General features: G+C 46.4%; 156 protein-coding genes, 1 tRNA gene, 1 pseudogene and 1 riboswitch. Of the genes and pseudogenes, 127 read left to right on the top strand and 31 right to left on the bottom strand.

The features are described 5' to 3' along the window. Positions 1–64 precede the first annotated feature (64 nt). The 4 genes from FE296_RS10715 to FE296_RS10700 all read left to right on the top strand — a co-directional run bounded on the left by FE296_RS10715 (position 65) and on the right by FE296_RS10700 (position 3,991). A complete protein-coding gene (locus tag FE296_RS10715) occupies positions 65–868 on the top strand; it encodes a Cof-type HAD-IIB family hydrolase (protein ID WP_036670159.1) in 804 nt (267 codons plus the stop codon). A 97-nt stretch (positions 869–965) separates the two neighbouring features. Then, complete coding sequence (locus FE296_RS10710) at positions 966–2,006, top strand: hypothetical protein (protein WP_150364934.1); 1,041 nt, start codon at positions 966–968, stop codon at positions 2,004–2,006. Between the two features lie 107 nt (positions 2,007–2,113). Beyond that, on the top strand, positions 2,114–2,656 hold the full coding sequence (locus FE296_RS10705) for a GNAT family N-acetyltransferase (protein ID WP_150364940.1): 543 nt from the start codon (positions 2,114–2,116) through the stop codon (positions 2,654–2,656). Positions 2,657–2,860: 204 nt separating this feature from the next. Next, the gene (locus FE296_RS10700) at positions 2,861–3,991 is read left to right on the top strand and encodes a glycosyltransferase family 4 protein (protein ID WP_150364933.1); all 1,131 of its coding nucleotides are present in this window, start codon (positions 2,861–2,863) and stop codon (positions 3,989–3,991) included. 130 nt (positions 3,992–4,121) lie between these two features. On the opposite strand, the gene FE296_RS10695 is transcribed toward FE296_RS10700, so the two are convergent. Next, positions 4,122–5,177 carry a YkvI family membrane protein gene (locus FE296_RS10695; protein ID WP_150364932.1) on the bottom strand — a complete coding sequence of 352 codons (1,056 nt, stop codon included), beginning with the start codon at positions 5,175–5,177 and terminating at the stop codon, positions 4,122–4,124. A gap of 204 nt (positions 5,178–5,381) precedes the next feature. Between FE296_RS10695 and FE296_RS10690 the strand changes: the two genes are divergently transcribed. The 4 genes from FE296_RS10690 (at position 5,382) to FE296_RS10675 (ending at position 7,203) form a co-directional block, all read left to right on the top strand. Next, complete coding sequence (locus FE296_RS10690; RefSeq protein ID WP_124113961.1) at positions 5,382–5,963, top strand: xanthine phosphoribosyltransferase; 582 nt, start codon at positions 5,382–5,384, stop codon at positions 5,961–5,963. Between the two features lie 97 nt (positions 5,964–6,060). After that, complete coding sequence (locus FE296_RS10685) at positions 6,061–6,390, top strand: hypothetical protein (protein WP_036609615.1); 330 nt, start codon at positions 6,061–6,063, stop codon at positions 6,388–6,390. A 119-nt stretch (positions 6,391–6,509) separates the two neighbouring features. Further along, positions 6,510–6,728, top strand: coding sequence for a hypothetical protein (locus tag FE296_RS10680; protein WP_124113962.1), 219 nt, complete (start codon positions 6,510–6,512; stop codon positions 6,726–6,728). Between the two features lie 145 nt (positions 6,729–6,873). After that, positions 6,874–7,203: a carboxymuconolactone decarboxylase family protein gene (locus FE296_RS10675; RefSeq protein ID WP_017689352.1), complete on the top strand. Its 330-nt coding sequence runs from the start codon at positions 6,874–6,876 to the stop codon at positions 7,201–7,203. A gap of 71 nt (positions 7,204–7,274) precedes the next feature. On the opposite strand, the gene FE296_RS10670 is transcribed toward FE296_RS10675, so the two are convergent. Then, complete coding sequence (locus FE296_RS10670; protein ID WP_124113963.1) at positions 7,275–7,739, bottom strand: C40 family peptidase; 465 nt, start codon at positions 7,737–7,739, stop codon at positions 7,275–7,277. Between the two features lie 5 nt (positions 7,740–7,744). Further along, positions 7,745–7,876, bottom strand: a riboswitch (cyclic di-AMP (ydaO/yuaA leader). A 428-nt stretch (positions 7,877–8,304) separates the two neighbouring features. On the opposite strand from FE296_RS10670, the gene pelA reads away from it, so the two are divergent. Both pelA and FE296_RS10660 read left to right on the top strand, forming a co-directional pair. Further along, the gene (gene pelA, locus FE296_RS10665; protein WP_373428241.1) at positions 8,305–9,258 is read left to right on the top strand and encodes a pectate lyase; all 954 of its coding nucleotides are present in this window, start codon (positions 8,305–8,307) and stop codon (positions 9,256–9,258) included. A 173-nt stretch (positions 9,259–9,431) separates the two neighbouring features. Then, positions 9,432–9,515, top strand: a tRNA-Leu gene (locus tag FE296_RS10660). Positions 9,516–9,652: 137 nt separating this feature from the next. Here the strand turns inward: FE296_RS10660 and xynC are convergent. Further along, positions 9,653–11,347 carry a glucuronoarabinoxylan endo-1,4-beta-xylanase XynC gene (xynC, locus tag FE296_RS10655; protein ID WP_317889410.1) on the bottom strand — a complete coding sequence of 565 codons (1,695 nt, stop codon included), beginning with the start codon at positions 11,345–11,347 and terminating at the stop codon, positions 9,653–9,655. Between the two features lie 454 nt (positions 11,348–11,801). On the opposite strand from xynC, the gene FE296_RS10650 reads away from it, so the two are divergent. Continuing rightward, positions 11,802–12,596 carry a divergent polysaccharide deacetylase family protein gene (locus FE296_RS10650; RefSeq protein WP_411860575.1) on the top strand — a complete coding sequence of 265 codons (795 nt, stop codon included), beginning with the start codon at positions 11,802–11,804 and terminating at the stop codon, positions 12,594–12,596. Here FE296_RS10650 and FE296_RS10645 read toward each other — a convergent pair. Then, positions 12,571–13,314, bottom strand: coding sequence for an N-acetylmuramoyl-L-alanine amidase family protein (locus FE296_RS10645; protein WP_124113966.1), 744 nt, complete (start codon positions 13,312–13,314; stop codon positions 12,571–12,573). The genes FE296_RS10650 and FE296_RS10645 overlap by 26 nt on opposite strands. A 193-nt stretch (positions 13,315–13,507) precedes the next feature. On the opposite strand from FE296_RS10645, the gene FE296_RS10640 reads away from it, so the two are divergent. Next, entirely contained in the window at positions 13,508–13,726 is a 219-nt protein-coding gene (locus FE296_RS10640) for a YqzE family protein (protein WP_150364930.1), read from the top strand. 133 nt (positions 13,727–13,859) lie between these two features. Here the strand turns inward: FE296_RS10640 and FE296_RS10635 are convergent, their stop codons facing one another. The 3 genes from FE296_RS10635 to FE296_RS10625 all read right to left on the bottom strand — a co-directional run bounded on the left by FE296_RS10635 (position 13,860) and on the right by FE296_RS10625 (position 17,969). Next, positions 13,860–14,816 (bottom strand): hypothetical protein, encoded by a 957-nt coding sequence (locus FE296_RS10635; RefSeq protein ID WP_150364929.1) that lies wholly within the window; start codon positions 14,814–14,816, stop codon positions 13,860–13,862. A 204-nt stretch (positions 14,817–15,020) separates the two neighbouring features. After that, the gene (locus tag FE296_RS10630; RefSeq protein WP_223868838.1) at positions 15,021–16,202 is read right to left on the bottom strand and encodes a YqhG family protein; all 1,182 of its coding nucleotides are present in this window, start codon (positions 16,200–16,202) and stop codon (positions 15,021–15,023) included. A gap of 3 nt (positions 16,203–16,205) precedes the next feature. After that, positions 16,206–17,969: a DEAD/DEAH box helicase gene (locus tag FE296_RS10625; protein WP_124113968.1), complete on the bottom strand. Its 1,764-nt coding sequence runs from the start codon at positions 17,967–17,969 to the stop codon at positions 16,206–16,208. A gap of 525 nt (positions 17,970–18,494) precedes the next feature. Between FE296_RS10625 and FE296_RS10620 the strand changes: the two genes are divergently transcribed. Then, positions 18,495–21,134 carry an adenosylcobalamin-dependent ribonucleoside-diphosphate reductase gene (locus FE296_RS10620; protein ID WP_150364928.1) on the top strand — a complete coding sequence of 880 codons (2,640 nt, stop codon included), beginning with the start codon at positions 18,495–18,497 and terminating at the stop codon, positions 21,132–21,134. Between the two features lie 82 nt (positions 21,135–21,216). Here the strand turns inward: FE296_RS10620 and catA are convergent, their stop codons facing one another. Next, a complete protein-coding gene (catA, locus tag FE296_RS10615; protein ID WP_124113970.1) occupies positions 21,217–21,864 on the bottom strand; it encodes a type A chloramphenicol O-acetyltransferase in 648 nt (215 codons plus the stop codon). Positions 21,865–22,094: 230 nt separating this feature from the next. Here catA and FE296_RS10610 point away from each other — a divergent pair, with 230 nt between their 5' ends. From FE296_RS10610 to FE296_RS10570, 9 genes are all read left to right on the top strand, one after another. Continuing rightward, entirely contained in the window at positions 22,095–22,655 is a 561-nt protein-coding gene (locus tag FE296_RS10610; RefSeq protein ID WP_150364927.1) for a flavin reductase family protein, read from the top strand. Between the two features lie 574 nt (positions 22,656–23,229). Next, entirely contained in the window at positions 23,230–25,323 is a 2,094-nt protein-coding gene (locus FE296_RS10605) for an acyltransferase family protein (protein WP_150364926.1), read from the top strand. A gap of 258 nt (positions 25,324–25,581) precedes the next feature. After that, the gene (locus tag FE296_RS10600; RefSeq protein ID WP_150364925.1) at positions 25,582–26,895 is read left to right on the top strand and encodes an extracellular solute-binding protein; all 1,314 of its coding nucleotides are present in this window, start codon (positions 25,582–25,584) and stop codon (positions 26,893–26,895) included. 101 nt (positions 26,896–26,996) lie between these two features. Continuing rightward, positions 26,997–27,878, top strand: a complete 882-nt coding sequence (locus FE296_RS10595) for a carbohydrate ABC transporter permease (RefSeq protein WP_091032136.1) — start codon at positions 26,997–26,999, stop codon at positions 27,876–27,878. A 36-nt stretch (positions 27,879–27,914) separates the two neighbouring features. Next, positions 27,915–28,769 carry a carbohydrate ABC transporter permease gene (locus FE296_RS10590; protein ID WP_165790059.1) on the top strand — a complete coding sequence of 285 codons (855 nt, stop codon included), beginning with the start codon at positions 27,915–27,917 and terminating at the stop codon, positions 28,767–28,769. A gap of 30 nt (positions 28,770–28,799) precedes the next feature. After that, the gene (locus tag FE296_RS10585) at positions 28,800–30,581 is read left to right on the top strand and encodes a cache domain-containing sensor histidine kinase (RefSeq protein ID WP_150364924.1); all 1,782 of its coding nucleotides are present in this window, start codon (positions 28,800–28,802) and stop codon (positions 30,579–30,581) included. Next, positions 30,578–32,164 carry a helix-turn-helix domain-containing protein gene (locus FE296_RS10580; RefSeq protein WP_150364923.1) on the top strand — a complete coding sequence of 529 codons (1,587 nt, stop codon included), beginning with the start codon at positions 30,578–30,580 and terminating at the stop codon, positions 32,162–32,164. Before FE296_RS10585 ends, FE296_RS10580 begins: the two co-directional genes overlap by 4 nt. A 90-nt stretch (positions 32,165–32,254) precedes the next feature. Further along, positions 32,255–34,831: a beta-mannosidase gene (locus FE296_RS10575; protein ID WP_150364922.1), complete on the top strand. Its 2,577-nt coding sequence runs from the start codon at positions 32,255–32,257 to the stop codon at positions 34,829–34,831. Positions 34,832–34,964: 133 nt separating this feature from the next. Further along, complete coding sequence (locus FE296_RS10570; protein WP_190945126.1) at positions 34,965–35,168, top strand: hypothetical protein; 204 nt, start codon at positions 34,965–34,967, stop codon at positions 35,166–35,168. A gap of 114 nt (positions 35,169–35,282) precedes the next feature. On the opposite strand, the gene FE296_RS10565 is transcribed toward FE296_RS10570, so the two are convergent. Continuing rightward, on the bottom strand, positions 35,283–36,398 hold the full coding sequence (locus tag FE296_RS10565) for an FAD-dependent monooxygenase (protein WP_124113980.1): 1,116 nt from the start codon (positions 36,396–36,398) through the stop codon (positions 35,283–35,285). A gap of 270 nt (positions 36,399–36,668) precedes the next feature. On the opposite strand from FE296_RS10565, the gene FE296_RS10560 reads away from it, so the two are divergent. After that, a complete protein-coding gene (locus FE296_RS10560; RefSeq protein ID WP_036609579.1) occupies positions 36,669–37,151 on the top strand; it encodes a MarR family winged helix-turn-helix transcriptional regulator in 483 nt (160 codons plus the stop codon). A 97-nt stretch (positions 37,152–37,248) separates the two neighbouring features. On the opposite strand, the gene FE296_RS10555 is transcribed toward FE296_RS10560, so the two are convergent. After that, positions 37,249–37,548, bottom strand: coding sequence for a hypothetical protein (locus FE296_RS10555; protein ID WP_150364920.1), 300 nt, complete (start codon positions 37,546–37,548; stop codon positions 37,249–37,251). Between the two features lie 213 nt (positions 37,549–37,761). On the opposite strand from FE296_RS10555, the gene FE296_RS10550 reads away from it, so the two are divergent. The 5 genes from FE296_RS10550 to FE296_RS10530 all read left to right on the top strand — a co-directional run bounded on the left by FE296_RS10550 (position 37,762) and on the right by FE296_RS10530 (position 42,711). Continuing rightward, positions 37,762–39,786 (top strand): Na+/H+ antiporter, encoded by a 2,025-nt coding sequence (locus FE296_RS10550; protein ID WP_150364919.1) that lies wholly within the window; start codon positions 37,762–37,764, stop codon positions 39,784–39,786. Positions 39,787–39,894: 108 nt separating this feature from the next. Then, positions 39,895–40,833: an aldo/keto reductase gene (locus FE296_RS10545; RefSeq protein ID WP_150364918.1), complete on the top strand. Its 939-nt coding sequence runs from the start codon at positions 39,895–39,897 to the stop codon at positions 40,831–40,833. A 66-nt stretch (positions 40,834–40,899) separates the two neighbouring features. Next, a complete protein-coding gene (locus FE296_RS10540) occupies positions 40,900–41,688 on the top strand; it encodes a polysaccharide deacetylase family protein (RefSeq protein WP_124113983.1) in 789 nt (262 codons plus the stop codon). A 214-nt stretch (positions 41,689–41,902) separates the two neighbouring features. Continuing rightward, the gene (locus FE296_RS10535) at positions 41,903–42,109 is read left to right on the top strand and encodes a YwbE family protein (RefSeq protein WP_026081155.1); all 207 of its coding nucleotides are present in this window, start codon (positions 41,903–41,905) and stop codon (positions 42,107–42,109) included. A 2-nt stretch (positions 42,110–42,111) separates the two neighbouring features. Continuing rightward, positions 42,112–42,711 (top strand): DUF4269 domain-containing protein, encoded by a 600-nt coding sequence (locus FE296_RS10530; RefSeq protein WP_150364917.1) that lies wholly within the window; start codon positions 42,112–42,114, stop codon positions 42,709–42,711. Between the two features lie 223 nt (positions 42,712–42,934). On the opposite strand, the gene FE296_RS10525 is transcribed toward FE296_RS10530, so the two are convergent. Further along, the gene (locus FE296_RS10525) at positions 42,935–44,377 is read right to left on the bottom strand and encodes a hypothetical protein (protein ID WP_150364916.1); all 1,443 of its coding nucleotides are present in this window, start codon (positions 44,375–44,377) and stop codon (positions 42,935–42,937) included. 343 nt (positions 44,378–44,720) lie between these two features. Here FE296_RS10525 and FE296_RS10520 point away from each other — a divergent pair, with 343 nt between their 5' ends. From FE296_RS10520 to FE296_RS10425, 20 genes are all read left to right on the top strand, one after another. Continuing rightward, on the top strand, positions 44,721–46,520 hold the full coding sequence (locus FE296_RS10520; protein WP_124113986.1) for a sensor histidine kinase: 1,800 nt from the start codon (positions 44,721–44,723) through the stop codon (positions 46,518–46,520). Beyond that, entirely contained in the window at positions 46,495–48,108 is a 1,614-nt protein-coding gene (locus tag FE296_RS10515) for a response regulator transcription factor (RefSeq protein WP_167483533.1), read from the top strand. The genes FE296_RS10520 and FE296_RS10515 overlap by 26 nt, the downstream gene beginning before the upstream one ends. 184 nt (positions 48,109–48,292) lie before the next feature. Further along, complete coding sequence (locus FE296_RS10510; protein WP_190945124.1) at positions 48,293–49,279, top strand: ABC transporter permease; 987 nt, start codon at positions 48,293–48,295, stop codon at positions 49,277–49,279. 17 nt (positions 49,280–49,296) lie between these two features. Next, positions 49,297–50,205 carry a carbohydrate ABC transporter permease gene (locus FE296_RS10505; protein ID WP_017689303.1) on the top strand — a complete coding sequence of 303 codons (909 nt, stop codon included), beginning with the start codon at positions 49,297–49,299 and terminating at the stop codon, positions 50,203–50,205. Between the two features lie 132 nt (positions 50,206–50,337). Beyond that, positions 50,338–51,870: an ABC transporter substrate-binding protein gene (locus tag FE296_RS10500; RefSeq protein WP_124113989.1), complete on the top strand. Its 1,533-nt coding sequence runs from the start codon at positions 50,338–50,340 to the stop codon at positions 51,868–51,870. A 180-nt stretch (positions 51,871–52,050) separates the two neighbouring features. Further along, positions 52,051–52,749 carry a hypothetical protein gene (locus FE296_RS10495; protein ID WP_124113990.1) on the top strand — a complete coding sequence of 233 codons (699 nt, stop codon included), beginning with the start codon at positions 52,051–52,053 and terminating at the stop codon, positions 52,747–52,749. Positions 52,750–53,048: 299 nt separating this feature from the next. Next, positions 53,049–54,803, top strand: a complete 1,755-nt coding sequence (locus tag FE296_RS10490; protein WP_124113991.1) for a sensor histidine kinase — start codon at positions 53,049–53,051, stop codon at positions 54,801–54,803. 73 nt (positions 54,804–54,876) lie between these two features. Next, positions 54,877–56,505 (top strand): response regulator, encoded by a 1,629-nt coding sequence (locus tag FE296_RS10485; protein WP_124115507.1) that lies wholly within the window; start codon positions 54,877–54,879, stop codon positions 56,503–56,505. A 123-nt stretch (positions 56,506–56,628) separates the two neighbouring features. Beyond that, the gene (locus FE296_RS10480; RefSeq protein WP_124113992.1) at positions 56,629–58,320 is read left to right on the top strand and encodes a type 2 periplasmic-binding domain-containing protein; all 1,692 of its coding nucleotides are present in this window, start codon (positions 56,629–56,631) and stop codon (positions 58,318–58,320) included. A gap of 190 nt (positions 58,321–58,510) precedes the next feature. Then, on the top strand, positions 58,511–59,401 hold the full coding sequence (locus FE296_RS10475) for an ABC transporter permease (RefSeq protein ID WP_074094500.1): 891 nt from the start codon (positions 58,511–58,513) through the stop codon (positions 59,399–59,401). Between the two features lie 29 nt (positions 59,402–59,430). Continuing rightward, a complete protein-coding gene (locus FE296_RS10470; protein WP_091032085.1) occupies positions 59,431–60,309 on the top strand; it encodes a carbohydrate ABC transporter permease in 879 nt (292 codons plus the stop codon). Between the two features lie 32 nt (positions 60,310–60,341). Next, positions 60,342–61,427, top strand: coding sequence for a glycoside hydrolase family 53 protein (locus tag FE296_RS10465; RefSeq protein WP_150364914.1), 1,086 nt, complete (start codon positions 60,342–60,344; stop codon positions 61,425–61,427). A gap of 86 nt (positions 61,428–61,513) precedes the next feature. Further along, positions 61,514–63,586 (top strand): beta-galactosidase, encoded by a 2,073-nt coding sequence (locus FE296_RS10460; RefSeq protein ID WP_150364913.1) that lies wholly within the window; start codon positions 61,514–61,516, stop codon positions 63,584–63,586. A gap of 207 nt (positions 63,587–63,793) precedes the next feature. Then, positions 63,794–65,233: an NAD-dependent malic enzyme gene (locus FE296_RS10455; protein WP_124113995.1), complete on the top strand. Its 1,440-nt coding sequence runs from the start codon at positions 63,794–63,796 to the stop codon at positions 65,231–65,233. 1 nt (position 65,234) lies between these two features. Further along, positions 65,235–65,957, top strand: coding sequence for an HD domain-containing protein (locus FE296_RS10450; RefSeq protein ID WP_150364912.1), 723 nt, complete (start codon positions 65,235–65,237; stop codon positions 65,955–65,957). A 299-nt stretch (positions 65,958–66,256) separates the two neighbouring features. Then, positions 66,257–67,324 carry an FUSC family protein gene (locus FE296_RS10445; RefSeq protein ID WP_017689291.1) on the top strand — a complete coding sequence of 356 codons (1,068 nt, stop codon included), beginning with the start codon at positions 66,257–66,259 and terminating at the stop codon, positions 67,322–67,324. A 134-nt stretch (positions 67,325–67,458) separates the two neighbouring features. Further along, positions 67,459–67,920, top strand: coding sequence for a pyridoxamine 5'-phosphate oxidase family protein (locus FE296_RS10440; RefSeq protein ID WP_124113997.1), 462 nt, complete (start codon positions 67,459–67,461; stop codon positions 67,918–67,920). Between the two features lie 242 nt (positions 67,921–68,162). Then, positions 68,163–70,538 carry an RNA polymerase recycling motor HelD gene (helD, locus tag FE296_RS10435; RefSeq protein ID WP_150364911.1) on the top strand — a complete coding sequence of 792 codons (2,376 nt, stop codon included), beginning with the start codon at positions 68,163–68,165 and terminating at the stop codon, positions 70,536–70,538. A gap of 312 nt (positions 70,539–70,850) precedes the next feature. Continuing rightward, positions 70,851–72,710: an adenine deaminase gene (locus FE296_RS10430; protein ID WP_150364910.1), complete on the top strand. Its 1,860-nt coding sequence runs from the start codon at positions 70,851–70,853 to the stop codon at positions 72,708–72,710. 385 nt (positions 72,711–73,095) lie between these two features. Further along, the gene (locus FE296_RS10425) at positions 73,096–74,016 is read left to right on the top strand and encodes a hypothetical protein (RefSeq protein ID WP_150364909.1); all 921 of its coding nucleotides are present in this window, start codon (positions 73,096–73,098) and stop codon (positions 74,014–74,016) included. 167 nt (positions 74,017–74,183) lie between these two features. Here FE296_RS10425 and FE296_RS10420 read toward each other — a convergent pair whose 3' ends face one another. Beyond that, a complete protein-coding gene (locus FE296_RS10420; protein WP_150364908.1) occupies positions 74,184–75,104 on the bottom strand; it encodes an AraC family transcriptional regulator in 921 nt (306 codons plus the stop codon). Between the two features lie 172 nt (positions 75,105–75,276). On the opposite strand from FE296_RS10420, the gene yicI reads away from it, so the two are divergent. From yicI to bcbE, 4 genes are all read left to right on the top strand, one after another. Further along, complete coding sequence (gene yicI / locus FE296_RS10415; RefSeq protein WP_150364907.1) at positions 75,277–77,595, top strand: alpha-xylosidase; 2,319 nt, start codon at positions 75,277–75,279, stop codon at positions 77,593–77,595. Positions 77,596–77,670: 75 nt separating this feature from the next. Next, positions 77,671–78,681 (top strand): phosphotransferase family protein, encoded by a 1,011-nt coding sequence (locus tag FE296_RS10410; RefSeq protein ID WP_124114004.1) that lies wholly within the window; start codon positions 77,671–77,673, stop codon positions 78,679–78,681. A gap of 19 nt (positions 78,682–78,700) precedes the next feature. Then, the gene (locus tag FE296_RS10405) at positions 78,701–81,652 is read left to right on the top strand and encodes a glycoside hydrolase family 3 C-terminal domain-containing protein (RefSeq protein WP_150364906.1); all 2,952 of its coding nucleotides are present in this window, start codon (positions 78,701–78,703) and stop codon (positions 81,650–81,652) included. Positions 81,653–81,812: 160 nt separating this feature from the next. Continuing rightward, positions 81,813–83,114 carry a bacillibactin exporter BcbE gene (gene bcbE / locus FE296_RS10400; protein WP_124114006.1) on the top strand — a complete coding sequence of 434 codons (1,302 nt, stop codon included), beginning with the start codon at positions 81,813–81,815 and terminating at the stop codon, positions 83,112–83,114. A 158-nt stretch (positions 83,115–83,272) separates the two neighbouring features. Here bcbE and FE296_RS10395 read toward each other — a convergent pair whose 3' ends face one another. Continuing rightward, positions 83,273–84,613, bottom strand: a complete 1,341-nt coding sequence (locus FE296_RS10395) for an MFS transporter (protein WP_150364905.1) — start codon at positions 84,611–84,613, stop codon at positions 83,273–83,275. A gap of 30 nt (positions 84,614–84,643) precedes the next feature. Beyond that, positions 84,644–85,066 carry a MarR family winged helix-turn-helix transcriptional regulator gene (locus FE296_RS10390; protein WP_062833722.1) on the bottom strand — a complete coding sequence of 141 codons (423 nt, stop codon included), beginning with the start codon at positions 85,064–85,066 and terminating at the stop codon, positions 84,644–84,646. 256 nt (positions 85,067–85,322) lie between these two features. On the opposite strand from FE296_RS10390, the gene FE296_RS10385 reads away from it, so the two are divergent. Continuing rightward, positions 85,323–85,796, top strand: a complete 474-nt coding sequence (locus tag FE296_RS10385; RefSeq protein WP_124114008.1) for an RbsD/FucU family protein — start codon at positions 85,323–85,325, stop codon at positions 85,794–85,796. A gap of 4 nt (positions 85,797–85,800) precedes the next feature. Here FE296_RS10385 and FE296_RS10380 read toward each other — a convergent pair whose 3' ends face one another. The 4 genes from FE296_RS10380 to FE296_RS10365 are packed head-to-tail and all read right to left on the bottom strand — an operon-like array spanning position 85,801 to position 89,772. Further along, positions 85,801–86,922: a GerAB/ArcD/ProY family transporter gene (locus FE296_RS10380; protein WP_124114009.1), complete on the bottom strand. Its 1,122-nt coding sequence runs from the start codon at positions 86,920–86,922 to the stop codon at positions 85,801–85,803. A gap of 2 nt (positions 86,923–86,924) precedes the next feature. Continuing rightward, positions 86,925–87,143: a hypothetical protein gene (locus FE296_RS10375; RefSeq protein ID WP_124114010.1), complete on the bottom strand. Its 219-nt coding sequence runs from the start codon at positions 87,141–87,143 to the stop codon at positions 86,925–86,927. Between the two features lie 38 nt (positions 87,144–87,181). Beyond that, complete coding sequence (locus FE296_RS10370) at positions 87,182–88,330, bottom strand: Ger(x)C family spore germination protein (protein WP_124114011.1); 1,149 nt, start codon at positions 88,328–88,330, stop codon at positions 87,182–87,184. Next, positions 88,327–89,772, bottom strand: a complete 1,446-nt coding sequence (locus tag FE296_RS10365; protein WP_124114012.1) for a spore germination protein — start codon at positions 89,770–89,772, stop codon at positions 88,327–88,329. Before FE296_RS10365 ends, FE296_RS10370 begins: the two co-directional genes overlap by 4 nt. Before the next feature lie 247 nt (positions 89,773–90,019). Between FE296_RS10365 and FE296_RS10360 the strand changes: the two genes are divergently transcribed. Further along, complete coding sequence (locus tag FE296_RS10360; RefSeq protein ID WP_124114013.1) at positions 90,020–90,520, top strand: GNAT family N-acetyltransferase; 501 nt, start codon at positions 90,020–90,022, stop codon at positions 90,518–90,520. 76 nt (positions 90,521–90,596) lie between these two features. Then, positions 90,597–91,217 carry a TraX family protein gene (locus FE296_RS10355; RefSeq protein ID WP_223868837.1) on the top strand — a complete coding sequence of 207 codons (621 nt, stop codon included), beginning with the start codon at positions 90,597–90,599 and terminating at the stop codon, positions 91,215–91,217. A gap of 125 nt (positions 91,218–91,342) precedes the next feature. Here the strand turns inward: FE296_RS10355 and FE296_RS10350 are convergent, their stop codons facing one another. Both FE296_RS10350 and FE296_RS10345 read right to left on the bottom strand, forming a co-directional pair. Next, on the bottom strand, positions 91,343–95,017 hold the full coding sequence (locus FE296_RS10350; protein WP_150364936.1) for a non-ribosomal peptide synthetase family protein: 3,675 nt from the start codon (positions 95,015–95,017) through the stop codon (positions 91,343–91,345). A gap of 78 nt (positions 95,018–95,095) precedes the next feature. Beyond that, a complete protein-coding gene (locus tag FE296_RS10345; RefSeq protein WP_124115510.1) occupies positions 95,096–96,838 on the bottom strand; it encodes a methyl-accepting chemotaxis protein in 1,743 nt (580 codons plus the stop codon). A 507-nt stretch (positions 96,839–97,345) separates the two neighbouring features. Here FE296_RS10345 and rpiA point away from each other — a divergent pair. From rpiA to FE296_RS10280, 13 genes are all read left to right on the top strand, one after another. Further along, positions 97,346–98,017 (top strand): ribose-5-phosphate isomerase RpiA, encoded by a 672-nt coding sequence (rpiA, locus tag FE296_RS10340; protein ID WP_150364904.1) that lies wholly within the window; start codon positions 97,346–97,348, stop codon positions 98,015–98,017. Next, positions 97,980–98,642, top strand: a complete 663-nt coding sequence (locus tag FE296_RS10335) for a GNAT family N-acetyltransferase (RefSeq protein ID WP_317889409.1) — start codon at positions 97,980–97,982, stop codon at positions 98,640–98,642. Before rpiA ends, FE296_RS10335 begins: the two co-directional genes overlap by 38 nt. A 15-nt stretch (positions 98,643–98,657) precedes the next feature. Then, positions 98,658–99,119 carry a MarR family winged helix-turn-helix transcriptional regulator gene (locus tag FE296_RS10330; protein WP_017689273.1) on the top strand — a complete coding sequence of 154 codons (462 nt, stop codon included), beginning with the start codon at positions 98,658–98,660 and terminating at the stop codon, positions 99,117–99,119. Positions 99,120–99,403: 284 nt separating this feature from the next. Beyond that, positions 99,404–100,489 carry a cobalamin B12-binding domain-containing protein gene (locus FE296_RS10325; protein ID WP_150364903.1) on the top strand — a complete coding sequence of 362 codons (1,086 nt, stop codon included), beginning with the start codon at positions 99,404–99,406 and terminating at the stop codon, positions 100,487–100,489. Positions 100,490–100,504: 15 nt separating this feature from the next. Further along, complete coding sequence (locus FE296_RS10320) at positions 100,505–102,202, top strand: ATP-binding protein (protein WP_150364902.1); 1,698 nt, start codon at positions 100,505–100,507, stop codon at positions 102,200–102,202. A gap of 35 nt (positions 102,203–102,237) precedes the next feature. After that, positions 102,238–103,215: an alpha/beta hydrolase gene (locus FE296_RS10315; RefSeq protein WP_124114017.1), complete on the top strand. Its 978-nt coding sequence runs from the start codon at positions 102,238–102,240 to the stop codon at positions 103,213–103,215. A 127-nt stretch (positions 103,216–103,342) separates the two neighbouring features. Beyond that, entirely contained in the window at positions 103,343–104,056 is a 714-nt protein-coding gene (locus tag FE296_RS10310; RefSeq protein WP_124114018.1) for a class I SAM-dependent methyltransferase, read from the top strand. Between the two features lie 68 nt (positions 104,057–104,124). Beyond that, positions 104,125–105,111 (top strand): BadF/BadG/BcrA/BcrD ATPase family protein, encoded by a 987-nt coding sequence (locus tag FE296_RS10305; protein ID WP_124114019.1) that lies wholly within the window; start codon positions 104,125–104,127, stop codon positions 105,109–105,111. Between the two features lie 63 nt (positions 105,112–105,174). Beyond that, positions 105,175–105,615, top strand: a complete 441-nt coding sequence (locus FE296_RS10300; protein ID WP_124114020.1) for a GNAT family N-acetyltransferase — start codon at positions 105,175–105,177, stop codon at positions 105,613–105,615. Positions 105,616–105,832: 217 nt separating this feature from the next. Further along, the gene (locus FE296_RS10295; protein WP_091017386.1) at positions 105,833–106,291 is read left to right on the top strand and encodes a MarR family winged helix-turn-helix transcriptional regulator; all 459 of its coding nucleotides are present in this window, start codon (positions 105,833–105,835) and stop codon (positions 106,289–106,291) included. Continuing rightward, the gene (locus tag FE296_RS10290) at positions 106,288–109,455 is read left to right on the top strand and encodes an MMPL family transporter (protein WP_150364901.1); all 3,168 of its coding nucleotides are present in this window, start codon (positions 106,288–106,290) and stop codon (positions 109,453–109,455) included. Before FE296_RS10295 ends, FE296_RS10290 begins: the two co-directional genes overlap by 4 nt. 203 nt (positions 109,456–109,658) lie before the next feature. Beyond that, positions 109,659–110,285, top strand: coding sequence for a GDSL-type esterase/lipase family protein (locus FE296_RS10285; protein ID WP_017689264.1), 627 nt, complete (start codon positions 109,659–109,661; stop codon positions 110,283–110,285). A 92-nt stretch (positions 110,286–110,377) separates the two neighbouring features. Further along, complete coding sequence (locus FE296_RS10280) at positions 110,378–111,439, top strand: phosphotransferase (RefSeq protein ID WP_150364900.1); 1,062 nt, start codon at positions 110,378–110,380, stop codon at positions 111,437–111,439. A gap of 113 nt (positions 111,440–111,552) precedes the next feature. On the opposite strand, the gene FE296_RS10275 is transcribed toward FE296_RS10280, so the two are convergent. From FE296_RS10275 to FE296_RS10265, 3 genes are all read right to left on the bottom strand, one after another. Further along, positions 111,553–112,230 carry a tetratricopeptide repeat protein gene (locus FE296_RS10275; RefSeq protein ID WP_036670276.1) on the bottom strand — a complete coding sequence of 226 codons (678 nt, stop codon included), beginning with the start codon at positions 112,228–112,230 and terminating at the stop codon, positions 111,553–111,555. 14 nt (positions 112,231–112,244) lie between these two features. Then, on the bottom strand, positions 112,245–114,233 hold the full coding sequence (locus FE296_RS10270) for an elongation factor G (protein ID WP_150364899.1): 1,989 nt from the start codon (positions 114,231–114,233) through the stop codon (positions 112,245–112,247). A 140-nt stretch (positions 114,234–114,373) separates the two neighbouring features. Then, positions 114,374–115,249 carry an AraC family transcriptional regulator gene (locus tag FE296_RS10265; RefSeq protein ID WP_150364898.1) on the bottom strand — a complete coding sequence of 292 codons (876 nt, stop codon included), beginning with the start codon at positions 115,247–115,249 and terminating at the stop codon, positions 114,374–114,376. Between the two features lie 191 nt (positions 115,250–115,440). Here FE296_RS10265 and FE296_RS10260 point away from each other — a divergent pair, with 191 nt between their 5' ends. Then, positions 115,441–116,958: a tagaturonate reductase gene (locus tag FE296_RS10260; RefSeq protein WP_150364897.1), complete on the top strand. Its 1,518-nt coding sequence runs from the start codon at positions 115,441–115,443 to the stop codon at positions 116,956–116,958. Further along, a complete protein-coding gene (locus FE296_RS10255) occupies positions 116,955–118,469 on the top strand; it encodes a UxaA family hydrolase (RefSeq protein ID WP_190945121.1) in 1,515 nt (504 codons plus the stop codon). The genes FE296_RS10260 and FE296_RS10255 overlap by 4 nt, the downstream gene beginning before the upstream one ends. A 104-nt stretch (positions 118,470–118,573) precedes the next feature. Here FE296_RS10255 and FE296_RS10250 read toward each other — a convergent pair whose 3' ends face one another. From FE296_RS10250 to FE296_RS10240, 3 genes are all read right to left on the bottom strand, one after another. Next, a complete protein-coding gene (locus FE296_RS10250) occupies positions 118,574–119,260 on the bottom strand; it encodes an AlkZ-related protein (RefSeq protein WP_150364896.1) in 687 nt (228 codons plus the stop codon). Positions 119,261–119,294: 34 nt separating this feature from the next. After that, positions 119,295–120,251 (bottom strand): helix-turn-helix transcriptional regulator, encoded by a 957-nt coding sequence (locus tag FE296_RS10245; RefSeq protein WP_150364895.1) that lies wholly within the window; start codon positions 120,249–120,251, stop codon positions 119,295–119,297. Positions 120,252–120,689: 438 nt separating this feature from the next. Then, the gene (locus FE296_RS10240; RefSeq protein WP_150364894.1) at positions 120,690–122,717 is read right to left on the bottom strand and encodes a beta-galactosidase; all 2,028 of its coding nucleotides are present in this window, start codon (positions 122,715–122,717) and stop codon (positions 120,690–120,692) included. A 128-nt stretch (positions 122,718–122,845) separates the two neighbouring features. Between FE296_RS10240 and FE296_RS10235 the strand changes: the two genes are divergently transcribed. From FE296_RS10235 to coaD, 16 genes are all read left to right on the top strand, one after another. Further along, entirely contained in the window at positions 122,846–123,679 is an 834-nt protein-coding gene (locus FE296_RS10235; RefSeq protein WP_124114031.1) for an AraC family transcriptional regulator, read from the top strand. Positions 123,680–123,822: 143 nt separating this feature from the next. Next, on the top strand, positions 123,823–124,611 hold the full coding sequence (locus tag FE296_RS10230; RefSeq protein ID WP_091017368.1) for an alpha/beta hydrolase: 789 nt from the start codon (positions 123,823–123,825) through the stop codon (positions 124,609–124,611). An 84-nt stretch (positions 124,612–124,695) separates the two neighbouring features. After that, entirely contained in the window at positions 124,696–125,361 is a 666-nt protein-coding gene (locus FE296_RS10225; protein ID WP_047842445.1) for an SGNH/GDSL hydrolase family protein, read from the top strand. Between the two features lie 12 nt (positions 125,362–125,373). After that, entirely contained in the window at positions 125,374–126,255 is an 882-nt protein-coding gene (locus FE296_RS10220) for an SMP-30/gluconolactonase/LRE family protein (protein ID WP_150364893.1), read from the top strand. Positions 126,256–126,655: 400 nt separating this feature from the next. Then, complete coding sequence (locus tag FE296_RS10215) at positions 126,656–129,736, top strand: X2-like carbohydrate binding domain-containing protein (RefSeq protein WP_150364892.1); 3,081 nt, start codon at positions 126,656–126,658, stop codon at positions 129,734–129,736. A 269-nt stretch (positions 129,737–130,005) separates the two neighbouring features. After that, positions 130,006–131,553 (top strand): response regulator transcription factor, encoded by a 1,548-nt coding sequence (locus tag FE296_RS10210; RefSeq protein WP_150364891.1) that lies wholly within the window; start codon positions 130,006–130,008, stop codon positions 131,551–131,553. A gap of 18 nt (positions 131,554–131,571) precedes the next feature. Continuing rightward, a complete protein-coding gene (locus FE296_RS10205; protein ID WP_124114036.1) occupies positions 131,572–133,341 on the top strand; it encodes a cache domain-containing sensor histidine kinase in 1,770 nt (589 codons plus the stop codon). Positions 133,342–133,693: 352 nt separating this feature from the next. Beyond that, positions 133,694–134,977 carry an extracellular solute-binding protein gene (locus FE296_RS10200; protein WP_310336632.1) on the top strand — a complete coding sequence of 428 codons (1,284 nt, stop codon included), beginning with the start codon at positions 133,694–133,696 and terminating at the stop codon, positions 134,975–134,977. Between the two features lie 141 nt (positions 134,978–135,118). Further along, positions 135,119–136,009 (top strand): carbohydrate ABC transporter permease, encoded by an 891-nt coding sequence (locus tag FE296_RS10195; protein ID WP_036610887.1) that lies wholly within the window; start codon positions 135,119–135,121, stop codon positions 136,007–136,009. Next, positions 136,002–136,832, top strand: a complete 831-nt coding sequence (locus FE296_RS10190) for a carbohydrate ABC transporter permease (RefSeq protein ID WP_062833750.1) — start codon at positions 136,002–136,004, stop codon at positions 136,830–136,832. The genes FE296_RS10195 and FE296_RS10190 overlap by 8 nt, the downstream gene beginning before the upstream one ends. A gap of 158 nt (positions 136,833–136,990) precedes the next feature. After that, positions 136,991–140,038, top strand: coding sequence for a beta-galactosidase, LacZ type (lacZ, locus tag FE296_RS10185; RefSeq protein WP_150364890.1), 3,048 nt, complete (start codon positions 136,991–136,993; stop codon positions 140,036–140,038). Positions 140,039–140,208: 170 nt separating this feature from the next. Continuing rightward, entirely contained in the window at positions 140,209–140,514 is a 306-nt protein-coding gene (locus FE296_RS10180; protein ID WP_017689244.1) for a hypothetical protein, read from the top strand. 45 nt (positions 140,515–140,559) lie between these two features. Further along, entirely contained in the window at positions 140,560–140,892 is a 333-nt protein-coding gene (locus FE296_RS10175) for a hypothetical protein (RefSeq protein ID WP_190945120.1), read from the top strand. A 141-nt stretch (positions 140,893–141,033) separates the two neighbouring features. Next, the gene (locus FE296_RS10170) at positions 141,034–141,468 is read left to right on the top strand and encodes a hypothetical protein (RefSeq protein ID WP_150364888.1); all 435 of its coding nucleotides are present in this window, start codon (positions 141,034–141,036) and stop codon (positions 141,466–141,468) included. 291 nt (positions 141,469–141,759) lie between these two features. Beyond that, positions 141,760–142,368, top strand: a complete 609-nt coding sequence (gene rsmD, locus FE296_RS10165; protein ID WP_124114041.1) for a 16S rRNA (guanine(966)-N(2))-methyltransferase RsmD — start codon at positions 141,760–141,762, stop codon at positions 142,366–142,368. A 1-nt stretch (position 142,369) separates the two neighbouring features. Then, positions 142,370–142,876, top strand: a complete 507-nt coding sequence (gene coaD, locus FE296_RS10160) for a pantetheine-phosphate adenylyltransferase (RefSeq protein WP_085981453.1) — start codon at positions 142,370–142,372, stop codon at positions 142,874–142,876. Here the strand turns inward: coaD and FE296_RS10155 are convergent. Continuing rightward, complete coding sequence (locus FE296_RS10155) at positions 142,854–144,191, bottom strand: nucleoside recognition domain-containing protein (RefSeq protein ID WP_150364887.1); 1,338 nt, start codon at positions 144,189–144,191, stop codon at positions 142,854–142,856. The two genes, coaD and FE296_RS10155, sit on opposite strands and share 23 nt — an antisense overlap. Before the next feature lie 251 nt (positions 144,192–144,442). Here FE296_RS10155 and FE296_RS10150 point away from each other — a divergent pair, with 251 nt between their 5' ends. Then, the gene (locus FE296_RS10150) at positions 144,443–145,483 is read left to right on the top strand and encodes a SepM family pheromone-processing serine protease (RefSeq protein WP_150364886.1); all 1,041 of its coding nucleotides are present in this window, start codon (positions 144,443–144,445) and stop codon (positions 145,481–145,483) included. 284 nt (positions 145,484–145,767) lie between these two features. Here the strand turns inward: FE296_RS10150 and FE296_RS10145 are convergent, their stop codons facing one another. Together FE296_RS10145 and hmpA are read right to left on the bottom strand one after the other, a co-directional pair. Continuing rightward, positions 145,768–147,000, bottom strand: a complete 1,233-nt coding sequence (locus FE296_RS10145; protein WP_150364885.1) for a nucleotidyltransferase — start codon at positions 146,998–147,000, stop codon at positions 145,768–145,770. Positions 147,001–147,291: 291 nt separating this feature from the next. After that, complete coding sequence (gene hmpA / locus FE296_RS10140) at positions 147,292–148,527, bottom strand: NO-inducible flavohemoprotein (protein ID WP_150364884.1); 1,236 nt, start codon at positions 148,525–148,527, stop codon at positions 147,292–147,294. Positions 148,528–148,989: 462 nt separating this feature from the next. On the opposite strand from hmpA, the gene FE296_RS10135 reads away from it, so the two are divergent. The 21 genes from FE296_RS10135 (at position 148,990) to FE296_RS10035 (ending at position 168,758) form a co-directional block, all read left to right on the top strand. Then, complete coding sequence (locus tag FE296_RS10135) at positions 148,990–149,496, top strand: YceD family protein (RefSeq protein WP_150364883.1); 507 nt, start codon at positions 148,990–148,992, stop codon at positions 149,494–149,496. A 67-nt stretch (positions 149,497–149,563) separates the two neighbouring features. Then, entirely contained in the window at positions 149,564–149,737 is a 174-nt protein-coding gene (rpmF, locus tag FE296_RS10130; RefSeq protein ID WP_017689233.1) for a 50S ribosomal protein L32, read from the top strand. A gap of 372 nt (positions 149,738–150,109) precedes the next feature. Then, positions 150,110–150,658: a transcription factor FapR gene (fapR, locus tag FE296_RS10125; RefSeq protein WP_047842457.1), complete on the top strand. Its 549-nt coding sequence runs from the start codon at positions 150,110–150,112 to the stop codon at positions 150,656–150,658. After that, positions 150,655–151,650: a phosphate acyltransferase PlsX gene (plsX, locus tag FE296_RS10120; RefSeq protein ID WP_017689231.1), complete on the top strand. Its 996-nt coding sequence runs from the start codon at positions 150,655–150,657 to the stop codon at positions 151,648–151,650. The genes fapR and plsX overlap by 4 nt, the downstream gene beginning before the upstream one ends. An 8-nt stretch (positions 151,651–151,658) precedes the next feature. Continuing rightward, positions 151,659–152,648, top strand: a complete 990-nt coding sequence (locus tag FE296_RS10115) for a beta-ketoacyl-ACP synthase III (RefSeq protein ID WP_091034990.1) — start codon at positions 151,659–151,661, stop codon at positions 152,646–152,648. Between the two features lie 25 nt (positions 152,649–152,673). Continuing rightward, positions 152,674–153,606, top strand: a complete 933-nt coding sequence (gene fabD, locus FE296_RS10110) for an ACP S-malonyltransferase (RefSeq protein WP_150364882.1) — start codon at positions 152,674–152,676, stop codon at positions 153,604–153,606. A 37-nt stretch (positions 153,607–153,643) separates the two neighbouring features. After that, on the top strand, positions 153,644–154,393 hold the full coding sequence (gene fabG / locus FE296_RS10105; RefSeq protein WP_150364881.1) for a 3-oxoacyl-[acyl-carrier-protein] reductase: 750 nt from the start codon (positions 153,644–153,646) through the stop codon (positions 154,391–154,393). A 152-nt stretch (positions 154,394–154,545) separates the two neighbouring features. Continuing rightward, on the top strand, positions 154,546–154,779 hold the full coding sequence (acpP, locus tag FE296_RS10100; protein WP_024630176.1) for an acyl carrier protein: 234 nt from the start codon (positions 154,546–154,548) through the stop codon (positions 154,777–154,779). 177 nt (positions 154,780–154,956) lie between these two features. Further along, positions 154,957–156,195: a beta-ketoacyl-ACP synthase II gene (gene fabF / locus FE296_RS10095; RefSeq protein ID WP_062833763.1), complete on the top strand. Its 1,239-nt coding sequence runs from the start codon at positions 154,957–154,959 to the stop codon at positions 156,193–156,195. Positions 156,196–156,208: 13 nt separating this feature from the next. Beyond that, positions 156,209–156,913, top strand: coding sequence for a ribonuclease III (rnc, locus tag FE296_RS10090; RefSeq protein ID WP_091031948.1), 705 nt, complete (start codon positions 156,209–156,211; stop codon positions 156,911–156,913). 180 nt (positions 156,914–157,093) lie between these two features. After that, positions 157,094–160,663, top strand: a complete 3,570-nt coding sequence (smc, locus tag FE296_RS10085; RefSeq protein WP_150364880.1) for a chromosome segregation protein SMC — start codon at positions 157,094–157,096, stop codon at positions 160,661–160,663. 108 nt (positions 160,664–160,771) lie between these two features. After that, positions 160,772–161,785, top strand: a complete 1,014-nt coding sequence (ftsY, locus tag FE296_RS10080; protein ID WP_124114049.1) for a signal recognition particle-docking protein FtsY — start codon at positions 160,772–160,774, stop codon at positions 161,783–161,785. Between the two features lie 144 nt (positions 161,786–161,929). Beyond that, positions 161,930–162,577, top strand: a complete 648-nt coding sequence (trhA, locus tag FE296_RS10075) for a PAQR family membrane homeostasis protein TrhA (protein ID WP_017689222.1) — start codon at positions 161,930–161,932, stop codon at positions 162,575–162,577. A gap of 260 nt (positions 162,578–162,837) precedes the next feature. Continuing rightward, positions 162,838–163,188 carry a YlxM family DNA-binding protein gene (ylxM, locus tag FE296_RS10070; RefSeq protein ID WP_017689221.1) on the top strand — a complete coding sequence of 117 codons (351 nt, stop codon included), beginning with the start codon at positions 162,838–162,840 and terminating at the stop codon, positions 163,186–163,188. A gap of 63 nt (positions 163,189–163,251) precedes the next feature. After that, positions 163,252–164,628 (top strand): signal recognition particle protein, encoded by a 1,377-nt coding sequence (ffh, locus tag FE296_RS10065; protein ID WP_062833767.1) that lies wholly within the window; start codon positions 163,252–163,254, stop codon positions 164,626–164,628. A 53-nt stretch (positions 164,629–164,681) separates the two neighbouring features. Then, positions 164,682–164,954, top strand: a complete 273-nt coding sequence (gene rpsP / locus FE296_RS10060) for a 30S ribosomal protein S16 (protein ID WP_017689219.1) — start codon at positions 164,682–164,684, stop codon at positions 164,952–164,954. Between the two features lie 23 nt (positions 164,955–164,977). Beyond that, entirely contained in the window at positions 164,978–165,208 is a 231-nt protein-coding gene (locus FE296_RS10055; protein WP_024630185.1) for a KH domain-containing protein, read from the top strand. Between the two features lie 301 nt (positions 165,209–165,509). Continuing rightward, on the top strand, positions 165,510–166,022 hold the full coding sequence (rimM, locus tag FE296_RS10050; protein WP_091031941.1) for a ribosome maturation factor RimM: 513 nt from the start codon (positions 165,510–165,512) through the stop codon (positions 166,020–166,022). 1 nt (position 166,023) lies between these two features. Beyond that, positions 166,024–166,791 carry a tRNA (guanosine(37)-N1)-methyltransferase TrmD gene (gene trmD / locus FE296_RS10045; RefSeq protein WP_150364879.1) on the top strand — a complete coding sequence of 256 codons (768 nt, stop codon included), beginning with the start codon at positions 166,024–166,026 and terminating at the stop codon, positions 166,789–166,791. Between the two features lie 192 nt (positions 166,792–166,983). Continuing rightward, positions 166,984–167,358, top strand: coding sequence for a VOC family protein (locus tag FE296_RS10040; protein ID WP_124114051.1), 375 nt, complete (start codon positions 166,984–166,986; stop codon positions 167,356–167,358). A gap of 152 nt (positions 167,359–167,510) precedes the next feature. Continuing rightward, the gene (locus FE296_RS10035) at positions 167,511–168,758 is read left to right on the top strand and encodes a hypothetical protein (RefSeq protein ID WP_150364878.1); all 1,248 of its coding nucleotides are present in this window, start codon (positions 167,511–167,513) and stop codon (positions 168,756–168,758) included. Positions 168,759–168,761: 3 nt separating this feature from the next. Here FE296_RS10035 and FE296_RS10030 read toward each other — a convergent pair whose 3' ends face one another. Beyond that, positions 168,762–169,727, bottom strand: coding sequence for a polysaccharide deacetylase family protein (locus FE296_RS10030; protein WP_124114053.1), 966 nt, complete (start codon positions 169,725–169,727; stop codon positions 168,762–168,764). 349 nt (positions 169,728–170,076) lie between these two features. Here FE296_RS10030 and rplS point away from each other — a divergent pair, with 349 nt between their 5' ends. The 11 genes from rplS to FE296_RS09980 all read left to right on the top strand — a co-directional run bounded on the left by rplS (position 170,077) and on the right by FE296_RS09980 (position 178,744). Continuing rightward, positions 170,077–170,418, top strand: coding sequence for a 50S ribosomal protein L19 (rplS, locus tag FE296_RS10025; RefSeq protein ID WP_024630190.1), 342 nt, complete (start codon positions 170,077–170,079; stop codon positions 170,416–170,418). Positions 170,419–170,775: 357 nt separating this feature from the next. Next, a complete protein-coding gene (gene lepB, locus FE296_RS10020; protein WP_124114054.1) occupies positions 170,776–171,396 on the top strand; it encodes a signal peptidase I in 621 nt (206 codons plus the stop codon). 30 nt (positions 171,397–171,426) lie between these two features. Further along, positions 171,427–172,290, top strand: coding sequence for a ribosome biogenesis GTPase YlqF (gene ylqF / locus FE296_RS10015; RefSeq protein WP_124114055.1), 864 nt, complete (start codon positions 171,427–171,429; stop codon positions 172,288–172,290). A 59-nt stretch (positions 172,291–172,349) separates the two neighbouring features. Further along, positions 172,350–172,481 (top strand): hypothetical protein, encoded by a 132-nt coding sequence (locus FE296_RS33720; RefSeq protein WP_263364156.1) that lies wholly within the window; start codon positions 172,350–172,352, stop codon positions 172,479–172,481. A 273-nt stretch (positions 172,482–172,754) separates the two neighbouring features. Then, complete coding sequence (locus FE296_RS10010; protein ID WP_150364877.1) at positions 172,755–173,456, top strand: ribonuclease HII; 702 nt, start codon at positions 172,755–172,757, stop codon at positions 173,454–173,456. Between the two features lie 30 nt (positions 173,457–173,486). Then, on the top strand, positions 173,487–175,544 hold the full coding sequence (locus FE296_RS10005; RefSeq protein ID WP_124114057.1) for a DNA ligase: 2,058 nt from the start codon (positions 173,487–173,489) through the stop codon (positions 175,542–175,544). After that, entirely contained in the window at positions 175,541–175,852 is a 312-nt protein-coding gene (locus FE296_RS10000) for an EscU/YscU/HrcU family type III secretion system export apparatus switch protein (RefSeq protein ID WP_124114058.1), read from the top strand. Before FE296_RS10005 ends, FE296_RS10000 begins: the two co-directional genes overlap by 4 nt. Continuing rightward, the gene (locus FE296_RS09995; RefSeq protein WP_124114059.1) at positions 175,846–176,244 is read left to right on the top strand and encodes a YraN family protein; all 399 of its coding nucleotides are present in this window, start codon (positions 175,846–175,848) and stop codon (positions 176,242–176,244) included. The genes FE296_RS10000 and FE296_RS09995 overlap by 7 nt, the downstream gene beginning before the upstream one ends. A gap of 262 nt (positions 176,245–176,506) precedes the next feature. Then, complete coding sequence (locus FE296_RS33245) at positions 176,507–176,668, top strand: paeninodin family lasso peptide (RefSeq protein WP_150364876.1); 162 nt, start codon at positions 176,507–176,509, stop codon at positions 176,666–176,668. Positions 176,669–177,029: 361 nt separating this feature from the next. Continuing rightward, positions 177,030–177,908, top strand: coding sequence for a carboxypeptidase-like regulatory domain-containing protein (locus FE296_RS09985; RefSeq protein ID WP_411860574.1), 879 nt, complete (start codon positions 177,030–177,032; stop codon positions 177,906–177,908). 284 nt (positions 177,909–178,192) lie between these two features. Further along, positions 178,193–178,744: a nitroreductase family protein gene (locus tag FE296_RS09980; RefSeq protein WP_124114062.1), complete on the top strand. Its 552-nt coding sequence runs from the start codon at positions 178,193–178,195 to the stop codon at positions 178,742–178,744. 242 nt (positions 178,745–178,986) lie between these two features. Here FE296_RS09980 and FE296_RS09975 read toward each other — a convergent pair whose 3' ends face one another. Further along, positions 178,987–180,597, bottom strand: coding sequence for a YifB family Mg chelatase-like AAA ATPase (locus FE296_RS09975; RefSeq protein ID WP_150364875.1), 1,611 nt, complete (start codon positions 180,595–180,597; stop codon positions 178,987–178,989). Between the two features lie 415 nt (positions 180,598–181,012). Between FE296_RS09975 and FE296_RS09970 the strand changes: the two genes are divergently transcribed. The 8 genes and pseudogenes from FE296_RS09970 to FE296_RS09935 form a co-directional block, all read left to right on the top strand. Next, positions 181,013–181,468: a MarR family winged helix-turn-helix transcriptional regulator gene (locus FE296_RS09970; RefSeq protein WP_017689201.1), complete on the top strand. Its 456-nt coding sequence runs from the start codon at positions 181,013–181,015 to the stop codon at positions 181,466–181,468. 243 nt (positions 181,469–181,711) lie between these two features. After that, the gene (gene sucC, locus FE296_RS09965; protein WP_036609384.1) at positions 181,712–182,872 is read left to right on the top strand and encodes an ADP-forming succinate--CoA ligase subunit beta; all 1,161 of its coding nucleotides are present in this window, start codon (positions 181,712–181,714) and stop codon (positions 182,870–182,872) included. Between the two features lie 63 nt (positions 182,873–182,935). Next, entirely contained in the window at positions 182,936–183,865 is a 930-nt protein-coding gene (gene sucD, locus FE296_RS09960) for a succinate--CoA ligase subunit alpha (RefSeq protein ID WP_036609382.1), read from the top strand. A gap of 236 nt (positions 183,866–184,101) precedes the next feature. After that, the gene (gene dprA, locus FE296_RS09955; protein ID WP_124114064.1) at positions 184,102–185,232 is read left to right on the top strand and encodes a DNA-processing protein DprA; all 1,131 of its coding nucleotides are present in this window, start codon (positions 184,102–184,104) and stop codon (positions 185,230–185,232) included. 116 nt (positions 185,233–185,348) lie between these two features. Continuing rightward, the gene (topA, locus tag FE296_RS09950) at positions 185,349–187,448 is read left to right on the top strand and encodes a type I DNA topoisomerase (protein ID WP_124114065.1); all 2,100 of its coding nucleotides are present in this window, start codon (positions 185,349–185,351) and stop codon (positions 187,446–187,448) included. 56 nt (positions 187,449–187,504) lie between these two features. After that, positions 187,505–188,848, top strand: coding sequence for an FADH(2)-oxidizing methylenetetrahydrofolate--tRNA-(uracil(54)-C(5))-methyltransferase TrmFO (trmFO, locus tag FE296_RS09945; protein ID WP_370511405.1), 1,344 nt, complete (start codon positions 187,505–187,507; stop codon positions 188,846–188,848). Positions 188,849–188,874: 26 nt separating this feature from the next. Further along, positions 188,875–189,417 (top strand): ATP-dependent protease subunit HslV, encoded by a 543-nt coding sequence (gene hslV / locus FE296_RS09940; RefSeq protein WP_076208907.1) that lies wholly within the window; start codon positions 188,875–188,877, stop codon positions 189,415–189,417. Positions 189,418–189,533: 116 nt separating this feature from the next. Then, positions 189,534–189,715, top strand: a pseudogene (locus FE296_RS09935) (HslU--HslV peptidase ATPase subunit); the annotation flags it as partial.

Here is a 189,715-nt window from a genome sequence, read left to right as displayed (position 1 = left end):
GGCCCTCCCTCGGAAGGGAGGGTTTGGGTGGGTGCGACAACTAACAGATGAGGATGAAGCCAGAATGACTTATAAATTAATTGCACTTGATGTAGATGGAACACTGCTGAATGATCATCATGAACTTACCGAATGGACTCAGGAGACCTTGATCCAAGCTTCCCGTCAGGGAGCAGAGATCGTTCTGTGTTCAGGTAGAGGTCCTGCCAACACGATTCCTTTTATGGAGCAGATGGGACTGGATGGATATGTGATTACGCATAATGGCGCCGTAACGGCGCAAGTCGATACCCGTGAGGTGGTTCATCATTTTGCATTAGATGGGCAGGGACTGGAGCCGATCATATCCTACTGCCGAACCAATGGAGTACATTTTGACATCAATACGGCATTTGGTCTGTATGTGGATCAACCGGAAGGTTTGGGTTTGCAGGTGCGTGAGATGTATTACAACTTTATGGCAGAGCCACTGAAGTTACCCAAGTGGGTTGACATGACAGAACCGCTGGCGAAATTCACTGCATTTGGTCCGATTGAACAGATGGATGCAGTGCTTCAGGAATGGTCTACTTGGAATCTGCCTTATTATATGACACGGAGTGGTGACTTTTTTATTGATCTGATGCATCCCGAAGCGTCCAAAGGCGCTGCGCTTAAAAGACTTGCCGAATCAAAGGGAATCATGCCTTCGGAGATCATGGCAATTGGTAACTACTTCAATGATATTACGATGCTGACCTTTGCGGGCAAAGGTATTGCCATGGATAACTCACCGGACGAGGTGAAAGCTGCTGCGGACGAGGTTACACTCTCCAATAACGAGCAGGGTGTGGCACACGCGATCCAAAAATATGTGTTATCCGTCTAACCTTACATCTTATATTTGATATGCACGGTTCCCTCATAATCTACCGTCTTTAGGGGCATCCTAAGAGAATAACTTTAGGAATGGAGGAGGACGCGTGATGAATTATGATGTGGAATTGGTTGCAGACCTGCGGACATCAGGTGGAGAAGTACAGGACGTGATGGTCAATGGTCAATATGCAGGCTCACTTTTCCTTGTGTACAGAGAAGGAGATCGTTTATCAGGTAGTCTTCAGATCGAGCAGGAGTCTCTGCCAGATGGTACAGAGGAACGTATCGTGGAAAAAGTACATGCCTATGTCCAATCTCTTGCAGATGCGTTGGAAGCTGCATATTATGAAGTGCTGGTTAGTTGTGGCTCATTACATTCGGTTCTGCATAAGCCTGAGTCAGAGACAGTGTGGCCGTCTGAAGATATGAATCATGACGAAGGCAGCTATGACGATATAGACAGCAGTGGAAGTATGGTAATTCCTGTTTCACAAGCCGAATCGTTTACATATGAAGATCGGGATCAGGTTCTGGAGATGGAAATGGTAAGCGCGGGACGCAGCATATCGACGTATATATTCAATGATGTCGAAGGGCAGGAACTTGCAGAAGCTTCCTTAAAACAATATGGCGCTGATGTACAAGGTGAAATACACTGGTATGACGAGCCGGAAGAGAATCAATTGGAAGCTGCGGCAGAGTTGCTGGTCAGAGAGCTGGATGAAGATATCATCGATACGATTACAATCCGCATGTGGCATCAGGGCAACGAACTTGAGACGCTAGAGTGGGTACATCGCGATTTCTCCGAGGAGTTTGAGGATACCGATGAATCGGATCTGAATGAGCTGGAAGCTGCTGAAGAAACATGTTATGTCATGTTGAAGCGTAAGGATCGGGAGTTCCGGGTATATGAGCTGTTTCTTCAGGAACGAGGTGGATTGCCTGTGGGAACAGCAACAATAGACACTTCTCATTCGGATCTTACGGGATACATTGATTACGAGGTTCCTGGTACCAGCATTCAGCGAAAGAGCCTGGTCGAAGTGTTGATGCAGGAGTTGGAAAAGGAAATGGAGTTTGATACCCTGCACCTGACGATGTTGTATCGAAATCAGATTATTGATGAAGCCAGAATGGATGGGTAAAAGGCAGCTGCCTTTTACCTTTTTTATGTTCTCATTTTGACGAAAAATCCATTTCCCGGTATAGTACCATTAGTTTAACAGAGATCAGGAAGCGGAGGAGAACAATGATGCACTCATTCAGGATCAGTAGCGAATATATTAATGATGGTTTTCAAGCGGTTCAGGCGAAGCCGGAAGATACGGAGGATGTGATGTCGCTGCTGGTGGAGACAGCCGAATGGTTACAGAGCCAAGGTTCCTCCCAATGGAACGCTTTGCTTAAAGGTGAAGATTCACATGATACGGCAGGGGCGATTCAGCGTGGAGATGTGTTTGTATTTAAAAAAGGAGCGGACGTAGCGGGGATGGTCATCCTTTTGGTTCAGCCAAGCCCATGGGATATTCATCTTTGGGGTTCAAAAGCTCATGTCGAGGATGGTGCAATTTATCTGCATCGGCTAGCGATTCGAAGAAAATATGCTCAGAGCGGTCTGGGACGGTCCATTTTGCAATGGTCCAGCAGCGGCATACATTTTGAAGGCAAACATACTGTTCGGTTAGATTGCGGAGTGAGCAATGCTACGTTGAACGCCTTTTACGCGCGGAACGGGTATACTTTTTTGGGAGAGACCGATGGTTACAGTACATATGAGAAGCCCGTGGAGGTATAAAGCTGAAATTCTGGTTATCCTTATCCAATGAATATGGTTGCGACAAGCGAGAGAAGTTGACTGCTGGATTAAAGCTTTTACTTCTGAGGGGAACGTTTCATGAATATGTTGTATATACGAGTTATCGTAATATAGATGTTCCGGCTTCCCTATGTCATAATGGATAGTAGAGCATTACGTAAGTTAGAAAGGGGGAAACTAACGGTGAAATTGCTGCAGGCGCTTTTCTTTCCTCCGGAGCAGCCCGGAGGTGTATCCTCTATGATTCCGTATATGCAAGAGAGATTTACAACCCCGAGGTGGGAAATGGATCTATTCTCGCTGCCAAAGCGAATTCGCAACAAGGGCAGAGAGGAAGTTCAGTTCGAAACGTTTGACTGGACGGAATATCAGGATAGTCCTGTTGTCCAAAAATATATACAAACCTATCGTGATTATCTTTGGTGGACCAAACTGCGTATTCAGAAGCCCTATGATCTGATCCATGCACACCACCCAATTGCGGGACTTGCGATGAAAACGGTTTTCCCGGATACACCCCTCATTCAGACGATTCACTCTAGTTATGAACGGGAATTAATCCTTAATGGACGCATTGAAACGGATGGACCGGAGCATCGATTCTTGCTTGCGATATATGGTGAGCTGGAACATCAGGCAGAGCGCCTCTTGACGGTGTCGGATTCGTTCCGTCGTTATCTGGCTCCCTATGTGAAGGAACCTGATGCCATCGGTGTGATTCCCAATGGATTTGATGAGAAGCGGTTTAAGCCGATTCCTCATGATAATGCGATACCACAGCTGGTCACGGTATGTAGGCTTGTTCCGGCGAAAGGGTTGGATATTCTTTTCAAAGCTTGTGCGGAACTGAAGGGCCGAGGTCATGATTATGTGTTACATATTATTGGAGATGGACCGATTCGTCCTGATCTGGAAGAATTGGCGCAACGATTGGGGATCTATAATGAGACCATTTTCTATGGTTACACGCTGCACCCTGAGGAATTCATGCCATTCTTTGATATTTTTGTACTTCCTTCACGGGCAGAAGCATTTGGTTCCGTCTTCGCTGAAGCGGCGCTGAGTTGTCTTGCCCTTGTGGGTACGGATGTAGGTGGTATACCGGAACAGATCGAGAACGGTAGCAATGGGTTGCTTGTACCGGCAGAAGATCCTTCTGCATTGGCTGAAGCGCTTGAAAAGGTGATGCTGGACCCGGCTTATCGTTATGAACTTGCCCGTTCAGCGTGTGAAAAAGCCAAGACACATTACTCGCTCGGCAGATCGGTCAATGAGTTGAAAAAGATGTATCTGCAGTTTCCTGACAAAGCCTAAAACGTAGAGCAAAAAGTGCGAGCCGCTGTGATAAACAGCGGCTTTTTGTCATGTTTAAGGAAAACGTGCCCGCGGTGACTTGTGGTTATGAGGCGAACGGATGCTCATCATTCATGAAGTACATCACCGTTTATACATTTTTGCGTCCACGAAAGGCGCCCCAGCGGTTTAATACCAATTTGGCTGCCCAGAACAGTGCCAAACTTCCGAAGATAGGGTAAAGGATGGACAGCAGGGAACTGAATCCAAACTGACTGAGTGAGTAACACAACAGCATAATGGTTAATGTAATGAAACGGGGGTGGACGCGTATATGTTGTCTCAGTTGCAAGGTCATTCCATAGATATCGGCTACAAAGGTACTGAATATTTCCATGAAAATAAGGGATACATATACAGATTGCACTGCCCATCCAAGTTGAAAGGCAATACTACCCATCGGGATTTCGAATTGGATGATGCCGGGCATCTGAGCTGACATGGCAAAATGAGCTGCCATCAGCATGAAACCAACGCCAATTCCACCCAAAACTCCACCCCACTTCAGTACATTCCGACTACGAATCTGGTTACCTACAGGCACAAGAACAGCTTGAGCCAGCGCCAGATTGAATGAAGTATACAACAGTGGAGACAGCCACACTTGAATAGGGTTTGAGTCTGTCGTCAGTGTGATGAATCGGGAAGCACCTGGATGATGGATGGTACTGGTAATCATGAGCAGAGATAACAGGAGCATCATGGGCACGACGATGCTATTCATTTGTAGGATGGCCTGAATGCCTCGACCGAGAAGCAGATATGTCCCTACAAGTGTGACGATCAGACCTGTCTGATAATGCATACCCAAATGTTCGACAAAAACGGAACCTGCTCCGGCCAGCATGACACTGTTCACACCAATGAGAATGAGAAGGGTCACCCAGGTGATCCATTTGCCTGCCTTGTGGCCAAATAAATGTTTGTTCAGATCCTCATAAGAGCGGGACCCGGTATCGTGAGCAATCAGCATCATTTTGGTACCTAACCAGACAAAGAGCATGGTGGATAAGCCTATGGTGATGGTGGCCCATTTGCCATACTGGGTAAAAAACTGCAAAATTTCCTGCCCTGTAGCGAAGCCGGCTCCGACAACCGTTCCGATGTATGTAAATGCGATCTGCAGCACCCGAAATGCCTGTTTCATGTGTTTCCCCTCTCAGGCCCCTGTTTAGTTTGGACATGCGGGTACCATGGTACAAGGTATGCTTGACCCACGAAAGTCATGACAATGAATAATGAGCTTTGGCTTGAATTGCGTCTCAAGGACAGCGCCCAGGCAATTTCGCTTGAACTTATAGATAGATATATGATACTTTTACCTCATAGGATAGGCTTGGGAGGTCAAATCATGGAATTATTGAAACAACGAATTTTACAAGAAGGTGTGGTTATCTCGGATCAAGTTTTAAAGCTGGATGGTCTGTTGAACCACCAGATTGATCCTGCATTAACGATGGAGATGGGGCGTGAGTTCGCTGCCCGTTTTCGTGAAAGTGGAGTGACCCGTGTAATCACGGTAGAATCCTCGGGGATTCCGGTTGCGTTTGCCGCGGCCTATGAACTTGGGGTGCCACTTGTATTCGCCCGTCGCAAAAAAACACTTCTGGCTGATCCTGATGCTTACTGTGAACGCGTACCGTCCTTTACCAAAGGAATTGTAACTGACATTATGGTATCTCGCGAGTTCATTCATGAGAATGACCGTATTTTGTTCATTGATGATATTATTGCCAATGGAGATGCCGCTCGTGGCGTCATCAAAATCATTGAGCGTTCCGGTGCGGAACTCGTCGGATTCGGCGTTGTGGTAGAAAAATGTTTCCAGGCAGGGGCACGAACGATTCGTGAACAGGGTATTCCGGTGGAAGCCTTGGTACGCATTCGTTCCCTGAACGATGGGACGGTACAATTTGACGATAACGAAATGTGACATTTTAAAGGAATAGGGCCTATTTTTTGAACTATGCCTTTGCATGGCCGCTAATTTCATTTATAATGGGGTTATGTTAGGGAGAGGAGGCAACACCATGGGGAACCAACCGGCAACAGAACAATTCTTTAATGATAAGCTGGCGGAATCGAAAGTTCATTTTGAACGTGCCCTGGATTGTAAACATACGGAATTCGATGACCTTTATCCCTATATGATTGAACATCCTCAATTTTTCTGGTACAAACGCTATGTTGCCTGGTCAGAATTACTGACGATTGTAGGCTTGTGCGAAGAGTTGTCCTTCTCTTGGAAAGAACAATTTACACCGCATCAAGTGGAGTACCTTGAAGAACGTGTGATGTCCGCCAAAGTGCTTGATTTTTGGTTCGAGAAGAACGACAGCAAAGAGCACGCGCAGCGGTAACTTTCAGTCGGGACATAATTTCGAATGACATGACAGTCCAATACAGTCACGTGAGACCTAAATGACATTTCATTTAGGTCTCTTTTTGTAAATAAATTTGGAATATAGGAGCCATGAAGATGATCAGTGATACAGAACTGGACGCCCTGCGTCTGTCAGGTGAGAAAGTAAGAGTAGTACGGGACGAGCTGGAATCTAACGATGTAACCGGGATTGTTGTTGCCTGGGATGGCGAGCAGGTCCTTATCCGGCGTCAGAATCGACGTGTAGTTAAGCTGGATCGCAGTTACAAATATCAGCTGTTCAGCGAGCCTCGCCAGAGTCCACTTGGTGAGTAGCAATCGCTTATAATTGAGCAGGGACGATGAGCGTTTAAATGTTTGGAATTACCATGATTTCTTGGCATAATTGACTCACTCGGGAGAGAAGATAGGTACAGTGAGGAAGATCTGTAACTATAGCCGAGAGGGTGTGCTACGAGCCATGACATTGATGAATGATAAAGTTCATGCCTACAAGGATCAGATTGGAGCATTAAGCGATGTACTGCCAGGTGTGGTGAAGTCATATCATGAGTTTACCGGAGAATGTTTCCAACCTGGCGTGATTGATGCAAAGACAAAACAGCTAATTGCGCTTGGTATTGGATTGTTTGCCAACAATGAGGTATGTACCTTCTACCATGTAGAAGAAGCCCGTGCCAAGGGAGCAACAGATCAGGAAATTATGGAGACCGTAGCCGTGGCCGGAGCTGTTGGAGGCGGACATGCCCTGTCTCAGGGTGCGATGCGAGTGCAGAAGGCGCTGCATTAAAAGCAATACAACATACTTTTTAAGTACAAAAAAGGCATCCGGTTAATAACCGATGCCTTTTTGTATGTGAATTACATTTTACCTAACATTTTATCATACATAAACTGTCCAGTTACCCGACGTGCTGTTACGTAACGATCATTGAAGTATGGATTCGATAACTTCGTGATGCTTACACCTTTACTGCTGGAGGCATGAGCGAATTGTCCGCCGCCGATATATACACCTGTATGTGAAATGCCTTTGCCCATCGTATTGAAGAACACCAGATCACCTGTGCGAATGTTGCTTTTCGATACAGGCGTACCTGCTTTGGCTTGCTGCTGTGAAGTACGTGGCAATTCAATGCTGTATTTGTTGAAAAGATATCTCATAAAACCAGAACAGTCGAAGCCGGCTACAGTCGTGCCACCCCATTTGTAAGGTATACCTGTCATGTTGTTCACTACGGAGTTGATACTGCTTGCCTCTGTGCTTGTTGCCCCGGATGTAAATAATACAGCTGCTCCAAAAATGGAGATAATCAGTTTTTTCAAAATCAATGTTCTCCCTTCGATGCCTACGGAGTTAGCTAAGGGTTCGGTAGAAGGTTCCCTATATTTCCTATGTATAAGAATAATTCACCCAAATTGGTTCCCCCGTTTTCAAACATGAAACTCGGCAATGAATAATTAAGTTTTTGTAACTATTTGAAACTATATTGCATAAATGCGTAATTGTCAAACCCATTTAAAACCCTTCGTAATACCTCAATGTTAGCGGAATTAAGGTTTTTATATGAAAGAAGGGATCAAGTTTGGGAATCATTCATGACAAAAACGTCATTAATGATTCGTTTAAGACGAATTTGGATAAATAAATAGGTTTGTCATGAGTTAAAAGGACTATCCCGTTATGTAGAATTAGAGAGATTATATTCATTAAGTTGCATATATTGACAAAAATCGATTTTTTGCATATTATCTGATTATCCAATCCACATATTGGATTAAAATTGATTTTATTATGCGATAAATACAAATAAAGGAGGTTTGGGGGCGTATATCATAGGTAAAGTAGAAGTGGAAGATTTATAAAAATGAACATAGGAGAGTGTTGCATTTGAAAGCGAAGAAAATAATTACTTTTGTCCTGGCATGTACGATGGTGTTCTCAGCAGTTGGAATGGCAGTTCTTCCTGTAGGGACGGTATCTGCCGCGGATGCATCGGGTACTACAGCGAGTATTTCTGATATTTTGAAGAACCAGCTGCCGGATGGAGGTTGGAGAAAAGATTATAAACAGACAAGTGGAGAGTGGGCGAAGTCCACGATAGACAACAAGGCTACATACTCAGAAATTAGAAGATTGGCGAAGGAATTTAAAAAGACAAATGATCCGCGATACTCCACAGCTGCAATCAAAGGAATTAACTTTTTGATCAACATGCAGTATTCAAACGGCGGATGGCCACAAGTTTACCAAAGCTCCGGATATCACAAGCACATTACCTACAATGATGATGCCATGATTAATGTAATGATCATGCTGGATGAAGTAGCAGCACGCAAAGGTGATTTCTCGTTTATCGACAGCACACTTGCTAACCGTAGTAAAAATTCAGTTGCCAAAGGTGTGGAGGCGATTTTGAATACACAAGTCGTTTCAGGTGGTAAGCTGACAGCATGGGGACAACAACATGATTCCAGTTCCCTTAAACCAGCGAGCGCAAGAATCTACGAAGTGCCATCGCTGACAGCTGGAGAGAGTGTAACGATTGTTAAATTTCTGAAAACCAGACCTGCTAACGCTAAAATTACCGCATCCATTAAAGGAGCGGAGGCTTGGTTTAACAAGGTGAAAATTACGGGGTACAAATATGAAAGAGCTAATGGAGATAGTAAAATTATCGCTGATTCCAAAGCTGCACCAATTTGGGCACGCTTCTATGAGATAGGAACGGATAGACCAATCTTTATTGGTCGTGACGGGGTAGTTAAATACAAATTAAGTGATATTGATAAAGAAAGAAGAGGCGGTTACGCATGGTATGGCAACTGGCCTTCCAAGCTGTAATTTGCAGTATGCTTCCGTTTTAATGAACCAAGCTATTAATAGTTAAAGGTAAAACCCGAATCGACATGGACGTCTGGTTCGGGTATTATTGTTATTATTTTCAGTGTTGACATGATAGATTCCGCATGATATATTAATTCTTGTCGCCGATATTGATCACGGAGATACAATATGCGGTCGTGGCGGAATTGGCAGACGCGCACGGTTCAGGTCCGTGTGGGCTAACCCCCGTGGAGGTTCGAGTCCTCTCGACCGCATTTAATAAAAAGACTCCTTAAGCTAACGCTTAAGGAGTCTTTTTTTGCATTTTTTGATATAACATTAACTTTAGATTTGAGTACTTAGTGCTTAGCTGCACGTACAGCAAATGTCTTCCATTAGCCATACGGAACGTTTATTGTGCTGCGGTAACATTAACGCTGTCAATATTCGGTCCTTCGGATCCGGTAGTGACCACTTTCAATGTATTGGTGCCCGTGTTCATGGGGACCTGTATTGTTTTTTCAACCCATGTGGACCAGCTTCCCGTAGCCGGAAAGGGCTCGTTGCTAATGACTTTGGTTCCGTTCACAAAAATGTCGAGGTTCCGAGTGCCGCTTTCCAGCGCATAACGAAACTTTACATTTTTGGTGCCTGTAATCGTATTGTTAATGGCGTTCCATTGAATGGCTGAACCAGTCATCGCATTGAAGTTAACATACCCGGAGCCAGTGTAACCAGGGTAGATCGTTTCAATGGTAGCATCCGTAAGAGTTGTTCCGGTCTCGGCTTCATAAGTAGTGCCACTACCTGTATTTCCGCCGTTATTCCCGCCAGTAATGTTGGCAACAAAAGTTGTTACGCTCTGAGGTGGGAGCTGTGCCGTGAAGGCTCCATTGGATACGTTAAGCGAGGCCCCGCTTGCCAGGTTGCGACTGCTGTCCGTAATCCATGAGGACACCGTGGAGGCATTACCATTTTGCAGAACGAATTTTTGGCTTGTGGCCGAAGTTCCACGGTTAATTGCTACGACAACGACCTTGTTATCCCCTTTGTAGGCAGAAACAAATGTGTTCGTATCCGGGTTTTTGGTTGCATCCACTCTGAGATAGCCAGGACGTACAAATTTGGAGAAATGGGCCATATTATACCCGCGTTTGCTTATGGTACCGTCCTCTTTCATCGGACCATACTGTCTGCGGATGTACCACCACACATAGGCCTGGAAATCACCTTCTACCATGGCATTGTGCATGTGATAGGAAACTTCTAGTGCTTCAGGCCAGCGGTCTGCTGAATTGTTGTCACTGTTCGGAACATACACCTCAGTCATCCACAGTTCTTTGCCAGCTCCTTTTTGCTTAAAGAGGGGGTAGGCAAAATTCGAAATCTGAGTTCCGTACGTATGTGCTCCCAGAATGTCCATGTTGGCAAGGGCCTGCGGATCATTCAGGATTGGGTCGGATATGTTCTTTAGGTACTGGAAGGATTCAGGTGCCATGACTTTGGTACCTTGAATGGAACCAGCATTTTCTTTCATGAATCGAAGGATCTCTTGTGGAGTCCACCAGGTCCAGTCATGAGCATAATCCGGTTCATTTTGTACCGAAATGGCATACAGATCTACACCGTTATTTTTCATGTAGGATACAAAGTCGTTCAGATGTTGCGCATATGCGGCATATTTGTCGTATTTCAGACGTTTGGCATTTGTATCCCCATTACGGTTGAATGTTTCAACCATACTGCTCGGAGGATTCCATGGGGATGCGAATACGATTGCCCCCTTTTCAATAGCCCGTTTGGCTGTGGCAACTTCACGATACCAGTTATTGGAATCTGGATCAACGTAGATCCTGAGAATGGAGAAGCCTAACTGATTCTGATCATTACCAAAAGCAGTTTCACGTTGAGCGGGAGTCAGATCACCAATCCAGGCAGGAAGGTTAATGCCCCCAAAGCCCTTAATCAGCTGTTTTTCCGAGGACAAATTAATGTTTGCATCACTGGCTGCTGACACATTTGTCGGGGTTAACATCAAAGGCAGGGCTGTTAAACAGGCCAAAAGAACATTAATAGACTTTTTTAGTTTGAATTTCACTACTTTCATCCTCCTCGATAATGGTAGATGGTTACATAGATAAAACGCGACCAGGGATAACAAACAAGAATAGCGGATTGCCTGGCATTTATTTTATGTAAACCCTTTCAAAACCTCCTTCCATAAATCATAGGAAAGAAATGAAGCACATGAATTCTTTCATTTGTTGATTCTACTAAAAAATTCCTATACTGAAAACCTGACAAATTACAGTATTTTTTCTAATTAATCTCTATTTTCTAACTGTTCAATGACAGTTCTTGTCTGAATACAAAGGAGAAAACTGGAATGATGGAGATCTTCGTTTGAAATAGAGGTCTTCAATGGCGGGGATGTCGTTATTAAGGAAGGCTTTGGCTTACATATTCCTGCCTTCATTATCAAACAATGAGATCACAGAAGTTACGGGGAGGGAATCATGATGAAAGTACAGAGAAAGATTTATCGATTAACTGCAGGTATTATGGCATTTTTGATTGTGATTTACGCAGGCATATCAGTAGGAGGGCCAACAGCGGCAGCTTCAGAGTCCACATCGAATCACAAACGGTTAGCGATTATCATCGATGATGTTGGTAATGACATGAAGGGTACGGCCGAGATCCTGGCAATGCCAGTTAAACTAACGGTAGCGGTCATGCCTTTTTTGCCAACAACGAAGAAAGATGCGATAGCTGCACATGAAAAGGGGATGGATGTGATTGTGCACATGCCCATGGAACCCAAGAAAGGACGACCTGAATGGCTGGGCCCGGGTGCAATCACATCCAATCTAACAGATGAAGAAGTCCGCTCCCGCGTGGAGAAAGCGATTGATGATGTGCCCCACGCAATTGGCATGAACAATCATATGGGTTCCAAAATTACTTCGGACAAACGCATCATGTCAATTGTGCTCGATGTATGCAAGGAGCGGGGCCTCTTCTTTGTAGACAGCCGTACGAACTTTCGCACCGTGGTGGGGGAACTGGCCGTATCCAAAAATATGCCACCTGTAGGTAATGACATTTTCCTGGATGATCAAAACTCCAAGCAACACATTCGCAAGCAACTGGATCTAGCTGCTCAGCGTGCGATCGACAAGAATATCTGTGTTGTCATTGGTCATGTCGGTCATTCGGGGATGAACACATCCGCAGTAATTCGTGAATCCGTCTCCCGTCTGCAAAATCAGGTTCAATTTGTAGGAATTGGTGATCTGGTTCGAGATGTGTGGCAATGGCATTCTGCTCCTACACTACCGACAGGTAATAAATAATGCCATTGGCAATGGACTGGGCGATTCGTTTTTGCTCAGCGGGGTCATTCATTCTGGCTCGATCTGCCGCATTGCTCAAAAATCCGGTTTCAACGATGACGGCAGGTTGCTTCACGTAATTCAATATATAAAAGGGCTTGCCCCATACGACCCTGTGCTCCGTTCCGTACAACTTGTTCATGGCATCCTGAATGGATTGGGCCAGCAAATAACTCCTGCCTTCCTTCTGGTGCAGTACCACCGGGCCGTGTGCATTCGATCGGGGGCTCCAGTTCGCATGAATGCTGACCACGATATCAGTACTTACTTCTTCGCTAAGGCTTTTACGTTGGGCAAGATCTCTGGTATGACGGGAGCGACTGTTCAGCCAGCGATTCTCATCACTAAGTGCATAATCACCAAGTCGATTGATGATAACGGCATAACCTTTGCTGCGAAGCAGGAGATAGACCTTTTGGCTAATGGCCAGGTTGATATCTTTTTCCAGCACTCCTTGGGCTGAGGTACCACCGTCAATACCGCCATGGCCTACGTCGAGCAGGATAACGGGTGCTGCAAAGGCATGATGACTTGAGCGATAAGCATCTCCATCGGTCACCGGAAGCATGGATGGACTGTTCTGGGACGGGGCTGCTTTTCCATAAGCGACATGGGGCAGCATGGGAAGGCAATGGAAGCTGATTAGCAAGGCTACCGAAGCGGTCAGCAGCTTATACATGGGAATACACACTCCTTCATGAAATAGGTATCGAATGCAGATTAACGACTCGATGGATACCTTTGGCATTAGACTGTGCATTCTGAGGGTTTTCATACTTCTTTCAATAAAAAATGTTTAATCAGTACACATCCTGCACACAATAGAACTATCGTAAGCTGCGCGAATGTGCAGGAGCGAAGGAGGCAGAATTATGGCCAAAAGTGATGAGTTGGTAAAATACATTACGCAACGTGTTGTTCATTATATCGATACGCCGAAGGATGAGCGGAAAGGCCGCACCAAAAGGAAAGAGCCGTGGGCGATGAAGTGGTTTGGTATGATCCCTTTCGCTGTTTCCCTGTGGGTGGGGAAAAAGGAAAAAGAATTCGATACAGAGTCTCATAAACGAAGTTCTTCGGGCAAAGGGTGACAATCGCTTACCTATTTCACTAATGCTAAACCAAAAGACGCAATCCCTTAATATAATGGGAAGGCGTCTTATTTGTTGTGGATGTTTATAGTTTTACAGGTTATCTGACCGAATCTTAAGAATTTGCTGATGATCAAGGATTTACGATGTAAAAATGACCATCTTGCTGCAATGTGCTCAAAGGGACAAAGCGTTGAATGGATGATTTTCCACCTAGCGCTATATATAGAATGGACTCTGCTTCCTGATCTGTATGCCACAGCTGATAACCGCTAACGGGTAAAGGACCGCCGTATACGACATTACGATCACCCGCTGAGAAAACAATCTCTTGATTCTCTCCGTGTTGTATCACATCTTGTGCCCGGTCGGCAGCAACAGGCTTGGAGGTAATCCACAAGAGACTGTCAGCCGGATTGAAGATGGGTTGCAGATGAGGTGGGTCGACTGATAAAGATGGCGTTGTGGACAACTCAGTTATGCTGGCAGAGGCCTGTTTGGAATCAGCCTCCAGCAGGTTCAGGAACTCTGACGGTAGTACATCTCCGTTCGTAGCATCAATATAAAGTGCAGGATGGTTAGGTTGTTCCACTTTCCAATAAGCCAGCAGGGGAAGAGCATAACCAAGATGAAGCTCTCCTCCGCCAGCAAGTAATGCCTCAAGGTTCACATGTTGTTGATCCAAGGCTTGTCCAAGAAGTTCGTTGTTGTATGGTGTCTGTTCTCCATGACCATATTCACTAAGCATCAACTGACCCTGCTCTGTGACTGTAATAATCATATATCCGATAGGTTTGCCTTCAAACTCAGCTTGTACGAGCCAGCTATGTGTACCTGGCCCCAGAGGGTAGAAGTCCAGTTCGGCGTTCTTCCAATGCACTTCGCCGTCCGCTGTACCAAGTGTAACAGCTTGTTGCTCTGCAAACCGTTGCACAACAGCAGGAGCTAGCTTTTCATTCTGAATGGCATGATGTTCGGGACTATATTCTGTTGATGATGCGTGGGATAGCGAAGACGTTTTTTGTTCCTCTGCATGGGCTATCGACCAAAAAGAAAATAGGGCAAGACAACTGAACAAGCCCAAGGTCATACAAGTTGTTTTCCGAGCGTTGTGCCAACACGTATGAAAGAATCGTTTCAAATTTACACCTACTTTTCATTTATCCGTTGCCTGAGCGGGTCCTAGTTTCATTCTAGGGGACAGGCTATGCAAAGGTTGCCGCAACCTGTCGGGCAGCTGATCATGAATAAACACTACTTTTGCCAGCATTTGCAGGAAAAGTAGTGTCTTCGTCTATCTTAAGTGAAACATGCCGCTGCTAATGGCAGTCACTTTCACTTTGGGTTCATATTGCCAGATCATCTCGGTCCGGCGTGTCTCATACTGGAGTTTCATAGCTTCACGATCTATTACCGCCTGTTTGGCTTTCTCTTCTTCGGCATCTGTCTCGGAGTCGATCGGTACTGCGGCCTCTGCCGCCAGTTCTACATCTGCTCCAATGGGTTTAGCGTTAGTTATATCCAGAACTTTTTTCAGTGGTGCAGGTGGCGTGCGGTTAGAATGGACATTTTCCGTGTCTGAGGTTATGTTAACTGGTGATTCTACCTCAGGTGTATCTTCTCGGAGTACCGCCTCATAGTAGGTGTCCAACACATCCAGCTCCAGATCAAGCCGCTCCTGGGCTTTCTCTGCCCAGCTATAATCGAGTTCCAACAAGCGGTTCGTCAAATGAGATTCCAGAGCAGCTCCGGCATCAAATAACGAAACTTTAGCTGTCTGCACATGCATGTTCTCCGCAAGCCTCGGACTGAGATCACGTCGGTTCAGCTTAGTGCCGAATTTTTCTATAATTTCACCCGAGCGAAGGGAGATGCCTAGAAAATGCAATTCCTCCCGTTTCAAATCACAGGCGAATTCCACCTTGAAACACACACCAAGCCAAGGCTCATATACGGCTGGCGCTGTAGCGCGCAATTGCCGTTTGGCAGCCTGTTCGAACAGGTTTACGAAGGCACCGCCTTCACGGGCAGCGCCGAAAATCTGCTGCAGTCTGCGACTGCCGTACACCACTTCTTCACGTAATATTCGTCCTGGCCCGAGCTGTGGCAGTGATGGCGTAATACCAAAGTAACGGCCTAGAATAGTTTCTTTTGGTGGCTCGCCTTGAGGACTGCCGTTGGTTACGCCATTCGTTTCAGCAGCGTTAGGTGATGCTTGTGCAGCTTTGGCTTCTGCTGCTTCAATGGCCTGCTGATAACTGTCAGGATCAAATATAAATGTAAAGGACATCGTCTCAGCGGGTGCTCCGGTTCGTTCCACGAACCCCCAATAATAGGGGCGATTGGTCAACGCTTTGTCCGCCTCAGGAGAGAGTTTGACTGTAACATGGGCAGGGGAACGTTCCATAATCTGACAATCAAGTGCTTCCAGATAGGTGAGAACATATGCCTGCACTTCATGGGGAGACATGGTCATGAGTTAGCTACCTCCTTTGCGAAGATCTAACAACCCGGATACGGCAGGCCCTTCATCGGCAACCTCACGTTGAATGGAGTTCAGCGATTGCCCAAGTGAATCCATTTTGCGGCGAATATCTTCATCGGTTTGTGATTCCAACATGATTTTGTACAAACTTTTCTCAATAGACTCCTTCTTTTCCAACCGTTCCAGAATGACATCCAGCCCGCCGATTACCATCTCAAACATATTGATCTTCTCATGCAGCAGATTCAGAATATGTTCCTCAATCGTTCCGGTCGTGGATAGGTTGAAAATGTTCACGTCATTTTGCTGTCCCAGCCGGTGTACCCGACCGATCCGCTGCTCAACCCGCATAGGGTTCCAAGGCAGATCAAAGTTGATCATATGATGGCAAAATTGCAGATTGATGCCCTCGCCGCCCGCTTCGGTTGCAATCATGGCCTGCACACGCCCGCGGAAGAGATCCATCATCCAGTCTTTTTTGCCTCGATTCATGCCACCCCGATAGGGTACAGCCGTAAGCCCATTGTTGCGGAAATAGTTTAGCAAATACTCCTGCGTGGCCCGGTATTCGGTGAAGATAATTACTTTTTCATTCATGTTCCGGATCAGTTCCATTGTTTTCTCGGCTTTGGTATTTTCCTTGATTGCTTTAATATGGGCAACGAGTTCCCAAATCTTGTCCCGAAGGGGAGAGTCCAGCGGAAGTTTCTTTGATAGATTAACCAGCGTCACGAATACAGCATCCCGACTGCTGCACACTTCACGCTGCAATGTAACAAGGGAGAGCATGCTGCTCAGATTGCCGCCAGCTTCCTGGTACTGGTCTTTAACAAAGGAAGTCACACCATCATAAAGCGCTTGTTCTTCGGGCGATAGTTGCAGATTCACGTTGGAGACGTTTCGTTTGGTAAATTGAACGGGGCCTTCGCCGCGGCGGTTACGAATCATGACTTTGGATAACTCGTTCTTAAGCTGTTCCTGATTTTTCGGAACCCGTTTGTCTACAACAAAGTTGGCCGCAAAGTCACCTTGACGACCCAGTTGACCGGGCTTCAGCAGGTTGATCAGATTGAACAACTCGCTCATATCGTTCTGCACAGGTGTAGCTGTGAGCAGCAGACAATACTTTTTGCGCAGTTTCAGCATGAATTGATAGTTAGTTGTTTTCTTGTTTTTGAGCTTATGAGCCTCATCAATAATAATCATGTCGTAATCGGTATTCAGCAGCATATCTTTATGCGGGTCACGTTTGGCTGTATCCATGGAAGCAACCACCACTTCATTCTGCCAGGAATAGGCCTTTTTCTGGGCAATGGCAGGGATGCCAAATTTCGAATTCAACTCCCGTACCCATTGCAGCACAAGAGACGCTGGCACGAGAATGAGTACCTTGGATACGAGACCCCGAACCATATATTCTTTCAGAATGAGACCGGCTTCAATGGTTTTGCCAAGACCCACCTCATCGGCGAGAATGGCCCGGCCTGACATTTCAAATAATACTCTGCGAGCAGTGTCCATCTGGTGAGGGAGTGGAGTAAGGCCTTGTAGATGCTTCAAACACTGGATCTCGTCAAAATTGGGAATCAGATTGGTTTCTTCGGCTTGAATGCCCAGTTGGAAGAGTCGATAATCCCCCCAAGGACCTCCTTTATCCAGTCGTGATTCCAATTGATTAATCCAGGTCCGATCAAATTCCAACGGAACGGGCAGCTCGGCTACAGGTTGATTCGTGTGGTGCGGGTTTTTCCGGTTCATGGTGCTTCCTCCCCTGCCATACGTGATGACGTTTTATTCGTAGGTAATAGTATGGACGAATGAGAGTCAGTTCATAACTATACAAGTTGAACTACAGTTTATTTGCACGAACACTACGATGACAGAACAACCTTCCAATCGCTGTTATCCCCAGATTTCTTTGATTCCCTTTTCTGAAGGGGAAATCCGGGGATAAAGGCGAACGCTTCGCTTTTTCAGGTTTTTTCTGTCCTCTCCGTTGACGTGCAAATGAATAGTTAACTTATATTGAACCCAGAAATTTAGTAAAGGCACATGTTTTTTCTGTGCCAAAAAATTCACAGATGTCGTATTCATGCGTATGAGGGTGTGTGAAGAAGTTTGTCCGAGCAGAGGAGTCTATAAAATAAGGTCTGTGATAAAAGTCATATAGAAAATCAATATATGGTGTATTATACTGGAGTTAAATCACTATATGTGGTGTTTCATCATAATTTATTCTTATAGTGAAAATGGAGCTTTATACCGGGGAGGTTGAATGTAGCGATGAAATCGAACCAACGATCGTACCAATTAGAAGGACTCAGCGAAAAAATATTTCTGGACCGATACGCCTGGAAGGACGCTGATTCGAATCATGCCAAGGTCGGAGATGTGGTACTCGTATTAACGAAGGATGATCCCAAGTTCCCAACCAAGGAAGTGGGCGAAATCATAGAACGTCAGGGTCAGCTTGTACAGGTAAGAACTCGAAGCGGAGAGATGATCGAGACAAACGTGGAGAAATTGACACTCAACATAGAAAAAACACCGGAAGAGATGTGGGACCGTCTTGCCAAAGCGATGGCTTCTGTCGAATCCACAGCCGATCAGCAGGCAACGTGGGAGTCCAAGTTCCGCTCTGTGTTGGAAGATTGGAAGTTAGTACCCGGAGGACGCATTGCTGCGGGCGCGGGGGCAAGTGATGAGCTGACACTTTTCAATTGTTATGTCATTCCATCTCCGCAAGACAGTCGGGGTGGCATCATGAGAACCTTGACCGAGATGACGGAGATTATGGCACGAGGGGGAGGCGTGGGTGTTAATCTGTCCTCTTTGCGTCCTCGCCGAGCGGTGGTGAAAGGTGTCAACGGATCATCCAGCGGTTCCGTATCGTGGGGCGGATTGTTCAGTTATACAACTGGATTGATTGAACAGGGCGGAAGCCGCCGGGGTGCGCTTATGCTCATGATGAATGACTGGCATCCGGATGTGCTTGATTTTATTACCGTAAAACAAACGATGGGGCAGGTGACCAATGCCAATCTGTCTGTATGTGTGAGCAACGCATTTATGGAGGCTGTCAAGCAGGACGGAGATTGGGATTTGGTTTTCCCCGATACGAACGATCCAGACTACGACACCGAGTGGAACGGGGATATGCAGCAGTGGAAAGCCGCAGGACATTCGGTGGTGCACTATCGTACGCTGAAAGCTCGTGAAATCTGGCATACCATTATTGAATCAGCCTGGAAATCAGCAGAGCCTGGTGTGGTATTCATGGAGTACTACAATCAGATGTCCAACAGCTGGTATTTTAACCCGATCATCTGTACTAATCCGTGCGGGGAACAAGGCTTGCCTGGCTGGGGGGTATGTAATCTGTCAGCGATCAATCTGTCCAAATTCTATGATGAAACAAATCATGATGTGGCATGGGATGAACTGGCGGAAACCACTCGCATCTCGGCTAGATTTTTGGACAATGTCATCGATGCAACACCATATCATTTTGAGGAAAACAGACTGAATCAGCAGCGTGAACGCCGGGTTGGGCTTGGCACCATGGGACTGGCAGAGCTGATGATTAAGCTGCGTATCCGATACGGCAGTCCTGAATCCCTTATTTTTCTGGATAAACTGTATGGATTCATGGCGAAGGAGGCCTATCTGGCATCGGCAGAGATTGCAGCAGAGAAGGGAGCTTTCCCAGCTTTCGAAGCTGAACCGTACTTACAGAGTGGATTCATGAAAAACATGGTTGCAACGTACCCTGAAGTAGGAGAGGCCATTAGCAAACAGGGCATTCGAAATGTCACGCTGATCACTCAGGCGCCAACGGGAAGTACTGGTACGATGGTGGGCACATCAACAGGGATTGAGCCGTATTTCGCCTTCAAGTATTTCCGTCAAAGCCGTCTAGGTTATGATGAACAGTTCGTACCCATTGCGCAAGATTGGCTGGATGAACATCCGGGTGAAGCTTTACCAGACTATTATGTGACGGCGATGGATCTGTCGGCTGAGAATCACATCCGGGTGCAGGCTGCGATCCAGCAATGGGTGGATAGCTCCATCTCGAAGACGGCCAACTGTCCGGCTGATTTTACGGTGGAGGATACGGCTGAGCTGTACGAACTGGCCTTTGACCTTGGCTGTAAGGGAGTAACGATATATCGCGACGGCAGCAGGGATGTGCAGGTGTTGTCCACGTCGAAGAAGGAAGAGGCCAAGACCGAAGATGAAAACACGGGGGAAGCAGGAGAGAAGACTGCCGTATCTGCAATAGATAACCCGAATAATATTGGAGGGCAGGCAGGTGTTGGATCTTTCAGTAGCGAGGTTGATGTTGAGACTCTTTCTTCTGATCAAGCCCCTTCTTCTGCTACAGTGCTGGATAAACAATACAGAAGCCGTCCTCAAGTACTGCGCGGTGCGACATACAAAATCAATACGCCATTCGGGATGGCTTACATTACGATCAACGATCTGGAGGGAACGCCGGGTGAGATCTTCCTGAACGTGGGCAAAGCGGGATCGGACGTGTTTGCCATGGCTGAGGCACTCGGTCGAGTGTGCTCTCTGTTCCTTCGATACGGAGATCATGGGCACAAGGTTGAACTCTTGATCAAACATCTCAAGGGAATCGGCGGTTCGGGAGCAATTGGATTTGGAGCCAATCGTGTGGAGTCTATTGCAGATGCGGTTGCCAAAGCATTGGAAAGTCATATACAGAGCAATGTGCAGGAGAACGAAACTGGAGCTACACAAGAGCAGAACCAAGTGGAGAGCGAATATCCAAAAGTTGAAAATCAGAAAACCTTTACTGAATCGAGAGATTTATGTCCTTCATGCGGCTCGGCATCTCTGATGAATGTGGAAGGATGCAAAACATGCAGTAACTGTGGATATAGTAAGTGTAATTAAGTCGTATTTGAAAAAAAGAAAGAGAAAAGGCATTCCATGACTCCATCATGAAGTCAGGAATGCCTTTTTGTCATTTAGCTAACTAACACCAATCCTGGCATCGATCTGCAAGTGATTGCAGTTCATTAAATAAAACGCCAGCATGGTAGCCGTCGCACACGGCGTGATGTAACTGAACGGATAAGGGAAGATATACTTTATCGTTCTGTTGAACATATTTCCCCATCGTGAAAATAGGCAACAAGTAGGTTCCCTCATTGTAAATATTCAGATTAAATCCAGTAAAGTTCACCCAGGGAATGCTGGAAACGGGAAATGTATTTGGCGGTTCATTGGGTTTGGCAACAAATTGTTTGTGATCTTTGTAATTCTTCATATCTTCCAGATAACGAATGTGGAATGTCTCGAAATCTTCATGGAATGTCGTCCAGATCGTTGAGAAACTCTTGTCGTCCTCATGAAAAATCGTATAACTCGGAGACATTTCGTCCCAGTAGCCCAATCTCCCCTCGGCATCAAAACAGGTTCGGAATTCCCTGTGTGCATTGACGACCGTAGAGATCATATGAATAAGAGCGGGATAGAACTTCAATCCTTTAAGCTTCAGTTCGTTGATCAATAGAGAGATATCCAGATTAGCAGTTATGCTGTAAGTACATCTGACCTGATTCAAGTAGTGGTCAAAGTATGGCTTTCGATCCCACTGATCTAACACGATTGAATTAAACATAAGTTATAACCTCCTAAATTTGAATATTGCCTTCATTTAGGAGGTATATTTGACTGATTTGACCATATCCTATCACATTCCCAGTATCGTATTTTAGAAATTGACCATCTCAGTATAACATGATACTGAATGTGTCGCTTATAGCGAAATCCTCTGCAAAACGCTTTTTCAACCAGATTTTTTACTTTATAATTAAAGTTGTTTTTATAACGAAGAAGAGAGGGGATTAGATGCGTCAGCCGATAGAAGAACCCATATTTTATTCTTATCCTGGAATGGTAGCGGTGGTGACTTCACGTCATGAGGGAGTTCAGAATGTGATGGCGTCCGGATGGCATACATACATCGGATCATCACCAGGCGTATACGGCATCTCCCTTCGTAAGGAAACATACTCCTATGAACTCATTGAGAAGAGCGGCGTATTCGGTGTTCATTTCCTGCCAGGTCATCGATCGGAGTGGATTCAAGCTGCAGGAACGTTCAGTGGAAGAGCTACGGATAAATTCACAAGATTCGGCATTCTTTATGAGGAAGGAATCAAGGTAAGTGTACCCATTTTGACAGACGCTTATTTTGCTTATGAATGCAAGGTTATGGAGATTACGACATATGGTGACCATGAATGGATTGCAGGCGAAGTGTTGCAGCGATATCAGGATCAGAAGTATTTTCTGGAGAATGGAATGGTTGATCTGGAGAAATTGCAAATCCCAATGTATACAGGGCGTTCAACATACCGGATCATGGATGCGAGAACAGAAGAAAAGATTCACCCGTTCCACCTCTAGGGTCCTAGGCAAGAAGAAGCAATTATGAGCAAAACTTTCAATCCGGTCTGACATAGGTTTATAATGGATATTGGCTGCTGAGCAAGTCGGCAGCCTTTTGTTATGGATTCAATTGTTTCAATCGATGTGTGCGTGGGTATGCTGGTTTGCGCAAGCGGGACAGGTAATTTTAGCCACTCAATGAAAAATACTATATTTAACGACAAAATTAGAGTATGATTTTACAGCTATATGAGCTGGCAGGAAAGGTTACATCGGTTTAATCGTTTGTAACTATTCCTGTAAAGTATGAGGCTTATTTCGGGCGTATAATGCTAAACGTGAACTCACGAATGAATATAAAGAATATTTTAATAATTAAACTTAATGGACAGGCAACTCGTCTTCTTTAAGATTATAGAATTCACACAGAATGTCGCATCATCGGATCGTGCTTCAAATAGAAGCTTTTCTTATGTTGTAAATGAAAGATGGAAGGTGCAATACGTATGTTAATGACAACCAGAACGATCAGGAGTTCCTTTATGCCCCCAACACCGATGTTGTTGAGTCACAGTAACAAGGAGGGGCATGCATGTCACAATCATTAAATCGTAAGAGACATATGAATGGACTTGACGGTTTGCGAGCCATCGCTGTACTTGCAGTAATCGCGTATCATCTGAATTTGGATTTTATTCCGGGCGGACTGCTCGGTGTAGGGATATTCTTTGTTCTCTCGGGATATTTAATTACAGATATTCTCGTGTCACAGTGGCAGGAACATGGACGCATTTCACTCGGTGACTTCTGGGTAAGACGGGTAAGGCGTTTGCTTCCAGGCATGCTGACCATGACAGCTGTGGTGATGATCTGGTTAGCTTGTACAGACCCATCCCGGCTTGCTGCGCTTCGTGGCGATATCGTTTCGGGTGTATTATACATAAGCAATTGGTGGTATATCTTTCACAACGTTTCCTATTTCGAAAGTTTTGGCCCTCCATCACCGTTTGGACATTTCTGGTCACTGGCTGTGGAAGAGCAATTTTATCTTATATGGCCTCTTCTACTGATCGCAGCAATCGTAGTGTTCAAAAGAAAGGGATGGCTGGTCGTCTTCATTGTCGTCGCAGCTGAATTGTCTGCTGGAGCAATGGCCATCATGTATAATCCGGATCTGGACCCGAGCCGTGTATATTATGGAACAGACACGCGGGCATTCGCACTGCTTGCCGGTGCTGCTCTTGCCGTGGTGTGGCCTAGTCGCAAGCTGTCGAACTCTCTGTCTGGCATGAACCGGCTTGTGCTCGATGTGTCGGGACTTGCTGCGCTTGCTTTGTTAATCTACATGATGCTGAACAGCAGTGAATATGATCCGTTTCTGTATCAAGGGGGCATGGTGCTTCAGGCTATTGCAACAACGTTGCTGGTAGCGGTGTTGGCTCACCCATCGTCTTTACTGGCACGTATCATTGGCGCGAAGCCATTACGCTGGATCGGAGAGCGATCCTACGGATTATATCTGTGGCATTATCCTGTCATTATGTTAACCAATCCCGCGGTGGATACGGGAGGAGCACATCCTGTACGAATCATTTTACAGGTTGCTGCAACGGTTGTACTGGCTTCATTGTCCCTTAAATATATTGAAAATCCGATTCGGTACAACGGATTCCGTGATTCTTGGTCCCGATTATGGGGAAGAGGGCGGTCATCGATCGGTATACGTAACGTATGGTGGAAGCGGGCAGGTCTGTTGATGACGATTCTGCTGTTGTCCTATACGGTATCTCAGATGATGGTCTCACATGCAGCGAACTCCGACTCCCATTCGGTATCGATGTCCAACGCATTGAATGGAGAGAATTCCGTGGCGGAGGAACAGGGACAGGATGTGTTGCCGGCTATTACAGCGACGTCAGGCTCTGGTCAAAAGAACGGTGCTCATACCCATAAACCGGAAGCAGGAGCGAAAGATGATTCGGGGAAAAACGAGAAACCAACAGGAGAGCCCGCTCCAGATTCAAAACCTGACGACCAAGACAATTCAGTGAATCCTGGCAAGGACGGTCAGTCTGAAGATAAGCCGGCTGATGACTCCTTGACTAACGAGAATGATACATCGGATGACGCCGGAGCGAATCAATCCGATAATACGGATCATACGGATGATGCACCTGATTCATCTCAGGACAATGAAGAAACGGCTCCTCTTGCCCAGGATGGCAAGGTTCATTATACCGTCATTGGAGATTCGGTGATTTTGGATGCAAAACCGTATCTGGAGCAAAGTATATCGGGAGTGTATGTGGACGGACATGTCGGCCGTCAGATGTGGCAGGCAGGCGATGTATTGGAAGGTCTGAAGCAAAACAACCAAATGGGCAGCAAAGTGGTGCTGGAGCTCGGGACGAATGGTTCCTTTAACTCCAAAAACTTGAATGCTGTGCTTGATTATCTGAAAGATGAGGATCAGGTATATCTGGTTACTGTGCGTGTACCTCGTCCGTGGGAACGAACGGTGAACAGAGCTTTGAATGAGGCTGCATCCAAATACAGCAATGTCTCGTTGATTGACTGGAACAGTGCAAGTGAGGGGCATGACGAATATTTTGAAAAAGATGGCGTACATCTCACTACGCAAGGATCCGAAGCTTTTGCAGATCTGGTGAAAAACAATATCCAATAATACGCAATCCATATGTAATACGATTTAGCACTTATTCATTATATATAGCCTGGATTGAAGCTACCGACGGCTGCAACAAGAAAGAGCTCTCATTGTGAGGGCTCTTTTTAGTTGTTATGAACAAATAAGTCAACAAAGCAAATTCCAAACAGGGGAACCGATATTTTTCACCCCTGCATCCGTGGATCGTCACCTTACGGTATGATAGCGTTAACATTTACAATAAGTGTATTCAAATCGCCGAGGGGGATTATAGAGATGTTGAAAAAATGGCTTTCGGGTTTCCTGGCAATAACATTGTTCTCCATTATTCTGGCTGGCTGTGCTGGCGGGGACACTTCAGAAGGAGGCAGTGGCAATGACAAAGTAACCGTCACTCTCTGGCACAACTGGACCGGACAGGATGCGAAGGCAGTTGCGATGCGCAAAATTATTGAAGATTTCCGCGCGGCGCATCCAGATATTGAAGTTGTGGATGAAGGATTGCCAACAGATGGTCTCAAAACTCGGCTTCGAACGGTGGCAGCTGCCAACGAGATGCCAGACCTATTCGTGATGTGGCCGGATGCCATGACTAAGGAATTTGTAAAAGGGGATCTGTTACAGCCCATTAATGCAGAGCTGGACGCAAAGCCGGAGTGGAAAGACAACTTTATCCCGAATGCACTGGATGGATACACTGTGGATGGGAATATCTACTCCGTGCCGATGAATCTGGCGCCAAGTTCCTTCATTTATTACAATGAAGCTTTGTTCAAACAGTACAACGTAAAAGTGCCTGAGACCTGGGCGGAACTGGAACAAGCGATTGCTACGTTTAATCAAAATAAAGTCATTCCCATGGCACTTGGCAACAAAGCCAACTGGGTAGCTCAATCAACGATATTCAGTACACTGGCTGATCGGATTACCGGCACAGACTGGTTCCTGAAAGCGACAGCACAAGATGGTGCAAGCTTTACCGATCCACAATTTATTGAAGCCTTGAACAAGATGCAGGAGCTTGGCAACACCAAGGCATTCCAGGATGGATTCAACAGTATTGATGAGACACAGATGATGCAGCTTTATTTCCAAGGTAAGGCAGCGATGGTCATGAACGGCGGATGGGCCTTGGCAAATCTGGTGAACAATGCACCTGAAGAGGTGTTGAACAACACACATATTACGATTCTTCCTCCAGTGGACGGAGGTCAGGGTGAACCAAGAACAACATCCGGTGTTGTAGGAACCGGGTTGGGTGTAAGTAAAAAGCTGAGCGGTGCACAAAAAGAGGCAGCGATGGAGCTGTTCTACGCGCTGGCAGGACCTGATGGTCAGAAGGCCACATTGGATAGCAGCACATTGGTGAGTTACAAGATTGATCTGGACAAAACCAAAGCACATCCATTGTTCGTAGAATTATATGATCTGATGCAGGAAGTGAAGATCACGCCAGTATACGATTCCAAGCTGGGATCGGCAACGGTTGAGGTTATTAATAATGCATTGCAAGAGTTGCTTATGGGCGGCAAGGCCGAAGACATTGCGGCTAAAATTCAGGCGGCTCAAGCCAATGCAGTTAGTCAGTAACCATTCGTTAAAACCCCTTCCCGGCAGGGGAGGGGTTTTAAGTATGAATGGGATAGCCAGTCGCAAGTTGGTAAAGGAATTTATCGAAGGGAAGTGAACAGATGAACGCACTGCGCAGTCGGCGTTTTATTATGCTGGGGTTGGCCCCGGCAGTCATCATTTATGCATTGTTTGTATTTGTACCGGTCGTGTGGTCGGCATACTACGGTTTCTTCAACTGGTCCGGCATCGGCGCATCCAAATATATTGGTGTGGATAATTACGTGGAGATCTGGCATGATCCTGTATTTTGGCGGGCACTGAAAAATAACGTTATTTTTGTGTTGGCATCGGTATTTGGACAAATTCCGTTAGCGCTGATGCTGGCGGTCATCTTACACAAAAGTAATCCATTACAGCGGTTTCTGCGCTCAGCCGTATTTCTGCCAATGGTGTTATCCACTGTAGTTATCGGTATGATCTGGCAGTATATCTATCATCCGCAGATCGGGATATTGAACTTTCTGCTGGACGCACTGGGGCTGGAAAGTTGGAAGCTGCAATGGCTGTCCGATGACAAGATTGCAATTTTCTCATTGGTACCGCCGCTGCTCTGGAGCTTTGTCGGGTTGTATCTAATTATCTTCATCTCGGCGCTACAGAATATTCCCGGCGAGATTCATGATGCTGCCAAAATAGACGGGGCTTCAGGAATCCGGAAGCTGGTATCAGTCTCTTTGCCCATGATCTGGGGTACGGTTCAGGTAGCGATCATTCTATGTATTTCGGGTAGTCTGAAATCATTCGATCTGGTCTACATCATGACCAAGGGTGGTCCGGCCCATGCGACAGAACTGCTTGCAACATATATGTACAATTCAACCTTTACAACATACCGATATGGTTTTGGTAGTGCGATCTCAACAACTATTGTACTGATTTCCCTGCTGCTGATCGGAACAAGCCAGTGGCTAACCAGTCGCAAACGAAAAGAGAATCAATAGAGAGGAGGAGTTATCATGCAAGTGACACCTGTATCCATGCCATCACCACGAAGCAGCTCGGGCCATCCGATTCGCCGCCTACGTAGCGGAATTGTTTGGACGCTGCTAACGGTCTATGGTATTTTAACATTGTATCCGTTCTACTGGCTCGTGATTAGTGCATTCAAAACAAATGAAGATTTCTATAGCAGGCCCTTTGGTCTGCCGGAAAACTGGAATGTTGCCAATTTCAGCAATGCATGGGAAAGCTCCAGGTTGGGGACCGCTTTTGGCAATTCACTAATCGTATCGGTGGGGTCACTTATTCTAACGCTGTTTATTGCAGCGCTGGCTTCATTCATCCTGGCCCGTTTCCAGTTTCGCTGGAAAGGGTTAATCATGACCTTCTTTGTTGTTGGCATGCTCATTCCGATCCATAGTACACTTGTCCCCTTATTTATTTTAATGAAACAGATGTCCCTGCTAAATACGTACTGGGCCTTAATATTACCTTATACGGCTTTTGCATTGCCTACGGCAATTTTTGTGCTTACTGCTTATCTGACAAGTGTTCCACGTGATATTGAAGAAGCAGCTTTTATTGATGGAACAGGACTTTGGGGGCTGTTTACCCGGATCATGTTACCCATGTCCGTACCTGCGTTGTCAACGGTTACGATCCTGAGTTTCTTGCATGCGTGGAATGACTTTTCATTTGCGCTTGTATTCATCAACAAAACCGGATTGAAAACGTTACCGCTGGCCATTGCGAACTTTGCGGATGGATATCAAACGGATTACGGATTAACGCTCGCTGCCATGACCCTGTCGGTCATTCCAACCATTATCTTGTATCTCGTATTCCAGGAACAGGTTATGAAAGGTATGACAGCCGGAGCTGTCAAAGGGTAAGCGAGAGCGCATCCAGAGGAGGAGAAACGTTTGGCACGCTGGCTCACATCTTCGTTACAAAGGAAGCTATCCGTCGTTGTGACGGCTTCAATGATTGTGCCTTTGCTGGCCTTGGGCCTGTTTGCCTTTCTAATCTCTTCCCGCATCACAGAGCAAAAAACAAAGCTGTCCGGCATGGATACGCTGAAACAGGTAGAGGCCAATCTTCGTTATATGTTGCAGGATGCCGAGAATCTCTCCATTTTCCTGATTGGAGAACGGGACATCCAGCAGTATCTTAGCCACAATGAAGATCATGAGCTGGACCGGGTGGATATCCTGGGCAGGATGACCAATCTGGCGGCTTCCAAGAAATATATTGCGAACATCGCCATATATCCAAGCCGATTCGATGCCACATTGTCTACGGCTACCTGGTATGAATCCAATAATTCAAGCTTATCTTATCCACCAGTGCCGAGCGGAGAAGCAGTGAAAAAATGGACGGGGGTATATCCGGTCCAGAATTATGCGGGTATACAAAATGTGATCACATTGGTTCGGCCAATTCGCAGTATCCATGATTATCGACCCATCGGCTGGTTAGCCATTAGTCTGGATGAGAAGGCCATATCCAAGGGATGGGCCGCTCTGGGATTAGGCAGAGGGCAAGGCAGACTGGAGCTCATCGGCAGTTCTGGAGAGATTCTGTCTTCGATGGACAAATCCCGGCTTGGACTTAAGCTGGAAGGTGTCGAACCAGGGATTTCGACGTTAATTCAGAATGGCGGTAGCGGAACCACCACGTATGGCAGTGGTGACGATAAACGGACGTTGCTCTATTATCCGGAAGAATTGACGGGGTGGACGTTGGTTGGAACGGTTCCTTATGACCAGTACAAGTCGGAGAATCGGTACATTCTTATTCTAACCGGCTGCGCCGTTGCAATGTCTGCTGCGATCAGTGCTGGCTTGGTCTGGTTTACGGTGCGGCGTGTGACGAGGCCGCTTCGTGTGCTTACCCGGCATCTGTCCCGAATTGATCCGGAACGTCCGCTTCCTTTGTTTCGATCTGAAAGTGATGACGAGATTGGCAGGCTTGGGGAGAGTTACAATCTGCTCGGTGCACATATTCAGTTATTGAAGGAAGAGGTTATTCGAGGTGAAGCTCGCAAAAAAGAAGCGGATCTTCGTGTACTTCAGGCGCAGATTAACCCGCACTTTCTGTATAACACGCTCTCTTCAATTCATTGGATTGCCTTGATGTCTGAAGAGAAGCGGATCGCGGATATGGTTGAGGGCCTGAGTGATTTTCTACGTATCAGCTTGAATAATGGTCAGGATTACTGCCCTGTGGAACAGGAGATCGCTCATATTCGCCATTATGTGCGTGTGCAGTCGATTCGTTTCCCTGATCAATTTGTGTTGCATTATATCGTTGATCCAGCGCTTGAGAAGCGAATGATGCTGAAGCTATTGCTGCAACCGCTTGTTGAGAACGCCATGATTCATGGCATTCAGCCCAAAGCAGGCGTGGGCACCATCACCATAATGATTCGCAAGGATCCGGATAATGAACAGATGAATGTGCTGGTGCTGGATGATGGTGTCGGCATGGAGCCGGACATGCTGGAACAATTAAGGATTAGCATTAGGGAATGGAAGGGAAAACAGCCGGAAAAACAGCTAAACCAAGGCGGTTATGGGCTCTGCAATGTGAATGAGAGGTTGCTGCTCCATTATGGAGCGGATGCACAGCTTGAAGTAGACAGCAGGGTTGGGGGAGGTACCCGGATTTCGTTTTCCATTCCAATCTTGGAGGGTTCGCCATGAGACTATTAATTGTTGATGATGAAGTGATTATCCGTACAGGCCTTGCCAGCGTTATTGCTTGGCATGAACTCGGAATTGAACTTCTTCAACCTGCTGCCTCGGCAGAGGAGGCGTTAACACGCATGGCTGAGGAACGTCCGCATATCCTGATGACGGATATTCGGATGACAGGCAGATCAGGGCTGGAACTGGCAGAAGAGGGCCTGCGATTGCTACCTGAGCTGGAGGTCATTATTTTGTCCGGATACGATGACTTTTCTTATGCGCAACAGGCGATTCGCCAAGGCGTTACAGATTATCTGCTCAAAACAAGCAAGCCGGAAGAGATCATCAAGACCGTATTACAGGCCAAACAAAGAATCACGGAACGTTGGGCAGAGAAGTCCAGAGAGGGCCAGCTTATGCGGGAAAATCGGGAGCGGTTATTTGCTGGATGGATCATTGATGGTGACACCGCTTCGGGCCATTTTCCTTCATTCTTGCGATCTGATGTTGGAAAAGAGGCAGGGGTTGGTGGCCTTGATGATGAACAGCTTCTCAGACAAGTCATTATTCTTCGAGCAGAGGGTTGGGATCGATCCTCGGATGCGCTATTACGATTTGCGGTGCAGAATACCCTGGAGGATATGTTACCTGGTGCCATTGCTCATGTAGAGAAACAGCAAATTATTTGTGTAGTTGCATGGCCGCCTGAGGAACATGAAACTACGTTCGGGCTGGAGAGTGCATTACGTCGGGTAGAGCAATTACTGAAGTGTACCGTGCGCGCAGCGATAGGTCTGTCTGTGCGTGGATATACAGATCTGCACGAAAGCTACAGAACTGCTTCAGCTGCATTCCGATATCGAGGTTTGATGGATGATAAAGTATGGCATTATGAGCACGTTCAGGATCGCCAAGGTGGTAAAACTGTACTTACGCACGAAGAGGAGACCAGACTTGGTACAATATTGCTGGATAATGATTCAGTCACGTTAACGACATGGACGCGGGAACTTGTGGCTAAGTTGATTACAGAACCGGAGGTCACACAAGAATCGTTCAGTGCCTGTCTGCACTCAGCCGTTATTGCAGGTCATCGCTGGCTGACTCGCACAATGCGAGCCACAGGGCGTGAAGAACCCACAAGGCTCGAGCCCTGGTTGCCGGAACCGGATGCCGAAGCTGCGGAGCTTGGGGATATGCTGTTCCATCATCTGTATGGTCTGATGCATGTCTATCATAGCCGAATGGGTCAGGGACAGGCTGCCCATGTGCAGAAGGCCATCGGTTATATTGAATCTTCATTGGCGCAGGATATTAATCTGCAGCAGGTAGCTGGACATGTTCATTTGCATCCGGGTCACCTCAGTGAGCTGTTCAAAAAAGAAATGGGTGTGACCTTCGGAGATTTTGTCACCGATATGCGTATACGAAGAGCGATGGATATGCTCGCGGTGTCTCCAGCGAAGGTTAGTGAGGTCGCTGCCATCAGCGGCTACGAGGACGTGAAATATTTTAGCAGACTGTTCAAAAAACATACCGGCAAGACCCCGAGTGAATATCGCGAAGAGGCGTTGTCGTTCAAGCCTTCAGGAAGTTAGAGATGAGCAGATTAGGAAACATGTCTTGCCTTACTGCAAACGTTTTCGATAGGGTATTACTCAGGGTTATTGGAGAGTGAGGGCATACGGATGAAGACCTATAATTCAAGTCAGGATTTATCGGGACAATGGAAGATACAACATTTTGAAGTTGGAGAGAAGCGGGCAATGGATGTGGCAGCAGCTGCGCTGGATGACCGTTTCTGGATTGGGGCTGAAGTGCCTGGCGATGTACACGCTGCACTGGTTGAGCGCAGTATTATTGATCCGCCCTATTACGGACATAATGATGCCAAAAGTCGCTGGATTGAGCAAAAGGAATGGTGGTACCGCACAACCTTCAATCTGGTGAGAGATACAGAGATCGAGGAGCACTTTGAATTGGTCTTCGAAGGATTGGATACGTTTGCAACGATATATGTCAACGGCCATGAGGTCGGGAAAACGGCCAATATGCTTATGTCACATACGTTTAATGTAACGTCACTGGTACGGAGCGGCTGGAATGCGATTGCTGTCAAGTTTGACCCGCTTCACCTGCATCACCGGGACAAAGAAACCTTTGACTGGTCCTCGTATACGAAGGAACGTCCATGGCTGCGCAAAGCAGCGATGAACTTTGGCTGGGACTGGGGGCCGCGCATGGTTACGGTGGGGATCTGGGGTGCCGTACGACTGGAAAAACGAACAATCGCCAAGCTGGAAAATGTGTATGCTCGTACGGAATCAGTCAGTACTGAGCTGGCTGTCTTACATGTCACGGCGGATGTGAAGTCGGTCTTGTCTTACCGTAGCAGACAGAAACGTGAGCAGGCTGTGGTTGCGTCCTGTAATGTTCGTCTGTTGGATCGCATCGGACACGAGGTGGCAGCTGCCATTGAACTACCCGCAGTGGGAGGCAAAGCGGATACCACATTAAACGTTACGTCACCGCAGTTATGGTGGACTCATGATCTGGGTGAGCCATACCTGTATACACTGGAGGTTACATTGCATGCGGATGGCGTTGAGGTGGATCGTTATAGCGAGCCTTATGGGTTACGAACGATTGAGCTGGCTCTTCAAAATGAACGGGGTGAAGATGCATTTGCTTTTATCCTGAACGGAGTCAAGATCTACGCCAAGGGAGCCAACTGGATTCCGGCTGATCATCTGATTGGCGCCATCCCGAACTCTCGATATCGTGAGCTTGTCGAGCTGTCGGTGGAAGGGCATATGAACATGTTGCGTGTCTGGGCTGGTGGTATATATGAGAAGGATGTCTTCTACGATGAGTGTGATCGGCAAGGGGTGTTGGTGTGGCAGGATTTTGCATTCGCGAATGCACTGTTCCCTGATTTCAATCGTGATTTCATGGATAATGTACGGCAAGAGGTAGAAAACAATGTCCTGCGCCTGCGTAACCGTGCCTCGCTTGCCCTCTGGTGTGGGAATAATGAAATAGATTGGCTCTATGATATGAAGTCGGCGAGTGGAGATATTACCAGCCCGTTCTATGGCGAACTGATCTATCATGAGCTGATCCCTGAAGTGCTGGATCACTTGGATCTGTCCCGTCCGTACTGGCCTTCTTCGCCGTTCGGGGACAGCAACGGTCAGGATGCGAATGACCCGGATGTGGGGGATCGCCACAACTGGCAGGTATGGCATGGTTCGGTCTATCCAAGGAAGCATGGAGAGCCGCCGCTGCTGGACTATAGTATTGAAGGTGTGACGTTCAAAAATTATAAAAAGGATCATGCGCTGTTCAGCAGTGAATTTGGTATGCACGCCTCGGCCAACCGTTACACGCTGGAGAAAAATATGCCCGCAGGTCAGTTTTACTGGGGCAGTCCGGAGATGGCCTACCGTAACAAGGATACCAATCATCAAAAAGGTATTTTGCTAATGGAGGGTTACACAGGGATTCCGCAAAATATAGAGGAGTACATGAACTACTCCATGCTTACTCAAGCAGAAGGATTGCGCTATGGGATTGAACATTTCCGTCGCATCAATCACCGTAACAGCGGTGCGCTTGTGTGGCAATTGAATGACAGTTGGCCAGGAACAAGCTGGTCCATGATTGATTATGAACTGCTACCGAAGGCATCTTTTTATTATGGGAAAATATTCTTCCATCCTGTCCTGTTATCACTGGAGCATGAGCCGGGTGAGCCGCTTGCGTTGTGGGTTGTGAACGATACACGTGACGTCTTGAAAGGGGAGCTTCGACTCAATGTCTATGCATTGAATGGAGAGAAGATCTACTCCAGCTCACATGCTGTTGAGGTAACATCCCAATCCTCACGGTGTATTGCTGAATTAACTGAAGTAGAGGTGTTACAGGGTAGACGTGCGGAGGAAGTAATGGTTGAGTTGGTATCCGAAGGATTTGCGGCACCGAGTAATCGTTACTTCTTGCGTGATCCTAAGGATGTGACGTTGCCAGAGTCGCAATTGAGCGTACATGTGAATGAAGAGGAACAGTCTGTAACGGTTACGGCCAGTAGTGCGATTGCACGATTGGTGAAGCTGGAGCTTCCCCTTGGACGTGTACGATTCAGTGACAATTATTTCGATCTGCTCCCCGGTGAGAGCCGAACAGTGAGACTACGTCATCCAGAGCAAACGTCTCTGCCTCTGACGGAACTTCGAGTTAGTGCCATGAACGGCAGAGAAGGATAAAATAATAATAATAGACTTCGAATCTTATTCGAGGTTCAAGGTGGTAATCCTGATCAGGGATGCCACCTTTTTTACTTTTGCAGCAGGGTGAGTTCCTGTCGTTGTGTCAGGTGATCTTGTCTTTTATCCAGAGATGGTTATATTCTTTCTGATGTTGATCCTGCTGATTGTTGGTATTGTATATATCGTTCGTAAAAGCAAACAAGTATTGCGCCGCTTAAATAATCTGGAGAAAGCAGTATATGAAAAAGACAACATCTCATCCTATCCGAAGGACCTTGATACTGTACAAGAAGCACCCAGAGAAGACACGTTTGCTCCACGCAAACGAAAATGAAGATACGGAATTACATAAAAAAAGATAAACCAACAAACCAAAGAGCCGATTATTCTCTATGAGGAAGTGATCGGCTGTTTGGGCATATAGGCATTTTATCCGTATTAACTGAGTTTAGAGAAAGGATTCATAACGCTGTTGGAAAGAGGATTCCATCTCGACTTGTCGAGCAAGTTGCTGCTGTACCTTTGCACCGCGAATCGTCTGAAGTTCCTGAAGTTGTGCAGTGGAACTGAATTGATCTGCAGCCATTTGGACAAGTAATTCGGAGAGCACATCCGCATCTTCGAGCGCGGCATTAAGTCCAAACGCACCGGTTGGTGTCATGGTATGAGCGGCATCACCGATGAGTACAACATTGTCCTGTGCCCACGACTGGCAATAGCTGCTTTCGACAGATAACAGAACAAAATCACTCCAGCTCTGAATATTGGCAGCTACAGAATCAGACAGGCAAGGAAAAGCAGATACAAGTTTATCTACAAAAGGAGCAATCGGCTGCTCTCGCAGCTTGGAGTAAGCTCCCTCGGGAATGTTCCATCCAATCTGAACATAACCGCCGAACTGTGAGAACAGTGCGAGCTGTTGACCATCCATGCTGGCCATCCGAACAGCGGGTTCCCAACCTACGGGTGCCGGAATGCGTGCCCAGAGCAGATCATACCCGTGCTTGCGAATCTCCGGGGTCATACCGGAATGTTTGCGTACAGCAGAGTATCTGCCATCAGCACCAACAATTACAGATGCTTCAATGGAGGCAGGGACGCCGTTCTGCCGAATGTTAATACCCACGACCTGGCCGTTCTTGTCTCGTAACAAACCGGTCATAATCGTATTGAATAGTACTTGTTTATATGAACTGTGCTGCCGAGCATGCGACACGATGGCTTCCAGGAGATGATCTTGGGGTACATGAATACCAACATGAGATTCTCCATTGCCCGGTGATACCGTATGAATAATCTGCCCATTTTCCCAATACTGAATCTGTTCCAAGAGCAGCGCTCCGCGTTCCTGAATGAGGGAATAGAGGCCGTGTTTATTCAAAATGGCTTCGCCATCCACATTGAGCAACTCCCCGCGAAAAGACTTGTGCAGGTGGGGCTGCCGCTCAATGAGCATCGTGGAGATTCCTTTTTGATTCAGTAAATAAGAAAGCAAAGCACCGCCAGGACCTGCGCCGACGATACAAACATCCGTTTTTAATTGTGATTGTGAATTCTGATTCATGTGCATAAGTCCCTTGCAATATAATGGTGACTCTTGTTTACTTTATAACAACAGATTTATTAAAATTATTAAGTAACTAAAAGTAACTTTAAAGATATAGGTTATTATAAACAAACCCGTTGCCATAATGCAATAGGTGAAACCCAAAATAAAACACAAGTCCTCCGGTCGAGTAAAGGGTATCCAATGCAAGCGTATTTTTCACAAACATCATAGTGTAAATATGTTACAATATAAGGTAGGTTATGATGAAAGGCAGGAGGAACGTTTATGAGCCCGGATACGGAGCGAAACTCTCAATTGGCAAATGTAGATCAATTGTTGGAGGCCTTCTTCAGATATAAAAATAAAGTATTGGATCAGCAGCAGAAGACCGAAACCAACTGTAAACTGAATCCGACAAAAAGTCATATATTGGGCATGATTTTACGTGAAAAACGCTGTATGGCGGTTGATGTGGCCAGACAACTCAGCTTGTCTTCCGGCGCAACCACCATTGTACTGAATCAACTGGAGACGGAAGGGTTGATCCAGCGGGTGCGCAGTGAAGAAGATCGGAGAATTGTGTGGCTGTCCTTAACGGATGAAGGCGCGCAGCTTGCCAAGACACTTAATGCGAATCGCGGCCGAATGACGTGGGAATTGTTGCAAGCACTTTCCGAAGAGGAGCAACAGCAGATGTTTGGCATGCTGAAGAAAATTGAACTGAAACTGCTGGAGAACATGAAGTCGTTTGAGCAGATCCACCGGTAGTCCATATATGACTTGATTCCTTGAAGACGTCAGTCCTCATGAGTTCGTCCCTATTTGCGGGGGGATGAACCTTGAAGACTGGCGTTTTTGAGTTGGTTTACAAATGAAAGCGAACCACATGATCCGTTAAGCCTTCCTGGATCAAAACTTCTTTTTGTTTGCTGCCCATCAGGTCAAAGTGGGGAAATGGCTGCCGCCGATGAATGTATCGCGGGTCCAGCCCATGATCGTTGCACCAACGCTCGAGACGTTCACGATCTGCACAGCCAACTTTGGTGACACTGGTGATACCGGGAAATCGGTTGTCAATCCAGAAATGAGTGAGGTACGCAATCTCACCACGAGCCACTTGTTCCTTCCACGCAGCAAGCTCTTGTCGTTTAATTCCAAATGCCATAGATGCAGGTTCCTTTCCAAACGGGTATTGTCCTGAGCATATTGTAACATCTTATATACAGAATCCATTAGAAATCTTCATTCAGACTGGTCTGAGGCGAGTTGAATGGGTATATGAATATGACAACATTTTTATAATAAAGGTTGGATTATGTTAAAATAAACCTATACAACAAAGGTTTCACCACTTCTATAGCGGAAAGGGATTGTCATCATGGAAATATTCATTGCCGTACTTGTGTTACTGGTCCTGATCGGTTTATCCAATATTTTAAACCGGTTTGTACCCTTTATTCCCGTTCCGCTTATTCAAATTGTGCTTGGTGTAGCTATAGCTTTGCTTCCCGCAGGTGTTCACCTGCCGTTAAATCCGGAATTGTTCTTTGTACTTTTCATCGCACCTTTGTTATACAACGATGGTAAGCGAACGCCAAGAAATGAATTATGGAATCTGCGTGCACCGATACTTCTGCTTGCATTAGGGCTTGTATTCGTGACAGTAGTCGTGGCGGGATATGCCATTCACTGGCTGATTCCTTCGATTCCGTTACCTGCTGCTTTTGCTCTTGCAGCCATATTGTCCCCGACAGATGCAGTGGCCGTTGGCGCAATGGCAGGGCGAGTACATTTGCCCAAAGGCATACATAGACTTCTTGAAGGTGAAGCATTAATGAATGATGCATCCGGCCTGGTCGCCTTCAAATTCGCAATTGCAGCCACAGTTACAGGTGTATTTTCCCTGGCGAATGCAACCTTTAGTTTTATTCTGATTGCGATTGGCGGACTTCTTGTCGGGGCATTGTTATCTTTTCTGCTAATCAGGCTAGGGGTATGGATCCGTAGACTGGGCATGGAAGATGTAACTATCCACATGCTGCTGCAAATCCTGACGCCATTTATCATCTATCTGGTGAGTGAAGAAATTGGGGTATCAGGTATTCTTGCGGTAGTGGCAGGCGGTATTATCCACGCCATTGAGCGTGACCGCGCTGAATCGGTTCAGTTGAAAATGCAGGTGGTGTCTGCGAGCACATGGTCAGTCATTTTATTTATACTAAACGGTCTGGTGTTTGTTATTCTGGGTGTACAGGTCCCGGATGTGTTGAGTACCATTTTTGAAAATGTTTCGTTTAATAACTTGCAGGTGTTGGGGTATGTGGGCTTGATCTCTGTGCTACTGCTGGTTCTGCGCTTCCTATGGATCTATCTGTTCTGGCAAGGGAATGAATTGCTGCGTACCAAATCTTCTATTGGCAGTCCCAGATTCAAAGATATTACGATTATTTCCCTCTCTGGGGTGCGGGGGGCTGTAACATTGGCGGGTGCCTTCTCCATTCCTTATGTGCTTCAGGATGGATCACCTTTTCCTGAACGGGATCTGATTATTTTTCTGGCGGCAGGGGTTATTCTCTTCTCCCTGATTGCGGCCAGTGTGTTTCTTCCAGTTCTGGCCAAGGACGATGGGAAATCTACAGAAGAAACACCGCAGAAGTCAGAACGAAAAGCACATGACATTATGCTGAATGCCGCAATACGGGCTGTCAAATCCGAAATGAACGATGAGAACAAAGCTGCGGCACTGGCGGTTGTCTCCGACTTGTCCAAGTACATCAGGCAGGCCGCAGGTCAACTCACCGCCGGTAAACGCAAAGATATTCAGAAACAAGAAACGGCTATTAACCTGATTGCCACCCGGGCGGAGCGTAAAGAAGTTGAAGTGATGCTGGACGAAAATGCAATTGCTTCTGATGCGGCCTTCAAATGCGACAGCTGGCTGGATCGCAAGGAAATGATGCTGGCGAATCGCGCAAACACTCAGTTCATGACCTCGATCAGCGAGATCGGGCGTGTGTTAGGACATCTGTTCACCAACCGGTCCCAGAAGCCGAATCAACCATTCATGCTTGAAAATGCAGAACTGTTCCGTCGGGTGAAGTTACGTACCTCTGAAGCGGCAATTAAGGCCATTCGTGCCCATATGAATGATGGGAATCGAGTCGTCGCACTATCGGTCATTGCCAAGTATGAGCGTGTAATTGCCAAATTGCGCACCTGGAACCAGGGGAAAACGGAAGATCCGTTTAATCAGGAGAAATTGGAGTTGCAGATGGTGGCCATTCAGGAACAGCGTAATACGGTTCAACAACTGTATGAAAACGGCGAAATCACCCGGGATGTGGCTGCGAAACTGCGTCGGTTTATTAACGACGTGGAAGCGACTGCGCTGAAAAACACCTAATCCGATAAATCCGATATTTTAAATATGCTAAACTGTTTGGTATAATATGGACAAGAAAGACGTCACAACTAAATTGTACTTATTCGATCAGTGAAGGAGAGATGAGACATGGCAGAACAACAAATTCGGTTGGGCAAGACGGATCTGATCGTGAATCCCATTGGACTGGGTGCGAATGCAGTAGGCGGACATAATATCTATCCGGACATGCTGAATGATGAGACGGGTAAGGAAGTGGTTCGTACAGCTTTGAAACAAGGTATTAACTTTGTGGATACGGCATACATCTATGGACCTGAGCATTCCGAACGACTGATCGGTGAAGTATTGAAGGAAACCGGTCAGCGTCAGAATACGATTATTGCAACCAAGGCAGCTCATAAATTAGTGGATGGCAAGATTGTCATGGATAACTCACCTGCTTTTCTGAAAACATCCGTGGATGAGGCGTTGAAACGTCTGCAAACCGATTACATTGATCTGTTCTACATCCACTTTCCGGATGAACATACGCCTAAGGATGAAGCGGTAGATGCGTTAAAACAATTGAAAGACGCTGGCAAAATCCGCGCCATTGGCGTATCTAATTTCTCCATTGATCAGTTGCGTGAAGCCAACAAGGACGGGCATGTAGACATACTGCAATCTGAATATAATCTGTTCAAAAGAGATGCGGAGAAAGAGCTGTTGCCATATACGGCTGAGCATGAGATTTCTTTTGTGCCCTATTTCCCACTGGCTGCGGGACTGCTGGGCGGTAAATATAATGGCAATACAACCTTTCAGGATGGACGGGCGAAGAACCCGCTGTTTACAGGTGAAGCTTTCATTGAAAATCTGGAAAAAGTTGAGCAACTGCGCAGCATAGCACAATCCAAGGATGTTGAGGTCGCTCATCTGGTTCTGGCCTGGTACCTGACACAGCCTTCCATTGATGCATTGATTCCGGGTGCCAAGCGACCGGAACAGGTCATTAACAATCTGCAAACATTAAATGTGGAATTAACTGCTGAGGAAATTGCAGTCGTGGATCAGATCTTTCGTTAATGAGTTCGGGTGAATCGGGAAATGCTAACAGGGAGTTTACGTATGAAGACAAAGTGAGGACACCACATGAACCTGAAGGCAGCCCGAGTCATCGGAATGTTCACGCTAATTATTTTGCTGGGTAGCAGTTCTGCCTATGCAAAGCCTGTACAGAAGAACCGTCAGTACTATGAGGAACGAGGAGAGATTGTGTGGGAAGTTCCCACACAGGATAAACTCATCGCTCTTACCTTTGATGATGGACCAGATCCGATTCAGACTCCGCAGATTCTGGCTTTGCTACAGCAGTATCATGCCAAAGGAACTTTTTTTGTACTGGGCAAATGGGCAGATAAATTTCCTGAACTAATTAAACAGGAACAGCTCGAAGGGCATGAAATCGCCAATCATACGTATGCACACACGTATGCAGTTCGATCAACTAGTGCGGACAAGTACATGAAGGATATGAACGAAGCGGAAAGTTCCATCATTGAAGCGGGTGCTGAGCGTCCCCTGTTGTTCAGGCCACCGGGCGGCTATTACAATGACATGGTCATCCAGGCTGCCAAACAAAAAGGGTATACCATTGTACTCTGGTCCTGGCATCAGGATACACGGGACTGGGCTTCTCCAGGTGTATCGGCTATCGTTAAAAAAGTACTGAATAACGCACGCAATGGGGATATTGTACTCTTCCACGATAAGGTGGAAGGCAAGTCCCATACGGTAGCTGCACTCAAAACAATCCTGCCGAAGTTACAGCAGCAGGGATATCGATTCGTGACGGTATCTGAGCTGCTTGCTGTGAAGGCACGCGAAGCTGCGAAGGATGGAACTTCGCCATCGTCTATATTGAAGCATGTGCAGCCCTGAACATGGTAATCCAATTAGAAACCGTAGGTCTCAGTTGAAGAGACCTGCGGTTTCTTTATCTTGGTCTTCATATCAGCCATGGAATCAGGCGTAGGGGGTTATTGCCGTGTCCCTTTTGTTTTGAAACCAAAACGTCTACAATAGATGGAGCTTTGTGTTTAAGGGTTATATAGTATACAAGATATGAATTACGACATAGAGGAGAGTTAACATAATGAATGGACAACAACGTGTAAATATTAAGCCAGGTCTGGAAGTGGACATTGTGCTGAAGCAGGATCAAGCTACAGGTAAGCTGACACGTGGCATTGTGAAGGATCTGTTAACCAAGTCACCTACGCATCCACACGGAATCAAAGTACGACTGACGAGTGGTCAAGTGGGACGTGTGAAACAGGTCATTACAGGAGGCTCGAACTAACTGTGGCCCAAGGCGGGGAGATGAGCACTACCGCAGAAGTAATGGCACATCTGGCTTCGGGTAATACACGTCAGCAGGACGCCTATTATGTGTTACAGAGCAGTGGATTGCTCGAAATATTAGCTGACTATCACCCGTATCCAGCAGGAACGGTACCAATTGATATTGATATTCCGGGCAGTGATCTGGATCTGCTGTGTTATGCAGAGGATCTGGATGTGTTTGAAGCCGAGATATACAATCGAATCGGAGCCGTTGCTGAATTTCAATGTGTACGTGGTGGGGATCTTCCAGACCAACGTCCTTATGTGACTTGTAATTTGCAAGTAGGACATTGGCCTGTGGAGATTTTTGCCCAATCCGTGCCAGTTTACAGGCAGAATGCATACCTACATATGATCGTAGAGTGGAGATTGTTACAACTGTGGGGAGACGCGGGACACCGCGAGATCCGCAGACTGAAACAGGCAGGGTGGAAGACGGAGCCTGCATTTGCTTCTGTTCTTGGATTACAGGGAGATCCATATGTGGACATGCTGCATCTGGCCGAGATGAAGCGAGAAGATCTCTGGAACTGGGCACGTTCACGCACGTTTTTTTAAAATGTCTATTTGAGATGAACTAATCATTTACACGATAACGGAGAGGACAGAAAAAACCTGAAAAAGCGAAGCGGTCGCCTAAAAGCTTTCTGAAAGAAAGCTACATCGGAAGCATATGCTTATTACCGGATTTCCCCTTGAGAAAGGGGATCAAAAAAATCTTGGAATAACAGCGATTGGAAGGTGCTTCTGTCATCGTAGTGTCAGTGTAAATAACCTTTGGTCAGATCAGAAAGATGGCTACAATTGTTGTTACCGTAAGTCCCAGCAGTACAGGCTTCAGGTTGCGTCTTGCAAGTTCAAAAGGATTGACTCCGCAGATTGCAGCAGCAGGAATCAATGCCCATGGAATCAAGGTTCCGCCACCTACCCATATAGCTGCAACCTGACCGAGTGCTGTCAGCACAGGTGCGGAATCTGCCGATCCTGCAAACATGGACGCAATCGAGCCAACCAGGGATATCCCTGAGAACCCCGAACCATCCATTCCGGTAACTGTTCCGGTCACCGTCATTGTAATGGCGCCCACCGTATCATTCAATGGCACTAGTCCAGCAAGTGCGACCCCAAGATCATTCACGATCCCGTGTGAACCTTCAGGAAGAGGGTTGATGAACAACTCCGTAATCGCAGCATCTCCCAGATAAAAAAATGCGGCTATGGGAATAACCGGTCCAAACACCTTGAAACCAAACTGAAATCCTTCTATTAAATAGTTGGTCGTTTCCTCTGGTCCCGCATGTCGATGTGCGGCAAGGGTAACGGCAATCAGTATAACGACAGCAGTTCCGCCAATCAGAGCTGTTGCGTCGCCGCCTTGCAATTTCAATACAAACATCAGAATCACATCAACTGCGAATAACAGAGGAATAAGCAGAGCGAACGCCTTTTGCAAACGGGGTGACATGACTTGACGTTGAACAGGCTGATCAGTGGGCAGGGAGGTGGACACAGCTTCTGATGAGGAAGAAGGTTCCGTGCTCAGGGTACCTGATATAGCGTTTGGGGAATGAACAGGTGAGCCTGATTTCATCTCTTTGCGCAGCATCCAGAAGGCTGTAAGTGTAGATACGGTGCCCATGACAATGACCAGAGGTATGCTGGCCGTCATGACGGAAGTAACGGGTATACCCGCCGCATCAGCTGTAAGTTTGGGAGCCCCCTGAATAATGTAATCTCCAGACAGTGCAATCCCATGTCCGAACAGGTTCATGGCAATAGCAGCTCCAATCGGAGGAAGACCTACACGCACGGCTACAGGAAGCAGTACTGCACCGACGAGTGCTACGGCCGGGGATGGCCAGAAAAATAGCGATACGACCATCATGATCAATCCAATACCCCAATACGCGACTTGAGGAGAACGGATAAACCGGGTGACAGGTGTTACCATGACCTCATTAATGCCTGTTCTGATCAGAACACGGCTCATTGCCACAATAATCGAGATGATGAAGATCGTACTCGACAATTCTTTTGTTGCATAGATAAAGCTGCTGAAGATCCCAGCAACTGACCCGCTTAAGGTTTCGGTTGCCAGAAGTCCAATGGTCATAATACCCGCGACACAGATGATGGTGGTGTCCCTGCGCCGGATCATTACAGCAATAATCAAGACGATAAATGCCAGATAGACATAGTGTAACGCAGTGAGTTGAATATTCATCGAACAGGCCTCCCTACATCCTGGTGACTAACCCGAGGAGTGATATATCGTATGCATGTCAAGATCGGGCGTTCGTGGAGTCCGGGGCTTGCCGCAGCATTTATTTTTAGGGAGAAGCTTCAGAGTAATAAATGAAGGATTTATTTTACAACTGGAGAATTTATTACAACATGAAGCTTGTTACTCTTGAAATTGAAGCGGATGAAAGTCACCAGAATTGATATGTGAAGGTCACGGGACCCCATAGACAATGGCAAGCAGGGGTGATTACAATAAACATGCCATCATAAGGAAGAAAATAGAAAAAACTATGTTGAACTAAAAGGGCGGGAATCCATAATCCATGAATTTTATCCGTTCACTTCGTTTTAAATTTATAGTGGGTCTTACATTGATCATGCTGCCATTATTCATGCTGCTTTATTACAACAACGTCTACGCCATGAAAGTTGTACGCGACAAAGTATCCCTCACCAATATGAATCATCTCGCCAAGAGTGTGGAGCAGAATGAACGTGTATTACAGGAGACAAATCGGTATTTATATAGTCTGGGTGAGCGGGACCCGGATATTATCTCTCTGTTTTTTCTGAAATACGGCAGCGGCGATTACATCATTGCAAAGCAACGGATTATGAACAAATTCATGACAGATATCGGTTTTTATAATCTGATCGATTCTTTCTTTCTATATGATGCCGTGAATGATGATCTGCTGCTCGCCACTTCAGGCAATTATGATGTCAAAAAGTCGGTTGTGCAGGAGAGTATGCCTGTCCAGATGCAGCAATTGGAAGGGGATATCCAGAAGCCGGAATGGAGCATCGTGCGTGGCGGGACGTGGAATGCACTGGTGAAAACGGTGCGAATCAACCAGCAGTTCTATGCAGGTGCACTTGTCGATATGAATGCACTGAATCATACACAACAATTCACTGAATCCGGGGATCGGGGTGGCGCAGTCATTGTTGGAATAGACGGTGGGGCACTATCTGATTCCACTTTGACTACTGCACAGATTCAGCTTGCTGCAGCGCATCTTCCTGGCCTGAAAGATCCGTACCAGGTGATCTCCGAAGTTGTGAACAAGGGAGAAGCACGTCAATATCTGATGTTGGGTATTGCCTCGGCCATGTCCGAGATGAATTATATCGTGCTGCTGCCTGAGGAAGACATGATGCGTAACCTCCCGTTTTTCCAGCAGATCATTCGTCTGCTTCCCATTGGTGCAGCAGTAATTCTGGTTACTGCACTGATCTTTTTGCGGCATCTGTTATTCCGCCCGATGAATGCGTTAATCCGAGGCATGAGAAGGGTGAGCCGTGGAGATCTCGATGTGAAGCTGGACCCGCCATCTTCCTCGGAACTTGAATTTATGACACGAAGTTTCAATCAAATGACCAGTGAGATCAGGCATCTGAAGATTGATGTGTATGAGGAACAGCTGCGGACGCGGGAGGCAGAGTTCAAACAATTACAGATGCAAATTAATCCGCACTTTTACCTGAATTCACTCAATATTATTCATAGCCTGGCTTCCTTGCAAAAGCATGAGTTGGTGCAGCAGATGGCTGGTCATCTGGCCGATTATTTTCGATTCAGTCTGCGTGCAGGCAAACGTGTTATTCGTCTGGATGAAGAGCTCGAGCACATTCGTCATTACTTAGAAATTCAAAAGCTGAGGTTTCCAAGCAGATTCGATTTTGAACTGGATATCGAACCGAATCTGGAACATTATGTGATTCCTCCATTAACCATTCAGCCTTTTGTGGAGAATGCCATTATTCATGGATTTCAGCGCCGGACGCAAGCCTTTGTCATTCGGATCGTGGCACGCCTTGGTGCGAAGTCATCCGGTCAGGTCGATGGGACGGTGCTTCAACTGATGATTGTGGATAATGGTGTCGGATTTGATGAGGAATTATTGGAGCGTCTGCAACATGGACAGTACGCTGAAGACCCGAGTGGACAGCATATCGGTATATGGAACGTGGCTCATCGGCTTTTAGTGAAGTATGGTGATCAAGCCAGTTTGCAGTTTGGAAATGAGGCGGATCATGGGGCCAAAGTCATCATTGATTTACCCGCTCAGACCGAAGAGGAAGAAGGGGGAGCCTATGCGGAACCTGTTGATCGTGGATGATGAAGTGTATGCATTACAAGCGATGGTGGAAGGAGTTAACTGGCAAGCAGCAGGCGTCGAGCAGGTATTCAGTGCTTGTGATGCCGAAGAGGCAAGAGAGATCTTAAGGGCACATGCTATTGATATCATGATCTGTGATATCGAGATGCCTGGTGAAACAGGGCTTGACCTGCAAAGCTGGGTGTTGAAACATGATCCAGGCATACTGACCATTTTCCTGACAGGGCATGCTTTATTCGATTATGCTCAGACAGCCATCAAACTAAATAGCTTTGATTATGTGTTGAAGCCGGCTCCAGCGGATCAATTGATTAAGGTAGTAACCCAGGCGGTGGAAAAGATCAAGGATGGAGAGCAGCGTAACCGTACCAACGAAGTTTATGAGACCGTATACAAACGCTGGAAAACCCATAAACCGCTGCTGACGGAACGCTTCTGGAAAGATGCCATCTCTCAGCGTATCACGTTAACCGAACAACGGTTGCAAGAGCTCGCAGAACTGTATGGTGCCGAGATTGATCCGCAGGCTCGTGTGTTACCCATTGTGATCTCGGTAGAGGAATGGGTGCGTGATTTTGATTTGCGTGACGAAGAGGTATTGGAATATGCCCTTCGTAATGCAGCCAAGGAGATGCTGCTTGGCGACAAGCCCGGTGAGGTGTTTCAGGATCAAAGTGGATTAAATATTGTACTTGCTTATGAGCAAGATGGCATCATTCCGAGTGCGAGCGAAGTGGCACAACGTTGTCAGGGGTATATTCAGGAATGTGGTACGTATTTCTACTGCCGGTTGTCCTGTTATGTTGGTGCCCCGGTTGCTGTAACTGAGCTGCAAGGCATGTTAAATGAACTGATGGATATGGAGCGGCGCAATATTAAGGAGCTTGAAGAAGTTTTTGTCTATGATGAGCGGGGAAGAGATCAGGAAGATCGCTTTTTGCCTATTCCATGGTTTTCGGAATTATCCATTCTTTTTGAGACGGGGAAAGTAGGGGATTTACGAGAACGTGTGGATGAGATTTTTGAGTTGCTTGCTGCCCAGGAGGGATTGTCTCCTGAAATGCTGCATCTCTACTATCATGCCATGCTGCATGTGGTCTATCCGCTGCTTCATCAGAAAAACGTGTCAATACGCAGTCTTTATCCGGGTGAACGGGAGCCGGAAGAGAGTATGGTGACAAGGTCGTTGCCGCAGTTGAAACAGTGGACGTCTGATCTGATTGATCGTGTTATCCCGGTGTTGTACCCGGACGATCATAGCCCCATGACCATTGTGGATCAGTTGTGCGTTTATATTGAAGCTCATATTGGTGAAGAACTTATGCGAGAGGAGCTTGCAGCTTTTGCCGGATTCAATCCCGCTTATCTATCGCGTCTGTTTCGGAAAGAGAAGGGGATGTCCCTATCTGAGTTTATCCTGCAGGGCAGAGTAGCCAAAGCGAAGACATTGTTGTCCCAGTCCACCGTCAAAGTGACGGATATCGCTGGCAAGGTGGGGTACTATAATTACTCGCATTTCACCAAAATGTTCAAAAAGTGCACGGGTATAACGCCACAGGAGTTTCGAAAACAGTCACGTACCGTATAGTTCAGGGCGCAGCATGCTGCGCCTTTGTTTTGTTTATTTTGGCACTAAAGTCATAATTTGATAAGTCAACAGGTCATCACAGCAGATAGAGGTCTTACTCGCCCCGCCGTATACTTGAACCACAGGAGCCGCAACGGAGCTTCATCCTGAGGAAGAATTCAAGAGGAGTGAGGGAGAACAAGTTATGAAGACACAACCCCAGGCGGGTAAGGGAGTACGGATATCGGAAATACCGGGAGAAACAGTCCGAAAGCGCAAGTCTGTGTGGCACAATCTTGTCAAATTCAAGGTGCTGTATCTCATGTTCTTGCCAGGTGTCCTGTTTCTGCTGGTGAACAACTATATGCCGATGTTCGGCGTTCTGATCGCATTCAAAAATGTAAACTATGCTGATGGTATTTGGGGTAGCCCATGGAGTGGATGGGACAATTTTAAATATTTGTTCTCCACCAGTGATGCATGGGAAATTACCCGAAATACACTCGCGTATAACACGGTGTTCATTGCACTGAATCTCTTTGTAGGTGTCGGGCTTGCTATTCTGCTCAATGAAGTGAAGAACAAGGCAATGTCCAAGTTATATCAATCACTTATGCTATTACCGTATTTCCTGTCCATGATTGTGGTCAGTTATCTGGTACTGGCTTTCCTGGGCAAGGATTCAGGCTTCATGAACTCAACGATTCTGCAGATGTTCGGTGGTCAGCCAATCGACTGGTATTCAGAGCCGAAGTATTGGCCGTATATTTTGCCACTGGTGAACACATGGAAGAATATTGGATATTATGCCGTCATTTATCTGGCAGCTGTCGTGGGTATCGATGAAGAATATTATGAAGCCGCTGTGCTTGATGGTGCGACCAAATGGCATCAGATACGCTTCATTACCATTCCGTTTCTCGTCCCATTAATCGTCATTATGACGTTATTGCAAATTGGCCGTATATTCTATGCAGACTTCAGTCTGTTCTACCAGGTTCCACTGGAATCAGGAGCGCTGTTCCCTGTAACGAATGTACTGGATACCTACGTATATCGTACGTTCCTTATCGGTGGAGATATCGGGATGTCATCAGCAGCCGGTCTATACCAAGCAATCGTTGGATTTGTGCTGGTTCTTGTATCCAATACCATCGTAAGGCGAATAGATAAAGATAATGCATTATTTTGAGAGGAGGCAAGTCAGCTGTGAAATCACGTGATCCACTAGCCGTATCGAAGCGTTCCGCATCCGTTATTCATGCGATGTTTCTATTCTATGCCATTGCCTGTATCGTGCCGATCCTGCTTGTCTTCGCCATCTCATTTTCGGACGAGACAACAGTAATTGCCAATGGATATAAGCTTATTCCAGAGAAGTTCAGTCTGACGGCTTATGAGTTTCTGTTCAGAGATATGGATCAGATCATTCACTCGTATGGTATATCCTTTATCGTTACCGTTGTAGGTACCATTACAAGTGTTGCGCTGACCGCATTGTATGCGTATCCACTCTCACGGAGAGATCTGCCTTACCGGGGCTGGTTCGCCTTTTTCATCTTCTTCACAATGTTGTTCAATGGGGGTCTGGTACCTTGGTACCTGGTCTATGTCAACGTATTGGATCTGAAAAACTCCCTACTGGCACTCATTATGCCGCTACTGCTATCTCCATTCTTTGTACTGGTCATGCGTACATTCTTCGCGAACTCCATTCCGGTGTCTATTCTGGAATCGGCTCGGATTGATGGTGCGGGAGAATTGAGAACGTTTGCACGTATCGTGCTTCCGCTCTCTCTTCCCGTAATGGCAACCGTCGCGTTGTTCAGTACATTAAATTACTGGAATGACTGGTACCTTAGCATGATTTTTATATCAGATAACCGGACGATCAGCCTTCAGTACCTTATGTACCGGACGCTGCTCGATATTCAATATTTAACAACCAACTCCAACGTCTCTTCACAGATTTCGTCGCAGGGTGGATTGCTCAATCTGCCTAACAAAACTCTGCAAATGGCGATGGCTGTGGTCGGTATTGGTCCAATTGTATTGGCATATCCGTTCTTCCAGCGTTATTTCATCAAAGGTCTTACGGTTGGCGCTGTGAAGGGATAACTCTGAACCGGTTAGCGGAGTGGGCAAGGTAATGAAGATGGACTGAAAGGGCATATACAGAAGTAGTTATCGGTTTAATTGTGAATTGGGGAATTCGGTTGTATGGTTCAACACATGACAGGAGGGGTTCAATTGGTTAGATCATTAAAGGTATGGTCACGCATGATGGCAACGGTTATGGCGCTGAGCCTGGTGCTGGCAGCTTGCTCATCAGACAAGGGTGGAACAGCAACAACACCTGGCGCAGAAGGCGGAGGAGCAAGTGAAGGTGGGGGCAAACCCTATGAAGTGACACTGTTTTACCCGGGGACACCACAGAAGGATGTGGCTCTGGTGGAAGCCGAGATTAACAAAAAGATGGAACCGAAGATCGGAGCTACCCTTAAGATCAATGCGATTGACTGGGGTCAGTGGGATAACAAGCTGAATCTCATGATTTCTTCAGGTGAAAAATCAGACATTATCTTCACAGCGGCTTGGCAGAACTACACGGTGAATGTAGCTAAAGGCGCATTCTTGCCCTTGAATGATCTGCTTGATGCACATGGTCAGGATATTAAGAAAAACCTGGACCCTGCCTTTCTGGAAGGTTCCCAGGTAGACGGCGTGAATTACGGCGTTCCTACGAATAAGGAACTTGCTGCCACACGTGGTGTGTTGGTACGTAAAGATCTGGCTGACAAGTATAAGCTGGACCTGACAGCTGTAAAGACATGGGCTGATCTGGAGCCCTTGCTCAAAACAATCAAGGAAAACGAGCCAGCTATCACACCATTCTATATGTCCAATACCAACGGTAACGGGCTGTTGGAGAATCTGGATTGGGATTATCTCGGTGATGCTTCCGTACCTGGAGTCATCTCCAAAACAGCAGGCGGAACAACGGTGCTGAATGAAGTGGAGACCCCTGAATTCAAAGAAGCGGCTGAACTCGCTCGCAAGTGGTATCAAGCAGGATATATCAACAGTGATGCTGCTACATCCAATGTGTTCCCGAAAGACCAGGCGAAGGCTGGAAAAGCGTTTCTCTGGACAGATGGCATGAAGCCAGGCAAGGATAAAGAAGAAGAAGGGTATGTGGGTTTCCCACTCACTCAGATTGAGATGACACAGCCGACAATCACGACGGGTGATGCGTCTGGAGCGATGCTTGCAATCTCCCGTTCTTCCGAACAACCGGAGAAAGCGATGCAGGTCATTAACCTGCTGCATTCCGACAAGGAAATTAACAACTTGCTGAACTTTGGAATTGAAGGTACACATTATGTGAAAAAAGACGGACAGGATAATATCATTACTCTCCCTGAAGGCGTTGATGCCAACAGTCGTACCTATAACCCAGGTGCTCAATGGCAGCTTGGTAACCAGTTCCTGAACTTCCTATGGGATAATGAAGATCCGCAGAAGTGGGAAAAGTTCAAAGAGTTTAACGCCAAAGGTGTGAAGTCGCCAGCACTGGGCTTTACATTCAACAGCCAATCTGTCAAAAATGAAATTGCGGCGGTCAACAACGTGAACAAACAGTTCAAGCCGGGTATGACATCGGGCGCCGTTGATCCAAATGAGATGATTCCGAAATATCTGGAGAAATTGAAAGCAGCGGGAATCGATAAAATTATTGCAGCCAAACAGGAACAACTTGATGCATTCCTTGCCCAGAAGTAAATGATTATCAGCTGTGATTGAGAGACTTGTGTTCTACAAGCTCTTGTAATGGCAAATATGGAGGACGTTTTCGGTGAACAACCGAAGACGTTCTTTTTATTGTTGTTTTTTTGATTTGGATTGTTAATCATAAATAGGAAAAATATGATATAATAAGGTGGTTGATTAGGGGGTGTTCGAGTGTCGAGAACCAGACTTGTGTTCTCAGGGGCTTTATTGCTATTTGCTATCATCTTTACATTTAACCATCATCTTGGTTTTTCTGTTGGGGATACCATGCTGTCAGCAATAGGTATATCACCGTATACTACGTCTTATTTAAGTGGTGTACATATCACACTTTTCCTGGGGATGGGAATCTTTGCTTGCGGATTTTACCTTACACGCAAAGAAATCGGGAAATCGTTCCCCGGTCTTGCAAAAGGGTTATGGATCGTAGTTATCGCTATCATTCTCAGTTACTCGTACATGACAGATAAATTCATGTATATAGCCAAGTGGGGAGCTACAGGCATTAATGCGGTATCCTATGTACAGAATGCAAGCTCTTGTACCTTTAACGTGCTGAAAACGGGTGAGACCCGAGCAACCTGTGACCTGACACTCAAAAATTACGGCAGAGATTCCATATCCGCCGTGTTATTGCCTGATCTCGCACGCAGTTATAAGTTTAAGGATGATCCACTATTGGAAGCTTTGCAGTCTGTCCAATTAAGGCCCGTACATGTTGAGATTGAACGTTATGGAACGTTTAAAGGTAAGTTGGAGTTTTACGGGAAAGCGGAATCCCCTCTGTTCGTAAATGGGAAACTTATGGATATTGTGCTTGATGTAGGCGTGGATGGGGCAAATACGGTATTTGATTATGATATTCCATAGTTGATATTTTTATAGAAAAAAAGAATAATTACATAAACAGAAGTGGAATAAGGTTGAGTTGAATAGAGAGATCAAAGATATATACTGAAATTAGATAGAGAGCTGGCTAATCGCTGGCTCTTTTTGTGCGTGGAAGTTGCATTTAGTGCAGAAATATTGGTTTTATCTCCTTTCCCCTTGAATTGGTAACGCTTACGCTAGATAATGAATCGTTTTGTCTCAAAAAAAATAGTTTGTCTTTAGCGCTTACATCATTACAATTAATGTCACGACAAATTAAGACAAGGTGAGATGAAAAGATGTCATATCGGACAAACCTGTTTTCCAAAATGGTCATTCTTATTCTGATTATGCTGATTCCTGTAGTGCTTCTGTACTGGTACTCCAATCACAAAACAACAGCTGTTCTCAGAGATGAGTTGAATCGATCAAATAGTAATCAGCTTGAATTTTTCCAAAATCAAGTGAACACAAACATCGAACTGTTATCCTCATGGCCGAATCTGCTCATACATGATCCTGATATTGCCAGCTTCAGGCGAATCTATGCGGACAGTAACTACTTTGACCTGGATGCGATCAACCTGGTCAAACGTATTCAGAATAAGCTGAGTATTCAGGAAAGCTCATCCAATTGGGCCACGAAATTATATCTGTATTCTCCTTCGCTGGGCAGGGTGGTTTCCGAAAGGGACGCACGTTCTTACGATAAACAAGCGCTAAGGGAGAATATCAGTTCCGGCTGGGATGTACGCAAAATTCAGGATGGGGAAGATGATCGGTTCATGTTTAGCTGGATTACGGTATCTCCGTACGGTATTAAAGACCCAGCTAATAATGCGGAAACGATTATTAAACTGGAGTTTGATAGTGACAACATTCGGGATATGCTCGACAAATTCAAAGACGATGGCAGGCATGATCCCTTCTATTTCCGAGAAGAATCGGGAGTTATTTATAACCGGACTTCAGATCGTTCCCTAACGAATCAGTTGATGGAAGAACTGTCCGTTCATAAACTTCAGGACGTTGATAACCGTACAGTGGTGATCGGGGACGAGCCTTACATGGTTAACACGGTGAAATCCAGTACAACAGGCTGGTATTTGGTGGACTACATGCCCCTGTCAGATATTCTGAAGCCTATTCATCAATCCAATATGCTGTTCTATTCTTCCATGATTTGTTTGTTGTTAATGAGTTTTGGTGTGGCGTATTTGTTCTATGTTCAGGTACAGGTACCAGTGAAACAACTCATTCGCGGGTTCCAGCGGTTGAAGCAGGAAGATTATTCAGTGAGGATTAAGCCAAAGGGCCGCAATGAATTCAGTTTCCTGTCCGAACGTTTCAACTTGATGGTGGAGCAGATCCAGCAGTTATTTGAACACGTTTACCTGGAACAGATTCATGTGCGTGAAGCTCGGTTGAAGCAGCTGCAATCGCAGATTAACCCGCACTTTTTCTATAATTGTTTCTCCTTCATTACGAGTATGGCGAAGCTGAAGCGTATGGACGCTGTTGTAGCGATGTCGCATAACCTATCGCGATATTATCGGTATACGACAAGACAGGAGCGGGACGTGGTACCGTTGACAGAAGAAATTGAATTTGTCAGCTGTTATCTGGAGATCCAACGGATGCGTATGGACCGGATTCATTACAAGATTGATCTGTCTGATGAGATGTTAAGACAGGAGGTACCGCCACTCATCGTGCAACCATTGGTGGAGAATACAGTGATTCACGGCATCGAAGCGGACGCGGAAGCAGGAGAAATAAGAGTATCCGGGGAAAAACAGGGCGGTGTCATGGTTCTTGTGGTAGAGGATGATGGGCAAGGCATGACGCAGGAGGCACGTGAGGCGCTTCTGAGTAAGCTCAGGGGAACGATGGATCAGGAGATGGGCTGTGGCCTGTGGAATGTGAATCAGCGACTCCAGCTTCGATATGGGGAGCAGGCTGGGCTTGATATAACGGAATCGGAACTTGGCGGGTTACGCGTTACACTGTCATGGCCTGCCGAGCAGGAGTTTCTTCTGGAGAATGAAGGATAAGCACTTGGAATGTGTAGCGCATGATGCACGATGGAATCCATTTGCAGAATGAACGAAATAGGGAGTGAATCACTTGATTGATATATTGCTGGTAGATGATGAGACATACGTAACAGAAAGTCTGGAACTTACGATCCCCTGGGGAGAGCTTGGAGTAACGACCGTGCTGCGTGCCGCATCCGGTAAGGAAGCGTTGGAGATTATGGAGGAAAATGCAGTAGATATCGTAGTTACCGATATTCGCATGCCTGGCATGTCAGGACTGGATCTCATTGCAGAGGTAAGCAAGCGCTGGTCTCACATCCGCTGTATTTTACTAACGGGTCACAGTGATTTTGATTATGCTAAAAAAGCCATTCAATTGCAGGCAGCGGATTATATCCTGAAACCCGTAAACGATGATGAGTTTATGGGATCGGTGTCGGCAGCCATCACGTCTCTTCGCGATGAGTGGGATGAATTTGATAAATATCACCGGCTTTTATACAGTCGGAAGTCTGACTATAAGATTTTACGAGAAAATCTTATGCATGATCTGCTGCTGGGACGTGAGATCACGGCCCGGGCGCTTCGGGAACAACTGCAACAATATGAGATTCATATTGATCCGGAACAATCGGCTGTGATGATGCTGATTCGCCTTACAGGACGCTTCTCATCAATGGACCAGCAGTCTCTGGATCTGATGGATTTTGCGGTAGGTAATATTGCAGAGGAAGTACTCGGAGAGCAATTTAACGTGTGGTTTGGTCGCGGACCCCATGAGTGTCTGGTTATGTTCTTGCAGAATCAAGATCAGATCGCAGCTCCGCAGATGGACTTGGAGACGCTGAGAATCTCAGCTGAAACTTTCCGTGAGCATGTCATTCGATATTTACAGGGAGATCTGTCCATGGTAGTTACACCGTCATTTCCCTTTAATGAGTTGACAGCAGCTTATCGAAAAAGTCTGGGTTCGCTTGTCCTTTCAGGACCGGAAGAACACAAGATTATATATATGGACATGGATCAGGCACTCAGCAAAAGACCGGAGAATGATGCGACGCAGGCGCTCGAAGAGCTGTACAAACCGCCTATACTTCCGCAATTGCTTGAAACCAAGCAATGGGAAGCGGCAGCGCGTAAGCTGAACGCGGTCTTTGACGCGGCAGAACAGGTTCGATTGTCTAGAGAACATGTGTATGAGATGTATCTGTCGGTAACCAATGCATTTATGTATATCGCCCATAAACAGGGGCATCTGGTGCATGAGATTGATCATGCGGGATTCGATCTGCTCCTTGCTCATCAGTTGATTCAATCCCCCGAGAAGCTGCGGCGCTGGGCAACCGAGATGCTGGCGAAGCTTCAGGAAGAGTTGTCCGATCAGGAAGGTGTGCAGAGCCGCAGACATGTGATCAAGCAGGTTCAGGAGTTGGTTACAAGAGATACAGGACAGGATCTGTCAGTGAAGATGATTGCGGACAAGGTATATTTACACCCCGTATATCTATCGAAAATTTACAAGGCAGAGACAGGGGAAGGCCTTGGGGACTACATGATTCGTATGCGCATGGAGCGTGCTTTGTATCTGCTTAAGAATAGCAATAAAAAAATATACGAGATTACGAGTGAACTTGGCTATCAAAATCCGCAATATTTCAGCAAAATGTTCAAAAAACATTATGGTATGACACCAAATGAATTTCGGGATCAGGCATAATTACAACAACATTCCAGAATATAGGTTGGCAAAGGTGCAGAAATCTTGATTTCGTATCATAGGCTCAAAGGCCTGGTCAGCCTATAATGAAAGGGTAACCAAAACGATTTAAGGGGGAACAACATGAGAGCGCAATCAACGAAAAAGAGATTCTTGACGCTTCTCGCTACAACGCTGAGTCTAACTGTCGTTCTTGCAGGATGTTCAGGAGGCAGTGGGGGCGGAGATAGTGCAACACCAAGTACATCTGGAACCCAAAACGAATACAAAGAAAAGTATGATCCGGAAGTAACCATTACAACAGCATGGGGAATCGATCCTGAGTTGAAGTTTAAAAATGGCGAATCCATGGAAAATAACGTGGCAACTAAGTGGGCCAAGGAAAAATTCGGGATTAATGTCAGCGCGCTCTGGTCAGTAACAGATACAAACAGTGCGTTTGCAACCAAACTTCGTCTGGCTATGTCCTCTGGACAGGAAATGCCAGATATCGTGACGATTGGTAGTGCGGACAATCTCGTTGCTCAAGACTTGATCGACTCTGGCATGTACGAAGAAGTCGGTCCACTGTTCGACAAATATGCTTCAGACACATGGAAAAAAGCGATGGAGCAAGATCCTAACGTCTGGAACCAATATAGTCGTGATGGCAAAAGAATGGGTATCCCTGTTCTGGACTACGCATACAACAATGATTACTTGCTCTGGATTCGCCAGGATTGGCTGGATAAGCTGAATCTGAAAGCACCAAAAACAATTGATGAGCTGGAAACCGTTATGGAAGCATTCAAAAACAATAACCCTGACGGCTTGGCTCCTGAAAAAGTCACTCCGCTCAGCGTTGGTTTCAAAACATCCATGAACACTTGGATGGGAGATGTATCTTGGATATTTGGTGCATATGGCACCTTACCTCAACAATGGAATCTTGCTGCGGATGGCAAGTTGGAGTATGGCTCCATCAATCCGGGTATGAAGCAAGGTCTGACCAAATTGAGCGAATGGCTCAAAAAAGGATATATCCCGCAGGAAGCAGCTCTATGGGATGAGAACAAAACAGCAGAGCCAGCAGTTGCAGGAACTGCCGGCATTATTCCAGGACCTTACTGGATGAGTGGGTGGCCACTTCTTGATACAGTGAAAAATGTACCGAGTGCGGTATGGAAACCGATTGAAATTCCTACCGGTCCTGAAGGAAAAGCGATGCGTCACGGAACACAGTTCGTTAATGGTGTTACGTTGATCAAAAAAGATATGGCACACCCAGAAGCATTCTTTACGTATCAGAACTACCTGTTTGACAATTATGCAGACCCAGCACCAGGTAGCCCTTATGATAACGGTCTGTTTGCAGGTTATGACTACCAATTGGATGCAAATGGAAAACAAATGCCGATTGACGAGATCGAAGGCGGATACGTGAACGTTGTACGTTATTTGCTTGTTCGCGACGGTGCTCGCATTCCAGATGCGCAGATGAAAGCACTTCTGAACTTAGCGGATGGCAAAGAGCCTGAAACGAAGCTTGAGAAAGATGTTGCTGTCAATTACGGTAAAGAAACTCCAGCAGCAGCAAAAGTGTTACTGAGCCAAGAAGAAATTTCCTTTAAAAACATGTTCACAGGTCCAACAACACAGACGATGAAATCCAAGCTGGACTATCTAAACAAAATTGAGAATCAAGCATTTAACGAAATTATCTATGGCAAAAATCCGGCGGATGCGTTTGATACCTTTGTACAAACGTGGAAATCAGGTGGCGGTGACCAAATCACGCAAGAGGTTAACGAATGGTATGACAGTGTGAAAAAATAGTTACAAGCAGCGCTCAGACGACTAACGTCTGGGCGCTTTTTTTGGTTTATTCAAGCTGAGGCAAAGTGGTTGAATTTGTGCCATTTATATTGCTTTTATGTGCTGTTTGGACCCTGTAAAAGGTTGATATAATCGCATTATAAGCCACTCAGGGAGTACTTGAGTAGGAAGAAATACAGGGGGAGCAATCATGAGAACTTTGAAACGCACTTGGCCATTCCACGTTATGCTGTTGCCAGCCATTATCTTTCTGATTATTTTCAGTTATGTGCCTATGGGCGGGATCATTATGGCATTCCAGAACTACAAGCCATGGCTTGGGATTAGCGGTTCTGAATGGGTTGGGCTGGACAACTTTAGATATCTGTTTGAACGTGAAGACAGCTTACAGGTCATCTGGAACACATTGATTATTGCTGTACTTAAACTGATTTTTAATTTATTTGTTCCATTTGTTTTTGCCATTCTTTTGAATGAGGTTCGCAAGATGGCTATACAGCGAACGATTCAAACACTTGTCTATTTACCTCACTTCTTGTCCTGGGTCATTCTGGGCGGGATTTTGATAGATCTGTTGTCAACAGGCGGCTTGGTTAACCGGGTTCTGGGAACCTTTGGACTCGGGCCATATTTCTTCCTTGGAGACAACAGTTGGTTCCGATCTACGGTCATTCTGACAGATGTGTGGAAAGAATTTGGCTATAACATGATTGTCTTTCTGGCTGCCCTTGCCGGAATTAATCCAGCATTGTACGAAGCAGCGGAAATTGACGGAGCAGGACGCTGGAAACAGACACTGCACATTACAATTCCTTCACTTGTGCCGATGCTGATGGTTGTAGGAACACTGGCACTTGGTAACGTACTGAATGCCGGATTTGACCAGATTTTCAACTTGTATAACCCGCTCGTATATCAAACGGGTGACATCATTGATACATTCGTATATCGTTCCGCAATGCAAAACGGTGAGATGGGCTTTGCAACGGCGATCGGATTATTCAAATCGGTTATTAGCATGATCTTGATTCTTGTATCTTACAGCTTAGCCAAAAAATACGCTGGATACCGCATATTCTAAACGAATGAACAGAGAAAGAAGGGACCACGATGTATCATAAATCATTGCCTTATCGCGTGTTTAATATAGTCAATACCTGCTTTCTGATTCTAATTGCCATCATGTGTATCATACCGATGGTTCATGTACTGGCGGTATCCTTTAGTACAAAGGCTGCTGCCGATGCAAATTTGGTCAATCTCTGGCCTGTAGGTTTCTCTCTTGAGGCATACAAAAAGACAATGAACAATCCAATTTTCTTGAACTCACTCTGGATTTCACTTCTACGTACAGTAATTGGTACAGCTATTACCTTGCTGATCACGTTCCTGGCAGCGTATCCGTTGTCCAAAGAGAATAGTGAATTCAAAGGCAGAACAATCTACTCCTGGATTTTTGTATTCAGTATGATTTTTAACGGGGGACTGGTGCCATTCTACATGGTTATCCAGAAGATCGGGTTGATGGATTCCTTCTGGGTACTGGTACTCCCTGGGGCAGTTAACACATTCCTTGTCATTCTGATGCTGAACTTCTTCCGCGGTATTCCAAAAGAACTGGAAGAAGCGGCGCTCATGGATGGAGCTAACCATTTCAGAACATTGTTCAGTATCTTCCTTCCCATTTCGATGCCGTCCATTGCAACAATTGCATTGTTCAGTATGGTGTTCCACTGGAATTCCTGGTTTGATGGATTGCTCTACATGAATAACGCCAAGGATTACCCACTTGCTACATTTATGCAAACAGTCATTATTGGACGTGACATGAGTAGCATGAGCATGAATCCAAAAGAAATGGAAGCTCTCTCTCAAACTACGGTAAGGGCAGCTCAGATCTTCATCGGAAGTGCACCAATCTTGATTGTGTATCCTTTCCTGCAACGTTTCTTTGTCAAAGGTATGACGTTGGGCTCAGTTAAAGGCTGAGCCTGTACCCCAAATTAATGGAGGTTGATACAGTGAGCAATTTGACGGAAAAGACATTCATTCTGGGAATGGATGTGTCCTTTATGGATGAAATCGAACAGCATGGCGGGAGTTACAGTGATGTGGATGGCAAGGAACAAGACTTGCTGTCCATCCTGAAGATTAATGACACTAACGCGATACGACTTCGAATCTGGAATGATCCTGTTGGTGGATTCTGCAATCTGGAGCGGACGGTGGAGGTAGCCAAACGGATCAAGGAACAGGGATTGAAATTTTTGCTTGATTTCCATTATTCTGATCGCTGGGCTGATCCAGCCAATCAATGGAAGCCGAAAGCATGGGAAAATCTGTCCTATGAAGAGCTTCAACGTGCGGTATGTATGTATACGGCTGACGTTCTGAGAACGTTGAAGGAACACGATGCGCTTCCGGACATGGTGCAGGTGGGCAACGAGATTACACCAGGCATGTTATGGAATGAGGGACGTGTCGGTGGAGAAGAGCATGATACGGATGAACAGTGGGAGCGTTTTGCAGGCCTTGTGAAGTACGGAATTGCTGCGGTCAAATCCGTTGACGCGGATATTCAGATTATGATACATATTGATCGTGGTGGAGATAACGCCGAGAGCCGCAAGTTTTACGATCGCTTTGAAGCACTGGGTGTGGAGTTTGATATCATTGGTCTCTCGTATTACCCTTGGTGGCATGGCACACTTGATGCGTTACGTGACAATCTTCATGATCTGGCTGAGCGTTATGGCAAACCGATCAATGTAGTTGAAACCGCTTATCCATGGACGCTGGAACAGCCGGAAGGCATTGAATGGATTTTGAATCAGGAAGATATGTTGTTACCAGGATACCCTGCAAGTGTAGAGGGACAGACCAAATATCTGAAGGATCTATTGCAGATTATTCGCGAAGTTCCTGGTGGTTTGGGGCACGGATTCTATTATTGGGAACCTGCCTGGATACCAAGTAAAGAAGAATGGTCCGTCGGTCATCCGAATAACTGGGGCAACCTCACCATGTTTGATTTTAAAGGTCGCAAGTTGGAATCGTTTACAGCACTTGCTACTGCAGAAGAATCAGATGTCGTGACATATGTGTAATCTAGCGTAATACGTATTTTCTGTGAAGTCGTTGTTATCGTATATAAATTAAAAAAAACTGTAATTAAAGCAAGGGAGTTGTCCTTATGACATACAAATTTCCACCTGTAAGTTCCAAAGCCCCGCACATGTTGCATGGCGCAGACTATAACCCGGAGCAATGGCTCCGCTACCCTGAAGTTCTGGAAGAAGATATTCGCTTGATGAAGCTTGCCAAGTGTAACGTGATGTCCATTGGTATCTTCTCATGGGTATCCCTTGAGCCGGAAGAGGGTGTATACACGTTTGAATGGCTGGATCAGGTTTTGGATCGTTTTGCAGCAAACGGCATCTATGCATTCCTGGCTACACCAAGTGGTGCCAGACCTGCCTGGATGTCCGCGAAGTACCCGGAAGTGCTCCGTGTATCCGAGAAGCGTGTCCGCAATCTGCATGGTTTCCGTCACAACCATTGTTATACTTCCCCGGTATACCGTGAGAAGGTTACTGCGATCAACACAAAACTGGCAGAGCGTTATTCGGATCATCCGGCTGTAATCGGCTGGCATATCTCAAACGAGTTCGGCGGAGACTGTCATTGTGATTATTGTCAGGAAGCGTTCCGTGGTTGGGTTCAGAATAAGTATCAAACACTCGATGAACTGAATCATTCGTGGTGGACCACATTCTGGAGCCATACGGTTACAGACTGGAGTCAAGTGGAATCTCCGGCTCCACACGGTGAGACACAGGTACACGCAATGAATCTGGACTGGCGCCGTTTCGTTACGGATCAGACAGCTGATTTTATCGTGCATGAAACGAAACCATTGAAAGCTCAGAATCCCGATCTGCCAGTCACAACCAACCTGATGGAATTCTATGGCGGTCTGAACTATTGGAAGTTTGCCGATATTCTGGACTTCCTCTCTTGGGACAGTTATCCGACTTGGCATGATGCAGATGACGACGCGAAACAGGCATCCCGGATCGCAATGATGCATGATATCGTTCGTTCCATCAAAGGCGGTCAGCCGTTCTTGCTGATGGAGAGTACTCCAAGTTCGACGAATTGGCAGGATGTCAGCAAGCTGAAAAAACCGGGCATGCATCTGCTCTCTTCTCTCCAGGCTGTTGCGCACGGTTCCGATAGTGTTCAGTACTTCCAGTGGAGAAAAAGCCGGGGGTCCAGTGAGAAACTTCATGGTGCGGTGGTAGACCACGTAGGAACGGAACACACACGTGTGTTCCAAGATGTAACCGACGTAGGAACGGCTCTTGAAGGCATGGAAGCCATTGTAGGAACAGCGGTTCCGGCAGAAGTTGCAATCATATTTGATTGGGAAAACCGCTGGGCCGTTAATGATTCCCAGGGTCCACGCAATATCGGTGTGAAGTATGAGCAGACCGTGGAAGAGCATTATGAAGCATTCTGGAAAAAGGGAGTCGCTGTAGACGTTATTGATATGGATGCAGATCTGTCCAAATACAAGTTGCTGATTGCTCCAATGCTCTATCTGGTACGTGAAGGTGTCGGGGAACGCATTGAGAAGTTTGTAGAACAAGGTGGTACGTTTGTAGCAACTTACTGGTCTGGTATTGTTAACGAAAACGATCTGTGTTTCCTGGGTGGATTCCCAGGCCCACTGCGTAAGACACTTGGCATCTGGTCCGAGGAAATTGACGGACTGCATGATCGTGATCTGAACGGAATCATTCCGGAGAAGGGCAATGAGCTTCAGCTCAATACAGCGTATGATGCAATTGAACTGTGTGATCTGATTCATCTGGAAGGCGCGAAGTCCCTGGCTACATACCGTTCTGACTTCTATGCGGGACGCCCGGCATTGACGGTTAACCAGTTAGGTTCAGGAAAAGCTTATTATGTAGCGACACGTCTGAAAGCACCATTCTATGATGATTTCTATGCGAAACTAATCGCTGACCTGAACATTGAGCGTGGACTTGAAACCGAGCTGCCTGTCGGAACAACGGCACATACGCGTACAGATGGTACAGCTGATTATGTGTTTGTACAGAACTACACACCAGATGAGAAGCTGGTTGAACTAGATGGACAGTCCTATACCGATCTGCTCAGTGGTGATGCTGTGGAAGCAAGTCTCAGCTTGAAGCCATATGACATTTGTGTTCTGCGCAGACCGGCTACCCGAAAATAATATAGGTTCATCCTTACTTTATAAACGGAGTTAGGATAGAAAAAGAGTGCCCTGAACGCCTGCATTGGTGTTCAGGGCATCTTTTTTATTTTATGTATTTGGCTGTTGAACGACTTTTTCTGGACAAGATAAAGGATAAACGTGTCCACGCAGCGAAGACAAACACGTAACATGTAACTCAAGACTTTCAGTCTGGGAGGAATGGAAATGAATCAAAGAAATCTGGATGGTAACAGCATTATTATTCGACTGGAAATGACAACTAAGGATATTAAGTTTGGCGAAGTGGCTTCGGCCATCTCGGAAGCTGGGGGAGACATCATTGCCATCGACGTGATTTCCACCAATCAGGATGTAAGCGTGCGCGACTTGACGGTCGCCGTTACAGATGCACAAGATAACAGTAAAATTATAGAAGGGGTGCGCCAGCTTAAAGGTGTGTCCATTATTAATGTATCGGATCGGACGTTCCTGCTTCATCTGGGCGGTAAGATCGAAGTAACACCAAAGACCCCGATTCAAAACCGGGAAGATCTGTCACGTGTGTACACACCGGATGTGGCTCGTGTATGTTCAGCCATTTCAGAAGAACCTGGCAAAGCCTTCTCATTGACAATTAAACGGAATACAGTGGCCGTCATATCGGATGGCAGTGCGGTGCTTGGACTTGGTAATATTGGTCCTCGTGCAGCGATGCCTGTCATGGAAGGTAAAGCGATGTTATTCAAACAGTTTGCAGGTGTGGATGCTTTTCCGATCTGCCTGGACACACAGGATACCGAGGAAATCATACGTACTGTGAAAGCGATATCACCTGGTTTTGGCGGCATTAATCTGGAGGATATCTCGTCACCGCGTTGTTTCGAAATTGAACGTCGTCTGAATGAGGAATTGGACATTCCTGTATTTCATGATGACCAGCATGGCACAGCGGTTGTGTTATATGCCGGTCTGATCAATGCGCTCAAACTGGTGGGCAAGTCCATTGAAGATGTGAAGATTGTGGTCTGCGGTATTGGTGCAGCAGGTGTAGCTTGCAGCAACATATTATTGTCTGCAGGAGCCAGTCGACTTATTGGTGTCGATCGTGAGGGTGCGATTGTACGGACACAAACCTATGAGAATGAAGTCTGGAGTGATTATGCAGCTCGTACCAACCCGGAACTGGAAACCGGATCACTGCGCGATGTCATCCGTGGAGCGGACGTGTTCATTGGCCTGTCCCGCGGCAATCTGTTAACTCGCGAAGATGTGCAGACCATGGCAGAAGATCCAATCGTGTTTGCGATGGCAAACCCGGTACCTGAGATAATGCCTGCATTGGTGGAAGACATTGTGGCGGTAATGGCAACAGGCCGATCCGATTATCCGAATCAGATCAACAACGTGTTATGTTTCCCGGGTATCTTCAGGGCAGTTCTGGATTGCAGAGCCACCGAAATTAATGAAGAAATGAAGTTGGCAGCTGCGCAAGCGATTGCTTCGGCCATTACGGATGAAGAGCGTACACGTTATTACATTATTCCGAGTGTGTTCAATGATAAAGTGGTCAAATCGATGCGCAGTCGCGTGATTGAAGCAGCTATTAAGACGGGTGTAGCTCGGCGTATTCCGCGTGAACAGGCCCGTGAAGGCGGGGAATCGTAAGATGTCAGAGAACCCTCTTCAATCTGGTGGGAATCTGCAGGAATTAGGGCACATGCATAATATAGATGGAATAACGACAGGAGAGGCTGTTCTGCGCGCCGCCCGATCCTTTGTTCAAGGGGACTCATCCAAGCATAGTGATGGTCATGACTGGCCGCACATTGAACGGGTAACCGCACTTGCGGTTGAACTCGCTCACCGCATGGGTGCAGATCCATTTGTCAGCGAACTGGCTGCTTTATTACATGATGTACCGGATGAGAAGCTGAATGAGAGCTTGGAAGCCGGGATGGCTAAACTGAATGACTGGCTGGATACCCAGCCTCTTGACCCGGATATACGTAATAAGGTTGTGGGTATTATTAGCACCATCTCATATGCGGGAGGCCAGCGTCCTGCGGTCAGTTCGCTTGAAGCACAGGTTGTTCAGGATGCGGATCGACTGGATGCACTGGGTGCGATTGGGATCGCGCGAACCTTTGCCTTTTCAGGAGCCAGAGGGCGCGAGATGTACGACCCGTCCCTCCTCCCACGGGAGCATATGACCCGTGAGGAATATCGTAATGGGCGCAGCACAACGATAAATCACTTTTACGAGAAGTTGTTCAAGCTCAAGGATCTGATGAATACCTCCTATGGCAGGGAGCTGGCGGAACAGCGTCATGATTATATGGTGCAGTTTGTGGACCAGTTCAAAAGGGAATGGGAGGGCACGGACCGTTAGGCAGGCATCATAAGCATGAGTATTCCACAGAGGTATAGTAAGTAACAGAGGCGAATCTTTGAAGTGGAGAAATCCATTTTGAAGATTTGCTTCTTTTTGGGTTAATAATGTGTATTAACATACATAAAGAAATCAATTTCATAATAACTCTGACTTATGACATGGCAACGGAAGACCTTACATGGTACAATAAATCGTTCTCCTGAATGAATTCAGGCAAAAAAAGAAATATGGGGTAATAATGAACATGATTATCAAATGTAAAATTTCAGGTTCGGTAAAGAGGAGGGGTCACAACCATGTCGTTTGGTGCACGTGTACTTAAGACGGGGATCGCGGTCACGCTTGCCTTGTACCTAAGCAGCCTGTTCTTGAACCCGCAATCTCCCGTGCCTGCCGCAATTGCGGCTATATTCGCCATGCAGCCTTCCATCTATCGTTCCTGGAAATACTTTCTGGATCAATTGCAAACAACCACGCTGGGAGCTATTGTGGCCCTGGTGGGAGGCATGGTGTTGTCCAATGAGCCAATCGCTGTTGGATTAATTATTGTACTTGTCATCATGATCTGTCTTAAATTGAATATGGGTGAGACGGTTGGTCTGACACTGGTCACGGTTGTATCCATTATGGAAGCCTCGGGTGACTGGCATTTTGCACTCAATCGTTTTCTGTTGACACTGGTTGGTATCGTATCGGCGTTTCTCATTAACATTACGGTATTTCCTCCGAAACCGAAGGTTCAGTTCGTGAAGCAGATCCATAGTGTATTCAGCGGTATGTCCTTACTTCTGCGAACCTCGATCTCGGATGAGATCAAGGAAGTTGTATTCCGGGAGGAGAAAAGCAACCTTGGTGGTTCCATTAAGTCTTTGTCCGACAAGTATAACTTGTTCGAAGAGGAACAGAAAAAGATGAAACGTTCGAAATTCAGCGAAACACGTCAGATGGTGGTCTATAAACAAATGCTGCTGAGTCTGCAAAAAGGATATGAGGTGCTGGATTCGGTGGAACGCCACTATTTCCAGGCACCGCGGACAACGGCCATGGATCAGTTTTTTGACTCACATCTTGAACTGGTTATCAAATTCCATGAGCATGCATTGCTCAAGTTCGAGGATAAGCTGAAACCTAATGGAGAAGAGGCAGCACAGTTTGTATTGGATAATGACCGTTTCATGGAGCAGGCGATCACCCAGTTTGATATCGACAAGGAAGGAATGTTACGATTGTCCATCGTGGCTGCGGCGATTTATGATTACGGATATCAGTTGGAACGTCTGAATCGACTTGCCGAGCATGTGCATAGCGCCAGTGAAGACAAAGAATCACAGGACAAAATCCTGAATTGGCTCAAGTGGCCTTAATGAGAATTGCGCACCTGCTTGGCGATCATATACAATGGAACTACAACATTGCCCGGACAATCGTGTCCGGGTTGTTTTGTCGTACATACAGCTGAATGGCATGAATTAATATTAACGAACTGAGGGATAGAGACATGATTATAGAGGAATTGGACGCTGAACTAATGGAATGGTTGAGTGGGACAAATCTGGAGCATAAACAGCATGAAGCCATGCAACTGCTAACCGTATCTGAGGATCAATGGCCGCATCATGCGATGATCAGTATGGGGGAAGTGATTGCGATAAATCCACATCAGCTTAGACTTGCTTTATGGCCAGGTACACAGACCAGTATGAACATGAGCAAAACAGGCAAGGCTACCTTGATTGCGGTTCAAGGACATCGATTGCTGCATATCCGTATAGAAGTAGAACGGCTGTCTGAGATTAAGGGCGCTGTTCATCCGAGAGATCGTTTTGAAGCACAAGTGCTCCATGTACGTGTGGATCACGCGCCATATGCGGAGATCACTTCAGGAATAACCTTTCAATTAAAAGATGAATTTGGAGCAATTACACGCTGGAAAGAGACGATTGAAGAATTGCGAAAATAGGCAGGAGTAGCTAAATAGATGAGGACCCGGTGATTGGGTAATAATGAAGAAGAAAACAACAAAAAACGCCTCCGCTTGCATCGGGACGTTGTCACTGGTACAATAAAAAATGGTTTTCGGAAATTAGAACTAATTAACATATTATTAAAATTTTTACTTTCTAATAATTATACCATTGCCTTTTCGGGCTTGTCAAATGGGATTTTGAGGATACAATCCGGGGAAAGAGGGGCTATTAACATATGAGTACAGATCAGCAATGGAATGAGGAACAACAACGGGTCAACACCGTGACCGATCAGATTGAACGCAAGATCACAACGTTAGAAGATGAAGTAGGCTCCTTCCGTGACGAAGTGGTTGGAATGAGAAAAGACTTTTGGGACGAAGTCACGATGAACTTTAGTGAAGCGGACGATGTCGGAGAGACATCAACCAGCATGCGGCAGCAGTCACAGGTACTATCCGATCGGGAGCGCAGCCATCTAAATACAGCGGCTGCGTTGGACAAAATGAAACGACTGCATCACTCACCATATTTCGGCCGCATTGATTTCAAGGAAGACGGGTATCCAAATGCAGAACGCATTTATCTGGGCATTGCATCGTTGCTGGATGAGAAGGAAGAATCCTTTCTGGTCTACGACTGGCGTGCGCCGATCTCTAACCTGTATTATGACGGAGCACCGGGTCCAATCACGTATCATACACCCAGTGGAGAGATCAGCGGTGATATAGAGATGAAGCGGCAGTTTGTCATTCGGGACGGACGTATCCGGTTTATGTTTGACACAGGGGTTACGATTGGTGATGAGCTGTTGCAGGCCGTGCTCAGTCGAACTTCGGATGCACAGATGAAGAGTATTGTAGCGACCATTCAGAAGGAGCAAAACCGGATTATCCGCAATGACCGGACACGCATGCTTATTGTGCAAGGCGCAGCCGGCAGTGGCAAAACATCGGCGGCACTCCAGCGTGTAGCATATCTTCTCTATAAATACCGCGAGCATCTGCAAGCAGATCAGATGGTTCTTTTTTCACCGAATCCAATGTTCAACAGTTATGTCTCCACGGTACTGCCTGAGCTTGGGGAGGAAAACATGTTGCAAACGACCTTCCAGGAGTATTTGGAGCGCCGTTTGGGTCGTGAATATCAACTGGAAGACCCGTTTATTCAGCTTGAATATGTACTTACGGGGACGGAAGATCCCGATTACGATGTTCGCATGTCCAGCATTCGCTTCAAGTCGTCCGAAACTTTCCTCAAGGTTATTACACGTTATAAGGAAAGCATGTTGTCAGGTGGCATGAAATTCAAGCCGGTACGCTTCCAGGGCCGAGCGATTGTCACGTCAGAGGCTATGGCTGAGAAATTCTATAGTTTCGAATCGTCCGTTAAGCTGGTGAGTCGACTGGAGATGTTGCGGGACTGGATGCTGAAAGAACTGTCTGCCTTTGGTAAAGGTGAACTGGATGCGCCTTGGGTTGATCAGCAGCTTGATCTAATGGAGCCGGAGGATCTGCAACGTGCGTATCAACGGTTGAAGCGTAAACAAAAAGGAAAGACCCACACGTTTAATGACTTCGAGCAGGAAAGAGAAATTCTGGCACGTATGGTGGTCAGTGACCGACTCAAACCGTTGCGGAAATGGATCAAGTCCTTACGATTCGTTGATATAAGACAATTATATGCACATCTGTTCAACGATGAGGCTCAGATGGTGCGACTGCTGGGTGACGAAGCGCTGCCTGCTCAATGGGATGAAATCTGTAAGATGACTTTACGCAGGTTGAAGCTTCAGGAGTTGGCATATGAAGATATTACGCCATATTTGTACTTGCGTGAGCTTATGCTTGGATTCCATATTAACTCCAATATTCGCCATGTCATCATTGATGAAGCTCAGGATTATTCTGCGTTTCAGTTGGCATTTATGAAGAGATTGTTCCCTCGGGCGAAAATAACAGCACTTGGTGACTTTAATCAGGCAATCTATGCCCACTCTTCTGTACTTAGTGGAACAGGACCCTTGACTAATCTGTATGGACCAGACAACACGGAAGTCATTGAGCTGACCAGAAGTTATCGTTCTACCCGGGAGATCGTGGAGTTTACCCGTGGCATGGTGCCTGGTGGGGAAGAGATCATTCCATTTAACCGTAGCGGCGAGAAGCCTAAAGTTATCGTTTCTTCTGATTCCGATCGTCATATGAATGTCATCACGACAGACCTCAAGCACTTGATTGAGGAAGGGTATGAATCAGTTGCAGTGATCTGCAAGACCGCCGAAGAGAGCAGAGAGGTACATGCTGCATTGAGCAAGATACTGCCCTCAGCACCGAAGTTAATTAAGAAAACGACGCTGGCTTTTGAACAGGGTGTTCATGTCATTCCTGCGTATCTGGCCAAAGGTGTGGAATTTGATGCTGTCCTGATCTATGACGGCTCTGCGGAGCAGTACGCCCATGAGCATGAACGCAAATTGTTCTACACGGCTTGTACGCGAGCGATGCATCTGTTGCACGTTTACTGCGTGGGCACACCGAGTCCTTTCATTACCTCGCAGTCGGAAGAATGGTATGATCTTGGCAAGGTGTCTGCTGCGCAAGTGGACTGACATATCACATTCATGTGCATGAAGAAGGCTTCCGTTCAGTGGAACGGGAGTCTTTCTGTATATGATACATATATCGGGAAGAAGCTAACTTCACGAGGGAAGTATACATGATGAGATTCCAGCCATATAGGTGATCGTATGGAATGAAAATACCTAACGTGAATCCGTAAGGATTGGGTTCTGTGGATAAATATGACTCCATAATTTGTATTGAGGCACAATGGATGTTATTTTTCTTTACACATGAGGTCTGGACTCATATAATCGTAACAATATATTTTTTTTGGATCGTTTATTAAAGGAGGCAACAATATGAACAAATCATCTTTTGAACGGCAGCTTATGGCCGATTGTGTACCGGATCTGGTCGCTACAGCCCGGGGAGATATGCCAGCGACTTTGGTCATTCGGGGAGGCACGCTCGTAAACGTGATATCAGGTGAGATTTTGCCTGAGATGTCCATAGCTGTACAAGGAGCTCGAATCGCTTATGTTGGTAAAGATGTAAGCCACACGATCGGAGAACATACCCGGATTATTGAAGCGAACGGCAAATATATCGCTCCTGGATTGCTGGATGGACACTGCCATATTGAAAGTACTCAGATGAAAGTAACCGAGTTTGCGAGAGCGGTATTGCCTTCAGGCACGACCGGAGGTTTCTTTGACCCGCATGAGATCTCCAACGTGCTTGGTCTCAAAGGTCTGAGACTGATGCTGGATGAAGCGCGGACCACACCGATGGCTGCTTATATGCAGGTGGCTTCCTGTGTGCCTTCCACCCATCCGGGATTGGAGACAACAGGTGCATATATCGGGCCTGAAGAGGTAGCTGAGGCTCTTTCCTGGGGGCCGGACATGATTGGCCTTGGTGAAGTGATGAACTTCCCTGGGGTAGTCTATGGGGACGAGACGATGATCGGTGAGATACAGGCGACCCTCCGGGCAGGTAAAGTGGCAGACGGTCATTTCACCTGGGCTGCAGATGACTGGCGTCTGCCAGCCTACGCAGCGAGTGGCGTTACAGGGGATCATGAATGTGTGACCAAGGAAGACGTGGTGGAACGTCTGCGTCTCGGGATGTATGCGAAGATGCGCCAAGGTTCCGCATGGCATGACGTGGCAGAGACGATCAAAGCCTGCACTGAGCTTGGACTGGATACACGCCGGATGATGCTGGTTACTGATGATCGAAGCTCTGAGTCGCTGCTTAAAGAAGGACATATGGACTTTGTGGTTCGTCTAGCGATCTCTCAAGGCGTGAAGCCCGTCACGGCTTTCCAGATGGCTACGATTAACACGGCTGAGCGATTCGGTGTTGCACGCGACATCGGTGCGGTGATTCCTGGCAATATAGCCGATATTATTCTGCTGGACGGCCGTTTGGCGGATGTACGTGTGGGCATGACGATTGCTGCTGGGCAAGTAGTGGCTGAGAACGGGAAAATGACGGCGGTCTGGGACAGCTTCACGTACCCGGAGGAAGCGCTGAACACGGTGAAGTTAGAAGCTAATATTCAGCCAGAAGATCTGGAGTTGGCTGCGCCGATTCAAGAGGGGATCATTGGTGCCAAAATCATTCATGTCACAGAGAACCATGTGGATACGAAAGAGAAACACCTGCCTGTCACGGTAGAGAATGGCAAGGTTGTCGTTTCAACTGCAGGGGAAGTATGCAAAATTGCGGTATTGGAGCGTCACAAACAAACGGGGAATCGGGCGATTGCTCTTGTTGGAGGCATCGGCTTCACATCACCTGCAGCGATTGCGATGACGGTTGCACATGATAGTCACAATCTGTTGATTATAGGTAATGATGATGCCCTAATGGCCGAAGCCGGTAACCGTGTCATTCGTATGCAAGGTGGGGTGGCCGTGGTAACGGGAGCAGGTGTAACCGAATTCCCGCTTCGAATTGCAGGTTTGATGTCAACCGAGTCTTTCGAAGTGGTTGCAGCCCAATCGGCAGCAGTCAGTGAAGCCTTACAGTCTGCAGGATGTACGTTGAATAATGCGTTCATGACCCTTTCGTTGCTCGCGCTGGTTGTGATTCCAGAACTACGTTTGTCTGACAAGGGGCTTGTGCGCATCTCGGCAGAAGGTATTGAACTGGTGTCCCTTTTCGATGAAGTGGTTGACAATACACTTGTAGCTCCTTCGGGTAATGAATAAACGGAAACTTCGACTAGACATCATTAAATAGGGTTCCATATAAAGCCGCCTTAGGGCGGTTTTTTTGTGTATTTTGGGAGAAAACGCTTTCTAGGTCTTCTGGAGCTTGGTGTACATATGGCAATAATGACTGAAGTCATGCTGGAATAAGGATTGAATTTGAAAATAATGAATAATTGTGACTTTTGAACTATACATACAGAACTACGAATTCCCGAAATATAGTTATATGATTCTTTCGTAGTGAGTCTTAAAGATGATTTTGCATATAAAAGCAATTCAAATTCGTCGTACCTAATAGGCATCCATTAAATGAATATGAAACGACACAATTTCATCCAGATTTGCACGTCAGAGCTGATAACTTCAGAGGGAGTGTACAAATATGAAAAGCAAAAGGGGTTACCGTTTTATCTTATTACTGAGTTGTTTGATCCTGTGTGCGAGCACAGCCTGTTCTTCCAAAGCCATTGCGGATGGTTCAGTCGACAGTTATGCAACGATTCATGGAGAACTTGATGTGCCAGTGAGAGCGACTTGGGTATGGGATACCACCCAGATCCGAAGTAATCCTCAAGAGGTGTTAAATTACGCTACAGCGAACAAGATCAATACGATCTATCTGCAGTTGAACCGGGATATAAAGATTCCTGAGTATAAAAGTTTTATCCGTCAGGCGAGAGCCAAGAACATTGCGGTGGATGTCATGGATGGAAGATCAGCTTGGGGCTTGACGGAAAGTCGGGAGCAGATTGCATCTTTCCTGGACTGGATCGAGGCATATCAGGCGCAGGCGTTGTCTAATGAGAAGTTTGCTGGTATTCATCTGGATATTGAGCCACATGTGCACCCACAATGGAAAATCAATCAAGCCAGTGTGATTACCCAGTGGCAAGGAAATGTGGAGTACATTGTTGAGCGAGCATCACGGATGAAGATGCCGGTAGGGGCAGATCTGCCTTTCTGGCTGGATAACTACAAAATTCCGGGTTCAACAATGGCCGTAAGCAGCTGGATGATTCGCAAGTTCGATTCCATCACCATTATGGCTTACCGCGATACGGCTGCTGCAATCTATAGTGTAGCGAAGGATGAACTTGCAGAAGCAGCTCTGCTCGGCAAGACGATCTCAATCGCCGTGGAAACAAAGCAAAGCAAGGAAGGCGACTTCATTACTTTTTATGAAGAGGGATCTGCTTATATGGAAGCACAATTGAAGTTGGTCGAAAAAATGGCTTCAGTACATGCGTCCTTTAATGGGTTCTCCGTACATGAGTACACTTCATGGAAGACGCTGAAAAAGTGAGGCCAATGTTAAGCTTCAAAGCGTAAGGTTGATAGCAGCGAGTGAGATGAGTTCTAACTGAGCCAGTGTCGCTCAGATCAGAGCATTATCTTACTCGTTGGCTGGAAAGTTGATAAAGAAGATAAAGAAGGTGTTTGCAGCTGAATAGCTGTGAGCACCTTCTTCTTTTACACCTGAACTAGGGCAGACTCCATTCCTACGTTCTCATAGAACATTTTGCGATACTGTGAAGGTGTAGTGGCTTTATGCTTTTTAAATGTAGTGATGAAGTAGCTTAGATGCTCAAAACCCACATCCATGGCGATATCAACAATTTTGTGATCCGTATTCTCAAGCTGAACACAGGCCTGTTGAACGCGGTAATAGTTAATGTAATCAACCGGGGTTTTCTGCACCATCTGTTTGAAGAAACGGCAGAAGTGTCCTTCGCTCATATTGGCTTCATCGGCCAGTTCTTTCAGCTTTAATGGTTCAGGATAACGTTTGTGAATATAACCGAGCACGGATTTCAGGCGCTCTACCTTGTCATGACTTCCTGTAGCCACGGTGCCTTTGAGCGGAGCAGGTCTCATATGTTCAAACATTCGGGCAAATATGAGGTACAGGTACGCTTTTGTTGACATTTCACACGTTTCGGTTCGGGTAGCATGGTCTGCAAATATACGTTTCAGGAGATCCAGAATTTCTTGTCCCCAATGCTCATCTGCCTTGATATGACTGGGGGGAATCAGCGTTTTGCGTACCAGTGGACCGATGAATTTCTCTTGGACCGTATCGAAGGTACGGCTGCCAAGCAGCTCGGGATTAAATACAATGGAAGAGAATACGCAAGGAACATCGCCCTTCAGATACCCCGCATGAATTTCACCTCGATTGATGAAAATGGCTTCTCCAGCTTGAACCTCAACGGTGTTCATATCGATCTGAAAGACGGCGCAGCCCTTGGTCACCATGGTGAACTCCATCTCATCATGCCAGTGGCAATCGAGAATGCTATCCCCGTTCAGTTGTTGAATATCCGGGTACACACTGACGGGATACATGGCATTGCCGTGAATCCGGTCTTCCCGTAATCGTTCACGTTCCATATCAGATTCTCCTTTTGTATCATTATTAATGTAATCGTTTCCATAGATTGGTGGTGATGTTCAAGAATCGGATGTTTATTATCAAAATCGTGATATATTTGGTCAAAATAAGAGAAGAAATTCGTTATTAATATCAATATTATTATAATATAACCAAAGGGGGAAAGAAAACATGAAATTTACTGATGGATTCTGGATGACTCGTGAAGGGTACCAGATTCAAAACCCAACTGACATTCGTGATATTGTGCAAAAAGAGAATTCTGTGACCGTATATGCGGCAACTAAATATATTCGTACCAAAGGCGACACTCTGAATGGTACATTGCTGAAAGCAACGTACAGCTCACCAATGCCTAACGTTATTCGTGTAACCTTGAATCACCATAAGGGCGGCGTGAAAAAAGGGCCTGTATTTGAGCTTAACACGCAAGATGCAAACGTTGAGATCTCAAAAAATGAACAAGGCGCTGTTTTGAGAAGCGGCAATCTGGAAGTTCAAATCGACAAAACAAACGGTTGGGACATCAGCTTCCTGTATGGAGGAAAACGGATTACAGGTAGCGGTCAAAGAGCTGCTGGTTATATTACAGGTCCAAGCAAGGAAGCGTACTTCCGCGAGCAGCTTGATCTGGGTATTGGTGAATACGTTTATGGACTCGGTGAGCGCTTCACGCCGTTTGTTAAGAATGGCCAAATCGTTGATACCTGGAATGAGGACGGCGGTACAAGCAGTGAGCAGTCCTATAAGAACATTCCGTTTTATTTGTCCAATAAAGGATATGGCGTATTTGTAAACCATCCTGAACGCGTATCATATGAGATTGCATCAGAGAATGTATCTAAAGTTCAGTTCAGCGTAGAAGGCGAGACGTTGGAGTACTTCATTATCGGCGGTGACAATCCAAAGGATGTACTTGATAATTATACGAAATTGACAGGTAAACCAGCGCTTCCACCGGCATGGACATTTGGTCTGTGGCTGACAACATCATTCACAACGGATTATGATGAAGCAACGGTTAACCATTTCGTAGATGGCATGGCTGAACGTGATCTTCCGCTGTCTGTATTCCATTTTGACTGCTTCTGGATGAAGGAATACCAATGGTCTGATTTTGTATGGGATGAAGCGATGTTCCCGGATCCGGAAGGCATGCTTGCACGTCTGAAAGAGAAGGGCCTTAAAATCTGTGCTTGGATCAATCCATATATTGCAGAAAAATCCTACTTGTTCGATGAAGGTATGGAGAACGGTTATCTGGTGAAAACAGCGGATGGCAGTGTATGGCAATGGGATATGTGGCAAGCCGGCATGGCTCTGGTTGATTTCACGAATCCGGATGCTGTGAATTGGTATAAGAGTAAACTGGAAGTCCTGCTTGATCAAGGTGTGGATTCCTTCAAGACCGACTTCGGTGAAAGAATTCCGACAGATGTTGTGTACTTCGATGGTTCTGATCCAGTTAAAATGCACAACTATTATACACAACTCTATAACAAAGCTGTATTTGAATTGCTTGAAGAGAAGATTGGCAAAAACGAAGCTGCCCTGTTTGCACGCTCTGCAACAGCAGGTGGGCAACAATTCCCGGTTCACTGGGGCGGTGACTGCTCTTCCACGTATGAATCCATGGCTGAATCACTTCGCGGCGGCCTCTCATTGGGGCTTTCCGGTTTCGGATTCTGGAGCCATGATATCAGTGGTTTTGAAAGCACAGCGAGCCCTGACGTATACAAACGCTGGGTACAATTCGGACTTTTGTCTTCCCACAGCCGCCTGCACGGAAGCACTTCGTATCGTGTGCCTTGGTTGTTTGACGAGGAATCCGTGGACGTTGTTCGTGACTTTACCAAACTCAAAATCAGCCTGATGCCGTACCTGTACAATTCTGCGGTAGAGTCAACGGTAAAAGGTATTCCGATGATGCGCGCTATGCTGCTGGATTTCCCAGAGGACCCAACAACGTATAGCCTGGATACACAATACATGTTCGGTGATTCAATCCTGGTGGCTCCAATCTTCAACAAGGAAGGCGATGTGCGTTATTACCTGCCTGAAGGAACTTGGACGAACTATCTGACAGGAGCGAAAGTACAAGGTGGACGCTGGATCAGTGAAAACCATGACTTCAAAACACTGCCAATGATGATTAAGCCAAACAGCTTGATCGCTGTGGGTGCGGTGGATAGCAAACCGGATTACGATTTTGCGAATGATGTGTCCTTGCACTTGTTCGAACTGGCTGATGGTCAAACGGCTCAAGCTGTCGTTGTGAACCAAGCTGCAGAGCAGGAGCTGACAGTTAACGTTACACGTAATGGATCAGTGCTGGATGTTCGTGCTGAAGGTGCAGGTAAACCTTGGAACATCGTGCTTCGTGGTATTGAAAGTGTATCCAGCGTTGAAGGTGGTTCCCAAGTGTCTGGTGCAACTGGTGTTGTCGTTACGGCAGCAACAGGCGCAAGCACGCTTACAATCCAACTGTAAAATGATATAGTAAAAGAAAAGGACGGTGCCGAAAGGTGCCGTCTGTTTGTCTACGATGATAGGAGATTGAATGAAATGAGTACAATGAGTTCCGGTTTGCACTGCACGATATCAGCAGAGATGCTGCATCAACTGGTAGAGATTAATTTTGGAAGCGATACCAAAGTGAAGGAGTTTGGTCTCCTGCAAGGTGGACTTTTTAATACAACCTATCGGATTCACCTTGAACATACATCCTATACGGATGTGATTTTACGTTTGGCTCCAGAGCGGGGAGAGATGGCGGCTGGTTCTGCGAGTGACCCACTCTTTTCTTTTGAACGTACGATGATGGCGGCTGAACCGATTGTGTATGAATATTACCGTAAGGCAGGCATTCCTGCTCCCAACATTATCGCCTGTGATGACAGCGGATCCATCATTCCAAGAACGTACATGTTTATGGAATTTATCCCGAGTAAGCAGCTGGATCACGCATCGATTTCAGACATAGACAAAGAGCGATTGTATCATCAGCTTGGCGTCTATACCGCCATCATGCATCAGATCGAGGGGGCATCGTTTGGGTGGCCGCAGGGTGATGGGACGATTAGAGGCTCGGATCAATGGTCCGAGGTGCTGCACTCTTTTGCAGAAGAAACGGCACTTAAAGCTGCTCAAGCCGATTATATGTCAGGTGTAGGAGAAGAAATCGCAGCTATATTCATCAAAAATAAAGACTTATTTGATCAAGTGACCCGTCCAGTACTCGTTCATAATGACCTGTGGGAAGCAAATGTACTTGTTCATCAGGAAAATGGTGAGCTGAACATTGCGGCCATCATTGACGGAGATCGTTCCATGTTTGCCGACAGGGAGTTTGAAGCCATATTGTCGACAGAATCAGCGGCTTTTCATGAAGGATATGATCGTCCACTGGACTCATCCACTGAAGGACAGGCACGCAGGCTTGCGTACCGAATACTGTCTTCGTATTTTAATGCCTACGTTCATGAACATCAGGTCAATCAACCTGAAGACGGTCAGAAGTATCGCCAGCGTACGCTGGATTTACTGGAGCAATGGAAGCAACTTGGACTTAACTAATTCGTAGGAGGAATGAAGGATGAAGGAGTATCATCAATACCCGATGTGGGATGCGTCACTTTCACTTGAGGAAAGGTTGGATGACCTGATTGCACGATTGACAACGGAGGAGAAGATCAGACTAATTCCTACACGCGAAGCAGCTGTACCAAGACTGGGCATTCCAGCCTACAACGTTGGGGGCGAAGCTGCCCACGGAGTTGCATGGAAAGGGGAGGCAACGGTATTTCCACAACCGCTCGGTCTATCAAGTACCTGGAATACAAGGATCATGCGGGAGATTGGTTCAGTCATTGGTGATGAAGCTAGGGCATACCATCACCGTGATCCTGAGGTTCACGGGTTAACATTGTGGGCACCAACGGTTGATCTGGAACGTGACCCACGCTGGGGCAGAACGGAAGAGGGATATGGCGAGGACCCGGTCCTCACGGGAGAAATGTCGGCAGCTCTCGTCAAAGGTATGCAGGGAAGTGACCCTTTTTATCTGAAAATGGTTGCTACATTGAAACACTTTTTTGCCAATAATAATGAGAAAGATCGGCTGAATTGTTCATCCAGCATCGATCCGCGGAATCTGCGGGAATATTATTTAAAAGCTTTTGAGACACCATTTGTGGAAGGCGGAGCCTTGTCCATGATGACAGCTTACAATTCCATCAACGGTACACCTGCCATTGAAAGTCCATATGTGAATGATGTGGTCAAGGGTGAGTGGGGGATGCCAGGTTTCATTGTATGTGATGGTGGAGACCTGTCACAGACGGTGAACTATCATGGTTATCACACCAGTCATGCCGAATCAGCAGCAGGTGCGTTGAAGGCAGGAGTGGATTGTCTTACAGATGAAGTTGATCTTGTTGTATCTGCTCTGGAGGAGGCTCTTGACCGGAATCTGTTGGAGATCGCTGATTTGGACAGAGCCATCCGCAACATCTTTGGTGTGCGGATGCGACTTGGACAACTGGATCAGTCGGGGCAAAATCCTTATGCGTCTATACCTGAATCTGTATTATGTGCACCAGAGCACGCCAAACTTAGTTATCGTGCGGCTGCCGAATCAATTGTTTTGCTCCAAAATGATGGATTGCTTCCCTTGCAGCCAGAAGCGTTGCAGAAAATCAGTGTGATTGGGCCGCTTGCGGATGTTGTCTATACCGATTGGTACAGTGGCACACTGCCTTATCGTGTATCCGTCCTCGATGGATTGCGCAATCGGCTACCTGAAACAGACGTGATCTATGTCGATGGGAATGACCGTATTCAGCTGAAGACAACAGACGGTCAGGTTATAACCTTGGGTGCGGAAGGTACACTCGTCGCTGTGCCGGAAGCCAATGCACCTACAGCCGCCGAATTTGTACATCAGGATTGGGGTTGGGGAAGTCACACGCTGAGAAGTGTGAAAAATAACCGTTACGTTAGCTTAACCGAGCAAGGCATCTATCAGGCAAACGCACCGCAGATCGGTGGCTGGTTTGTGAAGGAAGTTGTTCGCATAGATCCTCTAACGGACGGAAGTAACACCTTGCGGACGTGGAACGGTATCCCTGTTGGACTGAGCGAATATCAGGGACAGTCTGCTGTATCACCACCACGGCCACAAGGAGAACAAACTACAGGTACAAGTACAACTCAGGACAATGTGAGTGCCTCTGGACACGCAAGTCAATCACCAGGCAATACACAGATACCTTCTGCATTCAATATTGATATTGTGACCAGCGGAATACAACAAGCCGTAGAAGCTGCACGTAGCAGTCAGGCATCTGTCGTTGTTGTTGGCAACAGCCCATATATCAACGGCAAAGAAGAAATTGACCGCCCAAGTCTGCTGCTTCCGCCGAGTCAGGTCGAACTTGTCAAAGCCGTGTGTGAAGCCAATCCCAATACGGTGGTTGTCATTATGGGCAGTTATCCATTTGCCTTGCAGGAGTTGAAAGGTATTGCCCGCGCAATCGTTTATATGACACATGCTGGTCAGGAATTGGGGAACGCGCTTGCAGATGTGCTGTTAGGTTATTATGCCCCGGCAGGCAGATTGAATATGACATGGTATGAAGACGAATCACAGCTTCCTGACATAATGGATTATGACATCATTCAGAATGGCATGACCTATATGTATCATGAAGGACCGGTTCAATATGCATTTGGTCATGGCCTGACGTATTCCGAATTCGAATACGAAGCGATTCGTGTAAGTCGCAGTGCTCCGAGTGAATCCACCACCACAGATCAATTAAAGATTGAAGTGGAGGTACACAATACAGGTGAACGTGACAGTGATGAAGTCGTACAGATCTATGGATCTTCATATACCTCCCGAGTGAAACGTGCACAGAAGCAACTGCTTGCTTTCCGTCGTATCCATGTGAAGGCAGGGACGCGTGTTACGATAGGTTTCGAGGTTCCTGTTCAGAACCTGGCGTTATGGGATGTTACCCGAGATAGATACTGCCTGGAGACAGCGACCTGGGCCATCCTGGCAGGGCGTTCTTCCGCCGATATTCGCCAGTCGGCAGATATTGAAATTGAAGGAGAGACGATTCCTGATCGCCCGCTGCACTTGCTTACCTTTGCCGAGAATTACGATGCTTGTGCAGGTGTTCTTCTGGATGAATGTCTGGAAGGGCGTTCGGCAGTTCGAGCAATCACTCGGGAAGAACCCTTATATCGAGAGGAGCAGTTGTCCTGGATCGCTTTCAACCATAATGCTGTTCAGGAAGTACAAGGATTTGAAGCCAGAGTGGCAGCTTTTGGGGAAGAGGGCAGACTGGAGATTCGTTCCGGAGGACTGGAGGGCGAACTGCTCGGTGTGTGTGAAGTTTCTGGACCCGGAGGCAGTGTGAACGGAAAAGATATCAAGTGGACAACAGTCCAGTGTTCGCTTGAGGCACCACATCAGGTGAATGAGCTGTATATTATTTTCAAAGGTGGAGCAGCGTTACGGCACTTTAGATTGTTGTAGTTGTAGACATCATTGAACCAAAGAAGCTGTCTTGCACGAATACGTGCAGGCAGCTTTTGTATGTGAACAAGCGGTAACATCCAGCATGTCCTGAATAATCAACCTCCGAAACAACCACAATAATGCTGTTGTGTGTAGAATCTGTAAAGGTGGTTGTGGTATGAACGACAAAAAGTGGGACCTCGTCGCACTTGCTTCCATCCCTTTAATTATGACCTTGGGAAACTCCATGCTGATACCGATCTTGCCACAAATTGAACGTGAGTTGAACGTATCTGCATTTAAGGTCAGCATGCTTATTACAGTCTACGCTGTAGTTGCCATCCTGCTTATTCCACTCGCAGGATATTTATCTGATCGCTTTGGCAGAAAAGCAGTCATTATTCCAAGCCTCATTATTGCAGCCGTCGGGGGTGCTGTAGCTGGTGTAGCTGCATGGATGCTGGATGGAAACGCAGCATACTGGTCCATTTTAGGTGGCCGATTATTGCAGGGGGTTGGAGCAGCCGGTGCATTCCCTATTGTCATTCCGTTGGTTGGGGATATGTTCAATGATGAAGATCAGGTAAGTAAAAGTTTGGGAATCATTGAAACCTCCAATACATTTGGTAAAGTGTTAAGCCCGATTTTGGGTGCTGCGCTGGCTATCTGGTTGTGGTATTTACCATTTATGGCTATTCCTGTATTATGTGTCCTTTCACTGATTCTGGTTATTTTCCTGGTGAAGACACCCAAGAAAAAAGAGAAGCCACCCACCTTTACGGAATTTGTGGCTTCCATTCGGGACGTTTTGAAAGAAAAAGGGCGATGGTTGTACGCTCTGTTTGCGATCGGCGGAATTTGCATGTTTATTCTTTTTGGCGTGCTTTATTATCTATCCGAGACATTGGAGAGCGAGTTCGCCATGAAAGGGATCGTAAAAGGTCTCGTGCTTGCCATTCCGTTGGCGGCGCTGTGTCTGTTTTCCTTTTTCGCAGGAAAATGGATCGGAAAGAGTAAGCCTCGTATGAAATGGCTTGGGTTCGCAGGACTTGTTCTTGTAACCGTTTCGCTGGGTGTTATTGGAATTTTCGATAATATCTATATTGTGATTGGACTTTTTACATTGGGGAGTGCCGGAATAGGAGCAACCTTACCGTGTCTGGATGCCTTAATCACTGAAGGTATAGATAAGAAACAGCGAGGCACGATTACGTCTTTGTTCAGCAGCATGCGATTTATCGGTGTATCCCTTGGCCCCCCTGTTGTGTCTTTACTGATTGGCAAACAACATTTTTTGCTTTTTGGTGTGCTTGCTGCATCTGGAGCCGTAGGCGGGTTGCTTACATTATTTGCAGTGAAGCCGGATAAGGGAGATCAACCTACTTCAGGAAGCGGACAGAAACAGGATGAACGACATATCGATCGGATCGAGACGAGTAGAGGTTATGCTCCCATAGGTCGCAAGAAAAGTCCATTTTAGATAGACGGTGTTGTATGCTACGTTCATTCCGAAGTTGTATTAAGTTTGTTTAACATTCAGATCTGTTCCAATAAAAAAACGCGTTTACGCCTGAGAAAGCGGATAAATTTGCTTTCTCGGTGTAAACGCGTTTTTATGTTCAGAATGACTTTAACCAATCATTCGTGTTTGCTCTTGTTCGACTGGCTTGTTTCGGTGTTGCCGGCTCCAGATTCTGAATTCTTGGATTGATCTTGAGGTGGTTCCGTTGCAGTGATATGAGTATGAGCGAGCAGAGCATGAGGTTCAATGGAAAAGCTGCCGCTTCGTTTTCCCTGAATCAGATATATAAGCAAGAACAGAATCATAAACATCACGGAATATCGATACATATCAGTATAACTGGTTATGGCCGCAATGGCGCCAAGAAGAAGGGCACCGGTCGCAATACCCAGATCCAGCGAGTTCAAAAACATACCGTTAGCCATACCCCGTTGAGTAGGAGATACAACTTGAATCATCCAGGTCTGCAGAGACGACTGCATGGAACCATAACCGATTCCGTAGATAAAGGCAGCGATGAACAGGACGGACATGGAGGTTGCATACGAGAGCAGAATGAGGCCGACTGCAACGAATATTGCCCCTGGAATGAGCAGTGCTTTTGGACCTTTATTGTCATAGATCCGTCCTGCAAATGGTCTAACCAATAACACGGCGAGTGCATTAAACAAAAAGAACAGCGCAGGATTGGCCAGATTGGCTTCCTTGCCATACAAAACGATGAATCCGACAAGCCCACCATAGGTGATGGATAACAGGCAGTTCAGCACACTGGGCAGAATCAGCTTGCGGTTGAAAGGTGTCTTCTGTTTCGGGTTGGACCCTGAAGCACTTGTTGTGGCTTGTGGCATGATGGTTGTACTGTTATCGGTTCTGGCTGTTTTTTTGCGTGTCAGCGAATAACTCAGTGGATAGATCACAGCGAGGACACCCGCAGTACATAACATCAGGGTTACAAAACCTGCACCCTGGAGCAGAGTGACCCCAATGATTGGCCCCATAGACATAGCCAGGCTAGTCGATAGACCAAAGTAACCCATTCCTTCACCCATTCGTTTGACGGGCACAATGTCCGAGGCCATCGTTGGAAAAGCGGTACTGCTCATACCAAACCCGATACCAAACAACATTCTAAGCAACAAGAGCACAGCTATACCGGCAGCAAAATAATAGCCGAGCGTTGCCAGCAGGGCTACGGACAGGCCGATATAGATCATGGCGTTACGAAGACCCTTCTCCAATGCTTTCGCGGAATAGAGACGGGCTGCAATGGCACTTAGTGCAAACAGACAGGTGAAGAGGCTTACCTCAAAGGCGTTAGCGTGGAATCGCTCCTGAACGTAGGACGGAAGTGGAGAGACGATCATGTGCAGCTGCAAGAATAACAAAAAGTTGCACAGCATTAGCAGAATAAAATCGGTGGTCCATAGTCTAACTTGTGTAGATTGATCTTTCATGATGACGTATTCCCCCTGAGTTGTGATTCATTACAAGTTGCGGTTAATGAGGGAAAGAGTATGTTTAAATGCTTCCATCTGGTCTTCGGATATACCTTCAGCAAGTTCTTTATTCATTTCTCTTTCGATCGGAACGAGGATATCGATTAACGCTTTGCCTTCCTTGGTGAGATATAACAGATAGGCTCTGCGATCCTGTTCGCTGGTCCGGCGTTCTACCCAGCCTTTTTTCTCCAGCAGATCAATAATCCGGGCAGTGGTGGGTTGGTCTTTGAAAACACGTGCAGCGAGCTCCTTTTGGTTGACACCTTCACCTCGGTCAACATTAAAAAGAACAGAAAATTGTTCTGTCGTAATATCATAAGGTTTGAATCGCGTAGCAAGTAAAGCGACTGCTTTACGATGCGTAAAACCCAGCATGAATCCAACAGATTGTTCCAGGGTGTAGTCCATATGATTGCGAATCCTCGCTTTCCTTAATAAATGTTCCAATCAAATTAGTTGTTATAACAACTATATGTTAAACAATTACTTTTGTCAAAATGAAATATCTTATCTCGAACAACATGTACGCTGTACAATGATTAAAAAATACTGGTAGAATAGAAATGAAAACGCTTCTATGAAATGGAAATTCAGAGTGCTTTTGAAGAATGGAGAAAACCAATTCGCTCTAACCGATGTTGGAGAAGATCAAGGAGAGCTGTATATGCTAAAGAATATTCCCTCAATAATTCCTCCAGAATTGCTCAAAATCATGTCTGAAATGGGGCATGGGGACGAGCTGGTTCTGGCTGATGGCAATTTCCCGGCAGCGAGTCATGCCAAGCGACTGGTTCGCTGTGATGCACTGGGAGTCGTCGAATTATTGGAAGCCATCCTGCAATTATATCCACTGGATACCTATGCTGAGCGTCCTGCTGCTGTCATGCAGGTTGTCAAAGGGGATCAGGTGGTACCGATCATATGGGAAGACTACCGCCGTTTAATTGAAGAATACGAAGGCATCACGGATGCTTTGGATCATGAAGAGCGATTTGATTTTTATAAACGTGCTTCGAATGCCTATGCAATTGTTGCTACTGGTGAGCGTGCACAATATGCCAATCTGATTCTGAAGAAAGGCGTCATTTTCCCTGATGCTGATCCTGCTCAGCAACAACAGAACGCTGAATCAAACTGAATTCCTAGGATGGCGACGGAGCACCTGATGCTTTGGTCGCCTTTTTATTTTTTCCATTGCGTAGCCAGTATACCAGAACGTACAGAATGGGCATGGATTCAATAAGTACAGTGAAAAGTGGAATTGCGTACGAACGAATGGCCAGCTCATACGACGTAGCGTCTTTGGCATATTGAAGCACAATGGCGGCAGCCGTTCCCCCGATTAGATACACAACAGATTTTTGTTGCCTGACCCCACTCAATTTGGAAAGACAGACGGAAGCTACATACAACAGAAATGAGCTGCGAGTGAACATCGTCGTTGACCATATCGCAATCAGAACAGGGTCCAGATTATCGAGAAAATCTCCGTATCGAGCAAAGCGGACCATCTCAAGCAAAGGGTAGCGGAGACCTGCGGCAACATAAGGGCCAAAATTCATCAGTGTAAACATCCAGAATATAATGATAAATACAACAACGGTGCTACCGGCGAATATCATGCTTTTTAGCATAGGACGCCTGAAAGCAACGACTGGTGCGAGGAAAAGGAAGAACATCCATTCGGAGAACCATGGCATGGTAGATAGAGACCCCATCACGATCTCCCCCAGATCATGATGGGTAGCCATCGCAAGCAGTATTCCGGGATTGCCCCCGCCCCCAACCGCAGGAATAAGTAAGGTGGACGTGAACAGCTGCACCAGAAAAATACCTTCTGCCATAAATACAATGGTAACCAATCCTGAACGCGCAGTCAGGCAGATGCACAGTAGAGTAAGAGTGGATGTTAACCAAATCGGAGTTTGTGGCAGATACATCGATTGCAGGAAGATAATGAAATTTTCCACATCAATCGATAACAAGTAGATACATAACAGTACAATTAATCCGATATAAAAGCGATGCACCACCTTGCCCACAATATCCTCTCCATAGGAGATCCAGGGTTTATCAGGATTAATGGAACCCAAACGGTATGTAAAGAACAGAAAAATCAGACTAATTGAAAAACCGCCGATGGTGGACAACCATCCCTGATAGCCGCTCATTTTGAACAAACGTTGCAGGAGGAAAGCAACAGGTTCGGAATACAGGTAAACAAACATGAAGCGGTAAGCTTGTCCCGCAGTCAGATGGTTCATGTTTAATCTCCTTCCTTATGAATCATAGGATCAGCCCAGCCAAAGACCCATTGAATTACATCATTGGGATTAGGCCATGCTGACCAGCTTACTGCGAGCGTATTCCATACGAGAAATAGACCAAGCAGGATGAAATAGGTACGTCTGATGGCTTTTTTGCTTGTTTTTACAGATGACCAGTCCAGTAGATATAGTCCCGCAAATACGATAACAGCTAACACGTATGTAACCTCCTTGGAAAAAGCCATTCCCGTGCAAGCTAGAAGCTTGACTCCGAGCCGACAAATTGAATGTTGATATTCGTGTTGACGGTAAACTGCAGATCGTTTTTTACATAATTGACCCATGTGGGCCGGAGCTTCTTCCATACCTGTGGGTATCTCCACTCCAGTCGGTATCCGAGCATGAGTATATCTGCACCTTGGTGTTTTGCGGTTTGCAGGGCTCGGGTAAGATGAGCATTCACTTTTTCGTTAGCGGCTTGTTCAATGTCCTTTGTACCGACAATGTCTTTGGCCTTAAGGACTGGAATGACCGAGTTCAACTCGGCTTTACCTGTCAAAGTAATGATGAAATGTGGTTCACCATTCTGAAGTTTTACTTGAATATCAGAATGCATGTTATACAATGTCATGCTTGCTTTTTGTTTCTTGGTTCTAACGGAGAGGGTCAGTGAATCCAGATTCTCCCCTGCCCACGCAACAGCACGTGCCTCATCGGCTGAGAGTGTCCCGACCATACGCATCTGTCTGAATATGGTTCCGCCAATCTGACTGATCCACTTTTTGGATTCACCTTCTTCACTGGCCATGGCTGTTCTTCTGCTGCCTAACATCGATGTGGCGAATCCCTGATTCATTTTATCTGCTGTAAATATGCTTAACATCTGGGTTTTCAAGAGATTTTCCTCTGTGGAAAACTCCCTTAGCACATCACTCGGTGTTTCCTCAAATACAGGAGTCAGATCAGAAACATCCTTGGCTCTGCCACTGGTAACCATGACGTAACTGCTCAGATGGAACAAGGGCTGGCGTGCGATCCATTCCATCGTATCTTCAATTCCTTCACGTGCGTAGGTTTGTCCAAACACAATCACCCGCGTGTGCCCCCAAGAGATTTTACGGGTAAGATCTGTCTGGATTCTCTCGATCGCGTCTGCAATCGTTGGTGCTGTCGCTGAAACGGCTGCATAGGGTTCTTTACCTGATCCGCCCCCTTCGGGAGAAAGACGATTGGGGAGCGGCATGCTCAGTGTAACCTCGATCTCTCCTGGGGTAGCCGCTTTATCCACGTACATGGCGGTTATGAAGGTACGCTCGTTAATTTCAACTTTGGACCAGCACCCGGTGCATAACAGACAGCAGATCCAAATGACTGCAAGATGTAGAGAAGGCTTTCGAAATATCATGGTGTATCCTGCCTCCTTTCATTATCGGTCGTATAGGCTTTGGTTCGTTTTTTCATCATGAACCAGGGCACCCGAATAAACGTATCCTTGAAATCACGCAGTACGAGTGGGGCAAAAGGCTGCATATATGGAACACCAAATGAACGCATGCTGACCATATACCAGTACAACACGTAGATTGAAATGACGACACCGAACAGGCCCATTGTTCCACCCATTAGCAGTACAGGAAAGCGGAGCAGCCGGAAGGCCAATCCCAACTCAAAATGCGGAATAATAAAGGCCGCAATGCCTGTAATGGATACAACAATAACCAATGGAGCAGAGACGATACCTGCTTGCACAGCTGCTTGTCCAATGACAATACCGCCGATAATTGAAACCGTCTGTCCGAGTGGCTTGGGGATCCGTATACCAGCTTCACGTAGTCCTTCAAAGGTAATTTCCATGATGAGGGCTTCTATCAATGCTGGAAAAGGAATGTTCTCTCTTGCGGATGCAATGGTAATGAGCAGATTGGTGGGAATAATCTCGGGATGGAATGTAGTGACTGCTACATATACAGAAGGCAACAGGAAAGCAATGACGGCAAACAGCAGCCGGATCATTCGTATAAATGAAGCGGAATGAAACCGCTGGTAATAGTCCTCAGACGATTGCATCAAAGAGAAGAATGTGACTGGAATGAGCAGCGAGAAGGGCGTTCCATCCTGCATGACGCCGATTCGGCCTTCTACAAGAGCAGCTGCAACGGTATCCGGTCTTTCGGTATATTGATACTGTGGAAAAGGAGAGAGCGGGTGATCTTCCAGAAATTCAGACAGATAACTGACACCAAGGCTGCTGTCCATATCAATCTCTCCCAGACTGGTTAATACATTTTCCAGGATGTCAGGTTTGCATAAACCTTGAATATAGATGACAAACACTTCGGTTTTGGTATATTTGCCGATGGTGAATTTGATCATTTTAAAATCAGGATGTTTAATTTTATGTCGCAATAGGGACATATTTACATTAATATCTTCGATAAACGCTTCCTGGGGGCCAACAACGACGACTTCGTTAGTTGATTCCGGTACAGAGCGCTTCTGATAATTCTGAATTGAAAAAATAATCATGCCAGACATGCCTTCCACATGGAGTGCTGTATTACCAGTTACGATATCATCTACCAACGTATCAGCTGAATCTCTGTGCTGGCTTTCGAGTGAAAAAAAGGTTCCACTTACGACTTGCGTAATAAAATCGGGGTCAACTTCGTTCCGTTCAGCCTCTTCAAGCAAAGGTTTCACAATAGCTTCTCTCATAATCTGTGTATCGACGATGGATTGGATATAGAGCAAGGTACAGTGTAAAGGGCCAATCTGAAGCGGTTGGTAGATCATGTCTGCCACGCCGATCAGGCGTGATTGTACCTGTAGAAGAATGCTTTCTTTCATAAGTGTCTTCCTCCTATATCAACGAATAGTCCATCCAGTCTCTGTCAGTTATGAGTGATACTATAGTGTGCAACGCATTGACTGAAATATACTCCGAAGGAAGAATGTTCGATATCTCCAGAGAATTGCCCAAGATACTACAAACTTTGATGCAGATGATGAATGGGGAAAAGGACAGGGTTGTTTTACAATTAAAAGATATACAAACGAGGAGACGTTGGTCTCGATCCCAAAGGAGTTGAGTGGAATGCAGCACCGAATTAGACAAGCGGGTCTTCCTGATGGTGATGAAGTAGGAAGATTGTTCAATGAGTACAGGATGTTTTATAACCAAAATGCTGACATTCAGGCAGCGCGTCAGTATATTAAAGAACGAATGGAACGCCATGAATCGGTGATTTTGGTAGCAGAAACCGATGTGGAAAGGGATCAAGGGACAGATGAAAGTAACGGTAAGCCAATCTCAAAGGGCCTGAATTGTACCGGATTCGTTCAGTTGTATCCCAGTTTTAGTTCAGTATCGATGGGACCGATCTGGGTGCTTAATGATCTATTTGTACATCCTGATTATCGGCAGAAAGGAATTGCAAGGAAGCTGCTGCAAGCAGCCAAGCGATTGGCATCTGAGCGTGGAGTTCTTCGTATATCACTCTCTACTGAGTTAAGTAACACGCAAGCGCAAGCTTTATATGAATCCGAAGGATATGCACGGGATACCAAGTTCATGTATTATGAATTTAATGTATAAGAGGTTGCTCAAAAAAGACGCATTATATAAATGATTGGCAGACCCGTAATAGGGAACGAGGGAGGGGAGTTGCAACATGATGCAGTGGATTGCCATGATCACGATGTTAATTGATCATATAGGGGCTGTCTTTTTTCCACATATCATAGAATTGAGGATTATAGGTCGTATCGCTTTTCCAATCTATGCTTTTGCAGTGTATATCGGTTATAAACATACACGAGATGTACAAAAATACATATGGCGGCTATTCTGGATCGCAATCATATCACAGGTGCCGTTTATGGCTGCGTTTAATCATTATTCTCTGAACGTGGTATGGACATTGTGGTCGGCCCTGCTGGTACTATTCGTTGTTGATAAATTGCCAACCCGCTTACTGGGTATTCCCATTGTCATTGGAGCAGGATGGTTCATGGAAATTAGTCACATGGATTACGGGATGTACGGGTTATTATTGGTCTTGCTATTCCGTTACTTCCAGGGGCCTGTACTTGTCGTGGCACATGTTGTGTTAAATGCACTATATCTTCTGCTGCATCATAGCTCTGTGCAAATGTATAGTGTGCTCGCAACCGCCGGCATTGCCATCGCTCAGTATTACCAAGCGGGATTCCGTATGAAGGGGCCACGTTGGGTCTGGCGTTATTTCTATCCAGCGCATCTTGCCATCATTGCAATTATCCGATGGGTCTAAAAGAATGATCTAGAAATGCCAAAACGTCTGAAAAATGCGAAGTAAAGAAGCCACCTTCTCGTCAGTGAATGACGATGAGGTGGCTTCTACGTATTCCTATTAGTTAAAGTTGAACTTCACGAAACTTACTCCATTGCTGTTGAAGTGCCATTATGGCGCCGAATTGCGGCAGGGAAATATCCAATCTGAACAGCGTAGTCTAACATGGCGGAGATGAATCGATCATCTGTTTTCGCACATGAGATTCCGGCAGGTTCCACATAAGCCGTTGTGACAGGGCAAGCATAGACATAAGCTGAATCCTTCGCGCCGTCGCCTTCAAGCTGTGCAATAGCCAACTGAAGAGCTTCCGGCTCCTTGCTGATGCTGGCATCGAACAACCAACGAGTGTAATCCGCAAACGGAAGTGTTTCGACATTGTAACCAGCCCGATTCACAGAACGGATCAGCTCATCATAACGAATTGGCTCCGGATTACAGATATGGAATACACGACCGGCTGTATCCTGACGCAAGGCCAGGTGAACAATGGCTTCACTTGCATAGTTGATCGGTGTAAAATCAACCATCCAATCAGCCGCAGGAGCCTTGCCAAGCAATAACATGGCTTTGATCATGCGGTAGAAGGCATTACTATCAATATTGGACTGGAAACGTCCAGTATCGGAGTGACAAGTCAGATTACCTGCGCGATAGATACTGACAGGTACACCTTCTTCTGCGGCAATCATGAGCACTTTCTCGGCTTCAAGCTTGCTGTCCGAATACAGGTTGTCCACATGCAAGTCAGCCGGGAACCGATCGTATTGAAGGGAAGATTCCCATTGTCCGCTGAGTGCCAGATCTTCCGGAATACCCATCGTGGATACATGGTGGAAGGAGGCCCCAGGTTTGCTGCGAATCAGATCCAGCAATGCGACTGTTCCTTCCACATTCGTTTTGGCGAATTGCTCGGCATCCCCGAAATGTCGTACGTCTGCAGCACAGTGGATGACACGGTCAATTCGTTCCTGGACATAAGCTGTTTGTTCAGCTGAAAGACCGAGATTAGGTTGTTCGAGATCCCCTTCAATAATCTCCACGCGAGAAGACAGTTGATCAGTCAGTTGTTTGCCGAAATATCCTTCCAGCACTTTAGTCAAACGTTCCATTGCAGTTATTCCATTGGATGGTCGACGAACCAGTGTGTAGATTCGTGTACTGGAATTCAGAATTAACTGTTGCAGCACATGAGAACCCAGATAACCGGTCGCTCCGGTCAGTAACACATGTTCAGGTTCACGAATGAGTGGATACCCCAACTGGGACGCCAGTTCCACAGGGTGTTCGGATAATTGTGTGATCATGCCTTCCGTCACCGCCGATTGGGTAACTTCGGTGGCACTTTGAGACAGTACTTCCACGCGACGAGCGAGAGCACGGACTGTTTTCTCAGCAAAGAAGTCGGCAATTTTCAGTTGCGGGTAATGTGGCTTCAGAATGACCAGTACATGAATGACCCGGAGTGAATCACCACCGATATTAAAGAAGCTGTCTTCGACACCGAAGTCATCGTGTTGAAGGATTTCTTTCCATGCGTCAAGGATAATAGATTCCGTCTCTGTCTCAGGCATGACCCGGTCAGGGCGATCTTCATGTCGTTCCACATGCGGCAGGGATACCATCGCTTTGCGATTGATTTTTCCAGTCGGTGCAATTGGCATTTCATCCAGCTGACATATCCACTTCGGAACAAAATAAGAAGGAAGTTTCGCAGTCAGTGCTGCCTTGATGTCCGAAACAGAAAGAGTACTGCCATCTTTCGATGTAAAGTAACCAACCAGCATATTCTGTCCATCCGATTCTTTCTTTGGAATGACCGCAACGTTCTGGATCTGATCAAGCCGTGCAAAGTGATCTTCAATCTCCCCGATTTCAATCCGGTGACCACGAATTTTTAGCTGTGAGTCACTGCGACCAACATATTCCAGTAACCCGTTATCCAGCAATTTGGCAATATCGCCAGACTTGTAGATTTTCTCACCTATTGCAAACGGGTTCTCAATGAATGCTTGCTCTGTACGTTCTGGCTGATTCAGATAACCTTTGGCCAATGCAGGGGTAGCAATATATACCTCACCAGGTACACCTGCCGGACAGAGCTGTTGTTCTTCATTTACAATGTATACTTTGTAGTTATGAATCGGTTTACCGATAGGGATATTCACCACATGTTCGGGAACCTGCTCACTGATGCGGTGAGTAGTTGTGGCTACTGTACATTCGGTAGGTCCGTACACATTAACAATATCAATCTGGTTCCCAAATTTGCGCTGGAAGGCACGAACTTGTTCACCATATAACGCTTCTCCGGCTACAGTAATGATTCTGACTTTGGCCAGCTTGTGGAAACCTTCATCGGATAAGTAGGAAGCAAGCTGATTGAAGAAAATCGTAGGCAGTATCGTAATGATGTTTGTTCCTGTCCGTTCAATTGCACTTGCGAATTCTTCAACGGATACCCGTTCTTCCGCAGACAGCAGATATAATTCTGCTCCATAGAACAAGGCGCCAATGGTATCCCACACGGATGCATCAAAGCTGTATGTAGCAAACTGGGTTAATACATCACCTGGTTGAATGTCACAATCACGCTGAACCACACTGCCAAGGTTAGTTACACCCCGATGGGCAATCAGTGCACCCTTCGGCTTACCTGTTGACCCTGACGTGTAGATAATATACGCAAGATCATCTGGCTGAATATCCAGATTGGGGTTACTTGCTGCAAATCCGGCTAAACGACCATCCACAGCGAGAATCTGACGGACCGTAGCTATACTGGAGAACAAGCTGGAAGCTTGGTCATAAGAAGCTTCCGTTGTCAGCACGAATGAGGACGCCGTATCTTCCACGATATAACTGTTACGTTCTTGTGGATGCTCAGGGTCGATCGGAACATATGCACCACCCGCCTTCAGAATACCAAGAAGGGAGATGATGGTCTCCAGACTTCGATCCATAAAGATACTGACGAATTCACCTTTCTGCAATCCATTGGATAACAGAACACGTGCAACCTGATTAGCTCGTTCATTCAATTCCCTGTACGTATAACTTTTGGATGGCGATGTTATCGCCGGTGAATCCGGATATGCCGCTGCCGTTGCTTCGAACCAGCCATGAACCGTCTGATTCTCTGGTTCGAGAACAGAAGTATCATTCATTTCACGGTAAAGCAATCGATCTGAGGAAGAAAGAATATCTACAGTACCGATTGCTTTCTCACCGTCACGCACAAGGGCGAGTAGAAGAGTCTGATAATATTCTGCATATCTCAGCACGGTAGACTCTTTTAACAGTGAACTATCATAGAACAGATCGAGGATGAGCATGTTCTGATCATCTCGAACGTTCCAGTTTAATATTTGAGGAGCTTGAGGCAACTGAACACTATTCAGCATAAAAAACGATTCAGGGTATCCACCGTTTTGCAACGTGTATTCAATCTTGAGCTGCTCTGAAACCTGATGACATAGTTGGTTAAAGGTCAATTTGCCCTGAATCTGTAATGAAAGATAGGAAGCTGCCTGATCGGGGGCAAGTATACCTATGGCAAGTTCCTGTTCAGCTGACAATCGGAATAACAAGGCTGCATAAGCTGAGAGGAGTACCGGGTACACCATCTGTTCTCCAAACTTCTGTTTAAGATCACGGCTCAGAGAAGCATGTAATGTGATTTGAGCAGACTGATAAGAGAATGATTGTTGACGTCGCCCAAAATCCAGTGGAATCTGCAGAACGGGCAAGCTAGATTCCATGGAATGGGTAGGAGATGGTTGGCTTTCAATCACTTCAGTTATTCCTCCTTGGTTCAAACCGAATGTTGTGGATTTGAATTATTGTTTGCTTACATTGAAATGAGAGATCAGTTCTTGGAGTTCCTCAGACATGCCGTTAAGTCGTGTAGAGGAGTCTACCAGTGTAATTAACGATGCTTTTTGCTCATCAACAGATGAGGAAATTTGTTCACTGCTGTTTGCTGTCTTACTTACGCTTGAAGACAAGTCCTCTGCTGTAGCAGTCATTTCCTCCGTACCCGCAGAGATTTCTTCCGTCGCGCTTGATACTTCCTGAATCTGATTAGATACTTTTTTCGCTGCTTCTAAAATATCTTCGAACAGTTGTCCCGTTTGATCGGCTACGCTGAGCCCGGTATCTACTTCTGACGTACCTTGTTCCATAGCACGTACAGCTTGTTTGATTCCAGCTTGAATCTCCTGGATCAATACGCCAACCTGGCTGGTCGCTTGTTCAGACTGCTCAGCAAGTTTACGTACTTCACCTGCAACAACTGCAAATCCTCTTCCTTCTTCACCAACACGTGCTGCTTCAATAGAGGCATTAAGGGCAAGCAAGTTTGTTTGGCTGGAAATTCCAGAGATGATATTGAGAATATCGCCAATTTCCTGTGAACGACTCTCCAGAACCTCAATGGCAGAAGCGGTATTCTTAACCGATTCGGTAATCAGATTCATCTGTTCAGATACCTGACGGACAACACTGTTACCTTGTTGTGAACGACGTTCCATTTCATAGGCTTCATCCGCTACACTTGCGGAGCTGCTGGCAATCGTCTGGATTACGGTAGCCATCTCGGACATGGCACGTGCACTATCCCGGGTTGCCTGTTCCTGTGAACGAATGTTGGAAGTGATTTGAGTCACGTTGTTATTAATAGAATCTGCATTCTCACTGTTGCGTTCAGAAACTTCATATAACTCTTTGGCAGACTGATTAACTTCTTGTGATGTGAGTTGCACTTTAACGATAGTATCGTTAATTTTGCGAACCATGGTGTTGAACTTCTCGTTAACGAGTCCCAGATCGTCTTTGCCTGTCGGAATGTTGACATTCAAATTACCCCGACTTACGTCATCAATTCCTTTGATCAAGTGACGGATAGGGGAAAGTGTGTTTTTAACTACAAGGTATTGGATAATCAGGAATAACAGCAAGAAGGCCACAAGGATGATAATTCCGTTTTTGAGCAAGGAGTTAAGTCCTGCGGGTACGGCTGATGCATCTGCATCAACGGCAAAATATGAGAAAATTTTACCGTTGCTGTCTTTGATTGGATATGCAATGGTTGTCCATGTTCCGAAATCATCGGAATAGAATGTTGTGAATGTTGGGCGGTCTGTATTAAGCATTTCTTTCAGCGCATTGGCTACAACGACTGGCTGCTCATACATGTCACCGATATTTACATTATCACTTTGAAAAGACTCTCTAAGGTTGGTCGGCATCGCTACAAGGGAAGTTAATCGCTTGTTATCGCCACCGAGCTCAACACCGAAGATGTAGGCTTGTGCGATGTTAGGATAATATTTGTGCATTTCATCAAAATACGCTCGTAATTTCGTTTGTGTTGCTCCGTCATAGCTACCTTCCGCAATAGCAGCTTGTACCTCGGTGGGGTTGATATCTTCAGCCCACTTCTTAGTAATTTGTTCCACCTGTCCATGCAGTTGATCAACAAGAACTGTTTTTTGGAAATAGTAACTGCTTGCGATAAGTGCTACCCCGATGATAATGATATTGGTAAATGAGAGTAACAAATTTTTGGAGAAAAACGACATGCTTTTCCAACTTAATGATTTCACTAAATTCCACTCCTGATCTTCTTTAAATTAAGAAACTTTAGGTTGCTTGTACAGTGAACTAGATCATTCCGTGATCCCCTCCAAAGGAAATTTATGCGACCATGGTCTTGGTTTATCAGTCGCTTTCGTAGAGACTTATGTACCGTATGAACCATAGGTGTCTAATTATTAAAACACATCTATAATTAATATGTCGTATAAAATGTCGTTAAATTGAATAGTATCGTTAAATTTTTTTTAATATTTTACGTATTTATGGACATATCAGATGTATTATAGGTATTTAGAACTGTTTATTTTAAAATTTCCCATTTTTTAGCTTCATTCTGTATTCTATAACATGGTGGGTAAAAATACATCCTTCAACAAAACAAAAATATGATGGCAAAGATGCAACAGAAGGCACGGATATACATCGGAAGCGGTTTTATCTATAATAACTACATATGCATTTCTCAAATTATGAGCAGCGGGGGTTTATAGATGAATCTTAAACAGATAGCAGCAGAGCGTGCGGCAGAATATGTTGAAGATGGAATGAAGGTTGGATTGGGTACAGGTTCAACAGCTTATTATGCCATCTGCCGGATCGGTGAGCGGGTACGTGATGGATTAAACATTCAAGCAGTTGCCACTTCAGAGGCTTCGGACAAGCTTGCCCGTGAATGGGGAATTCCCATCATCCCTTTTGACCAGATTGGACGTCTGGATCTGACCATTGATGGCGCTGATGAAGTAGATCCCGAATTTAACCTGATTAAAGGGGGGGGCGGGGCTCTTTTGCGTGAGAAAATCGTGGCGGCCAATAGTGACAAATTAATTATTGTAGCGGATGGCAGCAAAGCTGTGCAAAAGTTGGGGAAATTCCCGCTTCCAGTTGAGGTGGTTCCATTTGCTTCTGAGTGGACCTTCCAGGCGCTCGAAAAATTGGGGTGTCAACCACAGTGGCGGATGGATGGACAGCAACGTTATCTGACAGACAATGGGAACCTGATAGCGGATTGCCACTTGGAGGCGATTGATCATGCTGCGGATCTTAATGTTCAATTGAACATGTTACCAGGTGTTGTTGATAACGGACTATTTGTGGATATGGCTAGTACAGTCATTCTTGCCAATGCGGACGGAAGTATCGAAGAGCTTCATCGTTCTTAATATGGAAGAGGGTGCTTTTCATCGTATGAAAGAACTGCCAATCGTTGATGGTGAACTTGTGCTCAGGTGTGTGGAGAAGCAGGATCTGAAAGAACTCTATGAATTGATCTACAGTGATGACGTACCCGAATGGAAGCAATGGGATGCACCCTATTACCCACTTAAACACGAAAGTTATGAAAGTTTTGAACAAGGTATGCTCAAACGTATGGACGTAGATTCAGGCGATTCCAAACCCGTATCAATCCGTATTATTGAATCCGACAGACAAATTGTGGGTACAATCAGCTATTACATAGAAGATGAGTTATCCATGTGGCTGGAAATGGGGATTGTAATATACAGATCTGTCCAGTGGGGACGCGGGGTTGGTACACGCTCACTTGTCATGTGGTCAAGTCATTTGTTCGAACAGCTGCCTTTGGTTCGGGTTGGATTGACTACTTGGTCTGGTAATGAACGAATGATGCGTGCGGCTGTGAAAGCCGGATTACAGGTGGAGGGGCGAATGCGGAAGTGTCGTATCGTTCGCGGGCAGTACTATGATTCAATTCGTATGGGGATGCTCCGTGAGGAGTGGGAGCAGAAACTGGCCTCTCATACGAGCCGAAATGTAAACAACTGATGGAGGATTATTGAAATGCTGAACACGGAGGACAACCGGGAACTGTCTTTACAATTATTCGTGGTTCTTGTTCGGGCCTACAATTCTGTGACCTCACGTTCCAATCGGGACATCCAGAGTCACGGACTGAATACGACAGAATTTGGTGTGCTTGATTTGTTATATCATAAAGGACCGCAGGCATTGCAAAAGATTGGTGAAAAGGTGTTAATGTCCAGTGGTAATATTACGTACGTTGTAGATAAGTTGCAAAATAAAAATCTGCTGTTTCGTCGACCATCCAAGGAAGATCGGCGTGTCATTTACGCTGAGTTAACGGAGGAAGGAAGAGAATTGTTCACACAGATATTTCCTCAACATCATCAGGTTATCATTGATGCTTTGGAAGGACTTGACCCTTCCGAGAAAGTGGATGCGATTAAGATGTTGAAGAAGCTGGGATTGGCGGCAGAAGGGAAAACTGACTTGCGTTCATAACGCAGGTCAGTTTTTTTGTGGATCTCGAAAAGTACAGGTATATACTGGCTGACTGACTTGCAAGGCCCTCCATAATATAGGAAGATTGTTCTATACATTCACCGTGTGTAAAACATGATTATCGAGAGTTCATGTATAATGGAACAGAACGATTAAGAGCGGAATGGAAGGATTGGATCAAGTAGAAGAACCTATCCCGATTGCAAGTTAGCTAACATTGATCTCATTCTGGATTAGTCACGAATGAAGATTGAGTGTGATGCGGGTAGAGGAGAGGTGCATCTATGAGTCATCAAGAAGCAGGAGAACGTTTGCTCCAAGAATCTGCGAACTTAGCTGATAAAATAACGGAGAAACAGTATCTCAGACAGCCCGATTTACTTGAGCGATTTGGCGAGAACGGAAAAATGCGAACCAAACAGGATTCTCAGTATAGCTTGAACTATTTGGCAGAAAGTGCGCTCTTACAGAGTCCTGGCCTGTTTACTCATTATATTGCGTGGCTGAAAGTTCTACTTGAAGGTTACAAGGTATCACAAGAAGACCTGGCGATTAATCTCAACCTGATTAAAGAGACCTTGGAAGAAGAATTTGACCACCCGTCAAAGGCACTTTTGCTCGATTATCTGGAGATGGGAATATATACAACACAAATGGAGTCACAGGCGGGTTACATTAACGAATCCATGCCATATGGAGATGCCGCGCAATCGTACTTGCAGTGTTTGCTTGAGAATAAACGGAAAGAAGCCTTCGAGATCATTGAAGCTCAGCTAGAAGCTGGGGTGACGATTCGTGATATTTATCGATATATTTTTCAGCCTACCCAATATGAAGTCGGGCGATTGTGGCAGAGCCATCGGATCAGTGTGGGGCAAGAGCACTTTTGTACGGCAGCGACCCAATCATTCATATCACGTCTCTATTCTCGTTGGTTGATTCATACGGGTCAGGGTAAAAGGCTAGTTGCCACCTGTGTAGGCAGTGAACAACATGAGATCGGACTGCGTATGCTCACAGATGTGTTCGAGATGGAAGGCTGGGATACGCACTATCTGGGAGCCAATGTTCCTAATGGAAGTGTAGTAGAGGCTATAGAGCGCCATCAGGGTGATGTTATTGCGATTTCAGTTACGATGACGTATCACCTTCATCTGGCCAAAGAATTGATTCAACTGATTCGTCATCATCCGGCAACGGCACATGTGAAGATTATGGTTGGGGGATATCCTTTTAATATTGATCAGGATTTGTGGAAAACGATAGGAGCCGACGGTTATGCTCCGGGAGCCGATGAGGCAGTTGCGGTTGCAGAACAGTTATTGGCTCAGCCAGCTACATGCAATCATCTGGATATGGTTAGGGATTAGGAGAGGGATGATGTGATGTCTAATGAGAACGGAGAGATACAGAGGCTACGCAGAACGATTGAGCAGTTATCGGATCAGATGATCCGGAGCAAAGAGCAAGAGGAACGGATACTCGCGGAATTCTCGGATATGAATAATGAACTGGTAACACTCCAGCGTCTGCTTGCGAAGAACAATAACAGTCTTGAAGCTGCACGTCAGCAAGCAGTAGATGCAGGGGAATCCAAAAGCGCATTTATTGCAGGCATCAGTCATGATTTTCGTACGCCATTAAATGGCATATTGGGGATGGCTGAGATGCTTAGGCTGTCTCCCTTGTCTGAAGAACAGGAGGATTCCGTTTCCGTTATACAGGATGCTGCCAAACTGCTGCTTAAGTTGATTCAGGATCTTCTGGATCTGTCCAAACTTGAGGCGGGGCAGATGCGACTTGAAATGGGAGAAGTCGATCTGCAAGAGACGATAAACTATATTGTTCGTTTGCTTGAACCCCAAGTCAGAAAGAACGGAAATCAGTTATCAGTAGACTGTGATCCCAGCATCTCTAATCTTCTTGAAGGGGATTCAACGAGAATTACTCAGATATTAATCAACCTAATACAGAATGCGAACAAATTCACATCAGAAGGTACGGTGCGGATACGAGTTACCCTTATGAAAGATGATGAGATTACACAAATGATCCGCTTTGAAGTCGAAGATACGGGGATTGGTATCTCCGAAGAAGATCAGAACCAGTTATTTCAACCCTACATGCAGACTGAACGTGGACGATCAAGTGAGTATGGAGGAACGGGCCTTGGATTATCGATCTGCAGGTCGCTCGTTACACTGATGGAAGGTCAGATTGGAGTAGACAGTCAGGAGGGTGAAGGATCAACATTCTGGTTCGAACTTACACTTGGTAAGAAAGACGGTAACCAGTCTGTTGCTTCCGCTCAAGAGCATCAGGGGCAGGATATGGATAATGAAGCTCCTTCTGTATCTGTATTGCTGGCCGATGATAATGTCATCAACCGACAGCTTGTTATGTTACAGCTCAAGAAACTGGGAATAACCCAAGTGGACGCTGTAGTGAATGGGGAAGAGGCAATAGCTGCTTTTCTCAGCAAAAAATACAGTTTGATTCTTATGGACTATATGATGCCATTGATGAACGGTTTGGAGGCAACACGCAAAATCCGCTCGATAGAAATGGATGAAATGCGCCATACCACACCAATCATTGCAATGACAGGTAATGTCATACAGGGAGAGAAAGACAAGTGTATGGAAGCCGGGATGAATGACTTTATTGGCAAACCCTTCACGCTGGAAATTCTGAGTAAGATGATCGAGAAGTGGCAGCAATCTTCCGAACCGACCGAGGTACTAAATATGGGCATCGTACATGAGATTGCGGAATTAAACACCGATGGCGAACGTACACTTCTGGGTATGTTGTTGGACATGTATCGTACCGAAACACCTGGCAAAATTGAGGTGCTGCGCAGACATATTGTGTCGGGCGACCATGTTGCTGCAACCGAGGTAGCTCATGACCTGAAATCAGGGAGTCTGAGTCTGGGAATTCGTTATTTATCAACTTTGTTTGCACAGATAGAGCAATTCGCGAAGGAAGGTCAATCACGGAAAGCAGAACCTTTGCTGGATGCTTTGTTACCTGCCTATCAAGCAGCATGTGCATCACTGCAACGAGTAAGTAAAGATTGAAGATATCTTATAAGGAAAGAGGGTAGGACCCCTTCATGTTATTCTACGTACTTGCTGCACTGGTACTGATCCTTCTTGCTCTTCTGTGGACAGGTGGACTTTATTTTTTCAAAACCGCCATCCGTCGTACGCCAAAAACGTTTTTGGTGGATAATCCGAATCTGATGCCTGAACCGGACAATGAAATCATCAGCAGTGCTTCTGACCTGAAGTGGCTGGATGTTCAGCCTACAGAAGAGATATCTCTTCAATCGCATGATGGATTAAAACTGCACGGTACATGGCTTAGTTCCAATAAGGGGTCAGATCAGACCGTGATTCTGGCACATGGTTATTCGGGGAAAGGTAGAGAAATGGCTGGTTTTGCCCGATTTTATGCTGAAAAACATGGGTATAACGTGTTAATGCCGGATGATCGGGGGCATGGCCGCAGCGAAGGTGACATCATCGGTTTTGGCTGGTTAGATCGTAAGGATTATGTCCAGTGGAGCAACTGGGTGCTTGAAAAAGTGGGTACAAAAGGGGAAATCATATTACACGGCATATCCATGGGAGGAGCAACCGTACTGATGACAGGTGGTGAAGCCCTGCCGACTCAGGTTAAAGCGATTGTGTCTGATTGTGCATATACATCCGTGGAAGAAGAACTGACGTTCCAGTTAAAGCAATTATACAAACTTCCTGCATTTCCGTTTATACCTGTCACAAGTCTGATCTCCCGGTGGAAAGCAGGGTATTCCTTCAGAGAGGCTTCGGCTCTCAAGCAACTTGCCAAAGTTAACGTTCCCGTGTTATTCATCCACGGTGAGGCTGATACGTTTGTACCGACCGAAATGGTATACAGGTTGTATGAAGCTTGCCCAACCAAAAAGGAATTGCTGACCGTCCCCCGTGCGGGTCATGGCACAGCGTTTCAAGTTGATCGCACTGGATATGAGGCGGCACTGGAATCCTTTATGAGGAAAAATCTGTCGCCTTCGTGCCTCGTACCTGAAAGTTCAGAGGCCAAGTAATGCGATGATCTTGTGTATATAGGTAAGCCCATGATCAAGGGGGCGCGGCGTTTAATTGATTTTTTTGTGACAATCTGGGTATTAAGTAGAAGATGCAAATCATTTTCTAAGCGATGGGGGTATCTTGATGGGAAACGAACAATTTGAGGCTGCACGAAAAGCAGAGGCAGGTTATCATTCCAACTTCTATCAGAATAATGAATTATTCGCCTCCGGTACCTGGATGTCGAGGCCCATGCCTATGGTGATGGATATGCTGGAACGTCTACTTACTCACAAGGAGGAATTGCGTGTCCTCGATCTGGGATGCGGAGTTGGGAGACATACGATACCGATTGCACAACGCCTTGCAAAAACGAAGAGTGAAGTCATCGGTGTGGATTTACTGGATGAGGCCGTAGACGGACTTCGCAAGTATGCGAAAGAATATCAGGTTGATCATATCGTGCAGGCAGTGAAAGCAGATGTTGAACATTATGCTGTGGAGCCAAACTATTTTGATTATATCGCTGCTTGTTCTTGTCTGGAACATGTTTCAAATAAGCAAGCCTTTATGGAAGCGATAGACCGGTTACAGGCCGGAACTCGTACAGGGGGGATTCATTGTATTACGATGAGTACCAATGTGGAGGAAAAAGAAATCAATACAGGCAAGGAGATTAAACCATTAATTGAGCTGAACCTGCCTACAGCCGAGGCGATTGCTATACTGGAGGATGCCTACAAAGGCTGGAATATTTTGCTTCAGGAACACGTTACACAGACGATTGAAGAGGAAAAGTATGATGAACCGACACAATTTCGTTGTGAACTGCTTCGTTTCGCTGTGCAAAAGCAATAAATTCTCTGCCGGGACCTGACAATGGACCCGGCAGTCTTAATGTGTGGTCTGAAAGGAGATCGTTAAGGATGAATACATATGTAATAGGGATGGATGGAGGAGGGAGCCACACGCGTGTGGCTGTCGCAGATCAGAACGGGAAGATTTTATCGTATGTACAAAAGAATGGTTGCAACCGTTATCACGATACCAATGCTGAGCAAAATGTGCTGGAAGGTATCGCTGAAGCCATAACTCAGGCTGGACTCCAATCAGATCAGATCGCTGCCATTCAGGCAGGAATGGCGGGTCTGAATCGGCCTGAAGATACAGTTTGGGCGGAGGCATTACTCGCTCGTACGGGGATTACAGGCAGGATCAGTGCGGTAAACGATACGCACATCGCACATACAGCGGCCTTCGACGGTGAGCCAGGTATTGTCGCTATTGGTGGAACAGGATCTCTGATCCTTGGCAGAACCGAACAGGGAGCTTGGCTCCGCAATGATGAGTTCGGACATTACGCGCCTACAGCAGCACGTTTTTTAGCTTACGACACAGTGCATTCCATCCTCGCGGGGCGTTATGGGCCGCAGGACCAAGCTTGGATTGAGCAGGTGTTGAAATATTGGAATGTAGCCTCAATTCGAGAGCTCGCTACGCTGGGGATAGCCGGCTTTGCCGAAAATAAACAGGCGACCAACCGGAAGTTTGGTCAGATGGCGTCTATGGTGACGGAAGCTGCTGCCCGGAATATTCCCCTCGCAGTTAGGGTGTGCGACTCGGCTGCCGATACGGCTGTTGTGGGAATCCTCATGCTGGCATCCTGTTTCGATCAGCCCACAGTGTCCATGACGCTTACCGGAAGCTGTCTGAGTTCACCATATATGGTGAAGGCTGTTCGGAAAGGACTGGATGCTACTTACAGGCCCGATGGGAAAAGAATTCAGTACATAACCAGTGACTTGTTGGCAGTTGGGGGCGCACTGCTGGATGCTTATCATTTGGCGCAGATCAACGTATCGGATAACATCTCAACTGTGCTTCAATCGGAGCTGAATCGGCACACGACTTGAACTTTTAGAGGCTAACGACTACAATACGATAACGGAAACAAGCAAGGTATAGGAGGAGTCAAGGTGTTAATTAATCTGAAATCACGCATACAGGAGCCGGAAGTACAGGAACTGTTGTCCTACTCGGTCTTTCCTGATCCGGATCACTTGAACCGTGCGTTGCAACAATATGTAGAGAAAGACGAACTGCAAATGGCCGGTTACGAAGATGAGGGACAATTGATCGGTCTGATTGGATATGAGAAGACAGGAACAAGTGAGGTTACCATTCATCATATCTCGGTTTTGCCTGAAAACCGCTTTAAAAATTATGGACGTGGTATGATCTCACAACTGTTGGCAACATACAATCCCGATAGACTGATCGCTGAGACCGAGCTGGAAGCCGTCGAGTTTTATCGGAATACGGGATTCGTGGTATATAGTCTGGGTGAATTATACCCAGGTGTGGAGCGATTCCGTTGTGTGCTTGAAAAAGAGGAAGATACAGACGAAGAAGAGTAGCACAGAGGCATTTTATTACTAAGAAATATATGGATTATAATCATTACAGGATGTTGGATTTGGCAATGAGCTGAGTCGGACGTCCTGTTTTTTTGTCGTTTTCATCAAAAAAGCAGGAAAAAAGTATTGATTTATAAGATTGTTTCATTATAGAATAGTTTCACATAAGAATAGTTCGTTAAGTGAACTATATCGATTCGGGAAAGGAGAATGAAGAATGAATACACCGGATGCAAAAAGTTTGGTAAACCGCTATTTGGATGCTTCTTTTTTGGTAAACAAGCGGTTTGATACGCGGATACGTGAACAAGTGGGGCAGACCATAACGACCGATCAGTTCTGCGCACTTCGTCTGATTGAAGAGAAACCTTCCTGCACGCCCTCTGATCTGGCAGAGCTTCTGTGCATAGGCAAGAGCAGCATTACCGCTTTGGTCAACAAGCTGGTAGATCGCGATCTTGTCCATCGGGCAGGGGATGAACGCGACCGCCGCGTTGTATATCTGACACTGACGGATACCGGACGACAGGTATACAGGGAAACAGAACAGGAAATACAGCAGATTCTGGAGCCGTATCTGGTTCATTTTAAACCGGAAGAGGTTCGAATTTTCATTGAATCTTTTGAGAAGCTTGCAGCTTTGCTAACGCATGAAGGAGGACAGGAGAACGAATGAGAGCGATACTAAAAGCAAGATGGTGGTTAATGGGGCTATGGGTTGTTGTAGCTGCCGTGTTGATGTTTACTGCCCCTAACATGAGTGAACTGATTCGGGAAAAGGGACAGTTTTCGGTTCCGGAAGGGTACTCTTCCACCCAGGCAGCAGCAATTTTGAATGAAGCTGCAGCACAAAAAGGAGAACAGCAAGGCAGCCAAATCGCTCTTGTATTTTATAATCCGGAAGGTCTGGGTACCACGGGGAAACAAGAGGCAGAGAAGGCCGTTAAAAACTTGGAGGCCGACAAGGAGAAGCTGGGCATTCTGTCCATTCTGGAACCTTTCTCTCAGCCTGAACTGTCAGAGAAGATGATCTCAGCTGATGGCAAAACGATTCTAACATCGCTATCCATTGATCAGGGAGATCGTACGGTCAAGGAAATGCGGGAAGACCTGAATGAAGCATTGAAGTCCGTCAATGTGGAGCACTACATAACCGGTAAAGGTCTGATTGATGAAGACACCATTGAAAGTTCACAAGAGGGGCTTAAGAAATCGGAATATATTACAGTTGTCTTTATTTTACTCATTCTGTTCCTGGTCTTCCGTTCGTTTGTAGCTCCGTTTGTCCCGCTGCTGACGGTGGGGATCAGTTACATTGTATCGCAACAGATTGTTGCATTCCTCGTGGATGGAGTCGACTTCCCGATATCAACGTTTACACAGATCTTTATGGTCGCCGTTATGTTCGGGATTGGTACGGATTACTGCATCCTGTTAATCAGTCGGTTCAAGGAAGAACTGGCTCATCATGAGAATACGTGGGACGCCATCATTGCTACCTATCGTACGGCCGGTAAAACGGTACTCTTCTCAGCACTAGCTGTGCTGGTTGGATTCATTGCGATCGGCTTTGCCCAGTTTATGTTGTACCGCTCTGCGGTTGCCGTAGCTGTAGGTATTGCTGTGATGATGCTTGCCTTGGTGACCATCGTACCATTCTTCATGGCTGTGCTGGGCAAGAAGTTATTCTGGCCGTCGAAGGGTTCACTTGAACATGCAGAGAGCAAGATCTATGGTGCAGCTGGTCGCTTTTCACTTAAACGTCCATGGGCTGCGCTGCTCATCGTTGCAGCTGTCTGTGTACCTCTTCTGGCAACCTACGATGGCAAACTGTCGTTCAACAGTCTCGATGAGATTGGCGAGAAATATGATTCAGTAAAAGCATTCAACATTATCTCTGACAGCTTCGGTCCGGGTGAATCGCTGCCGGGTCAGATCGTCATCCAGAACGATGAAGCGATGGATAATGCGAAGTATATGGCCGTTGCCGAGAAAATTAGCCGGGAAGTAGAGAAAGTAGCCGGAGTCTCTGGTGTCCGTAGTATGACACGACCTACGGGGGATGAGATTAAAGATTTTGAAGTTACACAGCAAGTGGGAACATTATCGGATGGACTGGGTGAAGGCAAGACGGGTCTGGACAAAATCCGTGATGGTCTGAGTGAAGCCAGCAGTCAGCTAAGTAAAAATGAACCACAGTTAAAAGAAGCTGCTGATGGAGCAGGTGAACTTACTAAAGGAACCTCCCAGTTGCAATCGGGTATCACGCAACTCAGTCAGGGACTTAGGCAGATTGAAAAAGGCATTCGAGATGGTTCCGCAGGTGCAGGGGATCTGAAAGCAGGACTCCAGCAAGCGAAAACGAGTGCAGATCAGCTTGCGCAGGCGAATAATCAGTTGCTTGAAGCCTATCGTCAGGCGGGAGCAGGGGTCGCTGCATTGGGGGATGGAACCCGCGAACTGGAACAACAGCTGAATGGGGTTTCAACAGCTCTAACCAGTCTGTCCGAATCCTTCACAGCACTTGAAGAGCGTTATCCTGAATTGCAGCAAGATGCTGACTATCAGCGTATCAAAGGCACGATTGGTGAAACAGGTTCTGGTACAGCGCAGCTTGCTCAAGGTTTGGGTCAGATTAAAAACAAGCTGGGAGAAGCCGCTGCTGGAATTAATCAGGCCAATGAAGGGTTTGCCTCCGCAGCAGCCGGACAAAAGGCGCTTGCCGATGGCCTGGGTCAAATTGTAACGGGAATCGGTCAGTTGCAATCCGGTCTCAAACAGGCTGCGGATGGTCAAGGCAAAGTGATTAGCGAAATTCCTTCCATTCAGGATGGACTTGGCCAGCTTCAGGGTGGTCAGGAGAAAATTCAGCAAGGCTTCTCGGATCTGAGTGGTCAGCTGACACAACTGACAGATGGACTGAACCAGAGTGTCGATGGTATTAAACAGGTATCCGGGGGACTGGATTCAGCGCAGGGCTACCTGACGCAATTGCAAGATTCACCAGATTCCGATCTGGCAGGCTGGTACGTTCCTGAAGAAGCACTGAACAGCAAAGACTTCACACAGGTGTTTGATACGTATCTGTCCCAAGATAGGAAAACGATGACGATTGATGTTATTTTGGCCGAAAATCCATACGGAACAGAGGCGATTGATCGTGTTCCTGACATTGAGGCGGCAGTACATCGTGCGGTACAAGGCAGTACGCTTGAAAAAGCAGACATCGCCATAGGTGGCGTTACGAGTACATTTGCAGATCTGCAGGAGATCTCGAATAACGACTATACACGTACTGTAATGTTGATGCTGGCGGGTACATTCATTATTTTGGTCGTGCTGCTTCGCTCGGTCATTATGCCATTGTATCTGATCGTTTCCTTATTACTGGCTTATTTCACATCGATGGCGTTAACCGAAGTGATCTTTGTTAATATCCTCGGATTTGCAGGCATCAGCTGGGTTACTCCGTTCTTCGGATTTGTCATGCTGATTGCACTTGGTGTGGATTATAGCATCTTCCTGATGGACCGTTTCAATGAGAACAAAGGTATGAAAGTACAGGATGCGATGTTGTACGCGATGAAGAACATGGGAACCGTCATTTTATCTGCAGCGGTCATTCTGAGCGGTACATTTGCTGCCATGTATCCATCCGGTGTTCTCTCGATGATGCAGATTGCCACAGTAGTCCTTAGCGGACTGATCTTGTACTCTCTGCTGTTCCTGCCATTCTTCGTCCCAGTGATGGTGAAGATGTTTGGCCGGGCCAACTGGTGGCCATTCCCGAACAAGGAACAATCAGATTCCGTTGATTCGGATCGAACCATAGGCATGTAATGCATTGCAATGGATTAGGCTCTGCCGCGTTATGCGGCAGGGCTTTTTTCTTTTTTTACCTCTACAGAAGAACAATGGTCTTGTGCAGCAAAAGAAAGGTACATGCCTAAGGACACCATCCCGCGCCTTGTCTCGCCACTCATCATAAGATATAGAGCAGTTCATTATTGTTCAGAGACATCACAGCAGAGAGGGGCGACGGGATGGTATATCGATACGTGGCTATAGGCGATTCATTAACGGTAGGTACAGGAGCGTTGCTGGGCACCGGCTTTGTTCCTTTATATCGGCGAATGGCAGAAATGAATGTTCGTACGTTTGTATCCATGGAAAATATGGGCGTGAATGGACTGACGTCGGGGGAAATGTTGCAGATGATCTCTTCGCATCCCCGAGTGCGGCAATCGCTCCGTGAAGCGGATATCATTACCATATCTATTGGCGGGAATGATCTGATTCGTACGTTCAAAGCAAGTAATGGCATTCCAAATGCCAGTAAAATGACACAGGTGCTCGGAGAAACCCGCAGTAATGTATCCCAGATCATGCGGCACATTCGGCAGTTAAAGGGCAACCATGAGTATATGGTCCGATCCATCGGATTGTACAACCCGTATCCACAAGCGACGGAAGCCGCGTACTGGGTGCGCCAATATAATTCGTTTTTGAATGGAGCGGGATCAGGCAACTATGCGTGTGCTCAGGTGTATGACAGGTTTGAAGGTCGTGAGCGTGAACTGTTGTTCTGGGACAGAGTACATCCCAATGCAAGAGGATATCGTGTCATTGCAGAGCAGCTTAATCGGACGGGATATTATCCGTTCTCTTGATCACTTTGGAACAGAACTAGACCGAGCGATGGACTTCCTTTAAGATAAATAGAAGACAGTTCCATTTTGTGAGATAAAGGGGTTAATTTTTGGTGCAAAATATCGATTCCGGTTCCCTCCATCATTCAGAGCAGCGGCGTATATCCGAAGTGTTGGCCTTATATGGTTTCACATCGGACTGGAAAGGCGAGCGTAGAAAGGGTGGGATGAATAATTCTACTTACATGCTCCATGTAGACGGGACTAATTACGTTATGAGACAATATGAAACACATAATGATCCGATGAAAATCGCCTTTGAACACGAGGTACTGGAAGCCCTCCAACGTTCGAACTTTAAGCTTGATACACCTTCACCTGTAAGGCGGTTATCTGGTGAGGGAGATACATTCCTTCCTGTAAAAGATCCCCTCACAGGTCATACTAAAATTTCGACTCTGTTTCATTATCGGGAAGGTGTCAACCCGATCTGGCATACACCAGATCAATTGATAGGGCTCGGTAAAGCGGCGGGGGCTCTGTCTTCTGTTATGGCTACGTTGGATATACCACTTGAACCTGTGTATCCACCGTACTATCGAATTCAGGATGCGTATCCGCTCTGTTCATCAGAACGATTATTACAGCTATGCACATCGCCGCCGGAGCAATTGGCCGCATGTGCGAATGAGTTGAAGCAACTGAGAGATGCGTTGCCAGATCTGTTTGAAGCCCTGCGGGGAATGGAACATCTGCCGCATCAATTGGTTCATGGGGACGTGAATGCCTCGAATGTATTGGTAGATCAGCAGGATGGTGAAATCTGTGCCATTTTGGATTTTGAATTTGCGACATGGGATTTGCGGGTCATGGAGCTGGCTGTTCCGATGTCTGACCTCCTTACCATGGACAAGAGTGAAGACTGGATGTGGCAGGCACAGGAGGGACTGATCAGGGGATTTCGGGAACAGGTCAGCCTGGAACCGGAAGAGTTGCTGGCCATACCTCGATTGATTTTGCTGCGCAGTCTGGATGTGGTCATGCATTTCATCAGTCGGATGTTTGAGGGTACAGATGAGCCGGAAGTGGCTGTGGAGCAGATTGTGAAACTCAAACAGCGGATGGACTGGATGCGTCTTCATGAAGAACGACTGCGTGAGATGTTGGTGTACTAATATCGTTGTTAAGAATAAAGTGCACTGGTTCTGCTCATACGAGGGCAGAGATCAGTGCACTTTTATTGGTTAGAAAAGTGATATATGAAGATTACGGCGTATAGCGGATGACATTACAATCCACGTTTGCGGAACCAACTGCGGACAGCCCAGCGGCGCTCCTGACGTTTTTTGTATTTGGGTAACGAACGATAAACGTTCAACGATTGCTCGTATGCCTGTTTCGCATCAGCATTGCGCCCAAGGGAACGGTGAACCGAGCCGAGCAGATAATAAGCTTCACTGGAAGAGGAATGAATCTCCTGAAACTGATGCACATAATCCAGCGCTTTGTCCTCATGCGTATCTTTGAAGGCTCCAGCAAGGGTCAGGTACGGACGTCCGTACTTGACTCTGGGGTTGATCTCGAGAGCTTGCAAAATATGACGTTCACCTTTTTCGATGTTACCTAGATGAAGCTCAGTCGTCCCCAGTGCCTCCCAGTACTCAGCCGATTGTTCGTATGGGCGCTCCAGTTCAAGTAATAACGCATGTGCCTCGCTGTAACGCTTGCGCTCAATTAACAGGCGAGCCAGTTCCAGCTTGGAGGAAACTTCATTGGGACTCATGGCAAGCTGTTGCCGAAGCCGGGAGATGTTACGCATACGTTTGAGAGGTTTGGTGAAGCTTGGGAACACCCCGACGTAACGACGATCCAGGAAATACAATATAACGAGTAAAATGAGGATGGCAATGAACGGATTACCTATAATCCTCCATAGAAGGCCAAAGATAAGAAATTTTATAAGCACAGGTTCAACTCCATTTATGATGTAATCGCGTTTCGTACACTTAAAATATATTTCGCCTGATCCAGCGGGTTAACACCTCTGCGTATGCGAGTATGATTCACATCCGCAGGACAATCTTGATATCCGGCAAACGAAGTCGTAAGCACCCCGCGGCCACTTGTCTCGGAACGCAGTTTCACCGGATAATCCATTGAGGTGGCAAGAGGCATAACTCCTTCAATAGTGCAACGTCCGCTACCAATGACGGGGGCTTCGAAGGTTGCCCGCATATGTACCAGGTCGCTAAGGGCCTTACCGCCGTATTCCTCCGGGACCGTCAGTCGGAACTGAAGAAGGGGTTCCAGCAACCTGGTACCTGTTCTCGACAATCCATCCATGATTCCCATAGGCGTGGCTACAACAAAATCCAGCGGATGTGTATGCCAGACATGATGTTCCCCTTCCACCAGCGTGATGCGCAGATCGGTTACTTCCCAACCGAGCATACCTTGAGACAAGGCTTCCGGAATCCGTCGTTCAACTTCATTCTGATAACGTAACAGCAAATCATCTGTCCTTACGGTCGAGGCATAGATCAGACCGCTTCCGCGAGGCAAAGGTTCAATCTTGAAGCGGAGGATGGCCCAGCAGGGCTTAGGCATCGTATAGGCGATGTAACCTTCTCCGGCTGTACGGGGTGTCTCCTTATAGATGACGGATGGCGGATCAAACACGACATCCAATCCGAAACGACTCAGCAACAGGCTGGATAAAATCTCAAGCTGAATGGTTCCCATGACCTTGAGATGCAGTTCTCGTTCCTCCGGCAACCATTGCAGGTCGAGTAAGGGATCTTCATCCGTCAACTCTTGCAATGCTGCAACAAGATCGGGGTACTGTGCAGGGTCCTTGCCATGCACTTGTACGGTCAGCAAAGGTACAGCCATCTGTGGCAGAGGAGGTACACCCTCAGGATTGCCGATAATGTCACCCACATGTGTGTCGCTCAGTCCATACAGCACAGCAATCTGCCCGGCGTGAACGGCACCGGTATCCGCCCATTTCCGTCCATCCATGCGGCGAATCTGCGTCACTTTCTCTTCAAGCTCCCGCGTCGAATTATGGATGGTATCCCGATTGTGTAAGCTGCCACCATACATACGGACGTAAGCCGTGCGTCCCATCGTGCGATCACGTTCAATTTTGAACACAACACCGGATACGGGAGAGTCCACTGGTTGTGCAGGTGCAGGCAGAAATGCAAGGACCGTGTCCAGCAATGCCGTGACGCCAATTCCTTTTCCGGAAGCGCCATAACACACAGGGAACATCTCACCCTGATGCACATATCGCAGGAACGCTTCATTCAGATCCCTTTGCGATAACGGAGTTTCATGAATGTAGGCTTCCATGACCTCTTCGTCCAGCTCGGCAAGTATCTCGACTAGACCTGGAATGGAAGGTGTGCTATCGGACAGAGAATCTTGATTCGGGTTCCATAGGGAGTCGATGCCATGAAATGAATCTTCATGGAGCTGATACGTTTGGATTTCGCATGCGAAAGGGGACAGGGTAGAACGAATCTGCTCCATGACTGCTGGGGCAGATGCGCCAATCCGATCCATTTTATTAATATAAATGATGGTTGGGATGCGAAGTGAACGAAGGGCATGCCAGATGGCTTCACTCTGGGACTGAATGCCTTCAACTGCCGACAGAATGAGAATAGCGCCATCCATTACCCGTAGCGTTCGCTCTACTTCGGAGCTAAAATCAATGTGACCAGGCGTATCAATGAGGTCAATGATGGTGTTCTTCCAGATCAGAGAGGTCATGGCTGCCTGAACGGATATGCCACGTTCTTTCTCAATGTCCAGGGAGTCTGTGGCTGTTGTTCCGTCATCTACACGTCCCGGACTGCGGACGACACCACTCTCAAATAACATATGCTCGGTGGTGGTTGTTTTCCCCGCATCCACATGGGCGAAGATGCCAATATTCCTGCGATTCAATTCGTTTAACATGGAATGCTAAGCTCCTCTGACAACGGAATGCAATGTTTCCGACAAGTAATAATCCAGATTATCATACCACATCTTCCATATGGAAGAATATGTGGATATATATGATTAAGGCGGGGAGCTACGCCCATGCTGGTTCTATTTTAACGAGAACTGTTCATGGTTCTGCGATAAGCTGCGGGGGTTGTACCGGTTAATTTTTTGAATTGACGGTAAAAATGGGGCAGACTGTCGAACCCGCAAGCATCGGCAACGGCTGCCATCGTCTCATCACTTTGCACCAGATGCTCTTTCGCCATAATGACCCTTCGCGCTAATGCATAATCCGTTAGAGTCATTCCCGTGTATCGTTTGAAGGCACGACTGAAATGGGCAGGTGATACAGAGGCATACTGCGCCAGTTCAGGGAGGGAAAGGCCACTCCGAAGGTTATCGTCAATATGAGAGATCGTAGAAGAGAGCCATGAGGGACCCGGAGCGGATTTACCAGGATTCGCAGGTCCTGCAGCTTCCAGACGTTCCAGAAAAATGAGCAACAGTTGCAGCCTTAACAGAGCCGCATGTGCGCTTAGATGATGACCGAGCTGGAATTCGGTCTGAATATCATCAATAAGGGTGGCGACCTCTGATTGCTCCTCTGTGTTCAGATGCCTCTTATACACGCGTTGTTTACGACAACGTTCAAACAGGCTTAGCAAGGAAGAAGCTGCCCCTCCAGCGGTTGATGCCAGCAAGCCCGGGCTGAAGAACAATGCGGAAGATGTGACAGGATTGCCTGCATCCGGCAAGGCTCGGTGAACCGTGCTGCCTGGAATGATGAACAGGTCTCCTTCTTGCATATTCTCAAGTCCTGTATCAATAAAGATGCTTCCCTGTCCCCGATATACATAGATAATTTCATGCCAGTCGTGAAGGTGATCTGGCAATTCGTTCTGAGGGGATTTGGTGTCGCTGTACACCAGGCGGAACGGTATACCGGATTCTGCTTGAATAGTCGTACGAACAGGTGAACGTTCCATAAAGCTCCTTTCCAGACGATCGTCTTCAACGAGATGACATACCTGGTCATGAGAGAGTATATTTACCGCAATATAAGCAATTTAATTTCCTTTTATTGATGATACAATGAATTTAAAGCGTTTACAATAAAAGGGTGCAGAGCCTTCGAGCTGCATTCCGACAGTACAAATAATCGATGAGGTGAGTGTCCATGTCGGCAAGCACGAAACGGCCAAGGTTGAAGCTGAATTTACTGGGGAGCGATGGTCAGCGCAAGTGCAAGGAGATTATGGAGCGTCCCGTGAAGGTTTTGCAGATTGGAGAAGGTAATTTCTTGCGGGGATTTGCAGACTGGATGCTTCATGAGAGTGCCAGACAAGGCAAATTCCATGGAAGTGTAGCCGTTACCCAACCACGACTGGGAGGCAAAGCCAAGCTGGAGCAGATTCGTGATCAGGACGGATTATATACGATGATTACGCGTGGTCTGTCTCAAGGAAAGCCAGTTGAGCGGACAGAGTTGATCTCCATTTTCTCACAGTGTATCAATCCGTATGAGGAATGGGATACCTTTCTGAACTTGGCGGAACTGCCTTCACTTGAGTTCGTTATTTCCAATACAACCGAATCAGGATTGAAATATATGCAGACAGACTATATCGAGGGTGAACCGGTCCAATCATTTCCGGGGAAATTAACGGTTTTCCTGCATCAGCGATATTTGAAATTTGATGGTGATCCATCCAGAGGTTTGATTCATCTGCCATGCGAGCTGCTTGAAGGCAATGGTGATGTGCTGCGCAGTTGTGTCCTCCGTCATAGTGAGGATTATGGGTATTCGGATGGCTTCCGTTCATGGATCGAGAACCATAATCACTTCTTGAATAATCTGGTAGATCGAATCGTAACAGGTGCGCCGACCCAGGAGGAAGCCGATTCCCTGACAAATCGCTGGGGGTATGAGGACCAGTTGATTAATACGGCAGAGCCATATCATTTCTGGGCCATTCAGGGTGATGAATCATTGGACAAAAAACTTCCTCTCAAGCAGGCAGGTCTTAATGTACATTGGGTGAAAGATCTGAAGCCTTTTCAGGTACGCAAGGTTCGTATTTTGAATGGGGCGCATACCTTAATGTCATCACTAGGTATTCTTCAAGGCAAGCAGCATGTGAGAGAAACAATGGAAGATCCGTATTTTGGCTCATGGATCAGGGAAGCTGTGCATCAGGAGATCGTGCCTGCTCTGGATATGCCCGATTATCAGCTGGACCAGTATGCAGAAGAAGTATTCGAACGGTTCCTTAACCCATATATTAATCACAAATTGCAAGATATTGCTTTGAATACGATCGGAAAATTCAAGGTGCGTGTGCTGCCTACACTTTTGTCTTACGAGCAAAATCAGGGAAGTTGGCCAGAACGTTTAATTCAAGGGTTTGCTGGATTATTGTGTCTCTATCGTCCGGTAAATACGCCAGAAGGTTACAAGGCACAACGACTGAATGGAGAGGACATTCTGCTGCGGGATGACCCGGATGTCCTGGCTGCTTTGGCTGCACACTGGGAAGGTTATGACACGCTTAACAGGAATCAGAACCAACTGGATGACCGGGTAGCGGCTGTGTTGTCGGATACCTTGATCTGGGGCGAAAATCTGGATGCAAGAGAAGGGCTGCGCGCAGCTCTTGTTCGTGAAATCGGATTGTTGGAAGGTGAAGGGAAATGAACACAACAAGTACGATCAATGACTGGATTGCCATTCAACCACAGGACGATGTCATTATAGCGCTTCGGGATTATGCCAAAGGAGAACGCATAACCCTGCCAGACGGCGTTTCTTTTACCTTGTTGGATGACGTGCCCAAAGGGCATAAGATTGCTGTGCATACCCTGGCACCGGGTGATGATGTGATGAAGTATGGTTTCTCCATCGGGATTGCCCAAGAGCAGATCGAGCAGGGAAGCTGGATTCATAGTCACAACCTGAAGACGGGTCTGCACGGATTGCTTGACTATGAGTATCAGCCGGGAGCCCAGGTTCAGACGGACATGCCTCCGGAACATCTGCGCTCATTCGATGGATATTTACGCCCCAATGGTGAAGCAGGTATTCGTAATGAGATCTGGATTGTGAATACGGTTGGATGTATCAATAAAGTGTGTGAAGCATTGGCACGTATGGGTCAATCCCAGTTTGGAAGCCGTGTAGATGGTGTGTTTCACTTTCCACATCCATTCGGGTGTTCACAGCTTGGAGATGATCTGAAGTATACACAACAGCTGCTGGCCTCCTTGGTGGAGCATCCGAATGCAGGAGGCGTGCTCGTCATCGGTCTGGGCTGTGAGAACAATCAGGTCGATGAATTCCGTGAGTGTATTGCTCCGGAATACCGAGGCAAAGTACGGTTTCTCAAAGCGCAGGAAACGGATGACGAGCTTGAGGAAGGGCTTCGACTGATGGAAGAACTTGTGGAGATTGCTGAACATGAACAACGGCAGCCGCTTCCGCTCAGCAAACTCAAAATTGGTTTGAAGTGTGGTGGTTCCGATGGTTTATCCGGCATTACAGCCAATCCGCTGGTCGGTGCAGTTGCTGATATGCTGGTTGCTGCCGGGGGTACGGCCATTCTGACAGAAGTACCGGAGATGTTTGGTGCGGAGACGATCTTAATGAACCGGGCTGCCAATGAGCAGGTATTTCATGATTTGGTGGACCTCGTGAACGGCTTCAAGCAATATTTTGTGAACCATGGCCAGAACATCTATGAGAATCCTTCACCTGGGAATAAGGCTGGTGGCATCACGACCCTGGAGGAAAAGTCACTTGGATGTACGCAAAAGGGAGGACGTTCTTCCGTAGTCGACGTTCTGCGCTATGGCAAACGTGTAACTCAAACCGGTCTGAACATTGTAGAAGCACCGGGCAATGACCTGGTGTCTGTAACGGCACTGTCTGCGGCGGGTGCACATATTGTGCTCTTCACAACAGGGCGGGGGACTCCCTTCGGAGGTCCGGTACCTACCGTCAAGATTGCGACCCAATCCGATCTGGCGAATCGCAAAAAACACTGGATTGATTTCAACGCAGGCCAGCTGTTGGAGGGGCAGACGATGGATGAGGTCAAAGTACAGCTGTTCAGCCAGCTGATTGACATTGCTTCAGGACGGTCCCATACACTCAGTGAGCAGCATGGATTCCGGGAGATTGCCATATTCAAGGATGGCGTAATTCTCTAAATCCATTCTGTATAGAGGCTTTTAATTGTTTGGGTTACATTATAATATGATGAACCACAGCCAATTCCGGTTGAAATCTGCACTACAACCGGGATTGGCTTTATTTAGATTCCACGGATGTCAAGGGTTTTGGAGATGCTTGATAATGCGGCAGGTGAAGCATGTTGCTGTAGTTGCGCAGTTAACAGTTCACGTGCCTCTTCTATGCTGCCTTCAAATGGCTTAATGTCATGACGTTGCATCCAGTGATCTGCGGTTTCATATGCGGAGCTGTTCCATGCAACTTTGCCTTCTGCGAGCCCCTCTTTTTCTTTGGTTCCACTGATCACAATGGCTGCACAGCCCTGAAGGTCCAGAAGTCCACGGTCAAATGTTTTTTTGTCCTCTTTTGCCCCGAAACCGGCTTGTGATCGCAAGGCACGTCCATCAATGCCTTCCTGTTCTGCAACTAACGCATGGAGTTTGAACGCTTCACGGGAGAGCAGACCCGCTTCATACTGTTCCTTGATGGTTCTGGAATCGGCCAGCAGTCGGTGTACCCAAGGGAAGTATTCAGATGAGACAAGAAGCGCTTTCTTTTTGACAAATTTTCCATATGCAGCAATGCCCTCTTCAGCCAGGCGTGAACGCCATAACCAGGGATCGAATTCATCATCCTTGTGCCAATGCTCTTTGGGGGTTAGCGATGACAAAGAAGGATATTCGGCAAATAGTGGTGCCAGAGGCAGCAGCCCTATTGACTGGATACGCTGTACTGCTTCTTCGTACGTTATAACGGCTTCATATGTCATGATATCAGTAGGCTCCTTTTTGTGTGTAGTCAGGCTACGACTTGGTTGAAGCAAGGTATCTCCGGCTCACTTCCTCGGCATGCTGACGAATCTCACTTCGAAGTTGGAGGGGTTCGACCACTTCGGCTTCACGTCCCAATCGGTAAAAGAATCGTACGGCCCAGTCCCATTCCCCTGGTGGACAAAGGAATGATAATTCCCAGAGATCCGGGGCAATTTCAATCATCTTTTCACCAATATGCTCGTCCTGTTCGGCTTCAATCATTCCCCGATAACTCAGTTGTGCCTTAACCAGGGTTGGCGGCTGTTCTGGAGGGATCGGCTTGCTCTGCTGTTGATCCACCTGTTCGTTAAGCACCTGTGCATCCTGTGGTTCGATCGCTTTGACATCGATAATTCGGTCAACCCGGAAGAGACGCTGTTCACCATGTTCGAGGGAATATGCTTCACAGTACCAGAAGCCGGAGGAAGCATATACCCGTGCGGGACAGATATGCAACCATCGCTGACGCGATACGGAGCGATACAGCACACTGAGCCACTCGTGTTCGGGTATGCATGCCAGCAATGCGTCCAGATGAGGAAGAATGTAATTGCGGTCTGGAATATGATGATGCAGCTGTTTGAGCATGGGATCAATTCGCGACATAATATCATCCGGAATGATGGCCTTAACTTTGTTCATCAGGGTCCAGCGTTTCTCATGAAAGGGTGTGTCGGCGTAGCGACTTAGACCTTCAAGAGCGAATAGGAGCGTCGCTGCTTCTACCGGGTCCAGCTGTAATGGGGGTAAAACGTAACCCTCCATCAGTCTGAAACCGCCTCCCGGACCGGAAATGGCAATAATGGGCACATTCATCTCGGAGAGGGACTGAATATCCCGAAGAATCGTGCGACGGGAAACTTCAAATTTCTCACCTAATGAGTGTGCCGTTTCGTGACCATGCTGTAATGCCATTACGATGGCAGCAAGCCGATTTGTTCTGTTCATGTCAGCCACTCCGTTTCGATCTGCGCCGCCGGAAAGTGAAGTCGTAGTTATATTTCTATTGTAACAAAGAATAAGTGACATCATGAGTGTCACCAATATTTCAACTGTTCATTATTTTATAATGGATCAGCATCAGAATTCACAAGCATGTTCCGGCAGGCTTTGTTAAAATGTGTTTCTCGTCCAATTCGCTTTGCATACTGATATTTCCTTCTATCAAAAAGACCACAGATCATGCCAAAAACCCGCATCCGGTGTAGACGGATACGGGAAGTAGCAGCTTTTGGCTTACAGAAGACGATAAAGGTCTGAAATCTATACCAATATCCTCGCTGAAGACAATAACAAGTATAAAAGGAATGAAAATGTGACACTTTGTATCACAGGTATTTCTATCACATTATATTATTCCGAATGATTTCAATGAAGTGAAATCGCTTATTTCATTTCGAGCAGTTGCACTCCACGGGCTTCAATCTCAACACTTCCCGAAAGCTCACGATTGGTGAGCAGATCATGTGCTTTAGCAGTTCCCAGATCATAGGATTGCGTGGTTGCGTTATGGTTCATGACAAACAGGTACGGTTTACCGTCTTTGGTCCGTGCGCTTACTTCAACACCTTCTGGTGTCTCAAGCAAGGACTCTACGTTCTTGGCTGCTGCAAGCTGTCCCAGCAAACCATCCAGGAAGCGCTCATCCGGGTCGGATGCAACGTACCAGGCTTCACCTTGACCAAAGGTATTACGTGTCACGACAGGCATGCCTTTATAAAAGTCGTCTCCATACTCTGCGATGACTTCGGCTCCTTCACTGTGCAGCAGGTCACACAGCATGCCGCAGCCATACTCTCCTTGAAGATCACCGTACGTTTCTTTGAGGACAATGCGGTTCTTTTGCTCAGGCAGCAGGGCATCAATCTCTTCCACCCAGATTCCGAGCAGTTTACGGAGTTCTCCCGGATATCCACCTGTAGTCACGAGATCGTTCTCGTTCACAATGCCACTGAAGAAGGTCGTCAGGAATGTTCCGCCTGCTTCAACATACTTCTCCAGTTTGGTGGCAAACCCTGGTTTTACCATGTAAAGGACAGGGGCAAGGACAATGTCGTATTTGCTCATATCCGTATCCACACTGATGATATCTACCTGGATATTGCGACGGAAGAAGGCTGCGTAGTATTTATGGATCTGATCCACATAGTTCAGGGCAACCGTAGGTCCGCTTGATTTTTCGATGGCCCACCAGTTATCCCAGTCGAACACAATCGCTACTTTGGATTCAACAGATGCATCCAGCGTGGTATCTCCAAGGATCTGCAATTCCTTACCCAAATCAGCGACTTCGCGGAATACACGTGTGTTCTCATGTCCAGCATGCTCAATAACTGCACCATGATACTTCTCACAGGCACCGATGGAGCGGCGAAGCTGGAAGAACATAATGGTATCGGCCCCGTGCGCCACAGATTGATAACTCCACAGACGCATGACACCTGGACGTTTCAGTGAGTTATACGGCTGCCAGTTCTGCTGACTTGGTGTTTGCTCCATCAGCATGAACGGTTGACCATCCTTCAGTCCGCGCATAAGGTCATGAGCCATTGCCGTGAAGCTGACAGGAGTGGCGAGACCAGGATAACTGTCCCAGGAGACGATATCCAAATATTTTGCCCATTTGAAATAGTCCAATTGTTTGAAGAATCCCATCAGATTGGTAGTAACGACGGAGTCCGGAATGTGTTTTTTGATCGCATCGTATTCCAACAGATAACAATCCAACATGCTGTCTGAGTTGAAGCGAGAGTAGTCCAGCGAGATTCCCTGGAACGTTGAATTATTGTTACCCCAATGTTCGCTCAGGTTGCTTGGTAATACAATCTCGTCCCAATCGTAGAAGGTATGCCCCCAGAAATTCGTGTTCCATGCTTTGTTGACCTGTTCCAGAGTCTGATAGCGTTCTTTCAGATACACGCGGAACGCTTTCTCACAGTTGTCACAGTAGCACTCACCGCCATATTCGTTGGAGATGTGCCATACGAGAACCGCAGGGTGATCCTTGTATCGTTCGGCCAGTTTATCTGCAATCTTCTCAGCGTATTTGCGATAGGTCGGGCTGTTGGGACAGGAATTATGGCGCCCACCGAATTTGCGTTTGCGTCCATCGGCATCTACACGAAGCACGTCTGGATATTTCTTTGCCATCCAAGCCGGATGGGCAGCAGTGCTTGTTGCAAGGCATATATAGACACCATTTTCATATAAACGATTAATTAGTTGGTCGAGTTCTTCAAAACGGTAAGTAACTTCATCAGGCTGAATCAATGCCCATGAAAATACGTTGATCGTGGCAATATCAATGCCCGCCAATTGGAACATGCGCAGGTCTTCAAGGTGGGTTTCGTGATCCCACTGTTCCGGGTTATAATCGCCCCCGTAGAACATTTTGGGCAGTTTGCTGCTAATCAATGTGTTCACCTCTTGTATAAGAATAATCCTATACTATATGATACATATGACTTTTAAAATATAATAAAAGTAATGACTCATATAAGAATACGGAAGTGTATTTCAGCTTATACCCAAGGAGGCATCCCATGTTTATCTCCCCCCGACATCAACGATATTTCATGACATCACGTGATCAACCGCTGCCCCTTTATATTGAGAGCCTGGGTTATAACGGCAATCAGGAGAAGGTGTCCAGACCTGTGGGGTATCCATGTTACCACTGGCTTCAGACCGTGAAGGGAGCCGGAGAATTCAAGTTTGCCGGGTCCACGGTCATACTGGGGGAAGCATCAGGTATTTTGCTGCCACCGAATGAACCGCATGAATATGTGCGCGCTCAAGGAGAGTGGGAGACCCTTTACATAACATTTGGCGGTTCCCAGTGTCCGGCAATCTTGGAGTCACTTAGTCTGGGTGAAGCGGCGTTCCATCAGTGGGAGCAGAGCAGCCCGTTCAACGATTACGGCCAGGAAGTGCTGGATTCGATCAGAAGTGATCAGGATTTGTCGGGACTCGAGGCGTCAGCGGATATATACCGATTTCTGATTTTGCTCAAAAAACATGGCATGACGGGCAATCGTTCTTCCATCTCACATGCCGTGGAGAGACTCGCTCCGCTCATTGCATTCATGGAACAGCATTATGCGAATCCCGAGATTGGGCTCGAACATATGGCTGACCTCACTGGGATCTCATCCAGACATCTGAACACCTTGTTCAAGCAGTCCTTTGGCATGACAGCCTACAGTTATTTCATTTTGCTGCGCATTCGCAAAGCCAAGGAAATCATGACCGCAGACCATAGACCCACGATTAGGGAAACTGCAGTTAGGGTAGGGTTTCGCGATGCAAGCCATTTTGTAGCAACCTTTCGCAGGATTGAGGGGGTGACTCCTGAACAGTTCCGTAATTTGTACTAACATGTACCCAAATGAACAAAAAGTGATGCCAGGAAGGTATTGATGCGTTAGGGTCATTACCGTTATGATGGTATCGATTCCTGAGATTCGAAAACGTTTAAACGGACCCATGTATCCGTTCTATTTGGAGAGGATGATTGAAGATGACAACAACTATACCCTTATGGGATCATGCTGCACCTTATGCAGCCCAGGGCCATGAAGACGAAATGCCACATTTGATTCCATTTATTCACCCTGGTTCAGAGAGCGCTGTCATTGTGTGTCCAGGTGGCGGTTATGGATTTTTGGCTGATCATGAAGGTGCTCCAATAGCTGAATTGTTGAACCGTGCAGGTATAAGTGCATTTGTCCTGAAATATCGGGTGGCGCCTCACCAGCATCCTGCACCGATAACAGATGGTCAGCGTGCCATACGTTATGTTCGTGCGCATGCTGAGCAGTATGGTATCAACCCTGCCAAGATTGCAGTACTCGGTTTCTCCGCAGGCGGACATCTCACAGCAACATTGGGAACGCTGTATGACGAGGGACAACCGGATCATGAGGACCTCATTGAACGCCAGAGTTCACGCCCGGACCGAGTTATTCTCTGTTATCCGGTAATTACGATGGAGTCCTATGGACATGCCGGTTCCCGTGAGAATTTGCTTGGGTCTGATGCGTCTGCCGAGCAGATCAAGGCTTTCAGTGCGGAGCAGCAGGTGAGAGCGGATGCTCCTGAAGCGTTCATCTGGCACACCAGCGCTGACCAGGCAGTGCCTGTAGAGAATAGCTTGCGTTATGCACTTGCATTGGGCGAGCATGGCATTCCCTATGATTTGCACGTTTTTGAAAAAGGTTCACATGGTCTTGGATTGGCTGAGGACAACCATGCGATTCGGGTATGGTCGGATCTGTGTCTCACATGGCTCAAGAATCAAGGCTGGTAATTTTTCTGGCCGGTATCAAGTGAACGGTTCTGACTAATCGAGTAATCCGTATATTAGCGCTTTGAAGCGAAGGAGAAAATAACGATGAAATTGCAAAAAAACGACAAGCTTTTGTTTATCGGGGATTCGATTACAGATTGTGGTCGGGAGCACCCTGTAGGTGAAGGCAGTTCAGGTCTGGGCCATGGTTACGTAGCGCAAGTGTATGCCCTCTTGCGGTCCATCTATCCGGAATTGATGTTGCGTGTCCAAAATGTGGGTAATGGTGGAAATACGATTCGTGATCTGAAACAGCGCTGGGATCGTGATGTGCTTGACCTTAAACCGGACTGGCTGACGATCATGATTGGCATTAATGATGTATGGCGTCAGTTCGACAACCCATTGTCAACAGACTCACATGTGTTTCTTGAAGAATACGAATCCACATTGCGTGAACTGGTGGCTTCGGTTCGTCCCAACCTGAAAGGTCTGGTACTAATGACGCCTTATTATCTTGAGGCCAATCCGGAAGATCCGATGCGGGCAACGATGGATATCTACGGAGAAGCGGTACGCAGGGTAGCCAGTGAGTATGATGCGGTGTATGTGGATACACAGGCTGCATTTGCTCCATTTTGGGATCATTTCTATACGTCTGTGTTGACTTATGACCGGGTACATCCAGATGCAACGGGCCATATGGTACTGTCCAAAGCATTCTTGGATGCCATCGGATTCGAATGGTCAGGCGGCGTCAAATCTGAATAAGGACGTGATGGCATGAGCGACGTAACTGTAGCAGTACAAACCCCGGCATTACTGGGGGAAGGTCCAAGCTGGGATGCGGAGAACAATCGATTATTGTGGGTAGATATTGAAAGCTTTAAGGTGCATGTGTATGATCCGGCTACAGGGCAGGATCAGGCTTATGATGTCGGTGAACATGTCGGGGCTGTTGTTCCCTATCGTGGTGACGAAGTCGTGGTTGCTTTACGCAGTGGATTCCATACGTATCACTTGCATACGGGTGAGCTGCATGCCATTGAGGACCCCGAACAAGATAAGGATACCAATCGTTTTAATGATGGAAAATGTGATGCGAAGGGTCGCTTCTGGGCAGGCACGATGAGCATGAATAATGAAAGCAAAGCCGGATCGTTGTATTGTTTGGAGCAAGGGCAACCCGTTCGCACAATGGTACAAGGTGTGTCCACATCCAATGGCCTGGGCTGGAGTCCGGATCGGCAGACCATGTATTACATTGATACCCCAACACGTTCTATTGACCGGTTTGATTTTGATCTGACGGCAGGTACGATACAAAATCGGACAAGTGTCATTCACATACCGGAGGAATTCGGTTTTCCGGATGGGATGACGGTTGATGGTGAGGGCATGCTGTGGGTTGCGCACTGGGGCGGAGGAAGAGTCACACGCTGGAACCCACATACATCAGAACTGTTGCAACAGATCGAGGTGCCGGCAGATCAGGTAACATCCTGCTGTTTTGGTGGACCGGATCTCGAAGAGTTATACATTACAACAGCACGAATAGGGATTAAGGAAGAACGTCTGAAAGAGACACCGGATGCGGGCTCACTTTTTGTCATCAGACCGGGGGTTAAAGGGCAGGAGACTCACACTTATGGTAGCCAGAAATAAACAGGAGCCTATGTAGTGAACCTTAGTGAACTTCTGTCTGGTTTGCCAGGTAAGAAACAATTTCATTTTTTACTCTTATATAAAATGTACAAAGGTGCTGTTCTAACAGCATCTTTTTTTGTTGTATAAACAAGTTTAAACACTGAAAAAAATTTACAAAAATCGGAATTTCGACAGAGGGGTTTAGAGATTGCCAGCGAATGTTATTTATTGAAAGTATTATCCAGATAACCACGAATCAAGAACAATTATGTAAGCGCTTAAAAATATGACTGGAAGGGGGTGAGGCTTCTTGTATCGAGGGATGCATTGATTCGTCTGGCACGCCATCATCAGCACGATGAGACAGCGGGGATAGACCGAAATGCAGTAACCAAGTAGAAGAGGAGGATAAGTTGATATGAGAAAGTTTATGGGGAAATTGCGAATGATGGGTCTGACGGTTGCCGTAGTAACCGCCTCGCTGGGAGGACTTGCTGGAACAACAGCGGCGGCACCAAGTGAAGCCTATGAGTGGAAAAATGTGGTGACGGGTGCAGGAGGCGGGTTTGTACCAGGCATTATTTTCAACGAGTCGGAAAAGGATCTGATCTATGCCCGTACGGATATCGGGGGAGCCTATCGCTGGAATGCGGCTGACGAGAGGTGGATACCCTTAACGGATTTTGTCGGCTGGGATGACTGGAACAAGAATGGTGTGGACGCACTGGCTACGGACCCGGTTGATCCTGATCGTGTGTATATGGCAGTTGGGACGTATACGAATTCGTGGGACCAAAATAATGGCTCCATCTTACGCTCTACGGACCGGGGAGATACATGGCAGACCACAACACTTCCGTTCAAAGTGGGCGGCAACATGCCGGGACGTTCAATGGGAGAACGCCTGACCGTGGACCCGAATGACAACAGTATTCTGTATTTCGGTGCACGAAGTGGTCATGGGTTATGGAAAAGTACCGATTACGGTGTGACCTGGAACGAAGTCACAAGCTTCCCGAATCCGGGAAATTATGTGCAAGATCCTTCGAATGAATATACCAGTGACATCGTAGGTCTGGCATGGATTACGTTTGACAAAACAACAGGTTCGGCAGGGCAAGCAACCCAGACAATCTATGTGGGTGTTGCGGATAAAGCTCAAAGCGTGTATCGCAGCACAAATGGCGGCCTGACCTGGTCAGCTGTTGCTGGTCAACCCACAGGTTATATCCCGCATCATGGTGTGTTTGATTCAGACGGAAGCCTCTATATTACGTACAGCGATGGTGTTGGACCTTATGATGGGGAAAAAGGTGACGTGTGGAAACTGAACACGTCGACAGGTGTCTGGACCAACATCAGCCCTGTTCCAAGCAGCAGCACGGATAATTATTTTGGATATGGCGGATTGGCTGTTGATGCCCAGAATCCCGGTACATTGATGGTTGCGACATTAAATTCCTGGTGGCCTGATGCCACCTTGTTCCGCAGTACAGATGGGGGAGCGACATGGACACGCATATGGGAATTTGAAGGATATCCGAACCGGAAGTTACGTTATACACAGGATATTTCGGCAGCGCCATGGCTCACATTTGGCACCAATCCTGCCCCACCCGAAACAACCCCGAAACTGGGCTGGATGATCGGTGATCTGGAGATTGATCCGTTTGATTCGGATCGCATGATGTATGGAACGGGTGCTACGATCTATGGAACGAAGAACCTGACAGACTGGGATAATGATGAAAAAATCAATATTTCAGTGATGGCGAAAGGGGTTGAGGAGATTGCCGTACTCGATCTGATCAGCCCGCCAAGTGGTGCACATTTGATAAGCGGGGTGGGGGATGTCTCCGGATTCCGTCATAACAATCTGGACCAGGCGCCAGCTACCATATTTACGAGCCCGAACTATTCTTCCACAGAAAGTCTGGATTTTGCAGAGTTAAGTCCAAATACGATGGTTCGCGTAGGTAAAGCAGATTATGCTGCTGATCCAAATGCAAAATCCATTGGTTTGTCGAGTGATGGGGGGACTACGTGGTATAAGGCCAATGCAGAACCTGCCGGCACAACCGGAGGGGGGACTGTAGCCATCTCTGCGAATGGTAACCGACTGGTGTGGAGCACATCAGACAAAGGTGTACATTACTCGACTGGCGGCAATTCCTGGACGGCAAGTACGGGGATACCTGCACAGGCAAAAGTGATTTCGGATCGTGTCAATCCAAATAAATTTTATGGATTTGCAGGGGGTAAAATCTATGTGAGTGTGAATGGTGGCGCTACCTTCACGGCATCACCTGCGACCGGACTTCCGATGGAAGGAAATGCCGATCTGGATGCCGTTCCAGGTGTTGAAGGCGAACTCTGGTTTGCTGGTGGTAGTGAGGAGGAAGGTCCTTACGGATTATGGCATTCTACGGATTCGGGAGCGACATTCACAAAGCTTGCCAATGTAGAGGAAGCAGACAGTATCGGATTTGGTAAAGCGGCCCCTGGGCAGAGCGTTGTTGCGTTATACACGGTAGCACAGATCGATGGAACACGTGGATTCTTCCGCTCCGATGACGGTGGTGCCAATTGGGTTCGTATCAATGATGATCAGCATCAGTATGCTCGTGTAACTACTATTACGGGTGATCCGCGTTTGTATGGAAGAGTATATCTCGGAACAAATGGCCGCGGAATTTTGTATGCTGACCGTGTTGGAGGTAACAATGGCGGAGGAGACGGCGGGGGTACACCAGTGACCAACTCTGCGATTACACCGGTTACAGCCGAATTTGATCGCAAAGCAGGCAATCAGGTTAATATTCCAGTCACGTTAACACTGAACGGCAATACACTTGTATCCATTCGTAACGGGAATGCAACGCTGGTCTCAGGTACAGATTACACGTTGACAGGCAATGAGGTCGTATTAAGTAAAAACTACCTGGCTTCACTGCCAAATGGCGCAGCGACGCTAACCTTTCAATTCAGCGCAGGCGCTCCTGTGACCTTGAAACTGCTCATTAAAGACACGACAGCTGCACCTGTTGGAACCATACGTATTGAGATGTTTAACAGCAACACTTCAGCAACGGGCAGCTCGATGAGTCCCAAATTCAAACTGACAAATACGGGTACTACAGCCTTGAATCTGTCTGATGTGAACATCAGATACTATTACACGATAAACGGTGAACAGCCCCAGAACTTCTTCGCTGACTGGGCGACTGCTGGCAGTGCGAATGTAACAGGCACGTTCAGTGCACTCAATCCAGTTCGGACAGGTGCTGACCACGTGCTTGAGATTGGATTCACAGCTTCCGCTGGAACTCTGAATGCAGGACAAAGCACGGAAATCCATACGCGCATCTCCAAGAACAATTGGACCAACTATACGCAAACGGATGATTATTCTTTTGCGGGTAGTCAGACTTCCTATACGGACTGGTCCAAAGTCACCGGTTATATCGCGGGAAGTCTTCAATGGGGAATTGAACCATAAGTGAGTGATTTAACGAAATAGGATTTAAATAGGGGTCCTGATTCGCCAAATGATCAAATGGCGAGTCGGGGCTTCTTATTTTGTCGAAATATAGTGTAAACTATAGATAGTTACCATTGCTTAAAAGATCGTTTTAAGATATAAAAAGATGTACAATCAATTTAAAATTAATGTAACCGCTAACACTGGAAAGTGTTTATAACCGATATATAATAGTTGGTATAGCCTGTACAGATATAGAGGAAAGATTAGACAAGGGGGTCGCGATCATGAACCGGTTGTGCAAGGTGCTGATTGTTGACGATGAGTTTCTGGTAAGACAGGGCATAAAGCACCATATGAACTGGGAAGCGGAAGGATTTATCATTGTGGGTGAAGCTTCCAACGGTGAAGAAGGATTACAGCAGGTGAACCTGTTAAAACCGGATATTGTGATCACCGACATTGTCATGCCTGTCATGGATGGGGAAACGTTTGTCCGTACACTAAAAGCCAGTAATCCGCAGATTGAAGTTATTGTTCTTAGCAGCTTCAGTGAATTCGAGTATGTACGTTCAACGCTTCAGCACGGGGCAGCCGATTATATACTGAAACCCAAGCTGGATACAAATGAATTATTGCAAGTCCTTCAACGCACAGCGGGTAAAATTCCGGAGCTACAGTTCGAGCCGTCGCACGATGGCTGGAGACTTGGACAACTGATGGAGAAGATGCTGTCCGGATTTACACTGGATGAAGATAGCGAAATGCCGATCATTCGAGATACCTTTCCGTATGAATCCTTTCGCTTGCTTGTGTATAAACCCGTGGGTGCTGGAGGGAATCCACTGAAGATGGATCAGGAACAGATTGAATCCAAGCTCCGCAGTGATCTGCCTGAAGTAGAATGTGCAATGGTTCCCGCAGAGGGTACATTACCTGTGATGCTTCTTAATGTCGATCCTGTGAGAGATGAATGGATGCTTGAACGGATCAGACAGTTGGCCAGTGAAAATGCAGCAGGAGAAGACAGTCCTGGTTGGGTGCTTAGTGAAAGCTTTACTTCATTTGAACAGATGGGTGTTGTTTACCGGGAACGCCTGATTAAGCTGATTGAATATCGCTTCTATTATAAGGATCGACCAATCCTGGTGTATGGTGAACTGCCTCCAATGCATCCCGCAGGTTACCAGTTTAATGTGAATATGTTTTTGCAGCATGTGAAGCGTAACCGGGTCGAAGCGGCAAAGGAGTATTTACAGGATCATGCAAAAACACTTGGACGGGATTATATTGCCGATGTGTTTGAGATCAAATCATTTCTCGGTAACTTGATCTTCAACGTGACCATTACCCTCGCGGATATGGATGTCCAGTCCGCCGGGCTGGAAGAGAGCAAATATACGTATTTTAAAAATGTGGACGGGGCTTCAAGTCTGGACGAAGTTATGACTGTGCTTGACCAATTCATGACGGAAGTTCAGGAGTGCACCGTTGGTGCGGGTGGAAAACGAAGTGATCCCAACATGAAGATGCTGCTGGATTACATGCATGAGCACTTTGATCAGCCGCTCGGGCTTGCTGAAGTAGCCAAGCATTTCCATTTTAATCCATCGTATTTATCAAGTTATTTCTCATCTCACAAAAAAGAAGGATTTAATGAATACTTAAATAAAATTCGGATAGAAAAAGCCGAGGAATTGCTCCGATCCGATGATGTAACGATCTCTGAGATTAGCAGTATGGTAGGCTATTCCGATCATAGTTACTTTTGCAAAGTGTTCAAAAAATTCACCGGATTATCACCAAGCCGATACCGGCGCAAATTCTGGGCATAAAGTCAGAAGGATAAGATCATGAAGAAATGGATGAACCAATTATCTCGTCTCGGATTGTTTCCCAAGTTGTTTCTGGTTATGGTGGTCAGTATTGTCCTCGTTTCTGTACTCATCTTATGGACGACCATTCACATGTCAACCAATCTGTTTACCGAGACATTCAGTATCACAAACTCCAAGGTGCTTAATCAGATCAAGACAAATTTTGAGTCATTTAACGAGGCCATTGCTGCCGTATCGAATAATGTGACGCAGAGTGGATCGATCCGAGGATTCCTGTCCGAAGGAGATGCCGATTCCCTCACGATGGCCAAATCCTTCTATAATATGAGGGAAACGATGGATCGAGTTCAATCCATTACAGAATCCTACGAAGTCGGGATAACAATTATCGGGATTAATGGACGGAGCTATTCCACGAATCGTGCTCACCTTCAGTTGTCCGTGGATGAATTGAAGCAGGAGCCAATTACGATGGAAGCCGCTGAGACGCCGAGTCGTCTTATCTTTGATGTTTACCAAAACGAGGCAACGCTCGGGAGTCAGCAGATGATCTCTGCGACGAAGGCGTTGACGGACCGAACACGCAGCCGAATATACGGTACGCTCTATGTCACGATGAGAGAAGACATATTCCGGCAATTTTACAGCAGCTTTACAAGTCGTGGCAATGATGTGGTCATTATGAATGAAAAAGGTGAGATTGTATCATCGAATCGTGAAGACTGGATCGGAACAACTCAGCTGGATTTGCTATCGTATGCCCGGGATATGAACAACAACGCTCCGAGAAGTATTAATGCTCGTGTGATGGATCAGGATAGCGTTGTGCTATCCGAGTATTTACCGTTCTATCGGTTTTATATTGTCAATGTAGTGGATAAGGATCTGGCGATGGGTCAACTTATCGACATGAAGACGGTTGCCCTGATCTGTGCAGCTATCGTTGTGGGGGCACTCATCCTTGTGTTTCTCATCACCAGCCAGATTACCAAGTCACTGCGCAGACTTGTGAAGCAGATGTCCAACATTACAAAAAGTGATCTGGACAACTACATTCCGGTGAGTGGAAGCTACGAGAGCAGGCAGCTTGGTCATGCGTACAATTACATGCTTGATGAACTGCATGATTATGTGGATCAGTTAGTACAGACACAGCATGAACAACGTAACGCAGAGCTTGCTGCATTACAGAGTCAGATTAATCCTCACTTCTTGTACAATACACTTGCATCTGTCAAAGTTCTGGTGCAACAAGGCAACAAAGACAGGGCTGCGGAGACGATCAATGCATTAATTGGATTGTTGCAAAATACGATCAGTGATGTGAGTCAGACTGTTACAGTGGAACAAGAAGTCGAGAATTTGAAAAATTATGTCTTCATTAATCACGTCAGATATGGTGGCCGGATTAAAGCAGCTTTCTACGTGGCTCCGGATTGTACACACTATCATGTACCCAAACTGATGATCCAGCCGTTTATCGAGAATGCATTTTTCCATGGATTCAACAAGAAAGAAACGGGTACGATTCATGTCATGGTTTCCAGAGCGGGAGAATCACTCATCTGTGAGATTATGGACAATGGGGATGGAATTGAAGGGCTTGTCATGGGAGAAACGTTGCCCAATCCAAAGAACAATCGTCAACTATTCAGCGGTATCGGTATTCGCAATGTACATGACCGTATTGAGTTATTATATGGTTCACCTTATGGTGTCACCATTATGAGTACGGTTGGGGAAGGAACGAGAGTTACTGTTACACTGCCTTTAATCACGAGTTGAATCGAAACCCGATTCGATTAAATACACTTAAAATCGAGATCCCTCGCTTCTGTTTTCTACAGAGACGGGGGATTTTCACGTGTCAGAGGTAAAGCGGGTGAAATCATTTTTGTACTATTTCAAGATCAAGAAATTACAAAATCAAAAGAAATTACAAAAAACCAAATTTAATGCAAACGGTTTCTGTAAAGGTTTTCATTGTGGCAATAAGATGACAAATCCGTACAAAATTATTACTAACGAATGGAGATATGGGAATGATAAGATGAATACATCGAAAGCAACCGCTTTCAGAAAACGCAAACAAATTACACACAAAGAGGTTGAAGGGGAGTTGAATGTTTTGAAAAAAATGTGGGTATTGATGCTCGTTACAGTACTGCTGTTGTCCGCATGTTCATCCGGTGGCGGAGGTAAGTCCGCTAGTGGTGGTGACGAAAAAACAAACGAAATTACGGTCTGGGCTTGGGACAAAGCTTTTAACGTAGCTGCAATGGAAACAGCAAAAGAAGCATATCAAAAAGCAAATCCTGATGTGAAAATTAACATCATTGAATACGCTCAAGCTGATATCATTCAGAAACTGAACACAGGTCTTAACTCCGGAACTGCCAGCGGTCTTCCAAACGTAGTTCTGATTGAAGACTATCGTTCACAAAGCTTCCTGAATGCATATCCGGATGCGTTCAAAGATCTGTCTTCCAGTATCACGGCTTCCGATTTTGCAGATTACAAACTCGGACCAACAGCGTTTGATGGCAAACAATACGGAGTACCATTTGACTCCGGCGTTGCTGGCTTGTACTACAGAACAGACCTGCTGGAGCAAGCTGGCTACAAAGCAGCTGACCTGCAAGACATTACTTGGGATGATTACATCCAAATTGGTAAAGACGTAAAAGCTAAAACAGGTAAAGAGCTTCTTTCTCTTGACCCGAATGACCTTGGTTTGATTCGTATGATGATCCAAACTGCAGGTAAATGGTATTCCACAGAAGATGGTAAAACACCGGACATTGCTACTAACGCTGCACTGAAAGAAGCTTTCATCACCTACAAAGCGATGATGGATGCCAACATTGTTAAATTGCACTCTGACTGGAGTCAATTCGTTGCCAACGCCAATAACGGTAGCGTAGCAACAATTCCTACAGGTAACTGGTTCTCACCATCTGTACGTCAAGAAGCTTCCCAATCCGGTAAATGGGCTGTAGCTCCAATGCCAAAAATGGCTGGTCAACCAAACTCTGTTCACGCATCCAACTTGGGCGGTAGCTCTTGGTATGTTATGAACAACGTTCCTGGTGCAGATCAAGCAGCTGATTTTGTAGCAAAAACATTTGGTTCTGACAAACAATTGTATCAAGATCTGTTGAACAACATCGGCGCAATTGGTACGTACAAACCAGCAGTTGATGGCGAAGCTTATGCGAAAGCAGACGAGTACTTCGGCGGACAAAAAATCTTCACAGACTTTGCGAATTGGACGAAAGAAATTCCAAGCGTAAACTATGGTATCAACACATATGCCATTGAAGATATTCTGGTTGTAGAAATGCAAGCATTCCTGAACGGTAAATCAATCGATGACGTTCTGGCTGATGCACAAAAACAAGCTGAAGCACAATTAAACTAAGATACCCAAGGTAACTTATAGAACCCTAGGAAACATCGGAACCGTCTCCCATGTCCGGCGCAAGTCGAACCGGATATGGCGAGAGGCTCCGTGGGTTCTACCCATGTTCCATGGAGAGAGAGGAGCCATACTGTGAAAGCCATGAATACAGGAGACAGTCTCCAAAAGAAAAATAATTTGACTGGATGGGCTTTTGTTTTGCTGGCTGTTGTCGGGATTGTTGCATTTTACTTCTACCCGATGATCCAAGCGCTGCTCTTATCGTTCAAGTCTGGTGTAGGAGCCAATCTTGAATTTTCGGGCCTTTCTAACTACAAAAGATTGTTAGTGGATACAACGTTCCGTACAGCATTATCGAATACATTTATCTACTTGATTATTCAAGTGCCTGTAATGATTATTCTTGGTTTGTTTATTTCCGTATTGCTGAATGACAGCACACTACGCTTCCGGAGCTTCTTCCGTACAGCGATTTTCTTGCCTTGTGTAACTTCATTGGTAGCGTACTCTGTTGTATTCAAATATTTGTTCGCACCAGATGGAATGGTGAATCAATTCCTTATGGGCTTGCACATTATTGGCGATCCAATTCAATGGATCACAGACCCGTTCTGGGCTAAAATTACGATCATAATCGCCGTTACTTGGCGTTGGACCGGATATAACATGATTTTCTATCTGTCATCCCTGCAAAACATCGATCAATCGATCTATGAAGCTGCAAGAATTGACGGAGCGAATGCTTTTACACAATTCTTCAAAATCACAGTACCTTTGCTTAAACCGATTATCCTCTTCACGTCCATCACATCAACGATTGGTACATTGCAAATCTTCGATGAGATCATGAATATTACCAAAGGTGGTCCAGGTAATGCGACCATGTCGATTTCACAATACATCTACAACCTTTCGTTCAAATATTCACCGGACTTCGGTTATGCAGCAACAGTGTCTTATTCCATCGTAATCTTGATTATTGTATTGTCCATCATCCAGTTTAAAGTGGCAGGTGATAATAAAAATGGCTAAAGCTAAAGCAAAACGGATTTTCACGTATGTGTTCCTATCCATCGTCGCCTTTGTATCCATTTTCCCTTTCTTCTGGATGCTGGTCAGTTCAACAAATGCATCAGTCGATGTCACCAAGGGTAGACTGCTGCCCGGTTCAGCTTTTATTGATAACTTCAACAAACTGATTGATTCGACAAATCTGGTACAGGCTCTCGGAAACTCGGCGATTATCTCTGTAATCTCCACTGTATTGGCACTGTTTATTGGTTCCATGGCAGGTTATGGCTTCGAGGTATATCGCACGAAGTCCCGTGATGTCGTGTTTAATATCCTGTTGTTGTCCATGATGATCCCGTTTGCAGCGATTATGGTACCATTGTATCGTATGTTTGCAACAATCTCGGGAGTTGCACCGGTTATCGGAATCAACACGATGGCAGCAGTGATCCTGCCAACCATCGCAACAGCGTTCCTGATCTTTTTCTTCCGTCAGAACACCAAAATGTTCCCGAAAGACTTGCTGGAAGCTGGACGTATTGATGGTTTGAGTGAACTCGGCATCTTCTTGAAGATCTATATGCCAACCATGAAAACAACATATGCAGCGGCAGCAATCATTACATTCATGAGTAGCTGGAACAACTATCTGTGGCCACTCATTGTATTGCAAACACCTGACCAACAAACGATTCCACTGTTGATCTCAAATCTGGGTGCTGGTTATTCTCCGGATTACGGAGTAATCATGACAGCGATCGTTATTGCAACACTGCCTACAGCAATCGTTTTCTTCATCATGCAGAAACATTTTGTTGCAGGTATGGTAGGATCCGTGAAGTAATGAAAACAGCATAATCCGTGCAAATGACGGGTGCAGGAAAGAAGAGAGGGCGCTGTTATGGCGTACCTCTGTCTTTTTTGTTTATGTAAAGCAAAAAGGAAATCCAGAGTAAACCTTGAATAAGTCAAACTATAACGTTTTAAAGGGAGAGAGAGCCGATGAAAGCAACAAAGGCAGATATCAACTGGTTGGGGGACGTAAGTGTATTTGAGGTGAACCGTCTTCATGCCTATTCCGATCACCGTTATTACCAAACAATGGAAGAGGCAGTAGGTTCAGGCGCGATGTCCATGCGTTATGATCTGAATGGTACGTGGAAATTCAACTATGCAATTCGTCCAGACAGCCGTTCTGAGTTTTTCTATACATCCGATTTTTCCAGTGAAGGCTGGGATGATATTGAAGTTCCGGGGCATATCCAACTTCAAGGATACGGACAGATTCAATATGTAAATACACAATATCCTTGGGATGGCTTGAACGACATTCGTCCACCAGCATTACCACAGGATAAAAATCCGGTTGGAAGTTACATTCGCACATTCCACCTGCCAACAGGTTGGGAGTCGAATCCGGTATATATTTCTTTCCAAGGTGTAGAGTCTGCATTCTATGTATGGCTTAACGGACAATTCGTAGGATACGGGGAAGACAGCTTCACGCCATCTGATTTTGACCTGACGCCATTCCTTCAGGATGGAGAGAACAAACTCGCAGTTGAGGTGTATCAACGCAGCACAGGCAGCTGGCTGGAAGATCAGGATTTCTGGCGTTTCTCCGGTATTTTCAGAGATGTGTATCTGTATACGGTCCCAACTGCACACGTACGTGATGTTCATGTTCGCACAGATCTGGACAAGTCCTATACCAACGGTACATTGCAACTAGATTTGAAACTGGAAGGAAAAGCGGTTGCTGGAGCGCGAGTAGAGGCTGAACTTCGTGATCGTGAAGGCAATACTGTTAAAACGTTTGAATCCAAAGTTAACGATGGGCAAGTAAGTCTTCGTGAAGATATCGGTACAGTAAACCTGTGGAGCGCAGAGATTCCGTACTTGTACCGTCTCTATATCCGTGTATATGATGCTGCAGGTACACTGGTTGAGGTTGTACCTCAAGCCGTTGGTTTCCGTACATTTGAAATGATTGATAAAGTGATGCACATCAACGGTAAACGTATCGTATTCAAAGGTGTGAATCGTCATGAGTTCAACCCGCGTCGTGGACGTGCGGTTACGAAGGAAGATATGCTGTGGGATGTTCGTACGATCAAACAGAACAACATGAATGCTGTACGTACGTCACACTATCCAAACCAAAGTCTTTGGTATGAGTTGTGTGATGAATACGGACTTTATGTTATTGACGAGATGAACCTGGAGACACACGGATCTTGGCAGAAACTTGGCGCCGTTGAGCCTTCTTGGGTTATTCCAGGTGATAAACCGGAATGGCATGATATCGTTATGGACCGCGCTGTGTCCATGGTGGAGCGTGACAAAAACCATCCGTCCATTCTGATCTGGTCTTGTGGTAATGAATCACATGGTGGTGAAGTCATCTACAAAGTATCCCAATACTTCAAATCAGCTGATCCAACACGTCTGGTACATTATGAAGGTGTATTCCATGATCGCCGTTTCGATGAAACAAGTGATATGGAGACTCGCATGTATGCCAAACCGGCGGATATTGAAGAATTCCTGAATGCAAACCCGACCAAGCCGTATATCAGCTGTGAGTACATGCATGCCATGGGTAACTCCATTGGCGGTATGCACAAATATACGGAGTTGGAAGACAAATATCCGATGTATCAAGGTGGATTCATCTGGGATTACATCGACCAATCCATTTATAAAAAAGATCGTTACGGCAAAGAATTCCTCGCTTATGGCGGAGATTTTGGTGATCGTCCATCAGACTATTCGTTCTGTGGCAACGGTATTGTCCATGCTGACCGTAAAGTAACTGCGAAAATGCAGGAGGTTAAATTCCTTTACCAGAACATCAAGCTGTTCCCGGATCGTGAAGGTGTCAAAATCGTGAACGGTAATCTGTTCGCAGATACATCTGCGCTGGAACTGGTATACAGCCTGGAGCGCGCGGGACATGAAGTGCTGCGTGGAACATTGGAAGTGAACGTGGATGCACAAAGCGAGACGGTAGTGAAACTTCCGCTGGGTGCAGAAGCTCTGGTGAGCGGCGAGTACGCTGTGAACACTGCATTTGTGTTAAAAGAAGCTACAATGTGGGCTGACAAAGGCGAAGAAGTGGCATTTGGACAGTTTATTTTCACACAGGATCAGGTAAATGATGCAGTTGAAGTCGACCTGAACCTTGTAAGTGATGTACAGGTTATTGAAGGTGACGTTAACATTGGTGTTCGTGCTGGCAAGACACATGCGCTGTTCTCCAAACAGTTTGGGACACTGGTTTCCCTGAAATTGTCCGGTCGTGAGACTATTGCTGTACCACCTGCACCGCTCTTCTGGCGTGCAATGACGGATAATGACAAAGGTATGGCGATGGGCTTCGAACTGGGCGCCTGGTATGCAGCGAGCTTGATGCCACGTTCTTTAGAGTGGAAAGCGGAACAGAAACCGGATCAATACCGGATCGAGTTCACGTACAAGCTCAACATTTCAGAGGATGTACAAGTAAAAGTGGCTTATACCGTGCATGCAGATGGAAGTGTACGTGTTCATAATACGTACAAAGGTACAGCAGGATTGCCGAACCTACCAATTCATGCATTGTCCTTCAGAACATCACCTGACTTCGAAAACGTGGAATGGCTCGCGATGGGACCAGAAGAAAATTATGCAGACCGCGCATCTGGCGCACGTCTGGGCATCCATGGCAGCAAGGTAGCTGATACCATGGCTCCATATCTGGTACCACAGGAATCAGGCAACCGTACGGGCGTACGTTGGGCCAAATTGACAGACAACGCGGGACGTGGCTTCAAAATTGAAGCATCCGGAACTCCGGTTGAGCTGAATGTATCACCATATACAGCATTTGAGCTGGAGAACGCACAGCATGCGTACGAATTGCCTCCTGTGCACTATACGGTCGTGACTGTAGCAGGTAAACAAATGGGTGTTGGCGGTGATGATAGCTGGGGTGCTCCAGTTCATCCGGAATACCTGATCCCTTCAGACGGCGAACTGACATTTGAATTTGTCATTCGAGCACTGTAAGTAAAAGAATCGTACAGAATAAAGAACGTATACTATAAAGAACAGAGGTCTTCGCTCATCGGAGGCCTCTGTTTTGTTATGTCAACGAACAGCTTGAGAGGCATTGTATGAAACCGTTCTCTCTCCAACCTCGTAATGTACGAGACAGGAAACATAAGAGGGGGTTCAAGATGAGTAAAAAAGCAAAGACAGGTATATGGGTGACGGTGTTGGTCTTTCTGGGCATCATTGTTGGATGTTTCATATGGTATTTCAATACCGCTTCAGGTGAACGTGCACTCAAAACGATGAGGTCCAATAACTCGGGCGGCCTGGAGAGGGTTGTTAAAGTGTACAGCAATAATGGTGAATTGATTCAGACCTATGACGGCAAAATTGACGTGGAAGATACGGAATACGGCAATAAAGTATTATTTGATCTCAATGGGAAACGCGTTGTGATCTATAATGCAACGATTGTTGTAGAAGAGAAGTAAAGCGTAGATTCCCACTCTTGAAGGAACGCTGGTTCGGAATTTGGAATGACACCCTATTGCTTTTATGGTAAAATTAAGGAAATGATATTAGGGTCGGGTGAGATTTTTATGGTGGAGATGTACCTCATTATCACTGTCGCAATTTTGGGAATGATCCTGTTCTATAGCTTGATCGCTTATTTCTTGATTCGTTTCATTTCGAAAAAAGCTTTCAAGCTGACGTTAACCAAATATGAAATGATGGAGATTATAACCTGGCTCGCCGTGCTGTTTATTACCTTCATGATGATTAAGATGGGTTCGATAAAATTTTCTCTTGCCGGTTGTTCTACTTATCATTCCATTGATCAATTTACGACTTTCCAATCGGAAACATAGAGAGCTGAATTAGAATAGCTTCCTGAGTTTGTAATACACAAGAATGATAAACATTAGGAAAGGTTGACGGAGTTTACATCCCTAGTCAGCCTTTTTTAGTTTCATTACGAATGTTGAAAATGAACAAGGAGGAGTTTAGGGATGATTCTGGGCCGATCAACGGATACTTCAGGTTTAACGCAGGTTGCCCATCTATCGGATGAGTTGCAGTCTGTGTTTGATAAAGCAGAAACCAAATACCAAGTAGTTGATATTGAACTCTTCTTTGTTTTCAGATGTCTTCCTGAAGAATATGATAGAAGATCCACCGTTAGGCATGTGAAGAAGGAGAAGGTCATCTATTTTGATCTGGTGGTCAGTGAGGATCGGTATAAGACATTAAGCAAAAGCAAACAACGGTATGTGTTAAGCCATGAGTTTTATGCTTTTTTGAGTGAAAAGATTAAGAAATACAAGATTGAACATCTAAAAGTGAATGAATTTATCGCAAATATGGGCATGTGGCTGAGGGAGATCGGATGGTTGAAGACCGAAGAGGAAGCCGAAATAAGTGATTTTGAAGAAAAATATAACTAACATAATAAATGAAAACTTAAACAACAAAAAGAAGCCCTCTTTCGAGAGCTTCTTTTTCATGGGAGAGGAGAAACCGGACGAAGAGCTTATGGGGAAACGTAAGTCTTCTCCGCGGTTGTCTACGACACTTGTGATGTCGATAATTATAGAATCGCCCGATTGTTTCTTTTTTATACATATGCGTCAACAATTTTCCAAGGGAAATGAAGACCGCACATTTTTCAAACTGAACCCGAGTGTGGTACGATAGTCGTATCAATAAACTTACATAGAGAAAAGGTGACTCGTCAAGTGAGAGTGGTATCTGGGAGTGCAAAAGGCAGGCCGCTGAAGGCTGTTCCTGGCACGGGTACGCGGCCGACCACCGACAAGGTGAAGGAAGCGTTATTTAGCATGGTTGGTCCTTATTTTGAGGGCGGCACAGCATTGGATCTGTTTGCAGGCAGTGGAGGTCTCGGTATTGAGGCGCTGAGCCGCGGCATGGACAAGGCTGTTTTTGTTGATTTGGAATCGAAAAGTATTGAAGTTATCCGCATGAATCTGAAGGCGACCAAGCTTGAAGACCAGGCGGCCGTATATCGTAATGATGCAGGTCGGGCATTGAAGGCACTCGCCAAACGAGGCACAACGTTTGATCTGGTGTTTCTCGACCCGCCATATCGCATGAAGAACGGGCACGAGTTGATGTTAACCATGCACGAACTGGAGCTTCTGGAACCCGAAGCAACCATCGTGCTTGAATATGAATCCAAACATGATTACCCTGAGCAATTCGGCCCGTTTGAACAAACGCGTAAGGCTTTGTATGGGGAGACGGCAGTATCCATCTATTATTATTCGCCAGAAGCAGTTGAAGATGGAGAATCCATTACACCGGAAGAGGAGGCTCCTCATGACTGAAATGATACATCGACAGGAACGGATCGCCGTATATCCTGGAAGTTTTGATCCCGTAACGATGGGGCATCTGGATATCATCGCCAGAGCGTCAAAGCAATTTGATCGCGTCATTGTGGCTGTGTTGAACAATATGAGCAAAAATCCGCTGTTTACGGTGGAGGAACGCAAGGAACTGATTACGGAAGTAACCCGTCATCTACCAAATGTGGAGGTGGACAGTTTCCGCGATCTGACGGCCAATTACGTCCGGCAAAAGGAAGCTCAGGTCATCGTTCGTGGTATACGCTCAGTAACCGATTTTGAATACGAGTTGCAATTGGCATCGACCAACAGCAAGTTGAACCCGGATGCGGAAACCATATTTATGATGACAAATCCGAAGTATTCCTATTTAAGTTCCAGCATCGTCAAAGAAATCGCTCATTATCATGGAGATGTTACAGATCTTGTCTCACCTGAAGTGGAAGCTGCGCTCCGTCAGAAAATCAGCGAGAAAACCGGCGGTTAAACCAGAAGGTAAGACCCGATAGACTAATCATGACTGCAAGAAGTAACGCAAGACCCATGCATGCAGCAGGGAAGACACTCCAAATGGTGTTGATCGTGTATGTGTTACCTGGACTATGTATGAATAGCCAACCGAATGGTGTTGAGAGGTCTTGCTCTGCATTCGTCTGTAATGTGGTCCAGACTTCTGTGCTATAACGGCTGAACGGCATCCATAGGAACAGACTGATGAAAAAGGCGATTAATCCATGAGTCAGGCGAACTCCAGCAAAGTACAACATCGATTTGGTGCCGGGACCAGTTGTTTTCAAGACAGCAGAAACTTGCAGATGGGAGCATAAACCACCCCATCCGAGAACGGCTGCAAGTAGAGACATGAGCAGCATGGGTGTTAATGAAGTCTGGCTCAAATGATAGGTGCCCAGGTGAAGCTCGAAGAAGGCTGGCCAAAGCGCGGCAGAGGAGCCGGGAGTCAGATAAAGGGAGACCAACCGGATAAACACGGCAAAACCGATCATGTATCCTCCAGTCATCATCAAGGTCTGTACAGCTTGGGATACGGTGTCACCGAGCAGTTTGCCAAATCCTCTTCCATCACGACTATGGGCTTCTCTGGCTGCAATCATCATATCGGACCATATAGAGCGTCGTTTAGACGTAGCATGGTGGGGTGCAGATGAGCGACTTGTGCAACTTGCAGGACTTGTAGGCTGAGAATCAAGAGAGCTGTTATCTGCTTGCATGGCTGCCGAGCCAACCCTGTTTGTTCGGTTACCCGCTGCAGGCAGGAGACGCGTGGCAAGAATGGCAGCAATCCAGCCGCTGATCCAGTGGACCATGAGTAGAAAATATCCGGCCGCTGGCTGGTGGAGAAAAGCAGCACCGACGACCAGTATGATCATCATTGGATTGGCAAAATGAGATGACGCCGCAAGGACAACCGCCTGCTTGGCGGTAATTTGTCTATCCTGAAATAAACGGGATACCGCATCTGCTCCTGCGGGGAATCCGCCGCACATGCCAACAGCAATCGCCAGACCTGCGTTGCCTGGAAGTCTAAACCACCGTTGCATCAACGGTCCAAGCAAAGCCCCGATTGCATGGGTGAAGCCAAACGCAGTGAGCATTTGGGATAACATAAGGAACGGGAGCATGGCAGGGAAGATGATTTTCCACCATATATCCAGACCTTGAATAGAGGCGTCAAACGCTTCTTTGGGGGACGCAACTACCGCAATGACCAACATTAAAGCGCCGGTGCTTAGGATTATCGTTCGTAACGGGCCAGAATCTCTAACCTCGCTCTGTAATGTCATCGTTTCACCTCATATCAGATAACGCCGATTTGGCATCTGAATCGTTATGGACGGCCGAATGACGCCCGAAGGGCGGTTCGGCCTTGACCGGACAGGCTATTGTATACAGCGGCCTATCCGGCCTGTACCATTGTATGCACAAGGACCAGAGTGTTAGACTTGAAAAAAATGATTAAACAAGATGGAATTACTATCGCTGATTAGTGTAGAGTTCAGCTTATATAGAGATACAAAGAACGGAGGCTCATGCGATGAATCGGATTCGGAAATCTGGCGGATTCAGAGCTTCGATCTTTGTGGTCGTGGTGGCTCTGGTCGTCTATGTTGCCGTGTACATGCCAACGCCGTATATCATATATATGCCTGGCAGTGCAGATGAAGTAAAACCAATGGTAACCGTTAAGGGTGGAGACCAGGAAGAACGCGGTGTGTTCATGATGACGACCGTGTCGGCAACATATGCCAATGTGTTTTTGCTAGGAACCTCTCTGTTCAATAAAAATGCTCAAGTGGATAAAAAGGAAGACCGACTGCGCGGCAAAAGCGAAGCGGAATACTCTGCCGAACAGGTGTGGTTCATGAGTGACTCACAATCCTCCGCAATGGAGGCTGCATATGAGCAGGCTGATGTGGCTTACTCTATTGTACCTGAACATATCTTTGTATTTGGACTGTCCGAAGACCCAAAACCGGAAGGAGACATTGCTCCGGGAGATATCATTCTGGGAGTGAACGGAACAGCTACGCCGGATAATACGGTGCTTTCTTCCCAGTTAAAAGATAAAAAGGTCGGAGATACAGTCGAAATGCAACTGGAACGTGGTGGAGAGACCATTAGCCGGGACGTGAAACTGATTCAGGTAAAAGACAGTAAAACGGGTGAAACGCGCCCGGGACTCGGCGTTATGATTGGTGCGGTTCAGAAGGTGAAAGCTGAAGATCCGGACAAACAGATCTCCTTCACCGATACTCAGGTTGGTGGTCCGTCTGCCGGCTTGATGTTTACGTTGGAGATCTATAACCAGTTAACACCTGGAGATCTGACCAAGGGGCATCGAATTGCGGGTACGGGTACCATTACCAAGGACGGTGTGGTGGGTGCCATTGGTGGTGTAGTGCACAAGATTGTAGCCGCTGACCGAAAAGAAGCGGAGATCTTCTTTGTGCCTAAGGATAACTATAAGGAAGCAGCAGCCAAGGCTGAACAGATCGGCACCAAAATGAAGCTTGTGCCTGTGGGCACGGTGGATGATGCGCTGGCTTATTTGAAAACCTTGTCCGTGAAATCATAGGTTATAATCGGGCGGGAAGAGATCGAGCCAACGTTGAACCGCATGAATAAAGAACGGATGAAATCGGAATAAATGATTGCATTGGAATGAAGTGTGATCAAGAGATTTGAGAAGATCAACAGAAATTAATAAGGAAATCCCCTTGTTGCGAGGTGCCTGAGCGGCGCGCAGCAAGGGGATTTTTTTAATTGTATAGTTTAGTTTTCAGTAGTCGACATGAATGACCTGTTTGATGATGGAATATAAAGCTCCTTAGAAAATGAAGCCTTGTGGTCCAAAGCGGATTACAGTCTCACAGGCGACTCATAGTAGTCACTGAACATCTTGCGTGTGTCCTTATGCTCGCAAGCGAGCCCATACGCAACCTGAGCTTGTATATCCAGTTCAAGTTGATTGTGTGTGAACGTCGACGGTTTCAGTACAACAGGCAGTGAGGCGGTCTTCTTCATTTGTTTAAGCAGGCTCTGCCCTTGAGCATTAAATCCGAGGACTCGGAGATATCCAGGTCCGGTAGCCAATTGCTCTGGTGAACACTCGGCTTTGGTGTGATTCAGGAGCAGGTGGGCGAGCATACGCTGGAGTTTGGTGCGTGTGTATCGTTTGGTCTTCAGTGCATTCAGGAATGCTTCGACTGAAGGCTCCGGGAGCTGAGCGAGTGCACGGCTCAGTCGGTGTTCCAGGCCTTCCGTGACTTCGGCGATGCGTTCCAGCTCGGAGGCACGGCGGGTGGCCGCAAGGTGCAACAGCGGCTGCGCAAAGCGCTCCCAGTGTATGGGAGCGCGCCCTTCCTGCCATTCGCGATGCAGAATGGCAAGAGTTGCCGCCGGCACGTAGGGCGCGGCGGCGTTGGGTCCGTCCGCCATCAGCAGACGGCGGACGGCTGTGGCACTGGCGATCGCCCCCGGCCCGGGCGTCGCCTCATGATACGCGGCACCGGTACGCGCCGCCGTAAAGGGCTGGATCGCGCTTCCAAGTCGTTGCAGCGCGATCAGGTAGTGCAGCCCAAGCGAATTGTTGGGCTGCTCCAGCAGTGCGGCGGCGTCGTGAGCATCGACGCCGCCGGGCGCCAGCGCTGCCGCCGCTCCTGCGTACGCGGCGGGGTAGCTGGCGCCTTCCCGCAGGCGGCGCGCGATGTCTGCGCGCATCCCTGCGGGCTCCACAGCCAGCACGCGCGCAATGCGCTGCAGGCTGTCCAGGTCGCCGGACTCGCTGCCGAAGCAGAGCGAGTCCACAATGCCGGTGCGGTGCAGCAGCGATACCGCACCGAAGGCAAACCACTCCGCCGGTTGCACAGCATAAGCCACCGGCAGTTCAAGCACGAGATCCGCGCCTGCGTGCAGCGCCATCTCGGTGCGTGCCCTTTTACCAACGATGGCGGGTTCGCCACGCTGGAGAAAAGGGCCGCTCATAACTGCAACAACGGCGTCTGCGCCGCTTAGCCGCCGAGCTTCTTGCAAATGATAGACATGCCCATTGTGCAAGGGGTTATATTCAACAATGACGCCTACGGCTTTCATGATTAGACGTACTCCTTTCGATTGGATAACCGAGTATGTATAACATCCATTCCATCATAGGGGATGTCATGTATTAGATCAAATCATGCACCAATTCAGACAAGAAAAAGGCACAAATCCGACATCAACAGATGTCAGATTGTGCCTGCAAATCTATTGTATATTACAGATTTTCAATAATCGGAGAACGACTTCTTCATCTTAATAAATCATCATAATAGGACACTTACCCATACACTTATATACATTAGGAAGAAGTTAGGCTAATCACATCTTACAATCTCAGAACGCTTAGACACTTTCCGGCGCGGGAGTTAGACTTGCTTTGGGCCCAAAAAATTCATAATGAATGTTGTCTGCTGTAACACCAAGCGCCTGAAGTTCCGTATACACTGCCCGCATGAACGAAACGGGTCCGCACAGATAATAGGTGGCATCCAGTTCATCAATCACTTGACGAAGCCAGGTAGCCTCCATATAACCTTCCTTATGAAAATACTTATTTTCACGATCAGAATCCTCAGGTTGAGTGTAACAATAATAAGCTTTAACACCCTGATTACGTTTGGCCAGACTGTTCACATGATCACGGAACGCGTGCGATTGACCATTGGGACTTGCATGCAAAAATGTAATGGGACGATTCTCATTCAAGTTAACTAGCGTGTCTAACATGCTGATCATGGGCGTTAAGCCAACACCACCGCTTAGGAGAACAACAGGTCGTTTATTGTCTGCAATCAGCGTGAAGTCGCCAGCAGGAGCGGATAACTCCACCAGACTACCTTCTTCAATGTGATCGTGGAGATACGTGGATATAACTCCATCAGGGCGCTCTAATACACCTCGCTCACGCTTAACGGAAATGCGATAGTAGGGTTTACCCGGGGTATCTGAAAGGCTATACTGACGAATCTGGGTAAATGACTGTGCCTCTGGCTGGATTTTGATACTGATGTATTGTCCCGGTTCATAACTGGCAATAGGCTGACCATCGTCTGGAACAAGGTAGAAGGACGTGATGATTTCACTTTCCTGCACTTTCTTGGCAACCTTGAAGGTACGAAATCCTTCCCAGCCACCCGTCTGGTTTTCCGCTTTTGTATACATATTCTGTTCGATCCCGATAAAGGCGTCTGCAATGACATTATAGGCTTCGCCCCACGCCGTGATAATCTCATCCGTTGCTGCGTCTCCAAGGACATCTTTGATGGCTTGAAGCAGATAGGTGCCGACAATCGCGTATTGCTCAGGAACGATACCCAGGCTGCGATGTTTATGTGCAACTTGCCGGACAGCAGGTAGGATGGATGACAGATTATCAATATGCAGGGCAGCGGTGTATACCATATTGGCGAGGGCGGCTTGCTGTCGCCCCTGTTTCTGATTTGCGTGATTGAAAATATTCAGTAGTTCCGGATGAGCTGCGAACATCGTTTCGTAAAAATGGCGTGTGATCGCTTCACCGTGAACTTCAAGTACGGGTACTGTAGATTTAATGACTCTAATAGTGTGTTCACTTAACATACATTTTCCCTCCCGATATGATATGAAATAGTTGGATAATAAATCGGTCATGGAGCTGATCGTGCTTTGGTTTATAGCAAGTATAGATAGGGGGCAAGCGGGTCTGTGTGATATAGATCACACTAAACGTTAACGAAATGTGACCGGTGTTTGCAAGGAACTACAACTAAAATGACGACTTGTGGTTTATCTTGAAGTGAGTCTATAATAGACCAGATGGAGTAAACGGTTCTGAGCCATTGGTTTTAAAAAGGGTGTAAAGTTAAAAGTGTTGACAAACGTCTTGAAAAATCGGTATAATGATTTTTGTTTGTTAAGTCAATTTCATAATACTTTTAACGATGAATCGTCAGAATACATACAGTCAGGATATATTGCTTTACAAAAGCAGGCTTGACCTGTATAACTGTCGTGATACGTTTGACATGAATTATGAAATTGGTTTCGTTTGGAGTGATGGAAATGTTAATGCCATTTCGCAAAGTGGCTACCAGTGATGGCCCCCTGAAGTTTAACGAACAGTGGGATATCAAGGAACTGGTTTCTAACCGACAAGATATCACAGCCGTTACCCCGCTGACTGCGGACTTATCTGCAGAATTCAGAGAAGGTGACGTTGTGGATGTTCATGGCAAGCTGACCATAGGGGTGGACATGTTGTGCTCCCGTTGTCTTAAGCCGATCAATGAACATTTTCATATTGATTTTCATGAGCAATTCAAGCAGGGAAAACAGCCAGAGGAATTACACGAAGACGATGATACGCTCTATGTGGATGGAGATAGCGTTGATCTGAAGGGTTATGCCGAGGAAGCTTTTCTGCTGGATCTTCCGTTTATACCGCTATGTAGCGATACATGCAAAGGGTTATGCCCCAAGTATGGCCATGAGCTGAACGAAGGTGACTGCGGTTGTGATAACCAGGTTATCGATCCGCGGCTTGCAGGGCTCAAGGATTTTTTTAAATGAGCAGGATTGAAAATCGAACATTTTAAGACTACCTGCAAAGGTTGATTTTGATAAGGAGGTGGGAATAATGGCAGTACCTCAACGGAGAACGTCCAAGACGCGTCGCGACAAACGTCGCACTCACTTTAAATTGGCTGTACCGGGCATGGTGAAATGTGAACAATGTGGCGAACTTAAACTTAGTCACCACGTGTGCAAAGTGTGCGGAACGTACAAAGCAAGAGAGATCATCTCTCAATAATAGTTGGACATTAAGTAGCACTTCATTTCGATGAGGTGCTACTTTTTTTGGACTAGAGAGTGTAGGTAGAGTGAGCTAACAAGCGTGAAATCCTTGCTCCACAAGGGTGAATTGTTTTTGTTAGGCCAGTCTTTCTTTTTGACACGGGATGAGATATACTATAGTTTAGTACCAGGTTCTAAGATTTGACGTTACATATAGATGAACCATAATCCGTTTGAGAACGACCCTGGTGACCAGGGATGCAACTATAGAAGCAACACGAAAGAATGGTTGAACTGGCCGGACGGGACGGTTCCGTAAACGATACAGCGGGGGGTGACAGGCATCGAACGTGTACCGAAGAGACAGAGGCAACAGCAGTTAACCAAAATGATAGAAGAGAACCCGTTTGTGACGGATCAGGAACTTACACGCCAATTGAAGGTGAGTATTCAAACGATTCGTCTTGACAGGCTGGAACTTGGAATACCCGAACTTCGGGAGCGGATGAAACTGATGGCAGAGCTCTCGTATGATCAGGTACGCTCGTTGCCCTTGCATGAGATTATCGGTGATATTGTGGATCTACAACTGGATAAAAGCGGGATTTCCCTGTTTGAGATTAAGGAAGAACACGTGTTTTCCAGAACAGGCATTGCACGTGGACACTATGTCTTTGCACAGGCCAACTCCTTGGCTGTAGCGATTATTAATGACGAGATCGCGTTGACTGCATCAGCAGACATTCGCTTTGTCCGTTCGGTTCATTTGGGAGAGAAATGTATTGCAAAGGCTTATGTGAGATCGATTCCGGGTCAAAAGGGCAAAGCCAAAGTGGAAGTATTCACTTATGTAGGTGAAGAAATGGTGTTTCAAGGCAACTTTGTAATCTACCATTCAGGTGGAGAAGACAGCGGAGAAGGAGGTCATTTGGAATGAAAATCGTCATTGATGCCATGGGAGGCGACAATGCACCTGCATCAACGGTAGAAGGTGCGATTGCCGCAGCCACGGAATGGGCGGATACACAGATCGTCCTGATCGGCGATGAAGCCAAGCTGGAACCTCTTTTGAGTCAGTCAGGTGTGAGACCTGCCAATCTTACGGTCCGGCATGCTTCCGAAGTTATTGGTTCGGATGATGAACCCGTCAAAGCAGTTCGTCGCAAGAAGGATGCCTCCATGGTGGTCGCAGGCCGCATGCTGAAAGAGGGCGAAGCGGACGCGATGATCTCGGCGGGCAATACTGGAGCGTTGATGACAGCGGGGTTGCTTGTTGTAGGTCGCATGGAAGGCATTGAACGTCCGGCGCTTGCGCCTATGATTCCAACGATTGATGATGTAGGTGTGCTTGCGCTGGATCTCGGAGCGAATATGGATGCCAAACCGGAGCACCTTGCACAATATGGCCTGATGGGCAGTTTGTATCGGCAAAAAGTACAGGGCATTGAATCCCCACGAGTGGGCTTGCTCAATGTAGGAACAGAGCCAGGCAAGGGAAATGAGTTAACCAAACATGCATACCCTTTACTGGAACAACTCCCAATTCGGTTTGTCGGTAATGTGGAGGCACGTGATGTGCTGACTGGTGCTTGTGATGTGCTTGTATGTGACGGTTTTGCAGGAAATATCCTGCTGAAGTCGCTGGAAGGCACAGCAGGTGCCATTTTCGCCTTGCTTAAGGAACAATTTTCATCTTCTCTCAAAAGTAAACTGGCTGCAGCTGTACTGATGCCTGAGCTGCGTGGGTTGAAACGAAAGCTGGATTATACCGAGCATGGCGGAGCGCCACTCCTCGGTTTGAGCAGACTGGTTGTGAAAAGTCATGGATCTGCTGATGGCAATGCCATCAAAAATGCTGTGCGCCAAGCTCGGATTGCAGTGCAGAATCAGCTGGTAGAGAGCATATCTAAGGAAATTAGCGGGAAGTGAGTGACGATATGAATAATTTGCGCCCAGTAGGGGTTATTGGTACAGGGAAATATGTGCCTGAGAAAATTTTGACAAATAGCGATCTGGAGAAAATGGTCGATACCAATGACGAGTGGATCGTCAGTCGTACAGGAATCAAAGAGCGTCACATCGCTGCACCCGATCAGGCAACTTCTGATCTGGCATATGAAGCGGCCATTAAAGCCCTTGAATCTGCAGGCATGACAGGCAGTGATCTTGATCTGATCATTGTTGCAACGATTACTCCGGATTCTTCGTTCCCATCGACAGCCTGCATTTTGCAGGATAAATTGGGTGCAAAAGGTGCCGCGGCATTTGATCTTTCGGCTGCTTGTTCCGGATTTGTATACGGTTTGGCTAGTGCTACGAGCTTCATCCAAAGCGGTATGTACAACAATGCACTTGTGATTGGTGCAGACTGCTTGTCTCGCATTACGGATTATACAGACCGTAACACTTGTGTCCTCTTTGGTGATGGAGCAGGCGCGGTAGTCGTTGGTGAAGTTCCGGAAGGGCGTGGATTCAAAGCGTTCGATCTCGGTGCCGAAGGTGCTGGCGGTAGTCTTCTTCAGATGGAAGGCGGCGGTTCCCGTCTGCCTGCTTCCGCAGAGACCGTTGAAAATAAAAAACATTACATCTACATGAACGGTCGTGAAGTGTTCAAGTTTGCGGTACGTGTCATGGGGACGGCTACCATTGAGGTATTACGCAAGGCTGGTATGGAGCGTACGGATGTGGATCTGTTTGTTCCTCACCAAGCGAATATTCGGATTATCCAATCTGCGATGCAACGACTTGAACTTCCTGAAGAAAAGGTTGTAGTCAACGTGGATAAGTATGCAAACACATCGGCTGCTTCCATCCCGCTTGCTCTGGTAGAAGCTGCGGAGGAAGGTCGCATGAAAGCCGGAGATACCGTCCTGATGGTTGGATTCGGTGGCGGTTTGACATGGGGAGCATCGGTACTCGTTTGGTAAAATAGACATCTGGGAGATGAATGAAATGGGTAAAATAGCATTTGTATTTCCCGGACAGGGATCACAGGCTGTAGGCATGGCCAAGGATGCGTACGAGTCCGTGCCTGCGGCAACCGAGATTTTTCGCACAGCAGATGAAACATTGGGTTTCTCGCTGAGCAACCTTGTATTTGAAGGACCGGAGACCGAGTTGAAACAGACATCAAATACACAACCGGCTCTGTTGACAGCAAGTATTGCCTTGCTTGAAGCTTTCAAAGAAAAAGGAATTCAGCCTGACTATACGGCTGGACACAGTCTGGGAGAATACAGTGCACTGGTGGCAGCGGGCGTTCTTTCGTTTGCTGACGCAGTGAGCACTGTGCGGGCACGTGGTCAGTATATGGAACAGGCAGTACCGGGTGGACAAGGAGCGATGGCTGCTGTGCTCGGTGCGGATCGGGAAGCGCTGGGGGTGCTTTGCCGTGACGTATCTGAAAGTGGTCATGCGGTTGAACTTGCCAATATGAATTGTCCGGGGCAAATCGTCATTTCTGGTGTGAAGGAAGGCGTAGCTGCTGTCGCGGAACGAGTGAAAGAAGCAGGCGGTAAACGCGCTATTGCATTGGAAGTAAGCGGTCCGTTCCACTCTTCATTGATGAAGGGTGCAGCCGAGAAGCTGGCAGAGAAACTGAAAACCGTTACGTTCTCACCGGCAGCAGTCCCCGTAGTCGCTAATGTGACTGCAAGACCTGCAGAGGATGGACAGGTTCAGGATTTGTTGACAGCTCAGGTCTATTCTCCTGTATTATGGGAAGACAGTGTGACATGGCTTATTGAGCAAGGCGTGGATACGTTCATCGAGATTGGATCTGGCAGTGTATTGACCGGTTTGATTAAAAAAACAGATAAAACCGTAAAACTGTACAATGTGAACAGTCTTGAAACGCTCGAAGCAACGGCAAGTGCGTTGAAGTGATTAGCATGGATTAGATTTGGGGAAAGGAGGAATGATTATGTCTAAACCATTAGAAGGTAAAAATGCACTCGTTACCGGGGCATCCCGGGGAATTGGGCGCAGTATTGCATTGGCACTTGCAGAAGCTGGAGCGAACGTAGCCGTGAATTATGCGGGTAGCCAAGCGGCAGCTGAGGAAGTGGCGGAAGCGATTCGTGCCAAAGGAGTCAAGGCGATTACACTTCAGGCCAATGTTGGCCTGATGGATGAAGCTGAACAAATGGTCAAAGCTACACTTGAAGCATGGGGCAACGTTGACATTCTGGTGAACAATGCCGGTATTACCCGTGATAATCTGATCATGCGTATGAAAGAGGAAGAATTCGATCAGGTTATTGAAACCAATCTCAAAGGAGTGTTTAACTGTCTTAAGGCGGTTACACGTCCAATGATGAAACAACGGTCGGGAAGAATTATCAATATCTCCTCGGTTGTAGGTGTGCTCGGTAATGCTGGACAAGCAAACTATGTTGCTGCCAAGGCAGGAGTCATTGGTCTGACGAAGGCATCTGCTCGTGAACTGGCTTCCCGTGGAATCACAGTCAACTGTGTAGCACCAGGTTTCATTGAGACGGATATGACAAAAGAGTTGTCCCAGGAGCTGGTAGACGGTATGCTGAGTGGTATTCCGTTGTCCCGTTTGGGTCACCCGGATGAAATTGCCGGTGTAGTCACGTTCCTAGCTTCGCAGGCTTCATCTTATATGACAGGGCAGACGCTGCATGTCGATGGTGGCATGTACATGTAATTCTTCCCGGACTTGAACAATAGTCGGGGAACAGGCGCTGGACGATCCGAAATGCCGGAAAAAGGCCGGGTTCCCCGGCCGGGAGCCGCATATGTCTTCTATGGCATTTTGCCTGCGATTCTCGTATAATACCAAAGAAGGAGGTGAACCGGATGTCCGATGTATTGGAGCGTGTAAAACGCATCGTCGTCGACCGCTTGGGCGCAGACGAAGCTGAAGTTACACTTGAAGCATCTTTCAAAGAAGATTTGGGTGCTGATTCTTTGGATGTAGTGGAATTGGTCATGGAATTGGAAGATGAATTTGATTTGGAAATCTCTGATGAAGATGCAGAAAAAATCACGACCGTAGGTGAAGTTGTAAACTACATACAATCTCATACCTAAAGTCATTTTTAGTCCCGCACATGTTTTCGAACAGGCGGGACTTCTCATCATTCATTGGTTTTTCTCATTCCGCAAGCAGCTCTACTCAAACAGGCCTATCTTGGTTGATTAGATGTCTGTTTGCGGATATTCCCACAAAATACTTGCGTAATGCAGTCGATATAGAGGTGACTCGGTTTGAAACAAAGAGTAGTAATTACCGGAATGGGCGTAATGACATCGCTCGGAAAAGATTTGGAAACGTTCTGGGGCAGTTTAATGGCAGGAAAGTCCGGAATTTCTCAGATTGAGGCGTTTGATGTTAGTGAATACACGACACAGATTGCAGCCGAGATCAAGGATTTCAACCCGGAAGAATATATGGATCGCAAGGATGCTCGCAAAATGGACCGTTTTGTACAGTTCGCTGTGGCAGCCGGCTTCAAAGCCGTTGAAGACAGTGGTCTGAAAATTAACGAGAATATTGATGCAGAGCGTTTCGGTGTATCCATCGGATCAGGTATTGGTGGATTGGGTACGTGGGAGGACCAACATAATGCATTGTTGCAAAAAGGTCCAAAACGGGTAAGCCCATTTTTTATTCCCATGATGATCTCCAACATGGCTTCAGGCCAAATGTCCATTTCTCTTGGTGCCAAAGGTCCTAACATTAACGTTGTTACGGCTTGTGCAACAGGTACACACTCCATCGGAGATTCCTTCAAGTTGATTGCTAATGGTGATGCAGATGCCATGATCTGTGGTGGTGCGGAAGCAACAATCAGACCAACGGGTCTCGCAGGGTTCTGTGCGATGCGCGCAATGTCTACACGTAATGATGATCCTGCGAAGTCCAGCCGTCCTTTTGATACAGAACGTGATGGTTTTGTTATGGGCGAAGGCGCTGGTGTTCTGATTCTGGAATCCCTGGAGCATGCTCAAAAACGTGGTGCACGCATTTATGGTGAAGTGATCGGTTACGGTCTGACAGGTGATGCACATCACATGACAGAACCAGATCCAGACGGAGCAGCACGTTGCATGAAGATGGCACTTCGCAATGCGGGTATTGAGCCTGAAGAAGTGGATTACATCAATGCACACGGAACTTCGACGCCTGTAGGTGACAGATCCGAAACGCTCGCGATCAAAAAGGCGTTTGGTGATCATGCGTACAAGCTCGCAGTGAGTTCCACGAAATCCATGACGGGCCACATGCTTGGCGCTGCTGGTGGTGTAGAAGCGGTCATCTGCGGATTGTCACTGACACATCAGACACTGGCTCCAACGATTAACCTGGAAAATCAGGACCCGGAATGTGATCTGGATTATGTACCAAATGTTCCGCGTCAAACCAAAGTTAATATTGCCATGTCCAATTCATTTGGATTCGGCGGTCACAATGCCACCATTATTCTCAAAAAATTTGAAGCATAAGGGGCTAGTTCGTTTGAGTGAAGATCTGAAGCAGTTACAACATAAACTTCAAATCAAATTTGACAACAGGCAGCTTTTAAAACAAGCGTTTACCCATGCTTCTTATGTAAACGAACACCGGTTCAGTCAGCATCAGGACAACGAGCGCCTGGAGTTTCTGGGCGATGCCGTGCTGGAACTGACTGTATCGGAATACTTGTATCATTTGTATCCTAACCGTCCGGAAGGTGAATTAACTAAGCTGCGGGCATCCATTGTCTGTGAGCCTTCCCTCGTCAAATTTGCTGAAGCGTTGGGTTTTGGGCAGTATGTACTTCTTGGTAAAGGTGAGGAACTAACTGGAGGACGGACGCGGCCGGCTCTGCTGGCGGATGTGTTTGAGTCTTTCATTGGTGCATTGTATCTGGATCAGGGGCTTGCGCCTGTCCGGGCATTTCTCGACCAGCATGTCTTCCCATTAATCGTATTGGGCAGCAAGCTGCAAATGAGTGATTACAAAACGGAACTGCAGGAACTTACTCAGCATCACAATATGGGAGCTTTGGAATACCGTATCGTTGAGGAACGGGGACCTGCCCATGAACGTGAGTTTGTCTCGGAGGTCCATATGGGTCAAGAACGGCTTGGCAGAGGTACAGGACGTTCCAAAAAGGAAGCGGAACAACAGGCTGCATCTGCAGCACTTGATCGATTGAAGCTTCCGGAAGCCGGAGCTTAACCGATAGCGCATAGACAAACGAAGAGCAAAGAGCAGCCCGCGGGTCCGCCCCGGCGGAAGTAATCGGCCGGACTGCTTTTTGCTCTTTTTTTTGTAAAGAGGTTCAGGGGGAGTTAGCCTGATACTTAGGCGCTGGAATGCAATACTTGAAATTTGCAAGAGGAGGTGACGAGAAACCCTATGTTTTTAAAACGGATTGAATTGGGTGGATTCAAGTCATTCGCCGACAAAACGGAGATGGAGTTCGTTCGTGGCATTACGGCTGTTGTAGGTCCGAACGGAAGTGGCAAGAGTAATATATCGGACGGAATCCGCTGGGTTCTGGGGGAACAAAGTGCCAAGTCGCTGCGTGGTGGCAAGATGGAAGATATCATCTTTGCAGGCAGTGACGCACGGAAAGCCGTTAATTTCGGTGAGGTGTCGCTAACACTCGATAACGAGGATCATGCACTTGCATTGGATTTCGGTGAGGTGACGGTGACTCGTCGTGTACATCGCAGCGGAGATAGTGAATATTTTATTAACAAGCAATCTTGTCGTTTGAAGGATATCACAGAGTTGTTTATGGATACCGGCATCGGTAAGGAAGCCTACTCGATTATTGGACAGGGGCGAATCGAAGAGATTCTGAGTACCCGTTCAGAGGATCGTAGAGGCATCTTTGAGGAAGCTTCAGGTATCGTTAAATATAAATCCCGCAAGCGGGATGCAACGCGCAAACTGGATGAGACAGAGCAGAATTTGCTGCGGATTCATGATCTGGTGACTGAACTGGAAGATCAGATTGGACCGCTAAAGGAACAATCAGAGAAAGCGATCCACTATAAAGAACTTCGTTCACAGCTCAAATCGCAGGAAATTTCCATGTATGTGTACCAGATCGAACAGATTCATGCATCCTGGAGTAAGGCCAATGAGCGACTGCAATCCCTGAAGCAGGAAGAGGTTGGACTCGCAGCGATTGTCTCTACCCATGATGCCAAGCTGGAAAATGATCGGAATGCGCTGCGTATCCTGGAAACAGAGACAGAGCAACTGCAAGCCGCTTTATTGCAATTCAGTGAAGCGACGGAGAAAAGTGAAGGGCTTGGAGAATTGCTCAAGGAGCGCTCCCACCATCTGCAAACAAATCAGGAGCAGCTCAAAGTAACGCTTGCAGCCAGTGAAGAGAGACATCGCGAACGGGAAACCGAGCTGCTTGCACTGCGTGAGAAGTTTGGCAAACTTGAGCATGAACTGAATGATGTGAGAAATCAGTTGTCCCAGGAAGAAGCCAAACTCATTGGTGTCACAGGTGGCATTAGTCAACAGCAAGAGGAAAGCCTCAAAGGCAACTTGCTGGAACTGATGAATCAGATGGCTCAGACACGAAATGAAATCCGTTATGTGGATCAGCAGAAAGAAACGCTGGAGCGCAGAATGAATCGCGCGGCTGAAGAATCAGGCAAATGGGAAGATCAAAAAGAGACACTGGAAAGTCGCAAAGCGGACATTGAGAAAAAAGTTGTTCGTTTGGGCAAAGAAATCAGTGATCTACGTGGTGGTTACATTACGGAAAGTGAACGACTCCAGTCGCTGCAGAAGCTGCTTGAAGAAAGTCGGGGCACAGTTCGTAAATGGGAACAGAAGCGTGAAGCTCAGGTCTCCCGCCGCGATACGATGAAAGAGATGCAGGATGATTTTGACGGATTCATGCTGGGTGTCAAGGAGGTCCTCAAGGCTTCACGCAAAGGCACACTTAACGGTGTTCATGGAGCTGTAGCTGAACTCGTCAAAGTTCCAGAAAAGATTGAACTTGCGGTAGAGACAGCGATGGGAGCATCATTGCAGCATGTGGTCATGGAAAATGAATCAGTTTCCAGACAGGCAATCGCTTTCCTGAAGCAACGCCAGTTGGGGCGTGCAACGTTCCTGCCACTGGATGTCATTCGTCCTCGTGCCATTGGAGCAGCTGAACGTTCCATGATCGAAGGTATGGAGGGTTTTGTGGGGATCGGTGCTGATCTCGTTCAATTCGAATCCAAGTACGCTTCGATCATTGGCAGCTTGCTCGGTAATGTTATTATTGCCGAAACGCTGGAGGTTGCGAATAAAATTGCGGCGCGCTGCCAGTATCGTTTCCGGGTTGTGACCCTTGAAGGTGACGTGGTCAATGCGGGTGGTTCCATGACGGGTGGTAGCCAGCATAAGAAAAATGTGAGTCTGCTCAGTCGGAAACGGCAGCTGGACCAGCTCGATCAGGATATTTTGGATACCGAAAATCAGATCGTGAAACTGCATCGCAGTGTGGATGATGTAAAAGTTCAACTGGAGCAGTGTCAGGACAAACTGGATGAACTTCGTCAGTCCGGTGACGATACCCGAAATGCAGAACAGCAGGCTTCGATGGAAATGAAGCAGGTAGAGCATGAGCTTCGCCATGTGCTTGAACAGGTTGCCGTTGCCGGGCAGGAGAAGAGCGGCTTTACTGAAGAGATCAAAGAGCTGGATACGGCTCGCATCGTCGCTGTGAAGAAGCTGGATCAGCTTGAAGAGGAAGAAAAAGCGACTCATCGTGCCATTCATGCAGCTGAGTTTGCTCGGAAAGCCAATGAATCCGCGAAGGAAGAATTGCAGAGCCAACTCACCGAATTGAAAGTGCGCGAAGGCAAGCTCGATCAGGAGCGATTCTCCAATGGAGAACAATTGCGACGTCTGGAGCGGGAAGTAGAGTCGCTGGTGAAGGATCTTCGTCAGAATCGCACGTTGCTGGCTTCGATGGAAGCAGATCTCAAGAAAACACAAACCGAGAGTGTCAAGCAGATTGAAGATCTGAACCAGTACAAGCTGAAAAAAGCGGAAGCTTCCCAGGAGCTGGACTTCAAACGTGCTGCTCGAAGTGAGTTGTCTAAAAAGCTTGAGCTTGCCGAGAGCGAAACGAAGGAACAGCGCACGCAGTTAAAAGCTGTGGAAGAGCAGATGCGACAGACTGAAATTTCCGTGAACCGGCTGGATGTTGAGCTGGAAAATATACTGCGAAAACTGACGGATGAATACGAACTGGGCTATGAACTGGCCAAAGAGCGTTATCCTGTGCCGGAAGATGTGGAGCATACACAGGCAGAAGTACAGAAGCTGAAACGCAGTATATCCGCCCTGGGTGATGTTAACCTGGGAGCGATTGAGGAGTTCCAGCGAGTCAATGAGCGATACGAGTTCCTGAGTGAACAGAAGAATGACTTGGTGGAAGCCAAAACAACGTTGTATCAGGTTATTCGGGAAATGGAAGACGAGATGGCGAAGCGATTCAAGATCACGTTTGATGCCATCCGCCGTGAGTTCGGCACCGTGTTTACCAAGTTGTTTGGCGGGGGACGAGCTGATCTTGTTCTGATGGACCCGGAGCGTTTGCTAGAAACGGGAATAGATATTGTGGCTCAGCCACCAGGCAAGAAACTGCAAAACCTGCAACTGTTATCCGGTGGGGAGCGGGCTTTGACGGCAATGGCTTTGTTATTTGCTATTCTGCATGTCAAACCTGTACCATTCTGCGTGCTGGATGAAGTTGAGGCAGCGCTGGACGAAGCTAACGTCGTACGTTTTGCCCAGTACTTGCGTGAATTCTCCGAACAGACACAGTTCATCGTTGTTACCCATCGTAAAGGTACAATGGAAGAGGCAGATGTGCTGTACGGTGTTACGATGGAAGAGGGCGGAGTATCCAAGCTTGTTTCGGTTAAACTGGAAGATGAGGAAGCAGTAATTGCCTGATCTGATCCAAACCTGCGAGACAAATGAACTCATTGTAATCATTGAAAATCATTCAGATTGAGCATTTATGCAAAAGCGCTAAGATTATGTACACGATGGAGGGGCTTTATGAGTTTTTTTAAAAAGCTGAGAGACAGCATTGCAAGCAAAACGGAGTCGGTCACCAAACAGTTCAAGGATGGATTGGAAAAGACACGTAAAGGACTAGTGGAAAAAGTGTCGGATCTCGTAATCCGCCGCAAAAAAATCGATGAAGAGTTCTATGAAGAATTGGAAGAGATTCTGATTGGAGCAGACGTTGGTGTTAATACCGTTATGAATCTGATCGAAGATCTGCGCGTTGAAGTGAAAAAACGCAAAATTGAGGACGCGGCTGAACTGCAGCCTGTGTTGTCTGAGAAACTGACGGATCTTCTTCGCGGTGAACAGAATAACGAATTGAAAATGAACCCGAATGGCATTACCGTTATTTTGTTCGTTGGCGTTAACGGTGTTGGTAAAACAACAACGATTGGCAAGCTGGCACATCGATTTAAACAGCAAGGTAAAAAAGTCATCATGGCAGCTGGAGATACGTTCCGTGCCGGAGCCATTGAACAGCTGGAAGTATGGGGACAACGTGCCGGTGTCGATGTTATCAAACAGCAATCTGGTTCTGATCCAGCAGCGGTTATGTATGATGCGGTACAGGCAGCGAAACAACGGGGTGCGGATGTTCTGCTCTGTGATACAGCAGGTCGTTTGCAAAACAAATCGAACCTGATGGACGAGCTTAACAAAATCTATCGTGTCATTCAGCGTGAAATTCCGGATGCTCCGCATGAAGTACTGATGGTACTGGATGCAACAACAGGTCAAAATGCTTTAAACCAGGCTAAACTTTTCGGTGAGAAAAGCGGTGTAACTGGCCTCGTACTGACGAAACTGGATGGAACAGCAAAAGGGGGGATCGTTGTTGCGATCCGTCAGGAGCTGGACTTGCCTGTGAAACTCGTGGGACTTGGTGAGAAGATTGATGATCTGCAGCCGTTTGATTCTGAGCAATTTGTGCATGCTTTGTTCGCCGGATTGATCCAGGAACAGCCAGCGGAAAGTGCTGAAGAAGAGGAATCTAATTCCTAAAATCATTAATAATAGGTTGAATTAATAATGTTAACCCTATTGCCAGTGATATACGTGATAAGTGTCACGTGTAATGTCACTGGCAATACGTGTATAATGGGAATAAAGTTGGCAATGTTAAAGGGTCAGAAAGGACGGTTGAAAATGGCCAATACGTATACCTATTCTCGCCGTGAAGAAGTCGCCAATGCGGTGACACATGGAATCGGCGCTGCACTCAGTGTAGCTGCACTGGTGATATTGATTGTATTTTCAAGTATGAAAGGCACGGCTTGGCATGTGGTCAGTTTCACGATTTACGGGATCACCATGCTGCTGCTCTATACAAGTTCTACACTCGTGCATGCATGGAAAGATGGAAAAGTGAAAGATTTATTTGAGATTTTCGACCATTCTTCCATTTATTTGTTTATTGCGGGATCGTACACTCCGCTTTTGTTTATTGCTGTTCGCGGTACACTTGGATGGACCTTGTTTGGTATAATCTGGGGTATCGCATTATTCGGCGTGATCTTTAAGGCGTTTTTTACGAAAAAATTTCTATTCATGTCCACGATTTTCTATATTGCGATGGGCTGGCTCATCGTTATTGCCTGGCAACCTCTTATGGCTGCCATTCCTACAGGCGGCATTGTGTTGCTGGTTGCTGGAGGCCTGATGTATACACTGGGTACGCTCTTTTATGTGTGGCGTGGATTTCCGTACCACCATGCGATTTGGCATCTCTTTGTGCTAGCAGGAAGTATTCTTCATTTCTTTATGGTACTGCTGTACCTGACACCACTTCGTTAGAACACCATAAACGGATGCATCTCCACGGACTGAGACGCATTCGTTTTTCTTCTACATAGAGGTGATCGCAGAGTTACAGATAGGATTTCCTTGTTGTAAAAAAGGACATAAACCACCGGTTAAACATCGAAATAACATACCATCAGAGCTGTTTTGATTGTGACAAGTATTTTTGCTTGACAACCTGATTTGTTTTAGGTATTATTAGGAACGTTGCAAGAGTGTAAAGTGTTTTTCCTTGACGAAGGGAGTGCCCCGATGTGAGTCAAGAAAATCGGCTTGAGAAGACAAACCGGATTAACTTGCTGTTTGCTTTTTATGAATTGTTACTTACCGAGAAACAGCAGACTTTTCTAAAGTATTACTTTCATGACGATTTCTCACTTGGTGAAATTGCAGCCGAGTTTGAGATCAGCCGCCAGGCGGTATACGAGCATATCAAGCGTGCCGAGCAAGTGCTGGAAAATTACGAAAGCAAGCTGGGCTTGCTGGAAAAGCATGAACGGCGTAATCGCAATCTTGAAGATTTGCAAAATGCATTGGAACGCGCAGGCGTATCCATTGATAACAACAAACAAATACACGATATTGTTGCTCAGCTTAGTGAATGAAAAATTGGCTGAGCGGAACGTATCGGTCTTGAAAACAGTATTAAAGCTTAAGGAGGTGGGATCATGGCATTTGAAGGATTAACGACCCGATTACAGAATGTGTTCAGCAAGCTGCGCGGCAAAGGCAAGGTGTCTGATGAAGATGTAGCCGAGGCTATGCGCGAGGTACGTCTGGCATTGCTCGAAGCGGATGTAAACTTCAAAGTGGTCAAGGAATTCATCGCCAAGGTGAAAGAGAAGGCTGTTGGCAAAGAAGTGATGGAGAGCTTCACGCCGGGAATGGTCATCATCGACATCGTTAACAAGGAACTAACGGATTTGATGGGTGGAAGCCAAGCCAAATTGGCTAAAGCGAACAAACCGCCTACGGTGCTGATGATGGTTGGTTTGCAGGGTGCTGGTAAAACAACCACATCGGGTAAACTGGCTAAAATGCTGCAAAAGCAAAACAGCAGACCATTGCTTGTTGCAGGAGATATTTATCGTCCGGCAGCGATCAAACAGTTGCAAGTACTTGGCGAGCAGATCAAAGCGCCGGTATTCACACTGGGAGATCAGACAAGCCCTGTTGAGATCGCACGTCAAGGTCTTCAACATGCCAAAGATAACGGTAATGACTATGTTATTATCGATACAGCTGGACGTCTGCATGTTGATGAAGAACTGATGGAAGAACTTCGCCAGATTCACAGCGTAGTGAATCCAGATGAAGTGCTGCTTGTCGTAGACAGTATGACTGGTCAGGATGCGGTTAACGTAGCAGAACACTTTAACCAGCAGCTTAATCTGACCGGGGTTGTCCTGACAAAGCTGGATGGAGATACTCGTGGTGGTGCTGCGCTTTCTGTCAAAGCAGTTACGGGTTGTCCAATCAAGTTTGCTTCCCTTGGAGAGAAACTTGACGCTTTGGAGCCGTTCCACCCGGAACGTATGGCTTCACGGATCCTCGGTATGGGTGATATGTTATCTCTGATTGAGAAAGCACAATTAAACATTGATACCGATAAAGCCAAGGAAATGGAACGGAAGATGCGTAATGCAGAATTCACGTTTGAAGATTTCCTGGAGCAGATGGATCAAGTGAAAAAGCTGGGACCAATCGATCAGATCATGGATATGATTCCCGGCATGGGCAAGATGAAACAAGCCAAGGATCTGAAGGTTGATGATAAACAGATGGGCCGGATCGAAGCGATCGTTTACTCAATGACGACCGAGGAGAAACGCAACCCGGACATGATCAACCACAGCCGCCGGAAGCGTATTGCTACCGGAAGCGGAACATCTCTGGCTGAAGTAAATCGTCTGATCAAGCAATTTGATGAGATGCGCCGCATGATGAAACAGTTCTCGGATATGATGGGACCTAAAGGCGGTAAAAATAAAGCGATGAAGCAGCTTAAAGGTATGGGGAAAGGAATGAAGTTTCCTTTCCGTTGATTTAAGCGAAGCTGGATCATATACAGATTTCATTGAAGGAGGTGAATTTTCAAATGGCAGTTCGTATTCGTCTGAAACGTATGGGTGCTCACAAAGCTCCTTTCTACCGCGTAGTGGTATCGGATTCCCGTTCCCCACGTGACGGTCGTTTTATCGAGGAGATCGGTTACTACAACCCGGTTGAACAACCGGCTGTTGTTAAGATCGATGAAGATAAAGCATTGGCATGGCTTCAAAACGGTGCACAAGCATCTGACACTGTCCGCAACTTGCTTAGCAAAGCGGGCGTGATGAAGAAGTTCCACGAGTCTAAATTATCTAAATAAAGTGCTGATTCGGAGGGTCATCTATGGAAGAATTAGTAAGCATAATTGCTAAGGCTTTAGTCGATCATCCGGAAGATGTGGCGGTTCGGACGGTTGAGAAAGACCGGCTTGTCGTTTATGAGTTAACCGTTCATCCTGACGATGTCGGGAAGGTAATTGGTAAACAGGGACGAATCGCAAAATCACTTCGTACGGTCGTCACATCAGCAGCAGTTAAGATGGATAAACGGGTTACCGTTGATATCATATCTTAAAGATATACGAAAGGGGGTTAGGATGCATGTCCTAGCCCCTTTTCGTGCATGCTGAACTTAATAGGTTGGATTAGATATTGAATTAAAATATTTTTGGGTATGAGTGACTTCGGAGTAGTGTAGGGGACGGGATCGATTCTGGAGAAGCGTTAACGTTCGCCTTTATCACCTCATTTTCACTTTTTAAAGTAAGTTCGAAAAATGAGGGGGTAACAGCGATCGAATGAACGAACCGTCGCCGGAACGACCGTACGAGAGTCGAAGTAGCTGTTTAGTTTGATTTAATTTCGTAGGAGGAAATATGGCAGAGTTTATGAATGTAGGTAAAATCGTTAATACGCATGGAATTCGCGGTGAGGTGAGAATCATGCCTTTAACCGATTTCCCGGAAGTGCGTTTCGCGAAGAATGCAGAGTTGTTTTTCTTTACACCAGATAATCATCCAGTCATGGTTAACGTGGAATCTTCACGTTTGCATAAAAATATGTATATTCTTCGTCTGAAAGAGTACGGCAACATTAATGAAGTAGAAAAGTTTAAAGGCGGCATGGCCAAAGTGTTAAAAGAGAACCTGGCTGAGCTGGACGAAGGTGAATACTACTTCCATCAAATCGTTGGGTGTTCGGTCATAACCGAAGAGGGTGAAACGCTTGGAACCATCTCTGAAATTTTGACTCCGGGTGCCAATGATGTATGGGTTGTCAAAACGCCAGCTGGTAAAGAAGTGCTGATTCCCGTTATTGATGATGTAGTGCTTGATGTAGACATCGAACAGAAGCAAGTGAAGATTCACCTGATGGAAGGGCTGCTATAACATGAAAGTGGATGTATTAACGCTATTCCCGGAGATGTTTGACGGTGTGTTCGGAGCAAGCATTCTGGGTAAAGCTCAAACGAGGGGGCTCGTATCCCTTGGTGCAACCAACTTCCGAAATTATGCGACCAATAAACACAATACAGTAGATGATGCTCCTTACGGCGGAGGTGGAGGCATGGTGCTGAAACCAGATCCGATCTTTGCTGCTGTAGAAGATGTTCTGGAGCAACGCGGAGAAGCTGCGGCATCGATGAAACCTCCACGTATCATTCTAATGTGTCCGCAAGGTGAGACGTTTACACAGAAAAAAGCAGAAGAACTTGTGCAAGAAGATCATCTGATTTTTATATGTGGACATTATGAAGGTTACGATGAGCGTATCCGCGAATTTCTTGTGACGGATGAACTATCCATTGGTGATTACGTACTCACGGGTGGGGAGTTACCTGCTATGGTTGCGATCGACAGTATCGTACGTCTTATACCCGGTGTGCTTGGCAATGAGACAAGTGCTGTGACGGATTCATTCAGTACTGGGCTCCTCGAATATCCACACTACACACGTCCACCCGAGTTTAGGGGTATGAAAGTACCGGATATGCTGTTGTCGGGACATCATCTGAACATTGAGGCATGGCGCAGAGAACAGTCGTTGCTTCGTACGCTGGAGCGCAGACCGGAGATGTTGGAAACGGCCGATTTGACGGATAAAGAACGTATTTGGTTGAAAAAGATACGCTCAAACCGTAAACATAGCACAGAGTAAGTATATGATATGTATCGTATAAACATGTAAATATTATTTTCCAGAGTTCGAAAAGGCCTACCTTGATACTAAAGGTTGGCTTTTTTTGTGTACATTGAAAAGAATACTGGATCTTCATTAGTATATTTTATAAAATACTAGTATAATTAATGAAACTAAGTTTCATTAAGTGAAACAAAAGGCGGTGTATGAATGACTTACAATATTATTGGTCTTGATCATATTCAGCTCGCAGCACCAGAAGGTTGTGAAGCGGAGGCGCGTCATTTTTTCCATAAAGTACTGGGCTGGGCGGAGATTCCCAAACCTGAAATTCTGAGAAAACGAGGTGGTGTATGGTTCGAGTGTGGCAGACACCAAGTGCATATTGGAGTACAAAAAGATTTTATTCCCGCCACAAAAGCTCATCCGGCATTTCATGTACAACATTTGGATCAGTTACGTGATCAGCTCATTCATAACCAAATTCATATTGTCGATGACGAAGCAAGGGCAGATGAAGGTGTAAGACGTTTCTATATAAATGATCCTTTTGGCAATCGTCTTGAGTTCTTAGAGTGGGTTTAAAATCATTCATTTAAATCGTTTAATTACGTAGGCACTTTTTTGCAGCTTTGAACTTTTTTGCATGATTCTAAATAGGGTTGTAAAAGAAAGGGATTTTCTTTATGGTGAACTCAGCTGGAATTGAATAATAAAGATAGCTGAGGAGGAAGGTTATGAATCATCAGCCTTATGAAATCGCGAGAGTAGATATTAGCCAAGCTGGAGAACGTTGCAAAATGCTTTTGGGAGATCTGAATGGGGATGGCAGACTTGAGATGTTGCTGGTACAGGCAGATGGGGGTATAGACGATCGGTATGTCCCGCATCAGGTATGTTGTTTGACTGCGTTTGATCTCGAAGGAACATTACTATGGCAGGTTGGAATTCCTGATCCCGATGCAGGTGGTCCGGGTTCAGACTATCCCGCTCAGATCGCAGATTGGGATGGAGATGGAAATAATGAAGTATTGTGTGTTATGGACAAACAATTTCTCGTGTTGGATGGCCGGACCGGAGAGATCAAAGAAACACGTGATCTGCCAGGGGATGAAGCACATGACTGCATTATTCTCGCGAACCTGACTGGTAACCAGCAGGAAATGGACATTATACTGAAAGACCGCTATAAGACGTTATGGGCACTCGACCATGATTTTAATTTGTTATGGAAGCATGAAGGGAATCCGGGACATTTTCCATGGGTATATGACATCGATGGAGATGGGAAAGATGAAGTGATGGCCGGATATGACATGCTGGATCATGATGGGACGTTGTTATGGTCTTGTCATAATCTTGAGGATCATGCTGACTGTATATGGTTTGGAGACGTTGACGGTGATGGGGAAGTTGAGGTTGTTATCGGTGGCAGTGTCACGGTCATGATGGACCGCTATGGTAATGAGAAGTGGCGTTATGAAGATTCGATTGAATCACAGCATATTGCATTGGGTCATTTTTGTACTGGAATGGAAGGTTTACAGATTGCAGGCCTGGACCGGATTGTCCGAGGGGATGAGCATGGTAAGGATGGAATGTTCATGCTGGATAGCGCAGGGCAAGAAATTTGGAAAGAAAATCGCGCGACTCGGGGCTGGTTAACCATTATAGAGCCTGTGTGTAACTGGGATGAGGGTGGACTCGATTATATTTTGGCGTATCGCAGAGGTGGAGATGTGTTGCCTTCTTTGGTAGATGGAGATATGAAAACGGTCACTGAATTCCCGAAAGAGGGATATGCGGTACATGCAGATCTGGTTCAGACAGGGAAAGAACAGATCATTATCTATGACGCAGAGGAAGCGGTGATGTATTCCAGCTCTCCGATGACATTATCACTTACCGATGCAAAAAAAGCCAAGCCACAGCTTAAAAGGCTGTATAGCTCGACTCTGTATCCAGGCGGTGAAGTTAAACTCTAGGTTTCACTGCTCATTCTCAGATGCAGGTAATCCATTCTGCGGACTGGATTCCGGCTGAAGCAAGGACGCTAGGTCAGTACCTGTCGTGACCGTCAAACGAGGTAGCTTCATGGGATGATCTCCTGGATGCACAAATCCAGACTTTACGGTAAAGGCCATGCGATATCCATGTTGCTGTAACTTGTAGATCATCTGTGTACTGGTATAACCAAAAGGATAGGCCAGATAAGGTGTGTCTATTCCGGTTTCCTTCATTTGCTCGATATCATCATCCAGAAGACTGGTGTCCAGACCGACAGGTACGCTGTTCCCACAACGCATAAATCCCTTGTGATGCAGGTTATACGTATGGCTGTTAAATTCAAATACGTCGGTTGCTGCCTGCATCTCTGGCTTGGAGATGAAACTGTTGATGGCGGGCTCAAATACCGAAGGTTTATCCTGAATTTTACTGCCTATGACAAACAGCGAGGCATGAAAATTATATTTCTGAAGCACAGGGTAAGCTAATGTATAATTGTTCTGGTATCCGTCATCAAAGGTAATAACAATGGACTTCTGTGGTAAGGATAACTTTCCATTAACATATTGTTCAAGCTGATCCAGTGTAATTGTTTGGTAGCCTTCATCATGCAGGTATTTCATATTTTGCTCAAAATCCTCCAGATTAATAATGGATTTATTATCTGTCTCGTGATTGTTCAGTTTGGGCTCTATGTAATGATACATCAGTACAGGAACTTCTGTAGCAGTACCTTGTTCAATCTCGAAGGTAGAACGGTCCAGCGCAGATTGGTTAGAGAAGTCAGTGTGTGACAGCTCGAATGCTTTGCGTTTGACTATGTCCCAAGATGTGCAGGCTTTGTGTGACAGTGCATTCGTTGGATGAGTTACGGCATATGCATATAGTGTAATGGAGCATGTGAGCGTGGCGAGTAAGACAAGTGTGATCTTTTTCCAATATTTCATAGTCTAAGCGTTCTCCTTTTAAAGTGGTCAATAAGTTATATCATAGACGATATTTCTACACCGGAAGTTACAGTATTTTTTCCTGTATCAGGTTGACTTGCAGATGAGAGCGTTGATTCACGGTCCATATGAGAGAATGTATTTTAGAATGAAGTCAACATGAGATGGATGAGTATCAGCATTGCTGATTGATCAATAGGTATTTTGTTTAATTTCTCTTGTGTTTTGATATGCTGCGTGATACAATAAGTCTGTTATGTGGAATACGGCGGTCCTCTATGGATAATGAAGGAGACAAGGTGATCTCTGGAAGAAGTATGAACGCCTGTACGGAAGGAGGGAGTCATAGATGAATATCGTTCAAGCGATTACACAAGAACAACTTCGTAAGGATATTCCGAGTTTTCGTCCTGGTGACACTTTGAAAGTGCACGTTAAGGTAATCGAGGGAACTCGTGAGCGTATCCAATTGTTCGAAGGTGTTGTGATTAAACGCCGTGGTGGTGGAATCAGTGAGACTTTTACAGTTCGTAAAATTTCTTACGGTGTAGGTGTGGAAAGAGCTTTCCCGCTTCATTCCCCGAAAATCGATAGAATCGAAGTGGCTCGCCGTGGTAAAGTGCGTCGTGCGAAGCTTTATTATCTTCGTGAACTACGCGGTAAAGCAGCGAGAATTAAAGAAATTCGTTAATATAACGGATACCGGGAAGGGCTTGGAGACAAGCCCTTTTCGTTTTTGTCCGGGAAAAGTTGAACCGGAGGTACACTTCCGAGTAAAATGGTATGGCAACACATGCGGTGAATAGTCCGGGAGGCTTGTAAAATCAGTTATTGAAGTGCGTGTTCAAAAGACCGGTTTTAGTACCGACTTTTTGAACAACCTCTTGAAGACATTTGAATTGTGGATTAAATGTACTGTAATGCTTGGTGAAAGATTACATAACTGATGTGAATGTTTTGTATCCATCCATTGAGTTATTGGAACGATACAGAATGCTGGATGTGTGTACTGCTATAAACATGTACTGTGAAGAGAGGAAGATCTTGAATGGAACAAGAAGTTCAACATGACCGGGGCAATCCTGCCGAAGAGAAAAACAGTCGATCCAAAAAAGCCAAAAATGAAATTGTTGAATGGCTTAAAGCCATTGTTATCGCATTAGTTCTCGTCATTCTGATTCGGTGGTTGCTCTTCAAACCGTTTGTTGTGGACGGTCCGTCCATGCAGCCGAACTTTGAAACGGGTGAACGTGTGATCGTCAACGAGATCTTATATGATATCAGAGAACCGAAGCGCGGTGAAGTTATCGTCTTCCACGTACCATCCGAAGGTCGAGATTTCATTAAACGTGTTATTGCTGTAGAAGGCGATACAGTTGAGGTTCAGGACGATACCGTGATGGTTAACGGTAAAAAGGTTGATGAAACGTATATTCAAGGAGCCATTGATGCAGCTGAAGCCAATGGTGGAACCTATAACGTGAAGGATTTCCCGAATGAGCAGTTCCCTGATGGCAAAGTGCCGGCAGGTCATGTGTTTGTCATGGGAGACAATCGTCCAAATAGTACAGACAGCCGTATGATCGGTTATGTTTCGTTAAAAGATATTATTGGTCGTGCAGATGTGATTTTCTGGCCGATCGGTGATATTAAGTGGATCAACCACTGAAATTGAAGTAAATAATGAGGTGAAGACAAGTTGACGATACAATGGTTTCCAGGTCATATGACTCGAGCCAGACGCCAGATTCAGGATAAGTTAAAGCTCATCGACGTGGTCATCGAACTATTGGATGCCCGTCTGCCTGTCTCCAGCCGTAATCCGATGATTGACGAAATATTGCTGGATAAACCCCGGATGATTCTGTTGAACAAATCGGATTTGGCAGATGCTAAAGTGACGCAAGAATGGATTGAATATTTCAAAAAAGAAGGAATTACTGCTTTTCCTGTAGATGCTTCGACGGGAACCAATGTTAAAGATATTCCCGTGCAGGCCAAGCTTCTTCTTAAAGAAAAAATTGACCGTCAAATTGCTAAAGGGATTAATCCTCGTGCGGTTCGTGGGTTGATCGTAGGGATTCCCAATGTAGGTAAATCAACACTGATTAACCGACTGGCTGGACGGAGTATTGCGTTAACAGGAGATCGTCCTGGTGTGACGAAGGGGCAACAGTGGATCAAGGTAGGCAAAGAAATGGAGTTATTGGATACTCCGGGTATTCTGTGGCCTAAGTTCGAAGATCAAAATGTAGGTTACCGTCTTGCTGTAACTGGTGCGATCAAAGAGGAAATTCTGAATGCAGAGGATATCGCTTTTTTTGGAATCAGTTACCTGATGCGTTATTACTGGGACGCTTTGGAAGAGAGATACGGACTTCAGGAGTTCTCCAGGGATGCAGATGATTCAGACAGTGTTATTGCGATTATGGAACAAGTCGGACGTATCCGTGGATGTGTTGTAAGCGGTGGACGCATTGATCTGGAAAAGGCATCACGAGCATTTCTCCGTGAACTTCGAGCGGGTAAAATGGGACGTTTTTCTATGGAAGCTCCCTATTAAAGAAATGGACTCTACACGATGAAGATCATTATCTTCATTTGTTCATTTCATATATACAAGTGCCGAAAGAAGCGGCCGTTACCGGGATTACCGGGAGCGGTCGTTTTTTTGTGTATACAAACGCGGAAGTAGAGCTTGAGCATACGTTGAAAACGATAAAATGGAAGAGGATTGAAGAACAGTACGCTTAATGGAATTGGCTGGCCTATATATCAGGTGGGTCAGAATCGTGCTATGATAAATGGTGGTGCAATTTAAACTAGACGAGGTCTGATATATTCAATTTAAACCATCAAATACCGATAAATGAAGACATCACTATCTTTATATTGTAAATCTCAAGGAAAAGTTTTGCTGAGAGAGACAGGTTGTACAGAACAAAAGACAGAGGATCTACGTCTATATTATAAAAAGTTGTAAGTGATACGCATGCTGAAAAAGCGTGGGTAGAGGAGATGAGCGTTATGGTTGAACATAATGAAGAGATTGGGTTGAATCTACTGGATATCCCGATTGGAGCAAAGAAGAAAAAAGAATCCAGTGAACCTCGAGATCTGTTGCTCTATGAGCGGGAGTATTGGGACAGTGGATTTGAACGTATTGCTGGCATTGATGAGGTAGGACGGGGCTGTTTGTTTGGGGATGTTGTCGCAGCGGCGGTTATTTTACCGAAGGATCTCATCCTGGAAGGTGTGAATGACTCCAAGAAATTAACGGAGAAAAAACGAGATGCATTATATGAAGTCATTATGGAAAAAGCGTTGGCGGTAGGTATCGGGTACGCGGATGCAGAGACAATTGATCGGCTTAACATCAAGCAGGCTGCGAGACTTGCGATGAAACGAGCTGTTGAAGCATTGGGAGAAACTCCTGATTATATGTTGGTGGATGCTGAGAAGGTGGATGTGAATGTACCTCAACTGTCCATTATTAAAGGTGATGCCAATAGTCAATCGATCGCAGCGGCATCTATTATTGCTAAGGTAACGCGAGATCGGCTGTGTAAGGAAGAATGGGATACGTTATATCCGGAATATGGTTTGTCGATACATAAAGGATATGCAACAAAAGTTCATCGGGAGCAAATTATGGCATTGGGGGCAACCCCGATGCATCGGCGCAGTTTTCTGGGCAACCTGCTTGGAGAGCAGCAATCTTTGTTTTAACACAGGTTTAAAGAAAGGAGGGGGAGAGATTTGAATATCGGTTCCATGATAAAGGGGTTAATGGGAGATAGTAAGCCCGGCAATGCCAAACCGCTTGAATTAAAGGAAGGCCAGGTGGTTCGTGGCTCCGTCGTTAGTGTATCCGATGATGGGGGAGAAGCAGTTCTGCAGATTCAAGGTGTGCAGGTGCGCGCCAAGTTGGAGACTCCACTCCGTCCGGGTGAGACCACGTTGCTTCAAGTGCAGCCTCCAGGTGAAAATGGCATAACGGTAATGAAACCTATGTCGGGAACACTTGCTGAGCTGCCACAAGCTTCGCTGAACAACCTGCTTAAGGATGTAGGACTGCCGGATACAAAAGGGAATCGGGAGCTGTTACTTGCCATGCAGCGAAGCGGTTTACCGCTCACCAAGGATAATGTGGCTATGGTCCAGAATATGATGACTGCCAAACCTGCACAGGTCCCTGCGGAAGAATGGGTGCAGGCGACGGGGATTGCTTTTCAGCGTGGTCTTCCGGTTACGGCGGAAACGGTAAAAGGATTACACCAGACGGTGTTTGGTCCCCCTCTGCATCAGTTGCTAAGCGGGTTGGCTGATCAGCTGGAAACGATGCTGACTCAAACCACAGGTAAACCGGTGCTGATTGGGGAACAATCTGCTACGTCGAAACCAGCAGTCATGGCTGGTGTACCTGTTGTACCGAATGCTTCACAGACGGAAGAAGGATTAGCTGCATCAGTCAATGGTCGTCAGGTGACTGGAACCGGAACACCTGCTTTGTCAACGCAACAAGGACAAGCGGCATTGGCAGGATCTATATCCATGACGGATGGCGGGGCAGAGGATGCAGGTACTGTGGTGAAAGGAAACGTGCAGACTGGTGGAGGCACAGGAAATGCTGAAGCCGGGGCAAAGGCAGTTGCCATCAACGTTGAAACGGCTGGCAAAGGGGGCGCAGGTATTCCGTCTGGAACCGGAATACCTGGAGAGAGCCCGCGAGGGGCTGACGCGGGGCAAGCTGGGAGCCGCCCGGGTACACCGGGGGCGGCAGCTGAATCTGTGGCTGGCCGTGTAAGTGCGGGCCAGCCTGAAGCAGGCGCGGCCGGTCGGACTGACGGCCGTGCTGAAACGCCTGCTGCTGCGGGGACGTCGTCCGCAGCAGGCCAGGCGGCGCCAGCAGCGCCTACGGCAGCGCAGCTGGCGCCCAAGCTGCTGGCGCTGCTGGACGCCCTGCGCAGCGCGTCCACTGCCGCACCGGCACAGCCTGGTGCGGCAGCACAGGCCGCTCCTGCATCGCAGGGCGGCCAGGCGGCTGCGGCTGCCGGAGGCGTGCCGCAGCCGTTGCCAGCCGGCGCTGATGCGCCGCCGGCTGGCGGTAGTGCCGCAGCACCTGCGGGAGCTGCGGCAGTGCCCGCGCCTGTCACCCACGAGGGGGACCCGTGGGTGGGGCGCGTGCTGAAGCTGCTCGGTGCGGAGCACGAGCAGCAGGCCGTTCACGGCGCGGCAGCGCAGCCGCGCGTGGGGGATGCGGCGAGTCCGGCGAATGCGGACACGCTGAAGGGCTTGCTGCTGCAACTTGCCAGCAGCGAAGGTGCACCAGCGGCGCTTAAGGATGCCGCCGGACAGGCCGTGCAATATCTGACAGGTCAGCAGTTATTGCTGACAACAGATCGCAGTGCTACCTTTGCGCAGATGCACTGGTTTATACCAATCACTGGACCGGACGGGGAAGAAACGGCGTCTGTTCAGATTCAATCACGTCGTGGACCTCGTGGAGAGCTGGATGCGTCCAACTGCCGTCTATGGTTCGATCTGGACATGAAAAGTCTTGGGCCTACTCTGGTAGATGTCCATGTGGTTAATAACATTGTCAGTCTGCGTGTATTAAATGATCGCGAAGGAATGGGACCGCTCTTGGAGAGCGGACGAGAGGTCATCCATCAGGCATTGGACAAGCTGGGCTATCAACTGCTGACCTTCAAGGCGGAACCGTGGCCTGTGGGGCAGGAACCGGGCGCGGAACGAAAAACGCGGGCCTCGGACTATAGTCCTGAACGATACAAAGGGGTGGACTTGAAGGTATGAAAGACGAGTCGTCACAACCGGACCTGCTTTCCAAAAAGGCGGTTGCCCTAAAATATGTCCCTGGAGAGAGTGAAGCACCTGTTGTTGTAGCTAAGGGGCGCGGCAAAGTGGCAGAAGCCATTCTGGATAAAGCCAGAGAAAACGGCGTGGCTGTTCAGGAGGATGCAGCACTTGTGGAGGTGCTCTCCAAATTGGATCTGGATGAACAGATTCCGGCAGAACTGTATCAACTAGTCGCAGAGGTGCTAACGTATGTCTACCGTGCAGATCGACTGGCCTCAGGACGTGAGGAAAATGAGTCATGGTAGAACGTAGATTGGGCCAGGGGCCGGATCTAAAGCTCACACGACAGCAGAAGGGTCGATTAGGTGAAGAGGCTGCCTGTCAATGGTTGCGAGAGAACGATTATCGGATCATCAGACAGAACTGGCGTTGCCGTAGCGGTGAGATTGATATCATTGCTTCCAGTGAGGGCCTGATTGTCTTTGTAGAAGTAAGAAGCAGAAGTGGAGCCGCTCAGTACGGTACACCTCAGGAATCGGTTGATATGCGTAAAATGCAGCAGGTGCGTTCAACCGCATCCGTGTATTTGCAAATGACAGGAGAGACGGATCTTCAGATCCGTTTTGATGTAATTGCCGTGATGCTTGATCAAGCTGGAGAAATTGTCTCGGTAAATCATATTGTTAATGCATTTTGAGGTGTACGCTAAAATTTTTACTGTATTGTAAGTTACGAAACGTATCTTTTCGGTGTGACTCTATAGCTCTTCTCAAAGATCTAAAGCCGCCGTTTCTCTCTACACAGGAACGGCGGCTTTTTTTGATTCAACTAAAGAAAGCACAAAACTAATCATATAGCAACAAAATAAAATCAGATTATTTCAGAAATTTTTAGATACAAATTGTATCATTTGTAATAAAATAAGAGCGTTGAAAATTAAAGAGAGGTTGGTGGGATGTATGGAAGAGCTTCAGATCACTTCGAACAACACAGTGAAAAGAGTCTGGGAGTGCCCTCGGATGGAAGTGCTGGATATCAGCGAGACCATGAACGGTGGACAGGGGATTTGGCAATATGTTTGGGATGGGGAATTCTGGAAACTTGAACTTATGGTCAGTTAATTTAAGAGGTTAAAGAGGAATGTTTGATAAAAAATAAATGGTGAGGTGTAGTGAGAAGATGCAGACAAGTATCAAATGGATAATTCGACTAAGTACACTATCTTTATGTTTCATTTTGTTTGGAATCATGTATTCCGGAGTTTCTTATGCAGCCGATCCGTCTAGCCAGGCAAAAATATCAGGTAAAGTTACTGATCTCGAAGGGTTTCCCATCCAAGATGCAACCATCAAGTATTCCCTTAGATATCAAGGGGAAGAAACTGAAAAAAGCGTAAAGACAGATGGCACTGGAAGTTATTCTATACTTGAGTCTGTCCAGGATTATACAGAAATTAGTTTTATAATTGAAGCAGAGGGCTATGTGACAGACAGGCACCGTAATACCTACTATTTGTCAGAAGGGGAACAGATTCTGGTTAATTTCGAGCTATATGAACCTTCTACGATTGTAGGCTCTGTAACCGATCAAACAGGCAAACCGATTCCAGATGCCTTGGTCAAAGTAACAGGAGCCTTGGATCGCCCGGTTAAAACAGATCAGCAAGGCCGTTATGCCGTTACTGGGCTTGATTTTGACTACAATCCGAACATTGCGATTTGGGTAGATTCTGAGGATTATATGCTTTATGAACAGGATCGATTGAATGTTCAGGCTGGAAAAACCTTAATCGTAGATGTTGTTTTGACAGAAGCCGCACATGTACGGGGGAAAGTAGTAGATGAGGCGGGCAATCCAGTAAGTGGAGCTAAAGTGAATGCCGGAGGCTCGGCAACTACAACAACGGATGCTCAAGGAAATTATTTCATAAAGCGCGTCCCAACAGGCACCAGAACAATAACGGGGGAAGCAGCAGGGTACTTAAAATCGACTCAGAACGTTGCTCTCGTACAAGGAGATCATAATACGTTTAATATCGTACTTAAGAAAGATGCAGATATTACACCTCCAGTAACCAAGTACAGATTAGTTCCTATTACAGATACTGTGAACGGGAAGGTATACATCAAAGGATTTACATTCAGACTTCAGGCAACGGACGAAGTCAAAGGTTCGGGCGTAAAAACAACGCAATATCGAATCAATGGCGGAGCATGGAACACGTATGAAGGACCCGTCAAATTTTATGCTCCCGATGTCAAAGTGGTAGAGTACTATAGTACAGATGTTGCAGGTAACCAAGAGAAGTACAACAAAATGGATTTTGTTAATGGCACATTTGAAGGCGCAGGCTCATATTGATTCATCATTGATGTGATTTTTGAATAGTATTAAGCTGCTACTTTAATTAGACGGCTCCGACGTGATGATCGCCCTCGGTAGATCAGTATTCGGAGCCGTCTTTACCATTTTTAATGCCTGTAGCCCTAGGAGTCGACGCCTTCCCTTTGAATCTCGTGAACAGAAGGGTGTATAATCAAGGATGTAATCTGGAGTTTTAATTTTTGATTTGTCATAAACGAATTGTTCCAGACCGTAACCCATCGTAGGGTTACAAATCATATAATAAACAGGAGGTACGGCCGATGAGTAAAGCTACGAAAACAATAAATGAAGTCAGAAATGCGATTCAAAACCGTCGTACGGTGAAAAAATTCAAAAAAGAAGCTGTTCCTACACAGCAGATTATAGAATTGCTGGACACCGCAGTCTGGGCTCCTAACCATAAACTGCGTGAACCTTGGAGATTTTTATTGTTTACCGGGAATGGACGGAAGAAACTGGCTGAGGCTATTGACGCAGAAATGGGAGAAGACAACAAATTCTCACCCAATATTATGCAAGTTCCATCCGTTATGCTTGTCGTGCTGGAGGAAGATCCAAGACAGAATATCTGGGACGAAGATTTCGCTGCGGTCAGTGCATTGGTTCAGAACTTTATGCTTGCAGCCTGGAGTGAAGACATTGGAACGTTCTGGGTGACCAAGCCATTCTTGTACGCTCCCAAATTCCGCAAACCGCTTGGAATAGAGGCGGGAGAGAAGATTGTAGGCATGATTTATATGGGATATCCTGATGTTATTCCTTCTGCCAAAGAACGCACACCAGCTAAGGACAAACTCACTCTTTTTGAATAATAAATTATTGTAGACTTTAGCTATATACGATCCCCCTACGTTACAAGGAAATCTACGTACAAGTCCCTTTCTTCACAGAAGAGAAGGGCTTGTACGTTTTTTGTCATGTTGGTATATCCGCATTGTAGAATCTGCATAAGAAATCCTTCTCGATCTTCCTCTGCTGTTTGCAGTTTCATGCCCATTTCACTGCCTTTGGGTAAATTGGCCTGTTCTTTCCTCCATATGCTTCTAAAATAGCTTCAAAATAAATTAAGATCCAATTGACGATATTGGATGGCTTCAGCCACATGAGCTGTCACAATTTCACCTTCATGATCCAGATCGGCAATTGTCTGTGCCATCTTGATAATCCGATCATGTGCACGCATGCTCAGGTTTAACGTTTGCAGCGTTTGCTCTAACAGTTGCTCTGCCTCTTGGGGGAGATGGATTGTTCGTCGCAAAAGCGTGCCGGATAGCTGGCTATTCCAACGAACCGAACTTTGGGCATAACGTGTAGCCTGAATTTGATGAGCATGGATCACTTTTGCCTGCATTTCTTCAGAGGAAGGGGAAGCAGCAGACTTGCGCCACTCGCCTGGTGGAGGAACCTCAACCTGAAGATCAATACGGTCCAGCAGTGGTCCTGAAATCTTAGCTCGGTATGAGGCAACACGGGCTGGACTACATATGCAGCGTTGCTCCTCCGAATGAGCGGACAAATATCCGCAGGGACAGGGATTCATGGAACATGCAAGCATGAACTGGGCCGGAAAGGTGAATGCAGCGCGAGCCCGACTAATTGTCACTGTGCGATCCTCTAACGGCTGCCTTAATACCTCCAGCACTTGGCGCTGGAATTCAGGTAATTCATCCAGAAACAATATGCCACGGTGGGCAAGGCTCACTTCACCCGGTTTTGGAATACCACCGCCTCCGATCAGACCAGAGGTGGATATTGTATGGTGAGGGGAGCGAAAAGGTCTGTCTGCAATCAGGCCTTGAGGCGCTTCTTTCAATTTGCCTGCGGCACTTAATACTTTGGTTACTTCCAACGCTTCATCTTCTGACAAAGGTGGAAGGATGGTAGGCAACCGTTTGATTAACATCGTTTTGCCCGTGCCTGGCGGTCCAACGAGCAGTATATTATGCATGCCGGCTGCAGCAATCATAAGCGCGCGTTTTACATGATGCTGCCCCAGAACATCACTATAATCATCCGGACATAATGACGTTTGCCCCACCCTTCTATCCGCGACTCCCTGAGCCTTATCTGTTATAGGAGCAGCGAGGTGAGTATAATTTCTCAACACGACTGGTCCCGCATTAGTTTTATTTGGTATTTCCACTGAACTAGCAGGCCCATCTGGGTTTTCCGGAGCAATATCTTGTAAATGACGAATGCCAAACACCTGGATACCTCGAATCAGTGACGCTTCCTCCACGTTATCCAAAGGCAAAAGCACGGAAGTAAAGCCTTGTCGTTTGGCCAGATCCACCATGGATAAAATGCCGGGCACGGACCTGATCGAACCGTCCAGCGCGAGTTCGCCAACCACTAGTGTCCGTTCCTGGGAAGGAAGTACAAGCTGGCCGCTTGTCATGAGTAAACCAATAGCAATAGCTAGGTCAAAGGAGGATCCTTCCTTGCGCAGATCAGCGGGGGCCAGATTGATTGTGATCCGCTGTAACGGATACTGATATCCGCAGTTTTTAATCGCTGCACGAACACGTTCAACGGCCTCCCGAATGGCTGAATCCGGTAAACCGATGATGGATGTCTGTGGAAGACCATTGGATAAATCGGTTTCCACTTCGATCAGAACGCCATCGATTCCGTACAAACACGCACTGTGTAATTTTCCGTACATGACAAAGAAACACCTCACTCGATTCTTGACTCCGCATAATACGGGCCAGTCTACGAATTAAGGTGCTTCCTCAGCTTCTACTACGCATTTTATATAAAAGGAATCATGGAGTCAACCTGTCATTACCATTGCTGTAGTCATCTTTCCTGATCCCTGAATTTTAGTTATGGAAGGAAATCATTAAAGCGAATTTATTCCATTGACCTTATGTATTATTTTTATTGAATCATGGGGATGTACTGCTGGTCATCTATACATATTTATATTTTACACAATCTAATTTAACATAATTAAATTGAATAGTAAAATCATTTGTGCTCAATTATTCTGTTTTTTTTCTAATTTGTGATAAGATAGATTTATAGTTCCTTTTTTATAAGGAATAGAATGCACAATAGGCAGGTGAGAAAGATATATGCAGACTGACAGTTTGAAGCTGGATAACCAATTATGCTTTGCCATATATGCTTGTTCACGTGAGATTACGAAGATGTACCAGCCCTATCTAGAGGTGCTCGGCGTGACGTATTCACAGTATCTGGTTCTGATGGTATTGTGGGAACGTGAAGAATGTACGGTTAAGGAGATCGGGGAGGCACTCTATCTCGATTCGGGAACGTTGACACCACTTCTCAAACGGTTGCAGTCAGCAGGACTTATTAATCGCGAACGCTCTGCTCAGGATGAACGAAAAGTATTAATTACATTAACCGACTCCGGCCGTGAGCTGCGGAACAAGGCATTGTCCATACCTGAATCCATTCAGGGAGATGCGTGTTTGAACAGTACAGAGTTTGAAGCTTTGCTGGGTCAGTTCAAAGGGTTGCTGGAAAAAGTTCACGAAACCAACACGAACGCAGCCAAAAAATAAAATGTAGTTTTACATCAAGGAAACCTTAGCTTTTAGCTGAGGTTTTTTCCATATATACCCAAGCATTCACAATATGGGATCATACTCATATCAAAATACTGTCTATTAACCATTAATTTTTTAAGGAAAGCGTTTTAAAAACGTGTTACAATGAATTGGGTTTAAGTGAAAATAGTCAACATTTGTCTTTTGTTAGTCTACCAACCCGCCTTGTTGCAGTCATGTTGATAGGAGGATTCGAGAATGAATATCCATGAATATCAAGGAAAAGAAGTACTGAAACAGTATGGAGTTACCGTTCCAAACGGAAAGGTTGCTTATACAGTCGATGAAGCGGTTGCGGCCGCAGAGGCACTGGGCAGTCCGGTGACTGTTGTTAAAGCGCAAATTCACGCAGGTGGCCGGGGTAAAGCCGGCGGCGTAAAAGTGGCGAAGAGTACGGATGAAGTTCGTGCCTATGCTTCCGAAATTCTGGGCAAAGTATTGGTAACACACCAGACTGGACCAGAAGGCAAAGAAGTGAAACGTCTTCTGATTGAAGAAGGATGCGATATCCGCAAAGAGTATTATGTGGGTGTTGTTGTGGACCGTGCCACAGGCCGTGTAGTTATGATGGCTTCCGAAGAAGGCGGTACTGAGATTGAAGAAGTAGCTGAAGCTACACCTGAGAAAATTTTCAAAGAAATCATTGACCCTGCCATTGGATTGCAAGTGTTCCAGGCCCGTAAACTGGCTTACAGCATTAAGATTCCGAATGAACTGGTGAACAAAGCTGTTAAGTTCATGCTCGCGCTGTACACTGCATTTGTCGAAAAAGATTGCTCTATTGCCGAGATCAATCCTCTCGTTGTTACCGGAGATGGAAACGTTATCGCGCTAGATGCAAAATTGAACTTTGACTCCAACGCCCTGTTCCGTCACAAAGACATTTTGGAACTGCGTGACCTGGATGAAGAGGATGAAAAAGAAATCGAAGCTTCCAAATACGACCTCAGCTACATAGCACTTGATGGCAACATCGGCTGTATGGTCAATGGTGCGGGACTTGCGATGGCGACGATGGACATTATCAAATACTACGGTGGAGACCCGGCCAACTTCCTTGACGTTGGGGGCGGTGCAACAACGGAGAAGGTGACTGAAGCATTTAAGATCATCTTGTCCGATGCCAAAGTAGCCGGGATCTTTGTTAACATTTTCGGTGGCATCATGCGCTGTGATGTTATCGCCAATGGTGTTGTTGAAGCCGCGAAGCAACTTGGCCTGACCAAACCGCTGGTTGTTCGTCTTGAAGGAACTAACGTGGAGCTTGGCAAACGTATTCTGGGTGAATCTGGCCTGAATATCGTTCCTGCTGATTCCATGGCCGATGGTGCACAGAAAATTGTTGCCCTCGTAAAATAAGTTCATTCCTTAGTACCGGAGCTGTCCGGGAATTGAAAAATAACCGTAAGGATGTGAAGCAACGTGAGTATTTTGATCGATAAAAATACAAAAGTCATTACGCAAGGCATTACGGGTTCAACGGGAATGTTCCACACGAAGGGCGCATTGGACTACGGAACCCAGATGGTAGGCGGAGTTACACCGGGTAAAGGCGGAACTAATGTGGATATCACGTTGGAAGACGGTACAGTAGCTAGTCTGCCGGTGTTCAACACTGTGCAGGAAGCGAAGGAAGCTACAGGCGCAACAGCGAGCGTCATTTACGTTCCTCCTGCATTTGCAGCAGATTCCATTATGGAAGCTGTTGATGCTGAGCTGGACCTCGTAATCTGTATTACAGAAGGTATTCCGGTTCTTGACATGATCAAGGTTGACCGCTTCATGGAAGGTAAAAATACCGTCCTGATCGGACCAAACTGTCCAGGTGTCATTACACCAGGCGAATGTAAAATCGGTATCATGCCTGGTTATATCCATATGGCAGGGCACGTAGGCGTTGTTTCCCGTAGTGGAACACTTACCTATGAAGCCGTTCATCAACTGACGACTCGTGGCATTGGACAATCTTCTGCTGTAGGAATCGGGGGAGACCCTGTAAAAGGCTCCGAGTTCATTGATATCCTGAAGCGGTTCAATGAAGATCCACAGACTCATGCGGTCATCATGATTGGTGAGATTGGTGGTACAGCTGAAGAGGATGCTGCAGATTGGGTACGTGAAAATATGACCAAACCGGTTGTTGGCTTTATCGGTGGCGTAACAGCGCCTCCAGGCAAACGGATGGGCCATGCTGGCGCTATTATCTCTGGCGGTAAAGGTACAGCCAAAGAGAAGATTGCGAAGCTGGAATCATGTGGAATCAAAGTAGCACCAACTCCTGCTGAAATGGGTTCGACTTTGGTGAGTGTACTTGAGGAACGCGGTATTTTGAATTTGTGCACGACACATTAATTCTTTTTCGTTATAATAGAAGAAACGGCTCGGAAATGTGCTAGACCGACTATTATGTATACGGAAAAGGTAAGCAACCTTTTGTCCTTAAACAGGGCGAAGGGTTGCTTTTTTGCGTTTATTTACGGGAAAAAGAGAGAGAAATTACTTCTCATCTGCGTAAACGCTTGCATTCCGTGATCACATAACACACAATATGAGGGAAGATTCTCTTCCCGCTCTGGGAGGTTTATGGTATGGAAGAAAGATGGATCTTGTTTGGATTACATGAGATGGAGGGCATTGGAAAAAAAACAATCTCGAAACTGATTCTGGGACAACATGAATTACCCGATCTATTGAATTATGGGGAAGGCGACTGGGTCGCAGCAGGCTTGCGCAAAGATCAAGCTGCACGTTTGACTAGCCAATTTACTATCGACTGGATTGAGAGTAAAAGAGAACACGTTTACAATCAGGGGATAGAGGTTATTACTTATCTGGATCAGAATTATCCCATATTAATGAAGGAAACCGTTCAGCCTCCCTGGGTAATGTATGCTCAAGGGGATGTTAGTTTGCTACACAATTCGTCTATTGCCATGGTGGGAACTCGTATGCCGACCGTGTATGGGCGCAAAGTTGGAGAAAAGCTGGCAGAGCAATTATGCAATGCAGGACTGACGATTGTAAGCGGGCTTGCCCGCGGTATTGATAGCGTATGTCATGAGGCAGTACTACGTGCTAAAGGAAAAACGATTGCAGTATTCGGAACAGGGATTGATAATATATACCCACCCGAAAATACAAGCCTCGCCGAGCGAATCGCGGAGACGGGTCTGCTTTTGTCGGAATATCCACCAGGTACGCGAGCGCGCCAGGGATTATTTCCGGAACGGAATCGAATCATTGCCGGTCTTACATTGGGAACATTGGTTGTTGAGGCTGACATTCGCAGTGGTTCACTCATTACAGCAGATGCTGCGCTTGAAGCAGGCAGGGATGTATTTGCAGTCCCTGGACCTATTACATCGCCGAAAAGTCGGGGAGCACATAATCTTATCCGTCAAGGGGCAAAATTGGTCACTTGTGCAGCAGATGTATTGGAAGAGTATCGATTGGGCTTGCCAAATGCAGAACAACTTCCTTACAATAGAGGACGTTCGACTGAAACAACCGAGCCTTCCGGGCGAGGGATATTCCCTGAGGTTAAGCTCTCTCCAGATGAACAACGTGTGATTTATCTGTTGGAACAGGGAGAACAATCATTGGATCAACTGGTTGAGCTGCTTGGTTGGGATTTTGGACATTTGCATTCAGTTCTGTTATCTTTAATCATAAAAAAGCAGATTAGCCAATTACCAGGCACTAAATACGCGAGGGTATGACAAAGCTACAACCTACGTAGTGCGTGGAAATATATAATTAGCAGAAGTTATTAACTATGCATAATCTTACAGAAACAGTTTCATGACAGTTTCATGACTGAGAGGAGGATGAACCTATGGCGGATGCACTCGTAATCGTGGAGTCGCCCTCAAAGGCGAAGACGATAGGCAAATATTTAGGCAGCAAGTTCATCGTAAAAGCTTCGATGGGGCATGTTCGCGATTTGCCAAAGAGTCAGATCGGCGTTGAGGTAGAGAATGATTTTAATCCGAAATATATTACGATCCGCGGCAAAGGTTCAATCTTGAAAGAACTGAAGGATGCACGGAAGAAAGTGAAAAAAGTGTATCTCGCAGCTGACCCGGATCGCGAAGGTGAGGCTATCGCATGGCATTTGGCCCATGCCCTTGAACTGGACGATACGGCAGATTGCCGGGTTGTATTTAATGAAATTACTAAACAGGCCGTCAAAGATGCGTTCAAAACGCCGCGGAAAATCAATATGGATCTGGTTAACGCGCAGCAGGCAAGACGTATTTTGGATCGGCTTGTTGGATATAAAATTAGTCCGTTATTATGGAAGAAAGTGAAAAAAGGTTTGTCTGCAGGCCGGGTTCAGTCCGTGGCTGTTAAAATCATTTTAGATCGTGAAAATGAAATTGATGATTTTGAGCCGGAAGAATACTGGAGCATTACCGCCAAACTGACAGCAGACGGCAATCCGTTTGAAGCCAAGTTTCATAAACTGAACGGGGCCAAAACAGAGCTGGGCAGTGAAGCGGAAGTGCAAGCGATCCTGAAACAGATCGAAGGTGCAGACTTTACGATCAAGGAAGTTAAAGAGAAAGAACGGAGCCGTAACCCTTCCGCCCCGTTTACGACGAGTTCTCTGCAACAGGAAGCGGCGCGTAAATTGAATTTCAGAGCTTCCAAGACGATGTCGGTCGCCCAACAACTATATGAAGGTGTAGACCTTGGAAAAGAAGGCACAGTAGGTCTCATCACGTATATGCGTACGGACTCCACACGAATTGCGGCATCTGCACAAGAAGAAGCCAAAGAATATATCGTTGGTAAGTATGGTGAGCCATTTGCACCTGAGACTCCACGAAACTATTCCAAAAAAGCAGCTAATGCTCAGGATGCGCACGAAGCGATTCGTCCAACTTCAATTCTGCGTGACCCTGACTCAATCAAGTCATTCATGAGTCGCGATCAGTTCCGGTTGTATAAACTGGTATGGGAACGTTTTGTAGCGAGCCAGATGTCTTCGGCTATTCTGGATACACTCTCTGTAGATATTGCTGCGGGGGACACCATTTTCCGTGCAGCAGGTTCGAAGGTACGGTTCCAAGGTTTCATGAAGGTATATGTTGAAGGAAACGACGATGGTACAACCGATGAAGATCGTCTGCTGCCTCCGTTGAAAAGTGGAGATGTGCTTGAGAAGCAGGAGATTGAGCCAAAACAGCATTTTACACAACCGCCACCCCGATATACGGAGGCAAGGTTGGTTAAGACGCTTGAGGAATTGGGTATAGGGCGTCCGAGTACATATGCGCCAACACTGGAGACCATTCAGAAGCGCGGATATGTTGCGATAGAGGAAAAGAAATTCATGCCAACGGAACTTGGCGAACTGGTCATCGAACAGATGGAAGAGTTTTTCCCGGAAATCCTGAATGTAGAGTTTACCGCAAACATGGAAGGTGATCTTGACCATGTGGAGGAAGGTTCCGAGGATTGGGTCAAAGTACTCGCAGAATTCTATGAATCTTTTGAGAAACGCCTTGAGTTTGCGGAAGAAGAAATGAAAGAAATCGAGATTGAAGACGAAGTATCGGATGAGATCTGTGAGAAGTGCGGCAAACCGCTGGTTTATAAACTCGGACGTTTTGGCAAGTTTCTTGCGTGCTCTGGCTTCCCTGATTGCCGGAATACCAAACCGATTATTAAGGATATCGGCGTGACTTGTCCGAAGTGTAAGGAAGGTCATGTTGTTGAGCGTCGTAGCAAAAAAGGACGTATTTTCTACGGTTGCGACAAATATCCTGAATGCGATTTTGTCTCATGGGACAGACCTTCAGCCAAACCATGTCCAAGTTGCGGATCGCTAATGATTGAAAAGCGGAACAAAAAGGGAGCACGATTGCAGTGTACTTCATGTGATCATCAGGAGCCGGTGGATGAACCGGATGACGAATCAGCAGATTAGTATATATGTGAATCAATTCAATTATAGTGAAATATGAAATTGTTTTATGGGGGTAAATGATTTTGACAAATGAACAACAAGTAACCGTTATTGGTGCCGGGCTGGCAGGAACAGAAGCGGCCTGGCAGATTGCAAGTCGCGGCGTACGCGTAAAATTATACGAGATGAGACCTGTTGTGAAAACGCCAGCTCATCATACGGATAAATTTGCAGAACTCGTATGTAGCAATTCGCTGCGTGCGAATGGATTGACCAATGCAGTGGGTGTGTTAAAAGAAGAAATGAGAATGCTCAATTCTCTTGTATTGTCGGCAGCAGACAAACATGCGGTTCCAGCAGGTGGGGCACTTGCTGTGGACCGGGATGGATTTTCAGGTGAGATTACATCCACGTTGCACCAGCATCCGCTCATCGAAGTAGTGAATGAGGAACTAACTTCTCTGCCGGAAGATGGCATCGTTGTTGTTGCAACGGGGCCGCTAACTTCACCTGCATTGTCTGAGCAAATTAAGGCACTAATGGGGGAAGAGTATTTCTACTTCTATGACGCAGCTGCACCGATCATCGAAAAAGATTCAATTGATATGAATAAAGTGTATCTGGCTTCCCGTTATGATAAGGGTGAAGCGGCATATCTGAACTGTCCGATGACAGAAGAAGAGTTTGATGTCTTCTATGAAGCTCTCATTACTGCTGAAGTCGCTCAATTAAAAGAGTTTGAGAAAGAAATCTACTTTGAAGGCTGTATGCCAATCGAAGTGATGATGAAACGCGGAAAACAGACGGCTCTGTTTGGTCCAATGAAACCGGTAGGTCTGGTTAATCCTCATACAGGAGAGTTGCCACATGCAGTTGTTCAGCTTAGACAGGACAATGCAGCTGGAACCCTGTATAACTTGGTGGGCTTCCAGACGCATCTGAAGTGGGGAGAACAGAAACGTGTCTTTTCTCTTATTCCTGGACTTGAAAATGCAGAATTCGTCCGTTATGGCGTAATGCACCGTAATACATTTATTAACTCTCCTAAACTGCTTCTTCCAACGTATCAGTTTAAAGAGCGTCCAAACCTGTTCTTTGCAGGTCAGATGACGGGTGTAGAAGGATATGTGGAATCTGCTGCATCAGGGCTTATTGCCGGCATGAACGCAGCCAAAGCAGCACTTGGGCAGGAACTGGTGGTATTGCCCGTAGAAACAACACTTGGCAGTATGGCTCAGTATATTACAACGGCTGACTTCAAGCACTTCCAACCAATGAACGCAAACTTTGGTTTGTTGCCTAAGCTTGAAACGAAGATTCGTAACAAAAAGGAAAAAAATGAAGCTCTTGCACAGCGTGCACTGGATGGCATCACTAGTTTTGCTGCGGCAGAAGGTCTAACTGTTCCGGAACGCGTATAAATTATTCGTGGGAGGATGCTGATATCATGGATATGTCATTTCATGCTACAACGATCTGTGCTGTTCGTCATAATGGTAAGGCTGCAATCGCAGGAGATGGTCAGGTGACCATGGGCCAAAGTGTTGTGATGAAGAATACAGCCAAGAAGGTAAGACGTTTGTACCGCGGACAGGTTGTTGCTGGCTTTGCTGGTTCTGTGGCGGATGCGATCACCCTGTTTGAGAAATTCGAAGGTAAGCTGGAGGAGCACCATGGTAACTTGCAGCGTGCCGCGGTAGAGCTTGCCAAGGATTGGCGTCAGGATCGGATCTTGCGTAAGCTTGAGGCGCTCTTGATTGTGATGGACAAATCAGGTATGCTGCTCATTTCAGGCGGCGGGGAGATTATCGAACCGGATGATGACGTTATTGCTATCGGATCAGGTGGAAACTTTGCCTTATCTGCTGCGCGTGCGTTGAAACGTCATGCAGTAAACCTGGAAGCGAAAGATATTGCGCGTGAATCGCTTCAGATTGCATCGGAGTTATGTGTATATACCAATAGTAATATTATTGTAGAAGAGTTATAAGCCAAAGAAATCTCCCGTAGTGGAGCATGATTCTGTAATCTGCTCCAGGACGTCTAGGGGATTCTTTGTCCTTGTTAGGTAAAATAAATTCAACATACTGGTAGGAGGGAAGCAATATGAATACTCAAGCGTTAACACCGAGACAGATTGTTGCAGAGCTTGACAAGTATATTGTAGGTCAAAAGAAAGCTAAAAAATCGGTAGCCGTAGCCCTTCGTAATCGATATCGGCGTAGCCTTTTGCCTGAGCACACTCAGGACGACATTGTGCCTAAAAATATCTTGATGATTGGACCTAC

Source organism: Paenibacillus sp. UASWS1643, from assembly GCF_008693195.1.
Taxonomy (GTDB): Bacteria; Bacillota; Bacilli; order Paenibacillales; family Paenibacillaceae; genus Paenibacillus; species Paenibacillus amylolyticus_B.
The sequence above is the reverse complement of the archived record's forward strand: the minus strand, read 5'-3'. Positions and strand labels throughout refer to the sequence as shown.

Excerpts from the sequence above, each read along its gene's own strand:
- FE296_RS10715 (WP_036670159.1), top strand. The coding sequence starts at position 65 with ATGACTTATAAATTAATTGCACTTGATGTAGATGGAACACTGCTGAAT.
- FE296_RS10710 (WP_150364934.1), top strand. The coding sequence starts at position 966 with ATGAATTATGATGTGGAATTGGTTGCAGACCTGCGGACATCAGGTGGA.
- FE296_RS10705 (WP_150364940.1), top strand. The coding sequence starts at position 2,114 with ATGCACTCATTCAGGATCAGTAGCGAATATATTAATGATGGTTTTCAA.
- FE296_RS10695 (WP_150364932.1), bottom strand. The coding sequence starts at position 5,177 with ATGAAACAGGCATTTCGGGTGCTGCAGATCGCATTTACATACATCGGA.
- FE296_RS10690 (WP_124113961.1), top strand. The coding sequence starts at position 5,382 with ATGGAATTATTGAAACAACGAATTTTACAAGAAGGTGTGGTTATCTCG.
- FE296_RS10685 (WP_036609615.1), top strand. The coding sequence starts at position 6,061 with ATGGGGAACCAACCGGCAACAGAACAATTCTTTAATGATAAGCTGGCG.
- FE296_RS10680 (WP_124113962.1), top strand. The coding sequence starts at position 6,510 with ATGATCAGTGATACAGAACTGGACGCCCTGCGTCTGTCAGGTGAGAAA.
- FE296_RS10675 (WP_017689352.1), top strand. The coding sequence starts at position 6,874 with ATGACATTGATGAATGATAAAGTTCATGCCTACAAGGATCAGATTGGA.
- xynC (WP_317889410.1), bottom strand. The coding sequence starts at position 11,347 with ATGAAAGTAGTGAAATTCAAACTAAAAAAGTCTATTAATGTTCTTTTG.
- FE296_RS10650 (WP_411860575.1), top strand. The coding sequence starts at position 11,802 with ATGGCATTTTTGATTGTGATTTACGCAGGCATATCAGTAGGAGGGCCA.
- FE296_RS10645 (WP_124113966.1), bottom strand. The coding sequence starts at position 13,314 with ATGTATAAGCTGCTGACCGCTTCGGTAGCCTTGCTAATCAGCTTCCAT.
- FE296_RS10640 (WP_150364930.1), top strand. The coding sequence starts at position 13,508 with ATGGCCAAAAGTGATGAGTTGGTAAAATACATTACGCAACGTGTTGTT.
- FE296_RS10635 (WP_150364929.1), bottom strand. The coding sequence starts at position 14,816 with ATGACCTTGGGCTTGTTCAGTTGTCTTGCCCTATTTTCTTTTTGGTCG.
- FE296_RS10630 (WP_223868838.1), bottom strand. The coding sequence starts at position 16,202 with ATGACCATGTCTCCCCATGAAGTGCAGGCATATGTTCTCACCTATCTG.
- FE296_RS10625 (WP_124113968.1), bottom strand. The coding sequence starts at position 17,969 with ATGAACCGGAAAAACCCGCACCACACGAATCAACCTGTAGCCGAGCTG.
- FE296_RS10620 (WP_150364928.1), top strand. The coding sequence starts at position 18,495 with ATGAAATCGAACCAACGATCGTACCAATTAGAAGGACTCAGCGAAAAA.
- catA (WP_124113970.1), bottom strand. The coding sequence starts at position 21,864 with ATGTTTAATTCAATCGTGTTAGATCAGTGGGATCGAAAGCCATACTTT.
- FE296_RS10610 (WP_150364927.1), top strand. The coding sequence starts at position 22,095 with ATGCGTCAGCCGATAGAAGAACCCATATTTTATTCTTATCCTGGAATG.
- FE296_RS10605 (WP_150364926.1), top strand. The coding sequence starts at position 23,230 with ATGTCACAATCATTAAATCGTAAGAGACATATGAATGGACTTGACGGT.
- FE296_RS10600 (WP_150364925.1), top strand. The coding sequence starts at position 25,582 with ATGTTGAAAAAATGGCTTTCGGGTTTCCTGGCAATAACATTGTTCTCC.
- FE296_RS10595 (WP_091032136.1), top strand. The coding sequence starts at position 26,997 with ATGAACGCACTGCGCAGTCGGCGTTTTATTATGCTGGGGTTGGCCCCG.
- FE296_RS10590 (WP_165790059.1), top strand. The coding sequence starts at position 27,915 with ATGCCATCACCACGAAGCAGCTCGGGCCATCCGATTCGCCGCCTACGT.
- FE296_RS10580 (WP_150364923.1), top strand. The coding sequence starts at position 30,578 with ATGAGACTATTAATTGTTGATGATGAAGTGATTATCCGTACAGGCCTT.
- FE296_RS10575 (WP_150364922.1), top strand. The coding sequence starts at position 32,255 with ATGAAGACCTATAATTCAAGTCAGGATTTATCGGGACAATGGAAGATA.
- FE296_RS10570 (WP_190945126.1), top strand. The coding sequence starts at position 34,965 with ATGGTTATATTCTTTCTGATGTTGATCCTGCTGATTGTTGGTATTGTA.
- FE296_RS10565 (WP_124113980.1), bottom strand. The coding sequence starts at position 36,398 with ATGAATCAGAATTCACAATCACAATTAAAAACGGATGTTTGTATCGTC.
- FE296_RS10560 (WP_036609579.1), top strand. The coding sequence starts at position 36,669 with ATGAGCCCGGATACGGAGCGAAACTCTCAATTGGCAAATGTAGATCAA.
- FE296_RS10555 (WP_150364920.1), bottom strand. The coding sequence starts at position 37,548 with ATGGCATTTGGAATTAAACGACAAGAGCTTGCTGCGTGGAAGGAACAA.
- FE296_RS10550 (WP_150364919.1), top strand. The coding sequence starts at position 37,762 with ATGGAAATATTCATTGCCGTACTTGTGTTACTGGTCCTGATCGGTTTA.
- FE296_RS10545 (WP_150364918.1), top strand. The coding sequence starts at position 39,895 with ATGGCAGAACAACAAATTCGGTTGGGCAAGACGGATCTGATCGTGAAT.
- FE296_RS10540 (WP_124113983.1), top strand. The coding sequence starts at position 40,900 with ATGAACCTGAAGGCAGCCCGAGTCATCGGAATGTTCACGCTAATTATT.
- FE296_RS10535 (WP_026081155.1), top strand. The coding sequence starts at position 41,903 with ATGAATGGACAACAACGTGTAAATATTAAGCCAGGTCTGGAAGTGGAC.
- FE296_RS10525 (WP_150364916.1), bottom strand. The coding sequence starts at position 44,377 with ATGAATATTCAACTCACTGCGTTACACTATGTCTATCTGGCATTTATC.
- FE296_RS10520 (WP_124113986.1), top strand. The coding sequence starts at position 44,721 with ATGAATTTTATCCGTTCACTTCGTTTTAAATTTATAGTGGGTCTTACA.
- FE296_RS10515 (WP_167483533.1), top strand. The coding sequence starts at position 46,495 with ATGCGGAACCTGTTGATCGTGGATGATGAAGTGTATGCATTACAAGCG.
- FE296_RS10510 (WP_190945124.1), top strand. The coding sequence starts at position 48,293 with ATGAAGACACAACCCCAGGCGGGTAAGGGAGTACGGATATCGGAAATA.
- FE296_RS10490 (WP_124113991.1), top strand. The coding sequence starts at position 53,049 with ATGTCATATCGGACAAACCTGTTTTCCAAAATGGTCATTCTTATTCTG.
- FE296_RS10480 (WP_124113992.1), top strand. The coding sequence starts at position 56,629 with ATGAGAGCGCAATCAACGAAAAAGAGATTCTTGACGCTTCTCGCTACA.
- FE296_RS10475 (WP_074094500.1), top strand. The coding sequence starts at position 58,511 with ATGAGAACTTTGAAACGCACTTGGCCATTCCACGTTATGCTGTTGCCA.
- FE296_RS10470 (WP_091032085.1), top strand. The coding sequence starts at position 59,431 with ATGTATCATAAATCATTGCCTTATCGCGTGTTTAATATAGTCAATACC.
- FE296_RS10460 (WP_150364913.1), top strand. The coding sequence starts at position 61,514 with ATGACATACAAATTTCCACCTGTAAGTTCCAAAGCCCCGCACATGTTG.
- FE296_RS10455 (WP_124113995.1), top strand. The coding sequence starts at position 63,794 with ATGAATCAAAGAAATCTGGATGGTAACAGCATTATTATTCGACTGGAA.
- FE296_RS10450 (WP_150364912.1), top strand. The coding sequence starts at position 65,235 with ATGTCAGAGAACCCTCTTCAATCTGGTGGGAATCTGCAGGAATTAGGG.
- FE296_RS10445 (WP_017689291.1), top strand. The coding sequence starts at position 66,257 with ATGTCGTTTGGTGCACGTGTACTTAAGACGGGGATCGCGGTCACGCTT.
- FE296_RS10440 (WP_124113997.1), top strand. The coding sequence starts at position 67,459 with ATGATTATAGAGGAATTGGACGCTGAACTAATGGAATGGTTGAGTGGG.
- helD (WP_150364911.1), top strand. The coding sequence starts at position 68,163 with ATGAGTACAGATCAGCAATGGAATGAGGAACAACAACGGGTCAACACC.
- FE296_RS10430 (WP_150364910.1), top strand. The coding sequence starts at position 70,851 with ATGAACAAATCATCTTTTGAACGGCAGCTTATGGCCGATTGTGTACCG.
- FE296_RS10425 (WP_150364909.1), top strand. The coding sequence starts at position 73,096 with ATGAAAAGCAAAAGGGGTTACCGTTTTATCTTATTACTGAGTTGTTTG.
- FE296_RS10420 (WP_150364908.1), bottom strand. The coding sequence starts at position 75,104 with ATGGAACGTGAACGATTACGGGAAGACCGGATTCACGGCAATGCCATG.
- yicI (WP_150364907.1), top strand. The coding sequence starts at position 75,277 with ATGAAATTTACTGATGGATTCTGGATGACTCGTGAAGGGTACCAGATT.
- FE296_RS10410 (WP_124114004.1), top strand. The coding sequence starts at position 77,671 with ATGAGTACAATGAGTTCCGGTTTGCACTGCACGATATCAGCAGAGATG.
- FE296_RS10405 (WP_150364906.1), top strand. The coding sequence starts at position 78,701 with ATGAAGGAGTATCATCAATACCCGATGTGGGATGCGTCACTTTCACTT.
- bcbE (WP_124114006.1), top strand. The coding sequence starts at position 81,813 with ATGAACGACAAAAAGTGGGACCTCGTCGCACTTGCTTCCATCCCTTTA.
- FE296_RS10395 (WP_150364905.1), bottom strand. The coding sequence starts at position 84,613 with ATGAAAGATCAATCTACACAAGTTAGACTATGGACCACCGATTTTATT.
- FE296_RS10390 (WP_062833722.1), bottom strand. The coding sequence starts at position 85,066 with ATGGACTACACCCTGGAACAATCTGTTGGATTCATGCTGGGTTTTACG.
- FE296_RS10385 (WP_124114008.1), top strand. The coding sequence starts at position 85,323 with ATGCTAAAGAATATTCCCTCAATAATTCCTCCAGAATTGCTCAAAATC.
- FE296_RS10380 (WP_124114009.1), bottom strand. The coding sequence starts at position 86,922 with ATGAACCATCTGACTGCGGGACAAGCTTACCGCTTCATGTTTGTTTAC.
- FE296_RS10370 (WP_124114011.1), bottom strand. The coding sequence starts at position 88,330 with ATGATATTTCGAAAGCCTTCTCTACATCTTGCAGTCATTTGGATCTGC.
- FE296_RS10365 (WP_124114012.1), bottom strand. The coding sequence starts at position 89,772 with ATGAAAGAAAGCATTCTTCTACAGGTACAATCACGCCTGATCGGCGTG.
- FE296_RS10360 (WP_124114013.1), top strand. The coding sequence starts at position 90,020 with ATGCAGCACCGAATTAGACAAGCGGGTCTTCCTGATGGTGATGAAGTA.
- FE296_RS10355 (WP_223868837.1), top strand. The coding sequence starts at position 90,597 with ATGATGCAGTGGATTGCCATGATCACGATGTTAATTGATCATATAGGG.
- FE296_RS10350 (WP_150364936.1), bottom strand. The coding sequence starts at position 95,017 with ATGGAATCTAGCTTGCCCGTTCTGCAGATTCCACTGGATTTTGGGCGA.
- FE296_RS10345 (WP_124115510.1), bottom strand. The coding sequence starts at position 96,838 with ATGTCGTTTTTCTCCAAAAATTTGTTACTCTCATTTACCAATATCATT.
- rpiA (WP_150364904.1), top strand. The coding sequence starts at position 97,346 with ATGAATCTTAAACAGATAGCAGCAGAGCGTGCGGCAGAATATGTTGAA.
- FE296_RS10335 (WP_317889409.1), top strand. The coding sequence starts at position 97,980 with ATGCGGACGGAAGTATCGAAGAGCTTCATCGTTCTTAATATGGAAGAG.
- FE296_RS10330 (WP_017689273.1), top strand. The coding sequence starts at position 98,658 with ATGCTGAACACGGAGGACAACCGGGAACTGTCTTTACAATTATTCGTG.
- FE296_RS10325 (WP_150364903.1), top strand. The coding sequence starts at position 99,404 with ATGAGTCATCAAGAAGCAGGAGAACGTTTGCTCCAAGAATCTGCGAAC.
- FE296_RS10320 (WP_150364902.1), top strand. The coding sequence starts at position 100,505 with ATGTCTAATGAGAACGGAGAGATACAGAGGCTACGCAGAACGATTGAG.
- FE296_RS10315 (WP_124114017.1), top strand. The coding sequence starts at position 102,238 with ATGTTATTCTACGTACTTGCTGCACTGGTACTGATCCTTCTTGCTCTT.
- FE296_RS10310 (WP_124114018.1), top strand. The coding sequence starts at position 103,343 with ATGGGAAACGAACAATTTGAGGCTGCACGAAAAGCAGAGGCAGGTTAT.
- FE296_RS10305 (WP_124114019.1), top strand. The coding sequence starts at position 104,125 with ATGAATACATATGTAATAGGGATGGATGGAGGAGGGAGCCACACGCGT.
- FE296_RS10295 (WP_091017386.1), top strand. The coding sequence starts at position 105,833 with ATGAATACACCGGATGCAAAAAGTTTGGTAAACCGCTATTTGGATGCT.
- FE296_RS10290 (WP_150364901.1), top strand. The coding sequence starts at position 106,288 with ATGAGAGCGATACTAAAAGCAAGATGGTGGTTAATGGGGCTATGGGTT.
- FE296_RS10285 (WP_017689264.1), top strand. The coding sequence starts at position 109,659 with ATGGTATATCGATACGTGGCTATAGGCGATTCATTAACGGTAGGTACA.
- FE296_RS10270 (WP_150364899.1), bottom strand. The coding sequence starts at position 114,233 with ATGTTAAACGAATTGAATCGCAGGAATATTGGCATCTTCGCCCATGTG.
- FE296_RS10265 (WP_150364898.1), bottom strand. The coding sequence starts at position 115,249 with ATGGAACGTTCACCTGTTCGTACGACTATTCAAGCAGAATCCGGTATA.
- FE296_RS10260 (WP_150364897.1), top strand. The coding sequence starts at position 115,441 with ATGTCGGCAAGCACGAAACGGCCAAGGTTGAAGCTGAATTTACTGGGG.
- FE296_RS10255 (WP_190945121.1), top strand. The coding sequence starts at position 116,955 with ATGAACACAACAAGTACGATCAATGACTGGATTGCCATTCAACCACAG.
- FE296_RS10250 (WP_150364896.1), bottom strand. The coding sequence starts at position 119,260 with ATGACATATGAAGCCGTTATAACGTACGAAGAAGCAGTACAGCGTATC.
- FE296_RS10245 (WP_150364895.1), bottom strand. The coding sequence starts at position 120,251 with ATGAACAGAACAAATCGGCTTGCTGCCATCGTAATGGCATTACAGCAT.
- FE296_RS10235 (WP_124114031.1), top strand. The coding sequence starts at position 122,846 with ATGTTTATCTCCCCCCGACATCAACGATATTTCATGACATCACGTGAT.
- FE296_RS10230 (WP_091017368.1), top strand. The coding sequence starts at position 123,823 with ATGACAACAACTATACCCTTATGGGATCATGCTGCACCTTATGCAGCC.
- FE296_RS10225 (WP_047842445.1), top strand. The coding sequence starts at position 124,696 with ATGAAATTGCAAAAAAACGACAAGCTTTTGTTTATCGGGGATTCGATT.
- FE296_RS10220 (WP_150364893.1), top strand. The coding sequence starts at position 125,374 with ATGAGCGACGTAACTGTAGCAGTACAAACCCCGGCATTACTGGGGGAA.
- FE296_RS10215 (WP_150364892.1), top strand. The coding sequence starts at position 126,656 with ATGAGAAAGTTTATGGGGAAATTGCGAATGATGGGTCTGACGGTTGCC.
- FE296_RS10210 (WP_150364891.1), top strand. The coding sequence starts at position 130,006 with ATGAACCGGTTGTGCAAGGTGCTGATTGTTGACGATGAGTTTCTGGTA.
- FE296_RS10205 (WP_124114036.1), top strand. The coding sequence starts at position 131,572 with ATGAAGAAATGGATGAACCAATTATCTCGTCTCGGATTGTTTCCCAAG.
- FE296_RS10200 (WP_310336632.1), top strand. The coding sequence starts at position 133,694 with ATGTGGGTATTGATGCTCGTTACAGTACTGCTGTTGTCCGCATGTTCA.
- FE296_RS10195 (WP_036610887.1), top strand. The coding sequence starts at position 135,119 with ATGAATACAGGAGACAGTCTCCAAAAGAAAAATAATTTGACTGGATGG.
- FE296_RS10190 (WP_062833750.1), top strand. The coding sequence starts at position 136,002 with ATGGCTAAAGCTAAAGCAAAACGGATTTTCACGTATGTGTTCCTATCC.
- lacZ (WP_150364890.1), top strand. The coding sequence starts at position 136,991 with ATGAAAGCAACAAAGGCAGATATCAACTGGTTGGGGGACGTAAGTGTA.
- FE296_RS10180 (WP_017689244.1), top strand. The coding sequence starts at position 140,209 with ATGAGTAAAAAAGCAAAGACAGGTATATGGGTGACGGTGTTGGTCTTT.
- FE296_RS10175 (WP_190945120.1), top strand. The coding sequence starts at position 140,560 with ATGACACCCTATTGCTTTTATGGTAAAATTAAGGAAATGATATTAGGG.
- FE296_RS10170 (WP_150364888.1), top strand. The coding sequence starts at position 141,034 with ATGATTCTGGGCCGATCAACGGATACTTCAGGTTTAACGCAGGTTGCC.
- coaD (WP_085981453.1), top strand. The coding sequence starts at position 142,370 with ATGATACATCGACAGGAACGGATCGCCGTATATCCTGGAAGTTTTGAT.
- FE296_RS10155 (WP_150364887.1), bottom strand. The coding sequence starts at position 144,191 with ATGACATTACAGAGCGAGGTTAGAGATTCTGGCCCGTTACGAACGATA.
- FE296_RS10150 (WP_150364886.1), top strand. The coding sequence starts at position 144,443 with ATGAATCGGATTCGGAAATCTGGCGGATTCAGAGCTTCGATCTTTGTG.
- FE296_RS10145 (WP_150364885.1), bottom strand. The coding sequence starts at position 147,000 with ATGAAAGCCGTAGGCGTCATTGTTGAATATAACCCCTTGCACAATGGG.
- hmpA (WP_150364884.1), bottom strand. The coding sequence starts at position 148,527 with ATGTTAAGTGAACACACTATTAGAGTCATTAAATCTACAGTACCCGTA.
- FE296_RS10135 (WP_150364883.1), top strand. The coding sequence starts at position 148,990 with ATGTTAATGCCATTTCGCAAAGTGGCTACCAGTGATGGCCCCCTGAAG.
- rpmF (WP_017689233.1), top strand. The coding sequence starts at position 149,564 with ATGGCAGTACCTCAACGGAGAACGTCCAAGACGCGTCGCGACAAACGT.
- fapR (WP_047842457.1), top strand. The coding sequence starts at position 150,110 with ATGATAGAAGAGAACCCGTTTGTGACGGATCAGGAACTTACACGCCAA.
- plsX (WP_017689231.1), top strand. The coding sequence starts at position 150,655 with ATGAAAATCGTCATTGATGCCATGGGAGGCGACAATGCACCTGCATCA.
- FE296_RS10115 (WP_091034990.1), top strand. The coding sequence starts at position 151,659 with ATGAATAATTTGCGCCCAGTAGGGGTTATTGGTACAGGGAAATATGTG.
- fabD (WP_150364882.1), top strand. The coding sequence starts at position 152,674 with ATGGGTAAAATAGCATTTGTATTTCCCGGACAGGGATCACAGGCTGTA.
- fabG (WP_150364881.1), top strand. The coding sequence starts at position 153,644 with ATGTCTAAACCATTAGAAGGTAAAAATGCACTCGTTACCGGGGCATCC.
- acpP (WP_024630176.1), top strand. The coding sequence starts at position 154,546 with ATGTCCGATGTATTGGAGCGTGTAAAACGCATCGTCGTCGACCGCTTG.
- smc (WP_150364880.1), top strand. The coding sequence starts at position 157,094 with ATGTTTTTAAAACGGATTGAATTGGGTGGATTCAAGTCATTCGCCGAC.
- ftsY (WP_124114049.1), top strand. The coding sequence starts at position 160,772 with ATGAGTTTTTTTAAAAAGCTGAGAGACAGCATTGCAAGCAAAACGGAG.
- trhA (WP_017689222.1), top strand. The coding sequence starts at position 161,930 with ATGGCCAATACGTATACCTATTCTCGCCGTGAAGAAGTCGCCAATGCG.
- ffh (WP_062833767.1), top strand. The coding sequence starts at position 163,252 with ATGGCATTTGAAGGATTAACGACCCGATTACAGAATGTGTTCAGCAAG.
- rpsP (WP_017689219.1), top strand. The coding sequence starts at position 164,682 with ATGGCAGTTCGTATTCGTCTGAAACGTATGGGTGCTCACAAAGCTCCT.
- FE296_RS10055 (WP_024630185.1), top strand. The coding sequence starts at position 164,978 with ATGGAAGAATTAGTAAGCATAATTGCTAAGGCTTTAGTCGATCATCCG.
- rimM (WP_091031941.1), top strand. The coding sequence starts at position 165,510 with ATGGCAGAGTTTATGAATGTAGGTAAAATCGTTAATACGCATGGAATT.
- trmD (WP_150364879.1), top strand. The coding sequence starts at position 166,024 with ATGAAAGTGGATGTATTAACGCTATTCCCGGAGATGTTTGACGGTGTG.
- FE296_RS10040 (WP_124114051.1), top strand. The coding sequence starts at position 166,984 with ATGACTTACAATATTATTGGTCTTGATCATATTCAGCTCGCAGCACCA.
- FE296_RS10035 (WP_150364878.1), top strand. The coding sequence starts at position 167,511 with ATGAATCATCAGCCTTATGAAATCGCGAGAGTAGATATTAGCCAAGCT.
- FE296_RS10030 (WP_124114053.1), bottom strand. The coding sequence starts at position 169,727 with ATGAAATATTGGAAAAAGATCACACTTGTCTTACTCGCCACGCTCACA.
- rplS (WP_024630190.1), top strand. The coding sequence starts at position 170,077 with ATGAATATCGTTCAAGCGATTACACAAGAACAACTTCGTAAGGATATT.
- lepB (WP_124114054.1), top strand. The coding sequence starts at position 170,776 with ATGGAACAAGAAGTTCAACATGACCGGGGCAATCCTGCCGAAGAGAAA.
- FE296_RS10010 (WP_150364877.1), top strand. The coding sequence starts at position 172,755 with ATGGTTGAACATAATGAAGAGATTGGGTTGAATCTACTGGATATCCCG.
- FE296_RS10000 (WP_124114058.1), top strand. The coding sequence starts at position 175,541 with ATGAAAGACGAGTCGTCACAACCGGACCTGCTTTCCAAAAAGGCGGTT.
- FE296_RS09995 (WP_124114059.1), top strand. The coding sequence starts at position 175,846 with ATGGTAGAACGTAGATTGGGCCAGGGGCCGGATCTAAAGCTCACACGA.
- FE296_RS33245 (WP_150364876.1), top strand. The coding sequence starts at position 176,507 with ATGGAAGAGCTTCAGATCACTTCGAACAACACAGTGAAAAGAGTCTGG.
- FE296_RS09980 (WP_124114062.1), top strand. The coding sequence starts at position 178,193 with ATGAGTAAAGCTACGAAAACAATAAATGAAGTCAGAAATGCGATTCAA.
- FE296_RS09975 (WP_150364875.1), bottom strand. The coding sequence starts at position 180,597 with ATGTACGGAAAATTACACAGTGCGTGTTTGTACGGAATCGATGGCGTT.
- FE296_RS09970 (WP_017689201.1), top strand. The coding sequence starts at position 181,013 with ATGCAGACTGACAGTTTGAAGCTGGATAACCAATTATGCTTTGCCATA.
- sucC (WP_036609384.1), top strand. The coding sequence starts at position 181,712 with ATGAATATCCATGAATATCAAGGAAAAGAAGTACTGAAACAGTATGGA.
- dprA (WP_124114064.1), top strand. The coding sequence starts at position 184,102 with ATGGAAGAAAGATGGATCTTGTTTGGATTACATGAGATGGAGGGCATT.
- topA (WP_124114065.1), top strand. The coding sequence starts at position 185,349 with ATGGCGGATGCACTCGTAATCGTGGAGTCGCCCTCAAAGGCGAAGACG.
- trmFO (WP_370511405.1), top strand. The coding sequence starts at position 187,505 with ATGATTTTGACAAATGAACAACAAGTAACCGTTATTGGTGCCGGGCTG.
- hslV (WP_076208907.1), top strand. The coding sequence starts at position 188,875 with ATGGATATGTCATTTCATGCTACAACGATCTGTGCTGTTCGTCATAAT.